This is a genomic window from Kineosporia sp. NBRC 101731 (genome assembly GCF_030269305.1).
Lineage (GTDB): Bacteria > Actinomycetota > Actinomycetes > Actinomycetales > Kineosporiaceae > Kineosporia.
Map to the genome: position 1 here is coordinate 171431 of NZ_BSTC01000003.1, position 230686 is coordinate 402116.

Below are 230686 nucleotides of genomic sequence, written 5' to 3' on the forward strand. Positions count from 1 at the left end.
CATCGGCCCGAACCGGGCCGGAACAGCGAGTCCAGACCGATCAGCAGGTCGCCGAGCGCGTCGCCCGGAAGGACGGTTCTCGGTGCGCTGGAGGGCGTCTCGGCGGTCCCGGTCAGCTCACCGGCCCGGGTCATGGCCTCCTCGCGGGCTCGGGTCAGCACGCGCAGGAGGTGCACGGCGAGTTCCGTGCCGCTCAGTTCCCGGTGCCGCTCGTCGGCGAACCGCAGGCCGGTGATCGATCCGTGCAGGCTGATGGTCACCGTGATCGATCCGTCGTCGCTCGACACGTCGATGGTGCTGATCTCCAGCTGATGGGCGAGGTGGGCCAGGTCTTCCTGGAGGCGGGTGAGATCGGCCAGGGCGGAGGTGATCCGGCCGGATTCGTCGCGAGGGCTGTCCATCGGTGGTCTCTCTTTCGTGAGGGGGGCAGTAGTCGTCACGGGCACTTGACGAGAATCTCCCGTAGCGCCGTGATCCGGTCCTTCCAGGACGGGTGCCGACCGGATATGTCGAGCAGGCGGTCGAGCCAGGCGTGTGTCTGTTCCCCGCCCCGGGTCCGGCCCTCGATCAGGGCCGGGACCTCGGAGAAGGAGCCGTCGAGGATCACGTACCTGAGCAGGATGCGGCTCATGAGCCCGTCGAATTCGTTCACCCCGCCCCGCTGTGCGAACCGGTCGACCTCGCGGAGCGCGATGCCCAGGAGGTCGGGCCTCGCGGCCACGTCGAGGGCCAGCGCTTCCAGCACTGATGCCACCCGGGACCCGTCGAAGTCGGGTGCCTGCAGGTGAAGTTCGTCGACGATTCGCTCGACCGCCTCGTGGAGGGAACTGCCGTTGACCGCTCCGGAGCGGCCGTGTCGCAGATGGTCGGCGATCACGGGAACGACGTCGGACCGGAGGAATTCGGCTTCGGGACCTTCTGCGAGAGTCAGTGTGTCGCCGAACAGGCTGAGTCGGCCGACGAGGTTTCGTGCCTGGGTGGCGGGGGCGTCGGTGTCCGCTGCGGCGTCCGGTGACGGGCGGGCCTCGCGGACCGATCGGGCGGGGCCCTCCCGCCAGGCCGACCGGGCCTCCTCCCGGCCGGGCGTCGGCCCGGCGGCCCGCCTCAGCCAATTCTCCAGCGCGGACGTTCCGGTGGGGGAAGGTGGGGTCTCGGTGGTGCGCAGCACGACCCGAGAGGTGACCCAAAGGATCTTGTTCCGGGGTCCCACGACCTCGAACACGGCCGTCGCGCTGACGCGGTGGCCTGTGAAGGCGCCCGCCCCGGTCTCGCTGGAGGCGCCGACGCGCAGGACCTCGCGGAGCTGATTGCCGTAGGCGACGAGGCTTCCGGAGCCCGTGGCGCCGCCGACGATCGGGATGGTGCCGCCCAGGTCGGCGGGAGCGATGGCACCGGAGGGCCCGAACGTCGCGCTCCGGGTGATAGAGGCGTTGGTGGTGGAGGTGTGGTTGCTGTTGTCGACCTCGATGTTGTCGATCGCGACGTTCTTGCTGGTGACCTCGATCGTCGGCGAGTACAGGGTCATCCGGATCTTCACGGCGTCGCTCAGGCCGGAGGTGAGAGCCGCTGCCGCGGCACTGTTCACGAAGACCAGACGCTCCGACTTGACCAGCTGGTTGAGACGGATGAACATGCCTTCGGTCGATCGCGAGGTCGGCGGGAACAGGGGGAACCAGTCGGCCGGGGCGACCTGCTCGACGGCTGTCACCAGGTGCTCGATGCCGGGCACGTCGTAGATTTGCACCGGCCGCCGCGGCTGCCAGACGCGGTCCGGGGTGAGGCCGAGCGCTTCACCGCCCACGGGAACGGCGACATGGTCGATCGACGTCTCGGCCCGGGCGGCGGTGCGGGAGACCGGATCGGTCGTGGTGATGGAGCCCTGGCGCCAGGGCTCCACGGATTCCGTTTCCGGGTTGAGGGTTTCGGCATCGGCCGGCTCGGTCTCCCCGGTTTGGAACCGGAGGTGGACCTGGGCCGCGAGCGTGATGGTCGGCGGGGGGAGGATCACCGGGGCTGCGAGGACGACGCGGTCCGGGGTCCCGGTCGCTCGTCGCACCGCGTTCTGCAGGAGCTCGAGCACCAGGGTCACGTAGCCCAGCGCCATCACCAGAGTCAGGGCCTGTTTCAGGGCGGCCAGAGAGTGGTCGTAGGCCGATCGCACGGAGACGTCCACCCCGAACACGTAGCCGAGGGTGAACTGGGCGGAGTCCATGGTGCGTCCCCAGGTGCGCAGCTCACGGGTGGACGTGACCGACCGGGTCACGCTGTTGCGTGACTCGGAGGTCAGTGTCGGGGTCAGCTCGGCGAGCTGGAGCCGGCCGGTGGGCTGCACGTCCAGGCGGCTGGTCCGGAAATCGGTGTCCGTGAGCCGGGTGCGTCGGGGTTCCTCACCGGGCAGGGCCGTGCCCAGCGCACTGATGTGGGAGATGACGTTGTCCATGCCGCCACTGGCGACGAGCCGGCCCCGGACGTCATCGAGCGGTGTGGCGCCCGGGCGGGCGGTGAGGGTGACGGTGATGATCTGGGGCCAGATCCCGAACCGTCGCTGCGCCTGGAACAGCACGTGGCCCTGAGGGCCGTGGTTCACCAGCGTGCGCCGTCCCAGGGAGGTGCTGTTCTCGTTGACCAGGGTCAGGAGGCCGGGCAGGTAGTTGCGGGTCCCCGGAGTGGTGATGCCGGGTGCCGTCGTGTTCAGCGCCTGCACGATCGCGCGCTGCAGGGCGCCCCGGCCTTCGGCGAAGGTCACCTCGGTGACGGTGCCGTAACCGATCTGGCCCCCGCTGCGGCGGAAGGGGCTCGGCAGTGCGCGGGTGTCGGCCGGAGGCGTCAGAAGATACTGTAGAGAAGGATCTTTCGCCGCGACCAGCTTTCCGAACGTCTGGTGGTTATGGAGATCGTTGTCCGTGAGGAGGAACCGGATCCCGTCGGCCATCCGGATCACCTGCTCGGTCGGGGGTGAGGTGCCCGCCCCGACGGCGTTGGCGGCGAAGTTCTGCCGGCCCGTTCTGATCGTCACCACGTACACCAGCGTGGCGTCGAACGGATGCATCCGGGTCGAGTCCTCCGTCGTCACCCGCATCACGCTGGTGTTGTCGCCGGTCAGTTCGGCGCGGGTCGAGCCGGTCGAGCGCACGTGGCTCACCCCCGGGGCCAGATGGCCAGGCCCCTGACCCCGGACCCGGACCGCCGCCTGACGGAACGTGTTTCGCGTGATGCCCCGGTTGTGGCCGGTGGTGGACTGCAGCCAGCGTTCGCCGTCCATCTCCGGGGTCCGCTCGCCGGCCCTCACGTCCGCGAGATACCCCTTGATCTCCAGGGTGACGTCCTGGCCCGACCAGATGCCCGATGTCGCCACCCCTTCCACGACGTAGGAGTCGCGCATGATCCGCAGGACGTGCGCGTGGAAGTGCTCGGCCGACAGGGCGCTGTGCAGCATGGTGCGTGGATGGGACGCGGCCCCGGCCAGGTCTTCTCCCCCGACCGCCGCGGCGACCCGGAACGGGCTCGTCGCCAGGGCGTGCCAGGCGGTCCTCAGCCAGCCGCCGACGATGCCCAGGGCCGTGCGCGGAGGCTGCACGACGGCCGCTCCGGGGCCGGCGACCACGACTGCCCCCGCCGCAGCTACCCGGTCGGGCACCGAGGTCAGCCCGTCGGCCGTCACCTCGTCCCGTACCTGGATCTCACCGAGGTGGGTACGCACCAGATCCTGCAGGGCGCCGCTGCCCGTGACCCATTCGAGGAGCGCGGTCTCGGGCAGCACGACCTCGTGGTCCAGGGCGGCGAACCCGGAGGCGTCCTCCGGCGTCACCTCCTGGGCCGGAGGCCTTCGGACGGGGCGCGGATCCGTCGATGCCTTCTCCAGCAGACGGTAGTGCGGAACGGTCAGGACGACCTGACCCCCGGACGTGCCGAAAGACGTTTTCGCGCCGTACGAGTCTACGGCCCTCAGAGTGTGGACGACCGGGACACCGAACTGGGTGGTGCCCTGGCTGCTGGGGCTCATCATGTAGTACTCGTGGCCGGTGCCGAGGCTCGAGCCGCTGACGTGAGTGGTGGAGCGGCCCGCGCCGATTCCGCCCCCGAGAACCGCACCGTCGGTGTAAGCGGGCTTCTTGCCGGTGGTGACGTGACCGCCGACCTGACCGGAGAGGTTCGCCTCACCGGTCAGGGCGGCGGGGGTCAGCGCGACCGACGACTCGCCCGGCAGGCTGGAACCGATGAAGTTCAGGGTCTGGATCTTCGGCAGGATCCGGCCGCGCGTCACCCCCACCTCGTCCCCGCCGGCCAGGTACTGCCGTCGCGTGGTCAGGGTCACCGAGATCCTCTCGGTGCCGGTCTTGGTGGGGATCTCGAAGCTCACGGGGGCGCCGCCGTCGATCGCGTTGTCCACGGCCGCCCGCAGGGTGTCCCGGCGCCTCAGCTCGTCGAGCTTGCGCTGATTCGCCAGGCGCGCCTGGTCGACGGCGTGGACGTCGGACGCCAGTCGCGTGAGGGGGTTGTCCGCCAGCATCTGCAGGGCGTTCGCGACGTGGGTGTCGACCACGGCGGGGGCCGCCAGGTATCCCTGGGCGCGCAGGTGGACCTCCAGCTCGTCGACCAGGGGCGCGACCCCGGTCACGAGGGTCGTCGTGGTACTCAGCCCCAGGACCCGCAGGTGCAGCAGTTCCGGTGGCAGGTGCTGCTCCGGTTGTTCCTTCGGGCTCTCCAGGGCCTCGTTCGGGGGGACCTGCAGGTTGACGGGATAGCGGGCGCCCAGCAGCCGGGACGCTGCCCGCGGGGTGAGCGGGTTGCCGGCCGGGCGGACGAGCTCGGCGGTCAGGCTGAAGGTGCCGCGGACGCGCTGGGTCACCCCGGCCACCCGCAGGGACCGGACCATGCGGGCGGTGCCGCCGGCGCTCAGGGTCCGCACCGACCGGAACTCCAGCGACGCGCTCAGCGAGGCGACGAAGTCGGCGACCTTCGCCAGGCCGTTGTTGACGTTCAGGGCGATGCTGAGCGCGAGGTTCAGGGCGCTGGTGGCCGTGACCGAGATCTGGGCGCGTTTCAGGCTGGTGATGTAGCTCTCGATCACCCCTTTCGCCAGGCTCGGCCCGACGGGTGCCAGCTCGGGACCGAGTTCCGCCCGCAGGCGCAGGTATCCGAGAACCTCGCCGGACGTGCGGTACAGGTCGGGGGTAGGCATACCGCCGCCGAAGGCGAGCAGCGGGAAGGAGGCCCGCAGATCCTTGTCCGACAGGAAGGCCTTCAGGACGCCGAGCGACGCGGGGTCCAGATCGGCGAGGTCAGGGAACGCGTCCAGGACGTCGGTGGCGATCTGCTGGGCGTGGGGAAAGCCCTCCGCTCCCAGGAGGGGGACGTCCTGGAGAATCTCGACCATGTTCGACAAGGGCGGTGTCGGCGCGACCACGTCCTGCTGGAGGGCCACGGTGCTCTGGGACTCCGGGAACCAGACGCCCAGACGCGAGTCCACCAACGGTTCCGGGAGTTCGAGCGGTATCCAGGCGTGGGCGTCACGGAGACCGAGAAGTTTGATCTCCCAGTGCATCCGGTAGGCGAACAGGTGCGAGGTCTCCCGGCTGCGCAGGATGGTGTATCCGGAGGTGCCCTGTCCCGCGGTCAGGACCCGGCCGATCTGGTTGTAGATCACGCGGAACCAGGCGCTCAGCGACACCTGGCTGATGCCGTACCGGTGCACGTCCTGGTGGACGGTGGTCCCGAGCCCGCCGGTGCGCAGTTCGGTGCCGGTCGCGACCGAGGCGGTGTCGGGCACGACGAACCCCCACCGTTGCAGCTGGACGGCCTGACCCGACAACTGCCCGTCCGGATCCCTCTGGCCGGCCGGCACCGGATCGCTCAACCGCAGCCGCAGGGCCACCGCGTGACCGGCGCCCTCCAGCCGTTCCACCGGGATCTCGAAACCCGCCTCGGACCGGAGCTCCTCCCAGGCCGTGCTGAGCAGCCGCTCGTCGAGGACCACCCCCAGGCGGGCCGCGTAGACCTCCCTCCCGGCGTGCCGGGCCGGATCCGCACTCGCGTCGATCGCGGCGAGCACCTGGTCCCGGAGGAACTCGACGACCAGTTGCGGCACCGGACGGATGTTCGCCATCGGGTGAGTGCCGGCGATGAACGTGGCCGGTCCCGTCGCATCCGGTGCGGTGGCCGGCCCGAAGTGGTTCACCTCGTCCTCGACGGTGACGCCGGGCTCGTCACGGCGCAGCGGAACCATCTCGTGGATCTCGCCCCGGACCTCAGGCCCGGCAAGGCCCTCCCGGGTGGCGCCGCCGGGCATCCCCCGGGAACCGAGGTCGAGGGCCAGCACCACCCGGTCCAGGACCGACCGCACCGCCCCCAGGTCAACCGGAGCCGGCTCGTGGACCAGCATCGCGACGATCGGCACCAGGGAACGGTTCCGAGGACTCAGGACGCCCTGGGGCATCCCGGTGCTCCGGCCGACGAGCTTGATCGCCGTCGCCCGCAGATCGTCACGTACGCCCGGGGTGAGCTCCTCGAGGCGCGCGGAGGCGACCTCGTGCGTGCGGGCCAGCCACCTCGTCCTCAATGACTGCCGGACCGCCGGGTCGCCCTCGAACCCCAGATCCCGCTCGAGGGCGTCCAGACCGATCGCTCCGGAGGTGCTCACGGCGGTCGGCGGACCGAAGATCGAGGACCAGTCCTCACCCGCGGGCTCCGGGTCGCCGGTGAGCCGCCCCCAGGCCCCGAACTCGATCGCCGTGGTGATCCAGGCGCTGGTACGCCGGCGCAGGTCGTCATAATCCGCGGCCGCCGCCCCGCTCTCCCGCAGAGCGGTGGCAGCGGACGTGAACGCCTCCACCGCTGTGCCCGCGATCGCCGGGCGCATCCCCAGACCCTGCAGGAGCGTGCGCAAACTGCCCGCATCAGCGGTGATCCGTGCCCCGGACAGCGCATCGGTCCCGTCCAGGACGCTGTGCCGCTGGGGGAAGCACCAGTCACTCAAGGGCGACATCAGATCTCCTGGCTCGGAAGGTGAGCAGGATGGATCGTCGCCGTTGACGTTTTATTGACGCGACAAGTACGGGCCGCGCGGTCCGGCGGCTACTTCAGGCTGGTGTTCGGGATCGCGATGGTCTGCAGCCGCCCGGGCGCCGAGCCCAGACTGGTGAACCCCCGGCCCGGCCGCAACGGCACGCGCAACTGGCTGTGGGTCAGACGCACCCCCAGCAGGTCACCCTCCAGACTGGTCTGCGGCGCCAGTAACACACCCTGACGACTGCGCCGGGCATCGTTCACCCAGCCCCCGGACGGCCCGGTGAGGAAGTCGGCGGAGCCCGCGATCGCGATGCCCCGTTCCCGGTCACGCCCCACCGAGATCAGCTCCCGCAGCACCGGGTCGATCGAGGAGGCCGAACCCAGCAGGTCGGCGTCGTCGATCAGCACCACGGTCGGACCGTGCTCCGGAGCCACCAGGGCCTTCAGCTGCTCGGGATCGGGGCGCAAGCCGTTCAGCAGATGGACCGAACGGTGATGGGACAGGCGCCGCAATGGTGATTCGCGAGGCGTGACGACGATCAGGCGGGTCGCGGTAGACAACAGCGAGATCCCCAGCGCGGCCAGGGTGTTGCTCCGCCCCGACCCGGAAGGGCCCGCCACGATGAAGGAATGGGCCCGGCCACCGAAATCGACCGTGAGCGGCGCCGCGTCACCACCGACCCCCAGAAGCCCCCGCAGCGGCTCGCGTTCGGACTGCGGCCAGCGCGCGAACAGGTCGGCGAACTCGATCCGCGACGGCAGAACCGCGATCTGGTGCGGACGCCGGGAATCGGGCACCCGCGCGTCGCGCCGCACCGCGTCCTCACCGACCGCCCGCAGCGCCGCGGCCTGCCCCTGACCGGACGGATCCGCCGTCAGCAGCGCGACCTGGATCTCGACCTGGTCCTGCGTACGCCAGGCCCGGCCCGGGGGAATCACGACCGGCAGACGCTGCGCGGGCACCCCGACGATCGACAGGTCACTGCGGTCGGTCATCCGCAGCATGATCTTGTTGTCGGACAGCGCCGCGATCCGGCCCCCGGTCAGCACCCGCTCCGACGTCATGATCAAGTGGATCCCGACCCCCGCCCCCTCCCGGATCAGCTCCTGCACGAGCGAGTACAGGGCACCGCCGTCGTGATCGGTCAGCAGGGCCGCCAGCGCGTCCCACCCGTCGACCAGGATCAGCAGGTGCGCCGGCGCCGCCCCGGAACCCAGCTTGACCCGCAGCTCCGGAAGATCGGCGACACTGTGCTGCGCCAGCAACTGCTGACGACGCTCGAGTTCCCCGCTCAGCCACGTGATCAGACGCCCCATCCGCTCCAGGTCCGAGCGCGGCACCACACCACCGCAGTGCGGCAGGTCGGTCAGCACACTCAGCGCGCTCCCGGCCGCGTCGATCCCGTAAAGATGCACATCGTCGACCGAATTCGCGCGAGCGAGACTACCGGCGATGGTGCGCAGAACCTGCGAGCGCCCGGCCCGTGGAGCCCCGATGACGAACAGGTGACCGTCCTGGCTCGGGTCGAAGACCAGCGTGTGCTGGTGCTGGAGGGCGGGTCGGTCGGCCAGCGCGAAGGGAGCACTGACCAGGCCGTCGCGGGTGGAACGGCTGACCCCCTGGGCCTGGTCGAGGCGGTCCAGGTCGTCCAGCAGCAGGAGCGGCGGCAGAGCGGGCAGCCAGGGACTCGGCTGCGGCGGGACCTCACTCAGCCGGGCCGCCTCCTGGATCGCCTCCACGAGTACGTCCAGGTCGGTGCGCTCGCTGTTCTCGTGCACCGGCCACTCGTCGGTGACCTCGTCCTCGGTCAGGTGCATCTGGACGGCCCGGCCCAGCCGTGACCAGGTCAGCCGTTCGGCCCGGGGCGGCACCGGGATCTTCTCGACCGGCTCACCGGTGGCCTCGTCGGACTCCACCGGAGCCCCGACGTAGGCGGTCTGGAAGGGCATGCTGGACCGATGGCCGAGCCGGGCCAGGGCCCGCCCGGGGTTGCGGGTCGAGATGTGGGCCGCGTCCTGGGTGTCGATGACGTCCTGGCTCTCGCCGACGTCGGTGACGCGCAGGGCGATGCGGAGGTTGGTATTGGCCTTGATGTCGGCGGTGACGACGCCGGCGGGGCGCTGGGTGGCGAGGATGAGGTGGATGCCGAGGGATCGTCCTCGCTGAGCGATGCTGACGAGTCCGGGGACGAACGAGGGGGTTTCGCGGGCCATGGTGGCGAACTCGTCGATCACCAGCAGCAGCCGGGGCATCGGGGCCATCTGGGGGTCGCGGGCGCGCTGGGCCCGGTACTCGGGCAGGTCCTTGGCGCCGGCGCCGGCGAGCATGGTCTCTCGGCGGCGCAGTTCGGCGGCGAGGGAGTCCAGGGCCCGCAGGGCCAGGGCCTCGTCGAGGTCGGTGACCATGCCGAGGGTGTGGGGGAGGTCGATGCAGCTGTGGAAGGCGCTGCCGCCCTTGTAGTCGACGAGGACGAAGACGAGTTCGTCGGGCCGGTTCACGGCGGCCAGCGAGGCGACCATCGACTGCAGGAGTTCGGACTTGCCGGATCCGGTGGTGCCGGCGATGAGGCCGTGGGGTCCGTCGCGCACCAGGTCGAAGGCCACGGTCCCGTCGAAGCCGGCTCCGAGCGGGAAGGTGGTCGAGGCCGGGCGGCGGGCCCAGCGGTTCGCGATCGCGTCGCCGGTGGGGGGATCGGCGCGCAGCAGGTCCAGCAGTCGGACCTGGTCGGGCAGACCGGAGACGTCGTCCGGGCTGACGTCGCGCAGGGACGACAGCGACCGGGCGACGTCCTCGCACCAGTCGGTGCGCACGTCGTCCGGGCGGATGTCCTCGCTGTCGGGAACATTGGCCTGGCGCAACGTGATCCGGCCGTGCTCGGTGCGGATCACGGCCGTGCACTCCTCTGGCAGCAGCCGTTCCAGGGAGTCCACCGCGATCGTGAAGACCCGGACCGCGGGCCCCTCGGTCAGGATCTGCATGATGCCGGGCACGTCGCGCAGCGAGCGGGCGCCGTCCATCAGCACCAGGACGTCGGGCTCGGCGAACAGTACGTTGCCCATCCGGGAGCCGCTGGCCGCCCGGCGGGCCTTGATCAGCTGGGTCAGTTCGCCGACCCGGTGGGCGATGGTCTCGGGGTCGTTGCCGATCGTGGCCAGAGGCCCGCCGGCGCCGTTGAGGAACGGGCGGGCCTGGGGCAGCCAGTGCGTCCACGTCCAGCGGTCGGCGCCGCCGGGGCGGGACGGGTGGATCAGCAGGTACATCCGCAGGTCCCGGGGGCTGTGCAGGGTGGCCGCCTGGGTGAGCATCCAGCGCACGATCGGGCCGGTGCTGTCGATGTGACCGGCGACCCCGACGACTCCGTGGTCGGTCACCGACACCCCGATCGGCACGTCCGGCACGTTCCAGCGGTAGCGGCGGTGCGGGTCCTCTCGGGCCGGGTCGTCGAGCTCCATCAGCGAGGGCTGGTCCAGCGTGCCGACCCGCAGCACCAGGAAGTCGGGGTCGGTGCGGCGCCGCTCCCACAGACGGCTGCTGGGGCCGTTGGCGATCAGCCCGACCAGGGCCGGGTCGGGGGCCGCCGCGCAGCGGGCCCGGCGCTCGGCGTTGATCGAGGTGAAGGCGGTCTGCTCGGCCTGGGTGCGGCGGCGCCGGTACTCGGCGGCGTCCTTGCGGTACTGGCGGGCCCCGCTGCGCCGGTCCTGGATCCAGTTCGACACCAGCATCAGGGGGGTCATCAGGGTGATGACCAGGAAGAAGTACGACTTGAAGAAGACCATGAAGGCGAGCCCGAAAACCATCGGGGACAGCATCATCATCAGCGGGAAGCCGCGGCGCTGCGGAGCGGTCGGCGGCTGCGGCATCTTCACCGGGGGCTGCAGCAGGGGCGGCACCAGGCGGGGCGGGCGGTTGAAGTCACGTCCGATCTGGTCCTCGGACGGGGCCAGGGCGGCGTCCGGGTCGAAGCGGGGGACCAGGCGCAGCAGGGTGTCACCGATGGCCAGGTCCATCCCGGCCGGCCAGCGCCGGGCGCCGTGGTGACCCTTCATCAGCTCGGCGTACTCGGCGGCGGCGTCCTCGAGGGCCTTGCGCTGGTTGGGGTCCGGGGCCCCGACCTCCTCGCGCGGGGGTTCGGGCAGGCTCAGGCGCCCACCGCGGACGGTCGCGGTCTCCTCAGCCAGGGTCATGCCGGTGCGGGTCAGGCGGGTGCCGCCCAGCCCGGACAGCCAGGCCTCGCCGTTTCGGTCGATCGTCAGTTCGGGCCCCTGCCCGGGGGTCTCGTCACCGTCGAGCCGGATCCAGGAGTCGGGGTCTCGCCCGATGCCGTAGGTGCCGAACCGGACCGGCCAGATGCGTCCGGCCTGGGGACCGCTGACCGCGTGGACCTCGAGCCAGTCGATGCCGGGTTCGGCGGGGCGCCAGGCATGGTCGGCCGCCGGGCTGGGGCTTCCGGTCGCGACGGTCTGCCCCGACACCAGGCCGGCCGCGCCCACCGTCGTCGCCGCGTCGGTGAGGTTGCCGTCCACAAAAACGGTTCGGGGGCCGGGCTCCTCGGTAGCGACCCCGGTCAGTGACCGCAGCGAGGTCTCCTTCTCGACGTCGAGCACGACGTCCCGGAGATCCTCCGGGTCCGGGTCGTCGGCGGAGGTGACGGTGATGACCAGCTGCATGGGATAATACCTTTCGCCCTGGCCGGGTGTCGGTCGGTCAGGTCAGGTCAGGACGGATGAGCCGATGGACGTACGGGGTCGCCGCACTCAGGTGCGGGAATCGACCGGTTGTGTCTCGACGGCGGTTTCGGCGGTGGCGGCGAAGTCTGCGGTGGCGGCGCTGTCGGCGGGGTCACGGTGCGGTGCGGCGTCTCCGGCGCTGCGGCCGGTGGCCTGGGGACTGAACGGCTCCGGTTCCAGCAGGTCGTCCAGATCGGTCCCGTCCCGCTGAGGCGGCTCGGGCGCCGGTCCGTCCGGGGGAGTGAAGGGCGTCAGTGGGCTCCGTCGGCGCCGGATGATCCGGGCCACACCGTGTTCCAGCGGCGAGGAGTCGGTGAACAGGCCGAGCTCGGGGGCGTCGATGCGACCGGACGCGCTGACCGGCAGACGCCAGCGCCGGCCCGCGTAGGGCCCGGCCACCACGACCCGCAGGTGGGGTAGCCGGGTTCCGGCCGCGGCCAGGAGTTCTCGGGCGTCGCGATCGGGACGGCCGCCCAGCAGCACCGTGAGACGCTGCGGCGCGTCCGGTGCCGGTGCTCGTTCCAGCCGGTCGCGCAGGACCGACGCCAGGCTCGGGCCGGGGAACCGGGGATGCAGGCCCGAGGCCACGATCACCTCCACGTCCTCGGCGACGGCCAGACCGGAGTACAGCTGGGCGGCGATCGCACTGATCAGGGCCGCCACCGGCCGGTCCGGTCCGCTCACCTCGACGACGCCGGGGGCGGCGAGCAGGTCGAGCAGGGTGATCGTGTCGCTCTCGACCCCGATCGCGACCAGGCACACAGGCTGGGGCGAAGGGAGGTCCGCGAGATCCCGGCGGGCGGCGACCCAGCGGCCGTCCTGAGCCCGCCAGGGGGCGGCGGGCTCAGGACGGGTGAATCCGGTCATCGCGAGACGCAGCTTGCTGCTGTTCATTTCGACGGCGTAGGGGCGGCAGTCCGGATCGGCGGTGACGTCACCGCCGATCGCGGTCCGCAGCATCCGGGCCGTGTCGGGGCCGGACATCTCCCCGGAGATCCGCCGCACGCCGCGCCGGAACCGGTGGATCTGCCGGAACGGCTGTGCCAGATCGGCGAAGACCGACCGGACGTACCCTCCGGCCCGGCCGAAGACCCGCCGCCATCCCCACCTCCGGCTGAACGATCGGGCGGCGAAGAAGAGGAGGACGACGAACTCGACGACCGTCACGACGGCGATCACCGTGCCGCGATCGAGGTGGAGACCGCTCATGTCGGGGACATCCTGGTTACCGTTCTGCTGCGGGGGATCCGGGGACGCCGATCAGGAGTCCTCGGGATCCTGACTGGCGTAGCCGTGGTCCATCATCAGGAGGTTCTCCACGGTGGAGCCGAAGCTGTCCGCGAAGTTCTTGATGTTGGAGATGGCTTCGGAGAGGTTGTTGGAGAAGGCCTGGAAACTGGTGCTCATGACCGGGCTGGACTCGTTCATCCAGAGACCACCGTCGATCGTCAGCATGGTGGCGACCGCGGTGTGCAGGATGTTCAGGTCACTGATGATCTCGTCCTTACGGGAGTTCATCGCCGTCACGACCATTTTGACGGCTTCCGGGTCGACCTCGACGTCAGCGGGCACTGGGATTCCTTCCTCGGATCAGTTGGCGTTCATGGAGTCGAAGATGCCGTCGTCCAGGTCCTGGATCTGGCCGATAATGGTGGTGAACTGCGCCGCCCAGGAGGGGATGCTGTTCACCGCCTCGGTGATGGAGTTGTTGAAGGCGTCGTACTTGCTCGAGAGCAGTGGACTGGACTTAACCAGGTACAGACCGCCCCCGACCTGGAGCATCGCGCTCACCTGGGTCTTCAGGGTGGTCAGCTTGGGTACGGTGATCTCGGCCGTGTGGCTCAGTTTGGCGGCCACGTCCCGCACCATGTCGTAGTCCACTTTGATGGCGGTACCCATGCGGTGTCTCCTTCGGTCGGACCGGAAACTTTTCCGGTCAGTGGGTTTCGGATCCGTTACCGTTGCCGCCGGCACCGCTGCCGTTGCCGGTGCCTCCGGGGTTCGTGGTGGGGCCGTCGTCGGCCGGTTCTCCGGGACCCGGCCCCGTGGTCTGGGTCCAGGAGTTCGTGTCCGCGTCCCCGGTCCAGGTCCGCACGACTCCCTTGTCGTCGGTGGTCACCTTGGTGTCGTGGTCGGTGCCCTCGTGGTTGGTCACCTCGGTGGTGTCCGACGTGCCGTCCTGGTCGACACGGACCTGGGTGTAGCCACCGTCGCCCGGCTTGGGCGTCACCGTGGTGGTGCTGTGGCCGTTGTTCTTCGAGTCCGCCGGATCGGTGAAAACGCTCTCGATCGTGTAACTGCCGTTCGCGCCGGGCGTGATCGTGAGGGCCTCGCCGGTGCCGTCGCTGTGCTTCACGGTGGTGTGGGTCACCGAGGGGGTGTCACTGTCGCCCTCGTACTCGTAGATCGTGGTGTCCTCGTGCGCCAGCCCCTCGCCCGAGGTGACCGTCGTGGTCTCGGAGGTCACCCGTCCCTGGTCGTCGTAGGTGCTGTGGGTGACGGTCGGGTTCGAGTCGCCCGGGTACGGGATCCCCGGGTTGTTCTCCTCCCACACCGTTCGCGCGTCGGTGGTGGTCGGCCGGGCCCCCGGTTCGGTCGGCGGATGATCGCCCCAGTCCACCAGCGGCACCGGGTCCGGGTGCACCAGATTCCCGTCCGCGTCGTAGTAGTCGCGGGGCTGAAAGGTCTTGTCCTTGTTGCGCTGGTAGTACTCCCACTGCTCCCGGCGGGCCTCCCACTCGGCGTTGCGGATCGCGGCCAGCGTGGTGTTGGCCTGGCCGGCGACCGTGGAGTCGAAGTCGAAGAACTTGGTGGCCACGCCGTCCAGGAGGTTCGCCATCTCACCGAGCCGCTCCAGCGAGTCCTTGAACGGCCGGTCCCAGTTGCCCCGGAACGTCATCAGGGCGTTCGCCAGGGACGGGTGCCCGATCGTGGCGGCGTCACCGACGTTCTCGATGACGTGACGCCCGCCCGTGGGCCGGGGGTGGTTGCCGATGGTCCGCTGGTCGGGGTCCTGACCGGTGTCGCCGCTGATCTCCACGGTCCCGGTGTCGAGACCGGGGACGACGTCGGACAGATGGTCCTTGAGCAGGCGCGCGTCCTTGGCGACACGGTGCAGCTGCTCGTAGTCGATCTGTAGGTCGGGCACGGCTGGGACCTTCCTCCGGAACGTCGGACCGCCTCCGGTCCCACTCATCTGAATGACGCCAGGAGGACCCAGACCGTTCAATTCGCGGAGCGAAAGTGCTGGCAATCGAACGTCAATGTCCACCTGGCACACTCGGCGCACCCCTGCCCGTCCCGGCGACGCCGGCGGGCCCCCGGGCGGCGGAACCGGTTCCGAGAGTGACGAGTGGATGAGATTCGCGAGTAGCCAGAAGCGCCGTCCCGAGACCGGGACGACCTCGTCCGGCCCGGCGCCGGGCTCGTTGCGGGTCGCCCCGGGCGTCGCAGGCGCGCTCGACACCATCGGTGAGGCCATCGCCCGGGCCGCGAGCGGGCAACTCGTGCTGATCGCCCCGGGCATCTTCCCCGAGAACCTGGTGATCGACCGGGCGGTGCGGTTACGTGCCGAGGCCGGGCCGGGCACCGTGCGGGTGACGGGGCCGCGCGGCACCGTCGTCTCGGCCTCGGCGCAGATCAGTGGACTGACCTTCGACGCGGTCACGACCGGGGGGCCACTGGTGCGCCTGGTCTCCGGGAGGACGGAGCTGTCCGGGTGCAAGGTCTGCCACGGGAGAGTGGTTCTCGAGGGTGAGGCGGCTGCCGTCCTGCGGGACTGCCGGCTGAGCAGTTCCCCGGTGGTCGGTCTGCACCTGACGGGGGCCGGCTCGGCCGAGGTGCACGACTGCGCGATCACGGACGTCGACGGCACCGGGGTGGTGGTCAGCGACTCGGCCGAGCTGCTGATGAAGGCCAGCCGGGTCGACTCCACGAAGGGATCCGGCCTCCGGGTCCGGGGTGAGGCACGGCTCCGGGTGGAGGACTGCGAGATCTCCCGGAGCACGCGCAGCGGCGTGCTCATCGAGGACTCCGCCTCGGTGGTGCTCCAGGGCTGCCGGATCGAGCGGGCCGGCGCGGAAGGGCTGCGCATCCTCGGCAGTGCCCTCGCGTCCTCCGGGGAGAGTGACGATCACGGCGTCCAGCTGATCGGCTGCGTGGTCGACCGGTGCGGTGGGGACGGTGTGCTCGCCGAGGGCGGTCGGGTGCGGCTGAGCGGTACCCGTCTGTCCCGGACCGAGCGGTCCGGGGTGGTGGCGGCCGGGACGGTCGAGCTGAGCCTGGAAGATGTTGCGCTGGATTCCATCACAGGAACTGGGGTGGTGGCGCGGGACGAGACCCGGATGCAGGGTGTCCACCTGAGCGTCCACGGGTGCGGGGCCAACGGGCTCTTCCTGTCGGGCCGTTCCCGGGTTCTGGCGTCCGGTGTGGTCGTGAAGGGGACAACCTTCAGCTCGGTATGCGTCGACGACGCCGCGCGGGTGCAGCTGTCCGAGGCGAGGATCGCCGGGTCGTCCGAACACGGTGCGGATCTCAAGGGCGAGGCGCAGATGGATCTGCGCGACGTCTGGGTGACGGACGCCCGCATGTCGGGAATACAGGTCGAGTCCCGGGCCGTCCTGAACGGTCAGGAACTGACGGTCGAACGGTGCGGGACCGGGTTGCTGCTGTCCTCGGAAGGGCCGGTGACGCTGGACGGGACCACCGTGCGCCGGAGCGAGCGGGCCGGCATCCAGGTCGGCTCTGGCGGTCGCGTGACCCTGCGACGGGTGCGCGTGGGCCGGGCCGGCACGGCGGGCATCGTGCTGGAGAAGGACACCCAGGTCACCGTCGAGGAGGCGGTCGTGGAGGGCGCCGGTGGGTCCGGGCTGGTGGTCTGGGGCAGCGCCCGGCCCACGGTGACCGGGCTGCGCGTGCGTGACGTTGCGAAGAACGGCATCTTCGTCGGGGAGGACGCCGGGGGTACCTACACCGACTGCGACCTGTCCGGCTGCGGTTTCCCGGCCCTGCACATCGGCAGGAGAGCCACGCCGGAGCTGATCGGCTGCCGGATCCACGACACCGAGGTGGACCTGAACCAGGACGAGGGGGCCCGGCCGACGTTCCACCCTGTCACGGGCACACCGGTGACGGACACAGGCCCGGGGGCCGGTGAGCCCGGTTCCGCCGACGAGGGGGAGCAGCCGCCGGAGAGCTTCGACGAACTGCGCGGCAAGCTGACCGACCTGGTCGGCCTCGACCAGGTCAAGGCCGACGTCAGCGGCCTGGTGAAGCTCATGCAGATGGTGAGACGGCGCCAGGAAGCCGGTCTGGCGGCGCCACCGCTGAGCCGGCACCTGGTGTTCGCCGGCAACCCAGGAACCGGCAAGACCACGGTGGCGCGACTGTACGGGGGACTGCTGGCGCGCCTGGGGGTGCTCGAGAAGGGGCACCTGGTCGAGGCGGACCGGGCTGCCCTGGTGGGCTCGTACGTCGGTCACACCGCGCCGAAGACGGAGGCGATCTTCCGGAAGGCGCTGGGCGGTGTGCTGTTCCTGGACGAGGCGTACGCGCTGTCGCCACCGGGGCAGACGAACGACTTCGGCCAGGAGGCGATCGTCACGCTGATGAAGCTGATGGAGGACCACCGGGACGAGATCGTGGTGATCGTGGCCGGGTACTCCCTCGAGATGCAGCGGTTCATCAGCTCCAACCCCGGCCTGGGCTCCCGCTTCTCACGCACCCTGGAGTTCGCCGACTACTCCTCGCAGGAGCTCACCGAGATCGTGCAGCTGCAGGCTGAGCACCACCAGTACCAGATCACCGCCCCGACCCGGGACGCCCTGGTGACCTACTTCGACTCGATACCCCGCCGGGCCGGTTTCGGCAACGGCCGGGTGGCCCGGCAGATGTTCCAGACCATGACCGAACGGCAGGCCGAGCGCCTGGCCGACCGCGAGGACTCGACCACCGAAGACCTGCAGAGGATCGAACCGGCGGACATCACCCCGCACTCGATCTGATCCCTTTGTAAGAACAACTGTTTTCCTGGAGCTGACGTGAAGACCGAGCAGGACGAGACGACCCCACCCTCTTCGTCGGAAGGGGTCGGCTCGAAGGAACCGGAAACACCGGAGCACGAGGCGTTCCTGACCTCCTGGAGCCGTTCGGCCCTGGTGCGCAAGCCCTGGATGCACGTGCCCACCCACGGCCTCGGCGGGCTGGGGGTTCTCGGTGCCGGTCTGGTCGTGGGCGTGGGCCTGCTGCTGGGTGGGGTGGCGGCGGTGCAGGCGGCCGCGTCCGCGATCGGTGGCGATGACACCCCTGGTTCCGCCACGGCCGCCGCGGCGGGAGGGCGGCCGTCGGGCCGGGCCTCCACCGGAGCGGTCACGCCCGTGCCTAGCTCGTCCGGATCCGGGAAGGCCGGTGTCGCAACGAATCCGGCGCTGGCGCCGGTGCCGGCCGGGAACAACGGCGCGGGGGGCGGTGCCGCGGCCGGAGGCGGGAAGCCGGCTTCCGCGGGTGGGACGACCGCTCCGGCCGCCGGCCAGACGACTCGGGGTCAGAGCACGGGATCGGGCGGGACCTCGACCTCGTCGTCGTCCGGTACGCAACCGGCCGCGGCGGCGGCCGCTGCCCGCAGCAGTGCCACGACCGCCGCCGGGCCCGCGTACAAGACCGTCGGCGTCATCCGTAACCTGATGACGCACTACTGTGCGGACCTTCCGGGCCGGACCGGATCGGTCGCCGAGAACGCTCTGGTCGCTCAGTACACCTGCGACGGCAGCAGCAACGACAATCAGGTGTACCAGACGGTCACCCAGGCGGACGGTACTTTTCTGCTGCGCAACCTGAAGTCGGGTTGGTGCCTGGACGTCAACGGTGGCGGGGCCGCGGCGAAGGGCACCGTGGTGAACACCCACAAGTGCCTGCTCGGCAGCGCGGACAACCAGATGTTCCGCAAGGAGTTCCACGGGAGTGGATTCTTCCTGGTCAACGTGAAAAGCAATATGTGTCTCAACGTCTCGAACCCCGATGGGGTCGACAACAAGGTGCTCGGGATGCGGCTGACGCTCTTCCCGTGCTCCACCCAGGACGACCATCTCTGGACGTTCGGCTGAGACCAGTTGACCTCCGGTGGAACCGGTGTTCACTCGTGATCAAGGGGCGGTGGAGAGGATGTGCGGCATGACGCAGATCCATCACCGATTCGCCGAGGTCGACGGGCGGCAGCTGTACTACCGCGAGGCCGGCCCGGCCGACGCTCCGGTCATCGTGCTGTTGCACGGTTTTCCGGCGAGCTCATTCATGTTCCGGCGGCTGATTCCGATGCTCGCCGACCGCTGGCACGTGATCGCCCCCGATCTCCTGGGATTCGGTCACTCCGACATGCCGCTGGTGGACGAGTTCGACTACAGTTTCGAGGCTCTCACCGATCTCACCCAGGAGCTGCTCGACCGGCTGGGTGTCGGGCGGTTCGCGATGTACGTGCAGGACTACGGCGCCCCGATCGGCTGGCGGCTGGCCCTGCGTCGTCCGGAAGCGGTGACCGCGATCGTCAGCCAGAGCGGCAACGCCTACGACGACGGACTGAATGAGGCCTTCTTCGAGACGCAGCGGGGGTACTGGAGGGAGCAGACCCGTGAGACCGAGGCCGTGGCCCGGCAGGCACTGACCCTGGAGGCGACCCGCTGGCAGTACGTGACCGGTGTCGCGGACGAGTCGGTCGTGGACCCGGACACCTGGGAGGGCGACTACGGTCTGCTGACCCGGCCGGGCAGCGATCGGGTACAGCTGCGCCTGTTCGCCGACTACGCCACGAATATCGATCTGTATCCCGACGTGCAGAGGTATTTTCGGGAGAGCCAGGTTCCGCTGCTCGCGGTCTGGGGCCGCAACGACCCGGTGTTCGACCCCGCCGGGGCCGAGGCCTTCGTCAAGGACCTTCCGCGGGCCGAGGTGCATCTTCTCGACGGCGGTCACTTCCTGCTGGAGAGCGCTCTCGACGAGGTGGTGCCGATCCTGCGCGCATTCTTCACCGACCGTCTGCGCAACGAGTAGCCGGACCGGAACGACTGACGGTGGACGCGTCGGGACACCGACGCGTCCACCACCGGTCATGCAGTGGAACTGATGTCGTTCAGGAACAGGCGCTGGAGATGAAATCGTCGAGATAGATCGCCGGGATGAGGGACCCCTGGGCCGGCAGCGGGTCCAGCCGCGGCGCCTGCTGCCGCTGGGAGACCATGTACTGCACCGGAGAACTGGTACCGGGGCCGGTGGACAGCAGAACCGCCCACGGGGTGAGGTTCCGGAACGACGACACGTGGTTGTCGAGGGCGTTTCCGTTGTCGAACTTCTTCCCCCGGAAGTCCTTGTCGCACGGGGCACCGTCAGCGGCCCGGGGCAGGACGTACCGACCACCGCCGTAGTCGGCCTTCTCATACATGCACATGTAGCCCTCGGGGCACAGGGAGTCGGCCTGTGCCTGTGACGAGACGGCGACCGAGGCGGTGGCGGACAATGCCACGGCCGAGACGACGGCGGCGATCCGGCCGACGAGTTTCATGGGGTTCCCTCTCCGGAGTGCGGCGACCTGTCTGGCCGATGCTGCAGCCGTGAACCTACGGGGCTCCGGTTCATTTCCTCTGGAGAACGAATGACACCGCCCTCCTCGGCGGTCCTCCCGCGCCGGGCGAGTTGACGTTTCATGGTCGGACCACGTCCACCCGGACGGTGTGGCCCTCGCCGACGTTCCCGGTGAACTGACCGGCGGCCGGGCCGCCGAGATCGAGACGGACGGCCAGGGTCTCGCGCCGGACGAAGTCGGCGTGCTCCCGGACCGCGTCCAGAACCTCGTCCGGACCGTCGACGCTCACGCGGACGGCGTCGGACGGATCGAAACCCGAGGCCCGACGTGCCTGCTGGACGACCCGGACCAGGTCCCGCGCCGTACCCTCGGCCGCCAGGGACGGCGTGACCCGGGCGTCCAGGGCCAGGGTGACCTCACGCTGTGACTCGACCACCCAGCCGGTACGGGGAATCTCGGTGATCTGGACGTCGTCGGGACCCACCGTGACGGTCTCGCCGTCCACGTCTACCGCCGCACTGTCCCCGCTCCGCAACCGGCCGACCAGGACCACCGGATCCTGCGCCCGGATCGCCCGGGCGATCTGCGGAGTCCGGGGCCCGAACCGCTTACCCAGGTTGCGGAAACTGGGCTTGACCGCGATGTCCACCACCGCGTCCGCCGCGTCCAGCCGCACCAGTTCCTTCACGTTGAGTTCGTCGGCTATGTCGTCGAGCAGGGCGGCGGCCATCTCGACACCGGCGGGAAGCCCGACGAGCGCCCGGGCCAGCGGCTGACGCACCCGGACCCGCGCGCTCTTGCGGGCGGCGCGGCCGGCCTCGGCCAGCGCCCGTGAGATTCGCACCTGAGCCTGCAGATCCGGTTCCACCCGGGTGAGATCGGGAACCGGCCAGGTCGCGAGGTGTACCGAATCGGCGGCGTCGGGCTGCCCGGGGCGGACGACCCGCTGCCAGATCTCCTCGGTCACGAACGGGACGATCGGCGCCAGCAGGCGGGTCAGGATCTCCAGGCACTCGAAGAGCGTGGCCAGGGCGTCCTGGTCGCCGAGGCCGAACCGTTTGCGGTTACGGCGCACGTACCAGTTGGACAGCTCGTCGACGAACTCGGCCAGCAGGCGACCCGCGCCGGCGGTGTCGAAGTTCTCCAGACGGTCGTCCACCGCATCGGTCAGGAGGTGCACCTCACCCAGGATCCACCGGTCGAGCAACGGACGCGTGCCCGCCGGTGCCGCCGACGGCGGCTCCCAGCCGGCGCGGCTCGCATGAAGGGTGAAGAACGACGCCGTGTTCCAGTCGGTCATGAGGACCTTGCGCACGATCTCCTCGAGCGGTGCGCTGCCGACCCGGCGTTGCGACCAGGGTGAGCCGGAGCAGGCCATGAACCAGCGCAGGGCGTCGGCACCGTGGTCGTCCATCAGGGGGATGGGGGCCAGGATGTTGCCCAGGTGCTTGCTCATCTTGCGGCCGTCCTCGGCCATGATGTGGCCCAGGCAGACGACGTTCTCGTAGGGGGAACGGTCGAACACCAGGGTGCCGACGGCCATCAGGGTGTAGAACCAGCCCCGGGTCTGGTCGATCGCCTCGGCGATGTACTGCGCCGGATACGTGGCCTCGAACGCCTCGACGCTGCCGGGCACGTGCGGGTACCCGTGCGCGGCGAACGGCATCGCCCCGGAGTCGTACCAGGCGTCGATGACCTCGGGCACCCGGGTGGAGGTCTCGCCGCAGTCGGGGCAGGCGAAGGTGATCTCGTCGATGAAGGGGCGGTGCGGATCGAGCTGTGACAGGTCCTGTCCGGTGCGGCGGCCGAGGTCGGCCCGGGAGCTGATCGCGGTGACGTGGGAGTTGCGGCACCGCCACAGCGGCAGCGGCGTGCCCCAGTACCGCGAGCGCGACAGCGCCCAGTCGATGTTGTTCTCGAGCCAGTCGCCGTAGCGGCCGTGCTTGATGTGGCTGGGGAACCAGGTCGTCGACTCGTTCTCGCGCAGCAGTGCCTGCCGGACCCGGGTGGTGCGGATGTACCAGGACGGCTGCGCGTAGTACATGAGCGGTGTGTGGCAGCGCCAGCAGTGCGGGTACGGGTGCTCGACCGGCTGTACCCGCAGCAGTAGGCCGCGGGATCGCAGGTCGTCGATGACGATCGGGTCGGCGTCCTTGAAGAAGGTTCCACCGACGAGTGGCAGCTCGTCGTGGAAGCGGCCGTCGCGCCCGACCGGGTTGACGACGGGCAGGCGGTGGGCCCGGCTGACGCTGAGGTCGTCGGCGCCGAAAGCGGGGGCCTGGTGGACCAGGCCGGTGCCGTCGGCGGTGGTGACGTAGTCGGCGAGCACCACGAGGTGGGCGTCGGGGATGTCGACCAGGTCGAAGGGGCGGTGGTAGCGCAGGCCGGCCAGGTCCACACCCGGCACCCTGGCCAGGACCTCGGGCTCCTCGTCGCGCAGCACGTCCAGCAGGGGTTCGGCGACGACGAACGTTCCCCGGGCGGTGTGGGTCACGACGTAGGTGATCTCCGGGTTGACCGCCACCGCGGTGTTGGCCACGAGCGTCCACGGGGTGGTCGTCCACACCAGCAGGTCGACGTCGGGCTGCCCGCGGAGCGGGGCCTGGAGGGGGAAGCGGACGAAGACCGAGGGGTCGGTGACCGTCTCGTACCCCTGGGCCACCTCGTGGTCGGAGAGCGTCGTCTGGTCGCGCGGGCAGTACGGGGTGACCCGGAAGTCCTCGGTGAGCCGGCCGTCGGCGTGGATCTTCGCGAGCGACCACCACACCGAGTCGATATACTCCGGAGACATCGTCTCATAGGCGTTCTCCAGGTCGATCCAGTAGCCCATGCGGTCGGTGAGCTTCTCGAACTCGCCGACGTGACGGGTCACCGACTCCCGGCAGCGCTCGTTGAAGAACGCGACACCGGCCTTCTCGATTCCGGGCCTGTCGGTCAGTCCCAGTTCCTTCTCGACGGCCAGTTCGACGGGCAGGCCGTGGCAGTCCCAGCCGGCCTGGCGGGGCACCGAGAAGCCCTTCATGGTCTTGAACCGGGGGAACACGTCCTTGAAGACACGGGCCTCGACGTGGTGGGTGCCGGGGGCGCCGTTCGCGGTCGGCGGGCCCTCGTAGAAGGCCCAGGCCGGGCCGTCGGCCGTGCGGGCCAGCGACCGGGCGAACACGTCGTGGGACTTCCACCAGGCGGTGATCCGGTGATCGGTGGCCGGGAGGTCGATCCGGGACGGCAGGGCCTCGAACGGTGACCGGGGGGCGGGCGGTCGCGTCACGGGTGGGGGCTCCTCGGCTGATCGTCGGGCTGCTCGGGGCGGGCTTCAGTATGCGTGGCCGGGGTGGGTCAAGACCTCGTCCATCCCTCGTCCAGTGCGTCTTCCTAGGGTCGACGGGCCATCTGGAATCCAGGAAAGGACCGTTCGTGCGTTTCACGATCCGAGCCGTCATGGCGGCGGCTTCCGCCGTCGCCGCCGCGGCGGCGATGTCCGCCGTGGCCGCTCCCACCGCGCAGGCCGCCAGCAGCGCCGACTGCGCGTCGGGCAAGGTGTGCCTGTTCGAGGGCGCCGGGTACACGGGAGGGATCCTCACTCTCGGTACCAACTCCTCCGGCCTGCCGAATTGCGAGAAGTACCTGGGTGACAACTATTTCAGCAGTGGAACGCTGGCCGACAACAACGCGTCGTCGGTCATCAACAACTCCGGGACGGCCGTGGTCTCCTACAACAAGGCCCAGTGGCCGTCCCCGCAGGGTGACTGGTACTTCATCGTCAGCGCCGGCGGGAGGCTGTCCAGCCTGACGCAGACGACCTCCTACTGGGGAGGCAGCGGGAGCGACGGCCGGGGATACACCGTCAACATGAACGATTCGGTGAGCGCCGCCTGCTGATCGTCACCTGAGAGCGGCCGGTCCCGGGGAACCGGCCGCCCTCGGACCGGCGCTACTTGTACTCGACCAGCTTGACGGTCCCGGCGAACTTGCCCTCGGCGCCCAGGGCGATGGGCGCGGTGCTGTTCCAGAGACCGAAGCCGATGTACCGGGCGGGCGTGGAGTTCTGGGTCTGGGTGCCGCCCACGTTGATCCGGACCCGCACACCGTTCGTGTTGAGAATCGTGTCCCAGCAGGTGCCCGGCTTGATCTGCGGAGTCTTCAGCCAGACGGTGCTGCCCGCGGTGTCCTTGTAGATGACGGCCGAGGCCCAGTAGTCGCCCTGCGCGCAGATCCGGACCTGGTTGTAGGGGTTGGTGGCGGCCGACGCCCCGGACATCCCGGAGACCGCGATGACGGTCGTGGCCAGGGCGGTCGCGCCCAGGGCGGCGAGTCGTCGGAGTGTGTTCTTCTTCGCCAAGATTCAGGCTCCCGTGTTGATTCGGTCGGACCAGGCCGATGGAACCAGAGTGCACTGGACAGGCGCTGCACGGCGTCTTGATTCGCAGTGGCCGCCGCCGGGGCGCGCCGGTCGGGTGCGCCCGGGAACAACTGGAAATCAACACCGGTGATGAAGGATGCGCTGGACGGTCCGTCCGGACCGGGCACGCATCCGAACGTTTCAGCGGGAAGGACTCCCATGACCAGCACGCGAGTTCCGGTCGTCTTCATCCACGGTCTGTGGCTGCACGCCTCGTCCTGGCAGGCCTGGGCCGAACGGTTCGCCGGGCAGGGCTACGAGCCGGTGTTCCCGGGTTGGCCGAACGAGCCGGCCACGGTCGAGGAGGCTCGCGCGAATCCCGAGGCGGTCGCCGGGATCGGGATCGACGACGTGACCGAGCATTACACGAAGATCATTCAGGCGCTGCCGAGTGCGCCGGTGCTGGTCGGGCACTCGTTCGGTGGTCTGTTCGTGCAGAAGCTGCTGGGGCAGGGTCTGGGGCGGGCGGGGGTGGCGATCGATCCGGCGCAGATCAAGGGGGTCAAGGCGCTGCCGTTGGCGCAGTTGCGGTCGGGTTCGCCGGTGCTGGGTAATCCGGCCAACCGTAGGCGTTCGGTGGCGTTGACGAAGGCGCAGTTCCGGTACGGGTTCGGTAACGCGATCAGCGAGGGCGAGTCGGACGAGCTGTTCGAGCGATGGACGATCCCCTCACCCGGACGTCCGCTGTTCGAGGCCGCTTTCGCGAACTTCTCCCGTCACTCCGCCGCCGCCGTGAACACCGCCAACCCGGATCGGGGACCGCTGCTGTTCATCTCGGGCCAGCAGGACCACACCGTCCCGGACGTGGTCACCCGGGGCGCGTTCAGGCAGTACGCCTCGTCGCCGGCCGTGACCGAGCTGAGGCAGTTCGCCGACCGGGGGCATTCGCTGGCCCTGGACCAGGGTTGGGGCGAGATCGCCGACGCATCGCTGACCTGGCTGGCCGGGAAGGTCGACGTCACGGCCGCGTGAGCAGCGGCTCCTGAGCCAGGCGGATCGACGCGAGGGAGGGGAGCAGGGCGAAAAGGCCGCCGGCCAGCGCCAGGACGCCGATGGCCGTCCCTGCTCCCACCTGGTCGGCGACGACGCCGGCCAGGAAGGCACCGGCTCCCTGAGCCGTCGCATTCATCGACGCGGCGATGCCCATGCCGCGTCCTCGCTGGTCGTTCGGCAGCAGGTCGGCGAACGAGGATGCGGCGAGCACGGTCAGCACCGACCACGTGGCGCCGCTGATACCGAAAGTTATGACTACAAGCAGAGGCTGATGGAGGACGCCGGTTACCAGCAGGGGGAGTCCCGGCACCAGACAGGCGGCCGGGAACAGCCGGCGGTACCGGCTCGCGTCGACGTAGCGGGCGAAGACGGCCAGGGTCACGACCGAGAACAGGCCCTCGGAGGCCATGAAGATGCCCACCCAGGCGGTGTCCAGGTGCAGGTCGAACGCCAGCGGCGTGGCCAGCGCCTTCGGCGCGGTGAGGAAGAGTCCCAGCCCGGTGGACAGGAAGATGGCCCGCAGCGACGGGGAGCGCCAGATGAGGGCGAACGTGGTGCGGGTACTCCCGCCCGTGGTCCCGGTCAGCGCCGCCGGTCGCGGACGTACCCACACCTGCACGATCAGCGCCGCCGCGGCAAAGGTGAGCGCGTCGATCAGCAGGCACCGGCTGGGCCCGACCGTCGTGGCGAGCACGCCGCCCGCACAGTAGCCGATGAGCTGGCCGCCCTGCGAGAGCGATTGTCGCACAGCCATTCCCGCGCCAAATTGGTCCTGTGGGAGAACGTCGCGCAGAAGAGCCAGGCGGGTGGCCGCGTAGGGGCCGCTGAGGAACGCGGACAGGCCCACGCAGCCGCACAGCACCGGCAACGACAGGCCGGGAAGGGCCATCGTCATCATGATCAGGGCCCGCACCGTGTCGATGGCCACGGATACCTGGCGGCGTGGCCGGCGGTCGGCCAGCTGCGAGAGGGTGAGGGCACCGGCCACCGTCGGCAGGTATGTCAGGGCGTAGGTCAGGCCGCTGAGCCCGGCCGAACGGGTGCGCTCGAAGACCAGCAGTGCCAACGCTACCCGGGATAGCTGATCGCCCACCACCGAGAGAGTTTCGGCGGTCAGTAGGGCCGGGAACTCGCGGCCCGGGGGTGGGCTGGGCATGACGTGACTCCTCGGTGTCCGGATGCTTCTCCCGAAGGTCTCACCGCACAGTGGAGAAGCACTTCCCGACCGTCGCCGGAGTGCGGAACTGGACGTTCACTCCTGGTTCAGATGAGCTGCGTTCACTGGTTTTCGTCAACCGTGAGACGGAGGAGGTGCAGTCGTGAAGCTCGCTGACTGGTGATCGACGTGACAGGTCGGCCGGACCGGTGGACGGTCCGGCCCGACGCAGCAGACTGCGAGAAATAACGAGGCGAAACAGATGCCGGCAATGAAGAAGGCCCTGCGGGCCGGGCTGGCGGCCACCGCCGCGGCCACGTTCACCATGAGTGCCGCCGGTGCCGCCCAGGCCACTCCGGCCGGGCCGGGGGTGGTCGGCACGATCATCTCCCAGAAGACCATCGGTCACACTGATTACGTTCGGCGCGAGATTACGATCCCGCCGGGGCAAGCCACCGGTTGGCATTACCACGACGGGTGGCTCTTCGGTAAGGTCAAGCAGGGCACTTTGAGCCACTTCGACGACACGTGCGCCTCGGACGGTGTGTACCGGCGTGGCAGCGTGATTCGGGAGCCCGCCGGCGCGGAGAATGTGCACATCGGGATCAACCGCGGTCGTACCCCGGTCGTGCTCGAGGTGCTGTACGTGCTGCCGACCGGGTCGCCGCTGTCGCAGGATGCGGCCAACCCGGGCTGCAGCTTCCAGTAGAACCCGCTGTGGGGCCGGAAGGGTCATCGATCAGACGCCTTCCGGCTCCACTGGCGGTCTTAGTCGGTCCAGCCGCTCGGCGGTCTGGAGCGTCCCGCCGTTCTGCCAGGTCTGAGCCAGCTCGTGGGCGGTGTGCCAGGTCTTCCAGGCGCTGTCGTAATCCTCCAGGGCGAGCCAGGATTCGATGATCATCAGCAGGGCGTCGAACTCGAGGGTGCGGTGACCCACCCGGTTCAGCACCAGCACCGCGTCCTCCAGCTCCTTGATCGCGGAGCGGTAGTCTTTCAGGCCGGTCTGCAGCCGGCCGATGTAGACGCGGATCTGCCCTTCCTGCTCGAGGTTCCCGACCTGGTCGTTGCGGGCCAGGGCACTGCGCAACTGGGTCTCGGCCTCCGCGTTGTCGCCGAGCAGAGCCAGCGTGTGGCCCACCTCCGACATCGCCCGTACCTCGCGCTGGGCGTTGCCCGAGGTGACGAACTGCCGGTGGGCCTTCTGATACTCCGCCAGCGCCTCCTCGTGCCGCTTCAGCCGGATCAGCACGTCGCCGCGATTGGTGTGGACGTACCCGCGTTCTTCCGGGAACCCCATCTCGGTGAACAGTTGCCCGGCCTCGTCCAGCAGGTCGAGGGCCTCGTCGTAGCGGCCGAAGAAGAAGTGGGCCCCGGCCAGACTCCGCAGCGAGTACGCCTGCCCCGCACGGTCCTCGTCGCGCCGCGCGGCCTGCAGTGCCGTCGACATGACGTTCATCCAGTCCTGGAAGAACGCGCCCCGCTGGAAGTACTGCTGAAGGGTCAGGGCCAGACGCCAGGACTCCACCCCGAAACGCCGTTCGGTGGCCCGGGTCACGGCGTCGACGAGGACCGGTCGCTCGGTCGCGAACCAGGACATGGCGGTGTGGAAGCCCGCCGGGGACTCGGGGTGCACGGAGTGGGCCAGACCCAACGGCGGCACCGGCCTCAGGTGCGGCCGGACCGCGACGTGGGCCGCGAAACTGCTGTGCTGGTAGTGCTGCAGCAGTCGGGTGCCGGCCTCCTGCCGCTCCTGCGGGCTGTCGATCTCGAGGAAGAGCTCCTCGGCGTAGGCCCGCACCAGCACGTGGGAGCTGTACCGGCCGGGTTCGACCTCGGAGATCAAGGCCGAGCCGGCGAGCTCCTGGAGCAGCGCCCGGGTGGTGGCCAGTTCGGTGCCGAGCAGACTGGCACAGGCCGAGGCGGAGATGGACGGGCCGATCCGAATCGACAGGTAGCGGAAGAGCCGGGCGGCCTCCGGTCCCAGGTGCCGGTACGACCAGGCGAAGACGCTGCGGGGGTCGTTGTTGGTCTCGTCGTGCCCGAACGCCTCGAGTCGCGGGGCGTCGCGCAGCCCGTCGGCCACCGCCTGCAGGGAGAACCAGGGCCGGGCGGCCATCTGGGCGGCGACCAGGGCCAGGGCCAGCGGCAGCCGGCCGCACAGTTCGACGATCTCGTCGACGACCGCCGGGTCGGGGGTCTGCCCGGTGGCGGGCAGCCGGGCCAGCAGGATCTCGCGGGCGATCTGGGCGGTGGGCAGGTCCATCAGCAGGAGCCTGGCCCCCTCCACCGCCGCCAGTCCGGCCAGCGGTGCGCGGCTGGTGACGAGCACCAGGCTCTGGGCCGAGTTCGGAACCAGGGGCCGCACCTGCTGCACGGTGTGGGCGTTGTCGAGCAGCACGATCATCCGCTTGTCCACGGTCAGGCTCCGGTACATGCCGACCTGCGCCGGGACCTGCTCGGGCACCGAGACGGCGGGCATTCCGAGCGAGTGCAGCAGGAGGGTGAGTGCCTCACCGGTGGAGACGCTCTGCTCGCCGTCTCCGGAACCGCGCAGGTCGAGGTAGAGCTGGCCGTCGGCGTGCCCCGGGGCCAAGAGGTGAGCCAGGTGTACGGCGAAGGTGGACTTGCCGACCCCGCCCATCCCGCTGAGCGCGATCACCAGGGGCGCGGCCTGCGGTTCGTCGTGGCGCCGTTGCAGCAGGCCGGTCACGACCTGCGTCTCGTCCTCACGCCCGACGAAGACCGGCAGGTCGGGCGGGAGCTGGGCCGGACGCACGACCAGGGACGCCGGCGGGTTGGCCAGCTCGTCATAGGTCGGTTCGGGACGTTCACCGCTGGGGTCGGGAACGGCCGGGGTGCCGGTCAGCAGGCGCTGCTGGACCGCGCGGCACTCCGGACCGGGCTCGAGCCCCAGTTCCTCGTCCAGCCGGGTGCGCAACGTGTCGTGGACGGCGAAGGCCTCGGCCCGGTGACCGGCCTCGTGCAGCAGCGTCATGAGCTGGGCGTGCAGGGGCTCGTTCAGGTGGTCCCACGAGGCCACCCGCCGCAGCGCCGGCAGCAGCCTGTCGGCCAGCCCTAGCCGCATCGCCAGGTCGGCGGCCTCCATGGCCACGTCGAAGAGCTGCCGGTTGAGTGCGTGGAAGACGGCGGTGGCCGGCCCGGAGTCGGCCAGGTCGGCGGCACACGGCCCGGACCACAGCTCGATGGCCTTCTGGTACAGATCGAGTGATGGCGCGTAGTCGTGGTCGCGGCTCAGCGTGCGAGCGCGTTCGACCAGGTCCCGGAACGCCACCACGTCGCTGGCTTCCGCACCGGCGGTGAGGCGATAGCTGTTGCCCTGCCTGACCAGCCAGGAGCTGTGCCCGCGGGCGGCGAGGCCGGGCTCGGTCAGGCGGCGCAGGGCCCCGATGTAGCGGTGGATGACGTTCACGGCGCTGGCCGTCGGCTCGTCACCCCACAGCACGTCGACCATCTCGCTGACGCCGACGGGCTGGCCCGCGCGGGCCAGTAGCAGGGCGAGAAGGCAACGCTGCTGGCGGGGGCCGGTCTCGATCTCGACGCCGTCACGCCAGAACCGCAGTGGCCCCAGGAGCTGGAACCAGTACTCCGTCGGTGGCTCTTGGGTTCCTTGGGACATGGGGGGAGCATAGATCCATCCGAGAACGGGGATCACCGGGACGGATCGGGCATCTTGAGGCACTGGCCGAACGGGCAACGGACGGTGGGTGCCGCGAGGTCTTCGCGCGCACCCACCGCCACCTCCGGGCGGCTCCGGCTGTCTGCAGAACCGGCCCGGTCACCGGACCAGGTGTGCGCCGCCCGTCCGGTGCGTCCTTCAGGCGTCCTGCCAGCGGCGGATCAGCGCTGCCTGCCCGTACGCCTTGCCGTTCGTCCCCGTGAGGTTCCAGACCGTTACCCTCTCGATCCAGAAGGGGCGGCCCGAACGGGTGACTCGCAGGCCCCGGTAGTCGTCGGTGTACCCGTTCTCCGCCACTTCCTTCAGCAGGGCATCACGGGCTGCCCGGTCCTGAGGCCCCGCCGACAGCCGCGAGGGCAGGCCGGTGAACTCGTCCCAGTCGTACCCGAACAGCTTCTGCGCCTGCAGATTGGCGTAGACGAAGACCGGATCGGCCGAGAACTCGTGCGCCAGCAGGCCGAACGGCGCGGTGTAGAACCAGTCCGACAACTGTTCCCCGGTCACCCCTTCCGGGGCCAAGGGGCGTCCGATCGTGGTGAGGTGGCTGCTCAGGAGGAGGTCGGCGAACTCCTGGTCGCGGGGGCCCATCCGGTGGTTCACTCGACGAAGATGTCGACGGACGGGCGCATCTGCGCGCAGACGCTCAGCACCTCGTGCACCGGGTGCTCCTCGAATGCCTGGAGCAGGCTCAGGTCGACCTCGGCCCCCGGGCCGTCGAGCGCCGGGTAGGTGCTCTGGGTGAGCAGGTAGTCGAATCGCGGGGCCCACTTGCGCGAGCCCAGCCGGGCCGTGGTGGAGCAGTTGTCCACCATGAACGCGACGCCCCGGGCGTGCATGTACGGGTTCAGCGAGTCGGTGGCCTCGATCACCGACTCGTTCGCGATCTCCGAGTACGGGTGCCCCTTCTCGAAGAACGTGTCGACCTGCGCCATCATCACGCCGCAGAAGACGCCGGCCGTTCCCGGGTCCAGGACCAGCTTCTCGTCGTCGCGGGTGCCGCGGGCCACCTCACCGGCCTTCCACATCGGGGAGGCGTCGATCGTGCCCATCCCGAAGCGCTGGAGCCGCTCACCCGCCAGGATCACGCTGCGGATCTCGTTGCCGGAGGCGACCTCGTCGTAGATCTCGTGGACGATTTCCAGGCCGACGGGGTACGCGGCGGCGTAAGCCTTCTGGAAGGTGACGAGTTCGTCGTCCTCAAAGGTCCGGTACAGGCCGATGAGCCCGTGCCGGGACACGATGCGCGAGATCGGGCCGGTGACGCAGTCCACCGAGTGCCGGTAGGCCTCGGTCTCGTCCAGGCCCTGCTCGCGCAAGCGCCGGTACAGGCTCTCGACGATGCCGTGCACGCCACCGAGGAGGATGGCGCGCTCACCGGTGAGGTCGGACAGGTACTCCGAGCGCAGCGTGGTCTGGAACGTGTACGGCGCGCCGAGGCCGACCGACCAGCCCAGGGCCCGTTCCGTGGCCCGGCCGCTGACGTCCTGCTCGATCGCGAAACTGGCGTTGATCCCGGCGCCGTTGGTGTGTGCCCCCTGCTGGTACAGGGCGCGCACCGAGGCGCCCATGCCCTTGGGGCAGACCGCGATGACGTCGATGTTCTCCGGGAACCGGCCACCCTGCTGGTCGAGGAACCCGAGCAGGAAGCCGTGCGAGAGACCGAGGGTCGCCCCCGGGCGCAGCGCCGCGAAGATCTGCTCGTGCAGCTCGACCTGGGCGGCGTCGGAGATCAGCAGCAGGACCAGGTCGGACGCGGCGATCACCTCGAACATCTCGCCGAGAGTGCCGTCCGCCTCGGTGAACCCGGCGGCCCGGGCGGCCCCGGCGGAGCCGGAACCGGTGCGCAGGCCGACGATCACCTTGAGCTTTCCGTCGAGCGAGTCGCGCAGGTTCTGGGCCTGCGCCGACCCCTGCGGGCCCCAGCCGATCACCGCGATCTGGTTGATGCCCTCGAACGCCCTCGGCAGCCGGTCGAAGAGGTCGCGGCCACCGCGCACGATGGCTTCCCGGCCGTCGGCCAGGGTGATGTACTCCCGGTCGAAGACGCTGGTGTCGAAGTTGAGCTCTGGGCCGGGCATGTGCTGACTCTCCTTGCTGCCTGGTGCTTGAAGCGCCCGGGGGGGAGGGGACCCCGGGCGCACCCGGACGTCTCCGCGTCCGGGCCGGACCAGTCCACCAGCGGCGGCTGGAGGATGAGTGAACGACCGCCGGAGCCGCGTTCAGAGACCGGGAAGTCGCCTGGTCAGGCCGTGGGCGGCAGTGCCCGGAGTCGCTCGATCGCATAGTGGGCCCGGGATTTCACCGTGCCCTCGGCGAGCCCGAGGGCACGGGCGGTCTGGGTCTGGGAGCGGTCGAGGCAGTACAGGTGCACCAGCACTTCCCGGTGACGGTCCGACAGGCCCCGCAGCAGGGCGACGGTGGCGTGATCCTGGAGCACCCGTTCGAAGGCGTCCTCCTGGCGGGAGTCGGCCGGGTCGCAGGACTGCGTCTCGAAAGACTCGACCGGCAGCGCCGGGCGCCGCCGCCACAGATCGACCACCTGGTTGCGGGCTACCCGGAAGAGCCAGGGCCGCACCGCTTCCGCCGGGATCCGCCCCCGGTGCTGCCAGGCCCGCACGATGGTCTCCTGGACCACGTCGTCCACCCGGGACTGGTCGCTGCGCATCAGATTACGCACGTACACGTGCAGGAACGGGCGATGTTCGGTCATCAGGGCGTGGGCGAAGTCGTCACCGGGGCGGTCGCTGGACACAGGGCGACGATCCGGGACCGGCGTTGACACGCGATTGCTGCGGTGATCGGTGGTGGCGTCACAGCAGGTCGGCGCGGAACGCGTAGGCCACGGCCTGCCACCGGTTGCTCAGCCCGAGCCGGTTCATCAGCAGACTGAGGATCCGCCTGACGTTGCCCTCCGAACAGTTCAGCCGGGACGCGATCTCCGGGATCTCGAGCCCTTCGGCGAGCATCCGCAGGATCAGGGTCTCCCGGTGGTCCAGGGGAGGGGTCGGACTCTCGCCGGCGACCCGCAGGTGCCCGGCGCCCCGGGCAGCCTGCCGGATCCGGGCGGTGAGCAGTTCGGAGGTGACCTCGGAACGCAGCAGCAGACCGGTCGCGGCGGCCGGGGAACGCCGGTCCGGTGCGGGGTCGATCCGGTCGACGATCAGGATACAGGGGCCGGGGAAGGTGCGCAGCAGCTCCTCGGCCCGTCCGCGCAGGAACTCGGTCAGGACGGGCGTCACGATCACCAGGACGTCCGCCTGCCCCAGTTCCGCGGCCGGCAGTACCCGGATCTTCCGGTCGGCCGCCAGCAGCGTCACGACCGCGTACTCGCTGAGCTGATCGGGTGCCTCGATGACGACCGACGTCGGGGTGGGGTGGGTGGCAGCCGGACTCACGGGCGCTCTCCGGGTGGGTTCTCGGGCCCTTCGAGGTCGGTGACCGTGGAGGTGAAACTCTCGGCGAAACAGCGGAAGATGGTGATCGTCTGCTGCAGATCACGCGAGAAGGCCTGCAGTTCGATGCCCGTCACCGGGCTCGACTGCTGCAGCCACAGTCCGCCCTCGTGGGTCAGCAGGGCGGTCACGGCGGACAGCAGCCGTTCCAGCTCGTCGACGATCGTGTCCTGGTGGTCGTTCACCACGTCTACCGCGTGCCGAACGGTGCCTGGAGCCACCTCGATGTCGGCCATGTGCATCACCTTTCGCTCGGGTGTCCGGCCGGACCGGACCCAGGGACGACGTGCGGGCTCATTGCCTCGATCTGGGTGGTCAGGCCCTCGAACTGTGCGGCCCAGGTGGGGATCTCGTCGATCGCCCGGGCGACGGAACGGTGAAAGGCCTGGTACTGATCCTGCAGCGCCGGACTGGACCGGCACAACCACAGGCCCTCGGGATCGGTCAGCAGCGCGTTCACTGTGTCCTGCACCGTGGTCAGCCTCGGCAGGGTCCTGGTGGTCACCGACCGGAGGCTGACCGCGACCCCCCGCACGTCGGCGTAGACGATCTGGATGTCGGAAGGCACGGTGTTGCTCCGTTCCGTCGGACGACTGGTGGAGTGAGACAGGATGTGACCGGGACTACGCCGGCAGGGTCCGATCCGTTCACCGGCCGCCGGGGGCGGGTTGGCCGAACAGGACGCATTGGCTGCCTTTCCCGCCCACACCGGCGGTCCGGTGATGCCGGAGAGGGGCCAGGCGTGCTGTCATGACGAGACCGCTCCGGCCGGAGGGCCGGTGTCAGGACGGACCTCCGGCCGGGCCGGGTTCGGGCGCGTCGATCGTCCGTCAACACCCGTGGCCGAGACTGATTCCGGTCCGCAACTCCCGGTCCGCAACTTCCCACGGCCGCCCGGTCGATCCTGGAGCTCCGTAGTGCCCCGTGAAGCTGACCTCCCGTCGCAGTGCCCGCCCTCCACCGACATCTGGACGGCAGTGGTGGTGGCGGCTCTGGATCTGCGGATGACCAGCCCTTTCACCACGGTCGCGGCGGCCGGGGTCCGCGAGTACCTGGACCGGGCGCTGACGGTGGCCGGCAGCGCCGTCATTCTCCTGCACGAGGGCCGGATGATCGGAATGGCCTACCACGAGCCCGGTCGGCAGGTCTGGGCCACCCCCGACACCACGGCCGGTCTGCCGCTGGTTCCCCTCGCGAGCGTCGCCCTGCCCCGGGGCGGCAGCTTCGATGCCATGCGGAGCTTTTCCGGTACGGAACCGGCCCCGAGCCTGAGCGCCCGCTGGCCGGATCTTCGCGCGCAGCTGTTCGTGGCGCCCACCCCGGCCGTAGATCGGAGCCCGGTCCCGGCCTGGTGGAGGGCCGCCGACGACCTCGTCCAGGAGGCCGGCCTCGACGCCTGGCCGGACCGGCTGGGCGAGACCGGGCTGTCCGGTGCGCTGCCGCCCGCCCGCGAGCCCTTGCCCGACGGCCTCTCGATGTCGATCTTCCTGCCGGCCTTCCGGTCCCGCGATCTGCCGGCGCAGTCCTGGGGGCAGCTCGACGATATGGGGCGGGCGATCCGAAGGGGATTGCTGGCCGCGGAGTTCGACGTCGGCATCGCGGTGGTGCCGGTACCCGGTGGCGACGGCGTGGCCGGTCCTCCGGTCAGCCCGGAACTCGCCCAGGAACTGGTCGAGGCGGTGCGGGCAGCTGTCGAGTACCGGGGGACGACGGGCGGCACCTTTGCGGTCAAGACGCGCGACGAGGTCGCCGCCCCGTCCGCCGTGTCCTCCCTGTCGGCCACAGACGGCCCCGGATACCGGGTGGAGGTCTTCCTGCACCCGGTGGACCCGGTGCCCGGTGCTGAGGCGGACACGGCGGCGGTGCTCGCCCACGCGTTCCGGGCCCAGCAGGCCGGCCGGACCGGCGTTGTCCGGGTTCTCGAAGACCGGGCCCGGCGGGAGATCGAGGGGCTGATGGGCCAGGAAGGGGTTCCGCCGGAGAGACTGTCAGACCTCCGGGCGAGAGAAGGGGTCCTGCGCGATCTCATACCGCAGGCAGTCAGGACGGTCAGCACGTTCGTCCCCCGGCAGATGCACTTCGTCTGGATGGGAGGCGAACTCACCCCGGACGCGGTGGAGAACCTGCGCGGCTGGCGCCTGGCGGCCGGTGACGTGCCCCTGCACCTGTGGACCGTGCCGGACGTGAACCGGTGGTCGCCGGATCACACCCAGATGCTCGGGGACATCGTCGAGATCCACGACGACACGGTGGACCTGATCGAGCGCGTGGGCGGAACCACCCTGACGGCGCTGCTGGCCGACACCCTGATCGCGGGGGCGTTCCCGGCGGCGAGCGACCTCATCCGCTGGTCGGTGCTGTGGCTGCTGGGTGGAGTCTACGCGGATGTGGACGTCGCCCCGGGCAGATTCAGCTGGGCCGATGTCGGGCCGATGCCCATGAGGACGGGAGACATGCCGGTCGTCGGGCCCCGGATCGCCTCACTCAAATGGCTGGAGCGCCATCTCGACGACGCCGGTGAGCCGTTTCCCGACCAGATCGGCCAGGAACATCTCGACGTCGCGGCCCGGCAGGCCTACGGGGTCGGCTGGCTGAACAACAATGTGCTGATCGCGGGCCCGCAGAACCGCGTGATCAACCTGGTGCTGGAGCGCTCGAGGCAGTACCTGCAGCACATCCGGCCGGCGGATCCGGGCGGTGAGAAGGCGACGGCCGTCTATCACGACCAGCTCCGGCGGGACACCGCCGTCATGACCGGTCCCGGGTCCCTGTACGACGTCACTCCCTTGGAGGGGCCTCCGTTGCCGGCCGTCAACGCCTACGCGGCCTGGGATCTCGGGATCCGGTCGCCGGACGGACGGCCGACACTTCAGGGGTACGAGGTTCAGCACCTCTTCGAACCGGCGGTTCATCGGTTCTGGGTAGGGCTGCGGTGGTGGACCCCCGAGAGCGAGAACATCATTCCGGGACAGGGGAGCCGCGCGGAGCCCGTCGGCGTCGATTCCACCCGGCTCGCGGAAGCTCCGGAATTACCCCGGCTTTCCCCGGACCGGTCCGCCGACGAGGCGCTGGCCCTGCTGGAGAGCCCGCAGGCGCCACCGGCCTCCGCCGGTCCGGTTGTCGACCAGGCCCCGGCGGGTCCGTTCCTCCATCAGGCGCCGGCGGGTGCGGCCGTCCATCAGGCCCCGGCGGGGTCGGCCTCCGATCAGGCCGCAACCTCGGTGCTGGCCGATGTGTCCGTGGCGGCCGGTGACGTGGTTGCCGGTGACGTGGTTGCCGGTGACGTGGTTGCCGGTGACGTGGTTGCCGGTGACGTGGTTGCCGGTGACGTGGTTGCCGGTGACGTGGCGCCGGTGGTGCCGGGCCCCCAGCTCATCCGGTGGCGAGGCGTCCTGGACACGCGGTTCACGACGCTGAACCTGCGCAACGGTCTGGTCCGGGGGCTGGACGCGACCTACGAGGTGGCCGGTGACACGGTCCTGCCCGCCGGTTCCGGCCTCGCGGCGATGACCAGGCTCGCCTCGGCGCCGGGAACGGTCCTGCTGGTCTCGTCCGGCGCGGAGACCCTGGGAGTGGCCTACCGGGACGGCCCCGACCTGATGTGGACCGGTTCCGGGGGCGGTCGGGCCTTCGGCGACGGTGTCCCGGTCGCTCTGGCGGAGGTGGACTTCCCCGCCGGCCGGTCCCTGTCGGTCGGAATCCTGCGTCCGCGGCCCGGGGCGCTCCCGGCGATCCTGGGCAGTGATGTGCCGGCTCAGGTCCGTGACCTGGTCTTCGCCCCGCTACGGCAGGAGCACTCTGCCCTGCGGACGGTCCACGGCGCCGAGACCGAGGTCCCCCCGCGGGCCCCGCACCTCGACCACCGCGAGATGGAACTGCTCGAGGACGGTCTGCGGGCGAACCTGCTGCGCGGTGGGCCGGGGACGACGGTCCTGGTCCGGCACGGCGAGAAGTTCAGTGGCCTGGCCCTGAACGCGCAGGGCGAACTTCTGTGGCTCGACGCGGGCCGCGAAACCGTTGGCCATCCGGTGCGACGCCTCGACCAAGCCCCGCTCCCCGACGGTGGACTGGTCTCGGTCTCCGTGGTCGGGCCGGACCGGTCGAGCCTGGCCTGGCAGCCTCGGCGTCCGGTGCAGCCGGCCCGGACGTCCTCACCGGCCGCCGTGCTCGACGAGGGCGACGAGTCCGACGGGAGCCAAGGATTCGACGAGGACGAGGACCTGAACGAGGCCGAGAGCCTCGGCGAAGGGCTCGGTCCCACCTCGGAGAAGCCGACCGACATCGTCGAGCTCATGTCCCGGGTCGAGATCTTCGGCCCGGCCGGGCTCGAGCGACTGGGGCTGTCCCCGGCCGAGGGCGAGGTTTTCCCGATCGGCCCCGATCTGGGCGCCCGATTGGCGGGCGTGATCCGCCGCCCCGGCGAGACGGTGGTGGTGCAGATGGACGGCATCCTGCGGGGACTGGCCCACTACGACGGTGCGGAAAGAGTGTGGCACCCGATCGAGAATCTCCGGGAGGGCGCCGGGCCGGTGCCCTTGTGGGACGCGGTGCTGCCCGAGGGAGAGTCCGGGTGGATGGTGGTGTTCCGGCCGGACCTGAAATCAGGGTCGGCGATCGACTTCCGGGACCGGGTCCGATCGGTGTTGCAGACTCCGTTCGCCACCGAACGCATCGTGATGGAAACGCTTTACGGAGCGGATCAGCCGCCCGAGCGGGTGAAGTGGCGGCAGGTGCTCACCGAGGACCTCACCTGGAACCTGGAACACCTGCTCGAGATCGGAGGAAGGGGGACGACCGTTCTGGTCCGCAGCGACGACCGGTTCGTGGGAGCGGCGAGGAACGACGAAGGGTTCATGGAGTGGTTCTCGCCCGGCACCGGGGCTCTGGGGGATACCGGTTCCCGGATCCGCAACCTGTGGGACTGCGAAGCCGATGTGATCGGAACGTCGGAACTGGCCCTGCGGGCGATCAGGCCCGACGGAACGCCCCTGTTGAACGAGAACGACTGGCGGGAAATCCCGTTGGCCGCCGGCTGGGAGCTTCTCGTCCAGCCTCCCCAGCCGCCGTTCCACACCCTCATCCTCGCCGGGCCCGGTCACGCTCACGACATTCCCGTGATGTCGGAGGAGCCGGGACGAATGGCCCTGACCGGCAGTCAATGGCAAGGGATACCGGCGACCCAGGAATTGCGCGAGCAGGTGGTCCTGACCATTACGAACCTCGCTCGCGAGGGGCACTTGAGCTGGCGGCTCTATGACGGACTCCTCGGTGAGGGCCTGATCCGGCAGCTTGTGACCGATCTCGATCTCGATGTCGTCTATCCTCTCGGGCCGGTCGGCCGGGACCTGCTCGACTGCCCCGACGGATGGGCGTACATCCGTCGGCACGACCTGCAGCAGACCTCGGGGAAGGTGGCCGGTCAGGCCTGGCTGGTCGATCACCTGGGCAGCACCTTCCAGATCGTGCCGCCCCTTCCCCGGAGCGATCCCGCGAAACCGACTGAACCGGAGAATCTGTCGGATCCGCGCCCCCTCACCCTGGCCGACCACGCGGGAACGCCGGTGGCCTCGCCGACGGGCCCATGGGTGCGGCGCACCGGCCCGGGGTGGACACTGGTCTCCCCGGCACGCGCCGAAGTGAGTAAGGTTCCGCCTCCTGCGGGCGACGAAACACGCCCTCTGGTCGTCATTCTCGACGACACCGGACGCCCGGCGGACGCTCGGGGCCCGGACGTGGTGCCGATGATCCGGCACGTCCTGGGCGACATCGCGTCCCGTTCGCCCAGCCGCGACAGCATCCCGGTCCGCCTGGTGGCGAGCCACATCGACCCCGGGATCGCCCGGACCTTGGTGCAGGACTTCGGCCTCGATCTGTACTTCGCCGCCGACCAGCTGACCCCGCTTCACCCGGAGAGCGATGCCGTGCCGGGGCAGCGGTACCAGATTCATCCGCTCCACGACACCTCCCTCTACCGCGGCTGGATGAGTGCACGGTCGGCCGACGGAGTTGTCGGGATCAGCGAACTGCACGAGATGACCCACCCGGGCACCCCTTGGGGTGAAAGACTGCTCCAGGCCAGGACCCAGCCGCACCTCCAGATCGCCCGAGAGGGAGTCTCCCACGACGGGAAGATCCTCCCGGGTCCACAGCACACCGTCCACGTACTGAGTACAGCTGCCGGACTGATGCTCTCGGACGGGATGTCGGTCGAGACCCGCGGCCGTCACCTCCCGGCCCATCCTCATCGGATCACGATCTCGGCGAGCCAGGTGGCGGACCCGACGGCAGCGTCGGAAGGGCTGGACCGTTGGCGCTCGCTGGCGCCGCAGGAGTCGCGGTTCGTTCTGCACGACGATCGGGATCCCCGTCATCTGCCGTCGCTGAGCCCCCACCATGTCTTGTCGGCCCGTGAGGCAGCCCCCGCGAACATGTCGACCGGTCTGTCGATGTCCGGGAACGCGCTGGCCTGGAAACCCCGCTTCTCCGACGCACTCGAGATGCCGGACGTCGGTCAGCTGGTCGAGATTGGCTTCCAGACATCGGGTCTGGGACGTGACCTCGATCGAGGGAAGCTGCCCGTGATGCCGGCGGAGAGGGTCCCGTGGTGGCTGATGAATCCCCACCTGGCCCGGTCGTATCAGCATTCCTGGCTGGACATCTGCCGGGTACACGCAGCGCTGCTGCGCCGCTCGGGACTGCTCCTGCCGACCGCGATCGGCACCGCCCCGCCCGAGGACGTGACGCGCATGGTCAGGGAGGAGATTGGTTTCCTGGTCGGCCAAGGGGATCCATTTCCGCTGAGTGCCGCTGTGAACTTCTTGAACACTTCTCCGCAGCCGGCTTTTGACAGCACGACACTGCAGGCCTTCATCGACCAGGGCACCCTTCCGGCCGGGCCCAAGCGTGAGATGTTGCTGAAACAGGCCCTGGTCCGGGTGGCCGGCGTGCTCGCCGGGCCGCAGGGGCCTCCTCCGCGGATCGCCGAGGGAGGAGAGCTGCCGGAACGGACAGCAGCGTTGCGTGCTCATGTCCGGCTTCAACTGGACGAGATTCGGCAGAGCACCAACGATCCCAGCCATGATCCGCTACCGGCGATCCTGGATCGTCTGGCGGAGGAAGCTCTGCGGTCACCGTGGATCTTCCAGCTGCCCCCGGACGGCCGGCGGCAGGCGAAGGTGGTTGACCTGCCGGAGGAGGACCCGCCGGTCCGCCTGGTCGAGATGCGTCCGCGTGTCCGCCTCCGGGCGCTGGACGGCGTGAGGCCGGAGGAAGTGGCCGTGGTCGCGGCCCGGATGCGGGCGGGGGCGGCCCGTTACTGGAACCGGACCGAAGGTTTCGCGCATGCGGGGTGGAGAGTCTTCGTCCGGGTCCGCCCCGACATCACGAGCGGTCCGGGTGGAACGGACACGGTGCTGGGAGAGGCAGAGCTGATGGTGGCTCCCGGGTCCGGGCGGGAGAACTCCAGCCTCGTCTACGTCACGAGCGATGCCGCCACGATCAACCACGAACTGGGGCATCTGACAGGTCTGAAGGATCGCTATCCTCCCCACCCGACGTTGGACCCTCGATTTGTGCTGCCTGGTCCGTGGATCCGTACCCAGCCCTTCGTCGATGGGCCGAGTACCCAGGGGCGGAGTGATTCGGGCCAGGTACCCGTACGAGCCCGGGTGGATCTGCATCCGATCAAGCTCGACCATGCTCCGACACTGATGTCCACGGGTCACGCCCCGCCGTCGCTGCGGGACCTGAGGATGCTGCACGACATCGCGGTGGAGTACCTGCGCAAGGACGCCCCGGCAGCGCCCGGTGCCGTTGAGCTCTCCACCATCGCGGATCACCTGGCCGTTCTCCTCGAAGTACAGGAGGAGTTCGAGCGTATCGGGCAGGGGGACGTGGTGCCCCGGCCCGAGCCGGACGAACGCGCCGGGCAGGTGCGCTTCCCGGAGGGCCACCCGGTGAGACTGGCGACCGATCCGAGGACGTTCTCTCACCAGGAGATCATCGCCGACTTCGGCGTCCGGACCGTGGCGTTGACGGTCGACGGCGGCGAGGTTCGCGAATTCCGGATCGCCGTGCCCGTTTACCCGGGGTCCGCACCGGCCCGGGTGGAGCTGATCCGGGTCGGCGCGGACCCCGGGGTGGCCGACCGGCACCGGGTCGATCCGGTGGGCCGGCATCTGGGGCAGCAGCCTGATCAGCCGCCGGTGCCGAACGCGGACGTCCGGTTGCTGAACCGGATACGGGACCAGGGGGTGCCGGGTCTGACCGTGGTCGACGTCGTGGCGGCTCTCGACGCCGCGGTGCATCCGGAACAGAGGCGGCAGTGGTGGGTGCACCTGGCCCGCGAGACCGCGCGGGCGATGGTGGAGCACCCGGAGATCGCCGGGAGCGATGCTTTCGGGTTCGCCCAGACATTCGTGACCGGCCGTCTGACCGGCGTTCACGATCCCGGACTCCGCGACCGGATCGTGCACGAGATGGTCCCGGTCCTGGCCGTTCTCCTGCTGGAGCCCGGATTCGGGCCGGACCCGGTCGCGGCGCCCGTCGACCTTTCGCCGGAGTCGGTGCTCCCGGTGACGAACCTCGCCGACGCGTTGCTGGAAAGGGTCTTTCAGGCTGACACGGTGGGCAGTTCGCTGAGTGCGGTCTGGCTGCGCGAGCTGGAGGACGCGTCCTTGCGGACGGCGTTCCGGGGTCACCTGAGCCGTGTGGCCGGCAAGGAACTGCTCGCCCGCCGAGGGCTTCTCGAGCTGGTGGCCCTGGGCGAGCTGGTGGCCCGGCAGCCGTCCGCCCTGGACGGTGCGCTGCGGGCGGTCCGGGCGCCCGGGTCCGCCGGGCAGATGTCGAACCTGGGGGTGGAGCTGAGCGGCGCCCTGCTCCTGATGCTCAGCGGCCGTGCGGACGACGTCCTGGAGCGGATCCGGTCGGCCGGGCGGTCGGCGGATCCGGCCGTCAAGCACGACTGGCTCGACCGGCTGGCGTTGCTGCAGAAGATGCGCACGTCGTGGTCCGGACCGGTCCGGACCCTGCGGGAGGCCGTGGTGACGTGCGGCTGAGGCACGGCCGGTTTCATGACCTGTTCATCGTGGCAATAGGAGAAGAAGCGTGAATCCCAGAGACGTGCGGGACGAGGACGGCCAGGGAGGGGAGGGCGCCGGCGAGCCGGCGGACGTGGTTACTCCGGGCGCGAGCCTGGACCCGGAGATGGAGACGGTGCTCCTGGGAGTCCTCGAGCGGGACGAGGCGGGCGCGGGCGAGGAGGACGTCGAGGGAGGTCAGGAAGAAGGAGACGGCCCGGACACGGAGCACCGGCGGGCCGCGCTGATGGACTCCTGGGCCTCGGGCGTGCTCGGGCGGCTGCCCTCGGTCGGTTTCCCGGCCCGCGGGGTGAAAGGCATGGCCGTGATGGCCGGCATCGTCGTGGTGCTGGTCGCGCTGGTGGCCGGTGGGGTGAAGGGCGTCCAGGCCTTCACCGGATCGCCGGGTGAGGATGCGGCCGGGAGCGTCACGGTCGCGACCGGATCCTCGCTGCCCTCACCGACCGGCGTCGGCCCGACCCGCGAGCGCTCCGCGGCCGGAACCCCTTCCCGCACCACCGATCCGGCGGCCGCGAACCCGGCCGGAGGTGGCGCCGCCGCGGACCCGGATCCGGCGGCGGGACAGGGGAGGAACAGCGGGGGCAGCCGGGAACCCACCACCCGGGGCACCACTCAGGGGAACGGGGGCTCCGAGCCGACCGACACGTCCTCGAGCTCGAAGACCAGCGCCCCCGCCGCGGCGGCCGCCGACACGATCACGACCGTGGGGGTGTTGAGGAACCTGGTCACGGGCTTCTGCGCCGATCTCGACGGCACCGGAACGGTGGCCGAGAACGTGCTGGTGCGTCAGCGCGCCTGCAGCCCGGGCAGCGGGGACAACCAGGAGTACCAGACGGTCAAGGATCAGGACGGCTCGTTCCTGCTGCGCAACGTGAAGTCGCAGTGGTGCCTGGACGTCAACGGCTCCGGCAGCGTGAACTCGGGCGTCGCGGTGAACACCCACAACTGCCTGTTCGGCAGCCGCGACAACCAGATGTTCCGGGCTCGGGCCCAGGGCAACGGCTTCTACCTGGTGCACGTCAAGAGCGGGCTCTGCCTGAACGTGGCCAACCCCGACGGCAGCAACAAGGTCGCCGGCCTGAAGCTGACGCTGTACCCGTGCCACCCCGACGACGACCACATCTGGCGCTTCGGCTGACAGCTAGGGCACAACTCTGGACGCCGTACGTAAGAGCCAGGTCGCGCGTTCACTCCTGAGTCAGTCGCCGTGAATTGGAAATGCAGTGATGGTTGCCACTGTGGTTGGCCGACAGACATCGGCCGACCGGACCACCTGACGAGCTCCGTGGGCTCCGGACGGCCTCGACGAGAGGAAGCCGCCAGACATGCCATCGCGCAGTGGGCTGTGGTTCTCCGTACTCGGCCCGGTCCGGGCCTGGTCGGGTGCCCAGGAACTGGACCTGGGCACCCCTCAGTGCCGCCTGACCCTCGGGGTCCTGCTGCTCCGCGAGGGAGGTAGCGTGCTGGTCGACGAACTGGTCGAGGCCCTCTGGACCGAGGTGCCCCCACGTTCGGCGGTTCCCGGGGTGCGCACGTTCATCTCCCGGCTGCGCCGGATCCTCGCCGAGGCCGGGCATCCGGACGTGATCGAGGCACGCCAGGGCACCTATCGGCTGGTGACGGAGGACGACACGGTCGACGCGTGGTACCTGCGTCGTCGGGTCCGGCAGGCGGCCGGGGAGAGGGACGCGGGTGACCTGGAGGCCGCCGCCTCGTCTCTGCGTCTGGGGCTCGCCCAGTGGCAGGGGACACCGCTGGGCGAGGCGGACGGGCCGTTCGCCGAACAGCAGCGGGCCGGTCTGCAGCGTTTGCGGTTGAGTGCATTGGAACAGTGCGCGACCGTCGACCTGGCCCGCGACCAACCCGGCTCGGCGGTGGCGATCCTGACCCCGGTGATCGGTGAGTACCCGTTCGACGAGCGACTGCGGGAGCTGCTCATGCTCGGACTGCTGCGCACGGGACGACCGGCGGACGCCCTGCGCCTGTTCCACAGCACCAGCCGCCTGCTGGGCGAGGAACTGGGGGTCGACCCCGGTCCGGCCCTTCAGACGCTGCACCAGGAGATCCTGCAGAGCCGCCCGGTCACGGTGACCCCGGTCCCGCGCCGGTCCCCGGTCGGCCCGGCGGTCCTCGCCTCGGTGCGTCCGCTGCGCGGGACCTCGCCGGGCTTCACCGGTCGCAGCGACCTGATCCACCGGATCGGTACCGAGCTCGCCGCCACGGGCCCGCGTGCCCTAGGCCTCACCGGGGTCACCGGCGCCGGCAAGACCGCCCTGGCCGTGCAGGTCGCGCATCGCCTCGGCGAGCAGTTTCCAGACGGGCAGGTCCTCGCCTCGCTGCACGGCCGTGACGACCAGCCGGTGCCCCCCGCCCGCCTGCTGCCGTCCCTGCTGGGCGCCTGCGGCGTGCCTGCCGCGCAGGTCCCGGCCGGCCTCGCGGAGCAGGTCGAGGCCTGGCACGCGCTGCTGGGGGAACGCCAGATCCTGGTTGTCCTCGACGATGCCCACGACACCGCCCAGCTCGCGCCGCTCCTGCCCCGTGCCCCCGGCCCGGCCGCGGTCGTGGTGACCAGCCGGCTCCCCCTGCGCGAAACCCCGGTCCGAACCTGGCTGCCTCTGCCCGCTCTGCGCACCGACGAGGGCCTGGACCTCCTGCGCGACCTGCTCGGCCCGGACCGGGTCGACCGCGACCTCGAGGCCGCCCGACACCTCGTCACACGGCTGTCCGGCCTGCCGTTCGCGATCCGTTACGCCGCCGCCGTCCTGGAGAGGCGACCGCACTGGTCGCTCGCCTCGGAACGGGTGACCGCCCTGGTGCTGGCCGGCGCCGGGACCGAAAGTCCCGCTGCCCCGGCCCTCGCGCTGCAACGCTCCTGCCGCCGCCTGCCCGGCGACCTGGCCCGCGCCTTCAGCCTGATGTCCCTGGCCGAAGGAGGCCGGATCACCGCGATCACCGCGGCGCTCCTGCTCGACGTCGGCCCGAAACAGGCCGAGGACCTGCTGGAGGCCCTGTCCGACCGGGGGCTGATCGTGCGCAGTGCCTCCTGGAGCTACGAGTACCCCTCCCTGATCCGCGAGTACGCGCGTACCGTCGCGGTCGTCCAGGCCTGCCCCGACGACGACTTACCCGACCTCCCCCCGGTAGGGCTGATCTGTGCTTGAGCGACTGGAAATTCGTCAGCTGCGGCACTTCTCGGCACTGGCCAAGACCCGCAGCATCACCGCCGCCGCCCGCAGCCAGGGCATCGTGCAGTCCGGGCTGTCGAACTCGATCCAGATGCTGGAACGAGAACTGGGCGCCGAGCTCTACGTGCGTGGCACCCGCCCGGTCCGGCTCACCGCCGCCGGTGAGGCCCTGGTCGGCCCGGCCCGTCAGGCCATCGAAGCAGTGGGCGCGGCCCGACGGGCCGTGCTGGACACCCAGGAGGTGCTCAGCGGCAGGCTCCGGCTGGGCGTGACCCGCTGCGCCCAGCACATGATCCCTCTCGCCCGTCACCTGGGCGACTTCCTGACCGCCCACCCCGGCATCGACGTGCAGATCTTCTCCGCCGCCGAGGCCCGGCTCATCCTCATGGTGGAGGCCGGAGAACTCGACTGCGCGGTCGCCGCTCTACCCGAGAAGGCCGGGCGCCTGCGCATGTTCCCCGTCGTCACCGAGCAACTCACCCTCACCTGCGGACCGGGACACCCACTGGCCGGCGCCCTGGATGTCTCCCTCGAGGACCTGAAGGGCCAGGCCTTCGTCGAGGTCCCCGGGACCTGGGCCTCCCGCAAACTGATCGACGAGACCTTCCGCGAGGCCGGGCTCGAGCGGCGCATCCTTGCCGAGGTCGACGACTGGACCCTGATCCTCGACCTGCTCGCCACTGGGACCGGCCTCGGCTTCGTGCCGTCCCGCCTGCCCTCCCGCATCGGTAACGGCCGCACCCCCGCCGTACGCCAGGTCCCCGTGCGCAACCTGAGCCTGACCACGGGCGTCGGCGTGATCCTCCCGGCGTACTCCGAGACCGCACCGGTGGCGTCCGCCTTCGCCCGGGACCTCGGCGTGCAGGACGACCACGGGACACCGGGCATCTCCCCGGCGAATGCCTGACATCTCCCGCACAGATCATTCCCGTCCGAGCTTCGCCCGCACCTGCGGGAAAGGGGCGGTGGCAGCGTCGGACGACGAGTGCCGCAGTTCACAGCATCACGGGGAAGAGTCCTCCGGCCCGGCAGGTATGGGCATACTGTGCCCGATTTCGTGCTAGGGACATCAAGCATCGTGGCGGAGACATGCTCACTCACACCTCAGCCCCCGAAACCGTTCATACCGCGGATACCGGAGGAACCATCGAACCGTCACTGCGGGCCCAGGTTCTCGGCCCCGTCCGGATCTGGCGCGACGGCCGGGAACTCGATCTCGGCCCCCGCCAGCAGCGCTGCCTCTTTGCCCTGCTGATGGCCCGGGCCGGCCAGCAGGTCGGGATGCGGGAGATCGTCGAGATCCTCTGGGCCGGCAACCCACCCGCCAGCGCTGTGAACATCGTTCACAAGTACGTCAGTTCGCTGCGGCGCCTGCTCGAACCCCGGGTCGCCGCCCGCGACAGCGGCTCGTGGCTCGTCCGCCAGGGCAGCGGGTACCAGCTGACCGACGACCCCCGCATGAGCGACCTGGTGCGGTTCCGGAACCTGGTGGCCCAGGCCCAGACGAGCGCTCGGGCCGGTGAGGACACCCACGCACTGGCGCTCTACCAGGACGCACTACGCTTGTGGAAGGGGCGGTACTCCGGAGATCTGGCCGAAACCATCTTCGAGGTGGCCGAGTTCGACACCATCAACCGGGAACTGTTCGATACTGCCGCCCAGGCCGCCGAACTCGCCCTCCGGGTGAACGACCCCGCCGGAGTACTCAGCCTGCTCCGCCGCATCGCCTCGTGGGACCCCCTCAACGAGCCGCTCCAAGCTCAGCTCGTCGAGATCCTCGACGCCGCCGGGCACAAGGTCGAGGCGCTCGCCGTCTACGACACCGTACGCACCCGCCTGGACGAGGAATTCGCGCTGGAACCCGGGCCGGAACTGCGGGCCGCCCGCCGGCAGGTACTGAGCCGGGCGCTCGCGGCCGAGAAGCGCGATCCTTCGACCGCCCCGGAACCGGCCGCCCGGCCCGCGTTCACCGGTCGCCGCCACGACGACCCGGTGCATGCGCTGCCCCCGATGCGCCGCCTCGGCGACTCGCTGCGCCCACCCGCCCGGATCCGTCCCGCCCAGCTGCCCCCGGACCTGCCGGTCTTCGTCGGCCGGCAGACCGAGATGGACTTCGTCCGGGAGATCGTGCGGCGGGAGACGAACGGGCCCGTGGTCATCGCGATGAGCGGGATGGCCGGCGTCGGAAAGTCCACCTTGGCAGTTCATCTGGCCCACACCCTGTCCGGCGGGTATGAGGACGGGCAGATCTATCTCGACCTGCGCGACGGTGCGGGGGCGGAGGTCGCGACGCCCGACGCCCTGGCCACGATCCTGCTCTCGCTCGGCATCCCGGCAGCCGACCTGCCCGGGCGGGTGGAAGCCCGGGTGGCCCTCTACCGCAGCCTGACCGCCGGCAAGAAGATGATCGTCCTGCTGGACAACGCCCGAACGATCCAGCAGGTGCGGCCTCTCGTCCCGAACTCCGCCCGCGGTCTCGTCCTCGTCACCAGCCGCCCGCCGCTGCCGGGGCTGGCCGCCGTCGAGGGCGCGAGCCTCCTGCCGGTCGGACTACCCTCGGCGCGGACCGCCCGTGACCTTCTCGCGGCGCGGCTGCCGGACGACGTGCCGGCCGAGACCTGTGTGCTCGACGACATCATCGATCTGTGCGGTCGTCTGCCGCTGGCGCTCGCGCTGGTGGCCGCCCGGGCCTCGGCCTTCCCGGGGCTGGGGCCGGCGGAACTGATGACGCAGTTGTGCCGGGTGCCCTCGCGGTTGGAGGCCTTCGCGCGGGACGGCGGCCCGGAGGATCCGCGCAGCCTCTACGTCTGGTCGTACGAGCAGCTCAGCGAATCGGCGGCCCGGCTCTTCCGTCTTCTGGCGCTCCATGACGACGAGACGGTGACCGTACCGGTCTGTGCCAGTCTGCTCGGGATCGCGGACAATGAAACAGCTTTTCTGCTCAAAGAACTGGCGGAATCGTCGTTGATCTGCGAGGTCGCCCCCGGGCGGTTCGGCTCGCAGGTCCTGGTGCGGGCGTACGCTCGGGAACTGCTGGCCGCGACCGACAGCCCGGACGACCGGTCGAGCGCCGCGAACCGGTTGCACCACTATCTCCTTCACCAGGCCGGCTACCAGATCTGAGAAATTACGGACGGCCCGGAGAACCGTCCTCGCGTCCAGTTCCCCTCCACGCGCGAGAACTTCGGAGAACGACGGCCGGTTCAGCGCCGCCCGTAACCGGGTCAGCTCGGCGGCGTCGTCGGGGTCGGGAACCTGCCCCAGCGAGGCGAACGTGCTCTCGCAGAGTCCGATCATGAGCGCCGCGCTCTCCTGGTCGCCCTGGGCCGAGGCCAGTGACGCCTCGGCCAGGCAGACATAGGGCAGCAAGTCGTCCCAGTCCTCGTCGAGGACCGATCGCCGGAACCGCCGGATGATCTGGCCGGCCCGTTCGAGGTCGCCCAGGCCGACTTCGACCATCGCCAGGTTGTAGTACTCGGTGGCCACCGAGCGCATGTTGCCGAGGGTCAGGTTCAGGGTGATGCTCTGCTCGTAGAGCAGGCGGGCCCGGGGTAGGTTGCCGGTCATCCGGCTGACGGCGGCAAGCACGTGTCGCGGGCGCTCCTCGAGACCGCGGACACCGCTCGCCGCCGCCACTTCGAGGGCCTGCTCGGCCAGCTGCCCGGCCGTGGCCAGATCTCCCGCGCGCAGGGCGACCCGGGCCAGGTAGTAACGGGACTCGACCTGACCGGGCCGGTCGCCGGCGGCCGTGCTGCGCTCCAGCTCGGTCTCGGCCAGGGCGGTCACCGTCGGGGTGTCGCCCGTGCGGAACGCCGCCTGGGCGGCATCACGGAAAGGCATGGGGAACTCCGTTGTTTGTCAATCGAAACAGATCGCCCCTTGAGGATACCTGCTCGTTGAACCTTGAGATTCGTTACGAAGCAATCATTTTTGACGACGTTCAGCAATCCGGCGTCAATGGCCCCCGGTCATCATGCGTCCGGGCCGGTCGTGAACCGGGCTCAGGAATGGAGACGGACCATGAAGTCTGAACACCGCGAGGCCGCGCTGGCGGACATCGTCACACAGCTCGTGCGTCAGGGGCCACGACCTCGCGCCCCGAAAGGGCGCTTCTCGTCGCCGAAAACCTCGCTGTTGCCGGTCGGTGACGGGCACCGGTCCGAGATCCGGGCCGACCTCGAGGAGTTGCACCGTCATGGCCTCCTGGCCGAGATCCGGGCGGATCTCGAGGCGCTGCATCGCGACGGACCGCCACCCTTCCCCGGTGGCGGGCCGGTTCTGGGGGACCGGCCGTGAACAGCCGGGAGCCGGGTCCTTCCGCCGTCGAGGGAATCGAGGCCGAAGCCCTGTACCAGCTCGGGAGCGCAATGCCCGGTCCGGTCCCGGGACGGCTGGGCCTCAGCGCCACGAGATACGCCGGTGGCGTGGTGCTCTCGATGCGGGACGACCCTTCGGACCGCTGGAGCCGGGCGCTCGGCCTCGGGTTCACCGAACCGGTCACCCTCGACCTGATCACCGACGTGATCGGGATCTGGGAGGCTAACCGGGGCACGTCCGGGATGCTGGGGCTGGCCCCGTCGGTACTTCCCGACACCTGGGACTGCATCGTGTCCGCGGCCGGAGTCGGTTGCGACTGGGTCTCGCCCGGTACGGAGGAGGCAGGGGAAGCCTTCGGCGCCATGCGCTGGGCCGGGATGCGGATCGCCTACCGGCGATCGAACTGGTCCTGGAACGGCTGAGACCGGGCCGTGGGAGTCAGGGGCTCCCACGGCCCGGTCCGTCGATCCACGCCCTAGGCAGCGCCCATCGCGGACGGGGTGCGATCGGCCTCGTAGTCGTCGGGCTTGGTCATGTCCAACGCCCGGGGCGCCCCGGCCGAGCGCAGCACCACCGTGAGCACCACCGTGACAACGAGGTTGACCAGGAGAGCGACGAAGCCGACGTAGATCTGCTTGTCGCTGTCCAGGCCCGCCAGGGCCAGCTTGTAGGCGGAGCCGCCGAAGTGGTCCTTGCCGTTGTTCGGGTTGGGGATCTGGTAGAGCATCCCGATGCCGACGGCCAGCCCGGCCACCAGGCCGGTGCTGAGCGCCCACGGGTGCAGCCAGCGGGTGAAGACACCGATGGCCACCGCCGGCAGGGTCTGCAGGATCAGCACACCGCCGATGAGTTGTAGGTCGATGGCGAACTGCGGTTCGAGGAAGAGGATCACCGCGACCGCGCCGATCTTCACCACCAAAGAGGTGATCTTGCTGACCGACGCCTCCTCCTTCGCCGTGGCGTCCGTGCGCAGGTACTCCCTGTAGATGTTGCGGGCGAACAGGTTCGCGGCCGCGATCGACATGATCGAGGCAGGCACGAGCGCGCCGATCGCGATCGCCGCGTAGGCGACCCCGGCGAACCAGTTCGGGAACATCTGGTCGAACAGCTGCGGCACGATGGTGTTCGTGTCGGCCTTGCCGCCGGTGGTCACCGGCTTGATGCCGGCGGCCAGGGCCATGTAGCCGAGTAGCGCGATCAGCCCGAGCAGGAACGTGTAGGCCGGCAGCGCGGACTTGTTCTTCTTGATCGTGTCGCGGTTCTTGGCCGCCAGCACGCTGGTGAGCGAGTGCGGGTAGAGGAACAGCGCCAGGGCCGAACCGAGGGCCAAAGTAATGTACTGCAGCTGGTTGTTCGCATTCAGCAGGATGCTGCCCTTGGGCAGGCCGGTTTTCGGGTTCGTCTGTGCCAGAGCCGTTTCGGCGCTGCTGAAGATGAAGCTCCAGCCGCCGAGTTTGTACGGGATCACGATGACCGCGACGATGATCACCAGATAGATCAGGGCGTCCTTGACGAACGCAATCAGCGCCGGAGCCCGTCATGGTTGAACAGCACAGTGCTGAGCGGAACCCCGATGGGTACCAGAAGCAGCCAGTGCCAGGGGCTGTGACCGACCGGGCGGTGTGGCGAAGCCATGTTGTCGTGGATCCTTCGATCGGTGGGAAGAACGGTTGCTCCCGGGTGGGTCAGACCGTGGTCAGCAGTGGGAGCACCGCGGCGAGGAACGCGTCCGGTTCCTCGAGACTGGCGAAATGACCGCTGTTCTCCAGGATCACGAGTCGGGACCCGGGGATGCGGTCGAACAGCATCTGGGCCCAGACCGGACCGCAGATGAAGTCGTGGCGGCCGGTCACGATGACCGTGGGGGTGCGCAGCCGGTGTAGGTCCGGCCCGTGGTCGACGACGGTGGAGTCGAACGAGACCGGCCACGATCGGACCTCGGCCCGCAGACCGGCGAACTCCTCGCGTCGCGACCAGAAGTCGGCGAAGTACAGTGGCAGTACCCGGCGCACGAGTGCGGACTTCCCGGCCTCGTCCATCCCGTCGGAGTCGGCCCGGAACGCCTCGATCACGTCGGCGGTCTCCGGGACCAGCGGATGCCGGTGCCGATAGGCCAGGGCCGTTTCCCGGGCCGACTGCCAGAACCCGGCGTCCGTGGTCGGTGTGGTGCTGTACAGAACGAGACCGGCGACCCGGTCGGGGTGCCGCAGCGCGAAACGCTGGGCGACGATGCCCCCGTGCGAGTGGCCGAGCAGGTAGGCCCGGGGGACACCCAGGTGTTCGAGAAGGGTATGGAGGACGTCGGCATAGGTGTCGTCGAAGGTCGCCTTCCCCGGCAGAGGGCCGGAGGCACCAGTTCCCAGAGGCTCGGGATACACCATGGTGAAGTGCTCTTCCAGTGCTGCTGAACGCAGGTAGGCATAGCCGACGCCCGGGCCGCCGGAGTGGGTGATCATGACCGGGCCGGAGCCGGCCACGTGGTAGACCATGTGGGCGTCGCCGACCGGGAGGGAGTGAGTTCCCGCAGCCAGGTTTCCCTTTGATGGGTGATGCGTAGTGGGCACGCTCTCACCCTGACGGCCCGGTCTTGATCACGAATGGACCGGATCTTCCGATGCGCTCCTGTCTTTGATCGGGCCGGAGTCCAGTGGTTGTCCAGTCGCGGTCGTCAGCATGTTCAGTGCTGCTCCACTGGCCCTGCCTACCGTGGAACCCATGAGGAACAGGCAGAGTGGACGGGCGGCGGTCATCGGTGGCTCCATGGCCGGATTGCTGGCGGCCGCAGCCCTGCACGCAACGTTCGACGAGGTCATGGTGCTGGACCGGGACATCTTCCCGGACGAGCCGGGCACCCGGAAAGGGGTGCCGCAGGGTGGGCACGTCCACGGGCTCCTGGCCCGGGGACGCGCGGCGCTGGACGAATTGTTCGAAGGTCTGAGCGCGGAGCTGATCGACCAGGGGGCGCCGGTCTTCGACGTACAGGACGACATGCAATGGTGGGTGGACGGCCGCCCGCTCGCCCGGGGCGCCTCGGGCATGTTCGCCCTGGTCCCGAGCCGGAGCCTGCTCGAGTTCGCCGTCCGTCGCCGGGTGGCGGCCTTACCCGGCGTGAGGTTCCTGACGGACCACACGGTGACCGGTCTGCTGGCCACGCCGGACGGCGCCCGCTGCGACGGAGTCCAGTTCACCGACGGCCGGGGGCCGGGTTCCGTCGAGGGGGCCGATCTCGTGGTGGATGCCACCGGACGGTCCGCCCGGGGCCGGCTCTGGCTCGAGCGACTGGGTTTTCCGCAGGCACCCCAGCAGCGGATCGAGACGCAGGTGACATACGTGACCCGGCGCTACCGTCGGGAGCCGCATGATCTCGACGGGCTGGCGGGCCTCTCGATCGGGGCCTATCCCGGAAGTACCCGCAGTGCCTTCGCGCTCGCGCAGGAGGACGACACCTGGATCGTCACCATCACCGGCCGGTTCGGTGCGGTACCGCCGACGGACGACGCGGGGATGCTCGACTGGGTGGCGCATCTCGACAGCCCCGGGATCGCGGACATCATCCGGGACGCGGTGCCGCTCAGCAGTCCGGTCAAGATGCGGTACCCGGCCAGCACCCGGGTGCGCTACGACCGGATGGACCGCTTTCCCGCGGGCCTGCTGATCGTGGGGGACGCGTTGTGCTCGTTCAATCCGGTGTACGGCCAGGGAATGACGGTGGCGGCGCTGGAGGCGCTACTGCTGAAAAGGCTTCTGGAGGAGGGAGCGAAGGAGCTTTCCACCGAGTTCTTCCTCGCGGCCGAGGCTCTCATCGACGTTCCCTGGTCCACCGTCGCCGCAACCGACCTGCAGTTCGCCGAGACCACTGGCGACCGCTCCGGTCTCGATCCTGAGCGCGTGACGTATCTGGCTCACCTGCGACGGGCCGCCGTCCAGGACCCTGAACTGGCCGGCGCCTTTCTGCGGGTCGCCCAGCTCATTGACCCACCCGCGGCGCTGTTCGCACCGGAGATCGCCCGTCGCGTGGAGGTAGCAGCATGAAGAGGACCATTTTCGCAGCACTTTTCGTTGTCCTTGCTCTGGCAGCCTGCGGAGGGACGGAGGTATCACCTCCCGGTTCCGAAAACCTCGGCCCGGATTCGATCGACGACTCGGTCACCCTCAACCAGATCCAGGTCATCGGTTCGCACAACAGTTACCACCTGGAGGCGGGACAGCGGGAGAAATCGTTCCGCAAGGCTCTCGTCGGTGACACCGCGAACGCCCTAGAGTACACCTACGCCTCGGTCGGCCAGCAGCTGGGCCAGTTCAACGTGCGACAGCTGGAGTTCGACGTCTGGTTCGATCCCCAGGGTGGCCTGTACGCCAGACCGCTGATCCGTACCCTGACGCTCGGCGGGGCGCTGGGTCAGGAGATGCGGGCACCGGGCAACAAGGTGCTGCACATCCAGGACGTCGACTACCGCAGCAACTGCGTGACCTTCCGCGAGTGCCTGCAGGAGGTCAAGACCTGGTCGGACCGGCATCCCGAGCACATCCCGATCACGTTCCTGATCGAGTTCAAGGACACCTCGCTCACCTGGAGCGCGGCCCAGAAGAAGGAGGTGCGCGACCAGCAGGAGGAGATCACCGAGGGCAAGCCGGCCGCGGAGCGCAAGCAGATCGTCTCCGCGGTGAAGCAGGCGCTGCTGGCTGATCCGGTGCCGTGGACCTCGCCCCGGATGGACACGGTGGACGCCGACATCGCCTCGGTCTTCCCGCCGGACGAGATCATCACGCCGGACCGGGTTCGCGGCGAGGCTTCCAGCCTGGAGTCCGCGGTGCTGCAGAACGGCTGGCCGACGGTGGGTGAGAGCCGGGGCAAGGTGATGTTCCTGATGGACAACGCCGGCACCTACCGGGACGAGTACCTGAAGGGACACGAGGGCCTGAGGCAGCGTGTCATGTTCACGAATTCCACACCGGGACAGAAGGATGCGGCCTTCGTCGAGGAGAACGACCCGACGGGAGCGAACGCGGCCCGTATCCAGGAGCTGGTGCGCCAGGGTTACCTGGTGCGCACCCGGGCCGATCAGGACACCGTGCAGGCGCGCAAGAACGACACCAGGCTGAGGGATGCCGCCCTGGCCAGCGGGGCCCAGTTCGTCAGCACGGACTACCCGGCTCCGGGCATCGCCGCGAGGTTCAAGACCGACTATGCCGTCACGCTGCCCAGTGGCGTGTCGGTGCGCTGCAATCCGGTGAACGCGCCGGAGTCGTGTTCGGCGGACAAGTGATGGGAGCTGAGCCTTTTGACACAGAAAGATGATTCGAGGTCGGGTGAGATGATGAACGTGGAGTCGGGTGGCAGCGCGAAGAGCAGACTGCTGGAGATGATCGAGCGGCGGCAGGCCGAGATGGACACCTACCTGGCCGAGAAGCGGCTCCTGGCGGAGCGTCTGCACCGGGTCACGATGCTGAGCAGCGCAGTCAGCGCTCTCGCGGCGGCGGGGCCGGGGATCGGCGGTAGCGCTCTCACCGACACTCTCGGGGACTTCTTCAGGCTTCCCGCGTCGTTGGAGGTCTGGCGCCTGCTCTGTCTGGCGGCCATGCTGCTCGCCGGGGCAGCAGCCTACAGCGCCCGCAGGCTGGCGGCCGAGGATCTGAACCAGGGCATCGTCGGCGCGGCGGCCCTCACCAAGGAGCTGGAGGATCTGGCGACCCTGGTGGAGTTCGGGCACGTGGACGTCGACGCCGCGGTCGGGTTACTGCGCGACATCAATGCCCGGGTGCCCGCTTCGGGGTGATGTCGGGACGATGAGGTACCCGGCCGGGACCTGATCGGTAGGAGTTCAGGACGGTCAGATCCCTTCGCGTGTCGATCTACGGGTCAGATCCCGGGCGATCAGGCGGAGAAGGTCGGCCTCGAGGGTGCTCAGCTGCTTCGGGACCGGGCGAGGACGCGTCAATTGTTCGAAGAACGGTCTCAGCAGGGCGGCGTCGATGTGGAGGTTGCCGGCCATGACCGAGGTCATCGCCTGGAGTAGGCCGTCTGCACCAGTGTCCCGGGCGACGAGCCCGAGCAGTCCTCGCTGAAGGGCCAGGCCCAGTTCGGGAACGCTTTCGGGTGAACAGAGTGCCAGTCCGTGGCCCCGACCGAAGACCGGTCCCTTCAGAACGTCGTCGATCCGGACGTGGTAGGCCGATAGATCCATGACGGTGACGTCCGCCTCGATCCCATCTTTGAGCAACGGGATCGAGGCCGCGCTCTGAACCACCCGGAAACCTCCGTCGTGCTCGAGCACGTGGGTCAGGCCCAGACGGATCACCAGGTTGGGGGAGACAACGGACGCAGTCGGGGCATCGGCGGGCCGGTGTTCCGACCTTTCAACCATTGTGGGGAATGTCCTTTCGGGTGCCTGGGTCGACCTTGTCCAGGATGTAGACGGCGGGCCGTGATCCCTGTCGGGGTTGGCCATCCGCAAGACATCCTGTTCGCCGGTCGGCGAACAGTTGACTTCGCCATTGATTTCGATTGATCAAGTCCAGGAACAGACAACTATGGGGCACTGAACGGAGGCTGTAGGCGACGAGGGTTCCGTTCACTCGTTCTTCAGCGCGGATTGGCCGGTCGAAAGCATCTGGCTGAAAGATCAGAATGAGTGGGCTCTCCGACCGGGACGGCGTCCGGAGGTGATCGAGCGACGCCGGAACGCTCATAAGCTTCCGAAGACCAATATCCATGCCACGGATTGGCCAAGAGATGAGAAACGCAGTCCCACTTACCCTTACGGTCATCATCGCCTGCCGCAACGCCGCGGACACGTTGTGGCTACAGCTCGAGGCCCTGACCCGTCAGTCCTACCGGGGACCCTGGGAGGTGATCATCAGCGACAACGGATCGACCGACGAGTCCCGGGCGATCGCGGAACGGTTCCGTGATCGCCTTCCCGGGTTCCGGATCATCGACTCCTCGGACCAGCCGGGCGCCGGACCGGCCCGCAACGCGGCAGCGGCTGTCGCCCGCCACGACTACCTGGCATTCTGCGACGCGGACGACGAGGTCACGCCGACCTGGCTCGAGGCACTGGGCGCAGCTCTGGCCGAGAATACTTTCATCGCAGGTAGATTTGAGCCCTGCAAACTGAATTCGGCGCGTGCTTACCGGTCGCGGCCCCTGCAGCAGAGCTCCGGCCTTCAGGAATCACCGTTCGGGCCCGATCTGCCGCACGCCGGGGCCGGCAACATGGCAGTACGGCGGGACGTGTTCGAAGCCGTCGGCGGGTTCGACGCCGAGGTCGAAACACTCGAGGACACGGACCTGTGCTGGCGTATTCAGCTCGCCGGTTCACCGCTGGTCTTCGTGCCGCAGGCCATCGTGCACGTACGGTTGCGCTCGTCGGCGACTTCAGTGTGGCGGCAGGGCCGCGCCTACGGGCGGGCAGCGGCGCTGCTGGAGACGCGCTACGGGAAGGTCTCCGAGGATTCCCGGGGTTCTCGTCAGCGGGCCGCTCTTCACGTCAGGCTGTTTCAGCTGGTACGACAAGGACGTCATCCCGTGGCCCTGCTCTGGGTTGTTGCCTGGCACGTAGGGCACAGGAGCCTTCAACCGCACGCAGCGCTGTCGCCGTTGTCCCGTTCGGCGGGTGCGCGCTAGCTTCCGGGGGGTTCGGCGGCCACCCCATCCGGCAGGGCTTGCCTGGGCCGGTGCGCCGGCGGCGGGACATGCGCGCGCGGGATCCGCCGCCGGCCGATGATTTACCAGTCCGGGTTCATCATTTGATGTTCACCTCCCCTTATTGTCGGACAGCGGAAGATCAGCCCGGCGGGCCGATCTCTTCCAGTCAATCGGACGGCAGTGGACGCTGGGTTGAAAGGACGTACCAACCCGTCCAGTCGTTCTTCAGTCGGAAGTATGTCTGTACCCGGAGGATGAATGGTCTCAAGACCACTAGTTCTGGGGAGAAAATGCTGTCCGCAAGATCTTTCGTCACTCGCAGGACAGTTCTTGTGATGGCCGTTCCGGTCGTCGTGGCCACGGTCCTGATCGGAGGTCTCTACGTATTCCCATTGCGTAGTGCTCGGTTGCAGCAGGCGGAACCGCACACGCTCTCCTTCGCCGAGGCTACGGCCGCTGCATCGGTTTCGGTGGAACGGGACACCGCAGACGATCAAGTGCTTCCCGAGTGCCGTAGCTTGCTCAGAGTGCACCCGGAAAAGACGACGAAGTCGGTGCTGATGCTGCACGGCTACACCAGCTGTCCGAAGGACTACGTGCGACTGGCGGAGATGTTCTACGAACGTGGCTACAACGTCTACGCTCCCCGCGAGCCACACCACGGTCTCACCGACGCTGACCAGGCCCAGCAGGTCAGCACCGACAGGCTCGCCGACTATGCCGACGCCGCCATGGATGTCGCGGCCGGTCTGGGGGAAGAGACTGGGGTGATCGGGTTGTCCGGTGGTGCGGTGCTGGCCACCTGGCTGGCCGAGATTCGTACCGAATCGGTCAGTCACCTACTGGTACTGTCGCCCTTCTACCGGCCGAACTCATCGCAGGCACCATCTTTCGTGGTGCGTCCGCTGATCCTGCTCTACGGATTCCGGCTGCTGCCGAATCGTCGTGTCGGGGACACCAACTTCACCCTCAGCGGACTGGCTCAGTATCTGCGGGTGACGCGCAACCTGCGCGACAACCCAGTGAGCTCGAAGTTGCGCACCGTAGCGGTGGCCGTTTCGGCGAATGACTCGTTCATCGATCGCGATACAGCAGAGAAGATCCCGACCGAGATCGGCGACGCGAACGAACTGAAGACCATGACCCACGAGTTCGGTCCGGAGATGGGACTGGACCACAACATTGTCAATCCCGATGCGCTGGGGGAGCACGCGGACGAGGTACTCAACCTCTATCTGGACCTCTACGAAGGCAACTGAGGTTCTCGTAGGGAACATCTTGGAAAGGACTTCGTCGCTATGGAAGATGCACAGATTCTGGCTCGGATTCAGAACCTGATCATGAGCGAGCACGTCCTCCGGGAGCCTGGGGGTCACGGGACTCAAGGGGACGTCAAGGAGATCGAAGTACTACTCGATCAATGCTGGGACCTTCTGCGCCAGCGTCGGGCCCGAAGGGAGTTCGGCGAAGACCCTGACCGGGCCACGGTGCGCGAGGATCGGGTCGTCGAGGGCTACCTTTCGTAGCCACCGAGCCCTTGTGGCGTCTGGCCGCCAAACTCGGCCACTACCAGAACCTACTGGCCGAGGGACTCGCCCCGTCCTGGCCCCTGCTGATCGTCGTGCTCACCGCCCGGCGGGAGCAGCACCTACACGCGTACCTGAACCGCACCGTCACCCAGTCCAATGGCTCCTACGCGCAACCGTACGGCCGTATCAGCAGGCAGAACCGGTCAGTGGGTCCGGATCGCTTCTGCTCGGGCCAGGGGTCCTTCAAGCACGAGCTTTTAGTCGGTAGCCCGGGTGGAGTTCGGCGGGCGGGGGGTCGCGGATCATGCAGGAGCCGAAAATGCAGATAGTCGCGCGCTTCTGGCTCCCGATTTCCAGCGTAGCGCCGAGGCTGTCGGAGTACACCAGGGCCTTGAGTTCGAATTAGTCGTGGATCAGGGTGAGCTCGGTGAATCCGTAGTCGGCGGAGATCCGGTTGATGCGGCCCTTGATCTGGGGCCAGGTCTTCTCGGGGAACTGGGCTTGGCCGAAGAAGCTGGCCGTGGGCACCTACAGCTTGCAGCTCACGGCGAACGCGAAGGACGGGGAGGGGTGCTGATCGGTATCCGGGGCGAGTCGGTAGGTCAGCCGGCCCGTGAAAACGACGGTCCTGATGCTGAACCCTTTCTGGAGCGAGCGCTTGTAGGCTTGCGCCGCATGACGAATGTCCTTGGATCCGTTGCGGGTGCGCCGAGCCGGTTCTCCATCGGTCCGGACGACTATCACGTGCCCTACGCCGGTACCGCTGGCGATGGACGGCGCTTCTTCCTCAGCCAGGAGCTCTTCGAGTTCGGTGCGGACGCGTACGTCGGGTTGTTCCTGTGGAGGCCGGACGGTGAGTTCGACGAGGTCCGGGTGGACGTGGTCGCCCGCGCCCAGGGTGTCCCGGTAGGTCAGGCGGCTCCGGCGGGCGCGGATGATCTGGTGGCAGCGCGGTTGGCCGAGCTCGGTGACTACGTGCTCGAGCCGATCCGGGTGGCGCCGTTCACCACCGAGGTGGATGGCGTCACGTTCGGCTGGCAGGTCGAGGACTACGAGGGCGAGCTGTCGATCACCATCACACCGGGGGACTTCATCGCCTATACCGAGCCTTGGGACGGGCTGGAGTACGACACCTGATGAACCTGATGCGGGGACGTCGTGCGGGTGGTGGCGGACCCGGCCGGACTCCGGCCCGCACGAGTCTCTGGGTCGGCATCGGCAGGGGGTGAGTTCCACGTCGCGATCGACCGGGCCCGGTTCGGGGCTCGCAGCACCGTGCGGTACGCCAACCTCCATGGGCTTGATCCGTGTTCCTCGACCCTCAGGTCACCGAGATCCACGTGGTCCGGGCCGCCCGTGGACACCGCGTTTGTTCAGTAGCCGAAATTCTGTGTCCACAGGGGACCGCCGGGCCGCAGATCCACGCCTACCCCCAGGGAGACGAACTGGGGGTTGAGAATATTGGCCCGGTGACCCGGGCTGTTCATCCACGCCTGCATCACCAGCTCCGCCACGGGCTGCCCCGCCGCGATGTTCTCGGCACCCGGAGCAGGATGACCGGAGGCCCGCATGCGCTGACCCGGATCGGATCCGTCCGGGTCCTGGTGACTGAAGAACAGCAGATCGGCCATGCGCTCGCTGTGACCGCGGGCGGCGGCTCGCAGGCGTTCATCGGCTCGCAGTGGTGGGCTCCCGGCGCGACGCCGGGCTTCGTTGACCAGTCGCAGCACCCGGTCCTCCAGGTGCCGGCGACGGGCCGGGCCGGTGGCACCACCCTGCTCGATCGTTACCCGCCGGGTCGCCGGAGACCAACTGTCGGACTCCTCCGCCACCGCATGTGCCCGGGCGGGCGGTCGTGACGGACGATCCGGCGGACGCAGGCGGTCACTGCGGCGTTTGGCTCGCTTGGGCATGCATCCCTCCACGGTGGTCAGGAGTGTCGTGCCCGATCCGGGTGCGGGCGGAGGGCCGACAACGTCCGCAATATACCGTTCGTCCTTCTGGGGCCCGCCGGCCGGGACATGGTGAGCACTCGTCCTGCTCAGATGGTGCGCCGGTCGTCCGATGTGATGTGCGAGCCGGCCTGCGGGCCCATCGGGAGTATGCCGCCGGGCCGCTGGATCTGATGCGGATCCTGATCGGTCTGGCCGATCCATGGAGCGACAATAACTTTCACCTCAGCAGCAGCCGGGCTGTCTCGGCGTGACGCTGCAGACCCTGGTGGGCGACCTGCGGATGCTGTCGGTACCAGTCGAGGTGGGCCTCGCGGATCTCCTCGCCGGAGACGGTTCGTTCGTGCACCTGCCACCGCGTCGTCCCCTCGCCGTCCAGGCCCAGGGCCTCGATGACCTCACGGGCGACGGGGGCGTGCACGCTGTTGAGCAGGACGCGGCCCGGGTCGGGTACGTCCTGCTCGAGCGCCAGGTGCCGCAGGATTCGGCTCGCTGCACCCCGGAGTACGAGGTTGCCGGGGTGGTTGACGACGTGGCAGGCGTCCCGACCCGCCTCCTGGAGCAGATCGACCACGTCGATGGTGGCGTGCCGGTGCTGGCGCCGCTCCAGCTCACGGACGCTGAGGTCGCGGACCGCCCGTACGGCTGAGGTGGTGAGAGCCGGCACCGGGCCGGCGCCGGCGGCTTCGGCCAGGTGACGCAGGTCGTGGTACGGCACGATCGGGGGCTCGCCCGCATCCGGCGATCTGATGATCACCTGATAGGGGTGTAGTGCCGCCCAGCGAATCACCGGCACCATCACCAACCGGCATCCCGGTCGAGTCGCTGCCCTGACCTCGGCCGTTCCCAGAGGCAGGTCGCGGTATCCCGGGCGGACGGGCTGAGAGACGATGACATCGACGGCCGCGACGAGGCGATACAGGTGGGCAAGATCGTCCTCGACAAGCTCATGGGCGGGCGGGATGCGCACCGTGCGCACGGGGGAGTGCGGTCCGCTCAGCAGCACCCGCAGCGACTCGACCTGGCAGTTCCCGTGCATCAGCATCAGAGGGCGCCCATCGTCCGCCGGCAGGGGATGCAGGCCGTAGAAGGTGCCGTAGTGCCGTGTTCGTGCTCCGCTCACCGTCGGACCCTAAGTGGTGATCCGGTGCGTGCACCTGCGGAGGGGCAGGATGGAGGCAACCCGAGCATGCCTGGCCCTTCTGACCAGGGCTGCGCCACCCGTCAGGCCTGGGTGAAGCCCGTACCCGCTGCGTCGTCCGCGCTGGTCAGGACGCGGGGACGGGGGTCTTGCCGTGCAGGGCGTCCAGGACCGTCTGCGGAACAGGTTTGCCGAGCATCTTGCAGGTGGTGACGTCCTGGGCAGCAAAGGCCACCTGGGCGAACCGGGTGGCGCCCTGGTTCGGGCTCAGATCGCTGGGCCCGGCGGTGGTGTCGGTGATCGCGGTGCGTCGGCCGTTTTCGGTGGTCACCGCGGTGCTGTGGTGGCCGTTGGTGTCGCCGCCGTGGCCCCAGACCGGCCCACAAGCCGACTCGATGTGGAACAGGCCCAGGCCGTAACCACCGGGGATCGGGAAGTCCTTGGGCAGTTCCACGGTCTTCTTCATCTCGTTCAGCTGCTGGTTCGAGAACAGCTTGGCCTGCATCAGGCCGGAGAAGAACGTTGCCAGGTCGCGCTGGTCGGAGATGATCGCCCCGGCGGCACCGGCCCATCCGCCGACGGGCCAGGTGGAGGTGTCGGCGTAGGTCGCCTGACCGGTGGAGAAGCTGACCGCGTAGCCGTGGGCGTAACCGGGGCCGGTGTCGGTCGCCCGCGGGTCGGCGAAGTAGGTGTGCTTCAGGCCCAGCGGCTGGGCGATGCGCTGCTGCACCAGCTCGGGCAGGCTCTGGCCGGTCTGCTGCTGCAGCAGCATCCCCAGCAGGGTGTAGTTGGTGTTGGCGTACGACCAGCCCTGGCCCGGGGCGAAGTTGGGCTCGTGCGCGAAGGCGATCTTCAGCAGTTCCGGGTCGGTCCAGACTCGCTGCGGGTCGCCGATCAGGCCTTCGGCGAACTTCTCGTCGGCGGTGTAGTTGAACAGACCGCTGGTGTGATTGAGCAGCATCCGCACGGTGATGTTCTGGCCGTTGGGCACCACCCCGGGCAGATACTTCTCGATCGGCGCGTCCAGCTTCACCTGGCGCCGGTCGACCAGCTGCAGGGTCAGGGCCGCAGTGAAGGTCTTGGTGTTGCTGCCAATTTCGAACTGGTCGGTGGCCTTCAGCCGGCGCCCGGTGTCCCGGTCGGCCACCCCCGAGGTGCTCAGCGCCACCCGGCGGCCGTCATCGATGCGGGTCATGTAACCGGGAGCGCCGCTGTCCAGTACCTGCCGGGCCACGTCGCGGATCACCGGGTCGCCGTGACCGCCGTGGAGGGCTCCGGCCGAGGCAGCAGCAGAGGGGGAGGACGAGGTGGAGGCCGAGGCGCCCGCAACCGTGGCGACCGCTCCGGTACCGGCCAGGACAGCGGCCGCGGTGAGCACAACAGCTTTGGTCGTGGTGTTCGTTGTCATGCATCGATCGTGTCGCCCGACCCACCTACCGGTCATTGCCTCCTACTGCCCACTGTCGACTACAGCCTTCCCCCCGCACCAGGTAGTGCAGGCACTACCGCGGTGCGGATCGCCCGACCACGGCCGGGGGCCCGTAGTAGGGACTGTCTCGCGCTTCCGGCTCTGGCTGTGACCCGGGCGCGGTGCCGGAGTGCCGGTTCGGTGACGTAGTCGGTAGGCCGGGTCCGCTGATGTGGCGGCCGAGGTCGCGCACCTCCTGATCACTCATTGTTTGCACGAGGCTGGCGAACTCGGTCGGCGCCGGCATCGGCACATATCGCCCGACGGCGGCACTTCGAAACCCCCACGCCACACCTGTTGCCTGTTCGTGCAGTCCCCGCGAGTAGCTATTTCTGTCCGACGGACAGTTATCTAGTTTGGTTGCTATGTCCGAGCCGGAATGGGTGCCCCCATCAGTCCTGATTGCTGTTGACCTGCTCGTTCTCACCCTGCGCGGGCCCGACTTGTGTCTGCTGCTGATCGAGCGAGGGATCGAGCCGATGATGGGACAGCAGGCGCTGCCGGGTGGGTTCCTCAGCCATGATCGCGAGGAACTCGTCACTGCGGCCCGGCGTGAGCTGCGGGAAGAGACGTCCATCGATCTGGACTCCGTGCACCTGGAACTACTGGGGGTCTATTCCGGGCCGGAGCGAGATCCGCGGGGGCGTGTGGTGTCGATGGCCTACCTGGCCATTGTTCCCCGCCTCGGGGATCCCGAGGCAGGCACCGACGCGATGGGTGCTCGGTGGCATCCGGTGGCTGCGGTACTCGGGGGGTCGTTACGGCTCGCCTTCGATCACCGCGACATCGTGTCCGACGGCGTCGAAAGGGCCCGGCAGATGCTGGAGACCACCACCCTGGCCACGACGTTCTGCTCGTCGCCGTTCAGCCTGAGTGATCTGCAGGGCGTCTACGAAGCGGTCTGGGGCATGCCCCTTGACACCCGCAATTTCTACCGAAAACTCAGACGAGCGGATGGCTTTGTCGTCCCGGCGGGTCCCATGCGTCAAGGGGCCTCCGGCCGCCCCGCCCGCCTCTACCGGGCCGGCCCGAGCACATCACTGCAACCACCCATGGTCCGCGATTCCCTGGCCCGACCGAGGAGCGAAGCATGAACCGCCCGATCCTGTTCCTGACCGCCATCGATGTGGAACGCCGAGCGGTGCTGGAGCATCTGACCGACCGGCGTGATGTGACCGATCGCGGTACCCGCTTCATCCAGGGCCTCACTCGTCGCGGTCGCCGGAGAGCGCTTCTGGCTCAGACCGGTCCGGGCAACACCGGCGCGAGCGCGACCGCGCAGCTGGCGATCGCTCGATTCTCGCCCGCTCTGGTCATTTTCAGCGGTATTGCCGGGGCGCTGCAGCCGCACATCGAATTGGGGGACGTCGTGGTCGCCGATCAGATCACGGCTTACGGGGGTGGGTTAAGTCAGGACGAGGGGTTCTGGTCGCGTCCGCGTTCCTGGCAAGCACCGCACGCCGAACAGCAGTTCGCGCAGAGCCTGAGCGAGGGAGCCCTCTGGCAGGAGCATCGGCCCTCGCCGTCCGGACGGGTCCGGTTCGGCCACATTGCCTCGGGTGAGGTGGTACTCGACTCCCGGACCTCGGACATCGCCCAGCGGCTCCTGCGGCAGCACAACGACGCTCTGGCCATCGAGATGGAAGGTGCGGGGGTGGCCCGGGCCGCGCACACCAACGGGGTGCCGTTCATGGTGGTCCGGGGGATCAGCGACCGGGCGGACGGTACCAAGTACACGACCGACAAGGGCGACACCCAGCAGCAGGCAGCGTCGGCAGCCGCGGCCTTCGCCGTGCTTCTGGCGGACGAGCTGACTGCGCGCCCGATCAGCGAAACCGCAACGAGAGCAACGGCCGACCAGCAGGGGGACATCACCATGCAGCATCAGCCCGTCGTCCATCAGACGATCCGGGACAACAACCGGATCGGGAACATGGTCGGCATCAGCCACGGAAATCTGCTCTCCGGGAAAGAACACGACCAGGTGGAGGAGTCGCTGCGCGCCGAGCTGGCACAGGTGCGCCGGTTGCTGGAAGGAGCGCTGTCCGACGGCCGGATCAGCGCGGACGAGCACCGGGAGGCCGCGCAGCACCTGGACGATGCCGCAGCGATGGTGCCGCCGAAAGACTCGCAGCAGCAGGGGGCCGCTCTATGGGTACTGGGGAAGCTACTGGGCATCGTCGGGGGAGTGGCCGATCTCAGCGATCACGTGGGCCGGATCATCACCTCGATCAACAGGATGACATCGTGAACCCTCCCGGCGGCACGGCGAACCAGGAATTCGGCGACAACAACGACGTCGATCTGCTGATCGGGGTTTCGCACGGGGACGTGTACTTCAACGCGTCGAAGACACCGACGCCGGCTGAGCTCCTGGACCTCGGAAAACACAATCTGAATAGCGGTATCGTCGACAGGGCACAGACCCGCATCGATGAGGCGATCGAGGGAGATCTGCGGGGCGGTGAGGTGTGCTTCTACTTCGTCCTCGCACTCCTGAGCGGCCGCAGTCTGGAGCAACTGTCCGAGCATGAACGGCAGCGCCTGAAGAGCGCCGAAAGCGATCTGCTGCATAACGGATCACCGGGTCCGGCTGATCCGGCAGCACGTCTGGTGCTGGACCTGGTCGATCTCGATGCCGGCGACCGTGACGACGTCGATGCCTTGTTCGACCGCCTGGACGAGATCGGCGAGCAGTGGCGTCGACCCATCGTGCGGCACCTCGAGTTCGTGGTGGAGGGGCGGGCCAAGGACGCCCTCTGGCAGCGAAGTGTCAAGCAGGCCCGAGCGGATCAGATGAACAAGGCAAGGGTGGACCGGGCCTGGAAGTTCTTCCATCCCGATCCCATCGGGCCCGTCAAGGCGCCGGTTCGCGAGTTCCGCCCCGACGCCCTGTCAGTGGTGGGCCTGGTGGCCAGCTCGCTGATGACGGTGGCCTTCCTGATTCAGTTGGTCACCGACGTCATCAGTTTTCTCTGGTTCGCGGTCGCCCTGTTCGCAGTCGGCACGTGCGTCTTCCTGATCGGTGACCGCTCGGCCCACCGGCGCGTGAGCGTCCGGGCTTCGGTGCTCCGTCCGCCGCTCGAAGCGCCTCCCATTCATCTCTCCGGTCCGCTCGGGATGTACTGCAAGCGTTTCGCCAAGGAGGATCTCCTGGATCCGAAAGGCGTCATGGATGCGACGAAATCCATTCGCGATGCTGTGGCCTGGGAACTGTCGTCGACCTATCCCGATTATGGGCGGATGCACACCGGTCCGATTCGCTGGCTGATCCGCTACCGCGCCCGCCAGATCGTCGGGATTGCCCGCTCCGGAAACCCGGCCGGGCTCTGCCCCGAACTCGATGCCGTTCCGATGACCGCACTGGGCATCCCGGTCAGTGGGCTTGTTGCCGTGGCGACCGGCCTTACGCTTCTCGTCGGAGCGCTGAATGCGGATGCCTGGTCCACAGTGCAGGTGCTGCCGCTGATCGCGCTGTTCGGTTATCTGACGGTGCGTCTGGGCCTGAGGATCGCCGGGAACGAGCGAGAGATCCACTACCTCCTCAAGCGTTCACAGGAGCAATACCGGCTGGACTTCGAAAGGTTCGAAGAATGGCGGGATCGGCTTCGAGATCGGCCGAAAGAGGACGAGATGGCTGAATGGCTCAGCGCCGACCGGGTACTCCTGATCGATCGGGCGCTGACCCACTACAAGCTGGAGCCGCGCCAGGTCCTGTCACACGCCATCCTCGAGTCGCCGGACAAGGGTAAGCAGGCACACAGCCGTGCGCGTGTCTCCGGGGGCCCGTGGCGTCATCAGCACTACAGCCTGACGATGTTCCTGCTCAGCGGCGACGGCATCCGGCAGGTCATGACGAAGCTCGAGTTCGCCACCGGGCAATTGAGCAACGATGCGCGGGAGAACTTTCGCTACGACACCATCTGCTCGTTCCGGGTCGAGACCACTCCGGGAAACGGCCGCATCCTGAAATTGCGCAGGATGGACGGTAACTCGGACGAGTATGCGATCGTCGCAGCAGACGAGACGCCCGACGTCACGGACGACGTCGCCGAGATATCAGCTGAGGCGGCCGGTCTGCATCAGACCATCCACCTGCTGGAAGGAATTGCCGCCGAGGGCAGGACCTGGCTGAGCGCGGGGTGACCCCAGCCGGGCATGAACCAATGGGGGACGTGGTCGGCACCGGTGCCGACCACGTCCCCCATCATTCTGGTTGGCTTGCAGGGGACCTCAGACCAGTCGGGCCTGCGCCTCGTCGAACAGAGGTGGTCGGCGGCGATGGGTGGGGCTGCGGATGCCGCGCTCACGGCGCCCACAGGGCGGACAGGGGGAGGGCTACGATGCGATCTCCGAACGGTGTCGTGGTCGGGCCGGTGTGCAGAACGAATCCCGCGACGAACCGGTCGCCGAGGCGGTCACGCATCTGCGCGAGCCATCTGACGTCCCGGCCGCCGATGCTGGACGTAGCCTTGACCTCGAGGCCGATGACGCGGCCGTCCTTGGCTTCCATCACGAGGTCCACTTCGGCTCCGTGTGTCGGCCAGGGCCTCCATGACCTTGCCGGTCGGGTGTTGGGGGCGAACGTCATCTGCCATGGCAGCGATCAGAGGTCGAGCTCGCCGATTCGCGACACCTTGCTCGCCGATTCGCGGGCCGCGCCGGAGGGTCCGGGATCCGTTTCCAGGCGGTGGGGTTACTGCTTGAGCCAGGACCATTCCCTGGGATCCGCGGAGTATTTGGCCTGGCTCCATTCCGCCGATTGGTTAGCTGGTCCTTCAGTCGGGGCCCCGATGTGCACGGTCCGCAGCACACCGTCTTCTTCGATGGTGATGCCGACGTTCGACTCGGGGCACCACTCGCCGTCAGCATTGGTCTTCTCGGCGCAAACGGTGACGGTGCCTTGGTCGGTGTCGAACCAGGCGCTCCGCGAGACCACCGCCTGCCCGCCACCTGCCAGCTCGGCCTTGTCCGCCGTCAGAAAGCCAAGGAACTCGGTGTTCTCGGGAACACCAACCGGCAGCGCGAGCCGCAGCCCGCCTTCGCGCTCATAGGTGTCGAGGACGTACTGCAGGTCGTACTTCTCGTACAGCCTTGAACGGTCTCCGTCGCCGCCTGAATCGCTGGACCCGGCCGGTTGGGAAACTGAACCAGCGGAGGTGGCTTCCACTGTGCTTCCTGATCCGCCGCAGGCAGTCAGAACGGCGATTGACGCTAGGGTCATCACCCCCAAGCTGCCCGACGACACGCGCCTGGCAACGTGACTTGTGGACCTCAATCGCATGCCCAACCCCATTGGTTCGTACACCAGACCGCCCTGATCAACTTCCGCGGACTATCCCACAAGGGTTGGGCACAGCTGGGAATATGATTGCGTCTAATGTCCGAATTGGATGAAATTTGCCATCCGTCGAGTGATGGATGTCATCATGCAGGATTTCGGTCATACATAAACCGTTCGACCCCGGAAGCATGCAATCAGCGAGAGATTGTCGTTTGCCTGGGCAACGACAGTCGAAGTCGATCGCGAAGCGGTTCCTCCCGCACGAAAACCCGTCCAAGTCTCCACCGGCTACGCCGCCTCGATCCGCGACCGCGCCGTCCAGGCCATCGCCGGCGGCGGATTCCTGATTGCCCTGCGCGCCCTGCTGGTCGCGGCGCCGGTCGTGCAGGCCGGCGAGACCTTCGCCCGCGCAGCCGGATCCACTATCTTCGTGCACGTGGCCTGCACCCCGTTCCGCAGTCTCTTCCACACCGGAGACCGCTCCAGTGCCACCATCGACGCCGGGCAGGTCCTGGACCAGCTCACGAAGGACCAGGTCCTGGTCCGTGACGGCTACATCGGCTGCACCACCTCCAGGACGTCGTGCACGCCTGGTGCTGCGCGCCCCTACTGCGCGACCTACGCGGCATCTACCAGAACGCCCCGGCCGGACTGGCCGACTTCGCCGTCGTCCAGTCCTACCTCTCCACCGCCACCAAGTGGGGCTCACCCGATGGCAAGCCCTCAACCAGCTCTTCAGCACCGGACTCTGGATCCCACCCGCCCTCACACCAGCCGCGGGGGTAAAACGGCCTGCCTCCACCTGAATAGCTACGGGATTATTGCGTCGGACGAGCCGAGCGATAACATCAGTGGGGATGTTCTCAGCCTTGAGGATCTTGGGCAGGTCGGGTGCGAGGGTTTCGAGTTGCTTGACCACGTCGGCGTCGTCACCGGGCAGCTGTGCGGATCTAATTCGAGATATCAAAAGTAGGTGGTGCGCGTATCGATGTTCACAGTCTCATTTGGTAGCAGTGAAATAACGTGTTCGGTTTGGTCGAGTGCCGGAGAGGCGCGCACCGGATCGTTCGATGGCCTGGACATTGCGAACGAGTATGAATCAGGTTCTGGTCCTGTGTACGTCTTCTCACGGGCAGATGGCACTGGTGAATCCATTCACAGGTCTGCCGTAGGGATTCAAATGGACTCGGAGTTCGAGTCCCCCACGATCTTTGGCAGCGAGTGGGGTGGGGCTCACTGGGTTGGCTGCAACTCGCGCTTGTATCGAATCATGCCCGGCATGACCATCGATCGCGAGATTTGCCTCGATTCAAGATTTGACAGCATCAGGTTTGCCTCTCGACTGAATAGGCTAATCGTTCTAGCCGAAGCTGGACTCTTCTCGGTGCGCAGTAATGGCCAGATTGATTGGCGGGTGGATCTTGATGTCGTCACCGATGCGCGCTGGGAAGATGGAAGTGTTCTGATTTCCCAGATGGAGGGGCCGGAAGTTCGCGTGGACCTTGAAGCCGGGTCGGTGGTCTCTCTCTGACCGTCCGTCGTTCGGCGCAGGCGTTGACCGTCGGTGGATCATGCCATCGAGCAGGGGTGCGACGGCAGTAGGTGATGGCCACGTCAGCGGACAGGGAAGCCTTGACCTGAGGGTCGATGGCGGCGCCCGCGACAGCATGAAAACGGGACCCTGGGTGGACGTCATCGTTAGATGTCACCTGCGCCGAGGGGGACCCGTTGTCGAGTGGAGCTGCACGGACGCGGACTTTCAGGGATGTCCGCCGGGCAAGCGTGTGGTGATTGACGTGAGCGGCAGGGGTGGGACCGGACCGGGGGCCCGGTCCCACCCTGGCTCAGCCGGTCACCGCTGTGGTGTTGTAGTCGGTGTAGGCCCCGCTGCCGTTGAACACCACGGACAGCTGGGTGGCCGAGCCGAAGGTCGAGCTCGGGACCGACCAGGTGTAGGTGGTGCCGGTGCTGTTGGCCGTAGTGGTGAGGCCGGGCGTCAGGACCGAGGTCCAGTTCCAATCGCCGACGGCCCCGGCGTGGCTGTACAGGGTGACGGCCGCGCTGCTGGTCTCGATCATGTACTCGGCGCCGATGCCGTTGATGTAGTAGCCGGTGGTGGCGCTGCCGTCGGTGTCGACGAACACGTGCTGGAAGCCGTAGGGCAGGTTGAACGACGCCGAGAGGGTCGTGGTGGTGCTGCCGTGGGTGACGGCCGGGGCGGTGATCGGGGTCGGGTTGGTGGTGGTCACCGTGACCGCGGTGGAGGCCGCCGAGACCGAGCCACTGGCGTCCACTGCCTTGACCGTGAAGCTGTGGGTCGTGCCCGGGTCGAGGTCACCGATGTGCACCGACAGGACGCTGTCGGGCACGTCGAGGATCAGGGCGGAGCCGTCGTAGATGCGGAAATTGGTGATGTCGCCGCCATTCCCGGACGTCGGGTAGGTCCAGGTGAGCTGCGTGCTGGTGGACTTGGTCTGGGTGGCCGTGACGCCGCCGGGGGCGCCGGGCAGGGTGGTGCCGCTGGCGGGAGTGGTGACCGACAGGGCCGGGCTGGCCGCGCTCACGCTCGCGTCGTAGTGCCGGGCCTTCACCGTGAACGAGTACGTGGTGGCGGGTTTCAGGCCGGTGACGTCGAACTCGGTGTTGGCCGGGGTGCCGTTGGCGACCGATCCGATCTTGGTGGTGCCCTGGTACACGTCGTACCCGGCCACACCGGAGGAGGTGCTGGAGGCCCACGACAGCGTCAGTGAGGTGCCCTTGAGCGCGCCGGCCGACGGCTTGGCCGGGGTGGCCGGCGTGGTCGTGGCCGTGACCTGGGTGGCAGCGAGTTCGGCCTGCCAGTAGGCGGTTGCGGGAACGGTGTCCCAGGGGTTGGGCAGGGTGTCGGGGGTGACGTAGACGTACCCGGCGTTGTCGGCCTTGGACCGGGTGATCACCTGCTGGAGGGCCGTGGTGGTCGGCACGTCGTAGATCAGCTCGAGGAACTGGTTCGGGTCACCGTCGAGCTGCCACTGCGCGGTCTGGTACTGCGCGGGGCGGGTGGTGGCCAGGAAGTCGGTGTAGGTGCCCTCGAAGGTGAGCAGCACATCGGCCGAGTCCTCGTAGCACTGCGGCACCGCCACGCCGGGGTTCACCACGGTCAGCGCGCCGGGGTGGTTGTCGTGCACGTAGGCATCGAGCTGGGCGTAGAGGTCGGCGTACTCGTTGCTGCCGCTGGTCGGGCCGCAGGTGTTCAGGCCGTCGTCGAAGAAGATGCCGTCGACCGAGGCGCCGTACACGCTGTACCAGCGGTCGATGTCCTGCTCGGCCTGCACCAGCCAGGCGGTCTTCGTGCTCTCGCCCAGCCGGGTCTTGCGGGCCGGGTCGGTGACACCGAAGTAGCCGGTGTCCACGTAGCCGAGCACCTTCGTGCCGGCCGTGTGCACGCCGGAGATCGCCGAGGCCCATCCGGCGTCGGCGGTCGAGGAGCCGGGCCCGTTGGACACGTTCGCCACCGCGAAACCGAGCGCGGCGCCCGAGGTCTTGAGCGCGTTCCAGGCCGCGGTGTCACTGGTCGGGATGTAAGCGGGGATACCGACCTTCTGCTCCAGATCGGTGGCCGCCGCCGAGGCGGGCTGCTGGGCGACGAACAGGCTCGCCCCCAGGGCAATGGTGAGGGCAACGATCCGCCCGCTGAGACTTCGTCCGCGCTTCTTCAACACCGTGCAGCTCCTCGGGGAAGGGGGCATTTCGGGATCGCCGTAACGGTAAAGCGCTCAATTCAGCTCACTCAATGGTTTCTATGAGCAATAACGAGCAAAATGATGCATAAGTGATCACCTCATCAGCTGGAGGCAGCTTGAACCGCCACGCAAGACTCAGCGCGCTGCTCGACCTGATGGGCGAGGCCGGGCACGTGGACGCCGTGGCGGTCGCCCGGCAGCTCGACGTCTCCGCCTCCACGATCCGCCGCGACCTCAACTACCTGCACGACCAGCAACTGGTCACCCGCACCCGGGGCGGGGCCGTGGCCACCACGATCAGCTACGACCTGCCCATCCGCTACCGCAGCGCCGGCCGGCGCGGCGACAAGGCCCGCATCGGTGAGGCCGCGGCCCGGCTGGTGGGCGTGCACGACATCGTCGGCCTCAACGGCGGCAGCACCACCACCGAGGTGGCCCGGGCGCTCGCCGCGCGGGAGTGGCCCGACCAGCGCACGGCGCCGCTGACCATCGTCACCAACGCGATCAACATCGCGGGGGAGCTGACCGTGCGCCGGCACGTGAAGCTCGTGATGACCGGCGGGGTGGCCCGGGCCCAGGCGTTCGAGCTGACCGGGCCGCTGGCCTCGGGCACCCTGGCCCAGATCACCCTGGACTGGGCGATCATCGGGGTCAACGCCCTCGACCCGGCCGCCGGGGCCCGGGCCTCGGACGAGGACGAGGCCCAGGTCAACCGGCTGATGGTGGAACGCGCCGGATCGGTCGCGGTGGTGGCCGACAGTTCCAAGCTCCGGGCCCGGGCCTTCGCCCACATCTGCCCGGTGCGGGACATCGACGTGGTGGTCACCGACATCTCGGCCGACCCGGGCACGGTGCGGGAACTGCGGGCCCAGGGTGTGCAGGTGGTCCTGGCCTGACTACTGTCCTCCTATGGAACCCCAGACATCGGACGCCGTAACCTCTTCGGACGAAGAGCATCTCGAGCGGGCCGTCGCCCTCGCGTGGACGGCGCGCGAGCGGGGCGACCATCCGTTCGGATCGCTGCTGCTCACCCCCGACGGCACCGTGCTGGAGGCGAACAACACGGTGGTGACCGGTAGCGACCCGACCGGTCACGCCGAGAGCAACCTGGTGCGCCTGGCCGGGAAGCTCGACCGCGCCACCCTCACCGCCAGCACGCTCTACACGAGCACCGAACCGTGTGCCATGTGTGCGGGGGCGATCTACTGGTCGGGCATCGGACGGGTGGTGTTCGCGCTGTCCGAGGCCGATCTGGGCACGATGGTCGCCGAGGAGGAGGGCGTGCCGCCGCTGCACCTGCCCTGCCGGGAGGTCTTCGCCCGGGGTGGACGCCCGATCGTCGTCGACGGCCCGGTCGCCCTGGCCAGCGCGGTCGAGGTGCACCAGGGTTTCTGGGACTGATGGCGTCACGTCGGCCGGATCCGGCAGGTGCGGGGCGCCTGCGCGGAACTCGATCTCCCGACGGTGAAATGCCTCTGCCATAGCTGTTGAGGACTTCTGTCGCAGCAGGGTTCCCGCGACGGCAGGTGAGGCAGGAGACGGGAAGGCCATCTAAAGAATCAGAGGGATCGGCGGGCGCGGATCCACCGACCGACGGGTGCGCGAATTCTTCGCAGATCCGTCGAACTTTTCCGGCCCGGGGCGCATCTGAAGAGTGTCGGCAGGGACGTCGGCGGTGATGCGAGCACGTAAGGAGCCACGGATGGCCAACGGACGAAGCAAGAGTCGGCTGAGATTTCTGGGAATTCCGGCGGCGGCGATCAGCCTCCTCCTGGGGACCGGCGCACTGGGCTCGGCAGGGCTCGGCCTTCTGGTCACCCTGGTGTTCGCGACACTCACGTCCATCGACCAGCCGTCCGAGCCGGTCGGTCCCGGTCGGCGTCGTGGCTGAGGATTCTCATCGCCAGCCGTTCGGTGCGGTCCCCCGGACGGTTCCGCAGGACGCTCCACCGGCCTGGTCGGCCCACACCTGAGGGCCAGGTGCCAGGATGATCTCCGGGCAAAGGCCGGCTATCGGATGCCGGAAGGTCAGGGGAGAGAGCCGTGCGAGTGATCTACGACGGACGTCTGCACGTCACGTACCGGCAGGCCTACGTCGAACCGCTCGATCCGGGCCCCGAGGACGGCGGGCCCGACTACGGCGCCGCGTTCGAGGGGCAGATCAACGGTTTGCTCGGGCTGACCGACCGATGAGCATCCAGTTCCTGCCGTTCGACCGCACCGCCCTGCCCCCGCCCGTCGAGCGCCTGGCGTCCCCGGCGGTGGTGGCCCGCTGGCGTGACGTGGACCGTTCGGCCTCGAACCCGCTGCTGGCTGTCGTGACCGACGCCGACGGTGAATGGCTGGCCGCCGCCCTGGTCACGGCCCGTCCGCACACCGCATACCTCAAGATGGTGGACGCGGTCGGCACCGAGGCGGGCATCGACGCCGTGGTGGAGGCAGTGGTGGCGAGGGCCCGGGCCGATGGCCTGGTCGCGGTGAAGTGGGAAGGGCCGCACGGTGGCCCGGACCGGGGGTTCGTCTCGCTGAGGGCGCCGTCGGTGTCGGGGCCGGGAACCGACTTCCCGATCGCCGGTTCGGTGCGCTGGCTGGTTCCCGAGGTCGTACTCCACCCGGTGCGCTACTACCGCCAGATTACGCACTACACCTGTGGTGCCGTCACCGCGCTGTCCGCCCTGGCCGCGCTGCCGGGAGCGGACGGGCAGGACGTGGATGCCGATCGGGAGATGGACTTCTGGAAAGAAGCGACCAACCATCCCGCCTGTGAACCGGTCGGGCTGGGAGTGGCGCTGGCCCGCCGTCGCCCGGACCTGAAGGTCGACATTTTCCTGGATACCGAGAGACCGGTCATCCTCGAGCACCTCGACGGTGAGGAGCAGGCCTGGCGGGCCGATCTACAGACCGAGTCCCGTCATGAGGCAGCCGGCCTCGGCATCCCGATCGCCTCCTGGCGGCTGAGCGTCGCGCAGATCAGCGAAGCGGTCGGGTCGGGGACACAGGCGCTGTTGCTGCTGTCGCTGGCCCGGATGCGGGGAATGGCCGTGCCGCACTGGGTGCGCTGCTGCGGAACTGCCGGGGATGCCCTGGTGATCGACGATCCGGCGGTCGATCCGTTGGTGGGGGAGAGCTGGGTGGACGGGCATCTGCTGCCGGTGGCCGCCGCCGAACTGGATCTGATGGCGGCCTACGGATCGGACGGCTACCGGGGCGTCGTGTTCGTGGCCGCGGGGGTTGCTACCTGACGAATCGCCGGAACAGGTAGAACGCCACCAGGACGAGGACCAGGATCACCAGGACACGCATGTGGGACACCTCGCGTTGGCAGCAATAATTTCGGTTCATCGTCACCGCTGGTACCGATACGGGCAAGACGAGACGGTCAGTCCGGTCGTTCGAGGTGCGCCTCGATGTACTGCTCCATCAGCGTCCACCCGTCGTCGGAGTGCTCGATGACGTGGTAACCGGTGCCCGGCCGGATCTCGGCCCAGCCGTGCCGCACGAGCCAGCGCAGGGCGTCGCGGGCGGCGCCCAGCGGGTAGCCCTGGTGCTCGAGGTCGCCCGGACTCGGCAGCAGGGTGCCGGGGGCGTACTGGCCCGAGAGGATCCGTGCCGCGATCTCGTCGGCGATGGAGCGGTAGGGGGAGATGGGCACGGCTCAGTTTGATGCATGACCAGGTGCTTTCCCTCCGATCGGGCATCAATGGGACGTAGTTCACCCGCACGGAGTAGTTGCCCGGAGACACCGAAAGGCCACCGGTGAGGCCAAGGGCACCTGATGAAGGGTCAATGGTCCTGTCTATCAGCGGATTTCGTATGACTGGCGGAATCTGGGCGTACGTTGTCGCGCGGAACCCGGATTCCCCCACATCCACCGTGATCCGACGAAAGACCTCCGATGACCAGCGTGCCCACCCTCGTACCCCCGCCGACCACCTCCCCGGTGCCACCGGCGTCCTCCATTGCGCTCGACCCGCACCAGATGGCCCGCCGGGCGGTCACCATCGGGGTGGGAAAGGCGCACGAGAGCGTCCTGACCACCTTCGTGCTGGCCGTGCTGGCGGGCGCGTTCATCGGGTTCGGGGCGATGTTCGCCACCGTGGCCTCGTCGACCGTGCCCGGATCCGCCGGTCTTCCCTACGGCGTCTCCAAAGTGCTGATGGGCCTGGCCTTCTCCGTCGGCCTGATTCTCGTGGTGGTCGGCGGGGCCCAGCTGTTCACCAGCAACGTGCTGCTGGTGATGGCCTGGGCCTCCGGGCGGGTGAGCGGCCCGGCGGTGCTGCGCAACTGGGCCGTCGTCTATGCGGGCAACTTCGTGGGTGCCGTCGGGACCGCCACACTGATCCTCCTCTCGCACGAGTACCGCTCGGCCGGGGGCGGGGTCGGGCTGAACGCGCTGCGGATCGCCGACGGCAAGGGCGAGCTCGGGTTCGTCCAGGCGCTGGTGCTCGGCATCCTCTGCAACATGCTCGTCTGCCTGGCCGTGTGGCTCAGCTACTCGGCCCGCACCACGGCCGACCGGGTCGCGGCCGTGGTGCTGCCGGTGGCCGCCTTCGTCGCCGGCGGGTTCGAGCACAGCGTGGCCAACATGTACTACCTGCCGCTGGCCGCCATGATCAAAAGCACGGCACCCGAATCGTTCTGGACTTCTGCGGGTACCTCGGCCGGGGAATTCACCCACGTCGGCTGGCCGGTGTTCTTCGAGAACCTGGTGCCGGTGACGATCGGGAACATCATCGGCGGGGGCCTGGTCATCGGTGGCCTGTACTGGCTGGCCTACCTGCGTCACGACCGGTCCTGATCCTTACCTAACCAGCCGGTAAGCCCTTCCTCAAGGTGACGCCCGGTGCTGCCGAAGGTGATGCTCTAACCGCGTCCTCCGGTGGGAAGCGGTCTGGTTGAAGGGGACTGCCTTGTCACGCACAGGCCTTGTCTGGGTATCGCTGGTTTCTGCGGGTGCCATGTTTCTGGCCGGATGTGGCAGTGACACCGAGGCCGCATCGGCCGTCGTCTCATCCGGCACCATCGGGGTGGCCATGCCGAACACCTCCTCGGCCCGGTGGGTCAGCGACGGCGACAACATGAAGAAGCAGTTCTCCCTGCTGGGCTACGAGACCGATGTGCAGTACGCGGAGGACAAGTCCGACACCCAGGCCTCGCAGATCGCGGCGATGATCAAGAACGGCGACAAGGCCATCATCGTGGGGGCCGTCGACGGGACGAAGCTGACCGCCGTGCTGGCCCAGGCCGCCGACGCCGACATCCCGGTCATCTCCTACGACCGGCTCATCCGCGACACCCCGGACATCGACTACTACGCCAGCTTCGACAACTTCCGGGTCGGGGTGCTGCAGGCCACCTATCTGGTGCAGACGCTGGGGCTGAAGACGAAGGACGGCCCGTTCACGATCGAGCTGTTCGCGGGTGACTCGGCCGACAACAACGCCACGTTCTTCTTCAACGGCGCCATCAGTGTCCTTCGCCCTTACCTCAAGTCGGGCAAGCTCGAGGTCCGCAGCGGCCAGACGAAATTCGCCAAGGTCACCACGGCCGGCTGGAGCGGGGACGTCGCCCAGACCCGGATGGTGAAACTGCTGTCGGAGAACTACACCTCCGATCGGCTCGACGCCGTGCTCTCGCCCTACGACGGCATCTCCCGGGGCATCGTCGCGGCTCTCAAGAAGGACGGGTACGGCACGAAGTCCAAGCCGTTGCCGGCGGTCACGGGCCAGGACGCCGAACTGGAGTCGGTCAAGGCCATCGTCGCGGGCGACCAGGGCGAGACGGTCTACAAGGACAGCCGCGAGCTGGCCAAGGTCACCGTGCAGATGACGGACGCACTGCTGTCCGGCGGGACGCCTCAGGTCAACGACACCAGGCAGTACAACAACGGGGTCAAGGACGTGGCCTCCTTCCTTCTCCAGCCGGTGAGCGTCGACAAGGACAACTACAAGACGGTCCTCATTGACGGCGGGTTCTACACCGCAGAGCAGATCGGAAACTGAGTCCACGATGACCGAACCCACACGCCGGGGCCTGGTCTCCCGGTTCCTCGACCTGCCCACCTGGACCAAGCTGACCGCACTGGTCGCCGCCAGCGTGCTCGCCCTGCTGACCTGTCTGGGCCTGAGCGCCGAGACCAACCACTCCAGCACCACCACCAGTAAGGCACTGCGGAACCTCAACGACGCCGACGCGATCGTGCTCCAGCTGAACGAGATCGCCACCGAGCTGAAAGCCCAGGCCCTGAGCTCGATCCTGAGCTCCAGCCCCGCGACCCAGCAGAAGGCCGTCGAAGAGCAGGCGGCCGCCGCCAACGACCTGATCGCCCAGCTCGACGCGGTGCCGCTGGCGGCCGAGAACCAGGTCCCGGTGGACCGGATCAAGACCGTCTACGCCGACTACCTCAGCGTCGTCACCCGGTTCGTGGCCGGGGCGATCGCCGACCCGACCACCGCCCAGCTGAACTGGGAACAGGTCGGTGTGGACAACTACCTGGTCAGTGCGGTCACCAAGAACGGACGCGCGCACTTCTCCGAGCAGGTGGACGTCGCGCAGAAGCACCAGCAGTCGACCCAGAACCGACGCTTCCTGACGATGGTCATCGCGGTGGTCATCGCGTCGCTGGTACTGGTGGTCATCGCCCGGTTCGTCGTCACCTCCGTCACCCGGCCCCTGGTGCGGGTGCGGCAGTCGGTCGACGCGATGGCCGGGGGCGTGCTGACGGTTCCCGCCGATGTCCACTCCCGCGACGAGATCGGCCAGATGGCCGAGGCTCTCGACCGCGCCCGCAACCAGGTGCGCACGATGGTGACCTCGGTGTCGGCCTCGGCCACGTCACTCGCCGACGCGGCCCGGCAGATGACGTCCAACTCCTCCACCATGGTCGCCTCCGCCCAGACCTCGTCCGGGCAGGCCAAGGAGGCGTCGGCCGTGGCCGTGGACGTCTCGGAGAACGTGCAGGCGATCGCCAAGGGCTCGGAGGAGATGGACGCCGCCATCCGCGAGATCGCCCGCAGCGCCAGCGAGGCCGCAGGTGTCGCCGGTGAGGCGGTCGACGTGGCCAGCTCGACCACCACCCGGGTGGCCCGCCTGGGCGAGTCGTCCGCCGAGATCGCCACCGTGGTCGAGATGATCACCTCGATCGCGGAACAGACCAACCTGCTGGCCCTGAACGCGACGATCGAGGCGGCGCGCGCCGGCGAGAGCGGCAAGGGCTTCGCCGTGGTCGCGAACGAGGTGAAGGACCTGTCCCGGGCCACCGCCCAGGCCACCGGTGAGATCACCAAGTGGGTGACGTCGATCCAGGGTGACACCGAGGAGGTGGTCACGGCGATCAGCGACATCACCTCGGTGATCGACCGGATCCGCAACTACCAGACCGTCATCGCCAGCGCGGTCGAGGAGCAGTCGGCCACCGCGGCCGAGATCAACCGGGGCGTCACGGCCCTGTCGCACGGTGCGCAGGGCATGGCCACGAACGTCTCGACCATCGCCGAGGCGTCGCGGGTGACCACCGACGGCCTGTCGGCGTCGGAGGTGGCCGTGGCCGACCTCAGCCGGATGGCGGCCGAGCTACAGGGGCGGGTCAACCAGTTCAGCGTCTGATGACCAGCACGAATGGTGGACGTCGTCCCCGACCCGGGGACGACGTCCACCATTTCGCTGTGGTCGCCTGAGGCGTGTTGGGCCGCGGGTGCTCGTCCGGTCCGACCTCGACCATCTGACGGCTCCATTTTAGGGAGTCGAGGGGCCTCCAAATTGGGGAACAGTGTCCCTCAAATTTGGGGGGTTCAGGGTCCTCCAATTCTGGTACCTTCGTGGCCAGGGGCGTGACGTGGCGGAGGTGGAACATGGTTGGTGCACTGGATGGGATTGCCGCGAGGCGGATCTCCCCCCTCCTGGAGGGCCTGCTTGTCGAGGAGCCGGTTGTTGCGTTGCACGGCCCTCGATCGGTGGGCAAGTCAACGGTGCTGAGGGCGCTGGCCGGCAGCCGCGGGGTCCCGGTTCTCGACCTTGATGACCTGGGTACGAGAGACGCTGTCGTGGCCAACCCGCAAACTGCTGTAGACACCCATGAGTTGGTGTGTGTCGACGAATATCAGCATGCTCCGGAGATTCTCGATGCCCTGAAAGCCCGGCTGAATCGAGAAGGCACCCTGCCCGGCACCGCTGTGCTGACAGGGTCGACCCGGCAGGACGCACTGCCGCGCACGGCGCAGGCACTCACCGGCCGTCTGCACACCATGACCATCTGGCCACTGTCACAAGGTGAGATCGGTGGGGTCATCGAAAATCTTCTGCCGGCCCTGCGGGCGGACCCGGATGCCACGGTGGCGGCCCAGTCCACTTCTGCGACCACTCGGGCTGAGTATGTCGAGAAACTTTGCGGAGGAGGTTTTCCGCTGGCATTGCGTCGCGTCGGCGCGGCCAGGGATCGCTGGTTCGACGACTACGTCCGCCTGTCGTTGGAGCGTGACGCCATCGAGCTCGTCCGGATACGTCAGCGCACTGTCCTGCGTGAACTGCTGGAGCGGCTGGCCGGGCGAACCGGGCAGGTGCTGAACCTGGCGAAGGCGGCCGAAGGTCTGACCGGCGATCGCCGAACCATCGAGGATTACGCTCGCCTTCTCGAGGATCTGTTTCTCATCGACCGGCTTCCGGCGTGGGGTAAGACTCTCCGGTCGCGAGCAGCGGCAACTCCGAAACTGCACGTCGTCGATACCGGTGTGGCGGCCCGGCTGATGCGAGTCACGGCGACGAAGCTGGCAACTCTTGATCCCACTGCCTTGGCAGAATTCGGTCACCTGCTGGAAAGCTTTGTCGTCGGCGAGCTGCGCAAGCAGATCTCCTGGCTCGAGGAGCCGGTTTCCACCGGGCATTGGCGTACGCACGATGGGGACGAGGTCGACTACATCATCGAGTTCGATGATGGTCAGGTCTTGGCGTTCGAGGTCAAGGCGAACGAAAGGGTCACCGGCAATGACCTGAAAGGCCTTCGTAAGTTGCGGGAATCGCTAGGGGACAGGTTCCTGGCGGGCGTTGCGCTGAGTACGGGGCGGCGCTCGTTCACCTACGAGGATCGCCTTCACGTCATGCCGGTCGATCGGCTGTGGACACCGGTGGCCGAGTAGTGCAACACATCCGCATCCGGTTCAGGACACCGGACCGGTTCTGGAACGTACCCGCTGTGGTTGATACTCAGGATGGGCTGGAGCTCTGGAACCAACCGACGCCGGCCGAGGCGGCGGCCGCGCTCGGTTTCTGAAGAAGCCACCAACGTTCGCGGTTCATTCCCCTTCCCGTTCGTGATCAGGCAGTCCCACAGCCTTCGGCCGGGGACAGTTTGCATGATCACGAACGGGAAGGTGGTCACTGGATCAGGCGAACAGCCCGACGGTCTTGGGCTTGAACCCGGGGAAGATGTTCGTCGTCGAGCTCACCCCGCAGCGCTTCTTCAGCACTTCCGCGACGATGCTGCGGTAGTCGGTGGTGCCGGCCAGGTCGCCGTCCACGCGGTCCTGGGCGGCCAGGCCCGGCCAGGTGCCGTGCACACCCTTCTTCAGCCCGCCGCCCAGCAGCAGCACCGCGTTGCCGTGGCCGTGATCGAGCCCGCCCGAACCGTTCTCGTCGATGCGCCGGCCGAACTCGCTGAGTGTCACCAGAGTGGTCCTCTTCATCCCGGCGTCACCCAGGTGCTTCGCGAAGGCGGCCAGGGCGGTGCTGAGCTCGGTGAGCTGCTTGTACATCCAGCCGGCGTCGGGCTTGCCCAGGCCGGCGTGCATGTCCCAGTCGCCCTGGTCGACCGTGGCCACGCTCAGGCCCAGGTCGGCCTTGATCAGCCGGGCCACGTCGTGCAGGGCGTGCCCGAGGGTGGTGTCGGGGTAGCCGTACTGCGCGGGGTCGTCGGTCTGCTTCGCCAGGGTGCTGAGGTTGCCGACGGCCTGGAACCCGGCCGTGAGCGGCTGCCAGACCGTGGCGGGAGTGCCGGCCCGGGAAGCCTTCAGCGCGGACTTCCAGCCGCTGAGCGGAACCTGGGCCCCGCTGCCGTCGAGCTTCACGCCCGCGATCGTGGAGATCGCGAACTTGAGGTTGTTGCCGTTCATCGAGGTCGGCATCTGGCTGCCCGCGCCGACCTGGGTCGCGGTCAGCCCGCCCGGGTTGCCGAGACCGCCCAGGGTGCGGTCGATCCAGCCGGTGCGCAGGCCCGAGCCCGGCGCGGCCCGCTCCATGGCTTCCTGCGCGGCGAAGTGCGAACGGCTCGGGTCGTCCTGGCCGACCGCCTGCACGGCGGCCATGCTGCCGGCGTCCCAGAGGCCGAAGATCGGCTTCATCGCGGGGTGCAGGCCGAACATCGCGTCGATCTTCTTGGTCACCGAGGCCTGCACCCCGATGTTCGGGCGCGACGTCAGGTAGTGGGCGTCGCCGTTGGGCACGACCACGGACAGGCCGTCCATGCCGCCGTGCAGTGAGAGCACCACCAGGGTGCCGGTTCCCGCGGCCGCGCCGAAGGCCAGCTCGACCCCGGAGGCGGTGGTGAGGCCGGCGGTCAGGCCGGTGGCCACGGCACCGCGCAGCAGGTTGCGCCGGGACATACCCCGGCCCTCGGGGCAGCCGCAGTTGGTCTCAGTCGTCGTCATCACGGGCCTATCGGGTCAGGTGGGCGGGTGACGACAGCAGCAGCATCGCCGTCAGATAGATGGTCTCTCGCTGCTGCTGGGACCCGGCGGTGAACGTGGTGGGCAGTTTCTGACCCCCGAGCGTCGCCGAGTTCAGCAGCGTGGTGACGGCCTTGCGTTCGGCCGTGGTCGGGTTGCGGCCCAGGAGTTTACGGGCCGTGGCGGTGACGGCGGCCGTGCGGTTCGTCGGGGGATTCTTCAGGAAGCCCACGAAGCCCGGGTTCTTGAGCCGGGCCCCGCCGCCGACCAGCCAGGCCGAGGTGGCGTTGAAGATGATGAGCGCGGCGGCGGGCGACTGGTACGAGGCCGCCGAGTCGTCGTAGCCGTTCGGCTGGGGCCAGGAGACCGGACCGTGCCCGGCCTGCCGGCTGATCTGCACCAGGTCGAGCAGCCCGATCGGGTCGGTGGCCGGCTTCAGGTCCAGGGCGCGGGCGGTGGCCACCAGCTGCTCCATCGGCCGGCGCAGCTTCTTTCCCTTCGAGACCGAGAACTCCTTCGAGGAGAACAGCATCCGCAGCACCGGAGCGATCTTCGTGTCGTTCTTGGTGTAGGCGGCGGCCAGCTTCTTCACCAGCGACGCGGGCGGGTTGTCGCTCACGAACCGCACCGCCAGCTTGCGGGCGATGTGCTGGGCCGTCTTCGGATGCCGGGCCAGGTATTTCACGTAGGCGCGCTGGGCCGCCTTCCCCGAGGCGGCGGTGGCGTTCGCCGTGGTGAAGCCGAAAACCCTGAGCTTGCCGACATAGTGGTTAGCCGGCAGGTAGGTGGCGCGCAGCTGGTCGTCGAGCTTCCAGCCGGTCAGCAGCAGGGCGCCCCTGCGCACATCGCGCTCGGTGTACCCGGCGTCGACACCGACCGTGTGCAGCTCCAGGATCTCCCGGGCGTAGTTCTCGTTCGGCTCCTGGCCGGTGGAACCGTTGCCGTTCAGGTAGGCCAGCATCGTCGGGTGGAAGGCGCTGGCCAGCAGCATCGACTCGAAGTCGCCCAGGGCGTGCCGGCGGATCACGTCGCGCTGGTAGGCGTGCCGGGTCTCGTAGGTGCCTCCGGGGGCGTCGGAGGGGAAGACGTTGAGGTGGTTGGACCAGAAGTCGACCATCACCTCGAACAGCTGGCGGCGGCTGAAGATGGCGCGACCGATGTGGTCACCCATCAGCGGCATCCAGTAGTCCTTGCCGTCCGTCGCGGCCTTCACCTGGCTGATCGTGCGGCTCAGCTGCGGCCAGTACTGCCCCAGCACCTTCACGCCCGGGTCGGAGATCTTCGCCGGCTGGAGCTGCCATTCGAGCCACTTCTTCGGGCCCAGGCGCCTGAGTTCGGCGGCGGACGCGGTGGTGTGCCCGTAGGTGGCCCGGCTCAGCAGCAGCGCGGGGTCGAGGTCGCGGTTCATCGAGTACGTCGCGGCCGCGGCGGTGGTGCTTGAGGACGAGGTGGTCGCCGTGGACCCGGTGCCCTCGGCGGCGCTCCCGGTCGTGCTCTCGGTGGCCGTGGCCTTCGCCGCCCGGGCGACATCGGCCGCCTCGGCGGCGTTCGCCGTGCGCTGGGCGGCGGTCAGCGTGACCGGCCCGGTCGTGGGTGCTGCGGTGGCGGTCCCACCGGAGGGCTTCAGCAGGAAGGCGGCGGTGGCGGTCGCCGCGGCCACGCCGGTACCGCCGGCCGCCACCAGCGTGCGGCGCGAGAGGCGCCCGGCGTCGTGGCTCGACTCGGCGGCGACCCGTCGGGACCGCCGGTCCGGTGCGGGCGGCGGGGGCAGCTCGGGCATGGGGAGGGGAGTCCTTCCACGTCACGGAGAATTACTGCGCTCCGGGACCGGAACGCGCTCAGGACATGAAGCCGCAGGGTCCCTTACGGGGGCGTCACGCGGCCGTCAAAAGATTCCTGACCTCCGCACGGCCGAGAAGGTATGGAACGCAGGGGAAAACCGCAGTGGGAGGCGACGTGTATTCGCGCGAGGCGGTTTTCGGCTTGCTGCGGCCCGAAATTTATCAACCCGAGATTTTCCGGTGTGAACCGTTCACGCGATTTTCGCGTAACGACTAATAAATCCAGGTGAAGCCGGTCGTCCGGCCGTCCGCACGGTAGGTCGCCACCGGCACGTCGGAGCCGGGTTCGGGCAGGTCCACGGTCGCGGCGCCGATGTCGAGCAGCGCCTCGCTCAGCGTGATGCTGCTGACGTCGTCCTCGGTCGGCGCAGGCTGGTCGACGGCCTCGGCCAGCACCAGGTGCACGCCCGCGTCCTGCTCGCCGCCCAGGTGCTCCAGCACGGGGGACCAGATGTCCTCGTCGTCGGGGGCGTGCACGTGGTCGTCGACGAGCACGTAGAGCCGGGGGCCGCGCCACTCGGTGCTGTTCTGGCCGCCGGGTCCCTGACGCCGCCCGGCCAGGGCCCAGAGGGTGCCGTCGATCAGGTCGCGCAGCGCGTTGGCGTGGAACGCGTGACCCAGCAGGAAGTCCTCGGCCACGCACTCCATCAGCCCGGCCCGGTAGTCGACCAGCAGAAGGCGGACCTGGGCCGGGGTACGGCCGCGCACCAGTTCCTCGGCGATCGAACGCAGCAGGGTGGTGCGGCCACTGGCCTTCGGCCCGCGCACGATCAGGGCCCGGTGCCGGGCGAAGTCGTGCAGCACGGGCGCGGGCCGGCCGGGCCCGGCACCCAGCGGCACCTGCAGCGTCGTACTCGCGGTGGGGAGGGCCGACGGGCGGACGGACGAGGTCGGGTTCACCAGCGTGGGCGCCCCGGCCCGCGGCTGCCAGTACTCATCGACCGTCGCGGCCAGGCGGCGCCGGGCCGCGACCGCGTCATCAGCGTCATCAGCGCCATCAGCGCCATCAACCGCGCCATCAACTGTGGACGGCAGGCCGATACGCGCGGCGACCGGGGTGAACGGCGTCGCGCGGCCGTCCGGCCCGGTCACCCGGCCCCCCACGGAACCCTCGAGATCGACGTGGGTGGTGAACCACGTCCTCAAACCGTCGGGAACCTGCGCCTCACTGTCGGCCGCGACCAGAAGGTGCGCCTCGCGACCCGGGGCGGCGTCGGCGGTCGCGATCAGTTCGGGACCCAGCGCCGACAACTGCGCCGGGCAGTCGATGACCAGGTAGATCTCGGTGTCGGGGTGCGGCCGGGTGCTCAGTTGCTGCAGCAGGCCGATCACCGCGGCGCGGTCGTCGGGGGCGATCACCGTGCCCACGTGCGGCAGACCGGCCAGGTCGGCGGGACCCGGCCCGGTGGCGAGGCAGTGGAACTGCACCTCGTCGGGTGTGCGGGTCAGGGCCAGAGCGGCCATGAGCACCGCGATCGTGCTGCTGCGGCCGCTACCGGGCGGGCCGGTGACCAGGGTGTGGCCACGCAGATCGGCCCGGCAGACGGTGTCGTCGGGGCCGATGCCGACCGGGACGTGCAGTCGGGGGACTGAGGACGACGCGGTCGCACCGAGCCCGCGGTCGGGGTGGGGGAGCAGGGGCTCGAGGAGCCGGTCCAGACCCAGCAGATCGCTGTCGTGAAGCAAGGTCTGGAGATCCTCTCGTACGGCTGAACCCGGATGGGAGTTCACCAGTATTCCGTGTTTCTGGAGGCGTCCGGTACACGGCGGTTTTGAACCGGTCTCCGGTTGCGCCCCGTTGAATCGTCTGGATGTCCGGGATGCCGGACACCGGCGAATGACGGCGAATGACGGCGAATGACGGCGGACGACGGCGGGAAGGACGACGCGTGGGTAGCGGTGGCAGTGCCCCGGTGATCGTTGAGCGGGCCGATAATGCGCTGCTGATGCGGGCCGGGGACACCGATCCGACCTGCCGGGGAATCGTGGCCGCGCTCGCACCCGAGCCGTTCACCGTGCCCCTGGTGGTCGACTCCTCGGCGATGGGCGCCCTCCAGAACCCCGCGCCGGCGTTGATCGGCCAGATCCGCGACCACCTGAACGTGACCGGGTCGGGGTCGCCCTCCGACGTCCGGCTGGTCGCGGCCCGCGCGGCGAGGTCCGGGCCCGGCGGTGGTCCGGCGCCCGCCTCGATCCTGGCCGACCAGCTCCAGGTGCAGGTGATCGCCCCCGACGGTGCCCTCATCGCCCTGCGTGGCGGGGAGCTGTTCTCGGCCGGTGAGGACGGCGGTTGGCTGGCCTTCCGCCGGGGCTGGACCCCGCAGTGGCTCGGCCCTCGTCACCCGGCGCCGACCTGGCAGGAGACGCACTACAGCACCGGCTGGCTGCCGGCGGTGGAGGCGTTCTCACCCGGGCCCTCTCTGGCCGGGCGGCTGAGCGGCACACCGATCCCGGCCGGACTGTGGGTACGTTCGGCCGGCGGACAGCGCAAGGCGCTGTCCGACCTGGGTTTCGGGGTGCCCGTCGACCGGGACCGACCCCTGCTGCTGGTCGGTGCGCCCGGTGAGCCGGTGCCCACCGCCGACGAACTCGCGGGGGTGATCAGTTCGCTGTCCACGACCTGGCGCGAGCACGTGGTGCTGGCTCCCTACGGCTCCACCGGGACGACGTGGCTGGGGCTGGTCCAGGGCGTCGCCGATCGTCTCGGGAACGCCGTGCGGGCGCATCAGGCGCTTCCCTACTACGCGGTGGACGGTGCCCGGCGGCTGGCCGAACTGGACCGGACCGGACGGCCGAGCCGGTTGCGGGATGTCGAGGAGATCACCCGGCATCCGTCCTCGATCGCGGTCCTGATGTCGTCGTCCACGGGGGCGGGGTCGGTGGTCCCGGCCCCGGACGGGACGGCGACCGCCGGGGTGTCGCCGGCCGGAGCATCGCCGGCCGGAGCATTGCCGGCCGGATCCGTGGCGGTCGGGATCGCTGAGGTCGGGGGACCGGCCGAGTGGTCTGCGGGTCCTGGTTCGGTGGAGACGACTCCCACCGGCGGGCCCGGACCTTCGGTCGTTCCTGAGGCCGACGTTCCGGAGGCCACCCTTTCGGTGGCCGGGACGATGTCGTCGCCCTACACCCTGGTCGTGGATGAGGACGGGGTGCTGCGCCCGGTTCTGGGACGTCCCGTCCCGCCTACCTTGCCTGGTGATGTGGGATCACCCGAGCGCGATCGGGAGGCAGGACTCGTTGCCGCCGGGCTGACCCGCTCGTCGGTCGTGGTGCCGATGGTCGCCGGGGTCACGGGCCGGCCGGAGCCGGCTCAGGCTGGGTCAGGCCGGTCCGTGACGACCGGGACGACGGAGCCTGAGCCAGCTCCGGCGACCAGCGGTCCGGCCGTCCTGGCGGCCGGTATTGCCCGTGTGCCGGCCCTGGCGGGCGTTCCGTCGCGGCCGGTCGCGATGACGCCGGATCTCGTTCCCCAGAGCGATATTCCCGGCGACGTCAGGGTTCTGCTCGACCTGACCGCGTCCCGGGCGACGAAGGATCCGGCGGCGGTGCCGCAGTTGCGGGCGAGTGGGTCCGGTCCGGGGAACCGGTCGCCGATCCTGGACGACGGGGCCCGGAACCGTGGGCTGGACGAGGATCTGGCGTCGGTCGCCCAGAATCTGCGCGAGCTCTCGATGGCGTCCGCGGTGGCCGAGTCCGATCCGGTCGGACCGGGGAACGCCGCAACGGTCCCGGAAGCAGACCTGTCCGCGACGCCGGACCCGGCACCGGGGGGAACTGCGGAACCGGCGGTTCGCGCGCCGGGCGACGTCGAGGTCGATGCCTCGTCCGCCGGTCCGGCGCCGGACCGGCGGGGTGGAGCCGACGGTGAGCGGTGGCTGGCCGATCGGAGGAGTACCCCGTTGGAGCGGCAGGTGTTCCGGACCTCGCTCGGCTGGCGGTACGACTCCCACGCCCGGGGGGTGGCCCGGATGCTGGCCGAGTCCCCGGGGCTGCGCGTGACCTCGTCCGTGGACGAGACGCTGGTCACGGAACTCGCCGCGGTGAGGGCGGCCTGCGAGCTGGACGCCGAGAGTTGGGTGGAATCGGTGCGGACGGGGTGCCAGGAACACGAGAAACCTCTGGCGGTGTGCCTGAGCGGGGGACTACGGCGACTGCCGACCTACGAGGGCGTCGTGCTGCGGGGCGGTCCCGAACAGACCCAGCTCCTCGACCATTACCAGGTCGGCCAGGAACTCACCGAGGTGGCGCCGCTGCGGGCCCTGGACGATCCGGAGACCCGCAGGTCGAGTGCGGTCGAGGTGCTGATCTGGGCCGTGACGGCACGCCGGCTGACCGGACTGGTGGACACCTCCCGCAGCAACGAGGTGATGTTCCAGCCGGGGACGGTCTTCCGCGTGCTGGCCGTCGATCCGGCCGATGCGGAACCGGTCCGCCGGGTGCTGCTGGCCGAGGTCCCGCCCGGGCGCACGCGTCCCGTCGAGACCGAGACCCGGATCCGGGCCCGGCTGGACGAGGCCGCCAGGATCCGCGACGAGCAGCGTGGTGACGACGAGATACGCCCGGCGCTCTCCGGTTTCGCCGACCTGCCGGGTGACCCGGCCTGGTTCGCCACCCGTCCCGCCGTCGTGAAGGAGTCCTGAGTGAGTTCCGAAGACCCGTCGCCGCCTCGGGAGGGGCAACGGCTTGCCCTGTACCGGTTGTTGCTGGGCCTGGCCGGCCGGATCCCGGACAGCGAGATGGCGCACCTGCGCATGGGCCTGGCCGACGACGAGCGGGGCGAGATGGCCGACCGGCTGGCGGCGATGATCGGCTCGGGGCAGTGCGATCCGGCCGTCGCGGAGCACGAGGCGGTGCGGGACCTGCTGGAGCGGGAGGGCCGATCCGCCCCCTCGTACCCGGTGGCGGTGCCCGCCGCCCGGCAGTACCGCTTCGCCGGCGGCCGGTTCGACGCCGACCCGGAACTGGTCGAGGGGGAGCAACTCCGGCACAAGCCGGCCGATCGAGCCGTGGTCGAGGCCGTCTGCCGGGTGGGTGAGACGATCGCGATCTGGCGGGTGTACCGGGGTGGTGACGGCCCGGCGTCCGATCGGGTCTACCTCTGCGAGGCCCGCAGCGGCGCCGACGTGGTGGAGATGACGGCCGAGGCCCAGTTCGCGCTCGAGGAGATCGGCGAGAAGCCGGCCCGGGTCGAGATCTTCCACGAGGACGAGCTCTGCATCACCGATTATCACGATCAGGCCCTGGCCGCGGCGGTCCTGCTCTGGGCGGCCGACACCGTGCCGGTGCGACTGGCCCGGGTCTTCGACGGCGCGCAGGAGTCGGGGCCGTACTTCACCGACGATCATCACCGCCTGACCGGGCCCGACCGGGAACAGGTCCTGACCTACCTACGATCGGCCACGCCGGTGCTGGGATCCCTGGGGCGGATGGACGACGTGGTCCGGCCCGAACGGGTGGCGAACGTGCCGGTGGACTTCCGCTCGGACCGGGTCTGGGTCTGGACCGAGGCGGTGGCCTACTACCTGGCCGAGTACGACCTGGCTCCCGAACCCGATCTGATATCGCACATTCTCGGCGGACCGCCCCCCATTCGTACACTCGGCCGGTTCGACCGGCAGCGGGTGACGGCGGCGCTGTTCGCCCCGGCCGAAAAGGAACCGGTGTGGCAGGCAGGCTGAACGTGGCCCGGGCGATCCTCAATGTCTCCGCCACGGGCTCGGACTCGTACCGGACCGTCAGTGACGCGGTGGCCGCGGCCTCGCCGGGTGACGTGATCTCGATCCAGCCCGGCACCTACACCGAGTCGGTGGTGCTGGACCGGGAGGTGACGCTCTCGGCGGCCGGGGCCGCCGAGGTGTGGATCGAGTCCCGCGACCAGCCGGCCGTTCTCGTCGCGACCGAGTCCGCGGCACTGTCCGGGATCGGCATCCGGCACCACGGCCGGCAGTCGTCGGCCATCGACGTGCAGACCGGGCGGCTACGCATGGACGAGTGCCGGGTGCAGGCCGACAGTGTCGCGGCGCTCTTCGCGCACGGCGCGGTCGAGGTGCAGGCCCGGGGCTGTGACTTCACCAACCCGGGCGGTGCCGGGCTGTTGTTCGTCGACGGCGCGGAGGGCCGGATCGGTGAGTGCCGTATCCACCGCACCACCTCGTCCGCCGTCGTGATCCGCAGCGGTGCCAATCCGCAACTGGTCGACTGCACCATCGAGGAGGTCGAGGGCAGCGGGCTGCTGGCCGCCGACAACGCGCGGGGGGCGATCCGCAGCACCCGCATCAGCCGGGCGGGCAACCCGGCGGTGGCGATCGAGGGCGCCAGTTCCACGCTGATCGCCGGCACGACGATCGAGTCGGCCGCGGGGGTCGGGCTTCTCGTGGCCTCGAGTTCCACACCGGTGCTTCAGGACTGCGTGATCGTCGACTCCGGGGCGCAGGGCATCGTTCTGGTCGAGCAGGCCGCGCCGGAGTTGCGACGGGTCGGTGTGCGATCGCCCGCGAGCTACGGCGTGCAGGTGCTCTCCGGGTCGGCGGGAACCTTCGCCGAGTGCTCGGTGTCCGACGCCGGCAACGTCGGGGTCACCGTGACCGACGACGCCTCGACTACTTTCGAGGCCCTGGTGGTGACCGGTGGTTCCACGGTCGGTGTCGCCGTGGCCGGGAGCGCCACACCGATCTTCGACGACCTTCGCATCGAGCGACCGGCCACGACCGGTCTACAGGTGGGTGGTCAGGCGACGCCGCAGGTACGCCGGGCGGTCATCTCCGGTACCGGCGATGATGCCGTGGTGGTCGACGGGCACGCGGGGGGCGCCTACCAGGACCTGACCATCAGCCGGGCCGGTGGTATCGGTATCAGTGTGACGTCCGGCGGCCTGCCGGCTTTCAGCGGGGTGACGATCACGAACCCGGTCGGTTCCGGAGTGCGGGTCCACGGTGGTCACCTCGAGCTGAGCGGGACCGAGATCACCGACGCGGGTTCCGAGGGCGTACTGGTGACGGAGGAGGGCACCGCCCGGCTCCGTCGCACCCGGGTCAGCCGGTCCCGCCGCACCGGGCTGGAATGGACCTCCGGATCGGGCGGTTCGGCCACCGAGTGCGAGGTGACCGACGGCGGGGCCGACGGCATCCGGGTGCGGTCCAACGCGGAACTGCACCTGACCGACTGCACCGGCCGCAACAACGGTGGGGCCGGGCTGCGGGTGCAGACGTCCGGGGAGCAGCTGAGCGTCACCCGTTTCCGGGGGACGGCCAACGGCGCCTCGGACGTGTTCGGTGACCACACGACGATCGTCGACGCTCCGGATGAGCCGATGGAGGACACCGACGAGGAGCTGCCGGACGGCGCGTCCGAGACCACCCCGGTACCGACCCCGCGAGCGGGGGAGACCGAGGTGGCCACGTCGTCCTCTGCTCCACCCAGATCTTTCGGCACCGGACGGCTGGCCCAGCTCCTGGGCGAGCTGAACTCACTGGTCGGTCTCGCCGAGGTGAAGCGCGAGGTGGAGACCCTGGTGCGGTTGCACCAGATGGCCGATCGCCGGGCCGCGGCCGGCCTTCCGTCACCACCGTTGTCCCGGCACCTGGTGTTCGCCGGGTCGCCCGGTACCGGCAAGACGACGATCGCCCGGTTGTACGGGCAGATCCTGGCCGAGCTCGGGGTGATCAGCACCGGTCAGCTGGTCGAGGTCGGTCGCCCCGACCTGGTCGCGAGCGTGGTCGGGGGCACCGCTCTGAAGACTGCCGAGCGTTTCCAGGAGGCGCTCGGCGGAGTGCTTTTCATCGACGAGGCCTACACCCTGTCGGCGGCGGCCTCGGGCGGTCCGGACTTCGGCCGGGAGGCGATCGACACGCTGGTGAAGCTGATGGAGGACCATCGCGAGGAGGTGGTGGTGGTCGTGGCCGGGTACACCCAGGACATGCGCAAGTTCCTGGCGAGCAACCCGGGCCTGGCATCCCGGTTCTCGCGCACCATCGACTTCGCCGACTACGTCGCGGCCGACCTGGTGACGATCGTCGAGGGTCTGTGCGGGACGCACTCCTACCGGCTGGAGTTCGAGACCCGGGCCGCTCTGCTCACCTACTTCCAGAATCTGCCGCGGGACGATGCCTTCGGCAACGGCCGGAGCGCCCGCAAGGTGTTCGAGGAGATGGTCGGCCGGCAGGCCTACCGGCTGGCGGAGGATCCGGACGCCAACCCGGTGGCGCTGACCCGGCTGCTGCCCGACGACCTCGGGGCCCTGCCGGGCAGTTCGATCGGCGCCGGCGCGGGGCAGGTCGACACCGACCGCGTGGACGCGCTGCTGGGTCAGCTGGAACAGATGGTGGGCCTGGCCGACGTCAAGCGCGAGGTCAGCAACATGGTCGACCTGCTGGCGTCGTCGCGGCAGCGTCTGGCGGCCGGGCTTCCCGCGCCGCCGCTCTCGCGGCACCTGATCTTCGCCGGGCCCCCCGGAACCGGTAAGACCACGATCGCGCGGCTGTACGGGCAGATCCTGGCCGCGCTGGGTGTGCTGGCCGGTGGGCAGGTGGTCGAGGTGGGCCGGCCCGACCTGGTCGGGGAGTATGTCGGTCACACCGCGCAGCGCACCACGGAGGCCTTCGACAAGGCCCGGGGCGGGGTTCTTTTCGTGGACGAGGCGTACGCGCTGACGAACCAGGGCGGAGGCTCGGGGAATGACTTCGGTCGGGAAGCCATCGACACCCTGGTCAAGCTGATGGAGGACCACCGGGACGAGGTGGTGGTGATCGCGGCCGGGTACGCGGACGAGATGGAGTCGTTCCTCAATGTGAACCCGGGCCTGGCCTCACGGTTCTCGCACCGTGTGCGGTTCGCCGACTACAGCGTCGACGAACTCGTGACGATCGTCTGTCAGCATGCGGCCACGGCCGGGTACGAGTGCACCGGTTCGACCGTGGCGGCGCTGCGTTCCCGCTTCGCCGCCACCGCGCGCGGGAGCTCCTTCGGCAACGGTCGTTTCGCCCGGCAGGTGCTCGACGAGGCGGTCACCCGGCATGCGAAACGGCTACGGGGTATGAGTTCACCGTCGATGCAGGACCTGGTGCTGCTGCTGCCGGCCGACTTCGCGGCGTCCTGAGGTCCTGGCCCAGTCGCCCGGGCCTCTCGGGCCGCTCGGGCCGCTCGGAGGCCAGCCGGATCCGCAGGCGCCGCAGGGCGTGATGCGTGCGGGTCTTCACGGTGCCCACCGGCACGCCCAGCACGGCCGCGGCCTCGGTGGTGCTGTACCCGTGCAGGTAGACCTGTTCCAGAGCCTGGCGATGTTTGGCCGACAGGCCGGCGAGAGCCTGTGCCAGCAGCACCGAGTCGATGACCGCGGCGGCGTGGTCGGCGGTGACCTCGATCTCCCTCTCGGTCTCCTCGACCTCGGTGGGCCGGGCGTTGCGGGCGCGGATGCGGTCGAAGGCCACGTTGCGCGCGACGGTGCTGAGCCAGCGGTGCAGCTGGGCGCGGTCGCAGGTGAGCCGGTCGGAGTGCCGCCAGGCCCGCAGCATGGTCTCCTGCACCACGTCCTCGGCCTGCTGAGGGTCGTTGAGGATCCGGGTGACGTAGGCCAGTAGCGAGGTGGCGTGGTGGGCGTAGAGATCGCGGACGAACGTGTCCTGGGAACGGGATGCGTGAGAGGTGGTCATGGGGTCAATGCTTCGCTCTGAAACGGGCAATTTCGCCCGTAGCAATACCTGTTTTGTGGGTTTCGATACCCACATCACAACTTGGGCCGGGGCGGAGGCATGACTTTGACCTTGGGCGAAGATACCTTGATTCGGTGAGAGGAGAACGATGAACGCCGACGAGCGCCAGAAGGAGATTCTTCGTCTGGCCCGCGACGAGGGTCGCGTCGACGTCGTCACCCTGGCCACCGACTTCGCCGTCACCACCGAGACCATCCGCCGCGACCTGACGGTGCTGGAACGCTCGGGCAACGTGCGCCGGGTCTACGGCGGTGCCGTCCCGGTCGGCCGCGCGCCCGATCCGGTTCTGGCGGTGCGGGATTCGGTGATGACCACGGAGAAGGAGCGTATCGCCAAGGCCGCGTTGGCCGAGGTGCCCGACGAGGGCTCGATCGTGCTCGACGCCGGTTCCACCACCAGCCGCATGGCCGAGGTGCTGCCGACCGATCGCGAGCTCACCGTCATCGTGAACTCCCCGGCCATCGCCATGATGCTGACCCCGCGCCCCAACCTCACCGTGATCATGCTCGGCGGGCGGGTGCGGCGCAGCACCTTCGCCACCGTGGACGAGTGGCTGCTGCAGCCGCTGTCGCGGATGTACGTGGACGTGGCCTTCCTGGCCGCCAGCGGGGTCTCGCTGGAACGCGGCCTGACCACCCCGGACCCGGGCGAGGCCTCGGTGAAGGCGTCGATGATGAGCGCCGCCCGCCGCACCGTGCTGCTGGCCGACCACTCCAAGATCGAGAACTACTCCCTGGCCCGGTTCGGGTCGGTGTCCGACCTCGACGTGCTGATCACGGACTCGGGGCTGGAAGACAGTGCCGCCGCGGCGCTGGGGCTGGCCGGCCCCCGCGTGGTGCGTGCCTGATCTTCCTCCTGCTCGTGATCATGCACAGTGTCCCCAGCGTTCCAGGGCTCCGGGGACACTTTGCATGATCACGAACGAGGTGGTGGGGGTGCCGCCCCAGCCCCAGCCCCTGTTCCAGCCTCGTCCTCATCCGGCGAGAACGGCTGTCCGCTCGGCCGACTGGCCCTGGGACCGGCGGCCGGCGTCCCGCGCCAGTTCGACCCGGGACCGCAGGCCGAGTTTGGCCAGGACGTGGGACACGTGGCCCTCGACCGTGCGCCGGCTGACGAACAGCCGGGCCGCGATGTCGGCGTTGGTGTGGCCCTCGGCGACCAGCTGGGCGATGCTCACCTCGGCCGGGGTCAGGGACGGCCAGCCGCTGACCGGCCGCCGGGGGCCGCGCCGGCGGTGAACACCGAACGGCTTCAGACGGGTGTCGAGGCGACGTAGCTCGCCCTGCGCGCCGAGCGTCAGGTAGATCTCCCCGGCCCGGCTGTGAGCGGCGCGGGCCCGGGCCAGATCGCCCTGGCGGGCGTGGACCAGGGCCTGGTTCTCCAGGTGCTGCGCCGACCTCAGGGGATCGTCGTCGGTCAGGTCCGGCGTCTCGTCGGCCGGTTCCTCGTCACCGGTCAGGGTCAGGCGCAGCCGGGTCAGGGCCGTACGCCAGAGGATCGGAACCACCGGTGCCACCGGTGCCGATGTCAGCACGGCCAGGGCCTCTTCGGGATGTCCCCGCAGCTCGGCCAGGAGGGCGCGCGCCAGGGTGAGGCGTTCGTCGGTCTCGTCCGCCCCGGCGCTGGCGGTCGTGATCTCCCGGGCGGCGGTCTCGGCGTCACCCCGGTGCAGCGCGATCAGGGCTCTCAGGGCTCTCAGGGCCTGTCGGCAGCTGTGGTCCTGGGCACCGACGGACGCGGTGCCCGCCAGGAGTTCGAGCGCACGGTCCCAGTCCCCGTGGCGGTAGAGCAGGTCGGCGTTGATCACCCGGGCGGTGTCGATCGCGACCGGGGACCCGGAACACTCGGCCTCGGCGAGCAGGTCGCGGGCGGCCCGCCGGGCGGCGGGCCCGGTCAGCAGTTGCGTGAGCCGGCGGTGCAGCCACCGTCGCACCGGCGAGGCCGCAGGATCGGTGCTGCCGGTGATCAGACGCAGTGCCTGCTCGATGTCGGTGCCGTCGTGCCCCCGTGCGAGTCCCAGACCGAGGGCAACGGCGACGGCCAGCGGATCGGTACCGCTCTCCACGACCGGGGCGACGACCGAGACCGCGCCCTCGTGGTCGCCGGCGTCCTCGAGCCGCCGGGCGAGGGTGGCCCGCAGGCGCTGCGCCCCCCAGGGGCTGAGATCCGGCGCGGTGAGGACACGACGCAACACCGATGTACGGACGAGGTCCGCGGCGGCCTCGGTCGCTTCCCTTCCGGTCGGGTCGGCCCAGGTCAGGATCCAGCTCATCGTCGCGATGACGTCCGCGTCGCCGGTCGTGCGCAGGACCTGCCCGGCCAGCGATCGGGTCTCGGTGGTGCGGCCCTGATGGAAGAGGGCCTGCACGAGCAGGACGGTCAGCGCGTCCCGCGTCTTGTCGGTGCTTGCGGTGCTTGCGGTGCTTGCGGTGGTGCTGAGGGCCGCGCTGCGCAGCGCGGCCCTCAGCAGACGCTCGGCGCCGGCCGGGTCCGCCGTGACGAGCGCGGTTCCTGTCTCCAGCAGCCAGGTGACGATCCAGTCCGCCACCGGGGTGGCCGGGGTGGCCGGGGTGGCAGGGTCGAGGGAGGCCAGCAGTTGCCCGCACACCACGTCCGGTCGGCTGCCCGCCCGGGCCAGGTCGTGGGCGGCCTGCCGGTGGAGCAGGAGACGTGCCCCGGCGGGTACCCGCTCGGCCAGGGCATCACGCAGGATCGGGTGGCGGAAGGTGAGGTGGGCCTGCTGTTCGGCGAGCAACCCGGTGGTGCGGGCCTCGTCCAGCATCGGTAGCAGCTCGGTCACCGGGAGGGCGGTGAGTACGGCCAGGTCGGCGATCGAGAAGCGATCGCCCAGGAGGGCGGCCGTACCCAGGAGCCGGCGGGTGGGGGTGGTGAGGAAGGCCAGGCGGTGCTCCAGGCGTTCGGCCAGGCCCGGGGGAAGCCCCGGAGTCCCCGGAGTCCCCGGAGTCCCCGGAGACCCCGGAGACCCGGGTGTCCCGGGACCGGCCAGGTCGATGACATCGGCGAGATAGCGGGGATTCCCGCCCGTGCGGGCAGCCAGGGCCCGCAGCCGGGTGGTGTCTGCGCAGGAGCCGGCCAGCGGGCCGGGCAGTGGGCCGGGCAGTGGGCCGACCAGGGTGCCGAGCAGGGCGTCCACCACCGTCTCCGGCAGGGGTCCCAGCGTGAGGACCTCGGCGCCCGCGCCGGTCAGGGCGCGGCGCAGCATCGGCAGGTCCTCACGACGGGTCCGGTCCGCGTGATGCGGCACCGGGCGGTGGGCGCCGACCAGGAGCAGCGGGGCGGACCGGGCCAGGCGGGAGAGGCGGTGCCAGGCCAGGAGCGTGGTCGCGTCGGCCCACTGCAGGTCGTCGACGCACAGCAGCACCGGGCCCGAGGTCACCAGTGCGGCTACATTCGACAGCACCTCGTCGATCGTGGTCAGGCCGGGGTCTCCCAGCGCGTCCTGCAGCACCTGCAACGGGAAGTGCGGGCTGAACTCGTCGGCCGTGGCCTGCAGCACCGTGAGTCCCGCAGCCTCAGAGAGCGCGTGACCCAGCAGGGTCGAGCGTCCGGCACCGGCCTCACCCTCGACGAGCAGGACCCCGCCGCTACCGGCGCGCAGTCGCCGGATCCGGTGACGGACGGCGTGGACCTCGGGTTCACGGCCGGTTGCCGTGAACCCGAGGGGCCCGAGGGGCCCGGGGTACCCCGGGTGCCCGTCCGCGTCCGTCACGCCATTGCTCCAAATCTGTGTTTCCTTGGTTTTGATGCCCAAGTCCCACAAGAATCCGGATTTGATGTTGGGCCGTCAAGTGAACGATTCGGTCACGGCCCGGCGGCCCACCGGGAACCGCAGCCGATCCGGGGGCCGGGCCACCTGCTCAGGTCTGCCCGAGCGGCGGCGTCACGGCGTGCCGGCGGCGGCGCCGGGCCTCACGGACCAGCGCGAAGACCACTGCCAGCAGCACGCTGACCCCCAGGGCGGCACCGGACACGAGCAGCGCCACGGTGCGTGCCCCGGTGTCGGGGAGTGTGGCGAGCGGCACGTCCAGGGACGCGGACGCCGGCGGATCTGCCCAATAGTCCTCCTCCGCGGGGAGGTCGGTGGACACGGCGGAGGCCGGATCGAGGATCCCGTAGCCGAGCGCCGCGTCGGGCAGCGGACCGGAGGGATGGTCGGCGGTGGTCTCGAGGCGGGCGATCACCTGCGGTGCCTTCAGCCGGGGGCGGTAGTCACGCACCAGGGCGGCCGCGCCGGCGGCCAGACCGACCTGGATGTTGCTGCCGGAGCCGCTGACCTGTCCCTGGCCGCGCGGGGCCACGCTGATCAGGTTCTCGCCGGGGGCCGCCACGAGCGCGGCGCCGGTGCCGGCGGCGTTGCTGACCGCACCGGTCTGCGCCACCGACGCCACGGCCAGGACCCCCGGCAGGGCGGCCGGGTAGGCGGTGGTCGAGTCCGAGTCCACCCGCGACGGCGCGTCGGTCGAGGCGACCAGCACCACGTCGTGTTTCGCCGCGTACTGCACGGCCGCCCGCAGTGCCGTGGTCGGGCCGCCCACGGAGACCCCGATCGCGACCACCCCGGCCTTGGCGTCCACGGCCGCGCGGATGCCCTCGGCCAGGTCGGCGGCCTCGACCCGGTCCTTGTCGTCGGTGACCCGCACCGGGTAGACCCGTACACCGGGCGCCACCCCGGCGAAACCCTGCTTCGGCCGTTCCCGGGCCGCGACCAGGCCGGCGATGAAGGTGCTGTGGCCGGAACAGTCGCTGTCGGCCCGGCCGCCGGTGCGGACGTCGCGGCCCGCGAGCACGGCACCTTTCAGGGCCGGGGCCTTCGCACTGACCCCGGTCCCGATCACCGCGACCAGTTCGCCGTCGCCCCGGGCGAGCGTCCACACCTGCGCGGGCGCCAGTCGTTGCTGGGCCCAGGGAATGCCGGGCAGCGACTCCTTCGCCGCCGGGGCGCAGTCCCCGTAGGCCGCATCAACGCCCCGGTGGGCCGGGGGACCGAGGTGCTCCCGGACGTCCACCATGGCCGATGCACTGCTGGGACTCACCGCCAGGACGGCGAACACCACAGCGGCCAGGGCCGGGACGCGCACGATCTTCCGGGTCATGCGGGCTGCTCCGAGCGTTCCGGCTCGAGCCAGCCGACCTGCAGCAGGTCGGCGGTGCGCCGGGTGACCAGTTGGCCCCGGCCGGGCGGGAACGGGCGCGGGCGGGTGCCGTTGAGCAGCGGCATCTCGTTGGCCGGGGCGGACAGCACCAGGTCGGGCGTGTTGGACTCCTGCAGACGGCGCACGACCGGCTCCATCATGAGCCGCCCGTGGCCGGCGGCGCCCCGGGTCAGCAGGACGTGCAGGCCGATGTCGCCGGCCAGCGGGAGCAGGTCGATGAGCGCCATCAGCGGACCACCGTTCGGCCCGATCAGCAGGTCGAAGTCGTCGACCATCAGGAACACCTCCGGACCCTCCCACCAGTCGCGGCGCTGCAACTGGGCCGGGGTGACATCGGGGCCCGGCATCCGCCGGCGCAGGCGTTCGGCCAGGCCGGTGGCCAGATCCGTGGCGGCAGCGAACGAGAACGCGAAACCCGCGCGGTAGGGCTCCGGTACGGCCTCGATCAGACCGCGGCGGGTGTCGATGACAGTGATCTTGGCTTCCTCGGGTGAGTAGGCCTTCACCACGCCGTCGACGACCAGGCGCAGCGCCCCGGTCTTGCCCGAGCCGGTGTCACCCATCACGGTCAGGTGCGGGGTGCGGCCGAAGTCGTGCCAGACCGGAGACAGATCGGCCTCGCTCCAGCCCAGGGCCACCCGTACGCCCCGGTCCTGCAGCTGGGCCTGCGGCAGGTCCGCGGCCGGCAGCAGACCCGGGAGCATGCGTACCTGCGGGGCCCGGGGCCCGCCCCAGGCGTCGGCCACCGAGTCGGCCAGGGCGCGGGACGCGGTGGCCAGGTTGTCGACCCGGGAGTGCCCGTCGATGCGGGGTATCGCGGCCAGGAAGTGCAGTTTCTCCATGGTCAGGCCCGCGCCCGGCTTCTGCGGGACGGTCTTGGCGGTGCGCATGTCGATCATCGAGTCGATGTGGTCGCCCAGCTTCAGTTCCAGCCGGGTGCCGAGCTGGTCGCGCAGCTGGCTGTGCACGTCCGACCAGCGGTTGGAGGTGAGCAGGATGTGCACGCCGTAGGCCAGGCCCCGGCCCACCAGCTGGCGGATCGGTAGGTCCATGGCCTCGTGGTCGGCCCGCAGGCTGTGCCAGCCGTCCACCACCAGGAACACGTCACCGTGCGGGTCGTCGGCGAACTCGCCCTGCCGCTGCAGCTTCCGGTAGGCGGCCATGTTCTCCACGCCGTGCTCGGCGAAGATCTTCTCGCGCCGGTTGATCACGCCGGCGACCTCGGCGATGGTGCGGCTGATCCGGTCCCCGTCGGTGCGGCCCGCGATCCCGCCCACGTGCGGCAGGCCGGCCAGTGTCGACAGTGAGCCACCGCCCAGGTCGAGGCAGTAGAACTGCACCTCGCGCGGTGTGTGGGTGAGCGCCAGCACCGAGATCAGGGTGCGCAGCAGCGTGCTCTTGCCCGACTGGGTTCCGCCCGCGATACCGACGTGACCCCCGGCCCCGGACAGGTCGACCATCGACAGGTCGCGCACCTGGTCGTACGGCTTGTCCACGATCGACACCGGTACCACCAGGCCGCCCCGCCCGGGCCAGGAGGCGGCCGTCAGGCCGAGCACCGGGTCGGGTGCCAGCGGCGGCAGGAGCTGGTCCAGCGTGGCCGGTTTCGTCAGCGGCGGCAGCCACACCTGGTGCGCCGGCGGGCCGGCGTCGCGCAGCCGGCCCACCGCGACCTTCAGCAGGGTGTCCTCGGTCTCGTCCGCCCCGGGCAGCGGCAGTTCCGGCTCCCGGGTGGGAGTCTCGAGGGCCGCCACCGGACCCGCGCTGAACGGCACCACCTGGCGGCGGACCTCCTCCTGACGCTGCTCGGCGGTCCGGCGGCGGTAACGCCCCGAGACGTAGGCCGCCTTGAACCGGACCAGGGTGGCCACGTCGATACGGATGTACCCGTTGCCGGGGGCGTTCGGCAGCTGGTAGGCGTCCGGTACACCGATCACCGACCGGCTCTCCATCGCCGAGAACGTGCGCAGGCCGATCCGGTACGACAGATGGCTCTCCAGCTTGTGCATGCGACCGTCGTCGATGCGCTGACTGGCCAGCAGCAGGTGCACGCCCAGCGATCGGCCCAGCCGGCCGATCATCACGAACAGCTCGGAGAAGTCCGGGTGCGAGGCCAGGAGCTCGCTGAACTCGTCGACCACCACGAACAGGGTCGGCAGCGGATCGAGCATCACGCCGTTCGCGCGGGCGGTCTCGTACTCCAGCAGGGAGCTGTAGTTCCCGGCACTGCGCAGCAGTTCCTGCCGGCGCATCATCTCGCCCTGCAACGCGTCCTGCATCCGGGTCACCAGGGCGGCCTCGTCGGCCAGGTTGGTGATGACAGCCGAGGTGTGCGGCAGATCATCGAGTCCGAGAAAGGTTGCCCCGCCCTTGAAGTCGACCAGGACGAAGTTCAGGACCTCGGAGGAGTGGGTGATCGCCAGAGCCACGATCAGTGTGCGCAGCAGTTCGCTCTTGCCCGAGCCGGTCGCACCGATCAGCAGACCGTGCGGGCCCATCCCGCCCTGCGCCGACTCCTTGATGTCCAGCTCCACCCGGGTGCCGTCCTCGGCGATACCCAAGGGCACGCGCAGCCGCTCGGGTCCGCTCGCGCGGGCCCAGATCTTCGCCGGGTCGAGGGCGTCGATCTCGCCCACACCGAGCAGGGTCCCCAGGTCGAAGTTGTTGAGCATCGGCTCACCGACGTCTGCGGTGGCGCCCAGACGCAGCGGCGAGAGGACGCGGGCCAGCCCGTTCGCGCGGATGGCGGACAGGGTGTCCGGGCGCCCCAGGGGGGTGCGGATCTCCCCGCCCGTGCGGTCGAACCGCACCATCGTCAGCTCCTCGCGGGCGACCTCCAGCCGCAGCGTGAGCCGGCCCGGACGCAGCGGACGCGCCGACGCCGCCTCCATCACCACGGTGTTGCGGTACCCGGCACCGGCCAGCCGCGACTCCTGCGGCAGTTCCACCCCGTCGACGAGGACCACGACGTACGGTTCGTCCCGCGTCGGCATCGCCCCGGCCTCGAACCGGCCTCGCTCACCCAGCTCACCCGTCAGCAGGCTCTCCAGCTCGGCTGCGTCGCGCGCGTACAGGCGGACGTTCCCCGCGCCGTCCTGCCGGCTCGGGTGCTGGCTGTGCGGAAGCCATTTCGTCCAGTCCCAGTCCACGTCCCGGTCGTGCGGGGCACACACCACCAGGCGCAGGTCGTCGGGGGAGTGGAAGGTGGCCAGCTGGGCCAGCATCGCCCGGGCCATGTCCCGGCCCACGGTGTCGTCACCGCGCAGCTGGACCTGCGCGAAACCCCGCAGGAACACCGCCGTCGGCTGCCCGTCGATCGTCGTGTAGGCCCGCACGAACCGCCGTAGTGCCCGCGCCGACAGCGGTTCCAGGTCTTCCACCGGCTTGGTCTGGATCGGCGTCATGGTCAGGGCCAGCCGCTGCGGCCCGGTGGCGATACGTACCTCGGCGAAGTCGGGGTGCGAGGGCCGCCGTTCCCAGAGCCGGTCGCTCAGCGCCACCGACCACAGCCCCGACGGATCCGGGTGGCGCCACGACAGCGCCGTGCGCTGTTCGCCGGCGACCGACCGGACCTTCTGCCGGGTCTGTGCCAGGTACCGCAGGTAGTCGCGGCGTTCACCGCGCATCCGCCGTTTGCGGTCGGCGGTGGTGCGGCCCATCTGGCCGAACACCATCACCATCATCACCCCCGCCATCAGCCCGGCGGCCATCAGCCCCATCCCCGGCCGGCTGGGTGACACGAACAACAAGATCATGACGCTGGAGCCGAGCGCCATCGGCAGGTACATGAGCAGCGTGCCCAGGTTGCCCGTGGGTGCTTCCGGCAGGACCGGGGGTTCCTGCAGGGACAGCTCACCGGACGGCATCTCCGGCGGCGACTGCCGCGCCGGGCGCCGGAAGAGGGTGGTGGTCATGGTCAAGACGACGTGTCCCGGGCTCCGACGGTTCTTTTCCCGTGCCCGGGGGATCTGCCGAGAAGTTGTGAACCGCACTGTCGGCCCGGGCCGTTGATTGTGCCGTGGCAGTCGCGAAAGCAACGACGACGAGTTCGGGAGAGGTCTGCAGGCTCACCGTCTGCGGGCCGGGCTCCCGGATCGAACTGGCCGTGCCGGCGCATGTGCCGCTGGCCGACCTGATACCGACCTTCCTCGGTTACCTGGGGCCGGACCTGGCCCAGTCCGGGCTGGCCCACGACGGCTGGGTGCTGCAACGGCTCGGTGAGCCCGCACTGGACGAGGATCTCGCCTCGGCGGCCCTGGGCCTCTACGACGGTGACGTCGTGCACCTGCGCCCCCGCAACGACCAACTGCCCCCGGTCGACTTCGACGACCTGGTCGACGGTGTCGCCACCGGTATCGCCGAGCGCGGTGACCGCTGGCGGCCGGAGATCACCGGACGGCTGCTGCTGGGGCTGGTCGGTGCCACGCTGCTGACGGCGTTCATCGCCCTGCCAGGCCTGGGCACGGGTATCGCGGTAGCGATAACAGGCTATGGCGTCGGAACGGTCGCTCTCCTGGCCGCACTCGGCGCCGGACGAGGGCTGCGGGAAAAGGGTGCCGGGCGACTGCTGATGGTGGCCGCCGTCGCCTTCCTCGCCACCGCGAGCCTGGCCCTGCCGCTCGGCGACGTGGAACTGCTCTCCGCAGACGGGGGATTCACCGGCCCCGGCGTCCTGGCCGCCTCGGTCACCGTCATCGCCGTGGCCCTGTGCGCGAGGTTCGTCCTCGGCGAGACCCTGCCGTCCTTCACCAGCGCCGGACTGGCCGGCGTCACGGTGGCCGTCGGCGGTCTGCTGTCCACCCTGGGGTACGTCACCGGTGCCGGCGCGGCCGCCGTGGTGATCGCCCTGGCCGTGATCGGCTCGGTGCAGGTGGCCCGGATCGCCGCTGCCCTGGCCGGCCTGCGGGTGCCGCCACTGCCGACCAACACGGACGAGTTCCAGGAGGGCATCGACCCCGAGCCCAGCGGCCTGGTGCTCAGCCGGACCGCCGTGGCCGATACCTACGTCACTGCCATCAGCACCTGCCTCGCCGTCGTGCAGACCGGCGGCCTGGTCCTGCTCGGTCTGGAGCGGGGAGTGGCGGAACGGGTGCTCGCCGGCGTCGTGGCCCTGCTGATCCTGCTGCATGCCCGCGAGTTGCACGGTATCCGCGCCCGCCTGGTGGTCATGATGCCTGCTGTTGTCGGCCCGGCCGTGTTGATCCTGGCCGAGACTGCGCACCAGCCACAAGAATTCCGGCCCATCGCGCTGGGCCTGCTGTTCGTGCTCGCCGGGATCCTGCTGACCCTGTCCTGGACCCTGCCGGGGAAGGCGATGCTGCCGCACTGGGGCCGCGCCGGTGACCTGCTCCAGACCGGCCTGGCCATCTCGATCCTCCCGTTGGTGCCCTGGGTGCTCGATCTCTACGCCACGGTGCGTGGCGGATGGTAGTCACCCTGCAGAACCGCCGCGACCAGGTGCAGGCCCACACCTTCATGGTGGGCCGCCTGCAGTCGGCGCTGCTCAAGGCCGAGCCCGACCTCGCCACCCCGCCGCTGCGGCGCACCGGCTCCGGACTCCTGATCGGCGGGGTGCTCTGTCTCCTGGCCGTCGGCGGAATCGCCGTCTACTCGGCGATCTCGCCCGGGGGAGCCACCAGCTGGCAGGCCGCCGGCGTACTCACGGTCGACAAGACCACCGGCACCTCCTACGTCTGGGCGAGCGACAAGCTGTACCCGGTGCTCAACCAGGCCTCCGCGAAACTGCTGCTGGGCAAGAACATGACGGTGAAGTCCGTGACCAGCTCCTCGCTCGAGGGCGTGCGCCGCGGCCCGGCCATCGGCATCGCCGGCGCCCCGGAGACCCTTCCCACCGACCGGGTCTCGTCCGACGCCTGGGAGGTCTGCGCGACGACCACCGTCACCGGGACCGGCGACACCCGTCCCGCCACCTCCCTGCGCATCGGCTTCGCCGCCCTCAGCACTCCCCTGCGCTCCGATCAGGCCGTCCTGGTGCGCACCACCGGAGGCACCCGCTACCTGATCACCGGTGGTCAGCGACTGAAACTCACCAAGAACTGGGTGCCCCGGGCCCTGGGCCTCGACGACGCCGCAACCCTCGACGTCACCACCTCCTGGATCGACACCCTTCCCACCGGACCCGACCTGCCCCAGCCCACCGGCACCAAGCCCGGCGGAAAAGGACCGGTCCTGGCCGGTGTCCGCACCACGGCCGGACAGGTCGTCGTGGTGCACACCACCGGCAGCGCCGACCGGTACTACCTGGTGACCAAGACCGGCCTGCAGACCATCACCGAGACCGCCGCCGCCATCGTCCTCGGCGACCCGGCCACGGCCGCGGCTTACGGCAAGAACCCGGTCCACGCCGTCAGCCTCAGCCCCGCCGCGCTCGGCCTGGCCACCGTCTCCGAGGCGCCTTCCTGGCAGTCGCACCTGCCGACCCGCCCGATGGCGCTCGCCGACACCGGGGCGTCGGCGATGCCGTGTGCTCGGGCGAAACCGACGAACTCGATGGTGGACGTCGATGTCGTCACGGTGCCCCGCGTCGCCGCGGTGTCGTCCCCGGCCCTCGAGGCAACCTCGGTCACCTCGAACCCCGCTCAGGGGAAGCCAAAACCGACCGAGTCCGCAGCTGCGGCCGACCAGGTCGACATTGCCGCGGGCGCGGGTCTGCTGGCCCGGACGCTTCCCGCCCCGGGCGTTCCCGGCGCGGGCCTATACCTGATCACCGAGGACGGGGCCAAGTACCCGGTTGCCTCCACGGACGCCGCACAAGCTCTCGGCTATGCGGAAGACCGGGCGACCGCGGTGCCGGCGAACCTGCTGGAGCTGCTCCCGACCGGACCGGTGCTGTCCCTCCTGGGGTCAGGCGGTGGTGCGGCGGCACCCTGAACGGGTCAGCCACCTCCGGATCGGCACCACCAAACGCAAATCATCACGCGCAGAAGGAGAGTCATGGCGAGCAACGAATACGGTATGAACCTCGCCCCGATGAACGCCATCATCACCCAGACGGGGACCACCCACACCGGGATGGTCTCCACGGGTAGCCAGGTGGCGAGCGGGGCCCAGAGCATCGGCTCGTCGACGGTCGCCGACTCCGGGCGGCTGATGGTGCAGAACTACGGCAACTGGGGCAGTAACTTCCAGGCCACGCACAACAAGCTGAACGAGCTGAACGAGCGCACGACGAATCTGCGAAACACCAACATCACGTACAACAACGACGCCACCTCGCAGGCCGGGTCCGTCACGGACGGGGGCTACATCGGCTCCCTCAGCGGCATCTGACGGTTCTCGCCCATCCACTCGAGAAAGAAGGCATGACATGGCTGACGACTTCCTGGTGCGCCCCGACTCGCTGGCCGAGGCCAACGAGGGAATGCGGGGCAATCACACCACCCTGATGGGATTCTCGGACGATCTCATGAACAATCTGAAGATGATTCCGGACGCCCAGTTCGGCAGTGCCCAGGAGCTGTGGGCGCAGAATCAGCAGGGGTTCAACTCGGTCTACGGTGACGTGACGACCAACTTCCAGCAGAACAACCTCGCCGCTACGAACGTGCACCAGACGTATGTCGAGGGGAACGCCCGGTCGGCTGCGGCCATCCAGGGCTGATCCAGCCGATCTGCCGGCCGGGTCGTGGGGCCCTCGTCCCGCGACCCGGTCGTTCCGGTTACCTCCGCAGAATCGAAAGAGGTTGATCGTGCCCGAATCCAAGAACATCGAGTTCAACAAGGCCCGTTACGACCAGCTGACGGGATTCGTCGACAGTATCGCCGAGGACATCAACACCGACGGAATTGCCCTCGGAATCACTTCCGGCGTGAAACTTGATGCCACGCTGGCCAGTACCATCCGTCCGGGTTCGCAGGCGTGGAGCGTGGCGAAGAATTTCTCCACCGCGGCTGGAGTATTCGGCGGTTCGGCGAACCAGCAGTACAAGCTGGTGGCCGATGAGCACCGACTCTTCGCCGATGCTCTGGTGAACGCCTCCGATGTGTTCCAGGACACCGACGACCTGGCCACGATGGAGGCGTCCAAGTTCCAGCAGCAGCACCCGGACGTCTCCGGTGTCAAGACCACCGTCCCCACCACGATCTGACTCGCGCCCCGCTCGCGTTCTGAAGGAGAACCGTGCCCACCGTCCCGGATAATGCGAACTTGTCGGAATGGACCTTCGAGAAGGCCGTCCAGGCCGTCACCGAAGATGCCACCGACCTGCACACCCCGGCGCAGGCCAACTGGCTCTCCTTCAAGGGCGCGAGCGAGGGCACGTTCTCCAGCTATCACGCCTGGGGCGAGTACTACTTCGGCGCGGATGTCAGCACGCAGCCGGGTGAGGCGTGGATGACCGCGATCGAGAGCCTGAACACGATCATGCCGGACGTGGCCGCCGGCCGTCGCGGGACCATGGATCTGCAGTCCCTCCGGGACACCGCGGCGGCGATCAAGGGTATGTCGGTGTGGTCCCGGTTCACCGGTGACGACGTCAGCCAGTGGGCCGACAACCTCCATCAGGAGGGGTCGGGGTTCCAGGGAAAAGCGGCGTTCCTCATTCAGTTCCGGCTGGAGCAGAACGGCAACGGGCTCAAGGACATCTACGAGCAGCTGAACAGCCGGCACGGTGGGGCGGTCGACGTGCAGGTGAGTGGCGCGGCCGATGCCCTCAACCAGTTCAACAGTACGATGTCGCAGACCTGGTCGGGGGCGTCCTCGGAGCTGGCCCAACTGCCCCAGCTGTACATGCAGCACATCCAGACCGAGATCTCCCAGCACCTGATCCTGCACGGCATCGTCGACGGGCAGCCGGGGTACAAGCTCGACGCCATCGCCGATGCCGGGTCGATCGATGTGGCCAAGACCTACATCCGGGCGGTCATGGCTGCCTACCCGCGCGGTGACCTGACATCGGCCGGGACCTGGGCGACGATCAACTCCGAGATCAGCGACGCCCTCATGCAGAAGCTGAAGGAGCTGGTCGACACGCCCGCCGGGACGGCGATCACCACGCTGGCACCGGCCTATCAGCTGGCCACGAGCGCCCTGGTGGCCCTGACCACGCCGACCCGGCAGACCCCGCCCTCGACTTCCAGCAGCAACAGCGGGGGAAACAACGGCGGGCTCGACGACCTGAATCCCAATGGTGGCGGCGGTGGTGGAAATGGTTCGCTCGACGACCTCGGCGGGGGTGGCGGGGGTGGCGGCGGCTCCCTCGACCCAGCCAACGGCGGAGGGGGTGGCGGCCTCGACGAGCTCGGCAACGGTGGAACCGGCGGTGGGAGCGGTGGTACCGGATCTGCCGGCCTGCCCGAGGCAGGCTCCACCTCGGCCGACGACCTGCTGGGCGGAGGCGCCGGAGGGGCCCCTGCTGCGAGCGGTGCCACCAGTGCGACGGCGCTGCCGGACAGCGGGCTGGGAGAAGGCGGCGCGGGTGACCCGGCCGCCGGTGGGGGGAGCGGTGGGACCGGCAGCCTGGGCGACCCGGCGAGCGGCGGCACTACGGGTCTCGACGATCTCACCGGTTCCGGGAGCGGTCTTGGGGACGGAGGTGCGGCCGATGCGAACGGAGGGGCCGGCAGCCTCGGCGCCCCGGTGGCAGCGGGTTCCGGCCTGCTGGGTAACGCCGGCGGTTCGGGCGCGAACGGTAGCGGCACCGGCAGCGCCGTGGACGTCGGATCGGACGGTGCTCTCAGTGAACCCGCCGGCGGGACGGCGAACTCCCTGCTGGACGATGACGGTGCGGGCGATCTGGCCGGTGCACTCGACCCGAGCGCCGCGGGTGGCACGGTCTCGAATACCGGTCTGCCCGACTCGGGCATCACCGACGACGACGGAACCGGCCTGGGCACGGGTGGTCTGGCAACTGCCGCGAACGGCGGGACCGGATCGGGTCTGAGCCCGGGGACGGCCGACGCAGAGGGTGGCCTGGGCTCCGGTCTGGGCTCCGGACTCGACCTGGACGGCGGTTCGCTGCCGGGTACGGTCGGGGATGGACTCGGGTCGGGTCTGGGGTCCGGCCTCGGGTCTTCGGATCCGGGAACGGTGGACGCGGACGGTGGTCTCGGTGCGGGTCTCGGTGCGGGGTCCGGCCTGGGGTCCGGATCGGCTGCCGGTGGCGGTGTGGGTTCCGGTGCGGGATCGGGTCTCGGCTCCGGTCCGGGATCGGGCGGTGGCCTCGGTACGAACAGTGGAAGTCCCTTCGGCACACCGGTCTCAGGAGGAACCACGCCCCTGGGTTCGGGGCTGGGTTCGGGGCTCGGGTCGGGCCTGGGGGCTGGGAGCGGATCTGGTCTCGGAGCCGGAGGTTCGGGCACCGGTCTGACCGATCTGCCCTCGCAGCTGGCCGGCCCGGGATCAGCCGGTAGTTCGCTGGGCACGGGTGGTACCTCCGGTGCGCCGGGAGCCGCCGGGTCGTCCTCGACCTCCAGCGGATCCGGGGTGCCGTTCTTCCCGCCGATGATGGGCGGCGCCGGTGCGGGTGGTGCTGGTGCCGGTAAACCCGAGGAGCGGGAACGCCAGACCTGGCTGTCGGAGGACGAGAAGGTCTGGGGCACGCACCTGGCCGCGGGTTCGGGAGTCATCGGCCGGCCCGACGACGAGGAGTTCGAGGAGGAAGAGGGATTCGTGCCCAGCCGGGTCTCCCGCTTCCAGCGTCCGAACCTTCCGAAGCGGCCTACCCCGGAGGAAGTCTCCGCCACGAACCCGACGGCAGGCGCCGACGGGTCCTCGAGCGGATCCTGAGGCGAGCCGACCGGCGGAGTCTCATGAACGTCCCCCATCGGAGAAGGAGAAGACATGCCCGGCCTGAGCGACGACATCTCGGCGGCGATCGACGACCTGCACCGTGAGCAGGCCCGGATCAGCAAGACGGGAGCCCAGGCGGTGGCCGTCACCGCGACGGTGACGTCGAAGGACCGCATGGTCACGGCCACGGTCGACGGGCAGGGCCGGGTCACCGCGCTGAAGCTCACCGGCACGAAGTACCAGAAGATGGCGCCGGCTGAACTGTGCACGCGCATCGTCGAGACGATGCGGCAGGCCCAGGAGGACGCGACCCGGCAGAGTATGGCGGTCTTCGCGAAAATGATGCCGGACGACCTCGGTTCGTTCCTGGGGGGCAAGACCGACCTGGATGCGATGGTGGCTGCTGCGATGGAAACGGCGTCACAACCATTGTTCCCGGACAGTGACCGGCGGAAGCGGGGAGAGAACAGTGGCCGATGACATTTTCGCGGCGGATCCGAAGGCCGTCATCAAGGGTGGGCAGATGCTGGCGGACACCCAGAACCGGGTGTCCGAGATGCGCATCATGCTGAACACCCGGCATTCCTCGGTCGAGATCGGCGATGACTCCATCTCGCAGTCCCTGAAGAAGGTGTACGAGCCGGCGGCGGAACAGCTGTTCCAGATGCTGGCCGCGCTCGGGTCCCTGCTGACGGGCCACGGCGAGGGAACTGTAGACATGGGAGGCATCTTCGATCAGGCCAACACCACGGCGACCAGCGTCGCCTCCAACGGCGGAAAGACGCACTGAGCCGTGGGCCTGGAAGTTCCGGACGACGTCCGCTGGCTGTTCGCTGTCCTCACCGGTGAGCAATGGCCCGCGGCGGACGAGGATGCCCTGCGCGAGCTGGGTGTCACCTGGCGTACCGCGTCGGCGCAGATGCGGGACCTGCTGGGTCCCGAGCTGCTCGAGATCATCCGGTACATCCGGTCGAACTTCCAGGGCAAGGCCTCGATCCGTTTCGCTGACGCGGTCGATCCGTATGTGAACGGCCCGGCCTACCTGAACACCGCGATCAGCGAGATCGACAAGTTGGGTGAGTTTCTCGACGAGGTCGCGCTTCAGGTCGAGTACATCAAGCTGATCTCGATCCTGACGCTGGTGCAGCTGCTGGCCGAGATCATCTGGGCGATCTCGGTCTCGTTCCTCACCGCGGGCGCCAGTATGACCTGGCTGGCCGGCCGCATCGCCATCGTTCGGATGCTGATGCGCACGTGGTGGGGCCGGCTGATCATGAACATCGCCCAGGCCCAGATCGTCGGGATCGGACTGCAGGTGGCGATGGACGCCATGGTCCAGAGCATTCAGATGATCAAGGGGACCCGGAAGAGCTGGGACTGGAGTCTCACCCGGCAGGCCATCGAGGTCGGTGCGCTCGGCGGCGCGTTGGCGCTGCCGTTCGGGGCTCTGGGGCACCTGGCTTCGCGTGCGGTCACGAACCGGCTGAACTCGCTGGTGCAGAACAATGTTCGGAGGGAGAGCTACCAGCAGATCGCGGGTGACATCTCCCAGGCGATGACGAACGTGCTGCGCGACGGCTCGATCGTCGGCCAGATCGGCACAGTCCCGACCCGGACGATCGCCGAGAACATCGCCGGCCGGCTCAACAACACCCTGACCGGCGCTGCGAAGGCGGCTCTGGCTGTCGGCGCGCCCACCGTCCTCATCGACGCGATTCAGGAGGGCCTGCACGAAGCCATCACCGAGGGCCTCTACTCCCTCATGAAGGGGCAAGGTTTCGTCTTCAACCCGTACTCCTTCAGTTCCGGAGTGGCCTCGAGCTTCGCCTCCAGCGCCGGTGATGCCATCTCGCAGCGGCTGGGCGGGAATCAGCAGGCACCGAACCCGGTCGACTCCGGCAGCGACACGGACAGCGATGCGGGCAGCGATACCGACAGCCTTCTGAGCAGCGTGAGCGCGAGTACGGCAGCCAGTTCAGTTGCCGGAAGTCTCTCCGGGACAAAACTTCTGGATGGACCCGCGCAGTCGGACGACGATACCCGGAGCATGGCGGAGAGCACGGTCAGCAGTTCTGCCAGTTCTACCGGCGGGTCGACGGAGGTCATGGTCGCGGGAACGACGTCGACAAACCCGTTCGGGTCGGGCGTTCCCACCACGACGACTGTTCCGGCATCCAGCACCGTGGCCGGGTCCGGAACGCCGACGGCAGAGAACCCGGCCGGCTCCCAGGCCATTGGCAACCCATCGGTGTCCGCCGCGCCGGTCGTGAATGTGCCGACGACCGCAACGGTCACGGAAAGGTCGGGCGGGGATGAACCCCGCACGGCCCCGATGGCCGGGAACATGCTGGGCACGAACACGTCTGTCCCGAACACGGCGGGTGCCAGCAGCCCGGGCGCGAGCGGGCCGGGGACGAACAGGTCCGTCACGGCCACCCCTACCGGCGGATCGACCGCGGAGGCACCGGTCTCGAACGGGCCGGCCACAGAACGCCCGACGTCGAATTCGCCGGTTGCCGCGGCGTCGAACACGGCCGCTCCGAACACGTCCAGTGCGAACACCTCGACCGCGAACACATCGCCGTCCCGCGTCGTCACCGGCGCGACCGGTGTCCCCACGACAAGCACGACGTCCGCCCCCTTGCCGGACACCACGACCCCCCTTGCCGGATCGGTCCGACCGACACCGACAGCACCGGTTCCCGGTAGTGGCCCCGGTGTCAGCAGTCCCGTCCCGAACAACTCGATCCCCTCCATGACGGCCCCGAATACCTCTGCGACGGCCACGACCGGTCCGGTCGCCCCTATGGATGCCGGCGCGCGGACGACGTCCGCCGATCTGACGGCGAAACAGCCGAAGAGCGGCCCGGCAACGGCCTCCAGCCCCCTCCTGCCGGGAGCTCCGGGCAACCGGTCCACACCGGGGGCGGCGAGCGAACCGGTCACCGGAACCGGCCTGTCGGCGGCCACCACGTCGTCCTCTGGTGGACCGAAAACAACTACCACATCGAACACCTCGATCCCGGCGGCGGACGGACCGGTGGCTCGAACGCCCACCCGCGGCACCTCTGCCGCCACGACCGCGTCCGGTACCCCGTCGTCCCCGGTGAACAGCTCGTCCGACACCGGTGCCCCTTCATCCCGGGTCACCGGCCCGGGCTCCCCGGTCCCCGGGGCGGCCTCACCTGCCGCCATGGCGGCAGCGATGCGGAATCTTCCGCCGAAGATCACCCAGGCGGCGGTTTTCGTGTCGCCGGAACAGCTGGACACACTGTCGTACCTGGCGATCATGCCCGGGGTGGTGATCGTGGTCGTGGCCGAGCCGGGTGCGACCGTGCCGGGCGGCGTCATGGATCACCTGGCCCGGAAGTTCGACACCGATGTGGTGGCCCTGGTCGCCCGGCCGGCGACCGGTCGACGGCGTCCGGCCCCGGCCTGGACGGTGTTCTCGCCGCAGGGACCCTCCCGGCTGGTGCAGGCCGATCCGGCCCAGACCATCTCCGCGACCTTCTTCGAGTCTCCCGTGCCGGTGTCCACCGAACCGGTGAACAGCTGGGGGGCAACGGCTTCGGCAGGAGGGTCGGACGTCGTTCCGGTACCCGATGCACCGGTCCCGGCGTCCCCGAAGCGGCTTGCGCCGCACGGGCCCCGGTTCTCGGTGAAGGCGGGCTTCGACGCGCGTCGTATCCGCACCGGTGGCCAGGACGTGCTCGACCTGACGATCCGAATCGCGTTCGTCGACACCCAGAACGTTCCTCTCGGCCGGAACGCGGTGAGCCGGATCATGCACCGGGCCCGGGTCGGGGTGAACAGCTACCTGAACGAGGGCGGTCACGAGGTGCCGAACCTGGGTCGCCTGAACGTGAATCTCGAGCCGGCGGGAAACACTCCGGACACCGCCGAGCACCTGAGGGTCACGGTGGTCGGCCGCGATCAGATCATGGATCAGGCCCACTGGCACGCGGGCGCCGATCCTCTCTACTACGCGCACGAGATCGGCCACCAGATCGGCCTGCGCGACGAGTACCAGGACGACGGAGCGGACGGCCGGGCCTCGGTCGAGGGCAGCCTGATGGGCAACTTCCTGGTGGGAACAGCGGACGAGGTCAAGCAGCGCGGGCTGGGGCAACGGCACGTTGTCCTGCTGGGGGCGGTGGTCCGGAGCGGTGGTGTCCCGCCGGTTCTCGACCTGGACCAGACTCCGGACCCGATCCTGAGCCCGGCTCGCCTCCGGGAGGCGACCACGACCGTCTCGCACACCTGGGTCGACCCGGTCTCGGACGCCGGCTCCGACGGATCGGCTCCGCGTGCTCCCCGCAACCGTGTCCCGGAAACGGTTCCCGAGAACATCCCCCTGGCCGAACGAGCCCCGGACTCCGGACCGGTCTTCCGGCCGGCCGATCTGGGCGAGCCGGTCCCGGTGACCGGGACGATCGACCAGGCCCGGCGGCAGACGCTCGATGCTCTCGGGGAAGGTTCCTGGGAAACGGTTCTCGGTGGGATCGAACGGCGGATCAGGGACGCGGCCGGCCCCGAGGGGAACCGGGTCACCGGTGCGGTGCTCGCGGCGGCCGGGCAGCCGTCGGGTATCGCCGACCTTAGCGACAGCCAGAAGGCGGCGCTGAAAACCTTCTCGGCGAAGGTTCTGGACGCCTACCGCGACGGGGCCGAGCTCACGGCGCGAAACTTCCTGGACCGGTGGGACTCCGTGGCCCGCTCGCCGGGCCAGCAGATCACCACCACGCGGCGTCCGGTGCTGCCGGGCCTCGCCCTGGAGGGCAGCCTGGGCGGCGGGAAGATCTTGCAGGCCTCGGACTTCACCCGACCACAACAGGTGGCGCAGGAGATCTTCGACCGGCACGGGTTCCGGGTCACCCCGCAACAGCAGGCCGAACTGGAGAGGCTGCTGCAGGACGGCATCGCGGTGAGCGATGCGACCCTGATGATGCAGGGCGGCCTCCCGCTGCCCGGCGGGGTGCGGATCGGGGGACGCTCCCACCGGGCCCGCCTGACGCTGGATCTGGTCGGCGGGGTGCCGCTGGAGAAGGCCCCGGGCACGGAGACCGTCGAGGACACCCAGGTCGCCTACGACGTGAAGTACCAGACGTCGCAGGCGGATCAGAGCTCCGGTCTGACCGAACAGCGGCAGGGCCATTTCGCCGTCACCGACGCGATCGCGCTGGGCACGGGCCAGGCCCTGCGCACCGTCGGCATCCCGTTGAACATCAAGATGAACGAGCAGGAGACACTCGAAGCGGTCAGTGGATCCGGCACTGAGTTCTCGCGCAACGTCAAGAATCTGATCGGGAACACCGAGTTCCTGGCCGCTGCGCGGCTGAGGCTCGTCCTGCAGGACACCGACGGGGTCGTCGCGCCTCCCCCCGCCACGGTGGGTGTGGGCCGGGTCTGGGCCCGGTTCAACAACGAGGTCGTGAACCTGCCCTCGGCGCCCGATGCTCTGGTGCCCACGCCGTTCACGGTGCATCCGGTGATCGCGGTGCCGGACGGTGTCCAGCCGGTGCCGGTGGTGCGTTCGCCCCTGACCGAGGTGTTTCACGCCGTGGAGTCGCTGCGTGCCGACGACCTGGCCGCCGCGGTGCGCGGGCGACTGGGAGACGTCGACGAGGCGACGGGGCAGCAGGTCGACAGCTTCTTCAACAACGAGACCCTGCAGCTCAATCAGGGGTTCATCGTCGGCGGCAAGCTGATTTCACACGTGCTGCCGGCTTTCGGCGGGGTCTCGATGGAGCTCAGCGCCGGTGTCCGGCGGGCGCAGCGGGTGCTGTCGGTACCGAAGACCACGCTGCGGCAGGACGCCGGTTCGTCGGTGAAGCAGGAAGCCAAGCGAGGAGTCTCGTCCTCCGCTGATCTCAGTCTGGGAATCCAGGGCACACTCCAGACGGGGCTGGACGGTTCCGGTCAGACCGGTCTGGGCACCTACTCCTCAGCGACCCTTTCCCTGACCCCGTTCAGCCTCAGCCGCACGAAGCCGACGACCGTCTCGTCGGGCCTGAGCCCGGCCTACAAGTCGGTGATGGAGTATACCGGCCCGGCTGTTCTCATGCGCCTGGAGATGGATGCGGTGGTGATGCTCGACGCCGCCCGGACGATCCCGGGCGGGAACCGGGTCGACGGCGAGATGGTTCAGTACGTATGGGTTGCCGAGGCCGACGTCGCCGAGTTCGAACGTCTGGTGGCGGGGCCTCGCGAGATGGGTCCCGTCGTGCCGGTGGCGCCACGGCCCGATCGGCAGAGCGTGCGCGCGGTCAACGCTGCGGCTGAGATCACCGACAGCAAGGGCCAGACTCGTTATCTGCCGTCCGGTCTGGTGGCCGGGCAGTCTATCGGCCACGGCGGTATCGACCTGGTGCCAGGGGCTGAGCAGATCGTGCCGGAGGTCGAGCGGCAGATCCGGCAGAAGCTGGGCAGCGAGCTGGACCAGGCCACGGTGGAACAGCGGACCTCGTTCTGGAGTCAGGTCAACCATGTCTACTCGGTACCGGGCGTGCTCACCCGTTTCCAGCGAGCTCTGCCGACCCGTCTTCCGCTGACACTCGATCTGGGGGGCAAGAGCGTCCGCATCGTCGTTGAACCGTTTCTGAGTCAGTTCGTCAGCGCGACCCTGCAGTCGCGCGAGAACAACGGCACGGTGGACGTGTCCTGGAAGAACAATTCCAAGCTGGAGGTCAAGCAGACTTCTGGATCGGTCACCCGGGGGACTGTCGACGTGATGGGCCTGAACGGGCTCGGCAAGGGTGCAGCGCGAGGTGCGACCTGGGTGATCAGCGCCGGCGGGGCACACAGCCGCATGGTGGTGTCGACCGGCGGGCAGGCGATCAAATCGAACCGCCGCTTCAAGTCCAGCAAGGCCCCGGTGGTGTTCGTGACGATGGGCACGGACTACCGGATCGGTGTGAGCGTGAATGACCGGCAGGCGGTGGACGCCGAGGGGATCCGGATGCCGGACGACGCCACCTGGGTGCGTGACGCCCGGGTGCGACTGGCGATCGCCGAGGACTTCCTGCCGCGGACACGGGTGGCCGGCCTTCCCGAGCTGGGCCTGGTCAACGCCGCCCCTACTCGTGACGAGATCAACGATTTCCGGCGTCATGCCATTGATTTCGGTGGTCTAGCCGGGCAGGTCATCCCGGTCGGCCTGCTCGGGCTCAGCGCGATCGAGCGGGTGATCCTCGACGTGCTGGGAACCACCGGATCGGTGGGCGAGCGGCTGCGCGTCGCGGAGTCGGGCGCATCGCCGGAGTCGTTGCTGAGCAACCTGGAACTGGTGCTGGGCCGCACCGGTATGGCGCTGTCGGAGTTGTTCGAACCGGGGATCCTCCTGGATGCCTTCGCCGCGGGGAGGGTACGGATGATGCTGCGGCCGTCCGGGGACGGCCGGGCGCTGCTGGAGACCGGCGCCGGGGCCGCGGACGACGTCAACGAGTCCGCGGTCCGGCTCGACCACCAGAGCAAGGTCGCGAAGGGTGGCGAGGCGGCTGTATCGGTGGGCGCGATCTTCCGCGCCTCGCCGTCCCAGGGCCCGGTGTCCAGCGTGACGGTGGCACCGAACGTCCAACGTCGCTGGGGTGGGCGCACCGACCGCGCGGAGAACAACAACATCAGCGGGGCCGTCCGGCGCACCGGCCGGACCAACGAGACGTTCGGGCTGTTCGAGGCCGACGTCCTGGTAGAGATCCAGGGCTGGCAATGGAACAAGTTCGGCGGCGGGCACCTGGGTCTGGGCGACTCCACCCGTCATCTGATCATCCGCCGCGGTGCCCAGTTCCTGCTCGGGGCGACCAGTACGGCGGCGCTGAACCTGCCCGCCCTGAGCAGTGTTCCGGCGGCTCCCACGAGTCCGGTCGCCGTCGTGCCCCCGACCGTCCCGCCCGTCCCGCCGGCCGCCGCGCCCTCCCGGCGCCCCGCGTCCTTCGTCGATGACGGTCACGTGCTGGGGTTGTCCGAGGTGGTCCGGTTCGACCATCCGGAAAGGGTTCTGGAGCTCGCCCGGGACATGCTGGAGAGCAACGGCATCCTCGGCTACGGCGACCCGGCGTGGCGTGAGGTCCCGACCGGCACCGCAGTCGCCCTGGAGCACGGCATCGGCCCGCGAGCGCTGCGCGCCCGGTTCGCCACGACCGGTGGGGCGGGCGTCGTGCTGTCGACGGTCCGGAACATCCCCGGGCTACCGCTACGCCAGGTGGTCCAGGTGAAGGTCACCCACACCCGGGGCCCGGCCATCGCGGGCGGTGACATCGTCCCCGTTGCTCTGGACAACTTCATGCAGCACGGCACCCGGAACGACCAGTCGCAGGGCGAGGGACGGTCGAGGTCCGGGGTCATCGGTGCGACCCAGACCGACACCCTTGCCGTGCGTCACCGCACGGGCGTGGGCGGCAGCGGCGGTGAGACCGCCGAGACGACGTCGTCCGGGACGGTCACCCGGTCGGGCAAGGTGACCGAACGGCTCAAGCCCAAGGCCAAGAACTCGCTGCAGACCGAGCACGACGTGGTCTGGCGCGTGGAGGTCCAGGTGTCGTACGAGGCGGGGCAGGCGCTGGAGTCGCTCGGTGGCGACTGGGCCCGTCTGGCGAAGGATTCCTGGATCTACTACGGCACCGCTCACGACCGGGTGATCCTGCGCGGTCCAGCCCATTTCGCGACCACGGCCCCGACCACCGTGGCCCGTAACCCACATCTGACGAGCGACTGGTCGAACGTGCTCGTCCTGGGCGATGAGATCCCGGTGCAGACCTGGCTGGCCGGCGGCCGGTTCCTGCCGCCGTTCCTCCGGGGCGACGCGCTCGGCGGAAGCCTCCAGGGCACCACCGCCGACCAGCGGCAGTACCTGCTGAGCAGCGAGGAACTCGCATCGGCCGCGGCGCCGGTGATGTACGGGGTGAACGGCCTCACCCTGGGTGGCCGGACGGTCCGTGGCTGGTTCACGGACACGCTGAACCAGCAGAACATCCGCCTGGAGCTCGCCGACCTGGTCCCGCTCAGCCCCGAGGGCCCCGTCCCGGGCAGTATCGACCCGGTCTCGATGGACCTCGAGCACACCGACGACTCCGGGGTCGAGCGGGAGAGCGGTACGGCGGCGGAGCTCTCCAGCGGTCAGGGCCTGCTGGTGCCGTACATCAACACGGCGCTGGCGGCCCACGCCGACGAGGACCTGATCCGGCTCGGCGATGCCCACTCCTTCTCGTTGCAGCAGGCCCTGGGCAATGCCAACGTCACGGCCGCCGGCCGCACGGCCAACGCCGGTCGCACGGTCGAGAAGACGACCGAGCGCCTGATCCAGGGATTCCTGTTCCGGGGCACGAGCGTGCACACGGTCACGGACATCACCTCGTCGCAGGGCATCACCGGCAGTGGGGAACCCGTATCCGGCACCCCCCGGCAGCTAGGGATCCGTAACGGTGCCTACGTGATGTTCACCGTCGAGCAGGCCCTGACCCGGGGGCTGGTGGCCGAGTCCCGCGAGACCGGCCCGGACGGGACCGAGGTCACGGTGTACCGGCCAGGCCCGAACGCGCTCGCCGAGGCGCCGTCGGAGTTCCCCGGTGTGCTGAGCGTCGCCACCCGCTCGGGCATCTCACTCAGCTCCTCGGCCGCCGCGGTCCGGATCGGCGACGCGCTGCCGCCGGTGCCGGGCTGGATGAGTGTCACCGGTGAGTACGACGTGGTGACCGACCAGGTCGTGATCGGGGAGGGGACCACCCGTCGACGGCTCGGCGCGCAGGAGTTCGTCCGGTACCTGAGCGAGCAGCCGGGCTGGGCCGGGCGTTCGCTCCTGCTGATGATGAACGGCATCGGCGATGCGGGGGACCTGACGTCGTTCGCCGAGCAGGTCCGTGACCTCAGCGGTGTCGAGGTCCTGGCGCCGACCGCCGACCTGCTTCTGCTCGCGCCCCTGCCCGCCGGTACGGACGAGACCGGCCGGCTGCGGGTGTCGTCACCGCCGGTCGGGGCGCTCCGAGGATGGGGAGAGGAAGGCCCCACGTTCCGCTGGTTCACGTCGCGGGTGGGGGAGACCCCGCGGGACGTCGGCGCGGACTTCTCGGACGCTCTGCGGGAGATCGATGCGCCGGCGGCGCCGGGCCAGCTCGTGCAGTGGTCGCCAGCACCCGAACCGGCACCCGAAACCGTTGCGGTACTCGAGGACGACAACGTCTTCGTCATCGGTTCGGACCACGATTCCGACGACGCGCGCAGCGAGGTCACGCCCGGGAGGTCCACCCCCACGGGGCGTCGGGACCGCTCCCCGCGGTTCGAGGTGCGGGGCGGGTTCGACGCCCGGCGTTTCCGTCACGGCGACCAGGACGTGCTGGACCTGACGGTCCGGATCGCGTTCCGGCGGCCGGCGGCGCGGGTGCCCGGTGGCACCGAGCCGGTGACACCCGACGAGGTCGCCCGGATGATGACGCTGACCCGCCGGGGCGTCGAGGAATACCTCAACGGTCCCGACAACCAGATCGCAGGTCTGGGTCGACTTCACGTCACCCTGGAGTCAGTGGATGCCGACGCGGACGAACAGCCGCATCTGACGGTCACCCTGGTGGCCGACGACGAGATCATGGACCAGCACCACTGGCACGACGCGGCTGAACCGGCGCTCTACGGTCACGAGATCGCCCACCAGATAGGGCTTCGCGACGAGCATCAGGCCGAGGGGGCCGAGCACCGTCCCGCATCGACCGACAGTCTGCTGGGCGCTCTGCCGGTTGATCCGGTGTCCGGCCGCATCATCACCAGCGGTCTGCGGGATCGGCATCGGCAACTGCTGGGCCGGATCATCGGCGACGCCGCCGGTGAGGTCTCCGAAGAGACAGATCAGACGGCCGATCTCACGTTCGGCGAAGCCCGGGCCCGGGCGAGTGCCCACCCGGTCTCGCACTACTGGGTGGACCCCGTGTCCGACCCCGGCACCGCCGGCATCTCCCCCCGGGCCCCGCGGGTACCGCGCGCTCCGGCCCGCGTTCTCACCGAGCAGGCCGGGCATTTCGGGGAGGACCGGGACAACCGGCAGGGCATCGTCCACGTCACCCCGATGCCCGACAGCGTGGTAGAGCGCCTGAAAGCACAGATCATCGCCCAGGTCGAAGGTGATCGCGGGGCCGATCGGCGGTTCCGTGACCAGCTCGAACAGCGCCTGACCGGGCGCTGGCTGAGTGCGGAGTGGGCCCGGGCCACGAGCCGCGACGGCTTGCCCGTGGACGTCACGTACGGGGAAGAGCAATTCCCGGTGACGCTGCGCGTGCGGCTCACCGACGCACGGGAGACCGAGCCCGGTATCCCCGAGGTCTTCAACGGGCCGCCGGTCGCGGTGCAGCGCTGGGCCTTCGGGACCAACGACCACGGGAACACCAACTCCACGTCCGACATCCGCAGCGCCCGGGTGCAGTACGCCCACACCCTGGTGACGCCCTGGGACTCCCTGGTGCAGATCGGGGTGACGCCACGGTTCGACATCACCCACCACCAGACCACCACACAGGTCTCGACCGGGGTACGCGTCGAGGCCTACACGATCATCCGGAACCGGGAACGCGCCTTCGCCCTGAGCCACGCGCTGGCGGTGCAGATCCGGGCGCTGAACGGGCGCACCGAGGCGAACCGCGGCGCGTCCGTGCCCGACGATCTCTGGAACGACGTGCCGGTCCATCCGGACGAGCGGATCGTCACGCACCACCCGAAGTCCCAGGCCTTCCGGCCCGACGAGGGTGACGGCCGGCCGCCGGCCGCCGAGATCCCGACCCTCGCCGACCTGGCCGAGATGCCCATGCTCGGGGCGGAGTCGTTCCCGGCGCACGAGATGCTGTTCAACGACATCAAGGCCGCATTCGGGCCGCAACTGGGCAGCCTGAGGGACGACTCGTGGCGCGACCTGGAGCGTGTCTTCAGCGAGGGCGACCTGCGGGCCACCCTTCCCCTGATGCTGGCCGGCGACCGCCTCGTCACCCCGGCCCTCTTCAGTCCCTACGGAGCCGTGGTCGGGCACCTCGAGGTCACCGCCGAACTGGAAGGAGAACTGACGCCCAACGGACCGGCCATGGGCGACGGGATCATCGAGGCATACGTGGTGCGATCCCAGCGGGCCGGCACCAGCGCCACGGTCAGCTCGTCGTTCGGTGCGAACCTCACGGTGGAGGGTGGTTTCGCGAGGACGGGAACGAGGGACGTCGACGGGCGGGTGGCGATCAGTGGTGGCGTCCAGTACCAGTTCGCCCACACGCTGAACGCCGGAGGCAGCGCCCGGGTGGTGCGTTCCCTGCGATCCGCCGGGAAACTGCCGCGCGTATCGGGACATCTGCGGTTCCGCGTCCTGCTGGTGCGTCCCGAGGGACCCGCGATCGAGCCCGCGGCCAGCACCGCCCTCGGCGGTGGCCGTCAGCTGTACCCGGTCGACCTCGTGGTCGCCCCCCGCTCGAACATGCGCCAGGACGAGATCGAAGCACGCTACCTGCCGTCCGAGCTGCTGCACCTGCGAACCCTGCCGCTCTCGATCACACCCACCGCACTTGTTCTGGACCCGACGCGCGGAGATGCCTTCGCACCCCTCGAGAACCTGCTGCGGGAGCGCGGATTCCTGCCCACCTCGCAGGTCGGCCCGGTACGTTCCACGCTCGAGACCGTCGTCGACTCCGCCCTGGTGCGCAGCATTCTCGGACCGGACAGCTCCCTGGCTCGCCTGACCAACCGGCGCAAGCTCGAGCAGATGCGCTCGCAGATGTCTCTGCGGTCGTCGTTGCTCGACATGATGGAGAAGACCGCGGCCGTGTCGTTCCGGCAGCCGATCGCCGGCGGCATGCGCACGCTCACGGTGAGGATGTCCGCCGAACGTCGCATCATCGACGGCGACCCGGAGAAGGGCGTCGTCGATGCCGGTTACGCTCCGAAGACCCAGACGCTGAACTTCGTCGGGTCGACGAACGCGGGGGAGGAGCAGACCAGCCGTACCCCGCTGGCCTGGAACATCGGCATCTCTGCCGGTCTGACCCGATCGGGGGTCGAGGCACTGCCCGCCTACAACCACCGGGGCGGGGACACCACGATCACCGGGGCCGGTGCGGGCACCGGGCACGAGTACTACGAGCTCAGCCAGACCTCCCGGGGCGTGAAGCGCTTCCGGGTGCCGGTCACCGTGAAGCTCGAGGTGTTCGACTCCCACGGGCCGGACCTCGCCCTTGAACCGATCGACGGTGAGGTCGGCCTGGCGGTGCCCTGGTCACGCACCCTCGATGCCCCGGCCGCCGCGGCCGACGTGGCCCAGCCGCAGACCGGTCCGGTGACGGCGGCCGACGAGGCACTGCTCGCGCAGTCCCGCGGCCCGGTGGCCGGCCTGGTGAACGCGGTGCGCCTGCCGGAACCGGCGATCCTGGAACGGGTCGAGGGCAGCCGTCTTCTGCAGGACACCGTTCTGGAGATGCTGCGGGACGGTGACCTCGTCCCGGATCGCATCGCAGCGGACGCGGTAGCCGAGGCGGCACCGAACCGGGCGGCGGTACCGGATGCGGACGCGGATGTGGTCGTGGCGCCGGGGCCGGGGCAGAGCTGGATCGACTGGGTGGGGCAGACGATCATGGATGCCCGGGGAACCGCTCGCCGCACGGCGACCTGGATGCACGACCTCGCGGTCGGGGAGTCTCTGACGAACGAGACGTCCCCGGCGGCCGAGTATCTCCGGACGGTGCTCTCGCCGGAGTTCCTGCACGCCAACATGCGGATGCTGCTGAGCGGTGCCGTCTTCGACGGTCCTGGCACCAGCGGCGTGCTGTCCGGCACCGACGTCCAGGTCGAGGTGCAGGGTGTGCTGAGCAAGCTGGTGGCGCAGCCGGGTCAGGAACCGATCGACTTCGAGCAGTGGCTGCAGTCGACGACGAGCGGTACCAGCACCACCAGCGAACTCAACGGGGGCCAGCTGGGACTGGGGCTGGCCGGTCGCCCCACACCGGCGAACCGTCTCCTGGTCCGCTACACCGGTGGCCGTGCGGACACCGAGGCGGTCGGTGCCGGGGACAACACCAGCGAGATGCGGGTGACGACCGACGACACCGTTCAGGCGTACCGGTTCGTCGCGGACGTCAGTTACCTGGTCAGACTCCGGAAAGGGCGTCGTGACCTGATCTCCGGGACCTTCGGGCTGGGCCGGTCCGAGGCCGGCCGGGTGGTCACGGTTCCCGGGGGTGTGGAGTTCTTCGTCCCGGCCAACGTGGTCCATAACCACCGGCAGCTGCGGGAGGCACTGCAGAAGGCGGCCGACGCGCCGGAGCTTCCGGCGGAACCGGCCCGTGACGTGGAACTGCCCAGCTGGTTCGCCGATTCGGGTGGTCAGCTCGGGTACGGGGTCGTCACCGAGGTGGACCTGGACAACGGGCCGGGAGACCTGGAATCCGTGGTGCGATCCGAGATCGAGCGGAAGGCGCCGGGAATCATGACTCCCGGGCATCTGTCCCACCTGCCCGGGATGATCATGCGGGTCAATGAGTACGCCTCCACGCTGGGGCTGCGCACCATCATCAATGCCGGGCCCCAGGGGTACGTCAACTTCCACGCGATGTACCAGGGGCATCTGATCGAGGTGCGGATCGGTGCCCGTCCCGCGGACGTCTCCCAGCTGGGCAGCCTCCGGGGACGTCACGTGGGCAAGAATTCCGGCCTGGACAACGTGATCTCGCACATCACCGGCAAGGGGGCCGGGCTGAAGGTGCCCGGTGCCATCCGGCAGTCGGAAACCTCTTCCCGTACTCACGAATTCAACCTGCAGGTCGACGGGGTGATGCCGTCTCAGACCCTCAGCCCGACGTTGTCGCAGGGTCTGCGTGCCGACGTGACGCATGCCCAGCAGTCCACGCGGGAACTGCGCTCGTGGCAGCGCAGCGTGATGAACACCGCCGAGTTCGAGGTGCCCTACGTCTACTGGACCGAGGTGATCCGGCGGCCGATGTGGCACTTCGGACCTTCGGTGCTGATCCCGGCGGCCTCCCTGATGGTGGCGGAGGGGCTGAGGGCCTTCTCCCCGGTGGCGTTCTACACCGCGGAGCTGGCAGCATCCTTGATCCGCGGGCGCGCCGGACGGCAGGAAACGGCACCGGGGACGACCGAGCAGGCGGGACCGGGGACAGCTGAGGAGACGGCGCCGGAGACAGCGCTGGAGGTGGCACCGGAACCGGGACAGGCGACCACACCGCAGACAGCACCGGAACCGCCCACGCGGGCGTCACGCACGAACCCCGGCCCGGTCCTGGTGCGCGCAACTGCCCGGATCCGGTTCAACGTCTCGGAGGGCGGCCGACCGGATCCGTTCGTGCCGGCCCGGACTGATCCGATGAAGGTGGATCCACTGCTGCTGGAGACGCTTCCGCAGCTGCCGGCCGACGCGCCCGACGGCGCTGTGGCCATCACGATGGACGACCCGGCCGGAGCCTGGCGCCCGTTCCTGAACGACACGACCTGGCTGCCGGAGCGGCCCGTGCAGATCTACGACTTCGGTGGCGTGGAGCAGTTGCAGCAGGCACTGAACGCGGTGGATCCCGACGTCTGGCGCGGGACGATGCCGCAGAACTCGCTCTCGTCCGAGGGCATGTTCATCCGGCTCAACCAGTTCATCACCGACGGACGCATGGTGCTGGCCGAGCGGGCCGCTACCGCGCACTTCCTGGCAGCACCCGGGACCGACGGCACCTCGGTGACGATGATGCTGTTCTCGCCGCAGGTGGTGCGGGAGAGCTCTGACATCGCCATCGACCGGATCGAGGTGTCCAACGACGGCATCACGAACAGTTCGGTTTCCGGAAGCGGTACGTCCCTCGGGTTCGGCCCCAGCTTCGCGATCGACACCCACCAGCGCACCGGCCTTTCGGCGCCGGTCACCGGGGGTGCGCGGACGGCCGGCGACAGTGCCCTGGTCTCCACACAGCGCCGCGAGATGCTGCGGTTCGGAACACCCTTCAGCACCCCGGAGAAGTGGGGCCTGCCCGGGTACCTGGTCACCGCCACCGCCGTCGTCGTGGTGCGAGGACCACGCGGCGAGCGGGTGGTGCTGGCGCCCCTGCGGCTGCGGTCCACCGAGCTGCCTCCGGTCCGGGAGGTCCGGGAGGTCCGGGAGGTCCGGGACACGACAACAGAGGACGACGGTAGGGCTCCGGGACCGGAGCTCACACAGCCGGGCGAGACGGTGGTACCGGGTGAGGGCCCGGGCATCGAGATGGTCGACCTCGGTCGCGGGAGCGGTTCGGGGGCCACGTCGGCAGGTGCACCGGGAACGATCCACAGACGCCTGCAGAAGCTCGACCTGGTGCGGTTCAACCAGTTCCGTAACGAAGCCCTGGCCCTGATCGGCCTACGGCCCGAAGACGCACTGCAGCCCTACGGGAACTCGCCGACGGGAAGGGTTCTCGCCGACACCATGGTGGCCCTGCTGGACGGGGACCGGGACGGGGCGCGGGAGATCGCGCGACGCGGACCGCAGGAACCGGGCGGCAGCCGGACCGTGGCAACCGTGGCCGCCACTCAGGTGCCCACCACCGGCCCCGCCGCGACGACACCGTCCGTACCGGAAATCGTGGTGCCCCATACCTCGACGGACACATCAGCTGTCGCTGACACGCAGAATGTCGCCGATGCACCGCTGGTGGCCGACACCGCGCTGGTGGCTGACTCTGCGGTCGTGACGGACTCTGCGGTCGTGACGGAGTCCGCTGCCGGGGCCGACTCCGCTGCCGGGAACGGTGAGAGTCTGACAGCTGTGGGCTCGAGGGCCGCAGCGGGAGCTGACGTTGCCTCGGGAACTGGTGCCGTCGCGTCCGTCATTGATGCGCCCACCACCCCTGTTCCTGCCTCCGAGACCCCGGCCCAGTCAACTGATCCGGTTCCCCCGTGGCACTTCCGCGAGCTCGGTGCGTTCGGTGACGGGATCGTCCGCGATGCCAAGGACCTGCAGATCCAGCTACAACTGAAGACGAGCCAGGACTGGATCAACGGGCTCGTGCAGGTGGCGGGCCTGCCCCGGAAGCAGGGCCAGGTGCTGAACCGCAAGATCCGCGAGGCCATCCTCACCGACGACCCGCGGGCGTGGGAGCGTCTGCTGCGCCGCCCCGAGCCGATCGTGGTGGGTGACGCCCGGATCGAGCTGCGGGCCGAGGTGGTCCGTGAGTCGGTGAAGTACCGCAAGCCGGGGGTGATCATCGAGGCCGCGGCCGTCGCGTCGCAGAGCCGGTACGGCGACACGACAGTGGCTCAGGGTTCCGAACGTCGCTACGGTAATGCGTTCTCGTTCCTGATCGATCCCTTGATCTTCCTGGCGACGGGAGCTCTCTCGCACGTGGCCCCGGTGCTGAAACTCTCGGCCTCGGCCGGGCGCCGGGAGCATCACGGCACGACCACCGAGGTGCAGTCGGGCAACCGGTCGCTGGCCGGCGACGAGCACGACTTCGAGGCGCAGGTGCAATTCACGGCCACGGTGGTCCGGGGCCTTCGGGACGAGACCCGGGCCCTGACGGTGGACGGCCTCGTCGTGGCCTTCCCGAAGTCGTTCTCCACGGTCGGGAGCGGCGACACCGAACTCGGCCGGATGGTGCCGGTCAAGGATCCGGCGGCCCTGCACGGGTTCGACTACGTGGTCAACGCCATCGAACCGAGGCCGCTGGTCGACGCCGTGCGCCGGCAGCTGGAGCAGATGCTCGGCCCGAAAGACCCGGCAGCGCTGGACCATCTGATGCGGGAGATCACCGACGAGCTCCTCAACGAGACGACGGTGAAGGAGCGCAACCAGTGGCTGCTCACCGGGAGCTGGGTGTCGCCGGCCTTCTTCGCGCAGCGTTTCGGCCTTGCCATGCATCTGCGGCTCTCGGCCGTGCCGGAAGCAGTTCACCAGGTGGCCGTGACTGCGGCGAACGTGGCGGTCCGTAACGATATTGCCGACACCTACACCGCCAAGAGCGGGAACAGCCTGGTGCGGGGTGCGGGTATCCAACTGGGTACCGACTTTGCCTTCCAGCTGGGGACGAACCTGGTTTCGGTCGGGGCCGAGGTGCCGGGTCTGAAGGCGTCACGCCGGCACATGCGCACCGTCGCGGCCCAGGGCCAGTCGAAGATCGCGGTGATGCGGTTCGACCAGCAGGTGCGCCATCGGGCCCGGTTCGCCGTCCAGATCACCGTCAGTTCCACGACACACGGCGAGTTCACGGTTCCCGCGGTGGTCCACGGAGAACTGTCGATCCCTCAGAAGCAGTCGGCGCGATTCCGGAACCAGGTGCTTCAGACCGGGCTGGCCACCATTCCGGAGGATCCCGAACCCCCGAACAACTGGAGCGGACTGCTCGGCCTCGCGACCCGGGACCCGCTGCCGAAGTCGCGCCCCGTGACCGTGACCACGGTGCGAAACCTGCGGGACGTGGCCCGGGTGGCCGACACCCATCGGTCCGACCTGGCGGCTCCCCGCCCGGGTCAGCGACTCGGTGGGCGGGTGGCCCTGCGGACCACGCCGCCGGCGACGACGGCGGGCCACGGGTTCCTGTCACGGCTGGAAAGCCGGATGACGGCACCCTCTCCCGGTAAGACCCGCAGCGTGCTGACGCCCCGGCCGGCTCTGCGCGGCCGGCTGACCAAGGTCGAGGTCACGGTGCCGGCCTCGCTGACGAACAGCCGGGCCGTGCGCAAGCTGCGGGAGCGGGCGAACGTGCGGGTGAACATCGACGGGCAGCCGCGCGCCGATGCCAGGTTCGAACCCGACGACTACTATCGGGTCGATGTCGCCGGCCAGGTCGTGCGCGGTCCGAGAAGCGCTCTACGGCGGCCGGTCATGGCGTGGAGCCCGGGAAAGCTGACCGCCCGGAACCCCGTGGATCTGGTCCGTCTGGCCGGCCGGGCCCCGATCGAGGTCGAACTGCCCGGGACCATCGACGCCGGAGCGCGTTTCGCGGCCACCTGGGCGATCTGGAAGGCGGGCCAAGTTCCGCCGAACATTGTCGTGGTCGATCCTCCGGCCGGTGACGGGGTGCTGCCGCCCAGTACCAGCGGGGCGGCCCTGCGCTACGTGATCGATCAGCGAGGAGAGGTTCTGGGAGCGCTGCGGCTGGTCGCTCCGCCCGTCCCGGAGGCTCCCGTCCGGACGGCGGACGAGTTCGTCGCCGGTGCGCCGGACGCGCAGGAGAGCGAGTTCGCGCCGACCCCGGCCGAGCGCCTGCGGGCCGACGTCGGGAACGAGCTGAACCTGGCACTGGGCGACCAGATCGCTTCACTGTACGACGTGCTGGCCGGCGAGGCCATGATCCAGGTGCAGTACACGCCGGAGCTGATCTCGATCATGGAGAACGGTGACACCCTGCCCTTCGGCGAACTGGCCGATCATGTGCGGGGACTTCAGGTCCGCTTGCAGGATTCCGCTGTGGTGCAGCTCATCTCACCCAGGGGCGAAAGGATCAGCAACGCCGGCGTACCGACCCGGCGGCGCCTTCTGCTGGATGTCGGTGAACGGGGTGAGCTCACCGTGCACGACCTCCCGGCCTGGCAGCACCGCTTCGACCCCGCCCATCTGGAACCGCCCGCCCTGGCTGCCCGCCGAGGGCTCGGTCCGGGCGTGGTGAAGGAGGTGCCCGGCGCCCAGGTGGTTCTCGAGGCGGTGCTCGACGCGGTACGGCACCAGCTGCGCGACTTCGGGCTCGAGCACCTGGCCGACCAGCGCAGTGACACGAACCTCCAGCGCAGCCTGGCCGTCCGGTTCGGAACGCCGGCGATCGTGGCCGGTTCGGCTGTTCTGGCCTCCGGCAGCACCATCGACCACGAGTTCACCGTGCACGGGCGCACGGTCACCGTGTCGCTCGCCGCCGACCTGCTGGACCTGGTCGGTGAGCCGGAGGCGGACAACCTGGCCATCGATGCCCAGGCCAAGGGCAGCGTCGGCCTGGATGTCGGGGAGGGGCAGAGCTGGTCGGTGGACGCGGGGGTCCTGCTGCACGTCCGCACGCACCTGGGCGGGGTGGCCTACGCCGACCTCCAGGTTCCTTCAGTATCGGTGGGCCGCACCGTGTCGGACAGCCTGATGGCCAGCACCGCGGCGAAGGAGTACCACCGCCGCAAGACCGGCGGCGCCGCGACCCGGTACAACTACCGCACCCGGTACACCGTGACCGTCCTCCGGCGTGGACCCGACGGCCTGATCGAGTCGGCGATGTCGAACAAGCTGGACGGTCTCACCCCCGTCAGCGTCTCGAACTTCATGCGCCCGCCGCAGCCGCTGGCGGTGCGTGACGTACAGAGTCTGGGCGAGGTCACCCAGGCGCAGGGTCCGCTGCCGGAGTTCCTGGGTGACAGCACCCCGGTGCCCCTGACCGACCGTCAGTTGTCCGGGGTGTTCCCCACCCTGCACGGCACGGCCGAGATCACCGACGCCATCGCCCAGCTCGTCGCCCGGAACACCGGTCGTCCCACGACGGCCCGGGACCTGGCGCGCCGCGTGTTCGGCCTCGGTGAGGCGGCGCCGGTTCCGGAGCGGGTGGTGCCGGCCGAGCTCACCGCGCACACGCCGGCGAACACCCACGAGGGCGTGGTGGAGGAGATCCGGCGCGGTGGCACCAGCACGTTCCTGCAGGCGCACTTCCGGTCGCTGGTGTCGAAGCGTGGGCTGCGGATCCCGCTGCCGCCCACCGACGACGGGTACGAGCACGCCGTCGAGGTGCGGCTGAAGCTGTACGACGTGAAGCGGGAGAACACCAGCGGCAAGGTCACCCTGGAGCAGTACACCGAGGGCGACTCGCGCTTCTCCGCCAAGAACAGCGTCGACCGTGAGGCCGGCGTCGGCGCGAATGCCGGGCTGATCGTGCAGCCGGGCACTCAGGGAACGGCCTCCGGGGTCACGACGCACGAGGAGGGCGGTCACGGCGAGCAGAGCGGTCACGACGAGCAGGGCGGCACGAACCAGCCCACCCAGGTGGAGAACCGCCGCACCGGCTCGCAGCTGCACGCCGGCGGCGGGGTCTCGGCCAAGGTCATGCACGGGGACGAGAAGGGCGCCCTGTCGGGAAGCCTTGACCTGAACCTGGGCACCTACTCCGGCAGCGACCGATTCCCGACCCACGACTACCGGGCCGATGCCGTCTACGAGATTGTCCACGTGAAGTGGAAGACCCCGGCCCTCGGTGGTTTCGACGTGGTGAAGTCGCCGCCGCTGCACCTGCGGGTGCGCGGTGGCGCCGAGCTCAGCGTGCCGCACGTGCGGGCGCAGGACATCGGGCTGCCGGTACCGGAGGGCTCCGAGCCTCCGCCGAGCATCCCGGAGGGTGTGGGCCTGCGCCTGGTCGACGAGAACCTCGGCATCAACGCCTCGCAGATCGAGGAACTCGACGCGAGCAGTGTGCTCGAGCGCATCCTGGAGATGCTGAGGGAACGCGAGAACGCGGGACCCACCTGGAGCGACCCCCTGTCGAAGATCGCCGCGGTGACGACCGGCCTGGTGCGCGACACCCATCCGCTGCGTGAGGGCCGCGGCGACGTTCCCTCGGACATCGGGCTCGCCCTGAGCGCGATGTTCTCCGAGGAGTCCCTGCGCGCCTCCTACGGTGCTGTCCGCAGCACCGGTCTGGTGCAGGTGATCAAGACCGGTACGGCGATCGGCGGGACCACCCGCACCACGATCCAGGTGACGGCGATCGAGGACGGGGACGCGGCCTGGGTCCGTCCGCGTCCGGACCTCAAGATCACCCTGGGTGGGCAGCTCTTCGAGCAGGTCGGGGAGTCCCGGGTGGTGGAGACCGTCCGGCGCACCCACGCCGACGTCGGTGGACGCTACGGGGCACCGAGCGGTGGGGGCCGGGTTCCGCTCTCGGTGTCCCGCGTCACCGAGACCGGGGCCAGGACGACGACGGGGGAGAAGATCAGCAGCCGGGACATCCGCCGGGCCACGCCCTCGGACACCGGTCAGGACTTCCGGCGCCCGGTCCGGTACCAGATCGAGATCTTCCAGACCACGGACGCCCCCGAGATCCTGCGCCAGGCCGCCCGTGTCGGTCACGGTCCGGTGCGCGCGCTGGAGGTCCTGGACCGCGGGGCGAGCCGGAAATGGTGGATGGAGAACCAGGCCCGGTCGACGCGGATCCTCCGGGACGAGGTCCCCGGGTCGATCGTGTTCACCGTGCCGAGCCACCTCACCCGACTGAGCGACGATCCGGCCCCCGCGCCCGCCCCGTCGGTGAGTGTCCAGCCGGCGACGACCGGTGCGGTGCGGCCGGTCACGGCCGAGCAGCGGGAGCTCGGCGAGAAACTGGCCGAGTTGATGCAGGTGGTCTCGATGCCGCACGCAGCCGACGTGGCCGCGCAGGTGCCGAAGGCCGCGAGCGGGTCGAGCCGCCGGCGCCTGACGCCTGACCCCGAACGCCCGGTGTTCGGTGACCGGTTCGCTCCCGGCGGTATGGACGCGGCGGTGCTGCCCCTGGCGATGAACGAGCGCACCTTGCGGGCCTACGTGGCTCCGCTGCTGAAGGGCGAGTTCGCGGTCACGCACCTGGGCGGCAGCGCGACCCGGGTGGAGCTGAACGTGCGGAAGATGCACTGGCTGGCCGACGGTCACATGATCAGCGCCCTGAACTTCCCGCAGCAGACCAAGGAACCGGAGGCGATGACCGAGTCGATCCAGGGCGCCGAGTTCAAGCTGGACCTCGGTGCCGGGCACAACGTCGGCGAACCCCTCGACGGGGCTCATGCCCCGACGCTATTGAACACCGCCCTGGGCGCCGACCAGATGCGGCAGTCCCGCGCCAAGACCGAGTCCAACTCGGCTGCGACCTACCTGGAGGAGAACCGCGAGCGCAAGAACATGAGGTTCGCGTACTACCGCGGGGATGTCTCCTACGTGCTGCGGGGCCCGCGGGGTGTCGTCGTGGAGATCGATGTGGACGCAGGACTGACCGGGTTCGTGCCGGCGGCCCGGGCTCACGACCTGGCGGCCGACTTCCCGGACCTGATGGAGCGTCCGCCCCTGGACATCGCCCGGATGCTGGAGCGGGCCTCGGCGGATCCGGATCGCTTTCCCGGCCTGGACCGCGACTCGTCGCCGTCGATCGCGCAGAGCCTGCTGCGTGACGCCGCCCTGCAGCCCGACGCGTTCACGCTGAGGACCGGGAAGGTCCGGGTCTGGTCGGACACCCCCGACACCACCGCGACACCGGATCCGCGGGGGCGGGAGATCGCCCAGCAGGTGGCCGACCAGCTCAATCGCCCGGTGGAGTTCGTGCGGCGCGGGGACGAGGGGGCACTGAGCACGAGCGTGCTCGAGCCGCGTCCGGCGCCCGTCGACGGGGTGGAGGAGTCAGGTTCCGGCGGCCGGCGGCCCGGGCTGCCCGGTGATTCGCGAACGGAAGGTGAGCCGACGACGCGCCCTGATGCGTCGTCCTTCATCCGAGGGACCGGCGAGCCCTCGGACCCGAGGCCTCGGGCCGGGAAGGAGCGTGCCGGTACGGTGCGGCCGCTGGAACTGACCCCTGACCCGGGCGGGCTGATGTCGCCGGCGGAGGCCACCGACGCGCTGACCGAACTTGACTGGGCGGAGGACATTCTCGACGCGGCCCGGGAACGGGCCACCAAGTTCTATCCCCAGGGTTTCCGGCCGATCCTGACGCTCGACGGAAGTCCCTGGCTGGCAGCCGGTCTCGATGCGGTGGTGCTGACGCATTATCGCCACGGCGAGCAGGCGGCCCGGGCCCAGGCGCGGCGGCAGGCCGAGCGGGTGGACCTGGAGGCCGAGGCGTTGCGGCAGGAACGCGAGGGCGGCCTACCGGGCGGTGCGTTACGGAGGGCGTTCGGTGGGGAGCAGTCGTCCTCGACCCGGCGCGAAGAATTTCCGCTCGCCGACCGGGCAGCCATCACGAACCCGATCACCCCGGTTCCGGGAGACGGGAGCGTCGGTGCTGGCGAACGTCCACCATCAGAGAGCGCGACACCTGGCCGCACCCGGCGAGCTTCCGGGCGGCCCGACGAGCTCAGCGGCTGGGTCAGCCGCGCGATAGATACTCTCAGCGACTCCAACCGCCACCACGAGGTGCTGCGCCGCCGCCCGACGGCGCCTGCGCCTCTCGATGCCCGGGGCGCGTGGTCGCTACACCGCACCGACCACCACTCGCACCCCCCGGTGATCACCTCGCTCACCCCGCTGGCCACGAACTGGCTCGGTGACCTGAGCACGGTGACCGACCTGCGAGAGCCCGCTACCGGTGCCCGTCAGGCCCGGGAGCGGCTGGACCAGCTGCCCGACAGCATCCCGGATCGCGTGCGCAGTACGGCCCGCGGGCAGTGGGGCCATCTGCTCAAGAGCCCACGGGAACGCGTGCTCAGTGCGGCGGATCAGGTGCTGATCGCCCGCCTGCGCTGGCCCGGGACCGATCCCGACCTGGCGCAGACGCTGCGCCTCGACGACGACCTTCGGGTGCTCGTGGCCGATCGGCTGATGGTGACCGCGCACCGGCCGCGGGTGGACAGTGAGCGGATCGCGACCCAGCTCATCGACGACCACATCGCCCGGATCCAGTCGGCTCAGCCGGTGCCGCCGGTTCAGGAGCCAGTGATCCAGCTGCCGGTCCTGGCCACCGAGGTGGCACTGCCCGATTCACCGAGCGAGACCACTCCATCGGTCCAGGGACCCGAACCCGAGGTCATGGCGCCCCCGAACCCGGTGAACGGTGCCGAGGCGCACGCCCTGGCCATCCCGCGGGGGGTCCTGCCGGACGTCGGGGGCCTGGTCGCCCAGGTGGTCACGGCGGTGGAGGCGGTCGGGAAGAAGGTTCCGGACGAGGTCCGCGAGAACCTCGCCAACCGGCTGCTCGACGCGTACCGGGATCTGGCCGGTGACGGGTACCTGCTCCAGTTGCCGGGGGTCGAGGTGCTGGTCCGGATGAAGCCGGGTAACCCGCGCATCGTCACCGAGCCCGACGGGGCGTATCTGAAGGAGCCGGCGGAAGGAACCTCAGCGCCGGAGAACAGGTTGCGTGCCAACCAGAACACGCACGGTTCCTTCAACGTCGGAGGTAACAACCGCAGTACCTCCGGCCAGGCCGGGGCGACGCGGGTGCAGGCGAACTTCACGATGTCGTTCGGCGGGGTGATGCACGCGGGGGTCAGCCTGAGTGGCACGGCCAACCAGCGGGGCATCTCCTCCGGGGCGTTCCAGGACGCCGAGTCGGGTCGGGTCATGGACTACCGCGCCGATTCCACCCTGGTGGCCTACGACCCCAACTACACCGTGCAGGTCCGCACCGATGTGAATCGTTCCTGGAACAGCATCGGGATCCGAGGGGGCGGCGCGTCGACCGGGCAGGCCCTGCTGAACTGGATCCCCAATGCCCTGCTGCAGACGGGGACCGAACAAGTGATCGCGGTGGCCCCCGCCGGGGGGACAGCGGCGGAGAAGTTCACCCGCAACCAGAACCGTCTTCCCGACGTCTATTTCGCCTCCGGAATGACCGGGATGCAAGCGCTGTACGAGCAGATCGTCACCCAGCTGCACCAGGGCGGAGTGAAACTCGTCCCCGGAGACCCGGAACTGCTCCAGCTCCAGGAACAGCTGACCAAGCTGAACGTGAACCTGCACACGGCGATGAACACCCCCGGCGGTTTCGAGGTGCTGCTACGGGACAAGGACGCAAAGATCGTCGCGAAGGTCGCCATCCATTCGCAGCGCCGAGGACCGGCCGAACGGGTCGGCGCGACCAGCGACAAGATGCACCTGGAGAAGATCGGAACGGCGATCTCGGCCTCCAGCGGCAGCGAAACCCTGACCCAGAGCATCGGTGCCGGCGTGAACGCGGGGGCCGACCTCGTTCCGGTGTCCGGGGTCACGGTCGGGCCGGGTATCAGCGCCGGTGTCGGCCGCTCGCTGTCCGACACGGTGAGCGCGGGACGAACCGGCCTGATGGTTCTGGTGTTCCGCGACACCGGCCGGGCCGGGGCCTACCGCACCGGCCTGCAGCACACGGCCGCTGTCTGGTCGGCCGACCAGCCACAGGCCGGTCCGCTGCGCACGACTCCGGTCGATGCCCACGCCCTGGTGGTGCTCCCGGAGGCGGATGCCTTCGCCCACGGGTTCCCGGTCGACCGCAGCGCCCTGCGGGAAGGGCTCGTACCCGACCAGGGAACGGTGCCCTTCGATGAGACTGCGATCCCGGAACGAACTGTCCCGCAGCAGAACCCGGTGGCCTTGCCCACCCATGTGCTTCTGGGCAAGGGACTGGGCAACGGCCTGGCGGCGGTGGACCCGGGTGTCGGCGAGGAACTGGAGAGCCGGTTGCTGACGGAACTGCGCAGGACCGGATTCGTGCCCCCGGACCCGGAGCACCCGTTCGACGGGAATCATCTGCTCAGTCGCGAGCAGATGCCTCTGACCGGTCCCGACCGGATCGAGAATGCCCGGATCATCAAGAAGTTCCTCACCGACGGCCTGAGCTCCCACTACGACCAGATCCACCAGGACGGCCTCGAACTTCCCCTGCGGGCCCTGGATCGCGCGGACCGCACGCGGACCGCCCGGGTCACTGTCCGGGCTGTCCAGCACCTCAGCTCGAACGAGTCCTACTACCGGCGTACGATTCCGGACGCGCACAGTGTCAATCTGTCGATCGCGGGCACCAGTGCCGGTCACTCGGCCTCCGGATCCCGTCGGTTCAGCGTCGGGGCCGGTCTGACCGCCGGGGTGAGCTGGGCCAAGGCCTTCTCCGCGAGCGTTTCCCGGGAATGGGCCAAGACGACGGGACAGGCCGGCACCTTCATCGGCAACCGGCCCGAGCTGCGCGAGTCGCCCGGCGACCTGCACGAGTTCAGGCTGCCCAGCCGCTACACCCTCACCGTGGAGTACGACCACCTGCCGGCAGACGCGCAGGAACCCCTACGCGAAGCCTCGCAGATCCGGGCCCTGGGGCATGAGGCAACCCCCGAGGACGGGCACACCTGGGTCGGCGCGCCGGTGGACGGCATGGCCACCGTGCACCTGATCCCGGGCATCGACGCAAAAGACTTCAACCCGCAGGACCAGGGTCTGCAGGCACCCGGTGACGCGTCGGTGCTCGACGCGGCGCTGATCTACCACGTCGACACCACCGGGCTGGTTCCCGCTGCCCGTTCACTGCTCCCGCACCTGACCGGGCTGGGCCGGCCCGCGGACACCCAGGTGGCCAACCTCGCGAGCAACGTGATGGTGCGCTCATTCCTGAAGGAGATCACCCGCGGTGAGTACCAGACCGGACAGCTCTTCGAGCCCGGCCTGATCTCGCACCGGGTCGGGGGTCTGGACATCGCCGCCACGCTGGGAACCTCGGTGTACGCCGGGGCCACCGCCGACCAGTTCACCGCTGGGGCGATCCAGCTGTGGCTGTCCCAGGCCCAGCACTCGCAGTCGGTGCAGAAGTCGTGGCGGTACGGCGCCGGTGTCCGTCTCGGCGGTGCGGTGAACGACGGCAGCGCGGTCGGTTCGGTGTCGGGTGAGGTGGGCGTTTCGGGCAGTACCGGGGTCAGCACGGGCACCAGCACGTCGCGCACCGGCGGCAAGGAGATCCTTCCGCTCAGCTTCCACACGGCCTACATGTTCGCGGCGCCGGTGACGTTCGACGTGGGTGGCGTGGAGCAGAAGGACGGGAAGTTCGTGCGGCGCACGGTCACCTCCGACAGCCACATCCTGCCGCCGCGCACCATGATGTATCTGCTGCCCGAGCCCAGGGCGCTGGCGGCCTACGGCCGTGACCAGGTGCCGATTCCGGTCGAGAAGGTTCGCGAGGCCCTGAACCGCTGGCGCAGGGAAGACCACCTCGGCCTGCGGGACGACGAGATCACCGCGGTGATCGACCGTTTCGAGCGGGAGGCCGCCGGGCACGCCGACGCCACGGCGATCGGCCGGGAGATCGCCCAGCACCGCCTGCGCACCCACCGCGGGATCCTGGCCCGGCGTCTGGCCACGATCGGCCGCACCCTCGATGATCTCGTGATCCCGGAGTACCTGACCAAGGACGGGCCGAAGGCGTTCGGGCACCACAGCATCGATGCGATGACCTTCAGTCCGGCGGCGTCGCGGTTGCCCGAAGGCGCGCAGGGTCCCGCCCCGGCCCCGGTACGGCCCCTGGACATGCTGCACCGGGCCGTCGAGACGGTGGCTCCGGGACTGATCGGCCTGCGCCGCGCCGACTGGCCCACCGAGCAGCTCCCGGAGGTCTGGTACCGCCGGATCGTCGGGGACAAACCGGTTCTGGGACGGCTCGCGAACGGTATCGACGTGCTCAGCGCACTGGTCTCCGGCGACCGGGAGCAGGCGATGAGTGAAGACCTGATGCATGCCGACGGCGTCTCGTTCTACCTGGTGAACAGGATCCCGAGCGGTCTGGGCGCGGACGTGGTCGAGCTGAACCTGAAGCTGAAGCTGAAATCTTCCCCCAAGATCACCGGGTACGGGCCGAAACACGGCCTGGAGAACTACGAGCACCAGTACGCCGGTACGAGTGCGTCGACGGGACAGTCCTCCTCGATCGGGTTCAGCGGCCCCCAGGCCGGGATCGGCGGTAAAGACGGAACTTCCGGCGGGGTCGCGCCGGCCCTGGGGGCCGGCCAGGGCCGCAGCATCACGCGCAGCGATCAGGTCACCCAGGAACGCACGGTCTACGACTGGTCGAGCGGTTACAAGGCCGAGGCCGACGTCGAACTGGTCATCGGTACCCGGCGGCTGAACCTGGCGAACAGCCCGTTCAGCAAAATCATCGCGTTCATCGACCGCTGGGCAGCCGGTACACCCGGCAATGTCATCACCAGGTTCGACGGCAGGGTCGTGCTGAATCTGCCGGCTTCGCTGGTGGAGGGCCGAAAGGTCCAGGAACCGGTGGACCTGAGCGACCTGGCCCCGCTCCCACAGCTGCCCGGTGACACCTACCTGGCCGCCGCCTTCATGGACGACGCCGTGCGCCGGGCCTGGGAACTGCTGGGGCGGATGTTCGGCCCGGAGGCCAACGACCAGAACGTCCGCTCGTCGATCACGTTGCAACAGCTGCTCTCCCGGAGCCATCTGAAGAATCACGTGCTACAGGCAGTCGGTGGGAAACGCCACACGCTGATGGAGAAGGTCTTCCTGCCCGGCCGTCCCGGGCGGACGGGAAGCCTTTTCCTGCAGGGCGAACTGCATCACCTTCAGCTCGTGCAGGAACTGCCGGAGAACACCGGCACGGGACGTTACGCGAAGCACCAGATCGGCACGGGCGTCAGCAGTAACGCCAGCCTGTGGGCCATGTCGCTGAGCGCCACGATGGGGCAGTCGGGCGACGTGGTGGAAAAGTTCGCCGGGGCCTCGGGCGGCACCGGGGCCAACCTGCTGCGGTCCCAGGGCGAGGGTGCCTCAGCCACGAACGCGCACCGGTCCGAACAACATGCCAAGGAACAAGGACCGGTCGTGCTGGTCAAGATGGCCTTCAAGGGGGCGCTCGAGGGGACGATCGACGGGGAGAAGGGCACGCTGCGCTCCGATCCGTTCGTCGGGGAGCTGTACGCGGAGATGTTCCGGGCCGAGTACGAGGCCATGCTCCGGGAGATGGAGCAGCGCCGGCCGGAACCGGACGGGACACTCACCGCAGGGCCGTCGGCCGGGGAGAACACGCCCAGGTACCACCTGGACGAGCTGCTGTCCCGGGCCGCCGAACAGCACGACGACGACCTGGCCCGGGCCCACGACGTGGCGCGTTACCTGATCATGCACGCCCGCGCGCCGCACGTGGTGCTGACCTCTTCGGCGGCCCACCAGGTGTACGAGAACCACGTCGCCACCGTGCGCTGGGCCCGCAACCACCTGCGGGAGGAGGGGTCCGCCGGGGCGCAGGCGCTGCGTCGCATCGAGGGCGCGAGCTGGCAGATCCTGCAGGTCATGCTCGGTACCCCGGCGCCGGCACAGATCGCGGCCGTGGCCGACCTCAATAACCATCTGCAGCAGGCGGTCACGCGGCAGGTCCCGGGAATCCAGCTGCCATCGGGGCTGACGGCCGTCGGTCGTGACCCGGAGCGGATCGTGCGTGTCATCGCCCAGGACGCGGCCCGGGCGATCGATCTGGAGTACACCACCGCCGACGGCACGGTGACCCGCTACCGCTTCGATCGCCGTGGAAAGCAGATCGGCCAGGCCGAAACCATTGCGCCGCAGACTGGTCCGGCGCAGTCGGGACCTCTTGGCCTGCCTCCGCTGGACATCGCCGGACTCATGTCCGAGCCGCTGGCGCTGGCTGCCGAGCACTGGTCGGCGGTGGCCACGGTGGACGAGGGTTGGGCGGAGATCTCCGAGGAGGTACCCGGGCCGGATCTGTCCGAGGACCGTCGGCCGCGGGTGCTCGTGGAGCAACGGCGAGGGCTGTCGCAGGAGCGGCGCCGGGAACTGTCCGAGGAGCGCCGGCCGCCGTTGAGCGGCCGGCGCCGGCTGGGGCCCGCCAGACAGTCGAAACTGCACGACGCGTCCTCGGTGGTGCCGATCTACACGGTGCCGGAGCAGCAGGGCGAGAACGGTACCCCGGTCGATGTGCTGCCCGTGAGCGTCCGTTTCGCGGCGAGCGTCACGGAGCTGGACGGGATGACCGAGGCGCAGGTCGACATCATGGCCCACGCGGCCATCCAGGAGGTCAGGAACCTCCAGGCTCAGGGACACAGTGTGATGGTGGTGCTCGAGGCGGTGGGCAGCCAGGGGCAAGGTCGGCGCACGACCAGTCGTGCCGAGGCCCGGTTGCAGCAGGTGGGTGACCGGATGCGGCCGCAGGTGGAGTCGCAGGCAGACCCGGACCAGCTGCGATGGACCGCCATCGTCCACGAGCCTCCCGTGGCCGGCCTGTCCGAGAACGCGGTCAGGGTGCGTGTAGAGCCGGACCACCCGACCCGGCCGGTGACCCCCGTACCCACGCCCCCGGACCCGGGCTCCGACGGGGAAGCGGGACCGTCCGGAACGTCGAGGCAGCCCGGCCTGTCGGGCGGTTCCCGCGTGGATGGTGGCCCGACAGCGACTCCAGGAGCGTCGTCCTCCAGCAGCCCGGCCATGCCACCGTCACCGCGCAGCTCCGATGCGGTCCTGACCCTGGTCAACGGTGAGCAGTGGTCAGCAGCCGACCCGGATGCCGGGGCGGTGACTCCGGCCATGCAAGAGATGGCCACCGACGGAATGTTCCACGACTACCGCAACCTGGATGAATTCCGGGCCCACGCCGAGAAACGCACCGACTACCTCGGAAATCTCCCGGCCCGCAACGGCCGGGCCCGGGTCTGGGTCCGGTTCAATCCGAAGGTTCCCAACGTGATCGGCGAGGACCACACCGGGGTTGACCTTTTCGATATTCTTCAGGCAGTGGACTCGCGCAGCTTCGTCTACGAGATGTTCCCCAAGGACGACCTGTCCGGATACCCGCAGACCCTTGATGTGTTCCGGCAGATGAACGAGCACCGCTGGGAATCGGTGCTGGATTCGCCGACTGCTTCGCAGATCCGTGGTTTCGGCGGTGAGTCGCTCTACCCGAAGCTGGGTCTGGCCATGAACGAGGTGCTGAACATGGTGCGCTATCACGACCTGGAGCCCACCTACGGTGGTGCCTACGTGGAGAGTGCCCTGCAGAACCTGCTGAAGATCGGCTGGGTCTACGCCGGTGAGGCGAAGATGCCGACGCAGAACGGCCTGGCGGGTGAACTCGACGCCTTCATGGATGGTCTGGCGCCACGAGGCTACCTGCGCGAAAGTCTCCGGGCGCATGAGAACAGCATCGGTACAGATCATTTCGAGAAGAGCTTCCTTCCTGCGCTGACGGAATTCACGCAGACGTTTGTCGACGCCATGCGGGCCCGTCTGTCACAGGACACGGACCTCACCGCGGCCGACGTGCAGCGTCTGTCCGGCCTGGACGACAACACGATCTTCGATGAATGGCGCAATCTTTCGCTCCTCGCGACCGCCCGGGTGGCAATCGACAATGAAGTTCGCTTCATCGGGATGGGCGGCGAACATGCCCAGTTCCTCCAGGATCAGGAGATCGACCGGAACGCTGAGGCCGAGATCTTCCGGATGGACGGCGCCCAGATGATCGCGTTCCGCGACCGCACCGAGATGATGACCCGGCACTCGGCGCCCGAGGACGACACCTTCTCGGACATCGATTTCGAGATGAGTTTCGCGGCCCCGGGCGGCGACAGCTCCGACGTCGGTACGGAGGATTCGTTCCCGGGTTACGCCGACCTTCCGGGTGGGAGCCGGGAAGCAGACGGCCGCAACGACACGCCGGCACCTCCGGACTGGTTCCTCGAACCGGTCAATCTGACTCCGGCCACCGGTGAACGGATGACGCCCACGCAGGCCACGGCGGCCCTGACCGAGCTCGGCTGGCCGGAGAGCGTTGTGGACTCGGCTCGGGAATGGGCCTCCCGGCTCTATCCCCGGGGATTCCGGACGAAGCTCACTCTTGACGGAAGCCCCTGGCTGGCATCCGGTCTCGATGCTGTAGTGCTGGCCCAGTACCGTCACGGTCCCCAGACCGCCCGGGACGAGGCGGCCCGGCAGGCCGAGCGGGTGGGACGCCAGGAGGAGGCGCTTCCCGGCGGGTACGTGGGGTACGAGCTGGAGACCCGCAACGGCTACCTGCAGCCGCCGGACGGTACCCCGACCCCCGATTTCAAGACCGTTCTCGTCCGCCATGACGACGTCGACCTGGTGGTCGATAAGTTCTCGCACCTCCCGGGTCAGGAGGGAACACAGCGGCCGATCATCGAGATCGTGTCGAAGCGGGTTCAGACCCTGCCCGGTGAGAACGGACGCGGCCAAGCGGCCAGCCTCGCCACCCTGGACCTGGTCCTGGACCGTCTCGCCCGGGCCGCGGACGGCACCCGGCTCGGCGACCTGTTCACTCCCCGGGAGGGCTTCATCGTTCCCGACCCGGCCATCAGATCCTGGAAATTCCGCCGTACCGCGGACGGGCTGGGAATCGGCCTGTATGCGCACTACTCGGTCGACACGCCTCTGTCATCGGTCTACCAGACCCTGGAAGATGCTGTGCAACGGGCAGACCCGAGCCGGTTGAGAGTTCCCCGGGCCTTGCACATCCAGCAACTGGGCTTCGACTTCTCCGCCTTCGTCACCGGTGCCTACCTGGGGCAGCGCAATCCGGGGAATGACCGGGAACAGGTCGAGCGGGAAGCGTTGCGTCGCGAAGACGTAGCCATGTTGAGGGGGTACCTCGCACTGGTGGTGCCTCATGTCGTGGCACCGGTCGTCGCGCTGCTGGAGGGAGTGTCGCTACCGAAGAATCTGCTGCTGGCTGCGTCCCGGCAGTCGCTGGCCGACATCGTCGCCGCGCTGCCGCGTGGGGTCCAGGACTTTTTGCAGAACAGTGCCCCGGCCTCCCGGGGGTACCTGCAGCATCTTCTGCACCGCTCCTTCCCCGAGCTAGAGGGCTGGTTGAGCGGAGAGCAGTACCGCAGTGTGCTCGACGTGGGCCTGAAGGATTTCAGCACCGGCGAGAGAAATCGTTTCACCGTGGGTCAGTACCTGGACAATGCCTTGACGGCTGTGCCTGCCGTGCGGATACGCCCGTCCCAGGCCATCGACGTCGGTACCGACCTGGCCTTCCTCGGCACCGAGTCCAGTCTCGCCACAGTGGTTCTGGAGCTGCGCTACGACGGGCCGAGGTACGTCGACCAACACGCCGCGCGTCTGGAGGTGTCCCGACTCTCCGGCCTGACCCGGTGGATGTGGCAGCACGGGATGGCGGTGAAGTCTGGTGCCGCGGCCCACGGCGAGGTCTCCACCACGCTGAGTTTCTCTCGGGGGGAGGAACAACCGGATCTCGATCTGCGTGACTTCGCCCGGGCCGCGGCCACCGAAGTACGGCGTCATGACGCTTCGGGGCGGGCCGTCACGGTGCTGATCGAGGCCGGGGGAGGGGCCGATCTGAGGCATCTTCGGGCGTCCGGAAGCCGTTCCGACGGGCTCAGGGCCGACCAGTTGCTGCGGCGCGCCGATCAGCGCTCAGACCAGGTGATGGCGGAGCTGGGGGCCTTGGTGCAGGACGACCTGGCTGCCACGCCGATGCTCGCCGGGCTGGTTCACTGGCAGGTCAGCGGCCCGCAAGATCTCGCGAACGACGTCGGGCACCGGCAGGTCCGGATCTCGGTGCTGCCGCATCCGGACGCTGCCGACCAGCCAGGGGTACAGGCCGTGCTACAGGTCCTGACCCGTCCTGATGGCGACGCCTTCCTGGCTCATCTGCGGGAGGAGATCAATCAGCAGCCTTATCGGCAAGATCCGGAGCCCCAGGTCTTGACCGCTCTCGGCCTGATCACCCAGCGTAGTCCGCGCGCACTGCCGGGAGTCCTGGCGGCGTTGGGCCTCGGCCCGGGCCCGGTCCACTCCGAGCACGTCGCAGTGCGCTCCGCGCTGCTCCTGGCTCTGGCGGGCCAGTATCCCCTGGCTCTGGACGTCCTCGGCCGGGCCCGCCCGATCCTTGATGCCGGGACCGGCGGGCGCTGGACCGACAGGCTCAGGGCCATGGCCGATGCCTATCCCGCATGGCGGCCGCAGATCGATTGGATACGGCAGCAGCTGTAGTGCCCCCGTGCACCTGCTCCCAGGTGTGCAGCCGGGCACGTGCGTAGAGTGAGAGCCGGTAGCAGGTCCACCATGTGAGAAGCTTCATGCCCATTCGGGCGAATTTCTGCGCCCGGACCCTTCCGGAACGTTCAGCGTTGAACCAAGGTTGCCCCGCAATGCTGATATGGACGGTGCCGTACGGTCCGTTCACCCAGGGTAGGAGAGAAGACCCATGGCCCAGGACACCCCGGGACCAGGCTCCGACGACACGGACGCCGGTCAGATTCCCCGGGGGGCCGCCCTACCCCGGCTGAGCGCCGACGACGTCCCCGAGGTCCGCCCCTCCGGTGTCGTCGCGCCCGACGCGTCCCCGGTGCTGGTGCTGGAAGACACGCCCACGACGCCACCCCCGGCGGAGTCGGAGACCACGGTCGTCCCGCGGTCGGAGCGGACGAAGAAGCCGCTGAACCGCCCGCTGATCGGCGGCGCGGTGGCCGTGGTCGTCGTGGTCGCCGCCCTCGGCCTGGTCGTTCCCCGCCTGATGAACAACGATGCCGACACCACCCTGTCCATGCCGGACGGCGGTTCGGACGTCGTCATCCCGCAGGACCCCAGCCCCACGCCGACCACGCCCGCTCCCTCACCCACGAAGACCAAGGGCGACAAGAGCGGGACGAAGGACGCGGAGAAGGCCCCCGTCAAGCACACCACCAGCACGACCGCGGCGACCACGTCCGCCGCCCCGGGCGGCTCGAGCGGCTCGGGCAAGGGTGACACCCAGGGGTCGGGAGCATCGGGTGGCACCGGCTCGACCCGGACCAGTTCCAGTACCACCACCACGACCACGAAGGCGGCCGAGATCGACTGGGGCACCTACGTGGTGCACGGTGGCGGCACGGTGGGCAAGGGCGAGTACTGGGAGACCAACCGGATCAAGTTCGGTCTCAGCTCCGGTGGCCGGCCCGTGCTCATCGACGAGAACGGCAAGACCGTCTGGTCGGCCGACGCCACGGGTGACTCGCTGGCCTTCCAGGGTGACGGCAACCTGGTGCTGTATTCCGGTAGCGACTATGTCTGGGCCACCGCCACCATGGACCAGCCGGGTGCGATCCTCACCCTCCAGGCCGACGGCAACGTGACCATCGCGCTGAACAACACGGCTCTCTGGTCGGCTCGCTGAGCCGGGCCCGAGCCGAATCAGAGAGGGCACGAGACGTATGGACGCGGAGCACGGCGGTTCCGTGGTGGTCCAGCACATCGGGTCGTGCTTCGTGCTGCGGGACGCGCAGGAACTGACCGATGACCAGGCCGCCTGGGTCAGTTCGCTGCGAACGGACGCGGACATCACCGTCGCGCTGGTCATGGTGCCCGCGCACCTGGCCGGGTCGGTGGGGCCGGCCCTGTCCGGCGTGCTCGAGCAGATGCCCGGGAACCGGCTGATCCTGGCCATGTCGGGGGCCGGTCTGGCCCGGCGCGGACGCCCGGCGCTGGCCCGCCAGATCGCCGACGACTGGAACCTCACCGTCGTGGCGCCGGCCGGAGACGTGTTCCTGGCCCCCGGCGGCACCCTGTTCGTCTGGGGCGACGGGCCCTGGGACGGCGCCAGCCAGTGGTGGGCGTTCCGGCCCGGTGAGGACTCCTCCCCGATGGGCCCCCGCTGGCCCGTGCCCGACTGGGGCCCGGCCGCCGACGTGATCAGCCTCGGCGCTCTCGAACTGCGCCCGGTCCCGGCCGGAATGGTGTTGTGCCCGGCCGGTTCCCCGGCCCCGGGCCCTGCGGACGTGGCTTACGCCGTGCCCGCCCAGCGTGAGCGCCCGGCCGTGCTGTGCGCCGTGCCTGACGAGGCCCGCAGCAACATCCCGGGCGCGATCGCCCTGCTGTCGCTGCTGCTGAACCGCCATTCCTGGACCCGTCATCCCCTGCTGCTGGTCCCGGTCAGCGGTGTCGACCTGCTCCCGCTCGGACGTGCCCTGGTCCGTGAGATGTCCCTCGAGGTCGAGGTTCTCAGCGGTTTCCCGGTCTCCGGGCCGGGCGCCTGGGTGAACCGGGTCCTGCTGACCGACGCGTCCGGGCAGGTGACCTGGTCGCCGTTCATCGCCTCGGTGCTGTGCCGCACGAGTTCCCCCGACCCGGCCCCTCTGATCTGGCGCACTCCCGTCGAAGGCCTGACCGTCATCGATACGGTGCGCCCCGTCTACGGTCTCGGCCCCGACTGGCACCTGACCCTGACCCGCGGCGGTTTGTGGCTCCATCGTCCCCACGACGGCCCGTTGCCCGTGGATTCGGCCACGGTGCGGGCCGACAGCGTGCGTCTGGACGTGGGCACGGCCGGAATCCCCCTGCCGCAGGGCACCGCGGGCATCCTGGCCGGCCTGATCTCGGCTCTCAGCACCACGGTTCGCTCTCGCCTGCTCATCACGGTGCACTCCGGTCTGGATGCGGGTGCCCGCGCCGAGCTCGACGACGTCGCCGTCCGCCACCAGGCCCGCACCGAGTACCGCGACACGTCGTCGGCCTGGGCCCGACCGGATCGTGATGTCCGACCGGACAACCGAACTGAGGCCAGGTCCGGGGACCGGTCAGAACCCCGCCCCGAGATCCGCCCCGAACTCCGGCTCAAGGACGCGGCCCGCCCCGACAGCGCCCCGGTCGCCTTCCCGAGTGGTTCGGTGGAAAAACCGCCTGCCTCGACGGAAGGCGTCCGCCCCCGGGAAGGAGAAAGGCGCCGGGCCCGCAACCGCGCCGCAGCGCGCCCCGACGAACCCAACGGCGGCAGCTGGTCATCCCGCCATGAGGCCCCGGCCGCGCAACCCGACCTTGCCGGTCGGACCGGTCCTGCTGCACAGGCCACCTCGGCCACGTCTGACCCGGCCACTCGGACGCCTCCGTTCTCACCGTCCGCCGCTGCTGCACAGGTGAGCCCGGACGTCTCGACTAGCTCTGCCGCGAAGTCCCATCCGGCCGCCCCGACCTATCCATCGGCCCAGACGGGACCGGCTGACCCGTCCACCTCGGCCGAGCCGACGAAACCGGCCGTCCACACCAACCTTGCCGTACCCTCCACCCCGGCAGCCCCGCCCTATCCGGCCGCCTCGCCCTATCCGGCAGTGTCGTCGCACCCCGTCGTCCAGACACATCTGGCCGCCCACTCCAAGTCCGCCCCACACTCCAACCCTGCCCCACAGTCCAACCCCGCCCCACAGCCCAACCCGGACGCGCCGACCGTGCCGCCCACGACGTCCTCCATGGCACCCGTGCTCGCCCGCGCCACCCTGCCGACCGCCGAACCGGACACCCGTCGCAGCACCGCGGCCGAACGGGATCGCGTGCGCACGATCATCGCCAGCCGCTGGGACGCCCAGGCGCCGCTCGTACGTCGCGCGTTCACCGCTATCCCGGCCCTCAGCGCCGGTGACCTGGCCGCGGCCGCGGTGGATCTCGTTGCCCTGAGCCTGTTCCTGACGGCCCGGACCGACGACGAGTTCGGCCCGGCCGCGATGCGCGCAGCCTCGCAGACCCCGGCCCAGCGCGACTACCGGGCCTGTCTGACCTCAGCACTGAGCCTACTGCCCACTCACCGTGGTCCGGTGGTGAGAGGTGTCGACGCAGCCCGTCTCTGGCGTGAGGGCCCGCCGACACCGGGCACCGTCATCACCGAATCCGGGCCGATCGGCGCGACGGCCCTCACCGGCTCGGGCACCCCGCGCCCGGCGACCAGCGCGATGTATGTGATCTGGGCGCAGACGGTGCGCATCCTCACCCCACTGCTCGACGACGATCCCCGGGTGGGCGACGTGATGTTCGTCCCGGGCACCCGCCTGGTCGTGCTCGACACCCGCCTGGGTGGCCAGAACGGCCTGGACCTGGTCTTCCTGCAAGAACTTCCGGCCAACGCCCCGAACTCCGGCCCGGCCCGCGAGCGAACCCTGGAGAAGCTCCGCGACGCCGTCGACTCCGCGGCTCTCCGGCCGAGCGGCGGTCGTACGGTGTGGCCGCCCTACACCCTCGGCGTGCTCGGGGGAGGAGCCTCAGCGACCACCTAGTTCGTGAAGGTGGTCAGCTGGAGTGCACCGACAGGTCGGAGAGCTGGGCCGCGTGCCAGCCGTTGACGGCGGTGTATGTCAGCCGCAGGTAACGGATCTCGGACTGCGGCACGGTGATGGTCACCTGGTTGTCCGGGCTCTCGCTCTCGAAACGGTAGCTGGCCGAACCCTTCAACCGGGTGTAGGAACTGCCGTCGGCGCTGCCCTGCACGGAGAGGGTCTGGGTGCGCTCGTACCACCGTTCGGGGAGGGAGATCACGAGACGGCCGACGGTGGTGACCTCGCCGAGATCAACCGTCAGGGTCTGGGGGTAACTGGCGTAGCTCTCCCAGTAGGTGCCGATACTGCCGTCGGTGACGTTGGCGGCGGACAGGCCGGGAAGCTGGCTGCTCGCCCTCACCACGGCGGACGCGGCCAGGTCGACCCCGGGAGCCGCCACCTCGTCCTCTGCCGGTGTATCGGCAGGCTCGTCCGTCTCGTCCTCGGTGGGAGTGTCGTCGGGGGTGTCGCTCGTCGTCGTAGGCGCCCGGGGCGTGTCGGCCACCGGTGGCGCCGCCTGGCCGGTGCTGGGCCGTGACGACGACGGCCGGGTGGTCGCGGGGGCGGTCCCGGTCGGGACGGCCGTCGGGGTGCTGGAGGGGGTGGCCCTGGCCGATGCCGTGGGTTGGGACGAGGTGACGGACGCGGTGGGCGACTCCCGGTAGGGGATGGTCACCTCGATACCGGACAGGGCCGATTCCTGGCTGGGCGACTCCGAGGACCGGGTGGCCCACTGGACGACGACGACCCCGCCGACCGTGACCGCGAGCACGGCCAGCACCGACCAGAGGGTCAGGCTGATGCCGAAGGGCTTGCGGGCGGGGCCTTCGGAGCGCAGTACGGGGCTGCGGCCGGACGACATCACGTCGTCGGGTTCGGCCTGTTCCGGCGTCAGGTCGGTGGTGTCCACGTCTCCGCTCCTCGTCGAGTCGAGCGGGACCGGAAGATCACGCCGGGGGACATTCTGGCAGGCCGCGCGAGCCGCCGGGATCGCGCTCAGGAAAGTATCTTTGAGTCAGCGGACGGCTTCTTTCCGTGACGGGTCGCTCACTTCAGGCCCTGGGCGATGGCCTTCGTCAGCGACGCCTTGGCGGTGTCTCCGGAGTAGTCCCAGAAGAACGCGCCGCCGAGCTTCTGACTCTTGGCGTATTTCATTTTTCCGGCAATGGTTTTCGGGGTGTCGTAGCTCCACCACTGGCTGCCGCACCGGGCGTAGGCGGTGCCGCCGACGGTTCCGCTGGGCGGGCAGCTGCGGGCCAGGACCTGGTAGTTCTCGATGCCGGCCTCGCCGGTGGTGGTGCCCGTCGCCGGGCCGGTGGCCGTGCCGCCGGGCGTCGTCTGCGTCACGCCGGTCCAGCCACGGCCGTAGAACGGAATGCCCAGCAGCATCTTCCGGGCGGGCACGCCCTGACCGCGCAGCTTGGCGATGACCGTCTTGGAGTCCAGGCCCTTGACCGGGGCGCCCACGAAGTTGCCCAGCGGGGAGTTCGGCGCGGTCGGTCCCTGCGGTTCCCAGGTGCCGTAGTAGTCGTACGTCATCGGCATCAGCCAGTCGAGGTACTTGACCCCACCGGCGTAGTCGGCCTGATCCAGTGTGCCGCCGGCCAGGCCGTTCCCGGTGATCGCCGACGTCACCAGGTCGTGGCGGAACTGCGCGCGCACGGCCTTCAGCAGCTTCGGGTACGCGGTACGCCCGCTCGCGTCGCAGGTCACCCCGCAGGCGTTCGGGTACTCCCAGTCGATGTCGATACCGTCGAACACATCGGCCCAGCGCTTGTTCTCGACCAGCGCGCGGCACGACTTCGCGAACGTGACGGGGTGCTTCGCTGCCTGGGTGAACCCGCCGGAGCCGGAACCCCCGCCGAACGACCAGAGCACCTTGAGTTTCGGGTACTTCGTCTTCAGCTGGCGCAGTTGGTTGAAGTTCCCGGCGACCTTCTGGGTGCTCGTGTCGGCCTTGCCACTGACCGACGCCTTCGCCGTGAACTTCTGCTGGTAGTCGGCGTAGGCGTCCCCGACCGCGCACTTGCCGTTCTTCACGGCCCCGAACGCGTACACGATGTGCGTGAGCCGGCTCGCCGCCCCGCTGGTCCCGATCTGCTTCACCTGCACGGCATCGTCGCCGTAGGTCGACCAGTTCGTGTAGTAACCGACGACCTTCGGCTTCGCGACGGCAGCGGTCACCGTGGCGGCGACGGGGTTCGCCGCGTTCGCGCCGAACGGCTGCAGCGCGGCCACCAGAGCGACGGCGGCGACACCAACTGCCAGCCCCGCGGCCACGACCCGTGTGCGTCTCACCGAAAATCCCCTCCAGCTGTACAGATGCCCGCTGGACGCTAGCAGGGACCGAGCGCGATTCCAGGCCGCCGGGACCTCTTTAGGGAGGATTTAGCCGGGCCGAAAGAGCCACGAGACGATTCGGCCCGTTCTGCACCCGGTTGCCGGACGCGATGGCCCATCAGATTGCTGACCTGCGACGACGCCGGTAGAACCGGCTGGTGGACATCTGGAACCGGTTCCTGGCCGTGACGGGCAGCAACGACATGTCGAGCGCCTGGTAATGGCGGACGATCCGGCCCGCGACGCCGGCCTCGCCGTGCACTCCGGTGATCTACCGGCGCTGCGACGGCTGCTCGGCGAGTATCCGGAGCTGACCGGTGCTCGGCTGGGCCCGTACGGGGGCCGCACCCTGCTGGGCGTCGCCACCGACTGGCCCGGCCACTTCCCGGCTGTCGCGGACGTCATCGCACTCGTCGTCGCGGCCGGTGCCTCGCCCGACCAGCCGTGCCTGCCCGAGGGCGGGGAGAGGCCGCTGCACTGGGCCGCCAGCAGTGGTGACCTGGCCGCCCTCGACGCCCTGCTGGACGCCGGAGCCGACGTGCACGCCGAAGGAGCGGTCATCGCCGGAGGCACCGCGATGGCCGACGCCACCGCCTTCGGGCAATGGGCCGCGGCCCGGCGCTTACTCGAACGAGGCTCGCGAACCAACCTTTTCGAGGCGGCCTCGCTCGGTCTGGTCCCGGTGGTGAAGGCGTTCCTGGCCGGTGGCGCGGAACCCGGCGAGATCACCAGCGGCCTGTGGGGCGCCTGCCACGGCGGTCAGCGAGCCACCGCCGAACTCCTCCTCGAGCGCGGCGGCGACCTGAACTGGATCGGCTACGACCAGCTGACCCCGCTGGACGTGGCCCGGCGGGCCTGCGCCACCGACCTCGTCCAGTGGCTGGAGTCGCGCGGCCGCTGAGCCGAGGGGAACGTCCACCGCGTCAGGAACCTCGGAATAACGGGACTCCTGATCAATCGCGCGGGGCGATCACCGTGATCCCGGCATCGGTGGCCGCAGTCGCCAGACGATCGTCGTAGGTAACCAGTCCGTCGAGTTCCTCTCCGAGCAGCCGTGCAGAAGCCAGGTGGATGGAGTCCAGCGAGCGCAGCATCCTGTCGGGCTCGTTCATGGCGCCGTCGACGACCTCGTCATCCATGCTGAGGTAGTTGAAGGCATGCAGCAGCGTCCGCGCTTCGGGCAGAGATCCGGCCATAACTCGTCCGACAGCCCGGATCAGTTCGATCCGGAGAAGCGCCGAACTCACCCATGATGCTCCCGGATTGCTGTCGTAGAACGATGCGAGCGCCTTCGAATGTGGTTCTTCGGCCAGGAACTTCAGCGCTGCGGAGGTGTCGATGTAGTAGAGGCTCACCAGCGTTCCTCGGAGCGGAGTTCGGCGAGTGCGTCGCTCAGGGGTGCTGCGCCGTCGGCAGGTCGCATTTTCGGCCGAAAGCCCGGCCGTAGGGCAAGGGTTGCGCGGCCGTCGGCGACAAGGCGATCCAGGACCGGTGTCGGCTCGTGCTGGTCGACCGGTACGATACGGGCCACCAGTCTGCCGTATTCGGTGATGGCTACCGTTTCACCATGGCGGACCCGGGCGAGCACATCACTGGTGTGATGACGTAGTTCCCGCAGTCCCACCGAATGTTCGTCGTGACTGGTCACATCGCCAATGTATAACAAATTTGTGTACACCTCCAGGGTAGAGATGGACCGTAGAGGAAGATGGCGATGTCCGATGTCGGATCGGATATTCCGTTTCTTCATGGAGGTCAGTATGCCTGACTTCGGGCATGATCATGCCTTCCGTGACCAGCCCTGCTCGTAGGCGGCCCAGTCGGCGTGGGTGGCGTCGAAGTCGACGTACAGGGCCAGGCCGATGCGGCGGGAGGTGCCGGCCAGGGCGAGCTGGACGCCGGTGATCGAGGCGGAGATGGTCTCGGCGCCGTCGTACCGGTTGATCTTCTTGTCGTGGTAGGCCGGGGCGCCGATGAGCAGGGTGACGTCGTCGGGGACGGCGGTGAGGGCGACCTCGGTCTGGCGGCGCACGTAGCCGGTGTAGGCCCTCTCGCTGGGCAGGCCGGAGTCGTAGGCCATGATCGCGATCTGGTCGACGTGACCGGCGACCTGGCGCATGTAGTCCGGTGTCCACTGCAGGTAGACCGGAGACAGGCCGGTCGCGAGGCCGAGGCCGGGCAGGAGTTCCACGCGGGGCGTGGCCACCGACAGCAGGGCCTGATGGGCCTGGGTCTTGATACGGGTTGCGGCGAGCAGGTCGACGAAGTTCTGGTCGTCGTTCGCCGAGGGCTCGAAGTCGTAGTGCACGCCGTCGAAACCGTCGGCCAGGATGCCGTCCACGCCGGTCAGTACGCGGGCGCGGGTCGATGCGGATGACATGTCCATCCGGTCGTCGGCGAGCACGTTGCCCAGCCAGGCCTGCACGCGCACCTCCGGCAGGGCGGTGTGCAGGGCCTTCACCAGCCACGCGGCGCGGGGGCGCAGGGCCGGATCGAGGGTGCCGTCGTCGGCGTACGGCCCGGCGTGCACGAACAGGTCGCGCATGCCGGTACCGGTCAGCTGGGTGGCGAGCGCATCGACGTCGGCCTGGGTCTTCCGGCCGTCCACCCACGCGTGCCCGAGCCAGTAGGCGTCCTGCCCCGAACTGCGGATCGATCGGTCCGGACTGCCGGAACCCCGCACCACGAGAGTGCCGACACCGGCACCGGCCGTGAGTGCCACCAGGGTGAGCAGCGCAGCCAAGATCCACAGGCCCCGGCGGACCGCCCGGCGCCACCGCGCAACCTTCTTCTTCTGAGCCGGTTCGGCAGTGGCGCCGGTCAATTCGTCGTCCATGTCCGGAATCATGGCGTATGGAGATCAATCCCGGGGCGGAAAGGCCCTCACACGGCACCCAACTGCTGGCGTGCCTCCTCGAGAATCCCTACCACGGAGACCACTTCGTCCAACGGATGAATCGGCGACTCGGTCAGGCCCTCACTCAGGTAGCGGGCCATCGCGTCGGCCTCGTAGCTCAGGGCCGCGGACCCCTGCGGACCCTGCGACCCCGACCAGTGCGCGGTCTGCGCGGACGACGGGAAACCGGCACCCATCGTCACCCCGAGGCCACTGGGAGCCAGGAACGGGCCGTCGATGTCGATGCGACCTTCCGTCCCGATCACGCTGGCACGGGTCGGCGCCGCGGTGCGCAGCGACGTGAACGCGACACCTTGTGCCTTTTCGTAGGCGAGCGTCACCGTGGCCTGCTCGTCCACCCCGGTCGGGGCGAGCGTGCCGACCGTGTGCACCGCCGACGGCGACCCCAGAACGGACGAGACGAACGAGACCGGGTAGACACCCGCGTCCAGAAGCGCCCCGCCGGCCTGACCCGGGGCCCACAGCCGCGATGCCGGGTCGTACTGCGCCGGGAACCCGAAATCGGCCGTGACCAGCCGCACCTCACCGATGTCACCGCGCTCCAGCAACTGCCGCAGCACATCGGACTGCGGCAGATAACGCGTCCACATGGCCTCCATCGCGAACAGCCCGGCCGCCCGGGCCGCGTCCACGACCTTCTGCGCGTCCGCCCGCGTGGTGGTCAGCGGCTTCTCGACCATCACGTGCTTGCCCGCCGCGATCGCCAGCAGTGCCAGCTGCGCGTGACTGTCGTGGGTGGTGGCGATGTAGACCGCGTCGACCTCCGGGTCGGCCAGCACCTGCTCGTAGGTGTCGGACGAGCGCGTCACCCCGTGGGCCTGCGCGAACGCCGTCGCCCGCTGCGGGCTGCTGCCCGAGGCGACGTTGACGAAACGCTGCTGCGAGTGGCGGTGCGCGGCATCGACGAAGCTCGCGGCAATGCCGCCGGGGCCGAGCAGGCCCCAGCGCAGTGACGGGGCGGTGGGCAGTTCACGGGGATTCGGCAAGAACGTCATGACGAAGAAACTACGGGTGGACGTTCACCACGGCACACGCGGGGATCACGAGGACGGCGGGGTGCCGCCCTCATGGCTCCACTCCGGCTTGCCACCGGCGGCCGTGGAGGTGACGTCCGGGCCGACCAGCAGGAACCGGGCCTCCTCGCGGGCCAGGGGGCAGTGCTCGACACCACGGGGGATGACGAAGAGGTCGCCGGCCCCGAGTTCGACATCGCCCGTGCGCAGCTGGATGGTGATGGACCCTTCCAGCACCAGGAAGGTCTCGTCCTGGTCGGCGTGACGGTGCCAGGTGGTGGATCCGATGCCCTTGGCCACCTTGAACAGGTTGCCGTTGGCACTGGCCAGCACTCGCTGTGACCAGAACTCTTCCAGCCCGGCGGCTTCCGTGGCGAGGTTGATCTTGTTCATCATGGCTTTCCCTTCGACGGTCCGAACAGGTTTTCACCCGCCTGATCAAACCGGTGAGTGGTAGGAATGCCAGGTGTCGCAAGAATCCCACCAGCCTCCGATCCCGGTCGCCCTGCTGGTCGACGAGAACTCCAACCCGTTCGAGGTCGGCTGTGCGTGCGAGGTGTTCGGCGCCCGCCGCCGCGCCGAGCTGGGCCGGGAGCTGTACGACCTGCGCGTCGTCGCCCCCGGCGGCCGGGCCACGGCCCGCGACGCCCTGTTCACCTTCGCCGACACCGGTGACCTGGACGAACTCGAGCAGGCCCACACCGTGGTGGTGCCGAACCGGCCGGACGTCGACTCACTCCAGCATCCGCAGGTGCTGGACGCCGTGCGCCGCGCCCACACGCGGGGAGCCCGGCTGATCGGGCTGTGCACCGGTGCATTCACCCTGGCTGAGGCCGGCCTGCTCGACGGCCGTCCGGCCACGGTGCACTGGCAGCTGGCCGACGAGTTCCGCCGCCGCTTCCCGTTCGTCCAGCTCCAGCCCGACGTGCTGTTCGTCGACGACGGCGACGTGCTGACCTCGGCGGGCAGTGCGGCGGCCCTCGACCTGGCCCTGCACGTCGTGCGGCAGGATCACGGCGCCGAGGTGGCGAACCTGGTGAGCCGCCGGCTGGTGTTCGCCGCCTTCCGGGACGGCGGCCAGCGGCAGTTCGTCGAGCGCCCGGTGCCGGGCATCCCCGAGCAGCCGCTGACCTCGACCCTGGCCTGGGCCCAGGAGCGTCTGGACGGCCCCCTGCCGGTCGCGGCCCTGGCCCGGCACGCCCACCTGAGCGTCACCAGCCTGCACCGTCGTTTCCGGGTCGAGCTGGGCACCACCCCGCTGGCCTGGCTGACCGCTGAAAGGGTCGAGCTGGCAAGGCGTCTGCTGGAACAGGGCACCGCCAGCATGACCGCCGTGGCGGTCGGTAGTGGTCTGGGCACGACGGCCAACCTGCGGGCCCAGCTGCACCGGCACACCGGGCTGAGTCCGACGGAGTACCGGGCCCGGTTCGGCGGGGTCACAGCGAACTGAGGCCGGTCATGTCCAGGTGCCCCAGGTCGGTAACTGGCTGCTCGTCATCAGCCACGGCAGTGCCACGTCGTTGACCAGGTCGGCAGCGACAGCTTTCGAGGAAGACCACCAGGACCAGGTCGTCCGCTGCGTTCAGGGAACCGCTGCCACGAGCGCAGTAGGCGCGCACGGTGTCTTGGTGGCGGTAGCGGATCGCCCATCTGTTCGTCCATCCGGAGAATTACCCGGACATGGTATCAACGGAACATGATGGCTTTTCGGGACAGGCTGCGTGCACGTCGCGCGAGGAAGGCGTCACGATCCGTCGAGGACGAGACGCCTCGAACCCCGGAACCGGCCGATCAGCGCCGTTTCGCCGTCCTCAACCTCGGACGGGCCGGTTCCGGTCCCGACGTCGTCGTGGAGATGGTGGTCATCACCACCGATCCTTGCGGCCTGATCCTCGACGAGTGGCAGGCCGGGCTGGTGCCCGGTGTCATCCATCAGCTGAACGAGCGCCTGGCCGGAGCCGTGGTGGTCGCCCACAACGTCGAGTTCGACCTGGCCTGGCTGAGCGCGCAGTACGCTCGCTTCGGCTGGCGGTTGCCGCAGCTTCCCACGCTGAGCTTGGTAGAGGCAGCAGGCCGGCAGCGACCGGGACTGTCCCGGCGGCGTCCGGCCGATCTGTGCTCGGCCTTCGGAGTCGCACCAGCTTCGTCCACCTCGGTGCTCGACCAGGCTCGCGCGTCGGCTGCCGTGCTGGCCCAGATCATCACGTCTGAGGTCGGGAAGTCTGAAATACCAAGCCTGATGGACGCATTGCACGAGCGGGCGCGGGAAGTCACCTGGCCGACCGGGCCCACGGCGGAACCGTCCGGGGCCATGCCCGAGTCCGACGCCGCAGACCCGGGGGTCGCGGTTTCACCCGCGCTCCTCGAACGCTTCTCGATCCTCGACGCGCTGGACGAAGGTGCCGGCATCGGCACGGTCTTCTATCTGGAGAAGCTCGTCGAGACCCTCGAGAACGCGCCGGTCACCGCCCGGCAGATCTCGCGCCTGGCTCGCACCGCCTTCGCCGAAGAGCAGACCTCTCTCGAGATCGACCGTGCCCATGAGGCCTTGGTGCGAACGCTGACGTATGCCGCGCTCGACGCCGAGGGAGCCGTGGCCCTCGAAGAACGCGCCGGACTCTTCGACGTGGCCAGGCTTCTCGGGGTCGGTTCACAGGTTGTCCTGGGTATCGACGACACGTTCGGGAAAGCTTACGAAGCACGTCTTTCCGCCCGCTCCAAGGGTTTACCGGTGAAGTGGAGCAAAGGTGAACCACTGCGGGTGGGCGACAAGGTCGTGTTCACCGGGTGTGACCCCGAAGTTCGTGAACAGCTCGAGATCCGTTCGCTGAGGCTGGGAGTTCGCGTGCTCGGGACGGTTTCGGAGACGACCACGCTGCTGGTGTCGGACGGATCCGCCCACGGAAGCAGGGCCGTCCGCGCTCGTGAGCTCGGCACGCGCACGGTCACACCGGCCGATTACGCCTACCTACTGAAGTATCTGCAGCCGTCGGCCCGGTGGGCGCATCTGGAGAAGGAGAAGGAGACCGAGCCGCGGGAACCGGAGACCGGGGAGTCGTCGTCCACCACGACGCCCGAGCCGGAACCCGAACCTGCGCCGAAGCCCCGAACCGCCGACGTACGTGCCTGGGCGCGGGCCAACGGGCACACCGTGTCGGTGCGAGGCGCGCTGCCCCGGCAGGTGATCGCCGCCTACGTCGCAGCCCAGGCGGCGCCCGGTCAAGGGCCTGTGCTCTGAGCGTGACCCGTCAATTGTCCCTCAACACCAGTTCCGTGATGGCGCTGTAGTCGTCCGCCCCGAAACCCGGAGTGGTCTGCTCATTGATCCGCAGTTGCACCGTCTGGGCCTGCACCGGCTCGATCGTCTTGAGCTGGATGCTCCGATCGCCGTCTTCCAGCTCCTGGTTCACGCTGACGCCGTTGTCGAAGATCCAGGTGACCGACAGGATGCGCCGGCCCTCCTCGTAACGGTCGGCTCCTGATTCGGTGTCTTTCTTGGTGTAGCCGTTGGTCAGGCCGATCACCGAGATCTGCGAGCGGGTGGGTAGTTTGATGGTGATCAGTTCGTCGTGGTAGAAGCCGGTCGCCCGCCAGGCGGTGGTGAGGTCACCGTCCACCAGGTTCTCGGTGTCGTAGCTGACGGGGTTTCCGGCGTCGTCCGTGGCCGGTTCGGCGGTGCGGTCGGCGGTGATGGTGGCGTCGGCGGCGAGGTTCACGCCCGTTGGTACGTCTGATCCCGTGCTGGGTGAGGCTGTCGAGGGGAGATCCGCCGGTCGCCAGGTCGTGGCCGGCGGTGCCTCGCCGGGGCCGATGAAGTGCAGCACCAGGAAAGCCCCGAGCAGGCCCGCGACGACGGACACGCCCCGGATGACCCAGTGGCGTTCGGATGCGCGGGTCGTGCGGACCGTCGCCGGCTGCGGGGGAGGAGCGACGGCGTCCGGTAACGGGAGGCCGCACCGCGGGCACTCGGGATCGGCCGGCAGGAAGGCGGTGTCGCAGCGGGGGCAGGTCATGGGGTGGGTCCGTCGAGAATGGTCTGTGTCCTTCGCCGGAACTCGTCGGTGCTGAATCCGGCCTGCTCCATCGAGGCGGTGATGGTCTCGAGGATCTGCTGCTCGATCATCCGCACGTGCCGCTGGATCGCCAGGCCGGCCTGGAAGTCCGGCGACTCCAGATCGGTTCCCAGCTCACGCACCCCGGTGCGGGCACCGCGATCGGTGGACGACGCGTCCGCCATGCGTCGAAGGTGGGTGCGCAGGTTCCCGGCACCCTGGTCCTGCCGGGTGGCGGTGAGCAGGAGCCTCAGCGGCGCGCGCAGCAGCAGCCCGAGCAGCCCGGGCAGCGTGGCGAGGGCGGTGTGCAGCACGACGTCGAGGCCAGGAGCGGTGTACTGGTCGATCTCGCGGTACCGGGCCCGGATCGGCGGGGTGCTGCACCCGATCAGGTCCAGGTGCAGCGTCTGGCCCTGTACCTGGCAGCGCACGAAGACCCAGATCTCGTAGTCGCCCTGACCCGGGGCCGCGCGGACACAGAGGTAGCGGTGGGTGCCGGTCGCGTCCGCGCTCTCCAGCAGTTCCATCTCGGCCGGGGACATCCGGTGCCGGGGGAGGCCGGTCGCCGGGTCGGTCCTCGGGTCGCCGGAACGTTGGGACGTCTGTGTCACCAGACGCTCCTGCACCGACACCTCGCCGACGCCCTCCATCCGGGCGAGGGCGAGCGAGAGCGCGTCCTGGATGCTCCCCGTCGTGAGCGCCGGCGCCCCGACATCGTCCGCCATCACCAGCGGGACCGCCCGCGTCCAGGTGTGCAGGGGAGTGCCTGACCCGATGAACGGTTTCTCGGACGCGTCGTGCGGGTAATAGGTGACGTTGCCGGTCTGCGCCTCGTCGATGTAGCGCAGCCGCGCCTGGTGCCGCTTCGGCCCGGTGGGACTCCCGGCGGGGGAGAAGGTCTGCGGCAGCAGATGGTCGACGATCGTCTGGTGGTTGACGAGCCGCTCGACGGCGACGGCGGTCCAGGCCGCGCCCAGCACGACCACCATGACCCCGATCACCCGGGCCACGAACGTCGTGAAGGTGGGTGGGGCGGCGTAGGGATCCGAGCCCCCGAAGGAGAACAGGCCCTGGGAGCTGGACTCGAACAACAGCGCCGCTACGACCAGGGTGATCAGCGTCGGTACCAGAAGAGCCAGCGCACCGACCACGTGCAGGCGCAGGAGAGCCCGCAGGGACCGGTAGGCCAGCAGTACCGCGCCCAGCAGTGCCGCGACGGCCAGCAGCAGCTTGCCCTCGACGATCAGGAAGATCAGCAGGATCCCGGTGAGGACGAGGTCACGGACGATCTGATGTCGTCGTGCGTTCAGTGCGTGCCGGACCACCGGTACGGCGTCGGCGCTGAACGACGGCGCGACGGCCCGGTTCTTACGGTCCAGGAGCTCGTGCAGAACGGCGTTGCGGAAATCGGGATCCAGGTAGGCCCCGGCCGACAGGTATCGCGTCGAACTGCTGCGCAGCATGCGCTGGTGCGCCGACGTCGGTGCTGGACCGAGCGGCGCGTCAGTTGTCTCTGCCGACCTGCCCACTGCAGCCCCCGGTGATTCCTCGACTACCCAAAACGGAGCATACCAAGCAGGTGCTCCAGGGCTGGAGAGGCCCAGATGGTGGACGAGGATCGCAAGTGCGCTGGTCAGGTGGCCGAAGGGGCGGGCCCGCCGTGCAGGCCCGCCCCCGCTGCGCCCCGCTGCCCCTTCGGGGCCCCATGTCTCCGCTGGGCGTCCGGCATCGGTTCCGTGCCGGGGGCGGATGGGGATTGTGATGGTGGGGGAAGGCAGGGACGGACACGAGTCCTTCCCCACTGGTCCGTCCCTGCTCTCCCCGGTGCCGCGCGCCCTTCTTCTGCGGCACCCTTCGTACCCGCGATGCACTGGCCGGCTTGCTGCATCTGAGGGTGGTGGACCTTGCGGTCCTCGATAACGGTGTGTAGTCAGAGTCGTCGGGTCGACACGGCTCCCGGATCTCCTTCGCGGCGTTCGGCGAGACCACCCGTCGACAGCCATCCGGTCACGTAGACGCGCACGGCTGCGGCGGCCGGACAGGCCTGCCACCACCGGCAGCGTCGGCAACGTCCATCCGGACCGGTCGGGTGCTCGTCGAGCAACTGTTCAAAAGCATTGACGACATGTCGTGTTCGCCGGAGTGCGACCACCTGGTCGTTGTTCTCGCCCGGCGGACTAGGTGTTTCCACCTGGTGTTGAAGATTCTGCTGGAGGTCGGCGAGTTCGGACCGCATCTGATCCCGCGGAAAGGTGGCGCCGGAGAACTCGGGTCTGGCCACCGGCGTCATGATTCGGGAAACATCGTCGTGTTCCCATCTGCACTTCCACTGCTGGCTGTAGTCATCCCCGTTGCTCCCTCGCAGGCCGTATGGTGCTCGCTACAAGAGTGACGACCGACTTGGCCTCAAAACAACCTAGCGTTTTGCTAGCTAAGTACGTCACCCTGAAAGCGGTTGCGGAGCGGTCAGTAAGGGGACAACGGGGTGAAGTTGGCACAGGGGAAAACACCTAGTCGGCGGCGATCGATACCGCAGCAACAGCTAGGTGTCAGGCTGCAGGCGCTGCGCGAAGAGGCTGGTTACACGCAGGAGACCGTGGCGAAGTTGTTGCGGTGCCACGTCGTGACCCTGTCGAAGATGGAGAACGGCCGCACCAGTCTTCGCCCTGCGGTAGTTCGCGAGCTGGCACGAATTTATGAGGCGTCGGCGGAAGAGGCGGAGAGGCTGGTCGGCCTCTGCGACGACGGTGACGGCGCGGGCTGGACGGTTCCCTATCGAGACGCCATTGCCGAACCGGTTTCGGCGCTGGCCGACATCGAGGCCCGGGCCGGGGCCATCTTCGACTATGCCCCCGAGCTCGTCCCGGCGGCGCTCCAGACCAGCTCCTACGCCGAATACCTGGTCAATCTCGCGACGGAGATCCGGGCCGAGAGGCGGCGTCAGATCCTCGGGTTCAAGATGGAACGGCAGCAGCGACTCTTTACCCGAAACCCGCGTCCGTCCATGAAGTTCGTGATTCATGAGGCCGCTTTACGGGCCCGGGTGCGTAGTGAGCGAGTGATGGCCGACCAAATTTCCCATCTGGTGGAGCTGTCGAACCAGAAGGATATCGAAGTCCGGGTGTGGCCTTTCGAGGCCGGACCGCACCGGTGGATGAGCGGCGCATTCACCCTGTTGCAGTCCGGCGACAACAGGTATCCGCACGTGGTCTACACCGAAACCCAAGTGGATGAGAGGTATGTGGAGAAGCAGGAGCACGTCGAACAGTACGCCCGTCTGTTCGCTCAGATACGCCGTAAAGCTGTCCCGATCAAGGAGTTTCCGCTGTGACGGAAAACGTCAAGAACCCCTCTGAATGGGTGAAGGCTCGAAGGAGTACCAACTCGAACGCCTGCGTCGAAATGCGCCGTCTCGAGCACGTCGAAGTGCGCGACACGAAGCAGCGCGGGCACGGTCCCACGTTGCAGCTCGGCCAGGCCGCCTACGCGACCTGGCTCGCCGGCGCGAAGTCCGGCGAGCTCGACCACCTGGCCGGGCTCTAGCCCTGTCCACCGAGAACGCCCCCGGTCACACCCAGCTCGGCCGGGGGCGCTCTGGGCAAAAGGTTCCAATTGTCCGTAATGGTACCCGGAAACGCGGCCTAGGGTGGCCGGATGAAGAACATCCCTGGTGGTGACCGGCGGAGGCCGTAGCGCCTTCCTCTGCTCGAAAGAGGCTGTGCTGCGGATGTCCACCGCACACGGCGGTACCGGAGGGACAATCGTCAACGTGTCCTCCGCGGCCTCCCGTCTGGGGGCGCCGGGGGAGTACGTGGACTACGCTGCGTCGAAGGGAGCGATGGACTCCCTCACTACCGGCCTCTCGCTGGAGGTGGCGGCGGAGGGGATCCGCGTCAACGGCGTACGGCCGGGCTTCATCCGCACGGGCATGCACGCCGACGGCGGCGACCCGGGCCGCGTCGACCGGCTCCAGCACCTCCTGCCGATGAGCCGCGGTGGCGAACCGGAAGAGGTGGCCGAGGCCGTCGTCTGGTTGTTGTCCCCGGCCTCCTCGTTCGTCACCGGCACCTTCATCGATCTGGCCGGCGGGAACTAGCCGCCGGCTAGCCCTCGATGATCGCCATCAGTGCCGCGGCGTACGGCGCGGAGTCGACGTCACCGCGCACCGCGAGCTGGTGGCTGTAGCTGGAACAGAGCGCGACGAAGGCTTCGGCGATCGGCTCGGCCTGCTCACGCCGACGCGGCGGCACCATCTCGGCGATCGTCGCCCGCAGAGCGGTGAGCTGTCCCTGAACGACGACCGCCAGCGCCGGTGACACCGTCGCCTCGGCGTAGATCTGGACCACCAGCCGGGCGTGATCGGTATCCCGGGCCCGTGCGCGCACGTGCTCGAGGAAGGCGGCGACGGACTCGGCGGTCAGTGCTGTCGGAAGAGCCTCGGTGCCCTGCTCACAGACCGCGATGACGATCTCGTCCTTGCTCTTGAAGTACCGGTAGATGGCCCCGTTCGAGAGTCCGGACCCGTCCACGATGTCGGCCATCGACGTGCGGGCGAACCCGTGACTGGCGAACCGGGCGCGAGCCGCGTCCACAATCTGCTGACGTCGGGCGTCAAGGTGTTCCTGGCTGACCTTCGGCATAAAAAGAGTGACCCCTCGTTTTATTTGCTACTGTCGGGAGCTTACCCCAGAACATCGACCCCCAGGAGCTGTCATGCGCTACCAGACCTTCGGCCGCCTGACCGGACTGTGCGTGTCGGAGTACGCGCTGGGCACGGCGAACTTCGGAACCTCCGACGGCAGTGCCGGTCTCGAGGCCTCCCGGGAGATCTTCGAGGCCTTCGTGGCGTCCGGCGGCACCACGATCGACACGTCCAACATCTACCGGGGCGGCGAGGCCGAGACCGTGCTCGGTGGGCTCCTCGGCGACCGGCGGGACGATCTGGTGGTGATCACCAAGTACAGCGGCACGAGACAGGCCGAACCTCGTCCGGGCACGACCGGCAACAGCCGCAAGGTGATGATCCGTTCCCTGGAAGACAGCCTGCGGCGGCTGAAAACCGACTACGTGGATGTCTTCATGCCGCATTTCCCCGACGGCACCACCCCGATCGAGGAGATCCTGGCCGGTTTCGACGACCTGATCCGGTCGGGCAAGATCCTGCACGGCGGACTCTCCAACTTCCCCGCCTGGCGGGTCGCCGGGGCCACGCTCCGCGCGGACCTCCAGGGCCTGGCCCCTCTGGTCGGCATCCAGTTCGAGTACAGCCTGGCCGAGCGATCCGCCGAACGGGAAATGCTGCCGATGGCGGAAGCTCACGGTCTGGGCGTCGTGCTGTACTCCCCCCTGGCCGGAGGGCTGCTCACCGGCAAGTACCGACGGGGCGAACAGGGCCGGCTGAGCGCACGGGGCGACGACCTGGAAGGCACGGCCCAGCGCACGGCGATCGTCGACGCGGTCCTGGAGATTGCGGACGAGGTGGGCACCAGTGCGGTCCAGGTCTCGTTGGCCTGGCTACGCCACCGCGCAGCCGTGGCCTCCACGGCCCTGGTCCCGATCGTCGGCCCTCGCACCGTGTCCCAGCTGGAGGAGTACCTGAAGGCACTCGACCTCGAACTCGGTGCCGAGCACTACCGGCTTTTGGACGAGGTGAGCGCGGTCCGCCTCGGAACTCCGCACGAAGATGTCGCCGCCGCACTGAAGAACGGGTTCGACGGCAACCGGTCGCTGCTCCAGGCCCTTCCCGTTCCGGTCATCTGACTGCCCGTCCGGCGTGACCGACCCTCGCCCCGGTGGCTCATCGGGAGTCGATGCTCTCCGGGAAAACCTCTTCGATCTGGAAGTACCGCCGTCGAGAAGCGGTATTTTTGTCACCATTGGGTGGCTCGTGTGGAACGCGGGGAAATGCTGTCGCCGAGGGAGACCTGTGTTCGGTCGTAAGCGCAGAACCGGCCCACGTCAGGCAGCCGTCAGCGAATCGGAGTCGGAGTTCGCCGAGTTCCTGGCCCTGGGCCGAGCGTGTCTGGAGGCGGGTGAACCGTGGGAGGCGCAGCAGTGGTTCATCGCCGCGAGCGACACGACCGACCCCGCGCTGCTGTTCGGTCTCGGGCACTCCTTCGCCGAGATCGGTGCGACGACGTCGGCGATCGGCGTGTACGAGCGGGCCGCGCGGGCCGGTCACGTCGACGCGATGAACAATCTCGGTGTTCTGCTCAAGCAGGCAGACCGCTGGGAAGAGGCCGAGACATGGCTGCGGGCAGCCGCATCCACCGGTGACCGGGACGCTCTGAACAATCTCGGGAATCTCCTGAGAGTGCTCGGGCGCACCGGCGAGGCCATCGACAGTTACCTCGGGTCGGCCCGGGCGGGGCACGTCGAGGCAATGCTCAGCCTGGGCCAGATCCTGCTGCACCGGGGCGATGTCAGCACGGCGAAGGACTGGTTCCAGCGGGCGGCGCGAGCCGGGCACGCGGCCGGGGAACTGATGCTTGAGGTCGCCGCCCGGTCCGAACCCGGTTCGGCCCCACCCGCCCGGGCCGAACCGTCCGGCCATCAGCCCCCGATCACCCTTCCCGCCGATGACCTGCCCGCCGCTGCCGATGCTCTTCGGCGGCGGGCCCAGGCCACCGGCGACCCGGCCCTGCTCGACGCCGCCATCGAGCTCGCCGCCCAGGCTGCCTCCGAATCCGCGGCAGACTCCCCTGAACGTGCGCTGTCGACCGCCACCCTCTGCGTCTCTCTGCGCACCCGTGCCGCCCGCACGGGGCAGAAAGACGACCTGACCGCCGCCATTGCCGCCGGCCGGTACAGCGTTGCCGCCGCCGACGCCTGCGGGCGGCACGGGCCCCGTTCCCGCACCGCGCTGGCCACCGCGCTGCTGGATGCCCACCAGGCCGGTGAGCAGGGATGTCTGGGCGAGGCCGTCGGCCTGAACCGGGACATCGTCGCGACCCTCGACCTCGACGACATCGAATACCCCTCTGCCCTGACGAATCTCAGCAACGCCCTGCTCCTGCTGGGTGCCGCGGACCAGGATCAGGACGTGCTCGGCGAAGCGGTCGTGACCGGGCGGGAGGCTCTGCGTCTGAGGCCGGGGCCGAGCGCTGACCGGGCCCGGGCGGCCATGTCCCTCAGCCAGGCGCTCCTGCAGCTGGGCCTGCTCACCCGGTCGCTGTCGTGGGTGCGTGAAGCCGGTCAGTACGCACACCAAGCCTTGGCCGATCTGCCGGAACACGATCCCAGCCGGCCCGCCTTCGAGCACTTCACCTCCCTGCTGGACACCGCCCGGGACACCGATGGCGAAGCGTGACCCCGGTGCTCTCAACGACGATGCCGTCGCGCTCTGGGACCGCTACGACCTGCTCGGCGACGTGGCCCTCCTGGAGACCGCCATCACCCGGCTTCGTACCGCACTGAGCCTGCGCCACGTCGAGCCCACCACCAGGCTCAGCCTTCAGGCCAACCTCTCGGGAACACTGACCGCCCGGGCCCTGCGCACCGGGTCACCGGACGACCTGCTGGAGGCCGCGAACCTGGCGCGGGACGTGGTGGCGGCCACCCCGCCGCACGACCCGCGTCACCTCGGGCGGCAGACCGGCGCCGGGGTGACGCTCCTGCACTACTTCGTCCGCTCGCGTGACACATCGGTCCTGGACGAGGCCACCGGTGTCTTCGAGGCGGTGCTCGCCCGGGACCCGTCCGCGTCGGCGCAGAGCAATCTGGCCGAATGCCTGCGACAGCAGTACGGGGTTCGCCGAGACCCGGCGATGCTCGAGAGGGCCCTCGAACTGGCCCGTTCGGCCGTCGCTGATCCCGCCGACCCCCAGCAGGCCCGGTTCCAGTCCAATCTGGCCCTGACCCTGATGAGTCTGCCCACGGCGGGCGGTGACCCGGTGGTTCTGGCCCAGGCCCGGCGGGCGATGTGGGCCGCCCTGGCCGCCACCCCGGCCGGTCACCCGAACGAGGCCGAGCGAAAATGCACCCACGCGATGGTCTTACAGATGATCTATCGGTACGAACCCCAGGCGTTCACCCTGTCCGACTTCCTGCGGGCCGGCCGGCAGGCCGAACAGGTCACGCCCGAGGGGCATCCGCTCCGGGCCACCGCCCTGCGTCTGCGGGCAGCCGGCGATTACCTCCGGGCCCACGCCACCGGGAACCAGGCCGCCCGGTCCACCTCCCGGCGGTGGTTCCGCCAACTCATCGACAACCCGGCCCTCCCCGTCGCCGAACGAGTCCGGGCCGCGATGGTCTGGGCGGACGTGACGCTGGTGGCCGGCGGCGACCTGCACGAGGCCCGGTGGGCCTTCGGGCGCACCGTGGAACTTCTGCCGCTGGTGCCCGGGCGTCATCTGCGCTCCACGGACCAGCAGCAGCAGATCGCCCAGTTCCCCGGCCTGGCCTCGGACGCGGCCGCGTGCGCCGTGGCCACCCACGACCCGGCCGCGGCCCTGCTCCTGCTGGAACAGGGCCGCGGCGTGCTGCTCGCCCAGGCCATCGAGACGGTGCCGGAACTGGGTCCCCTCGAAAGGGCGCGCCCCGACCTCGCCGCGACCTTCCGCCGGTTGCGGCGGCAGTTCGGGCCCAGCGACCGGTCCGAAGAGGGTGACACCTTCGGCCCGATAGCTGCGGCCGAGGAACGCCGACGGGCGGCCCAGGAGTGGGAAACCCTGCTGACCCAGATCCGGGCCGAGCGCGGTTTCACCGACTTCCTGCGCCCACCCGCGATCGGCGAACTGATCGCGGCCGGGCACGACGGCCCCGTCGTGATCGTCAACATCAGCCGCCTGCGCTGCGACGCGATCATTCTCGACCGCACCCAACCGACCGGACCGACCGGACCTCAGGTCCTGCCGATGCCCCACCTCACGGCCGACGAAGCACTCGGCCAGGCCCGGGCCTTCGGCGAGGCCATCCGGGCCGGACGGGACCCGGAACGGTCCCTGGCCGAGCGCGCCGCCGCGGAAGACACCTCCCGTGCCGTCCTGCGCTGGCTGTGGCACGCCGTGACCAGGCCCGTCCTGGCCGCGCTCGGGCTCGATCGCCCACCGGCCGAGGCGGTCACGCCGCTTCCCCGGATCTGGTGGGTGCCCACCGGCCCGCTCGCGTTCCTGCCCCTGCACGCGGCCGGGGAGTATCCCGATCCTCTGGACCCAACGACCTCCGGACCGTGCGCCCTCGATCTGGTGGTCTCCTCCTACGTCCCGACCGTGCGGACCCTGCTGCACCACCGCGCCCGCCTCGACCGCGGGCCCACCGGCACCCCGTGGACCTCGCTCATCGTCTCCATGCCCACCACCCCCGGCGCCCAGCCGCTGCCCGGCGCCCACGCCGAGGCCACCCGGATACATCACGAGATCTGGCCCGAGGCAGACGTTCTCGAGGGTCCGGCCGCCAACCGCCGGAGCGTGCTGGCGGCGCTGCCCACGTGCAGCCGAGCACATTTCGCCTGTCACGCCCGCAGCAGCGACGATCCTGCCGGGGCCGCCTACCTGCTCCTGCACGACCACGACCACGCGCCCCTCACCGTGTCCGACATCGCGGCCCTGCGCCTGACCGGCGCCGAGTTCGCCTATCTGTCGGCCTGCGAGACCAACCGGGCCGCGTACGCGCTCGCCGACGAGGGCATGCACCTGACCAGCGCCTTTCACGTCGCCGGGTTCCGGCACGTGATCGGCACGCTCTGGCGCACGGCGGACGACGTCGCTGCGCGGCTGGCCGAGAACTGCCATCGTGCCGTGACGACCGCCGGCGTGGCCCACGCCGCGCGGGCCCTGCACGCCGCTGTGCAGGACGAGCGCCACGCCGCCCCGTCCGTCCCGACCCTGTGGGCGGCTCACATCCATGTCGGCCTGTAACGTGAAAGAGACTCTCTGATGGGCACTGACAATCAGCTGGGCCGGTTCTGCCAAGACCTCGGGTTCCTGAGAGCCCGGGCTTCAGCCGCCGGCGTTGCGCTGCTGGAGGCTCTTGAGCGCCTCTCGGGCGAGGCCGCCGACGGACGGATCGACAGCGCCTGGAGCGCCCGGCTGGTGCACCTGTGCCGACAGCTGGGCATTCCGGAAGCCACCGCCGAACGCGCTTGGCAGCCCACCGTCGGAGGCCCCGGGGCGCTCTTGCCGACCGGGTCCGGCATCCCCTCGGCCGATCGGTACCGCTGCCCACGGGCCGTGTGCTCCCGGTACGAGCTCCGGCAACCCGGTGGACCAGAACCCGTGTGCGGGCTACGGGGCGAGACCTTGTCTCTCGTGGACCCGGCGTGACGCCGTTGCTGGGCCAGGTCGGCAGTCGGCTGCTCGACCGCTGGACCACGCTGATTGCGCTTCCCGGAGTCATTTTCGTGGCGGTCGGAGTTCTCGGTGTGGATCTCGGTCACCGGCATGCCCTGGACCTGGCCATGCTGGGCGACCGGGCGCAGGCCGCCGCCGAGAGCGCGACCGGCGTCGTCGTGCTGGTCGCGTTGGCCGCACTCGCGGCGACCGGGGCCGGGCTGGGCGCCCAGCTCCTGGGCGCCGGCCAGCTGCTGTGGTGGCTCGGGTCGTGGCCGGTTCCGCTGCGGTCCTACGCGGGCCGGCGGACGGTTCGCCGGCGGGAACGGTGGGTGCAGGCCCAGGCGGAGTTCACGAAGGCTCTCGAAAGCGCAGATCCGCAGTCGGCCGATGCCGCCGGGCACGGTACCCGGCGGAACGCTCAGGCCTGGGCCGAGCCGAGTCGCCCGACCTGGATCGGCGATCGCGTCGCGGCCGTGGAGACCCGGGTGCGCAACGCCTACGGTCTCGACCTGCCTGCGGTCTGGCCCGGCCTGTGGCTGGTCCTTCCCGACCCGCCCCGCATCGAGATCCGTTCCGCGCGCACCCGGGTCGACGAGGCCGCGGTACTGTCGGCCTGGGGCCTGATGTACGTCGTGCTGGGCGCGTTCTGGTGGCCTGCCGCGCTGATCGGGGCGGTGACCTGGACCGTGGGCTGGCTCACGGCCCGGCAGGCGGTCGACGGGTACGCCGCATTGGTCGAGTCCACCGTCGACCTCTACGGGGCGTCGCTGGCGACCACACTGGGAATCCCGCTCACCGGTGCACTCACCACCGACGTCGGCCGGGCCATCACCCGGCGGGTTCGCAAGGGCGCCTGACCCCTCCGGCGGGCGACCCCGGGAACGGGTCGCCCGCCCGTCCCACGAAGTCGATGCCGGCCGACGTACGGACGATGCTGCGGGAACCGTCGCAGCCCACCACGAAGGTGGCCCGGCGGATGCGCTCGTTCCCGCCCGGCGTCCTCACCACGACGGTGACGCCATCGTCGTCCTGCGTCACTCCGGTCACGGCGTGCCCGCGCAGCACGTTCGCGCCCAGGTCCCGGGCCCGCCGCTCGAGTTTCTCCTCGGTCTGCACCTGGGAGTGCGCCAGGACGAAGGGGAACGGACTGTCCAGCGTGGCCAGGGGCAGCCGCTGTTCCAGCATGCCGAAGTGGTAGGTGGGCAGATGGACGCCGCTGTTCACGAACTCGTCGGCCAGGCCGCGCATGGCCAGCACCTCGAGCGTGCGGGCGTGCAGGGTCATTGCCCGGGAATGCGGAAAGCGCCGCTCCCGCCCCTCCAGTACGTCGACCGTGACGCCGGCCAGGCGCAGTTCGGCCGCGAGCCACAGTCTCGTCGGGCCGCCCCCGACCACGATCACCTCGGGCATGGCGTAATCCTTCCGACGTTACGAAATGCGGAGAATCACCGCATTTCACCTTAGCCGCCGGACGGTCGCGACCGGGCCTGATCGATCAGGTTCCGAGCGAGGTCTGCTGCGCCGCCCGGGCCCGGGCCGCCAGCCAGGCGTCGAGGGCGGGGGCCGCCAGCGGTCGGGAGATGAAATATCCCTGGGCCTGGTCACAACCGTTGTCGGTGAGGGCCTTCAGTGAGATCTCGTCCTCCACGCCCTCGGCGATCATGGTCAGGCCGAGGCTGTGGGCCAGCTCGATGGTCGAGAACACCAGCGCCGCGGCGCGGGGGTCCTCAGCCATCGGGAACACGAAGGAGCGATCCAGTTTCAGGTCGTCCACGGGTAGTTCGCGCAAATAGGCGAGCGAACTGTATCCGGTGCCGAAATCGTCCACCGCTATCCGGATCCCGAGGTCACGCAGGCGGGCCAGGATGTGCCGGGTGCGGTCCCGGTCGGCCATCAGGAATTCCTCGGTGACCTCGATCTCCAGCACCTCGGGAGGCAGGCCGCGGATCGCGAGCATGCTCGCGATCTCGTGCGGGAGCTCGGCGTCGACGAGGGAGCTGGCCGACAGGTTCACCGCGATCGTCAGGGGGTGCTCGCTCCGGCGCCAGAGCACGGCCTGGTCGAGAGCCTCGGTGAGGACGACCTGGTTGAGGCGGCGCATCATGCCGGCGTCCTCGGCCAGGCCGAGGAAGGCGTCGGGGTAGAGCAGGCCGCGCTCGGGGTGCATCCAGCGCACCAGGGCCTCCACGTGGTGCACCTGGCCGGTGCCCAGGTCGAGCTTGGGCTGATAGTGCATGGTCAGCTGGCCCTGGTCGAGGGCGGTGTGGAGTTCCTGCAGCACGCGCAGCCGCATCGGGCCGGTGTCGTCGCTGTCGCCGGAGTAGATCTGGTGCCCGCGCCGCGCCTGCTTGGCCTGGTACATGGCGATGTCGGCGCGGCGCAGCAGGAGGCTGAGGGTGTCGCCGTGTTCCGGGGCCAGCACCAGACCGATGCTCGCGTCGGTGCGCAGCGCGATGCCCTCCAGGGTGCAGGGACGGGCGATGTCGGCGCGCAGCGTCTCGGCCAGCTGCCCTGCTCCGGAAGCGTCCAGGCCCTCGACCAGCATCGCGAACTCGTCCCCACCGAGGCGGGCGAGCAGGTCGCCCGGGCGGGTGAGGACGGACAGGCGCCGGCTGATCTCGATCAGGAGCTGATCGCCCACGTGGTGCCCGAGACTGTCGTTGACCTCCTTGAACCGGTCCAGGTCGAGCAGGAAGAGGGCACCGCGGGCCTGGCGGCGCAGCCGGGTCTCGGCGTCGGCGTAGAAGGCCCGGCGGTTGGCCAGGCCGGTGAGGTCGTCCGTGGTGGCCTGGCGCCGCAGATCGGCCAGACGGCGTAGTTGCCGGAAGGCGTAGAGCGTACGGACGCCGGCGGCCACCTGGGTGAGCACGGCGAGGGTGAGGGCCAGGGGGGAGACCTGGTCGTCCGTGACCGAGGCGGCCACCAGCACCCCCAGCCCGGCCACCGTGGCCAGTCCGGGCAGGAGCAGCGCGGGCCGGTGCTCGATCTCCTCGGCCTCCCGGTGCCGGGCGCCGGTCCAGGTGGCCATCAGGGCCAGGCCGACCGCCCAGAGGGCGTCGGTGAACCCGCCGGGCGCGTACGAGTTGGTGAGCAGCGAGACCGCGGACATCACGTCGATCACGATGAACGCAGCCAGTCCGGCGAGCAGGAAGAGCCAGAAGGGCTGCGGACGGCGGCCCTGGATCGTCATCACCCCGACGACGAGCGCGGCCAGGAACAGGTCGGAGACGGGGTAGAAGAGCGCGAAGCTGGCGCCCAGGGGGTTGCCCGAGGCACTGACGAAGACGCTGTCCAGCAGCACGGCGAGCACGGCGCCGGATCCCAGGGCTCCCAGTGCGCTGTCCAGCCAGACGTCCGGCCCCGACCGGCTGTTCAGCTCCCGGCGGGCGGCCAGGCCGACCGCCAGCACGGTGACCGGGTAGAACGCGGCGAACCCGAAGTCCGGTGGGCCCGGGAAGTCGTATTCGACACCGCGTGCGTAGAGAGTGAGGTAGAGCAGGTTGCTGAGGGTGAAGACGGTCAGGGCGGAGGCCAGGGCGGCGATCTCGGGCCGCCGGGGGCCCGCACGGCGCAGGTTCCCCCAGGCCAGGGCGGCGGCCACGAGCGGGCAGGCGCCGCCGACGATGCCGTCGATCACCAGGCTGAAGTCGTGGCTGCCGCGCAGGGTCAGCATCGCCGTGTAGATCGCGACCAGCAGCCAGGTCGCAGCCAGCAACAGGCGGTTCACGACCCTCCCCGAATCTCGGCAGGCACGGTGCCGTACACGCTTCCCCAGAGTGATCGGATCGTTCGGGGCAGATCTTCAGGCCCGGTCCTGGTCAGGGACTCAAACCGTCACTCAAGCCGGTGGATCGGATCGATGATCATCGACGATCACGGTACGAGGGCGGCGATCCGGCTCACGGCCTCGACGATCGTGCCCGGCGCGCAGGCCAGGTTCATCCGGGCGAACCCGGCACCCTGCGGCCCGAAGTCGGTGCCGCGCGTCAACGCCACGCGGCCCTCGCGAAACACCGTGCGGGACGGGTCGGCGCCCCAGCCCAGCGCCGACATGTCCAGCCAGGCCAGGTAACTCGCCCGGGCCCGGCGCACGGTCACCGACGGCAGATGGGCGGCGAGCTCCTGGTCGAGCACATCGAAGTTGGACTCGACGGCCGTGATCGTGTCGTCGAGCCACCCCCGGCAGTGGGTGAAACCTTCCCGGGTGGCGATCAGCCCGAAGAGTCCGGTCCGGGCGGTGACCTCCTCGGGCAGTGACCTGAGCAGGTAGTCCATCCGGTCGGACTCCACCACGAAGAAGGCGCACTTGAGGCCGGCCAGGTTGAACGCCTTGCTGCCCGACACCGCGGCCACACCGTGCTCTCGGGCCTCGTCCGACACCGCCAGGTACGGCGTGAACTGCTGCCCGTGGTGGGTGAGGGGTGCGTGAATCTCGTCGCTGACCACGAAACCGTTGTGCCGCGCCACGATCTGCGACAGTTCGGCGAGCTGTTCGAAACTGTGGACGAGGCCGGTCGGGTTGTGCGGGTTGCACAGCAGAACACCCCCGGCCCCGGCGGCCAGGGCCCGGTCCACCGCCTCCAGATCCATCCCGTCCTCGAGCATCGCCACCTCGACCACGCTGCCCCCGGCCTCGGAGACCAGGTCGTAGAACGGCGGGTAGACCGGCGGCATGATCACCACGCCCTGGCCGGGGACGATCAGCCGGCGCAGCGACTCCACGACGACGACACTGACGTCGGTCGTCGGGCTCATCCGCTTCACCGACGGAAGCCAGCCCCACGCGTCCTGTGCGTAACTGGCGAACGCCCGGGACGCACTGCGATCGTGCGGGTTCACATAGCCGGTGTCGCCCCGCGAGACCGCGGCGACCAGCGCGTCCGCAATCGGTGGAGCGAGCGGAAAGTCCATCTCGGCCACGAACATCGGCAGCACGTCGTCGCCGTAGGTGGTCCATTTCTCACTGGTGCGCCGGCGGAGTTCGTCCAGGGGGTCGGCCGTGTTCATGCCCCCAACGTTAACCGTGCCGTTGCCGAACCGCGCACGACGAGGACCTGTGCGCGGTTCGGCCCGAGCGTTCAGAGCATCAGCGAGGATCAGCCGGCGGCGTGCTTCAGGGCCCACTCCAGGGCGTGGTCGGCCACGCCCTCCCAGCCCGGTGCGGCACAGGTCCAGTGGTCACGGCCGGGGAACTCCACATACTCGGTGAGCGCGGGAGACTTCTTGTAGTGGTCGGCGTTCGACCGGTTCACCGACGGCGGCATGATGTGGTCCTGCTCGCCGGCGATGAACAGCAGGGGCGCTCGGTCGGCGGAGTAGTCGACCCAGGTGTCCTGGTGGCCCGGCTTGAAGTTCGCGAACAGGCCGTACTCGAACACCCAGTGGCCGGGGGCGCCGATCGCGTACCGGTCCCAGGCGGCCTTCGAGTCCTCCTCGCTGAGGGTGTTCGCGAAGGCGTAGTGCCACTGCTCCGGGGTGAAGGAGAAGGCGCGCTTGCGGTTGGCGGGGTTCTTCAGGGCGGGGAACAGGGAACGCGTCTGCGAGATCGGGGTGACGCGCACGCCCTCGGTGGGGGCCGAGTCGATGACGACACCGGCCGACCCGAGTCCGCGGGCCAGCAGCAGCTGGGTGAGCGTGCCACCGAACGAGTGGCCCATGATGATCGGTGGGGTGTCCACCGACCGGATCACCGACTCGAGGTGGTCCAGGGTCTGCGGCACGGTGAGATGCGCGATCACGTCCGGGTTCTCACGCAGCGCCTCGACCTCGATGTCGAATCCGGGATAGGCGGGCGTCAGGACCTTCAGGCCCTTGGCCTCGTAGTACGGCACCCACTGTTCCCAGCTGCGGGGCGTCACCCACAGGCCGTGGACGAGAACGACGGTGTCGGGGCGGGAGTCGCTCATGGGAGAGAGACCTTTCAGGAGTTGATGAAGGTGAGCAGATCGGTGTGCAGGCGTTCCCGGTCGGTGTCGGGCAGGGCGTGGCCGCTGCCTTCGTAGACCTTCAGCTCGGCGCCGGAAACCATCTCCGCAGAGCGCTTCCCGCCCACCTCGAAGGGTACGATCTGGTCGTCGTCGCCATGGATGACCAGGGTGGGGACGTCGATCTTGGCCAGGTCGGGCCGGAAGTCGGTCGCGGAGAACGCGGCGATGCACTCGTAGGCGGCCCGGTGCCCGCAGGCCATGCTCTGCAGCCAGAACGCGTCCCGGAAACCCTGAGCCACCTCGTGGCGGTTGTGCCCGAAGAACGGGCCGTCGGCCAGGTCGCGGTACAGCTGGGAGCGGTTGCCGGCCTCCCCGGCGCGCAGGCCGTCGAAGACCTCGACCGGCACGCCCCCCGGATTGTCGGCGCCCTGCTGCATGAGCGGCGGGACGGCCGACACCAGAACGATTCTGGCGATCCGGGCGGTGCCGTGCCGGCCGGCGTAGTGCACCACCTCGCCGCCCCCGGTGGAGTGACCGACCAGGGTGACGTCGGTCAGGTCGAGCGTCTCCAGCAGGGCGGCCAGGTCGTCGGCGTACGTGTCCATCTCGTTGCCGTGCCAGGTCTGGCTGGACCGGCCGTGCCCGCGCCGGTCGTGGGCGATGACGCGGTGGCCGTGCTCGGCCAGGAAGCGGGCCGCGGCCTCCCAGGCGTCGGAGTTGAGGGGCCAGCCGTGGCTGAGCACCACGGGGGTGCCCCCGGTGTCTCCCGGGTCGTAGTCGCGGTAGAAGATCTGGGCTCCGTCGTCGGCGGTGACGAAGGGCATGGGCGCCTCCCCGGTCTGTGTGAGGGGTTTGCTGACCCCCCGAGACTCGCCGATCAGGCCGCCGGCCGGACCACGTGTTCCTCGTAGTCGATCACGGCTGCAGACGGTCGGACAGCTGTCGCCGCGAGGAGATGCCGAGCTTCGAGAACACCTTGCGCAGGTGGTAGTCGACGGTGTTGGTGCTGAGGAACATCGTGGCGCCGATCTCGGCGTTGGTGCGCCCGGCCGCCGCCAGCCGGGCGACGGTCGCCTCCTGGACGGTCAGCGCGGGTGTCGGCGCCGGGCCGTCCGCCGGGCCCGACGCGGCCGGGGGATCGCCCATCGCCTGCAGTTCACGGTGCGCCCGGTCGCGGAAGGCATCGGCGCCGAGCCGGGTGAACACCTGCGCGGCCTGCTGGAGGTGCTCCCGCGCGAGGCGACGGCGCCGGGCCCGTCGCAGCCATTCGCCGTACACCAGGTGTGTTCGGCCGAGCTCGGCATCGACCGTTGATTCGCCCAGCTGCTCGAGGGCCTCGCGGAAGTGTTTCTCGGCCGAAGGACCGGGGGCCAGCAGGGCCTGGCATCGCGCGGTCACACCGAGAACCCACGGTGTCGCACACGCGAGCGCGCGGCCCTGCAGCCGATCGAGCACCACCTGGGCCTGGTCGGTGTGCCCGCTGCGGACCGCGGCCTCGATGAAGTCGGGGTAGACGACGGGCGTGGTGTGGAAGAACGGTTCCTCGATGATCGGCAGCAGCAGGTCGTAGGCCTCCCGGAAGCGCGAGCCGGCCAGGTCGATCGAGGCCAGGGCCCCGATCGCACTGGAGTGCACGCCGCCGAAACCGGCTGAGCGGGTGGCCTCGGCCATGGCCAGCACCCGCTCGCGGGGCACGCCGGTCCAGGCGAGCAGGGCCACGTTGATCACGTGCTCCGCCTCGTAGCCGATGGCGCGGCGCAGCTCACGCACCTGCTCCATGTAACCGGTGGCGGCGCGGGGGTTGCCGAGACTGGTCTCGGTCAGCGAGAGCACCCACAGTGCGCTGTCGAGCTGTTGCAGGGATCCGGCGTCGCGCGCGGCCTGGGCCCAGCGTTCCAGGCATTTTCGCCGGACCTGCTCGTCCCACAGCGCCGTTCCGAGCGCGGCGCCGCTGTGCCCGAACCGCAGCAGTTCCTCGGCCGGCAGCTCGACGAGAAGGTTCGCCGCGTGCCGCATGACCGGCACGGCCTCCTCGAACGGCAACAGCAGGTGGGCGCTGACGGCCTCCAGCAGGACCGCCTGTATCCCGGGTTCCAGCCGGGCGGCCCGCTCCGCCCGGTGGCCCAGCTGCTCCCAGCTCAGGGCCGAGGTCAGACGCTCGGCCGGCAGGGACAGTTCCCAGGCCTGCAACAGCACCTTCTGCTCGTGCGCATCGTCGTGGCCGTGCAGCAGGTCTGCCGCTTCCATCAGGTCGGCACCGCACCGCACGAGAGCCGGGTCGGCGGTGAACAGGGCCCATTGAGCGCGTAACGACAGCAGCCGGGCGCGGGTCGGTTCGTCGACATCGTCCTCGTCCACGTCGTCCACCAGATCCTTGGCCAGCTGAGCGGTCCCGGCGGCCAGGGCGGCCTCGGCCGCGGTCACCAGCCGTCGGTAGCGCTCCGGCCCGGGCGGGGTGAGAGCCCCTGCCTGGGTGAGAACTCCAGCGCGAGAGGAAAATCCACCTCGTTCCCCGGCCCGGTCGGCCGTCTGCTCGAGCCTTCGGGCCACCGCCGGGTCGGTGCCGAGCGTGGCCTTGGCAGCATGCCAGGCACCCAGGTCGAGCAGCCCCATCGAGTCGGCGACCTCGGACAGGGCCCGGTGCACCTGGCGGCGCTCGCGGCCCACCGGGGCGTTGTAGGCGGCCGAACGCACCAGAGGGTGCCGGAATCGTACGGTGGAGCCGAGTTCCACCAGGCCGGCGGCCTCCGCCCCCTCGGCGGCACCGTCCGGAAGGCCGAGCTTGGCGGCTGCCTCCGAGATCAGGTCGTGGTCGCCGGTGGCATCGGTGGCGGCCACGAGCAGCCACTTCTGCAGACCTGGTTCCAGCGCCCGCACCTGCCGCAGATAGAACGACTCCAGCCGCCGCCCGACCGGGAACGGCTCGTCGCCCAGGCTCGACTCGGTCAGCTGGCGCACGGTCAGTTCCTGCGCCAGATCGGTCAGCGCCAGCGGGTTCCCACCGGTCGCCACCGCGATCTGGGCCGCCACCGCCGGGTCGATCGGCTCGGGCAGCGTGGTGCCCAGCAGCCGTACAGCGTGCTCGAGGGACAGCCCACCCAGCCGCAGCCGCGGCACCCCGGCCAGGTGTGCCTCGACGGCCGGGCTGTCCCTCGCAGCGAGCACCAGCGCCGCCGACTCGACCTCGAGGCGCCGGGCCACGAAGGCCAGGGCGTCCAGCGACTCCGGGTCGAGCAGGTGCGCGTCGTCCACGGAGCACAGCACCGGCTCCTGCGCCCCGGCCGCCGCCAGCAGACTCAGCACGCTCAGCCCGATCAGGAACCGGTCCGGTGGGGGACCGGCCGCCGTGCCCGACGCCACCTCCAGAGCGCGCAGATGCCGTTCGGGCAGTGCCGGCAGGTACCCCCGCAGGGGGATGACCAGCCGTTGCACCGCCGCGAACGGCATCTGTGACTCCGCCTCGAACCCGTGGACCCGGACCAGCCGCATACCGGTCGGCTCGGCCGTCTCACCGGTCGTGGCCTGCAACAGCGTGGTCTTGCCGATACCGGGATCCCCGACGATCAGCAGCGCTCCGCCCCGGCCGTGCCGGGCCTCGCGCACCAGCCTCGTGACCAGGCCGGACTCTTCCTGTCGGCCGAGGAGACCGGCGCTATGCCCCATCCGGGCATTTTATGGCTTTTGGTCATTCTCCGGGGCCGGCTCCGGCACCGCCTCCGGGCAGGCCACCGGACCGAGCTGCGACGTGTGCCACCAGCGGCCGAGCACCCGCCGCAGCCGGACTCCGCAGTTGCGGCAGTAGACGTCGCTCACCCCTCCATGGTGTCAGACGATGCTCAGGCGAGGCTCAGCACGATCTTTCCCCGGGTGTGACCACTCTGCGCCGCGTCGTGCGCCTTCGCTGCGTCTTCCAGAGGCAGCACCTGCTCCACCTCGACGTGGATGCTCCCGTCGTCGATCAGGGTGCCGATCCGGCGTAGTGCTTCACCGTCGGGCTCGACCAGGATGCCGGTCACCCGCACACCCTGCTGCTGGCCGGCCTCTGCCAACCCGGGGGAGACGCCACCGGGAACCGAGACCAGAAGTCCGCCCGGTCGCAGCGTTTTCAATGACCTCGTACTGGTGCGGTCCTGCGCTTCACCGGCCAGGTCGATGACCACGTCGAGGTCTGCGACCTCGTCCTCGAAGCGCACGGCGTTGTAGTCGATCACGGTCGTGGCGCCGAGTTCCTTCAGCCAGGCGTGGTTGCGCTCGCTGGCCGTGGTGATCACCTCGGCGCCCAGGCTCCGGGCGATCTGCACGGCCAGGTGGCCCACACCGCCGGCGCCGGCGGTGATGAGGACCCGCTGGCCGTGCCGCACCCGGGCGGTGTCGACGATGGCCTGCCAGGCGGTGAGGGCGGCCAGGGGCACGGCCGCAGCCTGCTCGAAGCTGATCGAGACCGGTTTGGGAGCGAACTGGCGCGAGGGGGCGGTCACGTACTCGCCGTAGCCACCGGCGGCGCGTGGGAACCACGGCATCCCGTAGACCTCGTCGCCGACCTGGAAAGTGGTAACGCCGAAACCGATCTCCTCGACCACGCCGGCCACGTCCCAGCCCAGCACGAACGGCGGCGAGCCGAGCACACCCGCCATGCCGGTGCCCTCGCGGGTCTTGTAGTCGACGGGGTTGGTGCCGGCCGCGCGTACCTTCACGAGGATCTCGGTCGGCTTCGGGGAGGGCTTGGGGACGTCCACCACGCGCAGGACGCTCGAGTCACCGAAAGTGTCCTGGGAGACGACGCGCATGGTCGGGTTGCTGCTGGCTGGGGTTGCTGAAGTCATGGAGCCATCGTGTGGGCCGCGGGAAACCACCACGAGTGGCCCGATGGACATGGTGCGTAAAATTCCGGCCATGGTTCATCGCGTGGTGGTTCTCGTCCTCGACGACGTCGTCCCCTTCGACCTGGGCATCCCCTCCCGGGTGTTCAAGGAGGCGCTGGACGCCGACGGCGAGCGCCTCTACGAGGTCGTCACCTGCTCGATCGGGGGTGGGCCGGTGCGCACGAACGCGGACTTCTCGGTCGTGGTCGACCAGGACGAGCAGGTGCTGGCCACGGCCGGCACGGTCGTGATCGCCACCCAGGAGCCCACCGAGCGGATCCTGCGCGAGGGCACCCTGCCGTCGCCGGTGCTGACCGCGCTGTCCCTGATCCCCGACGACGCGCGCATCGTCAGTCTGTGCACGTCAGCCTTCGTGCTCGCGGCGGCCGGTCTGCTGGAGGGGCTGGCTGCCACCACCCACTGGGCGCTGGCGGACGAGTTCCGGCGCCTGTTCCCGCACGTGCGCCTCGACCCCGACGTCCTGTTCGTCGACAACGGCCGCATCATCACCAGTGCCGGTGCGGCGGCGGGTGTGGACCTGTGCCTGCACCTGGTGCGCAAGGACCACGGCTCGGGAGTGGCGAATGCCGCCGCGCGGCGCTGCGTGGTCGCGCCCTGGCGGGAGGGCGGTCAGGCCCAGTTCATCGAGCGCCCGGTGCCGCAACACCAGGACAGCTCCACCGCGCGGACCCGCCAGTGGGCCCTGACCCGGCTCGAGGAGCCCCTGACCCTCCTGGATCTGGCCGCCCACGCCACCATGAGCGTGCGCACGTTCAGCCGCCGGTTCCGCGAGGAGACGGGCGTCAGTCCCAACCAGTGGCTGATCCAGCGCCGCGTCGACCTGGCCCGTCACCTGCTGGAGGTCAGCGACCTGCCCGTGGACCGGATCGCCACCGAGGTCGGGTTCGGCAGCGGAACGTTGCTGCGCAAGCATCTTCAGACCACGCTGGGTGTCACGCCGACGCACTACCGGCGCACGTTCCAGGTGCCGGCCGGGGTCTGAAAAAATCTAGGCGAACGCGGGCACAGCGATGTTGACCTCTTCGCCGTTGTCCGTGGTCTCCAGTTGCTCGGTGACCAGGTAGATGCCCTCGGTCGACCAGGCGTCCTGATCGCCGCAGAACACCCGGTTGCCGACTGCAACCACTCCCGTCCAGATCTTGCCGTCGTGAACTCCACCGCGCAGAAGTAGCTTTCGGTCGTCCATCTGATAACCGGACGTTCTGCGGTACTGGTTCCTGGTGGATGCGTCCTGGTTGTTGTTCGCCACCGGCGTCGCCCCTGCCTGGGGCGCGGCGCCGGTCCGGTGGATCCGAATCCGTCACGCGCCACGCCTAATACCTTGACGGTACGCCATGTCGGCACATCCGGCTTCTGCCACAGCCCGTTCCAGGTCTTCGGTCGTGTGCTGCGGTGCGAGGCCGAGCAGATCACCGGTCGCGGGCTCGAAGATCTCCCGCCCCTGCGCACCACTGACCGGGCCAGAAGTTCACTCTCGGACATCGTCGTCCTCCTTCGTCAGAGCTGGTGGCCCAGCTTGAAACCCTGATCGGTGTCGCCGTCGCGCGTGTACGAGAACCCGTCGGCCCCCACCGTCACGGCCATCTCGCTGGTGTCGGTGCGGGTGGTCAGGGGCACCGGGTTCCCGTCCAGGTCGAGCACGGGGGAGGCCTCGGTGTACCAACGGGGGACTACCGGGTTGCCCCACCAGTCCCGGCGCTGGTTGTCGTGGACGTCCCAGGTCACCAGCGGATTGTCCGGGTCACCGGTCCAGTAGTCCTGGGTGTAGATCTCCACCCGGTGACCGTCCGGGTCGAGGAGGTAGAGGTAGAACGCGTTCGACACCCCGTGCCGGCCCGGGCCCCGCTCGATGCGGTCGGAGATCCGCAGCGCACCCATCGTGTCGCAGATGGCGATGATGTTGTGCTTCTCATGGGTGGCGAACGCCAGATGGTGCAGTCGCGGCCCGTCGCCGCCGGTCATCGCGGTGTCGTGAACGGTCGGTTTGCGCCGCATCCAGGCCGCGTACACCGTCCCGTCCGCGTCCTCGATGTCTTCGGTGACGCGGAACCCGAGATCCTCCAGATGCGCCGCGGCCCGCGGGACGTCCGGCGTCACCTGGTTGAAGTGGTCCAGGCGCACCAGGGCCCCCGGGGTGTGCAGGTGGTAGCTCCAGGACAGGCGCTCCACGTGCTCGACCTCGTAGAAGTACTCGATCGGGAACCCCAGCGGGTCCTGCACCCGCACCGCGTCCCCGATGCCGTCGACGAAACCCGTTGACCTCCGCTCGACCCGGCAGCCGAGCTCGGTGTAGAAGGCCACCGCGCGATCGAGGTCGCCCAGGGAGCGCACCCGGTAGGCCAGGGCCGCCACCGCCGCGACCGGCCCCGGCCGCAGCACCAGGTTGTGGTGGATGAACTCGTCGAACGTCCTCAGGTAGATCGCGTCCGCGCTCTCCCGCGTCACGACCAGCCCGAGCAGATCCACGTAGAACGCCCGCGAGGCCGCCAGATCGGTGACCACGAGATCCAGATAGGCACAACGGACGATGTCGGGTGCCGGCGCGGTCGGGGTGGGGATGCGGTCGGTCATCGGTGATCCGTCCTCCGGGAGTCGCCCTGGCCGAAACGCGGCGAAGGGGTGTCGTGCAGGGCGATGTGCACGGCCTGCTGATCGGTGTAGAAGTCGATGGAGCGGTACCCGCCCTCGTGGCCCAGCCCGGACGCCTTCACCCCGCCGAACGGGGTGCGCAGGTCGCGGACGTTATTGGAGTTCAGCCACACCATGCCCACCTCGAGGCTCTGGGCGAAGGCGTGCGCGCGTTTCAGGTCGTTGGTCCAGACGTACGCGGCCAGGCCGTACGTCACGCCGTTGGCCAGCGCGAGCGCCTCCTCCTCGCTGTCGAACGGGGTGATCGCCACGACCGGCCCGAAGATCTCCTCCTGGAAGATCCTGGCCTCCGGCTTCACGTCGGCGAAAACCGTTGGATTGATGTAATTCCCGTCCGGAAGGCTCTCCGGCCGATCGCCCCCGGCCACCAGCCGGGCCTCACCCCGGCCGACCTCGACGTATCCGAAGACCTTCTCGCCATGCTCCGGATGCACCAGCGCACCCACCTCGGTCGCCGGGTCGTGCGGATCACCCACGATCACGCGGCGCGCCCGCCCGGCGAACCGCTCCACGAAATCGTCGTAGACCGCGCGCTCCACCAGCACCCGGCTACCGGCGGTACAGCGCTCGCCGTTCAGTGAGAACACCCCGAAGACCGTGGCGTCGAGGGCCGCGTCGAGATCGGCGTCGGCGAACACCACGGCCGGTGACTTGCCACCCAGCTCCATCGAGAGGCCCTTGAGATACGGGGCGGCGTTGGCGAAAATGAGCTTCCCGGTGCGGCTCTCCCCGGTGAAGGAGATCAGCGGCACGTCCGGGTGCTTCACCAGCGCGTCCCCGGCGGTCTCCCCGAACCCGTTGACCAGGTTGAACACCCCGTCGGGAATGCCCGCCTCCCGGAAGATCTCCGCCCACAGCGAAGCCGACAGCGGGGTGAACTCGGCCGGTTTGAGCACCACGGTGTTGCCGGTGGCCAGGGCCGGTGCGAGTTTCCACGACTCCAGCATGAACGGGGTGTTCCACGGCGTGATCAGGCCGGCGACCCCCTTGGGCTTGCGGTTGACGTAGCTCACCTGACGTCCGGGCACCTTGTAGGTGTCATCGCGCTGGGCCACGACGAGATCGGCGAAGAACCGGAAGTTCTCGGCCGCCCGCCGGGCCTGCCCGAGGGCCTGGGTGATCGGCAGGCCGGTGTCCCAGGTCTCCAGTTCGGCCAGGCGCCGGTCCTGGCCCTCGATCAGATCGGCGACCCGGTGCAGCACGCGCGAACGCGCCCGGGCCGTCATCGTCGGCCACGGCCCTCCGAACGCGCGCCGGGCGGCATCGACGGCTAGGTCGACGTCGGCCTTCTGCCCGGAGGCGGCCCGGATGTACGAGGCGTTGGTGGCCGGATTGATGACGTCGAAGGTCTCACCGCCGACGCTGTCGGTGAAGACCCCGTCGATGAAGTGCCGGAGCTGGTCGGGCAAGTTGTCGGGCAAGTTGTCGGGCAAGGGATCTCCTGGGATGGGGGGACTGGCTCGTCACTCCCTTTTTTCGTGATCATGCAAAACCTCCCCGGGGAGGTTTTGCATGATCACGAACGAGGTGGGGAGTCTTGGGTGCGGGAGGCGCGGTATTGCTCGAGCCAGGCGGCGTTCGGGGGGAACAGACCCTCGACCGGGTGTCCCTCGGCGATCCGGGCCGCGACCCAGGCGTCCTGGGCCTCCTGTTCCACGGCCGCCCGGGCCACCTCGTCCAGAAGGTGCCCCGGGACGACCACGACGCCGTCGTCGTCCCCGATCACCACGTCGCCGGGTACGACCGCAGCCCCTCCGCAGGTGACGGCGACGTCGATCTCCCAGGGCACGTGCCGGCGCCCGAGCACCGAGGGGTGCGAGCCCGCCGCGAACGTGGGCAGGCCGATCCCGGCGACCGCGGCGCTGTCGCGGACGGCCCCGTCGGTGACGATCCCGGCGGCTGCGAGGGTCTGGGCCCGCAGCGCGAGGATGTCACCCACCGTACCGGCGGTGGCCTCTCCGCGGGCCTCGATCACCAGCACCTCGCCCGGTTTGAGCGAGTCGAAAGCTCTTTTCTGGGCGTTGTACCCACCACCGCTCTCCTGGAACAGATCGGGCCGGTGGGCGATGAACCGCAGGGTGCGGGCCGGGCCGATCATCCGGGTACCGGGCACGAGCGGGTGCACCCCGTCGATGCTGGCGTGCGGATACCCGCGCCCGCGCAACTGCGAACTCAGGGTGGCCACGGCCACCCCGCCCAGAAGCGTCCGCAATTCCTCGGTGAGCATCGGTTCCGGCGGGGTGCCCCAGGCCTGCGCGCGCTGCCGGTCGTCCACCGACGGCCCGGCCCCGTATCCGGCGAACGGCACCGTGCCCTCGACCACGTGCGTCACCAGGCGACCGCTGGAAGGTCCACCGGGCACGTCCACCTCGACCTCGACCGTTTCGCCGGGCACCGCGACGGACGACCCGGCGGGGGTGCCGGTGAGGATCACGTCACCGGGCTCCAGCGTGATCAGCTGGGACAGGTCGGCGACGAGAAGGCCGAAGGGAAAGAGGAGTTCGGCCGTGGTGTCGTTCTGGACGAGTTGGCCGTCGACCCACGTCCGGACCCGTAGGGCCGCCGGGTCGATGTCCTGGGCCGGGATGACGCCGGGCCCGAGCGGGGTGAATCCGTCACCGCCCTTGTTGCGCAGGTTCGACCCCGCATCGACGGTGCGCAGATCGTAGACGCCCCAGTCGTTCGCGGCCGTGACCCCGGATACCGCGGCCCAGCCCTGCTCCGGGGTGACCCGGCGGGCGGATCGGCCGATGACGAGCGCGATCTCGCCCTCGTAGGCGAGCAGTTCGGTGCCGGCCGGGCGCTCGATCACGTCGCCGCTCGCCGCCAGCGAGGTGGTGGGTTTGAGGAAGTACGACGGGTGCGCGGGTCGGCGGCCGCGTTGCGCGACCCGTGACGGATAGTTCAGATGGACGGCGAGGATCTTGCCCGGACGGGGCAGCCCGTCTACTCGAAGCGGCACGTGATCGCCCCCAGGTCGGCGTAGTCGGCGTGGATCGTGTCGCCCCGCTCGACCCACAGAGGTCGGGTGAACGATCCCGACAGCACGACCTCGCCTGCTGCGAGGGAAGTTCCGTGCTGGTGGAGCTTGTTGGCGAGCCACGCCACCCCGGTCGCCGGATGATCGAGGACGCCCGCGGAGACACCGGTCTCCTCGACGGTCTGGTTGCGGTACAGCAGGGCGGCGACCCAGCGCAGGTCGACGGTGTCGACGGCGACGGGCCGGCCACCCAGCACGACGGCTCCCAGGGCGGCGTTGTCGCTTATCGTGTCGACGATCGTGCGGCCCTCGAGGGCGATGTGCGAGTTCAGGATCTCCAGGGCGGGCACCACGTAGCGGGTCGCGTCGAGCACGTCGAACAGCGTGCAACCCGGTCCGGTCAGGGGTCCGGCGAGCACGAAGGCCAGCTCCACCTCGATGCGCACGTTCGAGTAGTCCGAGAACGGGACGGTGGCGCCGTTCTCCAGCACCTGGTCGTCGAAGATGACGCCGTAGTCGGGTTCGGTGATGCCGGTCGCCGCCTGCATGGCCGCCGACGTCAGGCCGATCTTGTGACCGACCACGCGATGCCCCTGCTCGGTGCGGCGCCGGGCCCAGAGGGCCTGCACCGCATAGGCGTCCGCGATCTCCATCCCGGGATGGCGGGCCGTCAGCAGGGGAACGGTGGTGCGGTCGCGGCCGGCCTGCACGAGTTCGTCGGCGATCGCCTCGATGTCCTGGGCGTCGAGCAAGCGGAACTCCTTGGATCAGAGGAAGATACCGGCGAAGAAGCGGCGCAGTTCGTCATGGGCGGTCAGGGGCAGTACGTGCGCCACGTACTGGTCGGGGCGCACCACGACCACCGCACCGTCGCGACTGATCTCCCGCTCGGCGAAGATGTCGTGCTCGGGGCCGGTGGCGTGGACCTTCTCCCAGTCCGTCAGTCCGAACGGTCCGCCCCGCGGCCGGAACATCGCGGGCACGCGGGTCAGGTCGACCTCGCCGAAGGGCTGCTGGTAAATGACTTTGAGGTCGAAGGAGGCCCCGTGGCGGAGGGGTTCCGGCGAGCCCACCTCGCCGTGCGAACCGGCGAAGACGTAGATGCGCCATCGTCCGTCGGCCCGCGCGTGGTGCCCGAGATGGACCGGGGTGGTGTCGCTGACCCGGTGCACCCACGCCGATCGGAAGCGCTTGCCGATCGGGAAGCCGGGTGCCAGGGCTTGGTACACCGGCTGTGCGATCAGCATCGACGGTTCGTACCGGGTCATGAAACCGGCCGGGAACTCGAAGGTCCGCACGTAGAAGTCCTCCAGGTACGTGGGACCGGGAAGGTGCTGCGCCGGGGTGGCCATGAGCGCCGACCACTCCCGGTCGAAGGTGATGAGGTCTTGCGCCACTACCTGACGCTCGGCCGAATAGGTCGCCAGCAGGCTCTCCCGGGCCCGGCGATCCAGCACGTGCCCGAGCTTCCAGGCGATGTTCCAGCCGTCCTGGATCGAGACGTTCATGCCCTGGCCGGCCTTGGCGCTGTGCGTGTGACAGGCGTCCCCGGCGATGAAGACCCGCGGTTCCCTTCCACTTTCGTACACGTCGTCGAACCGGTCGGTGAGCCGGTGCCCGACCTCGTACACGCTCCACCAGGGCACGTCGCGCACGTCGAGGGAGTACGGGTGCAGGATCCGGCCGGCCCGGGCGACGATGGTCTCCAGCGAGGTCGAACGGACGTCGTGGTCGCCGTTCTCGGGCACCTCACCGAGGTCGACGTAGAACCGGGTGAGGTAACCGCCCTCGCGGGGGATCAGCAGGATGTTGCCGCCGTCGTGCGACTGGATCGCGCACTTGGTGCGGAAGTCGGGGAAGTCGGTCTCGGCCAGCACATCCATGACGCCCCACGCGTGCAGGGCGTCCTGGCCTACCAGCCGGCGCCCGATCGCCGCACGCACCTGGCTGCGGGCGCCGTCGCAGCCGAGGACGTACTTGGCCCGGATGCGGCGCCGCTCACCCCGCCGCGGACCGGTCCGGTGGAGAACGTCCACGCACACCGGGTAATCGGCGGCGTCGGTCACCTCGAGCCCGAGGAACTCCACGCCGTAGTCGGGTGCGGCCCGGCCGGGGGAGTTCGCGGCGAACTCGGCGAAGTAGTCGAGAACCCTGGCCTGATTCAGGATCAGGTGCGGGAACTCGCTGATGCCCGAGGGGTCGTCGGGCACCAGACCGGTGCGGACGATGTGGGCCGGATCCTGCGGGCCGGGGCGCCAGAAGGCCATCGAGTAGATGCGGTACGCCTCTTCGATCAGGCGTTGTGCGAAGCCGAACGCCTGGAACGACTCGATGCTGCGAGCCTGTAACCCGTCGGCCTGCCCGATCTCCAGTCGACCCGGCCGGCGTTCGATGAGACGCGTGCTCACCTGGGGGAACTGGGAGAGCTGGGCGAAGGCCGCCATCCCGGCCGGCCCGGCTCCCACGATCAGCGCGTCGACCTCCTCGGGCAGTTCGACGGGCCGGGCCGGTTCCGCGGCGGGCTGCACGCGGGGGTCACCCGACACATAGCCACGGTCATGGAACTGCACCAGAACCCCCTGCCGTCATTGGCATGTTCTATAATCGAACACATAGACCGATTATCGGGTTGATGCGGGAACGGTATGTTTCGCGCGGACGTGGCGCAAGGGTTATGGGGAGTTCTGGTGACGGACGGCAGTGCGGCAGTCCCGCTGCAGACGCTCTCGCGGGGCATCACGGCGCTCGAGGTGCTGGCCGGGGCCGACACCGCACTGTCCATCGGCGAACTGGCCGCCCGGCTCGGGCTGCACCGCTCGATCGTCTACCGGATCGTGCGCACCCTCGAAGGTCACGGCCTGGTGAGTCGCGACCCGGCCGGTGACCTGAAACTCGGCGCCGGGCTGGCCACCCTGGCCCGTAACGTCTCGCGCGACCTGCAGACGGCGGCGCTGCCCGAGCTCACCACCCTGGCCCACGACCTGGGCATGACCGCCTTCCTCGTCGTCCTTGACCATCACGAGGCGGTGACCCTGGTCAGCGTGGAGCCGCGGGCCGCGTTCGCGGCCGTCGCCCAGCGGCCCGGCACGCGTCATTCCCTCGACCAGGGCGCCCCGGGGCGTGCGGTGCGCCGGCTGGTGACGCGGGAACCGGGCGAGTCGTCCTACGAGACCAGCCACGGCGAGGTGATCCCGGGGCTTTCCTGCGTCGCTGTTCCCCTCGAGGTCCCGGGCCAGCCGCCGGCCGCCCTGGCCGTCGTCTACCTGGGGGGCGCCGACGTGGATGTGGAAGCGATCGGCGATCGTCTCGCCCAGTCTGCTCACCGGACTCGCGCCGGGGGCTTCTGAGCGAGGCCTGGGTGCAGCCGGGCACTCTGACCGCTCGGCGCCACGCCGGAGCCGGCCGGGGCCCGGACCCCGGCCGCGCAGCAGCGGTGACGCAAATGGCTTGCACCCACTTCCCGGGACTTTCGTAAAACCGACGCTCGCCGACGTCCACAATGCGGCCTCCCCGGACACAAGTGCCGCTGGGCGCCCGAAACCACCCCTCCGGGCCGCCGATCACCCGGCGGGGCACGAAAGGCCGAGCGTCTGATTGCTCAATTTCTTTCACCGCAAGACTTCTTGTGACCGATTCGCGCCGATCTGTACGGTCGGCCTACCGGTGACTGCGGACCGCGCCTCCGCTCCCCTGAAGTCCCGAAGTGAAGGAAGTTCAGCCATGAAGAGAACGAATCGACTTCTTACGGCCGCAGTTTCAGCCGCGCTCCTGCTCACTGCGGGAGTGGCGACCGTGGCCGCGACGGCCGCGGAGGGAAAGTCGGTGAGCGCCTCGGGGCTCTCGCCGATCGGTGTCCCGGGCCGCGGGGCGAGCGTTCCGTTCAAGGAGATCGAGGCGGAGGACGCGGCGACGAACGGCACGGTCATCGGTCCCGATCGCGTCTACGGTCAGTTGCCCTCGGAGGCCTCGGGCCGCCGGGCGGTCACGCTCGACGCGGTGGGGGAGTACGTCGACTTCACCCTGCCCGCGGCCGCGAACTCGATGGTGTTGCGGTACAGCCTGCCCGACAACGCCGCCGGCACCGGCCGGGACGCCACCGTCGCGATCGAGAGCGGCGGCCAGAAGCTCACCGACCTGGCTGTGACTTCGCGCTACGGCTGGTATTACGGCGGATACCCGTTCAGTAACTCACCGGGCAGCAATCCGCACCACTTCTACGACGAGGCCCGCACGAAGTTCTCCACCACGCTGGCGGCAGGCACCACTGTGCGGGTACGTGTCACCTCGGTCAGCGCGTCACCGACGTTCACCATCGATCTGGCCGACTTCGAGCAGGTGGGCGCGGCGGGCACGGCCCCGGCCGGTTCGCTGAACGTGGCCACGGCCTACGGCGCCGACCCGACCGGTGCCGCCGACGCCACCAGCGCCATCCAGCAGGCGGTGAATGACGGTGCTTCGCAGGGCAAGACGGTGTGGATCCCGGAGGGCCGGTTCAAGGTCACCGGGCACATCGTGGTGAACAACGTGACGGTGACCGGGGCCGGTCCCTGGTACAGCGTGCTGACGGGTGCCGGGGTCGGGTTGTACGGGAAGTACGTCGCCGACGGCGGGCCGAGCACGGGCGTCACGCTGAAGAACTTCGCCATCCTCGGCGAGGTCAAGGAGCGTAACGACAACGACCAGGTGAACGCGATCGGCGGGGCCATGAGCAACTCCACCGTCGACAACGTCTGGATGCAGCACAACAAGGTCGGGGCCTGGATGGACGGCCCGATGACGAACTTCGTGATCAAGAACAGCCGCATCCTCGACCAGACCGCCGACGGCGTGAACTTCCACCAAGGCGTGACCAGCTCGTCCGTGCAGAACACGTTCGTACGCAACACCGGCGACGACGGCCTGGCGATGTGGGCCGAGACGAACGACAACCAGAACAACGACTTCACCAGCAATACGGTCGTGGCGCCGATCCTGGCCAACAACATCGCGATCTACGGCGGTGAGAACATCTCGGTGACGAAGAACGTGGTCTCCGACACCGTCACGAACGGCGGCGGTATCCACGTCGGCAACCGGTACCCGGGCGTGCAGGGTGCCACCGCCGTGCAGGGCACGTTCGACATCGGCGAGAACACCCTGATCCGCGCCGGGAACTCGGACTACAACTGGAACTTCGGGGTCGGGGCGGTCTGGTTCAACGGCTTGAACGAGCCGATCAACGCCACGATCAACGTCCACGACACCGACATCCTCGACTCCTCCTACGAGGCGATCCAGTTCATCGAGGGCAGCACTTCCGGCGTGCACTTCACCGATGTGAAGATCGACGGCGCCGGAACGTTCGCCCTGCAGATCCAGAGTCCGGGGTCGGCGTCGTTCAAGAACGTCACCGCCACCGGGATCGGCGCTCCGAACCCGGTGTACAGCTGCACCGGAGCCAATTTCACCGTCACCGACCAGGGTGGCAACGGGAACTGGCTGACCAGCACGCCGTTCTGCGGCCCGTGGCCCACTCCGGTGTACGGGGGCGGCGGCAGCACCCCGACACCCACCACGCCCACCCCGAGCGCGACGCCGACCACGCCAACCCCGACCCTGACCACACCGCCTCCGGCCAACAGCAACCTGGCGGCCGGGAAGAGCATCACCGCCAGCAGCTACACGGACGTCTACCCGGCCCCGAACGCGGTGGACAGCAATGCGTCCACCTACTGGGAGAGCGCGAACAACGCCTGGCCGCAGACCCTGACCGTCGACCTGGGCGCGACCGTCCAGGTCTCCCGGCTGGTGCTGAAACTGCCCCCGCCCACCGCCTGGGGCACCCGCACCCAGACGATCGCCGTGGCCGGGAGCACCAACGGCACCTCGTTCTCGAGCATCAAGGCCGCCACCGGTTACACGTTCAACCCGGCCGGCGGCAACACCGTGACCGTCCCCGTCACCGCCACCCAGACCCGATACCTGCGGCTGACGTTCACGGCGAACACCGCCTGGCCGGCCGGTCAGGTCTCGGAACTGGAGGTCTACAGCTCCTGACCGGCAAGCGGCAACAGGTCCGGCCGGGTGCCTCACCCGGCCGGACCGGTCGGGTCCAGCCTCTCCAGGGACAAGAACGTAGCCGTCAACGGCGAACGTGGAGACCGTTCTATCCACCGGCGCGGCGCGGGCCTCGTTCCGGGAAAGTTCAGCCGAGGTCGAAATCTGGTAGCACGATGGCTGAATGGGCCGGGTTGGGGCCGTCGTCGGGGAGTTCGGTCAGGCTCGTGAGCATCTGGTTGCGGCGGGCCAGGGTCTGCTCGGTGCGGGGATGCATGGTCGAACCGCCGGCCGTGACCAGGGCCTGGTTGGCGTCGACGTAGCCCCGGGTGTTCTGCTCGTAGGCCTTCAGGGCCGTGAGAGGGTCAGGGTTCGTGGCCAGTTCGCCGGCGAGCAGGTAGGCGCCGACCAGGGACAGGCTCGTGCCCTGCCCGGTGAGGAACGACGGGGCGTAGGCGGCGTCGCCGACCAGGGCCACGCGTCCGGACGACCAGTGAGGCATCCGGATCTGGCTGACGACGTCGAAGAACAGGTCGTCGGCCTGGCGCATGGCGGCGACCATCGCCGGCACCTGCCAGTCCTGGTGCGGGAACAGCGAGGCGACGAGGTCGCGCTGCGCCTGCGGATCGCGGAAGGCCTCGAACGGGGGATCGGGCCGGTAGAAGGAGAGGAAACCGTGCACCGTCTCCTGGGCGCCGATGGCGTAGAGGGCGGCGGTGCGGCCCGGGGCGTTCCACAGCACGGCCTCGTGAGACAGGCTCAGGTCGTTCGGCAGGGTGAAACCGGCGAAGCAGTGGCCCAGGTAGTGGTGGAACTGCTCCTCCGGGCCGAAGGCCAGCCCGCGGGTGAAGGAGTGCAGGCCGTCGGCCCCGACGACCAGGTCGAACGTGCGCTGGTCCCCGCTCCGGAACGTCACGTCCACGTGGTCGGGGTGCTGCTCCAGGGTGTCGATGCTGTCGTTGAACCGGAACTCGACGTGGTCGCGCACGGTGCCGTAGAGCACCTCGGTCAGGTCGCCGCGCCGTACCTCGAGGTCACCGGCCGTGCCGCCGCCACTCGTGGCGGTCGGGCTCAGGGCCGTGATGGGGCTGCCGTCCTGGTGCAGGAAGGTGATCCGGCGGGTGTCGACGTGGGCGTCCTGGAGAGCGGGGAGTACGCCCATCCGCCGCACGACCTCGACCGCCGTGCCGCGGATGTCGATCGGGTAGCCGCCGGCCCGTACGGCTGCAGCCTTCTCGACCACCGTCACCTCGAAGCCGTATCGGTGCAGCCAGTAGGCCAGGGCCGGTCCCGCGATGCTCGCCCCGGAAACCAGTACCCTGCGATTCGGCCTGGTGCTCATGATTGCCTCCTAGTGAATAGCTACCTTAGGTATCCATTTCTGGGATCGGTGAATCCGTGAGCCCGAGGAGTACCTGGGTCAAACATATACCTAAGTTAGGTATCTAACGAGAGCTGGGACGGAAGACGACGTGACCACTGACGACGGCGGACTCGACCTGATGGCCCTACTGCCGCGATTGGCGCAGGTCAGTGGCGTGCTGAATCGCGGTCGGCTGATCGAGCGGGCCATGGCCGCGTCGGGCATCACGGTTGACCGCCCCGCGATGGGCGTACTACTCACGCTGCACATGGCCGGTGAACCGCTGCGCGTGGGGGAGGTTGCCCACCGCATGCAGGTCGTCGGCCCCCATATCACCCGGCAGCTGAACGAGCTGGAACGGCGCGACCTGGCCCGGCGCGTACCCGACCCGGACGACCAGCGCGCCCGCCTGATCGAGCTCACCCCCGAGGGCTCGGCCGCCACCACCCGCTACATGGAGACGATCCTGGGCTGGCTGGCCGGCTCCCTCGACGACTGGACGCCCGAGGACCGCGCCACCTTCGGCCGCCTGCTCGAGCGCTTCGTCAACGACTTCACCGCCCGGATCGACGCCCTCGGCACGTGATGTCCGGACGGTTCAGAGGGGCCAGGTGGTGATCAGGTCGCTCGGCGTGAGGGTGGTCAGATCGGACAGGCTGGTGCCGGTTCGGCTGACGACAAAGTTGGTCATGGATGTCTCCGGCCTTCACTTCCGAAGGCTCCATCATGGACACCGCTATCGGCCTCGTCAGTGGGACTACCTGACGTGGGACTCCCAGATGTGGGACTTCACCAACAGGAACGATTTCTGTCAATCTTTGTAGCCAGTCGATGGCCAGGCAGGGCGGATTGGCTATCGGCAGTGAGGCCAATTGTCGTCAGCATGGTGGGGTGCCTTCCTCCCGTGCCCACGTTTACCGCCTGATCCAGCTGTTGATCGGGGTGTTCCTCTACGGCATCGCCACTGCCCTGATCGTGCGGGCGTCCGTGGGCGTGACGTCGTGGTCGGTGCTGACGCAGGGCCTGGAGAACCTGGTGCCGCTCTCGTTCGGGACGCTGACGATTCTCGTCAGCTTCGTGGTGCTGCTGCTCTGGTTCCCGCTGCGGCAGAAGCCGGGGCTCGGGACCGTGCTCAACGTGCTCACCATCGGCCCGTTCGCCGACCTCACGCTCGCGGTCGTCCCCGTGCCACCCACGCTGCCGGGCAAGATCTTCCTCTTCGCCGTCGGGTTGGTGCTGCTCGCCGTCGCGACCGCGTGCTACATCGGCCCGCAGTACGGCACCGGCCCCCGGGACGGGCTCATGGTCGGCCTGCACGAGCGTTTCGGCCTGCCGATCTGGAAGGCCCGCACCGTCGTCGAGGTCACCGTCGTGCTGGCCGGGGCGCTGCTCGGTGGTGACCTGGGCATCGGGACCGTGGTCAACACCCTGGCGATCGGGCCGATGGTGCACCCGCTCATGCCGATCTTCGTCCGGTTCCCCTGGGCGCCCCGGCGCGAGGAGCCGGCGGTCGAGGACGAACCTCAGGTGCTCGCGATCCGCTGGTGACCGTCCGCACCGAACTCCAGGCCGAACGGGTCGGCCGGCTTCTACTCCAGAGGCAGGCCGAAGTGCAGCGGGAAGAGCGGGTTCTCGGTGTCGCCGGGTACGTCTTCCCGGGAGGCGCGCACCGCGTCCATGGATCGCGGGATCTCGATCGGGAGCTTTCCGCGCGGGGGGATCTTCCCGGTCAGGGCGGCCAGCACGGCGGCGTCGGAGCTGCCGAAGTCGGCCACCAGCGCGGACACGAACGGCACGAGCGGGGTGAGCACGGCCGGCCGGTCGAGGGTTACGACGACCACCAGGGGGCAGTGGTCGGCGATCCGGGCCAGGCGGTGGATCAGGCCCGGGGGGAAGTCGAGTGAGCCCTGGTGGAACCAGGCTTCGAGGAACAGGTCATTGCGCGGCTCGAAGGGAGCCATCAGTCGCACCAGGGCGACGTCGGCCTGCTCCGGGGCGGCGACGGCCTCGAAGTCGTCGGTCAGCCGGATGTTCTCGCTGTACACCTTCAGGCCGGGGGACAGGGGGAGCCGGCCGGAGTTGACGAGCACCGTGGTGGAGGCCGCCTGGGCCGCGAAGCCCTGCTCCCGGAAGTCGGCCCGACCGACGATCTGCTCGGCGGCGTCCTCGTCCACGAACGGGTCGTCGAAGAGCCCGAGGCGGAACTTCACCAGCAGCAGCCGGCGCACGGATTCATCGATGCGGGATTCGGTGACCACGCCACGGTTCACGAGATCGATGAGCAGGTCGACGCATTCCTCCCCACCGAACTGGTCGCAGCCCGCGTCCACAATTTTGGCCATCCGCTCCGACGGCGAGAGCGACTCGACGCCCCAGGCGCGCGCGGGCAGCACCTGGTCGCCCACGTGGTTGTCGTTGACCAGTTCCCAGTCGGTGACCACGACGCCGTCGTAGCCGAGTTCCTCGCGCAGCAGGCCGGTCACGATCTGGCGGTTGTAGCCGAAGCCGACCTCCTCGATCGCCTCGCCGTTCACCTGCAGGCCGATCGGCATACCGTAGTAGGGCATCATCGCGGCCGTGCCCCGGCGGATGGCCTCGCGGAACGGTTTCAGGTGGTAGTCGAACATCCCACCCGGGTAGACCTGCTCGCGCCCGTACGGGAAATGCGCGTCCTCTCCGTCCTTCTGCGGTCCGCCACCGGGAAAGTGCTTGGTGGTGCAGGCCACGCCGGCCGGGCCGAGTGAGGTGCCCTGAAATCCCTCCAGATAGGCCGCGGTGAACTGGGCCACCCGGTCGGCGTCGTGCCCGAGGGTCTGTGCCTGGCGTGCCCAGCGGGGCTCGGTGGCCAGGTCGACCTGCGGGTGCAGTGCAGCCCGGATACCCACGGCCACATACTCCTGGCGGGCGACGTCGGCGAAACGGCGCACCGCGTCGAGGTCGTCGAGCGCGGCCAGGCCCAGGCCCTCGGGCCACTGGGAGAACGGGCCGGCCGAGAAGGCGACCCCGGCGTTCTCCACGAAGGCGTGGCGCGGGTCGGTGCTGATGGTGACCGGGATGCCGTGCGGCGTGGTCTCGGCCAGTGCCTGGAGCCGGTTGCTCCAGGAGGCGGCCTGTCGGGCCGTGCGGATCTCGTGCACGTTGAAGTGGTTCAGGTGCTTGCCGATCACCACGTCCGAGGTGGCCGACTTGCTGATCTTGCCGGGGGCCTCGACGAGTTCACCGTCCGCTCCGACCTCGATCACGGTCTGGAACATGAGACCGGCCTTCTCGGCCAGGCTGAGCCGGCCCAGGAGGTCTGCGGTGCGCTCCTGCGGGCTCAGCCGGGTGTCCTCGTAGGGGTCGAGAACGCCGTTGCCGTTGAGGTCACGGAACGCGAAGCCGTCGGGGGTCGTGGATGTCGGGATAGGCATGCAATGTCCTCGAAAGTAGTTACTTCAGGCCTGTGGTCGCGACGCCCTGGATGAAGTAGCGCTGCAGGGCGACGAACAGCAGCAGGATCGGCACGATGATCAGCACCGAACCGGCCAGCAGCAGGCCGTAGTTCGTGGCGTTCTGGCCGGTGGAGTACAGCGACAGGGCGACCGGCAGGGTGTACCGGTCCTCGCTCTGGGCCGCTACGAGGGGCCAGAGGAAGTTGTTCCACGACGAGAGGAATGTCAGGATGCCCAGCGTGGCCAGGGGCGGCCCGCACAGCGGCATCACGATCCGGGCGAAGATGCGCAGTTCCCCGACGCCGTCGATGCGGGCGGCCTCGAGCAGGGCCTCGGGGATGCCGAGCATGAACTGCCGCATCAGGAACACCCCGATCGGTGCGGTCAGGAACGGCAGCACCAGAGCGGCGTAGGAGTTCAGCAGGCCCATCTTGGAGACCATGACGAACAGCGGCACGAAAGTGACCACACCGGGCACCATCAGCGTGACCATGACGGTACCGAAGAGCAGCTTCTTGCCCGGGAACTCCATCTTGGCCAGGGCGTAACCGACCATCGAGCAGAACACCAGGTTGCCCACCACGGTGAGTACGGCCACGATCAGGCTGTTCGTGAAGAAGGTGCTGAAGTGCAGGTGCCCGAACCACTGGCTGTAGTTCTCGCCGGTGGGCTTCTGCGGCCACCAGGTGGGCGGCCGGCGCAGGATTTCGCCCTGGTTCTTGACCGAGCCCAGCGCCATCCAGGCGAAGGGCAGCAGCCAGGCCAGCAGACCCACGGTCAGCACGATGTAGGTGACCGTGCGGCCCTTGAAACGGAAAGACATGATGCCCCCTCAGTCCTGTGACCGCAGCAGCCGGAACTGCACCAGGCTGACCAGCGCGATGACCAGGAACAGCACGTAGCTGGCGGCCGAGGCGAGTCCGTACTCACCGAAACCGAACTGCTGGTAGGTGTAATAGGCGACCGACAGGGTGGCGTCGAGCGGCCCGCCCTTGGTCATGACGAAGGCCTCCTCGAAGAACTGGAGGTAGCCCACGGAGATCAGCACGGCACCGAGCAGCAGCGTCGGGCGCAGCAGGGGCAGCGTGACGGAGATCAGCCGGCGGAAACCTCCGGCGCCGTCCATCATCGCGGCCTCGTGCACGTCGTGCGGCACCGCCTGGAGACCGGCCAGGAAAATGATCATCAGCGTGCCGACGTTACGCCAGACCGCCATCAGGATCAGCGACGGCAGGGCCCAGGTGGAGTCGTTGAGCCAGTCCGGACCCTGGATACCGATCAGCGAGAGCGCCTGGTTGGCCAGGCCTTCCGGCTGCAGAATGTACCGCCAGACCACCGAGACGGCCACGATGCTCGTCACCACCGGGGCGTAGAAACCGACCCGGAACAGCGAGACGACGCGCCCGGAGCCGGAGTTCAGTGCCAGGGCGAGACCGAGCGCCACCGTCATGGTCAGCGGGATGCCGACCACCACGAACAGGCCGGTCACGAGCATCGCCTGACGGAACCGCGGATCGCTGAACAGGGCCGTGTACTGGTCGATCCCGACGAAATTCACGGCGAACGGCGAGCGGATGTCCCGGGCGGTGAAGTCGGTGAACGACATGCCGAACGACCCGAGTAACGGGACGAGCATGAAGATGCCGAACACCAGCACGAAGGGCAGGCAGAAACCCCAGGCGATGTAGGCCTGCTTGCGGCGGAGGCGGGAGCCCACCGTCGAGTTGACGACGGTGGGCGTCCGGGGAGAGGTCACGACAGATCAGTCCAGACCGATCGAGTCAGCCTTGGACTGAAGGTCCTTCAGGGCGTCCGCGGCCGGGGTGCCACCCCGTCGCATCTGCTCCAGCGCCTGGTCGGCCGCGGCCCCGACCTTGACCCAGGAGGTGCTCACCGGCTGGGACTTGGCGGTCTCCAGCTGCCGGCCGAACACCTGGAGGTCTTCGTCGGAGGCGAGCTCGTCCTCCTTCCAGGCGGACTGGGCCGAAGGGAGGTCGCCGGAAGCCTTGAACCAGGCGGCCTGCACGTCCGGCTTTCCCAGCCACTGCGCGAGCTTCCACGCCGCGGAGGCGTTGTCGCTGTCGTTGAACACCACCAGGTTGGCGCCACCACTGAACGAGGCCGAGCTCTTCTTCGTGGGAAGCGTTGCCACCGAGTACTTCTTGTCGAAGTCCGGGCCGCCCAGCGTGGCCAGCGAGCTGCGCATGAACGGCCCGTCGATCAGCATCGGGGTAGAGCCGTCGACGAATTCGGCCTCCTGGGCGCCGGAGGACACGTCGGCGTTGGCGTCGGCGATCTTGTCGGTGTAGAAGCTCTGATAGTACTCGTAGGCCTCGACCATCTCGGGGGTGTCGAGCGTCCACTGGTCGCCGCTGGTGAGCTCCGCGCCGTTGCTCCACGGCATCCACAGGGTGCCCTGGAACGAGTCGTTGCCCGCGGGCAGGCGGATGCCGTAGTCGGCGCCGGCCTTGGACTGCATGTCCTTGGCCATCTGCTGGAGCTCTTCCCAGGTGGTGGGCGCCTTGTCCCAGCCGGCCTTCTCGGCCAGGTCGGTGCGGTAATAGAGGACGCGGGTGTCCACGTACCAGGGAACGCCGACCTTGCGGTCGTCGCTCTCGGTGGTGTTCAGGGCGCCCTCGAAGTAGTCGCTGGTGTCCAGATCGGTGGGCACCGTGGAGAAGGCGTCGGCGAAGTCGGCCATCCAGGTCGTGCCCATCATGGCCAGGTCGGGGGTGTTGCCACCGGCGACGGCCGTCTGGATCTTGTTGTGTGCGGCGTCCCAGGGAATCGCCGTGACCTCGATGTTCACGTCCGGGTTGGCCTTCTCGAACTCCTTGACGAAGTCCGGCAGCAGCTCGCCCTCGGTGCCCATGGCCCAGATGGTGATGTCACCGGTCGCGGGGTCGGAGCCGATGGTGGACGCGGCGGCGGAGGTGCCGGTACCGGCGTCCTCGGCGCGTCCACAGGCGGTCAGGCCCAGGGTGGCGGTGAGCGCGAGTGCCAGGGCACTGCGCGCGGTCGTCCTTCTCACAAGTTCCTCCTCGAACATGCAACGCGTCCCCGCTTCGCCAATCTATACGTTTAGATCGACGGCCCCATGCTGGCACGCAGGGCCCCTCCGCGCCAAGGGGCACACCGTCGCGGAATGGTCTCAGCGGTGCGAAAACCCTTGACGGATAGGGCAAAGGCGGATCAATCCGGACAGATCAGCAGCCGCAGCTGGCCCGGGTCTCCAAGCTGGTACCCAACTGCACCGTGCGTCCGGTGACCACGTCGTCCTCTGCTTCGAGCATGAGCAGCTGGGCGGCCACCCGCCCCATCGCCTCCATCGGCTGGCGCACGGTGGTCAGCGGCGGGTGCGACAGCAGCCCGGCCAGGATGCCGTCGAAGCCGGTGACGATCACGTCGCCCGGCACCGACACCCCCTCGCGCCGCAACAGGTCGAGCAGCTCCACGGCGAGCTGGTCGCTGGCGCACACCAGGGCCTGGGGAAGGCTGCCTGACCGCAGCCGCTGGAGTACCCCGGTGAAGGCCGGACCCCGGCCGAGATCGGCGTCGTCGCAGATCTTCTGGGGTGCCCGGACGCCGAGCTGGCGGAGGGTGTGCTGAAAACCCAGGAATCGTTCCAGGTAGTCGTGGGCCATGGTTCCCCCGACGAACTCCAGATCCTGCACCCCGTGCTCGCGCACCAGATGGGTGACGAGATCGCCCATTCCACCTTGGTTGTCGACGAGCACGTGGTGGTACTGGTCGTCGGTGGAGGGAAGGCTGAACAGCACGACCGGCATGTTCAGGGTGACCTCCTGCAGCGACGCCGCGGCGGAGAGGCCAGGGAAGATGGCCAGACCGTCCACCCGCCCGGCGGTCTCGGTGAGGGCCCCCGAGGAGGGGTCGCCCCGCCCGACCAGCACCGGCCGGCCGTGCCGGCGGGCCTCCAGCTCGAAACCCCGCTGCACCTCGTCGACATAGAGTGGGTAGGCGCGGATGTCGGCCCGCTGCCCGTCCGCGATGTCGGACCAGGGAATCACGGACCGGTCCAGGTCCAGCGGCCTCGCCGGTGACGCCCCGGAGGTCGCCACCTCGTGCAGCGGCCGCTCCAGCAGGAACTCGTACGAGTGCAGGCCCAGCGCGCCGGTCTTGCCCCGCACCAGCCCTCGCGCCGAGGCGCTGGGGATGTACCCGATCTCCTTGGCGGCCGCCAGCACCGTCTGCCGGGTCTCGGGGCGCACCTGGTCGGGGCGCCGGAACGAGAACGACACCGTGGCGATGGAGACGCCGGCCAGCTTGGCGACGTCATGAACCGTGGGACGGCGGCGTGCGGCCACTGAGCACCTCCGCTCGATCGGCATGGTTGTCCGGAACGGCAGGTTAATGGACGCCGGTGGTCACCGGGTCTCTCGGCCCGGCGGAGATCCACGGGATGATCAAGGAAGGAGCGGAGGTATACCCTTCTTTCCCGTGAGCCGCCGGCCATCAAGAAACGATGTAGCGGGTGGGGCGGGTGAAGGGGGCCCGATGGCCAACCACCGCATCGTTGTGCTCGTGCTCGAGGGGGCCAAGCCGCTGGACGTCGGTATTCCGGCGCAGGTGTTCGCGAACCGCCCGACCATGCCCTACGAGGTGCGGGTGTGCGGGGCCGCACCCGGGCTGGTGACCGGGGGCAACGGGCTGTCTTATCATGTGGCCGAGGGGTTGTCGGCGCTGGAACAGGCCGACACCATTTTCATCCCCGGCTATCGCGATCCGGTGAACACGCCGCCGCCGGCGTCGGTCGTGGGTGCCCTGCTGGAGGCCCGGGAGCGGGGGGCCCGGCTGGCCGCGATCTCGACCGGTGCCTTCGCCCTGGCGGCGACCGGCCTGCTCGACGGGCGGCGGGCCACGACCCACTGGCACTACACGAAGGCGCTGGCGCAGCGGCACCCGATGATCCAGGTCGACGAGAACGTGCTGTTCGTCGACGAGGGGCAGGTGCTCACCTCGGCCGGGGCGGCCTCGGGCATCGACCTGTGTCTGCACCTGGTGCGCCTCGACCACGGGGTGGCACTCTCGAACGAGGTCGCGCGCCGTGTGGTGGCCGCGCCCTTCCGCAGTGGTGGCCAGGCGCAGTACGTGCCCAGCGTGGTGCCCGAGACGGTGGGCCAGCTGTTCGCGGAGACCCGGCAGTGGGCGCTGGAACGCCTGGCCGAGCACCTCACCCTGGAAGACATGGCGCGCCACGCGGGCGTTTCGGTGCGGACGTTCTCCCGGCGGTTCGCCGAGGCCACCGGTCACACGCCGATGCGGTGGGTGCTGCGGGCCCGGATCGACGCCGCCCGGGAGCTCCTCGAACGGTCCGACCTCGGGATCGAGGAGATCGCCGTGCGCGTCGGCCTGGGCACCGGATCGAACCTGCGCCTGCACTTCCAGCGGATTCTCGGCACCTCGCCCAGCGAGTACCGGCACACTTTCTCGGCCTGATCGGTTCAGGGCCGGAGAAGGTCCTCCCCCCAGACACTCTCGCGCACGTACTTCAGGATTGGCACAGGGTCCTCCTGCTTCGGATCCTTCCTGCTTCGGCCCTGGTCGGCGCCATTTCTGGCGCGATCCTTGCGCTGAATGGCAAAACTACTGGCCATATCCTTGCGCATGATGGCTTTCAAGCCACTTTTGTGTCCGTGCGGGATTCCCCAAGATGAGATCAGGAACGAGAGGGGACACTTCGCATGACTCGCATCGCCGTCAACGGGTTCGGCCGGATCGGCCGAAACACCTTGCGCGCCATCCTGGAACGCGACAGCAAGCTCGAGGTGGTCGCCATCAACGACCTGACCGCGCCGTCGGTGCTGGCCCACCTGCTCACGTACGACAGTGCTTTGGGACGTCTGAACGCACCGGTGTCGCTCGAGGACGGTGATCTCGTGGTCGGTGAGCGGCGGATCAAGGTGCTCGCCGAGCGCGATCCGGCGGACCTGCCCTGGGCCGAGCTGGGGGTGGACATCGTGCTGGAGTCAACCGGCCGTTTCACCCAGGCCGAGGCCGCGCGCGCCCATGTCGCGGCCGGTGCGAAAAAGGTTCTGGTCAGCGCTCCTTCCGAAGGAGCAGACGTCACCCTCGCCTACGGCGTCAACACCGAGGCCTACGACCCGGCCCAGCACGTGATCGTCTCGAATGCCTCGTGCACGACGAACGCGCTGGCCCCCCTGGCTGCCGTGCTCGATGAACTGGCGCACATCGAGCACGGCTTCATGACCACCGTGCACGCCTACACACAGGAGCAGAACCTGCAGGACGGTCCGCACCGCGACCTGCGGCGAGCCCGGGCCGCGGGCGTCAACATCGTGCCCACCACCACGGGTGCGGCCAAAGCCATCGGTAAGGTGCTGCCCAACCTGGACGGCAAACTGGCCGGGGATTCGATCCGCGTCCCGGTGCCGGTAGGTTCACTCGTCGAGCTGAACACCTACGTCGAGCGCGAGGTCTCGCGCGAGGAGGTGCTGCTGGCCTACCGCACCGCTGCCGACGGCAGGCTGCGCGGCATTCTCGACTACTCCGACGAACCACTGGTGTCGAGCGACATCACCGGGCAACCCGCGTCCTCCATCTTCGATGCCGCCCTGACCCGCGTGGACGGCCGGCACATCAAGGTCGTGGCCTGGTACGACAACGAGTGGGGCTTCTCGCACCGGGTGGTCGACACGCTGGAGCTGATGGTGGCGTGACGAACATTCGACAGATCACCGGCCGGCAACCTGCTCGACTTCCAGGAATTCATGATCGCACCGCTCGGGCGAGACCGAGGACACCACCATCGCCGACCTGGCGGTCGGAACCGGGTGCGGTCAGATCAAGACCGGATCGCTGTCCCGGTCCGAGCGCACGGCGAAGTTCAACCAGCTGATCCGGATCGAGGAGGAACTCGGATCGTCGGCCGTGTACGCGGGGCGCCGGGCCCTGTTCGTGCGTTCCTGAGGGCCGGTGCGTCCCGGAGCCGTCAGCCCGGTGCGACCGAGGCCAGCATCTGGTCGGCCAGATCTGAGCGTCGGTAAAGCACCGAGCGGCCGTCCCGGACCGCGACCAGCAGCCCGGCCGAGCGCAGTGCCCGCAGGTGCTGGTTGACCGCGGTGGGTGTGACGCCCAGCTTGAGCGCCAGTTCGGTGGAGGACGCGGGGGCCGCCAGGCGTTGCAGGAGGGCGGCCCGGTGGGAACCGAGGACGCCGGCCAGGGCTGCGGAGGTCGGGGGCGGAGCGCTCTCCCAGAGGGTGGCGCTGCCCCGGGCCAGGTAGATGATCGTGGAGAGTTCGTCCGGGGAGACCGCGACGCAGACCGCGCTGGTCCACAGGGTCGGAACCAGGGTGAGACCCTGGTCGGCCCGACCGGACCAGACCGTTCCGGGTCCCGTGCGCACCTCGATGCCCTCGTCGTCCATCCGCACCCGGTCGGTCAGGTCGGCGAACATCGCGGCCAGGCCGTGCTGCGCGATCTGACGACCCCGATAGGTGACGTCCGCCTCCAGCACCGCTCGCATTCGCGGCCAGTCGGGGGCGAAACACAGCTCCCAATAGCCGTTCAGGGCGCTGACGACCCGCTGCAGCGCGTTGTCCCCGCGCAGGACCTCAGGGATCTGCGCATCGGTTTCGTAGGTCGCGAGCAGGCCTTGGGCGACGGTGGCGGCCGGGGTCGAGGACAGCCGGGCCAGTTCGTCCTCGAAGCGGGTCAGGGGTGAGGACGGTTGCGGGGTGAGGAAATCGGGCACCCAGTTGCGCGGCGAGACCAGCGCTCCCAGGGCCTCGGTGTCGAGCTGTTCGTGCAGTGGGCGGGTGCGGCGGAACCACGACAGATGGAGGGGATAGCGGCCCGGGTCGCGCCAGCTGCGCAGCGACAGCACCAGCTCGTTGAGGGGCGAGATGGCGAAGCGCACACCCGCCAGGGCGGAACCCGTCAATTCGTAACGCACCACCATGAAGCACAACGCTACAGGGATCGCGGGAGAGGCGGGATCGGTCTGCACTGAGCCCATGTCTACCGCGAGCGACCGGCGTGATCCGGTCCTTCACGCGCTGTTGCTCTCCTCGGCCGCCAGCGCCACGTCCCTCGGCCTGACCTTCAGCCTCACCGCGCTGTACCTGACCCGGGTGGCCGGGATCGGCACCCACGCGGTCGGAATCGGCCTGACCGCCGCCGGGATCTTCGCCATCGCCACGACGTTCGTGGCCGGCCACCTCAGCGACCGGTACGGGGCGCGGGCGGTGATGACCGCTGCCGCCGTGATCCGGGCGGCCGCGCTGATCGGGTACTGCCTGCTCGACGGGGATGTCGTGGCCTTCGGGCTGCTGGCGTGCGTGCTGCTGGGAGCCGGCGGTGTCCAGGGCACGGCCAAGGTCGCTCTCGTCGCGCAGGTCTTCGCCGGATCGGAGCGGACCTCGATGCGCGCCCGGATCCGGGTGATCACGAACATCTTCGTCGCCGTGGGTTCCGGCCTGGGCGCGATCACCCTGGCCGTCGGCACCGCCCCGGCCTACCGGGTTGCCCTGGTCGCGGCGGCGGTCCTGGTGCTGGGGTCGGTCGTGCCGTTGGCTCCGCTTCCCCTGCAGGGCGCCGTCACCACACACGCTCCGGGCGGATCCGCGCCGCTGCGGGATCGCCGCTATCTGGCCGTTGCGGCCCTGAACGGCGTCATCCACGTGCAGTTCGAGGTGCTGACCCTGGGCATGCCGCTGTGGGTGGCTGCCCGGACCCAGGCCCCGGAGGCGTTGATCGGGGTGCTGATCGTGCTCAACACCGGTGTGGTGACGGCGTTGCAGATCCCGGCCACCCGGATGGTCACCGATGTGCGCCGGGCCGGGCGCACGGTGTTCGCCGCCACCGGCCTGCTGGCCCTGGCCTGCGTCCTCTACCCGACCGCCGCCGCCTTCGGCGCCGTGGCCGCCACGGCTGTCCTGGTCACCGCGGTGGCGGTGCACTCCCTGGGCGAGGTGCTGTCCGAGGCCGGCGGCTGGGAGCTGGCTTTCGAGCTCGCCGACCCGGCGCGGCCCGGCGCCTACCAGGGTCTGAGCGCGACCGGCGCGGCGGTGGGCGCGGCCCTGGCGCCGGTGGTGATCACCTCCAGCGCGATCGCCCACGGGTTACCCGGCTGGTTGTTGCTCGGAGGCGTCTTCGTCTCGGCCGGGGCGGGCACCCGGACACTGAGCCGAAGGACGACGGAACCACCGGTGACTGCCGTGAACGAGCCTCTCGGAAAAGGAGTCTCAGGCGGTCTGGGAGCTCAGGTGGGCGGCGCGGCGGCGGGGGACGGTGGTCAGGAAGCCTAGGACGGGACCGGCCGCGAAACTGACGGCGCTGACCGAGGTCAGGATCACCGGCGGCTGTCCCAGGAGTTCCCAGCCGGCGACACCGGGCCAGCCACCGATGCGGAGGTAGGCCAGCGCCATCAGCAGGAGAACGGCGGCGCAGCTCAGGGTGGCCAGGCCGGTCTGCCACCCGTTCAGCGAGGTGCCGGCGACCGTGCATCCAGCGACCAGGAGGGCCCAGCCGGTTGCGACGACGAGCGCAGGACGCTCCGGGTTGCCCATCATGGGGACCTGGGCGGTCAGGCACACGCCGGCCACGATCACGAACAGGGAGGAGTCCGAGAGTGAACGCGGCGGACCTCCGGAGGTCTCGTGATCGCTGAGGACACCTGCGTGACCGAGGCGCCGGGACGTCCACCATGTGCCGGTTGCCAGAAGGCCCGCCAGGGCTGCGCCGACGACCAGATGCCAGGTGTAGGTGGTGTCGTACGAATCGTCGTCGCGCAGAAACGACTCGGAGAGCGGCGCGGCGACCAGGGTCATCGGGCCGGCCACCGCTCCGATCAGTGCCGCGACGGCCAGGGCGACGCGTCCGCGAGTGACCAGGAGAACGGCCGCGGCGATCGCGATCAGACCGGTGCCCGTCATCGCGGCCGTGTGCAGGGGGAGCGACTCCAGTTCCAGCCCATCAGCGATTCCCTGCGCCGCCCACCACGACCGGGCGGCATGCTGGCCCCGCCAGCTGATGCTGCCGACCAGGAGCGCGAGCGAGGCCGTCGCGACCAGCGCACCCGCCGCCACGTCGGACCTCGATCCGTCGACGTCGTCCATCCCACGCCCCTCGACCGGACCGGCGCATTCCTGAGGGAAGCCGCATGACCTGACCACGACGTCCTCACGCAGGAAACGGCCCGCCTCCCCCGGAAGGGGAGGCGGGCCGCTACCGGGACGATCAGAAGTCGAAGTCCGCGATGTTGTCCTTGTTGAACCCGGTCGGGTCGCCGAGCAGCACCGTGTTGTCGGCGCCGACGGTGTAGTCGCCGAGGTCACCGGCGGTGAACTTGTCACCCTCCTTGCCGGTGATCTCGCCGTTGGCCAGGGCGACCGCGGCGTAGGCGGCAAGGGTGCCGAGGTCGGTGGGGTTCCACAGGTAGAACTCGGTGACCGTGCCGTCCTCGACGAACTTGCGCATCTGGTTCGGGGTACCGAGACCGGTCAGCGCCACCTTGCCCTTGGACTTGGAGGTGGACAGGTACCGGGCCGCGGCGGCGATACCCACCGTGGTCGGGCTGATGATGCCCTTCAGGTTCGGGTGGTTCTTCAGCAGGGCGGCGGTCTTGTCGAACGACGTCTGGTCGTCGTCGTTGCCGTAGACCGTGTCGACGAGCTTGATGTTCGGGTGGTCGGCCTCGAGGTCCTTCTTCATCAGGTCGATCCAGGCGTTCTGGTTCGTCGCGTTGGCCGAGGCCGAGAGGATCGCGATCTCGCCGGAGTCACCGATCTGCTCGGCGAGGCCGTCGACCTGGGCCTTCGCGATGCCCTCGGGGGAGGCCTGGTTCACGAAGAGGTCGCGGTACTGGGCCTCGGTGTCGGAGTCGAACGTGACGATCTTCGTGCCGGACGACTTGGCCTGGGTCAGGGCCGAGCCGACGGCCTTGGGGTCGTTGGCCGAGAGCACGATGGCGCTGGCGTGCTGCTGGGCGGCGGTGTTGATGTACTGCACCTGCGCGTCGGGGCTGGCCGTCTGCGGGCCGACCTCGGAGAAGGTGCCGCCGAGGGCCTCGACGGCCTTCTTGCCGCCGGCGTCGCTGGCGTCGAAGTACGGGTTGCCCAGGTTCTTGGGCAGGAAGACGATGCTCAGCGCCTTGTCGCCGGAATCGCCGGACCCGCCGTCACCGGAGGAGCCGGTGTCGGCCTTGCCGCAGGCGGTCATGGTCAGGGCGAGGGACAGAGTTGCCACTCCGAGGAGGGCGGTGCGCCGATCTAGCAGCCGGGTGAGGGTCCGCATGACAGGTTGTCCTTTCACTTCACTGTGAACTGACGCTAGAAGGCGTCTGTGTGGGCCGCTGGACGCGGTGTCGCCTGGCCTGGGATCCGCGGATGTCGGAGATCCACGCCAGGAGACTGGTGGAGAGCACGGACAGCACGAGCAGCAGTCCGATGATGATGTTGATGACGTTCACGGTGACGCCCTCCAGCCGCAGGGCACTGGAGAGGGCACCGATGAGGAGCACGCCGGCGATGACGCCGGGCAGCTTGCCCCGGCCACCGAAGATCGACACACCGCCGAGCAGGACGGCTGCGATCACCTGGAGTTCGAGGCCGGTGGCGTTGTCGCCACGGGCACTGCCGAACCGCAGGGTGTAGAAGATGCCGGCCAGCGCGGAGAGCGTGCCGGTCAGGACGAACAGGATCATCTTGGTGCGCTGCACGTTGACGCCGGTGAACTCGGCCGCCTCGGGGCTCAGCCCGATGTCGTAGATGCCGCGGCCGAAGGGCGAGAAGTGCAGCAGCGCGATGAAGATCGCTGCGAGGACGACGAACACCATCATGAACGTCGGGATGCCGGTCGAACCCAGAACTTTGGACGTCAGTTCCGTCCAGTTCGCGGGGAAGTCGGTGACCGCCGTGGTGCCGAGCAGCCCGACCGCGATCCCACGGTAGAGGGCGAGCGTACCGATGGTCACTGCCAGCGAGGGTAGCCCCACGTAGGCCACCAGGAAACCGTTGACCACGCCGCAGGCCACGCCCACCACCAGCGCGGTGAGGCAGGCCAGCGGCATGCCCACGCCGTGCTGCACGAGCAGTCCCAGAACGGCACTGGAGAGACCGACGACGGACGCGACGGACAGGTCGATCTCGCCGGTCACGATCACGAGGGTCATCGGCAGGGCGATGAGCAGGACCGTCGTCATGTCGACGAGGATGTAGGTCAGGGTCAGGGTGTCACCGAAGTACGGGATGTTGCTGTAGCCGTACAGCCAGATGATGATCAGCAGGGCGATGACGCCGGCCTCCCGGCCGATGAGCAGTCGCCGCCACAGGGGGTGGGCGTACGAGGGATAGGTGCGTTCGCTCATGACTCGTCCCTCGCTTCGATCAGTTTGCGCGCCTGGCGGGCGGCGAGCACCCGGTCGAGCACGATGGCGGCGATGATCAGCGCACCCACCAGGGCCTGCTGCCAGAAGTCGGAGATCCCGACCATGGGCAGCGCGCTGTTGATCGTCATCAGTAGTCCCGCGCCGATGGCGGCGCCCCAGGCCGTGCCGGAGCCACCGAAGATGGCCACTCCACCGACCACGGCGGCCGCGACGGCCTGGAACTCGATCCCGGTACCGGCGCTGGAGTTGACCGTGCCGTAGCGGGCGGCGAACACCACCCCGGCCAGGCCGGCCAGGGCGCCGCTGAGGATGAAGGCGCCGACCACACGGCGGTTCACCGGCAGGCCGTAGAGCACGGCGGCCTCCGGGTCGGAGCCGACGGCGTAGAGCTCACGGCCCGATCGGGCGGTCTGCAGGTAGTAGCCGACAGCCACCACGATCACCAGGGCGATGATGAAAAGCACCGGGATGGTGAGAATCTGGGCGGTTCCGAGCTTGAGGAAACCGTCGGGCATCTGCGAGGCGCTGATCAGGCTGGAACCGGCCCAGGTGAGCACGATGCCGCGGAAGATGTACTGCGTGCCCAGGGTGATCACCAGGGCGGGCACCTTGCCGTAGGCCACCACCACACCGTTGATCAGGCCCAGCCCGGCGCCGGCCGCGCTGCCGATCACGAAGGCCAGCACCGGCGGCATACCCGGGTGGGTGATGAACAGTTCACCGGTCAGCCAGGCGCTCAGGCCGAGGATCGACCCGACCGACAGGTCGACGTTCCGGGTGATGATCACGACCGTCTGGCCGGCGGCCAGCAGCAGCAGGATCGTGGGGGTCAGCAGCAGGTCGCGCCAGCCGTCGGAGCTGAACACGAAGTCCGGGCTCTTGAGGGCCGCGGCCGCCACGACAATCAGCAGCACGATCGCGACGGACAGTTCCCGCGAGCGCAGAAGGGTTTTCAGCAGCCGGGTGCGGGTGGGCAGGGCGCTGGGCTCGAGCAGCAGGGCAGTGCCCTCATCAGTGGTCGTGTGGGTCATCGGGCCATCTCCTGGCTGCCTGAGCTGGATGTGGCGGCGTGCATGACGGTCTCCGGGGTGGCCTGGTCACGGGAAAGATCGGCGGTGAGCCGGCCCTCGCTGACGACCAGCACCCGGTCGGCCATACCCAGCACCTCGGGCAGTTCCGACGAGATCATCAAGATCGCCAGGCCCTGCCCCGCCAGCTCCGAGAGCAGCCGGTGCACTTCGGACTTGGTGCCGACGTCGATGCCGCGGGTGGGCTCGTCGATGATCAGCAGGTCGGGTTTCGTGGCCAGCCACTTGGCAATGACCACCTTCTGCTGGTTACCGCCGCTCATGGTCTTCGCCGGGGCGTCGAGCGAGCTGGTCTTGACCTCGAGGCGGGCGGCCCAGGGGGCCACGGCCTTGTTCTCCTGCCCGCGGGTGAGCAGGCCGCCCCGGGCCAGACCACGCCGGATCACCCCGGCGATGTTCTCGGCGACCGAGGCGTCGGTGACCAGACCCTGCTTGCGCCGGTCCTCGGGGATGAAGGCCATGCCCGAGCGGATGGCCGCGCGAGGGTTCTTGGCGGGCACGGGGGTGCCGTTCATGGTCACCGTGCCGCTGTCGTAGCGGTCGACACCGAACACGGCGCGGGCAATCTCGCTGCGCCCGGCCCCGACCAGTCCGGCCAGGCCGACGATCTCGCCACGGCGGACGGTGAAGGAGACGTCGTGGAAGACGCCGGCCGACTGCAGTCCCTCGACCTTCAGCACCACGTCACCGATCTGCGTGTCCTGCTTGGGGAAGAGCTCGGCGACCTCGCGACCGACCATCAGGTTGACCATCTCCGTGACGGTGGTCTCCGCGATCGGCCGGGTGCCGATGTACGAGCCGTCGCGCATCACGGTGACGGCGTCGCACAGGTCGAACACCTCGTCGAAGCGGTGGGAGATGAAGACCAGTGCCCGGCCCTCGTCGCGCAGCCGGCGGGCCACGGTGAACAGTCGCTCGACCTCGACGCCGGACAGGGCCGCGGTCGGCTCGTCCATGATGAGTACCCGGGCGTCCAGCGAGATGGCCTTGGCGATCTCGATGATCTGCTGATCGGCGATCGACAGGCCCAGGGCCGGGCGGCGCGGGTCGATGTGCACGCCGAGACCCTGGAAGAGCTTCTCGGCCTCGCGGTACATCGTGGCCTTGTCGATGCGCCGCAGGCGGCCGAGGATCTGGCGGCCCATGAAGATGTTCTCGGTGACCGACAGGTCGGGGAACAACGTCGGTTCCTGATAGATCACGGCGATGCCGGCGGCCTTGGACTCCGCGGTGGAACCGAAGTCGACGGCCTGACCGTCGAGGAGGAAGTCGCCGCCGTCGCGGCGGTGCACCCCCGCCACGATCTTGACGAGAGTTGACTTACCGGCGCCATTTTCGCCGACCAGCGCATGGATCGAGCCGGACTGGACGGTCAGGCTGCCCGAGCGCAGGGCGGCGACGGGGCCGAAGTTCTTCGACACGCCCGTTAACTGCAGGGCGGCCTGGGGTGGGCTGTCCATGAGCACCTTGCCTCGTTGAAAGGATTCAAATGCAGAACGTAGGGTTGCTGATTACCGGTGTCAAGCAACGGTTTGTATCGTTCGGTGGACGGGGGAACGTCCGCCGGTGGCACGGGTGCCGAGGGGTCGCACCTGTCCTCCGGCATCACTGATCGGCAGTTTCCGGGCATCGCCGTGAATGTCGAATGCCTTTCCGGGGCATCGGCTTTCCAGGTTTCGCCGGAACCGGTGCGGCGGAGGAAGGCGACTATCCGTGGGGGTGTGGGGCTGGGTTCGTCTCGGTGGCCGGGGTGAATGCCGACACAGGACGCGCCGGTCGGCGACGGTGGTCGGCCTGCCGGAGCGGGGTGGGCCGGCTGGAGTGGTCTGCCGGTGATCGCGTCATGAAGCAGACCGGGGTCGGGTCGGCTCCGCGCTGTCCCACTGACCGGGTGCGGTCGAGGCGCTCGGCCCGCGGGGGGTCGGCTGAGTGCATGAGACTCTCCCTTGAGTCCTAGTCAGTGAAACGATTCATCCTGCCTTCAGGCAGCTTAGCCAGGGTCTGACGGCCCTGGCAACGGTTTGGTGAGTTCAAGCCGCCGACCGGTGGGCCGGCCGGGGGGACGCACGACGATTCAGGAGGAACGCGCTGGTCGTGCGGCTGGGGCGGACCGGATCGGACCAGGTCGGACCAGGTCAGGGTCGGGTCGGGCCGGTTCGCCGGAGAGCATGGGCCGGTCGGCCGGGGGCGCCCGGCGGTGTCGTCACCGCCACCGGGAGCATTCCTGGGCGTGATCGGGAAATCCCTCACCGTCGGGTGGGAGAGGCGATCGATCTCCTGGGGCCGGTCTGGGAAACGACCACCGTTTCACATCCCGGCTACCCGGGTATTGCGATGCAGCGAGCGCAGTTTCGTCGCCGACACCGGGAAACAAAGGTCCGGATCGGTCTGGCTGGTGCAAAAAGTACGACATGAAACGTTGCAAACGGGTCGTCCCGATCACCGGGATCAAGGAAACAGCGGCAGGGGTCCGGGGGTCAGTCACCCCGGGGCGTGATGTGCAGGACGTCGGCACTACGTGGCATCGGCGGCCGGACGGCCTCATGCACCCCGGGAAGCGCCCGGATGTTGTTGAGCAGAGCCTGGAACTGATGCGGTTCGATACCGGCCTGGAGGTAGACCTGGAAGCGGCCGTTGTCCAGCGAGGCCACGTACTGCACCGGGATCCGGTGGTCGAGCAGGTGGCGGCGAAATTCCTCGGCGGTGGGCACGGTCGGCACTCCTTCGTGTGACCTGGGATGATCACCCTTAGTTCACCGTGCTGACCCCTGCCGTGGAAAGGCCCCGCGCCGGGGAACGCAACCGGCTGGTGAGGGAGTTCTGCGACACGGCCCCGCTCACCCGGTCCGGCACCTGCATCTCGGCAGCACGAGGGCGTGCCATCCGCGGGGTTGGCCATTGATCGGGCCGGGGAGCGGTGTTCCCCTGCTGGGAAATACCCCGCCACGGAAGGTACGAGAAACGACATGACGTCGACTGTTGCCGGAACCGGTCTGACCGAGCGGGTCGCCCGCACCCGTCACCTGCTGATGTGCTCGCCCGAGCACTTCACCGTCGAGTACTCGATCAATCCCTGGATGGACCTGGCCGTTCCCGTCGACCACGCACTGGCCCAGCGTCAGTGGGAACGGCTCCGGGGCGTCTACGAGGACCTGGGGCACCAGGTCGAGATCATGCCGGGCACGCCCGGGTTGCCCGACCTGGTCTTCACGGCGAACGCCGCGGTGGTGCACAACGGCCGGGCCCTGATCGCCCGTTTCACCCACGCGCAGCGCCAGCCGGAGAGCGCGGAGTACCTGCGGTGGTTCCAGGAGGCCGGATACTCGCCCGCCGTGATCGCCGCAGAGCAGAACGAGGGGGAGGGCGACGTGCTCACTGTCGGCCGGTACATGCTGGCGGCCGTGGGTTCTCGCACATCGCTGGCGGCTCACGACGAGCTCCGGGCCTTTTTCGGGCTACCGGTCATCCCGCTCGAGCTGGCCGACCCGCGCTTCTATCACCTGGACACCGCGCTCGCGGTGCTGGACGAGAGCACGGTGGCCTACTACCCGGGCGCTTTCACGCAGGCCAGTGCCGGGATCATCGAGCAGTTGTTCGCCGGGGCGATCCGGGCCAGTGAGGACGACGCGGTCGCCTTCGGCCTGAACGCGATGTCCGACGGGCTGAACGTGGTGATGTCTTCCCGGGCCACTGATCTCATGAAGCAGTACGAGGCCCGCGGGTTCAATCCGATCGGTGTCGACATGTCCGAGCTGATCAAGAGCGGGGGCAGCGCCAAGTGCTGCACCCTGGAACTGCGCTGAGAGCAGCCACCGAGCCAGGAAAAGGGCCGGACGATGTCGTCCGGCCCTTTTTCGGCTCGCTGGTCGCTGGTTCGCGTCCGGCCGTTACCGGCGAACGGAACGCCGCGAGTAGTACGGCGTGACCGCGGCGATGAGGACGGCCGCGACCGCGATCTGCAGGATGTGGCGAATCCAGTCGATGCCGTTGGTGCTTTCCACGCCCAGGGCGGTGGCGGCCACGTTACCGACGATGGCGCCGACGATGCCCAGCAGGATGGTCAGCCAGATGGGAATGCTCTGCCGGCCCGGCAGAACGATTCGCGCGATCACACCGACGATGAGGCCGGCAATGATGGCCCAGATGAACGTCATGATGTTGGGGCCTTTCGCTGGAGGGAGGTCCGCCGTTCTGCGGATGTTCCGACCGTAAGGGTGGATCTCCGACTCCGCATCAGGAAAAGATCTTCGCCGGGTCGGGTGAGGTGGCTGCCCATCGCCAGCGCGGTCCGGCGGGCCGTCCCGCGCCGCTGACGTCAGGCCCCGCTGACGTGGTCCGGCAGAGGGCTGAGAACCTCACGATCCTCGAAGGGCTCTTCGGCCGGCTCGGCCCGGACCGCGGCGATACCGGCCAGAATCAGGATTCCACCAGCTATCTGGATGCCGGTGAGCGCTTCTCCCAGCAGGATCCAGGCGAACAGCGCGGCGAAGGCCACCTCCAGCAGGCCGGCGAACGACGCGAGCCGGGATCCGAGCGCCTCGGAGGCCGTGATGCCCGCCGCGTAGGCGATGGCCGTGCTGAGGAGGGCGAGCAGGAGGAGCGGGACCCACCAGGGGGCGTGTGAGCCGAACATCGGCAGACTCCCGAACGTGGCCGTGAACGGGAGCAGGCCCCCGGCGCCCACCAGGGCGAGCACCAGGCCGCCGGTCAGGAGACCGGACGCCGCCAGCGCCACCGGGGGTAGTCCGTCACCGCCCCGGGCGGCGACGAGGAAGTAGGCGGCGCATCCGATCGCCGCGGCGAAGGCGAAGGCCAGACCTACCGGATCGACGGGCTGGAGGGCACCGGGGCCGATCACGAGGGTCAGGCCCGCCAGTGCCAGGATCGAGCCGAGCAGCACGGTCGGGCGGGGCATCCGGCGGGTGCGGGCCCAGGCCAGGCCGACCAGCAGCAGGGGCGCCAGGAACTCGATGAGGAGCGCGGTCGAGACCGGGATGGTCTGGATCGCCGCGAAGTAGGCGAGCTGGGTGCAGGCCACCCCGGCCACTCCCATGACCATGACCCGCCACCGGGCCTGCCAGAGGATGTGCCACCGGCCGCGCAGCATCGTCAGGGCGATCGGCAGGAGCAGGACCCCGCCCGCCAGGGCCCGGGCCGTCACAGCAGCGGTCGGCGACCAGCCTTCTGCCAGTAGCGGTTTCACCAAGGTGCCGGAAGTCCCGAAGGAGGCCGCCGCGATCACGGCGGCGGACAGGCCCGTGGATGTCGACGAGAGCTGCATATTTCTCCTCGGGTGGAGCGACCGCTCCTGTAAGGATCTAATAGCTTTATGCCCATGACGGTAGGTCGCTCGTCTGTAAGGAGTCAACTTGCATTTTGCCCCTGACACGGAGGAGTCGCTCGGGTTCATCGTCGACCTGGGCAACACCGATCCCGGTGCGTCCCGCAGTGGCGTCGACGAGATCGCCACCGTCGACGCTCTTGCTGCGCTTCTGGCCCGCTACCCCTACACCGGGCGGATCGACCATGACGAGGAGGAACTGCGCGGTGTACGGCAGACCCGGGACCTGTTGCGGCGGGTGTGGAGCCTGGACCGCGACGACGCCGTGATCGAGGTCAACCGGATGTTGCGGGAGGCCGAGGTGCTGCCGCAGCTGGCCCGGCACGGTGCGTCGGACTGGCACCTGCACGGCACCACGTCCGACACCCCGCTGCCTCAGCGCATGCGGGTGGAGGCGGCGTTGGCGTTCGTGGACGTGATCCGCAACGACGAGACGGGCCGGCTGCGGGTCTGTGCGGCGACCGACTGCACGGGCCTCCTGCTGGACCTGTCGCGCAACGGCTCCAAGCGCTTCTGCAGCGTGCGGTGCGGGAACCGGATGAACATGATCGCCTTCCGCGGCCGGCTGACCGCGGAAGGGGAGTGAGTCACCGGGCCAGGGCGGCCAGCGCCTCCTGGCCGCCGGGGACGCGGGCCGGCGGGGTGCCGTCCAGGTCCGGGGCGGTGGTCGAGACGAAGACGTGTTTGGCCAGGTGGTCGGAGAGCCCGACGTCGTGGGTTCCACCGTTCACCAGGGTGACGCCCGAGGGGCGCTGTCCGACCACCGTGACGGCGGTGCCGGGGATCAGGCCCTGCTCGAGCAGTTCGCCCAGAGCGGCCGGGTCGGCCTGGAGGGGTTCGCCGATCCAGGCGATCCAGGCGGGCGTGCTGTCGTCCGGTCGCGTCGCCCGGCGGGTGAGGTTCTCGACCTTGATGTCGGGAGCCGGGCTGTTCTCGCGGGTGATGGGGTTGCCGTAGGGGGAGTGACGAGGGTGCCCGAGGAGCCGGTCGATGAGGCCCTCGGTGTGGTCGCTCACGACGTGCTCCCAGCGGCAGGCCTCCACGTGCAGCAACGGCCACTCCAGCCCGACCACCTGGTGCAGGAAGACCTCGGTGAGCCGGTGCTTGCGCATGATGCTGCCGGCCGACGCACGCCCGGCGTCGGTCAGGACGATCTGCCGGTCGCTGCCCAGTTCGAGCAGCTGGTCACGGCGCAGGCGGTCGACGGTCTGGCTGACCGTGGGGCCGGACTGGGCGAAGCGCTCCACCAGCCGGGCGCGCAACGGAACGACGCCCTCCTCCTCGAGCTCGAGGACGGCTTTGAGATACATCTCGCTGGTGTCGATGAGGTCGTGGTCGTCCATCGGGGCACCCTTCTTCCCGAGTCGGTCTCTACCCGCGGCCCTCGCGCTGCGCGGCCTGCGGCGTGCCCTGAACATAGTCTCCAGATTTGAATGAATCAAATTTAGATGTCACGTTGGCGCCTGGGCTTGAGTTGCGGTCGTAACGTTACGAATGTTCTTCAAGGCTTTTCGGTGACTTTCTCCCGGATGTGCCCTCGCCGGAGATGTGAGGCCCTGGACACACTCCGGAAGGGGGCGATGTCGGTGCAGTGCCGGTGGGCCGTGGCCCGGTGTTCCGCTGGTCGCGAACGACCCGTGCCTCAGGTGCGGTGCTGGCGCCGAACGGTCCGTGGGTCTGTCCGACGTGGCGTCGTTCTGGCCTGAAGGCGCTCTCGTTGGATGTCCAAACGTCCTCTTGTGAAGCGATTACGGGTTCATCGGCCGGATTGGTGCGACCAGGGAGCGGTGGTCTGGAAACTCCTGCGCCCGGATCGGGTGAACGGCTGAATCTGCGAATCTTTGCCCGTCCCGGCGGGTTGGGTGAATCTCAGGTTTTCGGGGCCGAGGGCGTGGAACTTGAGTCCGGACGGCGTCTCGACCTGCCCGCTTTGTTGCCAGAACATACGATTCTCACGGGTAATTAATGAGGCCGCTCCCGGCGTTCACCCGACCGCTGGGGCGGAGAGGACGTCTGTTCCTCTACTCTTACTCCGCCGGAGGCCCGAGTCTGAGAGCTCCGGCTGGGCTTCTGGACGCCCGCCGCACCGCGCGGCGGACGGCACTGAGTCCCTTGGAGGACGTATGGCAACCGGAACCGTCAAATGGTTCAACGCCGAGAAGGGCTTCGGCTTCATCGAGCAGGACGGTGGGGGCGCGGACGTTTTCGCGCACTACTCCAACATCGCTGCCCAGGGCTTCCGTGAGCTCCAGGAAGGGCAGAAGGTCAGCTTCGACGTCACGCAGGGCCAGAAGGGCCCGCAGGCCGAGAACATCCAGCCCGTCTAATGCCTGGGCGACAGTCAGTCGCCACGGTGGGACACAGCACTGAGCCGGTGGGAGGCAGAATATTTTGTCACCCACCGGCTCAGCCGTTGCTGGCACGAAAGTGACGTCAGCCTCGTGCTCGCGGAGCACGGGTTCTCCGACGGGTACGCCAGTACCCGGAACGAAGAACATTTCCGCCGGTTCCTCACGTGGTATTGGCTGAGGCCTTCACCAGAGGATCTGACCGGGCCGACCGGTGGGCCTTGCCTCGATACGGCCCCGCCGACGGCGGGGACTGGACCTTCCCCCTAGGGCAAGGCGCAGGATGGCTCCGTGACCGCGACCATGACGATCGGGGACTTCTCCCGGGCGACGCGGCTGAGCGCGAAGGCGTTGCGCCTGTACCACCAGGCCGGCCTCCTCGAACCGGCTCGTGTCGACCCCCACAACGGGTACCGGCTCTACTCGGCCGACCAGATCTGCGATGCCCGCCTGATCCGGCATCTGCGGTCCCTGGAGATGCCGGTCGACGTCGTCCGTGACGTGCTCGGGGCTCCCTCCCGGGCCGGGCGGAATGCGATCATCGCCGCCCATCTGAGCGAGATGGAGGCGCGGCTGGAGCAGGTGCGCATGACGGTGGCGTCGTTGCGGAGCCTGCTCACCGGGCCTGAGGCTCCGATCGAGGTGACGCGACGCCGGGTGGCCGCTGAGCCGGCCGTCGTCGTCCGCGAGATCATCGATCTGGCCGATCTCAGTGACTGGTACATCGCTGCCACGGGTGAGCTGGAACAGGCGATCGCTGCCGGGCGGGTGCGGGCCACCGGGCCGATGGGTGGTCTCTGGGACAGCGAGCTGTTCCTCGACGAGCGGGGCGAGGCCGTGCTCTTCGTCCCTGTCGCCACGCTGCCGGAGCCAGAGCTCCCGGGCCGGCTCCGGGCAGAACTGATGCCGGCCGTGGAGCTGGCCGTTGCGGTTCACCGGGGTCCGGACGAGACGATCGGCGAGGTCCACGCGGCCTTGGGCGAGTACGTCGCCCGGCACGGGATCGCTGCTGACGGTCCGGTGCGCGAGTGGTACCTGGACACCTCCGACGAGGGAGTTACCGAGATCGGCTGGCCGATCTCGCCGCCGGATTGACCTTGCCCCGAGGGCAAGGTCGAGGCTCGGGTCACTCCCGAGAGAAAAGGAACGAGCCATGGACGCGGTCAGCACCTACCTCGACGCGATCGACGCCGGGAACAAACAATCCGTCATCGACATCTTCACTGCAGACGCCGTGGTCACCGACGACGGCACGACCTACCGGGGCCACGAGGAGATTCTCGGCTGGCTCGGTGGTGCCGCCAGTGAATGGACCACCACGTCCACCCGGCTCGGGATCGACCGCCAGGCCCGCACGGTCGTCGCCCTCCTGCGGGTAGAAGGCAACTTCCCGGGCGGAAGGGTCGATCTGCGCAGTGAGTTCGCTCTGGCGGACGACGGCCGGATCACTGCCCTGACCATCCGGGCGGTTGACGCCTCGGACCCGTTCGACGCCCACCGCTGAGGTATCCCTTCCACGTCGGCCGGTGCTGGGGCGCCTTCATCCCGGGCCTGGCGATCCGGTACCGGGGGAGCCTTGGCCGAGCCGTTCTACCCTTCACCGGATGGCCCCTCTCCCAGCAGCAGACCGTTCGTTCGTGACCGCCGCCGTGGTCCAGGCGTCCGCACCCCTCTTCGACACCCCGGTGGCGCTGGCGCGCGCCCAGGAACTCATCCGTGAGGCCGTGACCGACCGTGGGGCCGACGTGGTCGTGCTTCCGGAAGCGTTCCTCGGCGGGTATCCCAAAGGGCTGGACTTCGGTGTCACGGTCGGCAGCCGGACCCCGTCCGGCCGCGACCTGTTCCGGCGCTACCACGCGTCTGCCATCGAGGTTCCCGGCCCGGAGGTCGATGCGCTGGCCGCCCTCACCCGGGAACTCGGATGCCATGTCGTGGTCGGTGCGGTCGAGCGCCGGGGTGGCACGCTGTACTGCGTCGCGCTGTTCCTCGGCCCCGGCGGATATCTGGGCCTGCACCGGAAACTCATGCCCACCGCGGCCGAGCGCTATCTGTGGGGTCAGGGCGACGGGTCCACCATGCCGGTCGTCGACACCGGCACCGCCCGTCTGGGGGCGGCGATCTGCTGGGAGAACTACATGCCGCTCTTCCGCACGGCGATGTATGCCAAGGGCGTCGACCTGTGGTGCGCCCCGACCGTCGACGACCGTGAGGTCTGGCAGGCCACCATGCGGCACGTGGCCCTGGAGGGTCGCTGCTTCGTGCTCAGTGCGGCCCAGTACCTGCGCCGCGACGACCTGCCGGCCGATCTCCATCCCGTTCAGGGCGAGGCGCCGGACACGGTCCTGATCGGTGGTGGTTCGGTGATCGTCTCCCCGCTCGGCGAGGTCCTGGCCGGGCCCCTGCGCGACGGCGAGGGCATCCTCACCGCCGCGCTGGATCTGGACGACATTGCCCGGTCCCGATTCGATTTCGACAGCATCGGCCACTACGCCCGGCCCGACGTCTTCTCGCTCCACGTCGACGAGTCTGCACGCCCGGCGGTCGTCAGGAAGTGACGAGGCCGGCCGGGTGAGGCCTCCGGCGAACCGCCTCGAGTGTGTACACCTGGTACATCCGGTACCGGATGTACCAGGTGTACACAACGCAGCCGCTCCGGTTCGGGGTAGACCGCACCGGCCGGATCCGTCCCGCTCACACCCTCTGCCGCCGGGTTCACCGACGGTCGGCCGGCTTACTGGTACACCCGCACGTAATCGACGAGCATCTGCTGAGGAAGGCGGGTGGTGCTGTCCGGCGCGCCGGGCCACTCACCGCCCACGGCGTTGTTGAGGATCAGGTAGAACGGGTGGTCGTAGACCCAGGGGCCGCGCGTCTTCTCGACGGTTTCCTTGTCTGCGGTGAAGAATTCGCGGCCGTCGACGGAGAAGGTCATCTTCGTTGCGTCCCAGTCGACCGCGTAGACGTGGAAGTCATCGGCGAAGTCGCTGCCGGTCACGGTGTACGGCTGCCCGTACCCACCACCCCCGTAGTAGGCGGTCGCGTGCAACGTCGAGTAGGTCGCGTCCGGCACCTTGCCGACGTGTTCCATCACGTCGATCTCGCCCGAGCGGGGCCAGCCGACCTCCGGGAAGTTCGCTCCCAGCATCCAGAACGCCGGCCACAGGCCCTGCGTCCCGGACACCTTGATCCGGGCCTCGGCCCGGCCGTAGGTGAAGGTGAACGTGTTCAGGGTGTTGATCCGGCCCGAGGTGTACCGGCAGCCGGTGCACTCGGGCGGGGTCTCCTCCCGGGCCTCGATGGCGAGATTTCCGGAGCCGTCCATGGTCGCGTTCTTGTTGTCCGTGTAGTACTGCTGCTCGCCGTTCTGCCCGGTGCCTGGGTCGGACGTCCACCTGGCCGGATCGGGGGTAGAACCGGCCGTGCCGTCGAACTCGTCGGAGAACACCAGGTCGGTGGCCGGAAGTTCGATATCGGCAACAGGTTCCGGTGGTTTCACGGGGTCGCCACCGGTTCCGTAGACCTGGAGGTCCCACAGGGAGTAACCGTACCCGTTGGACCGGGCGGTGCCGTACATCCGCAGGTAGCGGCCCGTACCGTCCAGGCCGGTCAGGTCTTCCTGGTGGCCGGGGGCGGAGGTGGCCGAGTAGATCGGCTTCCAGTTCTGTCCGTCGTCCGAGATCTGGATCTGATAGTCCTTGGCGTAGGCGGCATCCCACTGGAGCACGACGCGATGGACCGTGGCGCTCGCGCCCAGGTCGATGGTGACCCAGCCCGGGTCGACCCAGCCTTCCGTGGAGCTCGTCGCCCAGCGCGTGGTCACGTCCTGATCAGTGACCTTGTCGGCGGTGCAGGCCGGGCAGGCGCCGTCGTCCTGGAAGGTGGAGGCGGTGGCGGGTTTCCGGTAGGACAGCAACACGTCCGCTGCTTCCGCCGCCTGGGCCTGCACCACCCCGGCGCCGGTCAGGACGGCCGCGACGGCACCCGCCACCAGAAGGCCTCTGTGCCGACGGTTCTGGATCTTGGACGCGCGGATCATGGGCATCTCCTTCGATGTCAGGGAACATCTCGGGTCGAGAAGCCGGACCCCGGCCCGGTGGCCGAGTCTGGTCGCCGCGCTCGATGGGGGTCAATGGGACTTATTGCCCACGGCCATCGCTTCCCGCATCTCGTTGCCGTCGAGGAAAGGCCTCTGACCGCTGTTAAGGGCGCCATGTCGCTGCGGCAGCGCGGCCATAACACGACCGGGTCGAGCATCGCTCTGCTTCGCTGTCCGGCCTATGGCCCTTTCGATGGAGATCCCTGTGCTCCTGTCCACGTCCCGCCCCCGGCGGAGGCTGCTCCTCGGGGCCACCGCCGTTCTCGGTCTGCTGTTGTCCTTCGTCGTGTTCACGTCGCTGACCTCGACCTCGCCGGCCCGCGCGGCCGGGGGCACGTTCCGGAACCCGGTGGGTACCGGGCCGGACCCGTTCATGACGTATTTCAACGGTAACTACTACCTGGCCATGACCGAGGGCGACTCGATCAAGATCCGCCGGTCCCCGAGCGCGGCCGGGCTGCTGCGGGCCACGCCGATCGAGGTGTGGCGTGACAGCAACACCTCCCGCAACAAGGATGTCTGGGCGCCGGAGTTCCACCAGGTGGGTGACCGCTGGTACCTCTACTACACGGCCGACGACGGGGTGGACGAGAACCACCGGCTGTACGTACTGGAGTCCGATGCCAATGACCCGGCGGGCTCCTATCACTTCAAGGCGAAGCTGACGCCGCCGAACCGGGACGTGTTCGCCATCGACCCGTCGCTGATGAAGCACAACGGCAAGCTGTACCTGTCCTGGAGCGGCACGAACCAGTACCAGCACAACGGCATCAACCTCGCCCCGCTGTCGAATCCGTGGACGGTCTCCGGCAACGCGGTCGCCATCAATGCCGGCGGCGACTGTGCCGAGGTGCGGGAGGGCCCGGCTTTTCTCTACCGCAACGGCCGCACCTGGATGACGTACTCGGTCTGCGACACCGGAAAGCCGGATTACAAACTGTGGATGACGAGCATCGCCGCCACGGCCGACCCCCTGGCGACGGCCAACTGGCAGCAGCACGACGGTGCCGTGTTCTCCCGATCGGACGCCCGGGGCGTGTTCAGCCCGGGGCACCACAGTTTCTTCACCAGCCCGGACGGCACCCAGGACTGGATCGTTTACCTGGCCAAGACCACCAGCGTGAACACCTACTCCGACCGCACCAGCCGGATCCAGCGGATCAGCTGGAACAGCGACGGCAGCCCGAACCTCGGTGAGCCGCTGGCCATCGGCGCCTCCCAGGAGCTGCCCGCCGGAGATCCAGGACCGTCAACCGGGTGGATCAATGACGACGGACGGTCCAGCGGCGTCGGATCACTCGCCTACAGCGGCACGTGGAGTACCGGAACCACCTGTGCCGCGCAGTGTTTCTGGGGAGACGATCACTGGAGCGGCGCTGCCGGGGCCACGGCGACGTTCACCTTCACCGGCACTCAGCTGGCCCTGCTGTCGGTACGGGACGTCGGCAACGGCATCGCGGCCATCAGCATCGACGGTCAGGCCGAGAAGCGTGTCGACTTCTACCCGTCCAACCGGATCCGGGTCGGGGAGTGGATGAACTACCTCTCGCCGAAGCTGAGCAGCGGCACCCACACCGTGAAGGTGCGCGTGACCGGGGACAAGAACGCCGCCTCCGACGGGACGACGATCAGTATCGACCGGGCTGAGGTCTGGACGAATTGAGCCCGGGTCCGGACGAATTGAGCTCGGGTCTGGATGGGCTGGGTCGAGGCTCGACGAACTGGGCCGAGGCTCGACGAATTGAGCCGATGCCTGGATGGGTTGAGCTGATGCCTGAACGTGCTGAGGCCTGAACGTGCTGAGGCCTGAATGAGCTGGGCGGAGATGCCAGACCGGTCTTGCCGACCGGCCGGGCATCTCCGGCGTGGGAACAAGGGCTCTGGACTCTCATCGCACCGGTGCATTCGGTGGGGCGAGGGGATCAGGCGGTGGGGTGGAGCAGGTCTTCGAGGCCGATGCGGGTGAGGAACTGCGCGCGGATGTGGTCGGCAAGGACGCTGACGGTCTCGGAGCCGTCGTTCGAGGGGTCGACATGGACGCGGAACGGGCGCTCGCCGTGTTCGGCCGCGACCACGTCGACGATGGCGTCGGCGACCTGGGAGACATCGGCGTCGGCCGGGGCCAGGTCGGCCAGGCGCTGGGAGACCTGGTTCATCAGGCCTGCGTAGTGCTCTTCATAGGCAGGGACGACGCTCTGGTCGCCGGGGTGGCCACCAGTGGCGAAGTGGTTGGTGCCACTGGTGAAGGCTCCCGGGACGACGATCGATGTCTCGATGTTGAAGCGGGCCAGTTCGGCGGCGTAGGAGACGGCCAGGGCATCCATGGCTGCTTTGGCCGCGAAGTACGGGGCCAGGTAGGGCGGGGTACCGCCCCTGGTGGAGGTCGATCCCACCCACAGCACCAGGCCTTTGCGCTGAGAACGCAGGTGGGGCAGCGCGGCCCGGTTGACGCGCTGGGTGCCCAGCACGTTGGTGTCGTAGACCGCGATCATCTCGTCGGGGGTGAACGCCTCGGTGGGCCCGGTGACCATGTGGCCGGCGTTGTGAATGACCACGTCGAGCCGTCCGGCCTCGGACAGGACGGTGGCGATCGCGGCGTCTGCCGATTCCTGCGAGAGCACGTCGAGTTCGACCGTGCGCAGGTCGACGTTGTGCCCGGTGGCGTAGGCCCGGGCCTCGGTGACCCGCTCGGCGTTGCGCGTGGTGGTGTTGCGCATGGCCGCGTAGACGGTGTGGCCGGCGTCGGCCAGGGCCCGGGCGGTCAGCGCGCCGAAACCGGAACCCGCGCCGGTGATGAGGATGGTGCTGCTCATGGTGGGTCCTCCTGAGATCTGCGGAGGCGTGGAAAGGTGCACACCACGCCTGCCGTATCCACGTTACTGCCGTGGAGATTCGGTGATACGTGAACCGTAGCACGACCGCAATTCGTTGATATAGTTCTTGCGTATCGCCGATTCGGGAGGGGGCGGTGGGTCGTGGCATGGCCGGGAGAGGGCTTGCGGGGTGGCGACTACGCGCTGTTAACGGGGATATGTCGCTCCGGCAGCATGCCCATAACGCGGTTCGGTCGAGCATCGCGGTCCGGCCCACCGGATTCGGGCAGTGCCGACCACATCGCGAAAGGTGCGCGTCATCAGGGAAAAGAACGCCGCGTCCGGCAATGCCACGGATCGGTATCGCCGGCATCGAGGTCCGGGCGGGCCGAATCGGGCATACCCTGGCGTACCCGGGCGGGCGCCGGGGGCATGAGCAGGACAGGGACCAGGATGGCAACACGAGCAGCGGCAGGCCAGGCGGCAGGCCAGGCGGCGGCTGACCGGGCGGCGGCAGGCCAGGCGGCAGCGGCCCAGTCCGCATCAGACCAGGCAGCGGCGACCGAGTCAGCGGCGACCAGGGCAATGGCGACACGGGCGATGGTCACACCAGCGGCACGGGGCGATCGGGTCACGTCGGGTGAGGCTCCCGACCGGTCCATTGATCAGGAAGACGCGCAGAGTGGTGGCCGGGGGTGGCGTCCTTACAGGTGGACGCCGGCCGGCATCGCCGAGCGTCCGGAACTGATCCGGCGGTTGCGGATCTCGCGGGCCGCAGCACTCTGGACGGCACTGGCCGGGATTGTGCTGGTGGCCTTGCTCTGGCCGGAGATGCGTTCGCCGGTGCGGGGTTTTGTGAAGATCTACGGGTTGTTCATTGTCGGGTTCCTGATCGCTGTCACCCGCACGATGCGATGGATCACGGCAGCGCGCATGTTCGCGCTCGCGCTGCTCTGGTCGCTGGCGGCCGTGGTGGCGCTGCTCGTGCTGTTCCCGGACGGTCCGGCCACCTCGACGACCGCTCTGGCGGAGGAATCGCTGAAACTTGCGCCCGTGGCCGCGATGGCTCTCGCGGTGCCCCGGCGGGCGCGGCAGTTCTCGGTGAGCGACTGGCTGCTTCTGGGTTTTACCGCCGGGCTCGCGTTCCAGGCGGTGCGTGAGATGGCGCACGAGGTGTCCGGGGCGGACGGCCAGGGCACTCAGTTCGTGTCCACGGCGATCGTCACGGCCGCGGTCGGGACGGCGATCGTGGTGTGGCGCCGGGCCGCGGTCAGCTCCGGTGCGGGCGCGGTGGCGCTGCGCGGTATCGCGCTCGCCGCGCCGGTTCTGGTGGGGTGGTTGGCGGTATCCGGCCGCATGGTGGGCGTTCCGGCCGGCGCGACGGCGTCGGTTCCGCTCCCGCTGCGGTGGGGTCAGCAGGTGGTCGAGGCCCTGCCTCTGCACGAGAGTCTTCCGCCGGCGGCGCTGCTGGCCGCGGTACTGGTGCTCGTCCTGCTGGTCGACGCCCGGCATTTGCTGGCCGTTGACGCCCGGCGCGGCGACCTGACCATCCTGCCCGTGCCCTGGCTGGCCGTCTGGTGGACCCACGCGTGGTCGTCCCGTCTGGTCTTCGAGAGCCGCCCGGATTCCGCCGACCAGGATGCGGATGGTGCGGACGCGTCGAAGGGTGACGCCGATCCCGGGCGGAGTGGTGCCGGGGTGAGTGGTGCCGGGGTGAGCGGCGCTGGGGTGAGTGGTGCCGGGGGCGGCGAGTTCTGGGCCGGCGACTCCGGGGGGAATGGCGGAGGGCGCCGGATGTCCCGGGCTGCGTCTCGGAAGAGGGGCGTCTCGCGGAGTTCGGGAGGTGAGGTTCTGGGGGTGGCGGGCCGGGCGGTTGCCGAGGTCTGGCGCACGCTGGTGGTCGCCGCCTGTGCACTGGTGGCCTATGCGTCGCGGGACCGGGTGGTGGTCCTGGCCGCGCACGCCGGCGCGACGGGGGAGTCCCGGCTGACCCGACTGGTGCGGGGCCGGGCCGGGGCGGAGATGGTGCGTCACGCGCGCCGGGAGGCGTTCACCACCCAGGCCGGTCCCGGTGGATCGCGGGCCGTTCCCGGCTGGCGGGTGTGTGCTGCGGTACTGCTGATGATGCTGCTGGCCGGGGCGTGGCTGGCCGGAGGGTGGCCGCCCGGACCGGACGGCGGGGGGTCAGCAGGTGATCTCGGGGGCTGGTGGTCCGGGCTGACGGTGTGGCAGCAGCTGATGGTGATCGGCGGGTTGATCGCGCTGGCCGGGCTGTCGGCCGGGTCGCTCGGGCAGGCTTTCGGAGTGTCCGGGGCCGCGCCGTACCTGGCCTCGCACGGGCGCGGTGCTGCCACCTTCGTGCGCGATCCGCGGTCGGCGGTGCGGGCCTATCTGTCCCGGGTGACGCCGGGGGCGTTGCTCACCGACGGCGCCGAGCTCGCGCTGACGTTCGTCCCGGTCAATTTCGGCGGCGCTGTGCAGAACCGGGCGGTGCGCCTGACGGCCGAGGACTATCTGCACGCCTTCGATCTGGGCGGGGTCTCGGACTTCCTGGCCAAGGCCGAGGACTTCTCCGAGCTGGCCGCCCGGGCGATGCCCGAACACGGCTATCACGACGTGATCATCCAGGGCATGTCCACGGGGCTCGGGTTCAGCCACCGGGCCCTGGCCCGGCTGATCCTCAACGACGCGAACTACGGCGGCGGCCCGGTCCGGCTGGTCTCGGGCTCGGTCGGCGGGGTCGGGGCGGCCACGGCGCAGAACCTGGCGGACAAGCTCGGTGTCGAGGTGCTGGCACCTTCCGGCACGGTCTTCGCCTTCCGTTCGGGCCGGCTGGTGGTCGGGCCCTCACCGCTGACGATGTCGGGACGATGGATCCCCTTCCGGCCGGGAGCCTCACGATGAACATCAGCAGAGCCGGGTTCTTCCGGGAACTTCCGCACGGCGACCCGGACGGCGAGAGCCTGCGCGAGGCCGTGGAACGTGACACGGACCAGGACACCGCGAAGCTCCTGCGCTATCTGGAGGGAAACGTCGTCCTGGCGGCGACGGCGGCCCTGGTCGACGATGTGCTCGACCCCACCGCCCGGGCCGTGGCCCCGCTCGAACTGGTCACCGACGGAGCCTGGGTCTGGCCCCGCGACCTGGCCTACTACGTCGAGAAGTACGACGCCGCGGTGCCGGCTACGTTCATCCTGCACCTGGAGCTGCGCAACTGGGTCCAGCCGCACCTCGACGAGAACGAGCTGCGGCAGGTGGAGGAGGCCTTCCTGGGACCCGATCACTGAGGACGGCCGGAATCCGGTCGGCCTCGGCCGAATGAGATCAGAGCGTCCAGCAACGACGAGGACGCCGAACTCACCGTCGGAGGGCAGAGCGGGGACGCGGCGCTGGCGGCGGAGACGGTCGTGGAGGTTCCACCGTCACTCTTTCACCGACCCGAAAAAGCCAGTCAGATCGTCCGCAAGCAGTGCCGGCTCTTCGTGCGGGGCGAAGTGACCGCCGCGCGGCATGACCGTGTAACGGGTCAGGTGGTAGGTGCGCTCCACCCAGCTACGCGGCGGCGGGGCGCCGAGATCACCCGGGAAAACAGCCACCGCAGTAGGAACCTCAACACGTAGCGGATGTGCTCCGGAGACTTGGGCGCTCTCGTAGTAAGGCCGGAACGAGGTCGATATCGTGTCGGTGAACCAGTACAGCGAGGCCTGGGTGAGCAGGAAGTCGTCGCTGAACCGGCTGGAGATCTCACCGCCGCAGTCGCTCCAGGCCCGGTACTTCTCCAGGATCCAGGCGAGCAGGCCCGAGGGGGAATCGCCCAGCCCCTGGGCCAGGGTGAGCGGACGGGTGCGCTGCTGGTGGTTGTAGGCGCCCTCCTGCGCGTGCCAGGTCGCGATCGCCTCCAGGTAGGTCTGCTCTTCGGGAGTGAGGTTGTCGCGGGGAGTGGTGTCGACGCTCAGCAGGTGAATGCCGACCACCGCCTCGGGATGGGCCTGGCCGAGCCGGCCGGTGACGCCCGCGCCGAGGTCGCCGCCGTGCGCGCCGTACCGCTCGAAACCCAGCTCGTCATGCATGAGCCGGTGCCACAGCTCGTGCGTGGGCAGGCTCCCGCCCGGGCGCTGGGGCGAGAAGGTGAAACCGGGCAGCGACGGCACGATCACCGTGAAGGCGTCCTGAGGGCCGCCACCGAACCGTGAGGGCAACGAAAGTCGTTGTGCCAGTTCGATCATCTCGAAGAATGTGCTCGGCCAGCCGTTGGTGAGCACCAGCGGCAGGGTGCCCTCCCGCTCCGCGTCGAAACGCAGGTAGTGCACGGGGGTGCCGTCAATATCGGCGAACCGGTGCGGTAGCTCGTTGATGGAGGCCTCGTGCCGGCGCCAGTCGTAGCCGTCGGCCCAGTACTCCACCAGGCGCCGCACCTCGTCGACGTCGGTGCCCGCCTCCCACGCATCCACCGGGAGGGATGTGGCCCACCGGGTCTTCCGCAGGCGCGCTCGCAGGTCGTCGAGCTCCGAGGAGCTCACTGCGAGCACGGGACGGACATCGGTCGGGGTCTTCTTCGTCATCGACACCACTTAAACGTAAAGCCGGTGTCGTGAGCACGCAACACCGCTATGGACTTAAGCTGGTGTCGTGAATCTGGTAATGGTCGAGCAGTTCCTCAACAC

General features: G+C 69.3%; 156 protein-coding genes and 3 pseudogenes (2 of these 159 cut by a window edge). 79 read left to right on the plus strand and 80 right to left on the minus strand.

Annotated features, from left to right (window positions below; genetic code table 11):
* The 7 genes from QSK05_RS10930 to QSK05_RS10960 form a co-directional block, all read right to left on the minus strand.
* Nucleotides 1-401, minus strand: partial view of a YbaB/EbfC family nucleoid-associated protein gene (locus QSK05_RS10930; RefSeq protein WP_285596730.1) — the 5' portion only. 1 nt of this gene lie to the left of the window's left edge; only the first 401 of its 402 coding nucleotides appear in the window; it begins with the start codon at nt 399-401; its stop codon straddles the left edge of the window (only 2 of its three bases are visible, at nt 1-2).
* Between the two features lie 35 nt (nt 402-436).
* Nucleotides 437-6985, minus strand: a complete 6549-nt coding sequence (locus QSK05_RS10935) for a hypothetical protein (protein ID WP_285596731.1) — start codon at nt 6983-6985, stop codon at nt 437-439.
* 89 nt (nt 6986-7074) lie between these two features.
* Nucleotides 7075-11676, minus strand: a complete 4602-nt coding sequence (locus QSK05_RS10940; protein ID WP_285596732.1) for an FtsK/SpoIIIE domain-containing protein — start codon at nt 11674-11676, stop codon at nt 7075-7077.
* Between the two features lie 87 nt (nt 11677-11763).
* Complete coding sequence (locus tag QSK05_RS10945) at nt 11764-12945, minus strand: hypothetical protein (RefSeq protein ID WP_285596733.1); 1182 nt, start codon at nt 12943-12945, stop codon at nt 11764-11766.
* A 51-nt stretch (nt 12946-12996) separates the two neighbouring features.
* The gene (locus tag QSK05_RS10950; protein WP_285596734.1) at nt 12997-13308 is read right to left on the minus strand and encodes a hypothetical protein; all 312 of its coding nucleotides are present in this window, start codon (nt 13306-13308) and stop codon (nt 12997-12999) included.
* An 18-nt stretch (nt 13309-13326) separates the two neighbouring features.
* Nucleotides 13327-13635: a hypothetical protein gene (locus QSK05_RS10955; protein WP_285596735.1), complete on the minus strand. Its 309-nt coding sequence runs from the start codon at nt 13633-13635 to the stop codon at nt 13327-13329.
* Between the two features lie 37 nt (nt 13636-13672).
* Nucleotides 13673-14884, minus strand: coding sequence for a hypothetical protein (locus tag QSK05_RS10960; RefSeq protein ID WP_285596736.1), 1212 nt, complete (start codon nt 14882-14884; stop codon nt 13673-13675).
* Between the two features lie 208 nt (nt 14885-15092).
* On the opposite strand from QSK05_RS10960, the gene QSK05_RS10965 reads away from it, so the two are divergent.
* The 3 genes from QSK05_RS10965 (at nt 15093) to QSK05_RS10975 (ending at nt 19776) form a co-directional block, all read left to right on the plus strand.
* Nucleotides 15093-17738: a right-handed parallel beta-helix repeat-containing protein gene (locus tag QSK05_RS10965; RefSeq protein ID WP_285596737.1), complete on the plus strand. Its 2646-nt coding sequence runs from the start codon at nt 15093-15095 to the stop codon at nt 17736-17738.
* Between the two features lie 36 nt (nt 17739-17774).
* Nucleotides 17775-18836, plus strand: coding sequence for an RICIN domain-containing protein (locus QSK05_RS10970; protein ID WP_285596738.1), 1062 nt, complete (start codon nt 17775-17777; stop codon nt 18834-18836).
* 67 nt (nt 18837-18903) lie between these two features.
* A complete protein-coding gene (locus QSK05_RS10975) occupies nt 18904-19776 on the plus strand; it encodes an alpha/beta fold hydrolase (RefSeq protein ID WP_285596739.1) in 873 nt (290 codons plus the stop codon).
* 79 nt (nt 19777-19855) lie between these two features.
* Here the strand turns inward: QSK05_RS10975 and QSK05_RS10980 are convergent, their stop codons facing one another.
* Both QSK05_RS10980 and ileS read right to left on the minus strand, forming a co-directional pair.
* Nucleotides 19856-20284, minus strand: coding sequence for a peptidase inhibitor family I36 protein (locus QSK05_RS10980; RefSeq protein ID WP_285596740.1), 429 nt, complete (start codon nt 20282-20284; stop codon nt 19856-19858).
* A 139-nt stretch (nt 20285-20423) separates the two neighbouring features.
* Nucleotides 20424-23573: an isoleucine--tRNA ligase gene (gene ileS / locus QSK05_RS10985; RefSeq protein WP_285596741.1), complete on the minus strand. Its 3150-nt coding sequence runs from the start codon at nt 23571-23573 to the stop codon at nt 20424-20426.
* A 146-nt stretch (nt 23574-23719) separates the two neighbouring features.
* Between ileS and QSK05_RS10990 the strand changes: the two genes are divergently transcribed.
* Nucleotides 23720-24184 (plus strand): peptidase inhibitor family I36 protein, encoded by a 465-nt coding sequence (locus QSK05_RS10990; RefSeq protein WP_285596742.1) that lies wholly within the window; start codon nt 23720-23722, stop codon nt 24182-24184.
* Between the two features lie 52 nt (nt 24185-24236).
* Here QSK05_RS10990 and QSK05_RS10995 read toward each other — a convergent pair whose 3' ends face one another.
* Nucleotides 24237-24644 (minus strand): hypothetical protein, encoded by a 408-nt coding sequence (locus tag QSK05_RS10995; RefSeq protein ID WP_285596744.1) that lies wholly within the window; start codon nt 24642-24644, stop codon nt 24237-24239.
* 219 nt (nt 24645-24863) lie between these two features.
* Between QSK05_RS10995 and QSK05_RS11000 the strand changes: the two genes are divergently transcribed.
* Nucleotides 24864-25676: an alpha/beta hydrolase gene (locus tag QSK05_RS11000; protein WP_285596746.1), complete on the plus strand. Its 813-nt coding sequence runs from the start codon at nt 24864-24866 to the stop codon at nt 25674-25676.
* Here the strand turns inward: QSK05_RS11000 and QSK05_RS11005 are convergent.
* On the minus strand, nt 25663-26853 hold the full coding sequence (locus tag QSK05_RS11005) for an MFS transporter (RefSeq protein WP_285596747.1): 1191 nt from the start codon (nt 26851-26853) through the stop codon (nt 25663-25665). The genes QSK05_RS11000 and QSK05_RS11005 overlap by 14 nt on opposite strands.
* Before the next feature lie 271 nt (nt 26854-27124).
* Between QSK05_RS11005 and QSK05_RS11010 the strand changes: the two genes are divergently transcribed.
* A complete protein-coding gene (locus QSK05_RS11010; protein WP_352301026.1) occupies nt 27125-27562 on the plus strand; it encodes a cupin domain-containing protein in 438 nt (145 codons plus the stop codon).
* A 30-nt stretch (nt 27563-27592) separates the two neighbouring features.
* Here the strand turns inward: QSK05_RS11010 and QSK05_RS11015 are convergent, their stop codons facing one another.
* From QSK05_RS11015 to QSK05_RS11045, 7 genes are all read right to left on the minus strand, one after another.
* Complete coding sequence (locus QSK05_RS11015) at nt 27593-30490, minus strand: AfsR/SARP family transcriptional regulator (RefSeq protein WP_285596752.1); 2898 nt, start codon at nt 30488-30490, stop codon at nt 27593-27595.
* Nucleotides 30491-30688: 198 nt separating this feature from the next.
* Nucleotides 30689-31150, minus strand: a complete 462-nt coding sequence (locus tag QSK05_RS11020; RefSeq protein ID WP_285596754.1) for an MEKHLA domain-containing protein — start codon at nt 31148-31150, stop codon at nt 30689-30691.
* Nucleotides 31147-32628, minus strand: a complete 1482-nt coding sequence (locus QSK05_RS11025; protein ID WP_285596756.1) for a hypothetical protein — start codon at nt 32626-32628, stop codon at nt 31147-31149. Before QSK05_RS11025 ends, QSK05_RS11020 begins: the two co-directional genes overlap by 4 nt.
* Before the next feature lie 164 nt (nt 32629-32792).
* Nucleotides 32793-33302: a sigma-70 family RNA polymerase sigma factor gene (locus QSK05_RS11030; RefSeq protein WP_285596758.1), complete on the minus strand. Its 510-nt coding sequence runs from the start codon at nt 33300-33302 to the stop codon at nt 32793-32795.
* A 58-nt stretch (nt 33303-33360) separates the two neighbouring features.
* The gene (locus tag QSK05_RS11035; RefSeq protein ID WP_285596761.1) at nt 33361-33945 is read right to left on the minus strand and encodes a helix-turn-helix transcriptional regulator; all 585 of its coding nucleotides are present in this window, start codon (nt 33943-33945) and stop codon (nt 33361-33363) included.
* Entirely contained in the window at nt 33942-34238 is a 297-nt protein-coding gene (locus QSK05_RS11040; RefSeq protein ID WP_285596763.1) for a hypothetical protein, read from the minus strand. The genes QSK05_RS11035 and QSK05_RS11040 overlap by 4 nt, the downstream gene beginning before the upstream one ends.
* A gap of 5 nt (nt 34239-34243) precedes the next feature.
* Nucleotides 34244-34570, minus strand: coding sequence for a hypothetical protein (locus tag QSK05_RS11045; RefSeq protein ID WP_285596765.1), 327 nt, complete (start codon nt 34568-34570; stop codon nt 34244-34246).
* A gap of 349 nt (nt 34571-34919) precedes the next feature.
* Here QSK05_RS11045 and QSK05_RS11050 point away from each other — a divergent pair, with 349 nt between their 5' ends.
* From QSK05_RS11050 to QSK05_RS11080, 7 genes are all read left to right on the plus strand, one after another.
* Nucleotides 34920-43058 carry a hypothetical protein gene (locus QSK05_RS11050; RefSeq protein ID WP_285596767.1) on the plus strand — a complete coding sequence of 2713 codons (8139 nt, stop codon included), beginning with the start codon at nt 34920-34922 and terminating at the stop codon, nt 43056-43058.
* A 49-nt stretch (nt 43059-43107) separates the two neighbouring features.
* Entirely contained in the window at nt 43108-44238 is a 1131-nt protein-coding gene (locus tag QSK05_RS11055; protein ID WP_285596769.1) for an RICIN domain-containing protein, read from the plus strand.
* Between the two features lie 187 nt (nt 44239-44425).
* A complete protein-coding gene (locus QSK05_RS11060) occupies nt 44426-46261 on the plus strand; it encodes an AfsR/SARP family transcriptional regulator (protein WP_285596772.1) in 1836 nt (611 codons plus the stop codon).
* Nucleotides 46254-47192: a LysR family transcriptional regulator gene (locus QSK05_RS11065; RefSeq protein ID WP_285596774.1), complete on the plus strand. Its 939-nt coding sequence runs from the start codon at nt 46254-46256 to the stop codon at nt 47190-47192. The genes QSK05_RS11060 and QSK05_RS11065 overlap by 8 nt, the downstream gene beginning before the upstream one ends.
* 182 nt (nt 47193-47374) lie before the next feature.
* The gene (locus tag QSK05_RS11070; RefSeq protein ID WP_285596776.1) at nt 47375-49408 is read left to right on the plus strand and encodes an AfsR/SARP family transcriptional regulator; all 2034 of its coding nucleotides are present in this window, start codon (nt 47375-47377) and stop codon (nt 49406-49408) included.
* An 897-nt stretch (nt 49409-50305) separates the two neighbouring features.
* Nucleotides 50306-50581 (plus strand): hypothetical protein, encoded by a 276-nt coding sequence (locus tag QSK05_RS11075; RefSeq protein WP_285596778.1) that lies wholly within the window; start codon nt 50306-50308, stop codon nt 50579-50581.
* Nucleotides 50578-51024, plus strand: a complete 447-nt coding sequence (locus tag QSK05_RS11080) for a hypothetical protein (protein WP_285596779.1) — start codon at nt 50578-50580, stop codon at nt 51022-51024. Before QSK05_RS11075 ends, QSK05_RS11080 begins: the two co-directional genes overlap by 4 nt.
* Before the next feature lie 53 nt (nt 51025-51077).
* On the opposite strand, the pseudogene QSK05_RS11085 reads toward QSK05_RS11080, so the two are convergent.
* Nucleotides 51078-52139: pseudogene (locus QSK05_RS11085) on the minus strand (sodium:solute symporter family protein); the annotation flags it as partial.
* Between the two features lie 148 nt (nt 52140-52287).
* A complete protein-coding gene (locus QSK05_RS11090) occupies nt 52288-53166 on the minus strand; it encodes an alpha/beta fold hydrolase (RefSeq protein ID WP_285596782.1) in 879 nt (292 codons plus the stop codon).
* 151 nt (nt 53167-53317) lie between these two features.
* On the opposite strand from QSK05_RS11090, the gene QSK05_RS11095 reads away from it, so the two are divergent.
* The 3 genes from QSK05_RS11095 to QSK05_RS11105 are packed head-to-tail and all read left to right on the plus strand — an operon-like array spanning nt 53318 to nt 56379.
* A complete protein-coding gene (locus tag QSK05_RS11095; protein WP_285596784.1) occupies nt 53318-54634 on the plus strand; it encodes an FAD-dependent oxidoreductase in 1317 nt (438 codons plus the stop codon).
* Nucleotides 54631-55869: a phosphatidylinositol-specific phospholipase C1-like protein gene (locus tag QSK05_RS11100; RefSeq protein WP_285596786.1), complete on the plus strand. Its 1239-nt coding sequence runs from the start codon at nt 54631-54633 to the stop codon at nt 55867-55869. The genes QSK05_RS11095 and QSK05_RS11100 overlap by 4 nt, the downstream gene beginning before the upstream one ends.
* Before the next feature lie 51 nt (nt 55870-55920).
* Nucleotides 55921-56379 (plus strand): hypothetical protein, encoded by a 459-nt coding sequence (locus tag QSK05_RS11105; protein ID WP_285596787.1) that lies wholly within the window; start codon nt 55921-55923, stop codon nt 56377-56379.
* Nucleotides 56380-56433: 54 nt separating this feature from the next.
* Here QSK05_RS11105 and QSK05_RS11110 read toward each other — a convergent pair whose 3' ends face one another.
* Entirely contained in the window at nt 56434-56967 is a 534-nt protein-coding gene (locus tag QSK05_RS11110) for a hypothetical protein (RefSeq protein ID WP_285596788.1), read from the minus strand.
* Between the two features lie 368 nt (nt 56968-57335).
* Between QSK05_RS11110 and QSK05_RS11115 the strand changes: the two genes are divergently transcribed.
* The 3 genes from QSK05_RS11115 to QSK05_RS36310 all read left to right on the plus strand — a co-directional run bounded on the left by QSK05_RS11115 (nt 57336) and on the right by QSK05_RS36310 (nt 59776).
* Nucleotides 57336-58229: a glycosyltransferase family 2 protein gene (locus QSK05_RS11115; RefSeq protein ID WP_285596790.1), complete on the plus strand. Its 894-nt coding sequence runs from the start codon at nt 57336-57338 to the stop codon at nt 58227-58229.
* Between the two features lie 356 nt (nt 58230-58585).
* Complete coding sequence (locus QSK05_RS11120; RefSeq protein ID WP_285596791.1) at nt 58586-59509, plus strand: alpha/beta hydrolase; 924 nt, start codon at nt 58586-58588, stop codon at nt 59507-59509.
* 39 nt (nt 59510-59548) lie between these two features.
* Entirely contained in the window at nt 59549-59776 is a 228-nt protein-coding gene (locus tag QSK05_RS36310) for a DUF2630 family protein (protein WP_352300840.1), read from the plus strand.
* A 405-nt stretch (nt 59777-60181) separates the two neighbouring features.
* Here the strand turns inward: QSK05_RS36310 and QSK05_RS11125 are convergent, their stop codons facing one another.
* A complete protein-coding gene (locus QSK05_RS11125; protein WP_285596793.1) occupies nt 60182-60307 on the minus strand; it encodes a hypothetical protein in 126 nt (41 codons plus the stop codon).
* A 147-nt stretch (nt 60308-60454) separates the two neighbouring features.
* On the opposite strand from QSK05_RS11125, the gene QSK05_RS11130 reads away from it, so the two are divergent.
* Entirely contained in the window at nt 60455-60916 is a 462-nt protein-coding gene (locus QSK05_RS11130) for a hypothetical protein (RefSeq protein ID WP_285596795.1), read from the plus strand.
* Between the two features lie 236 nt (nt 60917-61152).
* Here QSK05_RS11130 and QSK05_RS11135 read toward each other — a convergent pair whose 3' ends face one another.
* The 3 genes from QSK05_RS11135 to QSK05_RS11145 all read right to left on the minus strand — a co-directional run bounded on the left by QSK05_RS11135 (nt 61153) and on the right by QSK05_RS11145 (nt 64280).
* The gene (locus QSK05_RS11135; RefSeq protein WP_285596798.1) at nt 61153-61692 is read right to left on the minus strand and encodes a CAP domain-containing protein; all 540 of its coding nucleotides are present in this window, start codon (nt 61690-61692) and stop codon (nt 61153-61155) included.
* A 259-nt stretch (nt 61693-61951) separates the two neighbouring features.
* The gene (locus QSK05_RS11140; protein WP_285596801.1) at nt 61952-62854 is read right to left on the minus strand and encodes a WcbI family polysaccharide biosynthesis putative acetyltransferase; all 903 of its coding nucleotides are present in this window, start codon (nt 62852-62854) and stop codon (nt 61952-61954) included.
* A 145-nt stretch (nt 62855-62999) separates the two neighbouring features.
* A complete protein-coding gene (locus QSK05_RS11145) occupies nt 63000-64280 on the minus strand; it encodes a serine hydrolase domain-containing protein (protein WP_285596803.1) in 1281 nt (426 codons plus the stop codon).
* Between the two features lie 425 nt (nt 64281-64705).
* On the opposite strand from QSK05_RS11145, the gene QSK05_RS11150 reads away from it, so the two are divergent.
* The 3 genes from QSK05_RS11150 to QSK05_RS11160 are packed head-to-tail and all read left to right on the plus strand — an operon-like array spanning nt 64706 to nt 68486.
* Entirely contained in the window at nt 64706-65434 is a 729-nt protein-coding gene (locus QSK05_RS11150; protein ID WP_285596805.1) for an NUDIX hydrolase, read from the plus strand.
* Complete coding sequence (locus QSK05_RS11155; protein WP_285596807.1) at nt 65431-66591, plus strand: 5'-methylthioadenosine/S-adenosylhomocysteine nucleosidase family protein; 1161 nt, start codon at nt 65431-65433, stop codon at nt 66589-66591. The genes QSK05_RS11150 and QSK05_RS11155 overlap by 4 nt, the downstream gene beginning before the upstream one ends.
* Nucleotides 66588-68486: a hypothetical protein gene (locus QSK05_RS11160; protein WP_285596809.1), complete on the plus strand. Its 1899-nt coding sequence runs from the start codon at nt 66588-66590 to the stop codon at nt 68484-68486. The genes QSK05_RS11155 and QSK05_RS11160 overlap by 4 nt, the downstream gene beginning before the upstream one ends.
* 160 nt (nt 68487-68646) lie before the next feature.
* Here QSK05_RS11160 and QSK05_RS11165 read toward each other — a convergent pair whose 3' ends face one another.
* Complete coding sequence (locus QSK05_RS11165) at nt 68647-68931, minus strand: DUF4143 domain-containing protein (RefSeq protein ID WP_502879751.1); 285 nt, start codon at nt 68929-68931, stop codon at nt 68647-68649.
* 105 nt (nt 68932-69036) lie between these two features.
* Nucleotides 69037-69510 (minus strand): hypothetical protein, encoded by a 474-nt coding sequence (locus QSK05_RS11170; RefSeq protein ID WP_285596813.1) that lies wholly within the window; start codon nt 69508-69510, stop codon nt 69037-69039.
* A gap of 319 nt (nt 69511-69829) precedes the next feature.
* Here QSK05_RS11170 and QSK05_RS11175 point away from each other — a divergent pair, with 319 nt between their 5' ends.
* Nucleotides 69830-70597: a hypothetical protein gene (locus tag QSK05_RS11175; protein ID WP_285596814.1), complete on the plus strand. Its 768-nt coding sequence runs from the start codon at nt 69830-69832 to the stop codon at nt 70595-70597.
* 306 nt (nt 70598-70903) lie between these two features.
* Nucleotides 70904-71155, plus strand: coding sequence for a hypothetical protein (locus QSK05_RS11180; protein WP_285596816.1), 252 nt, complete (start codon nt 70904-70906; stop codon nt 71153-71155).
* A 313-nt stretch (nt 71156-71468) separates the two neighbouring features.
* On the opposite strand, the gene QSK05_RS11185 is transcribed toward QSK05_RS11180, so the two are convergent.
* Nucleotides 71469-73325 carry a spherulation-specific family 4 protein gene (locus tag QSK05_RS11185; RefSeq protein ID WP_285596818.1) on the minus strand — a complete coding sequence of 619 codons (1857 nt, stop codon included), beginning with the start codon at nt 73323-73325 and terminating at the stop codon, nt 71469-71471.
* A gap of 137 nt (nt 73326-73462) precedes the next feature.
* Here QSK05_RS11185 and QSK05_RS11190 point away from each other — a divergent pair, with 137 nt between their 5' ends.
* The 5 genes from QSK05_RS11190 (at nt 73463) to QSK05_RS11210 (ending at nt 76588) form a co-directional block, all read left to right on the plus strand.
* The gene (locus tag QSK05_RS11190) at nt 73463-74242 is read left to right on the plus strand and encodes a DeoR/GlpR family DNA-binding transcription regulator (RefSeq protein ID WP_285596820.1); all 780 of its coding nucleotides are present in this window, start codon (nt 73463-73465) and stop codon (nt 74240-74242) included.
* 13 nt (nt 74243-74255) lie between these two features.
* On the plus strand, nt 74256-74747 hold the full coding sequence (locus tag QSK05_RS11195; protein WP_285596822.1) for a nucleoside deaminase: 492 nt from the start codon (nt 74256-74258) through the stop codon (nt 74745-74747).
* Between the two features lie 301 nt (nt 74748-75048).
* On the plus strand, nt 75049-75237 hold the full coding sequence (locus QSK05_RS11200) for a hypothetical protein (protein WP_285596823.1): 189 nt from the start codon (nt 75049-75051) through the stop codon (nt 75235-75237).
* A 152-nt stretch (nt 75238-75389) separates the two neighbouring features.
* Nucleotides 75390-75539 (plus strand): hypothetical protein, encoded by a 150-nt coding sequence (locus QSK05_RS11205; RefSeq protein WP_285596825.1) that lies wholly within the window; start codon nt 75390-75392, stop codon nt 75537-75539.
* Entirely contained in the window at nt 75536-76588 is a 1053-nt protein-coding gene (locus tag QSK05_RS11210) for a peptidase C39 family protein (RefSeq protein ID WP_285596827.1), read from the plus strand. Before QSK05_RS11205 ends, QSK05_RS11210 begins: the two co-directional genes overlap by 4 nt.
* Nucleotides 76589-76725: 137 nt before the next feature.
* Here the strand turns inward: QSK05_RS11210 and QSK05_RS11215 are convergent, their stop codons facing one another.
* Nucleotides 76726-76998 carry a GntR family transcriptional regulator gene (locus tag QSK05_RS11215; protein WP_285596829.1) on the minus strand — a complete coding sequence of 91 codons (273 nt, stop codon included), beginning with the start codon at nt 76996-76998 and terminating at the stop codon, nt 76726-76728.
* Between the two features lie 243 nt (nt 76999-77241).
* Here QSK05_RS11215 and QSK05_RS11220 point away from each other — a divergent pair, with 243 nt between their 5' ends.
* From QSK05_RS11220 to QSK05_RS11235, 4 genes are all read left to right on the plus strand, one after another.
* Nucleotides 77242-78144: a formate/nitrite transporter family protein gene (locus QSK05_RS11220; protein WP_285596831.1), complete on the plus strand. Its 903-nt coding sequence runs from the start codon at nt 77242-77244 to the stop codon at nt 78142-78144.
* A 160-nt stretch (nt 78145-78304) separates the two neighbouring features.
* Nucleotides 78305-79348, plus strand: coding sequence for a multiple monosaccharide ABC transporter substrate-binding protein (chvE, locus tag QSK05_RS11225; RefSeq protein WP_285596833.1), 1044 nt, complete (start codon nt 78305-78307; stop codon nt 79346-79348).
* Nucleotides 79349-79355: 7 nt separating this feature from the next.
* Nucleotides 79356-80951, plus strand: a complete 1596-nt coding sequence (locus QSK05_RS11230) for a methyl-accepting chemotaxis protein (protein WP_285596835.1) — start codon at nt 79356-79358, stop codon at nt 80949-80951.
* Nucleotides 80952-81196: 245 nt separating this feature from the next.
* Nucleotides 81197-82477 (plus strand): ATP-binding protein, encoded by a 1281-nt coding sequence (locus tag QSK05_RS11235; protein ID WP_285596837.1) that lies wholly within the window; start codon nt 81197-81199, stop codon nt 82475-82477.
* A gap of 246 nt (nt 82478-82723) precedes the next feature.
* On the opposite strand, the gene QSK05_RS11240 is transcribed toward QSK05_RS11235, so the two are convergent.
* The 3 genes from QSK05_RS11240 to QSK05_RS11250 form a co-directional block, all read right to left on the minus strand.
* Entirely contained in the window at nt 82724-83983 is a 1260-nt protein-coding gene (locus QSK05_RS11240; RefSeq protein WP_285596839.1) for a DUF1501 domain-containing protein, read from the minus strand.
* 7 nt (nt 83984-83990) lie between these two features.
* Entirely contained in the window at nt 83991-85781 is a 1791-nt protein-coding gene (locus tag QSK05_RS11245) for a DUF1800 domain-containing protein (protein WP_285596841.1), read from the minus strand.
* Between the two features lie 274 nt (nt 85782-86055).
* Nucleotides 86056-87528 (minus strand): FtsK/SpoIIIE domain-containing protein, encoded by a 1473-nt coding sequence (locus tag QSK05_RS11250; RefSeq protein ID WP_285596843.1) that lies wholly within the window; start codon nt 87526-87528, stop codon nt 86056-86058.
* 203 nt (nt 87529-87731) lie between these two features.
* Here QSK05_RS11250 and QSK05_RS11255 point away from each other — a divergent pair, with 203 nt between their 5' ends.
* From QSK05_RS11255 to QSK05_RS11265, 3 genes are read left to right on the plus strand one after another with little or no spacing between them, the layout of a single operon-like run.
* The gene (locus QSK05_RS11255; RefSeq protein ID WP_285596845.1) at nt 87732-90482 is read left to right on the plus strand and encodes a hypothetical protein; all 2751 of its coding nucleotides are present in this window, start codon (nt 87732-87734) and stop codon (nt 90480-90482) included.
* A complete protein-coding gene (locus QSK05_RS11260; RefSeq protein ID WP_285596848.1) occupies nt 90483-91520 on the plus strand; it encodes a hypothetical protein in 1038 nt (345 codons plus the stop codon).
* Nucleotides 91505-94936 carry a right-handed parallel beta-helix repeat-containing protein gene (locus tag QSK05_RS11265; RefSeq protein WP_285596850.1) on the plus strand — a complete coding sequence of 1144 codons (3432 nt, stop codon included), beginning with the start codon at nt 91505-91507 and terminating at the stop codon, nt 94934-94936. Before QSK05_RS11260 ends, QSK05_RS11265 begins: the two co-directional genes overlap by 16 nt.
* On the opposite strand, the gene QSK05_RS11270 is transcribed toward QSK05_RS11265, so the two are convergent.
* Nucleotides 94845-95489 carry a sigma-70 family RNA polymerase sigma factor gene (locus tag QSK05_RS11270; RefSeq protein ID WP_285596852.1) on the minus strand — a complete coding sequence of 215 codons (645 nt, stop codon included), beginning with the start codon at nt 95487-95489 and terminating at the stop codon, nt 94845-94847. The two genes, QSK05_RS11265 and QSK05_RS11270, sit on opposite strands and share 92 nt — an antisense overlap.
* Nucleotides 95490-95637: 148 nt before the next feature.
* On the opposite strand from QSK05_RS11270, the gene QSK05_RS11275 reads away from it, so the two are divergent.
* Nucleotides 95638-96396 (plus strand): DeoR/GlpR family DNA-binding transcription regulator, encoded by a 759-nt coding sequence (locus QSK05_RS11275; RefSeq protein WP_285596854.1) that lies wholly within the window; start codon nt 95638-95640, stop codon nt 96394-96396.
* Nucleotides 96397-96522: 126 nt separating this feature from the next.
* Here the strand turns inward: QSK05_RS11275 and QSK05_RS11280 are convergent, their stop codons facing one another.
* From QSK05_RS11280 to eccCa, 3 genes are all read right to left on the minus strand, one after another.
* The gene (locus QSK05_RS11280; protein ID WP_285596856.1) at nt 96523-99279 is read right to left on the minus strand and encodes a LuxR C-terminal-related transcriptional regulator; all 2757 of its coding nucleotides are present in this window, start codon (nt 99277-99279) and stop codon (nt 96523-96525) included.
* A gap of 148 nt (nt 99280-99427) precedes the next feature.
* Nucleotides 99428-100663, minus strand: coding sequence for a S8 family serine peptidase (locus QSK05_RS11285; protein ID WP_285596858.1), 1236 nt, complete (start codon nt 100661-100663; stop codon nt 99428-99430).
* Entirely contained in the window at nt 100660-104637 is a 3978-nt protein-coding gene (gene eccCa, locus QSK05_RS11290; RefSeq protein WP_285596861.1) for a type VII secretion protein EccCa, read from the minus strand. Before eccCa ends, QSK05_RS11285 begins: the two co-directional genes overlap by 4 nt.
* Before the next feature lie 104 nt (nt 104638-104741).
* Here eccCa and eccD point away from each other — a divergent pair, with 104 nt between their 5' ends.
* From eccD to QSK05_RS11345, 11 genes are all read left to right on the plus strand, one after another.
* Complete coding sequence (gene eccD, locus QSK05_RS11295) at nt 104742-106154, plus strand: type VII secretion integral membrane protein EccD (RefSeq protein ID WP_285596863.1); 1413 nt, start codon at nt 104742-104744, stop codon at nt 106152-106154.
* Nucleotides 106148-107614: a type VII secretion protein EccB gene (eccB, locus tag QSK05_RS11300; RefSeq protein ID WP_285596864.1), complete on the plus strand. Its 1467-nt coding sequence runs from the start codon at nt 106148-106150 to the stop codon at nt 107612-107614. Before eccD ends, eccB begins: the two co-directional genes overlap by 7 nt.
* A 63-nt stretch (nt 107615-107677) precedes the next feature.
* A complete protein-coding gene (locus QSK05_RS11305; RefSeq protein WP_285596865.1) occupies nt 107678-108013 on the plus strand; it encodes a hypothetical protein in 336 nt (111 codons plus the stop codon).
* Nucleotides 108014-108050: 37 nt separating this feature from the next.
* Nucleotides 108051-108344, plus strand: coding sequence for a hypothetical protein (locus QSK05_RS11310; RefSeq protein WP_285596867.1), 294 nt, complete (start codon nt 108051-108053; stop codon nt 108342-108344).
* Between the two features lie 88 nt (nt 108345-108432).
* A complete protein-coding gene (locus QSK05_RS11315; RefSeq protein ID WP_285596869.1) occupies nt 108433-108831 on the plus strand; it encodes a hypothetical protein in 399 nt (132 codons plus the stop codon).
* A gap of 59 nt (nt 108832-108890) precedes the next feature.
* Nucleotides 108891-111470: a hypothetical protein gene (locus QSK05_RS11320; RefSeq protein WP_285596871.1), complete on the plus strand. Its 2580-nt coding sequence runs from the start codon at nt 108891-108893 to the stop codon at nt 111468-111470.
* 54 nt (nt 111471-111524) lie between these two features.
* Nucleotides 111525-111953, plus strand: coding sequence for a YbaB/EbfC family nucleoid-associated protein (locus QSK05_RS11325; protein WP_285596872.1), 429 nt, complete (start codon nt 111525-111527; stop codon nt 111951-111953).
* Nucleotides 111943-112263, plus strand: a complete 321-nt coding sequence (locus tag QSK05_RS11330) for a hypothetical protein (RefSeq protein WP_285596874.1) — start codon at nt 111943-111945, stop codon at nt 112261-112263. The genes QSK05_RS11325 and QSK05_RS11330 overlap by 11 nt, the downstream gene beginning before the upstream one ends.
* A gap of 3 nt (nt 112264-112266) precedes the next feature.
* A complete protein-coding gene (locus tag QSK05_RS11335; protein WP_285596876.1) occupies nt 112267-146043 on the plus strand; it encodes a WXG100-like domain-containing protein in 33777 nt (11258 codons plus the stop codon).
* A 214-nt stretch (nt 146044-146257) separates the two neighbouring features.
* Nucleotides 146258-147205 carry a hypothetical protein gene (locus tag QSK05_RS11340; protein ID WP_285596878.1) on the plus strand — a complete coding sequence of 316 codons (948 nt, stop codon included), beginning with the start codon at nt 146258-146260 and terminating at the stop codon, nt 147203-147205.
* A 37-nt stretch (nt 147206-147242) separates the two neighbouring features.
* The gene (locus QSK05_RS11345; protein WP_285596883.1) at nt 147243-150068 is read left to right on the plus strand and encodes a hypothetical protein; all 2826 of its coding nucleotides are present in this window, start codon (nt 147243-147245) and stop codon (nt 150066-150068) included.
* 13 nt (nt 150069-150081) lie between these two features.
* Here the strand turns inward: QSK05_RS11345 and QSK05_RS11350 are convergent, their stop codons facing one another.
* Entirely contained in the window at nt 150082-151017 is a 936-nt protein-coding gene (locus QSK05_RS11350) for a discoidin domain-containing protein (RefSeq protein ID WP_285596885.1), read from the minus strand.
* A 137-nt stretch (nt 151018-151154) separates the two neighbouring features.
* Entirely contained in the window at nt 151155-152405 is a 1251-nt protein-coding gene (locus tag QSK05_RS11355; RefSeq protein WP_285596887.1) for a glycoside hydrolase family 18 protein, read from the minus strand.
* 262 nt (nt 152406-152667) lie between these two features.
* Here QSK05_RS11355 and QSK05_RS11360 point away from each other — a divergent pair, with 262 nt between their 5' ends.
* Complete coding sequence (locus tag QSK05_RS11360; protein ID WP_285596888.1) at nt 152668-153348, plus strand: ankyrin repeat domain-containing protein; 681 nt, start codon at nt 152668-152670, stop codon at nt 153346-153348.
* 52 nt (nt 153349-153400) lie between these two features.
* On the opposite strand, the gene QSK05_RS11365 is transcribed toward QSK05_RS11360, so the two are convergent.
* The 5 genes from QSK05_RS11365 to QSK05_RS11385 form a co-directional block, all read right to left on the minus strand.
* Nucleotides 153401-153802 (minus strand): type II toxin-antitoxin system VapC family toxin, encoded by a 402-nt coding sequence (locus QSK05_RS11365; protein WP_285596890.1) that lies wholly within the window; start codon nt 153800-153802, stop codon nt 153401-153403.
* A complete protein-coding gene (locus QSK05_RS11370; RefSeq protein WP_285596892.1) occupies nt 153799-154095 on the minus strand; it encodes a type II toxin-antitoxin system Phd/YefM family antitoxin in 297 nt (98 codons plus the stop codon). Before QSK05_RS11370 ends, QSK05_RS11365 begins: the two co-directional genes overlap by 4 nt.
* A 132-nt stretch (nt 154096-154227) precedes the next feature.
* On the minus strand, nt 154228-155283 hold the full coding sequence (locus tag QSK05_RS11375; RefSeq protein ID WP_285596894.1) for a glycoside hydrolase family 18 protein: 1056 nt from the start codon (nt 155281-155283) through the stop codon (nt 154228-154230).
* Between the two features lie 47 nt (nt 155284-155330).
* On the minus strand, nt 155331-156359 hold the full coding sequence (locus tag QSK05_RS11380; protein WP_285596896.1) for a Gfo/Idh/MocA family protein: 1029 nt from the start codon (nt 156357-156359) through the stop codon (nt 155331-155333).
* A gap of 45 nt (nt 156360-156404) precedes the next feature.
* The gene (locus tag QSK05_RS11385; RefSeq protein ID WP_285596897.1) at nt 156405-156770 is read right to left on the minus strand and encodes a cupin domain-containing protein; all 366 of its coding nucleotides are present in this window, start codon (nt 156768-156770) and stop codon (nt 156405-156407) included.
* A 73-nt stretch (nt 156771-156843) separates the two neighbouring features.
* Between QSK05_RS11385 and QSK05_RS11390 the strand changes: the two genes are divergently transcribed.
* Nucleotides 156844-157827 carry a GlxA family transcriptional regulator gene (locus QSK05_RS11390; RefSeq protein ID WP_285596898.1) on the plus strand — a complete coding sequence of 328 codons (984 nt, stop codon included), beginning with the start codon at nt 156844-156846 and terminating at the stop codon, nt 157825-157827.
* A 246-nt stretch (nt 157828-158073) separates the two neighbouring features.
* A complete protein-coding gene (locus QSK05_RS11395; RefSeq protein ID WP_285596900.1) occupies nt 158074-159615 on the plus strand; it encodes an Lsr2 family DNA-binding protein in 1542 nt (513 codons plus the stop codon).
* Between the two features lie 10 nt (nt 159616-159625).
* Here QSK05_RS11395 and QSK05_RS11400 read toward each other — a convergent pair whose 3' ends face one another.
* The 3 genes from QSK05_RS11400 to QSK05_RS11410 all read right to left on the minus strand — a co-directional run bounded on the left by QSK05_RS11400 (nt 159626) and on the right by QSK05_RS11410 (nt 162710).
* The gene (locus QSK05_RS11400) at nt 159626-160237 is read right to left on the minus strand and encodes an NADase-type glycan-binding domain-containing protein (RefSeq protein WP_285596901.1); all 612 of its coding nucleotides are present in this window, start codon (nt 160235-160237) and stop codon (nt 159626-159628) included.
* A gap of 149 nt (nt 160238-160386) precedes the next feature.
* Nucleotides 160387-161892 (minus strand): AbeC-like domain-containing protein, encoded by a 1506-nt coding sequence (locus QSK05_RS11405; protein WP_285596904.1) that lies wholly within the window; start codon nt 161890-161892, stop codon nt 160387-160389.
* Nucleotides 161893-162359: 467 nt separating this feature from the next.
* Complete coding sequence (locus tag QSK05_RS11410; protein ID WP_285596906.1) at nt 162360-162710, minus strand: hypothetical protein; 351 nt, start codon at nt 162708-162710, stop codon at nt 162360-162362.
* Between the two features lie 204 nt (nt 162711-162914).
* On the opposite strand from QSK05_RS11410, the gene QSK05_RS11415 reads away from it, so the two are divergent.
* The 3 genes and pseudogenes from QSK05_RS11415 to QSK05_RS11425 form a co-directional block, all read left to right on the plus strand.
* Nucleotides 162915-163760, plus strand: a complete 846-nt coding sequence (locus tag QSK05_RS11415) for a helix-turn-helix domain-containing protein (protein ID WP_285596908.1) — start codon at nt 162915-162917, stop codon at nt 163758-163760.
* On the plus strand, nt 163757-163972 hold the full coding sequence (locus tag QSK05_RS11420; RefSeq protein WP_285596910.1) for a DUF397 domain-containing protein: 216 nt from the start codon (nt 163757-163759) through the stop codon (nt 163970-163972). The genes QSK05_RS11415 and QSK05_RS11420 overlap by 4 nt, the downstream gene beginning before the upstream one ends.
* Nucleotides 163973-164126: 154 nt before the next feature.
* Nucleotides 164127-164525: pseudogene (locus tag QSK05_RS11425) on the plus strand (SDR family oxidoreductase); the annotation flags it as partial.
* 7 nt (nt 164526-164532) lie between these two features.
* Here the strand turns inward: QSK05_RS11425 and QSK05_RS11430 are convergent.
* Nucleotides 164533-165069, minus strand: a complete 537-nt coding sequence (locus tag QSK05_RS11430; protein ID WP_285596914.1) for a TetR/AcrR family transcriptional regulator — start codon at nt 165067-165069, stop codon at nt 164533-164535.
* Between the two features lie 73 nt (nt 165070-165142).
* Between QSK05_RS11430 and QSK05_RS11435 the strand changes: the two genes are divergently transcribed.
* The 5 genes from QSK05_RS11435 (at nt 165143) to QSK05_RS11455 (ending at nt 171557) form a co-directional block, all read left to right on the plus strand.
* Entirely contained in the window at nt 165143-166189 is a 1047-nt protein-coding gene (locus QSK05_RS11435) for an aldo/keto reductase (protein ID WP_285596915.1), read from the plus strand.
* Nucleotides 166190-166355: 166 nt separating this feature from the next.
* The gene (locus tag QSK05_RS11440; protein WP_285596917.1) at nt 166356-167738 is read left to right on the plus strand and encodes a tetratricopeptide repeat protein; all 1383 of its coding nucleotides are present in this window, start codon (nt 166356-166358) and stop codon (nt 167736-167738) included.
* Complete coding sequence (locus QSK05_RS11445) at nt 167725-170286, plus strand: CHAT domain-containing protein (protein ID WP_285596919.1); 2562 nt, start codon at nt 167725-167727, stop codon at nt 170284-170286. The genes QSK05_RS11440 and QSK05_RS11445 overlap by 14 nt, the downstream gene beginning before the upstream one ends.
* An 18-nt stretch (nt 170287-170304) precedes the next feature.
* Complete coding sequence (locus QSK05_RS11450) at nt 170305-170691, plus strand: hypothetical protein (RefSeq protein ID WP_285596921.1); 387 nt, start codon at nt 170305-170307, stop codon at nt 170689-170691.
* Nucleotides 170688-171557, plus strand: coding sequence for a hypothetical protein (locus tag QSK05_RS11455; protein ID WP_285596923.1), 870 nt, complete (start codon nt 170688-170690; stop codon nt 171555-171557). The genes QSK05_RS11450 and QSK05_RS11455 overlap by 4 nt, the downstream gene beginning before the upstream one ends.
* Here QSK05_RS11455 and QSK05_RS11460 read toward each other — a convergent pair.
* From QSK05_RS11460 to QSK05_RS11495, 8 genes are all read right to left on the minus strand, one after another.
* Nucleotides 171529-172110 (minus strand): FAD-dependent monooxygenase, encoded by a 582-nt coding sequence (locus tag QSK05_RS11460; protein WP_285596925.1) that lies wholly within the window; start codon nt 172108-172110, stop codon nt 171529-171531. The genes QSK05_RS11455 and QSK05_RS11460 overlap by 29 nt on opposite strands.
* Nucleotides 172111-172195: 85 nt before the next feature.
* Nucleotides 172196-174427, minus strand: coding sequence for a putative bifunctional diguanylate cyclase/phosphodiesterase (locus QSK05_RS11465; protein ID WP_285596927.1), 2232 nt, complete (start codon nt 174425-174427; stop codon nt 172196-172198).
* A gap of 146 nt (nt 174428-174573) precedes the next feature.
* Complete coding sequence (locus tag QSK05_RS11470) at nt 174574-175707, minus strand: MalY/PatB family protein (RefSeq protein ID WP_285596929.1); 1134 nt, start codon at nt 175705-175707, stop codon at nt 174574-174576.
* 89 nt (nt 175708-175796) lie between these two features.
* Nucleotides 175797-176606 (minus strand): alpha/beta hydrolase, encoded by an 810-nt coding sequence (locus QSK05_RS11475; protein WP_285596931.1) that lies wholly within the window; start codon nt 176604-176606, stop codon nt 175797-175799.
* 14 nt (nt 176607-176620) lie between these two features.
* Entirely contained in the window at nt 176621-177451 is an 831-nt protein-coding gene (locus QSK05_RS11480) for an alpha/beta fold hydrolase (RefSeq protein ID WP_285596933.1), read from the minus strand.
* Between the two features lie 91 nt (nt 177452-177542).
* Nucleotides 177543-180290 (minus strand): helix-turn-helix transcriptional regulator, encoded by a 2748-nt coding sequence (locus QSK05_RS11485; protein WP_285596935.1) that lies wholly within the window; start codon nt 180288-180290, stop codon nt 177543-177545.
* A gap of 9 nt (nt 180291-180299) precedes the next feature.
* Nucleotides 180300-180440, minus strand: a complete 141-nt coding sequence (locus tag QSK05_RS11490; RefSeq protein WP_285596937.1) for a hypothetical protein — start codon at nt 180438-180440, stop codon at nt 180300-180302.
* A 23-nt stretch (nt 180441-180463) separates the two neighbouring features.
* Nucleotides 180464-181450, minus strand: a complete 987-nt coding sequence (locus tag QSK05_RS11495; protein WP_285596938.1) for an NADP-dependent oxidoreductase — start codon at nt 181448-181450, stop codon at nt 180464-180466.
* A gap of 70 nt (nt 181451-181520) precedes the next feature.
* Here QSK05_RS11495 and QSK05_RS11500 point away from each other — a divergent pair, with 70 nt between their 5' ends.
* A complete protein-coding gene (locus QSK05_RS11500) occupies nt 181521-182492 on the plus strand; it encodes a GlxA family transcriptional regulator (protein ID WP_285596940.1) in 972 nt (323 codons plus the stop codon).
* 6 nt (nt 182493-182498) lie between these two features.
* Here the strand turns inward: QSK05_RS11500 and QSK05_RS11505 are convergent, their stop codons facing one another.
* From QSK05_RS11505 to QSK05_RS11530, 6 genes are all read right to left on the minus strand, one after another.
* Nucleotides 182499-182696: a hypothetical protein gene (locus QSK05_RS11505; RefSeq protein WP_285596942.1), complete on the minus strand. Its 198-nt coding sequence runs from the start codon at nt 182694-182696 to the stop codon at nt 182499-182501.
* A 311-nt stretch (nt 182697-183007) separates the two neighbouring features.
* On the minus strand, nt 183008-184081 hold the full coding sequence (gene hpaD, locus QSK05_RS11510) for a 3,4-dihydroxyphenylacetate 2,3-dioxygenase (protein WP_285596943.1): 1074 nt from the start codon (nt 184079-184081) through the stop codon (nt 183008-183010).
* Entirely contained in the window at nt 184078-185592 is a 1515-nt protein-coding gene (gene hpaE / locus QSK05_RS11515) for a 5-carboxymethyl-2-hydroxymuconate semialdehyde dehydrogenase (protein WP_285596945.1), read from the minus strand. The genes hpaD and hpaE overlap by 4 nt, the downstream gene beginning before the upstream one ends.
* An 83-nt stretch (nt 185593-185675) precedes the next feature.
* Nucleotides 185676-187121 carry a fumarylacetoacetate hydrolase family protein gene (locus QSK05_RS11520; protein ID WP_285596947.1) on the minus strand — a complete coding sequence of 482 codons (1446 nt, stop codon included), beginning with the start codon at nt 187119-187121 and terminating at the stop codon, nt 185676-185678.
* Nucleotides 187106-187891 carry a 2-keto-4-pentenoate hydratase gene (locus QSK05_RS11525; protein WP_285596948.1) on the minus strand — a complete coding sequence of 262 codons (786 nt, stop codon included), beginning with the start codon at nt 187889-187891 and terminating at the stop codon, nt 187106-187108. Before QSK05_RS11525 ends, QSK05_RS11520 begins: the two co-directional genes overlap by 16 nt.
* 15 nt (nt 187892-187906) lie before the next feature.
* On the minus strand, nt 187907-189709 hold the full coding sequence (locus QSK05_RS11530) for an FAD-dependent monooxygenase (RefSeq protein WP_285596949.1): 1803 nt from the start codon (nt 189707-189709) through the stop codon (nt 187907-187909).
* Nucleotides 189710-189826: 117 nt separating this feature from the next.
* On the opposite strand from QSK05_RS11530, the gene QSK05_RS11535 reads away from it, so the two are divergent.
* Together QSK05_RS11535 and QSK05_RS11540 are read left to right on the plus strand one after the other, a co-directional pair.
* Nucleotides 189827-190486 carry an IclR family transcriptional regulator gene (locus QSK05_RS11535; RefSeq protein WP_285596951.1) on the plus strand — a complete coding sequence of 220 codons (660 nt, stop codon included), beginning with the start codon at nt 189827-189829 and terminating at the stop codon, nt 190484-190486.
* 373 nt (nt 190487-190859) lie between these two features.
* Nucleotides 190860-193175, plus strand: a complete 2316-nt coding sequence (locus QSK05_RS11540) for a discoidin domain-containing protein (protein WP_285596953.1) — start codon at nt 190860-190862, stop codon at nt 193173-193175.
* Between the two features lie 148 nt (nt 193176-193323).
* On the opposite strand, the gene QSK05_RS11545 is transcribed toward QSK05_RS11540, so the two are convergent.
* A complete protein-coding gene (locus tag QSK05_RS11545; RefSeq protein ID WP_285596955.1) occupies nt 193324-194517 on the minus strand; it encodes an FAD-dependent monooxygenase in 1194 nt (397 codons plus the stop codon).
* A gap of 160 nt (nt 194518-194677) precedes the next feature.
* Between QSK05_RS11545 and QSK05_RS11550 the strand changes: the two genes are divergently transcribed.
* Entirely contained in the window at nt 194678-195124 is a 447-nt protein-coding gene (locus QSK05_RS11550; protein ID WP_352301032.1) for a MarR family winged helix-turn-helix transcriptional regulator, read from the plus strand.
* Between the two features lie 305 nt (nt 195125-195429).
* Complete coding sequence (yczE, locus tag QSK05_RS11555; protein ID WP_285596959.1) at nt 195430-196086, plus strand: membrane protein YczE; 657 nt, start codon at nt 195430-195432, stop codon at nt 196084-196086.
* Between the two features lie 41 nt (nt 196087-196127).
* Here yczE and QSK05_RS11560 read toward each other — a convergent pair whose 3' ends face one another.
* The 5 genes from QSK05_RS11560 to QSK05_RS11580 form a co-directional block, all read right to left on the minus strand.
* Nucleotides 196128-197948 carry a glycoside hydrolase family 3 protein gene (locus QSK05_RS11560; RefSeq protein WP_285596961.1) on the minus strand — a complete coding sequence of 607 codons (1821 nt, stop codon included), beginning with the start codon at nt 197946-197948 and terminating at the stop codon, nt 196128-196130.
* 19 nt (nt 197949-197967) lie between these two features.
* Nucleotides 197968-198792, minus strand: a complete 825-nt coding sequence (locus tag QSK05_RS11565) for a carbohydrate ABC transporter permease (RefSeq protein ID WP_285596963.1) — start codon at nt 198790-198792, stop codon at nt 197968-197970.
* 9 nt (nt 198793-198801) lie between these two features.
* Nucleotides 198802-199725 carry a carbohydrate ABC transporter permease gene (locus QSK05_RS11570; RefSeq protein ID WP_285596965.1) on the minus strand — a complete coding sequence of 308 codons (924 nt, stop codon included), beginning with the start codon at nt 199723-199725 and terminating at the stop codon, nt 198802-198804.
* A gap of 6 nt (nt 199726-199731) precedes the next feature.
* Entirely contained in the window at nt 199732-201000 is a 1269-nt protein-coding gene (locus tag QSK05_RS11575; protein ID WP_285596967.1) for an extracellular solute-binding protein, read from the minus strand.
* Between the two features lie 175 nt (nt 201001-201175).
* Nucleotides 201176-202294, minus strand: a complete 1119-nt coding sequence (locus tag QSK05_RS11580) for a LacI family DNA-binding transcriptional regulator (RefSeq protein ID WP_285596969.1) — start codon at nt 202292-202294, stop codon at nt 201176-201178.
* Between the two features lie 190 nt (nt 202295-202484).
* Between QSK05_RS11580 and QSK05_RS11585 the strand changes: the two genes are divergently transcribed.
* From QSK05_RS11585 to eno, 3 genes and pseudogenes are all read left to right on the plus strand, one after another.
* Complete coding sequence (locus tag QSK05_RS11585) at nt 202485-203426, plus strand: GlxA family transcriptional regulator (RefSeq protein ID WP_285596972.1); 942 nt, start codon at nt 202485-202487, stop codon at nt 203424-203426.
* A gap of 245 nt (nt 203427-203671) precedes the next feature.
* Nucleotides 203672-204667 carry a type I glyceraldehyde-3-phosphate dehydrogenase gene (gap, locus tag QSK05_RS11590; protein WP_285596974.1) on the plus strand — a complete coding sequence of 332 codons (996 nt, stop codon included), beginning with the start codon at nt 203672-203674 and terminating at the stop codon, nt 204665-204667.
* 55 nt (nt 204668-204722) lie between these two features.
* Nucleotides 204723-204917 (plus strand): annotated as a pseudogene (gene eno, locus QSK05_RS11595) (phosphopyruvate hydratase); the annotation flags it as partial.
* A 22-nt stretch (nt 204918-204939) separates the two neighbouring features.
* Here eno and QSK05_RS11600 read toward each other — a convergent pair.
* Complete coding sequence (locus tag QSK05_RS11600; RefSeq protein WP_285596976.1) at nt 204940-205908, minus strand: ArsR/SmtB family transcription factor; 969 nt, start codon at nt 205906-205908, stop codon at nt 204940-204942.
* 55 nt (nt 205909-205963) lie between these two features.
* Here QSK05_RS11600 and QSK05_RS11605 point away from each other — a divergent pair, with 55 nt between their 5' ends.
* A complete protein-coding gene (locus QSK05_RS11605) occupies nt 205964-207256 on the plus strand; it encodes an MFS transporter (RefSeq protein ID WP_285596978.1) in 1293 nt (430 codons plus the stop codon).
* Here QSK05_RS11605 and QSK05_RS11610 read toward each other — a convergent pair.
* The 6 genes from QSK05_RS11610 to QSK05_RS11635 all read right to left on the minus strand — a co-directional run bounded on the left by QSK05_RS11610 (nt 207194) and on the right by QSK05_RS11635 (nt 214135).
* Nucleotides 207194-208066, minus strand: a complete 873-nt coding sequence (locus tag QSK05_RS11610; protein WP_285596980.1) for a hypothetical protein — start codon at nt 208064-208066, stop codon at nt 207194-207196. The genes QSK05_RS11605 and QSK05_RS11610 overlap by 63 nt on opposite strands.
* A gap of 121 nt (nt 208067-208187) precedes the next feature.
* A complete protein-coding gene (gene rhaS / locus QSK05_RS11615) occupies nt 208188-209243 on the minus strand; it encodes a rhamnose ABC transporter substrate-binding protein (RefSeq protein ID WP_285596982.1) in 1056 nt (351 codons plus the stop codon).
* A gap of 19 nt (nt 209244-209262) precedes the next feature.
* Nucleotides 209263-210315, minus strand: coding sequence for an ABC transporter permease (locus QSK05_RS11620; RefSeq protein WP_285596985.1), 1053 nt, complete (start codon nt 210313-210315; stop codon nt 209263-209265).
* The gene (locus QSK05_RS11625) at nt 210312-211367 is read right to left on the minus strand and encodes an ABC transporter permease (protein ID WP_285596987.1); all 1056 of its coding nucleotides are present in this window, start codon (nt 211365-211367) and stop codon (nt 210312-210314) included. Before QSK05_RS11625 ends, QSK05_RS11620 begins: the two co-directional genes overlap by 4 nt.
* Nucleotides 211364-212884 (minus strand): sugar ABC transporter ATP-binding protein, encoded by a 1521-nt coding sequence (locus QSK05_RS11630; RefSeq protein ID WP_285596989.1) that lies wholly within the window; start codon nt 212882-212884, stop codon nt 211364-211366. The genes QSK05_RS11625 and QSK05_RS11630 overlap by 4 nt, the downstream gene beginning before the upstream one ends.
* A gap of 1017 nt (nt 212885-213901) precedes the next feature.
* On the minus strand, nt 213902-214135 hold the full coding sequence (locus tag QSK05_RS11635; protein WP_285596991.1) for a hypothetical protein: 234 nt from the start codon (nt 214133-214135) through the stop codon (nt 213902-213904).
* Between the two features lie 255 nt (nt 214136-214390).
* Between QSK05_RS11635 and ddaH the strand changes: the two genes are divergently transcribed.
* Nucleotides 214391-215227 (plus strand): dimethylargininase, encoded by an 837-nt coding sequence (gene ddaH / locus QSK05_RS11640; RefSeq protein WP_285596993.1) that lies wholly within the window; start codon nt 214391-214393, stop codon nt 215225-215227.
* 84 nt (nt 215228-215311) lie between these two features.
* Here ddaH and QSK05_RS11645 read toward each other — a convergent pair whose 3' ends face one another.
* Both QSK05_RS11645 and QSK05_RS11650 read right to left on the minus strand, forming a co-directional pair.
* Nucleotides 215312-215578 (minus strand): GlsB/YeaQ/YmgE family stress response membrane protein, encoded by a 267-nt coding sequence (locus QSK05_RS11645; RefSeq protein WP_285596994.1) that lies wholly within the window; start codon nt 215576-215578, stop codon nt 215312-215314.
* 161 nt (nt 215579-215739) lie between these two features.
* A complete protein-coding gene (locus QSK05_RS11650; protein WP_285596997.1) occupies nt 215740-216705 on the minus strand; it encodes an EamA family transporter in 966 nt (321 codons plus the stop codon).
* Between the two features lie 88 nt (nt 216706-216793).
* On the opposite strand from QSK05_RS11650, the gene QSK05_RS11655 reads away from it, so the two are divergent.
* On the plus strand, nt 216794-217351 hold the full coding sequence (locus QSK05_RS11655; RefSeq protein WP_285596999.1) for a CGNR zinc finger domain-containing protein: 558 nt from the start codon (nt 216794-216796) through the stop codon (nt 217349-217351).
* A 1-nt stretch (nt 217352) separates the two neighbouring features.
* Here the strand turns inward: QSK05_RS11655 and QSK05_RS11660 are convergent, their stop codons facing one another.
* Nucleotides 217353-218108 carry a metal-dependent transcriptional regulator gene (locus QSK05_RS11660; protein WP_285597001.1) on the minus strand — a complete coding sequence of 252 codons (756 nt, stop codon included), beginning with the start codon at nt 218106-218108 and terminating at the stop codon, nt 217353-217355.
* Between the two features lie 780 nt (nt 218109-218888).
* On the opposite strand from QSK05_RS11660, the gene QSK05_RS11665 reads away from it, so the two are divergent.
* From QSK05_RS11665 to QSK05_RS11680, 4 genes are all read left to right on the plus strand, one after another.
* Complete coding sequence (locus QSK05_RS11665) at nt 218889-219092, plus strand: cold-shock protein (protein ID WP_231487958.1); 204 nt, start codon at nt 218889-218891, stop codon at nt 219090-219092.
* A 312-nt stretch (nt 219093-219404) separates the two neighbouring features.
* Complete coding sequence (locus QSK05_RS11670) at nt 219405-220208, plus strand: MerR family transcriptional regulator (protein ID WP_285597010.1); 804 nt, start codon at nt 219405-219407, stop codon at nt 220206-220208.
* 58 nt (nt 220209-220266) lie between these two features.
* Nucleotides 220267-220617, plus strand: coding sequence for a nuclear transport factor 2 family protein (locus QSK05_RS11675; protein WP_285597011.1), 351 nt, complete (start codon nt 220267-220269; stop codon nt 220615-220617).
* Between the two features lie 100 nt (nt 220618-220717).
* On the plus strand, nt 220718-221668 hold the full coding sequence (locus tag QSK05_RS11680) for a nitrilase-related carbon-nitrogen hydrolase (protein WP_285597013.1): 951 nt from the start codon (nt 220718-220720) through the stop codon (nt 221666-221668).
* 176 nt (nt 221669-221844) lie between these two features.
* Here the strand turns inward: QSK05_RS11680 and QSK05_RS11685 are convergent, their stop codons facing one another.
* Complete coding sequence (locus QSK05_RS11685) at nt 221845-223149, minus strand: family 16 glycosylhydrolase (protein WP_285597015.1); 1305 nt, start codon at nt 223147-223149, stop codon at nt 221845-221847.
* A 253-nt stretch (nt 223150-223402) separates the two neighbouring features.
* On the opposite strand from QSK05_RS11685, the gene QSK05_RS11690 reads away from it, so the two are divergent.
* Nucleotides 223403-224872, plus strand: coding sequence for a glycoside hydrolase family 43 protein (locus QSK05_RS11690; protein WP_285597017.1), 1470 nt, complete (start codon nt 223403-223405; stop codon nt 224870-224872).
* Between the two features lie 259 nt (nt 224873-225131).
* Here the strand turns inward: QSK05_RS11690 and QSK05_RS11695 are convergent, their stop codons facing one another.
* Nucleotides 225132-226022, minus strand: coding sequence for an SDR family oxidoreductase (locus QSK05_RS11695; protein ID WP_285597019.1), 891 nt, complete (start codon nt 226020-226022; stop codon nt 225132-225134).
* A 600-nt stretch (nt 226023-226622) separates the two neighbouring features.
* Here QSK05_RS11695 and QSK05_RS11700 point away from each other — a divergent pair.
* Entirely contained in the window at nt 226623-228926 is a 2304-nt protein-coding gene (locus QSK05_RS11700; protein ID WP_285597021.1) for a DUF8616 domain-containing protein, read from the plus strand.
* Complete coding sequence (locus tag QSK05_RS11705) at nt 228923-229309, plus strand: hypothetical protein (RefSeq protein WP_285597023.1); 387 nt, start codon at nt 228923-228925, stop codon at nt 229307-229309. The genes QSK05_RS11700 and QSK05_RS11705 overlap by 4 nt, the downstream gene beginning before the upstream one ends.
* Nucleotides 229310-229444: 135 nt before the next feature.
* On the opposite strand, the gene QSK05_RS11710 is transcribed toward QSK05_RS11705, so the two are convergent.
* Entirely contained in the window at nt 229445-230584 is a 1140-nt protein-coding gene (locus QSK05_RS11710) for an epoxide hydrolase family protein (protein WP_285597026.1), read from the minus strand.
* Nucleotides 230585-230651: 67 nt separating this feature from the next.
* Between QSK05_RS11710 and QSK05_RS11715 the strand changes: the two genes are divergently transcribed.
* A protein-coding gene (locus QSK05_RS11715) for a CGNR zinc finger domain-containing protein (protein ID WP_285597028.1) crosses the window boundary here: on the plus strand, nt 230652-230686 show its beginning. Its footprint extends 472 nt past the window's final position; 35 of the gene's 507 nt are visible here — the first part of the coding sequence; its start codon is at nt 230652-230654; the stop codon falls past the right edge of the window.

Coding starts and splice junctions, on each gene's coding strand:
- QSK05_RS10965 (WP_285596737.1), top strand. CDS start 15,093: ATGAGATTCGCGAGTAGCCAGAAGCGCCGTCCCGAGACCGGGACGACC.
- QSK05_RS11130 (WP_285596795.1), top strand. CDS start 60,455: ATGACGAATGTCCTTGGATCCGTTGCGGGTGCGCCGAGCCGGTTCTCC.
- QSK05_RS11405 (WP_285596904.1), bottom strand. CDS start 161,892: ATGCTGCGCAGCAGTTCGACGCGATACCTGTCGGCCGGGGCCTACCTG.
- QSK05_RS11560 (WP_285596961.1), bottom strand. CDS start 197,948: ATGCCTATCCCGACATCCACGACCCCCGACGGCTTCGCGTTCCGTGAC.
- QSK05_RS11060 (WP_285596772.1), top strand. CDS start 44,426: ATGCCATCGCGCAGTGGGCTGTGGTTCTCCGTACTCGGCCCGGTCCGG.
- QSK05_RS10945 (WP_285596733.1), bottom strand. CDS start 12,945: ATGAGCGGTCTCCACCTCGATCGCGGCACGGTGATCGCCGTCGTGACG.
- QSK05_RS11645 (WP_285596994.1), bottom strand. CDS start 215,578: ATGACGTTCATCTGGGCCATCATTGCCGGCCTCATCGTCGGTGTGATC.
- QSK05_RS11025 (WP_285596756.1), bottom strand. CDS start 32,628: ATGCCCGGCCCAGAGCTCAACTTCGACACCAGCGTCTTCGACCGGGAG.
- QSK05_RS11240 (WP_285596839.1), bottom strand. CDS start 83,983: ATGACGACGACTGAGACCAACTGCGGCTGCCCCGAGGGCCGGGGTATG.
- QSK05_RS11540 (WP_285596953.1), top strand. CDS start 190,860: ATGAAGAGAACGAATCGACTTCTTACGGCCGCAGTTTCAGCCGCGCTC.
- QSK05_RS11470 (WP_285596929.1), bottom strand. CDS start 175,707: ATGAACACGGCCGACCCCCTGGACGAACTCCGCCGGCGCACCAGTGAG.
- gap (WP_285596974.1), top strand. CDS start 203,672: ATGACTCGCATCGCCGTCAACGGGTTCGGCCGGATCGGCCGAAACACC.
- QSK05_RS11430 (WP_285596914.1), bottom strand. CDS start 165,069: ATGCCGAAGGTCAGCCAGGAACACCTTGACGCCCGACGTCAGCAGATT.
- QSK05_RS11110 (WP_285596788.1), bottom strand. CDS start 56,967: ATGGTTGAAAGGTCGGAACACCGGCCCGCCGATGCCCCGACTGCGTCC.
- QSK05_RS11150 (WP_285596805.1), top strand. CDS start 64,706: ATGTCCGAGCCGGAATGGGTGCCCCCATCAGTCCTGATTGCTGTTGAC.
- QSK05_RS11000 (WP_285596746.1), top strand. CDS start 24,864: ATGACCAGCACGCGAGTTCCGGTCGTCTTCATCCACGGTCTGTGGCTG.
- QSK05_RS11660 (WP_285597001.1), bottom strand. CDS start 218,108: ATGGACGACCACGACCTCATCGACACCAGCGAGATGTATCTCAAAGCC.
- QSK05_RS11680 (WP_285597013.1), top strand. CDS start 220,718: ATGGCCCCTCTCCCAGCAGCAGACCGTTCGTTCGTGACCGCCGCCGTG.
- QSK05_RS10980 (WP_285596740.1), bottom strand. CDS start 20,284: ATGAAACTCGTCGGCCGGATCGCCGCCGTCGTCTCGGCCGTGGCATTG.
- QSK05_RS11005 (WP_285596747.1), bottom strand. CDS start 26,853: ATGCCCAGCCCACCCCCGGGCCGCGAGTTCCCGGCCCTACTGACCGCC.
- QSK05_RS11380 (WP_285596896.1), bottom strand. CDS start 156,359: ATGACGTTCTTGCCGAATCCCCGTGAACTGCCCACCGCCCCGTCACTG.
- QSK05_RS11230 (WP_285596835.1), top strand. CDS start 79,356: ATGACCGAACCCACACGCCGGGGCCTGGTCTCCCGGTTCCTCGACCTG.
- QSK05_RS11500 (WP_285596940.1), top strand. CDS start 181,521: ATGGTTCATCGCGTGGTGGTTCTCGTCCTCGACGACGTCGTCCCCTTC.
- QSK05_RS11155 (WP_285596807.1), top strand. CDS start 65,431: ATGAACCGCCCGATCCTGTTCCTGACCGCCATCGATGTGGAACGCCGA.
- QSK05_RS11605 (WP_285596978.1), top strand. CDS start 205,964: ATGTCTACCGCGAGCGACCGGCGTGATCCGGTCCTTCACGCGCTGTTG.
- QSK05_RS11285 (WP_285596858.1), bottom strand. CDS start 100,663: ATGACCCGGAAGATCGTGCGCGTCCCGGCCCTGGCCGCTGTGGTGTTC.
- QSK05_RS11375 (WP_285596894.1), bottom strand. CDS start 155,283: ATGGACGACGAATTGACCGGCGCCACTGCCGAACCGGCTCAGAAGAAG.
- QSK05_RS11270 (WP_285596852.1), bottom strand. CDS start 95,489: ATGACCACCTCTCACGCATCCCGTTCCCAGGACACGTTCGTCCGCGAT.
- QSK05_RS11450 (WP_285596921.1), top strand. CDS start 170,305: ATGGGCACTGACAATCAGCTGGGCCGGTTCTGCCAAGACCTCGGGTTC.
- QSK05_RS11120 (WP_285596791.1), top strand. CDS start 58,586: ATGGCCGTTCCGGTCGTCGTGGCCACGGTCCTGATCGGAGGTCTCTAC.
- QSK05_RS11310 (WP_285596867.1), top strand. CDS start 108,051: ATGGCTGACGACTTCCTGGTGCGCCCCGACTCGCTGGCCGAGGCCAAC.
- hpaD (WP_285596943.1), bottom strand. CDS start 184,081: ATGACCGACCGCATCCCCACCCCGACCGCGCCGGCACCCGACATCGTC.
- eccCa (WP_285596861.1), bottom strand. CDS start 104,637: ATGACCACCACCCTCTTCCGGCGCCCGGCGCGGCAGTCGCCGCCGGAG.
- QSK05_RS11710 (WP_285597026.1), bottom strand. CDS start 230,584: ATGACGAAGAAGACCCCGACCGATGTCCGTCCCGTGCTCGCAGTGAGC.
- QSK05_RS11220 (WP_285596831.1), top strand. CDS start 77,242: ATGACCAGCGTGCCCACCCTCGTACCCCCGCCGACCACCTCCCCGGTG.
- QSK05_RS11340 (WP_285596878.1), top strand. CDS start 146,258: ATGGCCCAGGACACCCCGGGACCAGGCTCCGACGACACGGACGCCGGT.
- QSK05_RS11565 (WP_285596963.1), bottom strand. CDS start 198,792: ATGTCTTTCCGTTTCAAGGGCCGCACGGTCACCTACATCGTGCTGACC.
- QSK05_RS10975 (WP_285596739.1), top strand. CDS start 18,904: ATGACGCAGATCCATCACCGATTCGCCGAGGTCGACGGGCGGCAGCTG.
- QSK05_RS11665 (WP_231487958.1), top strand. CDS start 218,889: ATGGCAACCGGAACCGTCAAATGGTTCAACGCCGAGAAGGGCTTCGGC.
- QSK05_RS11495 (WP_285596938.1), bottom strand. CDS start 181,450: ATGACTTCAGCAACCCCAGCCAGCAGCAACCCGACCATGCGCGTCGTC.
- QSK05_RS11675 (WP_285597011.1), top strand. CDS start 220,267: ATGGACGCGGTCAGCACCTACCTCGACGCGATCGACGCCGGGAACAAA.
- QSK05_RS11630 (WP_285596989.1), bottom strand. CDS start 212,884: ATGGACAGCCCACCCCAGGCCGCCCTGCAGTTAACGGGCGTGTCGAAG.
- QSK05_RS11135 (WP_285596798.1), bottom strand. CDS start 61,692: ATGCCCAAGCGAGCCAAACGCCGCAGTGACCGCCTGCGTCCGCCGGAT.
- QSK05_RS11625 (WP_285596987.1), bottom strand. CDS start 211,367: ATGACCCACACGACCACTGATGAGGGCACTGCCCTGCTGCTCGAGCCC.
- QSK05_RS11445 (WP_285596919.1), top strand. CDS start 167,725: ATGGCGAAGCGTGACCCCGGTGCTCTCAACGACGATGCCGTCGCGCTC.
- QSK05_RS11435 (WP_285596915.1), top strand. CDS start 165,143: ATGCGCTACCAGACCTTCGGCCGCCTGACCGGACTGTGCGTGTCGGAG.
- ddaH (WP_285596993.1), top strand. CDS start 214,391: ATGACGTCGACTGTTGCCGGAACCGGTCTGACCGAGCGGGTCGCCCGC.
- QSK05_RS11165 (WP_502879751.1), bottom strand. CDS start 68,931: ATGACGTTCGCCCCCAACACCCGACCGGCAAGGTCATGGAGGCCCTGG.
- QSK05_RS11180 (WP_285596816.1), top strand. CDS start 70,904: ATGACCATCGATCGCGAGATTTGCCTCGATTCAAGATTTGACAGCATC.
- QSK05_RS36310 (WP_352300840.1), top strand. CDS start 59,549: ATGGAAGATGCACAGATTCTGGCTCGGATTCAGAACCTGATCATGAGC.
- QSK05_RS11600 (WP_285596976.1), bottom strand. CDS start 205,908: ATGGTGGTGCGTTACGAATTGACGGGTTCCGCCCTGGCGGGTGTGCGC.
- QSK05_RS11545 (WP_285596955.1), bottom strand. CDS start 194,517: ATGAGCACCAGGCCGAATCGCAGGGTACTGGTTTCCGGGGCGAGCATC.
- QSK05_RS11040 (WP_285596763.1), bottom strand. CDS start 34,238: ATGGCCGACATCGAGGTGGCTCCAGGCACCGTTCGGCACGCGGTAGAC.
- QSK05_RS11105 (WP_285596787.1), top strand. CDS start 55,921: ATGAACGTGGAGTCGGGTGGCAGCGCGAAGAGCAGACTGCTGGAGATG.
- QSK05_RS11010 (WP_352301026.1), top strand. CDS start 27,125: ATGAAGAAGGCCCTGCGGGCCGGGCTGGCGGCCACCGCCGCGGCCACG.
- QSK05_RS11385 (WP_285596897.1), bottom strand. CDS start 156,770: ATGAACAAGATCAACCTCGCCACGGAAGCCGCCGGGCTGGAAGAGTTC.
- QSK05_RS11210 (WP_285596827.1), top strand. CDS start 75,536: ATGAGCATCCAGTTCCTGCCGTTCGACCGCACCGCCCTGCCCCCGCCC.
- QSK05_RS11095 (WP_285596784.1), top strand. CDS start 53,318: ATGAGGAACAGGCAGAGTGGACGGGCGGCGGTCATCGGTGGCTCCATG.
- QSK05_RS11550 (WP_352301032.1), top strand. CDS start 194,678: ATGGCCCTACTGCCGCGATTGGCGCAGGTCAGTGGCGTGCTGAATCGC.
- QSK05_RS11700 (WP_285597021.1), top strand. CDS start 226,623: ATGGTCACACCAGCGGCACGGGGCGATCGGGTCACGTCGGGTGAGGCT.
- QSK05_RS11200 (WP_285596823.1), top strand. CDS start 75,049: ATGGCCAACGGACGAAGCAAGAGTCGGCTGAGATTTCTGGGAATTCCG.
- QSK05_RS11360 (WP_285596888.1), top strand. CDS start 152,668: ATGGCGGACGATCCGGCCCGCGACGCCGGCCTCGCCGTGCACTCCGGT.
- QSK05_RS11695 (WP_285597019.1), bottom strand. CDS start 226,022: ATGAGCAGCACCATCCTCATCACCGGCGCGGGTTCCGGTTTCGGCGCG.
- QSK05_RS11245 (WP_285596841.1), bottom strand. CDS start 85,781: ATGCCCGAGCTGCCCCCGCCGCCCGCACCGGACCGGCGGTCCCGACGG.
- QSK05_RS11685 (WP_285597015.1), bottom strand. CDS start 223,149: ATGATCCGCGCGTCCAAGATCCAGAACCGTCGGCACAGAGGCCTTCTG.
- QSK05_RS11115 (WP_285596790.1), top strand. CDS start 57,336: ATGAGAAACGCAGTCCCACTTACCCTTACGGTCATCATCGCCTGCCGC.
- QSK05_RS11015 (WP_285596752.1), bottom strand. CDS start 30,490: ATGTCCCAAGGAACCCAAGAGCCACCGACGGAGTACTGGTTCCAGCTC.
- eccB (WP_285596864.1), top strand. CDS start 106,148: ATGGTAGTCACCCTGCAGAACCGCCGCGACCAGGTGCAGGCCCACACC.
- QSK05_RS11505 (WP_285596942.1), bottom strand. CDS start 182,696: ATGGACGACCGAAAGCTACTTCTGCGCGGTGGAGTTCACGACGGCAAG.
- QSK05_RS11395 (WP_285596900.1), top strand. CDS start 158,074: ATGATGGCTTTTCGGGACAGGCTGCGTGCACGTCGCGCGAGGAAGGCG.
- QSK05_RS11485 (WP_285596935.1), bottom strand. CDS start 180,290: ATGGGGCATAGCGCCGGTCTCCTCGGCCGACAGGAAGAGTCCGGCCTG.
- QSK05_RS11460 (WP_285596925.1), bottom strand. CDS start 172,110: ATGCCCGAGGTGATCGTGGTCGGGGGCGGCCCGACGAGACTGTGGCTC.
- QSK05_RS11100 (WP_285596786.1), top strand. CDS start 54,631: ATGAAGAGGACCATTTTCGCAGCACTTTTCGTTGTCCTTGCTCTGGCA.
- QSK05_RS11690 (WP_285597017.1), top strand. CDS start 223,403: ATGGAGATCCCTGTGCTCCTGTCCACGTCCCGCCCCCGGCGGAGGCTG.
- rhaS (WP_285596982.1), bottom strand. CDS start 209,243: ATGCGGACCCTCACCCGGCTGCTAGATCGGCGCACCGCCCTCCTCGGA.
- QSK05_RS11610 (WP_285596980.1), bottom strand. CDS start 208,066: ATGGACGACGTCGACGGATCGAGGTCCGACGTGGCGGCGGGTGCGCTG.
- QSK05_RS11075 (WP_285596778.1), top strand. CDS start 50,306: ATGAAGTCTGAACACCGCGAGGCCGCGCTGGCGGACATCGTCACACAG.
- QSK05_RS11620 (WP_285596985.1), bottom strand. CDS start 210,315: ATGAGCGAACGCACCTATCCCTCGTACGCCCACCCCCTGTGGCGGCGA.
- QSK05_RS11480 (WP_285596933.1), bottom strand. CDS start 177,451: ATGCCCTTCGTCACCGCCGACGACGGAGCCCAGATCTTCTACCGCGAC.
- chvE (WP_285596833.1), top strand. CDS start 78,305: ATGTTTCTGGCCGGATGTGGCAGTGACACCGAGGCCGCATCGGCCGTC.
- QSK05_RS11705 (WP_285597023.1), top strand. CDS start 228,923: ATGAACATCAGCAGAGCCGGGTTCTTCCGGGAACTTCCGCACGGCGAC.
- QSK05_RS11195 (WP_285596822.1), top strand. CDS start 74,256: ATGGAACCCCAGACATCGGACGCCGTAACCTCTTCGGACGAAGAGCAT.
- QSK05_RS10935 (WP_285596731.1), bottom strand. CDS start 6,985: ATGTCGCCCTTGAGTGACTGGTGCTTCCCCCAGCGGCACAGCGTCCTG.
- QSK05_RS10940 (WP_285596732.1), bottom strand. CDS start 11,676: ATGCAGCTGGTCATCACCGTCACCTCCGCCGACGACCCGGACCCGGAG.
- QSK05_RS11585 (WP_285596972.1), top strand. CDS start 202,485: ATGGCCAACCACCGCATCGTTGTGCTCGTGCTCGAGGGGGCCAAGCCG.
- QSK05_RS11275 (WP_285596854.1), top strand. CDS start 95,638: ATGAACGCCGACGAGCGCCAGAAGGAGATTCTTCGTCTGGCCCGCGAC.
- QSK05_RS11650 (WP_285596997.1), bottom strand. CDS start 216,705: ATGCAGCTCTCGTCGACATCCACGGGCCTGTCCGCCGCCGTGATCGCG.
- QSK05_RS11070 (WP_285596776.1), top strand. CDS start 47,375: ATGCTCACTCACACCTCAGCCCCCGAAACCGTTCATACCGCGGATACC.
- QSK05_RS11235 (WP_285596837.1), top strand. CDS start 81,197: ATGGTTGGTGCACTGGATGGGATTGCCGCGAGGCGGATCTCCCCCCTC.
- QSK05_RS10955 (WP_285596735.1), bottom strand. CDS start 13,635: ATGGGTACCGCCATCAAAGTGGACTACGACATGGTGCGGGACGTGGCC.
- QSK05_RS11345 (WP_285596883.1), top strand. CDS start 147,243: ATGGACGCGGAGCACGGCGGTTCCGTGGTGGTCCAGCACATCGGGTCG.
- QSK05_RS11145 (WP_285596803.1), bottom strand. CDS start 64,280: ATGACAACGAACACCACGACCAAAGCTGTTGTGCTCACCGCGGCCGCT.
- QSK05_RS11325 (WP_285596872.1), top strand. CDS start 111,525: ATGCCCGGCCTGAGCGACGACATCTCGGCGGCGATCGACGACCTGCAC.
- QSK05_RS11305 (WP_285596865.1), top strand. CDS start 107,678: ATGGCGAGCAACGAATACGGTATGAACCTCGCCCCGATGAACGCCATC.
- QSK05_RS11475 (WP_285596931.1), bottom strand. CDS start 176,606: ATGAGCGACTCCCGCCCCGACACCGTCGTTCTCGTCCACGGCCTGTGG.